This window comes from Huijunlia imazamoxiresistens (assembly GCF_037132455.1).
Lineage (GTDB): Bacteria > Bacteroidota > Bacteroidia > Chitinophagales > Chitinophagaceae > Flavisolibacter > Flavisolibacter imazamoxiresistens.
The window spans coordinates 220,810-451,495 of the sequence record NZ_JBBBEI010000003.1 but is presented as its reverse complement, the minus strand read 5'-3'; the positions used below and the strand labels follow the sequence as shown (position 1 = coordinate 451,495).

Annotated in this window: 188 protein-coding genes, 1 tRNA gene and 1 pseudogene (2 of these 190 running past the window's edge); 122 read left to right on the top strand and 68 right to left on the bottom strand. The window is 56.5% G+C overall.

What is annotated here, in order from left to right; all coding sequences use genetic code 11:
* The 7 genes from V9K67_RS05665 to V9K67_RS05635 all read left to right on the top strand — a co-directional run.
* Positions 1–366 carry the 3' portion of a YkgJ family cysteine cluster protein gene (locus V9K67_RS05665; protein ID WP_336720682.1) on the top strand. 204 nt of this gene lie to the left of the window's left edge, so the window shows 366 of its 570 coding nt (coding positions 205–570); the start codon falls outside the window, past its left edge; the stop codon is at positions 364–366.
* Entirely contained in the window at positions 366–2,159 is a 1,794-nt protein-coding gene (locus V9K67_RS05660) for an ABC transporter ATP-binding protein (protein ID WP_336720681.1), read from the top strand. The genes V9K67_RS05665 and V9K67_RS05660 overlap by 1 nt, the downstream gene beginning before the upstream one ends.
* Positions 2,156–3,340 (top strand): nucleotidyltransferase domain-containing protein, encoded by a 1,185-nt coding sequence (locus tag V9K67_RS05655; RefSeq protein ID WP_336720679.1) that lies wholly within the window; start codon positions 2,156–2,158, stop codon positions 3,338–3,340. The genes V9K67_RS05660 and V9K67_RS05655 overlap by 4 nt, the downstream gene beginning before the upstream one ends.
* Positions 3,341–3,488: 148 nt before the next feature.
* Positions 3,489–4,364 carry a class I SAM-dependent methyltransferase gene (locus V9K67_RS05650; RefSeq protein WP_336720677.1) on the top strand — a complete coding sequence of 292 codons (876 nt, stop codon included), beginning with the start codon at positions 3,489–3,491 and terminating at the stop codon, positions 4,362–4,364.
* A 53-nt stretch (positions 4,365–4,417) separates the two neighbouring features.
* Positions 4,418–5,530 (top strand): GDP-mannose 4,6-dehydratase, encoded by a 1,113-nt coding sequence (gene gmd, locus V9K67_RS05645; RefSeq protein WP_336720676.1) that lies wholly within the window; start codon positions 4,418–4,420, stop codon positions 5,528–5,530.
* Positions 5,523–6,473, top strand: a complete 951-nt coding sequence (gene fcl / locus V9K67_RS05640) for a GDP-L-fucose synthase (RefSeq protein ID WP_414696756.1) — start codon at positions 5,523–5,525, stop codon at positions 6,471–6,473. Before gmd ends, fcl begins: the two co-directional genes overlap by 8 nt.
* 155 nt (positions 6,474–6,628) lie before the next feature.
* Complete coding sequence (locus tag V9K67_RS05635; RefSeq protein WP_336720675.1) at positions 6,629–8,053, top strand: FGGY-family carbohydrate kinase; 1,425 nt, start codon at positions 6,629–6,631, stop codon at positions 8,051–8,053.
* Positions 8,054–8,094: 41 nt separating this feature from the next.
* Here the strand turns inward: V9K67_RS05635 and V9K67_RS05630 are convergent, their stop codons facing one another.
* The 5 genes from V9K67_RS05630 to V9K67_RS05610 all read right to left on the bottom strand — a co-directional run bounded on the left by V9K67_RS05630 (position 8,095) and on the right by V9K67_RS05610 (position 12,098).
* Positions 8,095–8,673, bottom strand: a complete 579-nt coding sequence (locus tag V9K67_RS05630) for a hypothetical protein (protein WP_336720674.1) — start codon at positions 8,671–8,673, stop codon at positions 8,095–8,097.
* Between the two features lie 93 nt (positions 8,674–8,766).
* A complete protein-coding gene (locus V9K67_RS05625) occupies positions 8,767–9,219 on the bottom strand; it encodes a hypothetical protein (protein WP_336720673.1) in 453 nt (150 codons plus the stop codon).
* 63 nt (positions 9,220–9,282) lie between these two features.
* Entirely contained in the window at positions 9,283–10,365 is a 1,083-nt protein-coding gene (locus V9K67_RS05620; protein ID WP_336720671.1) for an MraY family glycosyltransferase, read from the bottom strand.
* A gap of 40 nt (positions 10,366–10,405) precedes the next feature.
* On the bottom strand, positions 10,406–11,200 hold the full coding sequence (locus V9K67_RS05615) for a glycosyltransferase family 2 protein (protein WP_336720670.1): 795 nt from the start codon (positions 11,198–11,200) through the stop codon (positions 10,406–10,408).
* 580 nt (positions 11,201–11,780) lie between these two features.
* Complete coding sequence (locus V9K67_RS05610; protein WP_336720669.1) at positions 11,781–12,098, bottom strand: hypothetical protein; 318 nt, start codon at positions 12,096–12,098, stop codon at positions 11,781–11,783.
* 1,256 nt (positions 12,099–13,354) lie between these two features.
* On the opposite strand from V9K67_RS05610, the gene V9K67_RS05605 reads away from it, so the two are divergent.
* The 25 genes from V9K67_RS05605 (at position 13,355) to V9K67_RS05485 (ending at position 42,434) form a co-directional block, all read left to right on the top strand.
* On the top strand, positions 13,355–14,110 hold the full coding sequence (locus V9K67_RS05605; RefSeq protein WP_336720667.1) for a polysaccharide biosynthesis/export family protein: 756 nt from the start codon (positions 13,355–13,357) through the stop codon (positions 14,108–14,110).
* 9 nt (positions 14,111–14,119) lie between these two features.
* Entirely contained in the window at positions 14,120–16,474 is a 2,355-nt protein-coding gene (locus V9K67_RS05600; RefSeq protein WP_336720666.1) for a GumC family protein, read from the top strand.
* 27 nt (positions 16,475–16,501) lie between these two features.
* Positions 16,502–17,380 carry an ABC transporter permease gene (locus tag V9K67_RS05595; RefSeq protein WP_336720664.1) on the top strand — a complete coding sequence of 293 codons (879 nt, stop codon included), beginning with the start codon at positions 16,502–16,504 and terminating at the stop codon, positions 17,378–17,380.
* Between the two features lie 25 nt (positions 17,381–17,405).
* Positions 17,406–18,629: an ABC transporter ATP-binding protein gene (locus tag V9K67_RS05590; protein ID WP_336720663.1), complete on the top strand. Its 1,224-nt coding sequence runs from the start codon at positions 17,406–17,408 to the stop codon at positions 18,627–18,629.
* A gap of 102 nt (positions 18,630–18,731) precedes the next feature.
* Entirely contained in the window at positions 18,732–19,778 is a 1,047-nt protein-coding gene (locus V9K67_RS05585; RefSeq protein ID WP_336720662.1) for a glycosyltransferase, read from the top strand.
* On the top strand, positions 19,741–20,781 hold the full coding sequence (locus V9K67_RS05580) for a glycosyltransferase family 2 protein (protein ID WP_336720661.1): 1,041 nt from the start codon (positions 19,741–19,743) through the stop codon (positions 20,779–20,781). The genes V9K67_RS05585 and V9K67_RS05580 overlap by 38 nt, the downstream gene beginning before the upstream one ends.
* Positions 20,782–20,787: 6 nt before the next feature.
* Positions 20,788–22,023, top strand: a complete 1,236-nt coding sequence (locus tag V9K67_RS05575; protein ID WP_336720660.1) for a glycosyltransferase family 4 protein — start codon at positions 20,788–20,790, stop codon at positions 22,021–22,023.
* A 64-nt stretch (positions 22,024–22,087) separates the two neighbouring features.
* A complete protein-coding gene (locus V9K67_RS05570; RefSeq protein ID WP_336720658.1) occupies positions 22,088–23,023 on the top strand; it encodes a glycosyltransferase in 936 nt (311 codons plus the stop codon).
* A gap of 43 nt (positions 23,024–23,066) precedes the next feature.
* Positions 23,067–23,996 (top strand): hypothetical protein, encoded by a 930-nt coding sequence (locus tag V9K67_RS05565; protein ID WP_336720657.1) that lies wholly within the window; start codon positions 23,067–23,069, stop codon positions 23,994–23,996.
* Between the two features lie 24 nt (positions 23,997–24,020).
* A complete protein-coding gene (locus V9K67_RS05560; RefSeq protein ID WP_336720655.1) occupies positions 24,021–24,965 on the top strand; it encodes a glycosyltransferase family 2 protein in 945 nt (314 codons plus the stop codon).
* A gap of 61 nt (positions 24,966–25,026) precedes the next feature.
* A complete protein-coding gene (locus V9K67_RS05555; protein WP_336720654.1) occupies positions 25,027–26,154 on the top strand; it encodes a glycosyltransferase in 1,128 nt (375 codons plus the stop codon).
* Positions 26,151–27,470 (top strand): glycosyltransferase, encoded by a 1,320-nt coding sequence (locus V9K67_RS05550; protein WP_336720653.1) that lies wholly within the window; start codon positions 26,151–26,153, stop codon positions 27,468–27,470. Before V9K67_RS05555 ends, V9K67_RS05550 begins: the two co-directional genes overlap by 4 nt.
* 49 nt (positions 27,471–27,519) lie before the next feature.
* Positions 27,520–29,061, top strand: coding sequence for a GMC oxidoreductase (locus tag V9K67_RS05545; protein WP_336720652.1), 1,542 nt, complete (start codon positions 27,520–27,522; stop codon positions 29,059–29,061).
* Positions 29,062–29,225: 164 nt separating this feature from the next.
* The gene (locus V9K67_RS05540; RefSeq protein ID WP_336720651.1) at positions 29,226–30,398 is read left to right on the top strand and encodes a glycosyltransferase family 4 protein; all 1,173 of its coding nucleotides are present in this window, start codon (positions 29,226–29,228) and stop codon (positions 30,396–30,398) included.
* Positions 30,398–31,816, top strand: coding sequence for an exosortase Y-associated Wzy-like protein (locus V9K67_RS05535; protein ID WP_336720650.1), 1,419 nt, complete (start codon positions 30,398–30,400; stop codon positions 31,814–31,816). Before V9K67_RS05540 ends, V9K67_RS05535 begins: the two co-directional genes overlap by 1 nt.
* A 25-nt stretch (positions 31,817–31,841) precedes the next feature.
* Positions 31,842–32,900: a glycosyltransferase family 4 protein gene (locus V9K67_RS05530; RefSeq protein ID WP_336720649.1), complete on the top strand. Its 1,059-nt coding sequence runs from the start codon at positions 31,842–31,844 to the stop codon at positions 32,898–32,900.
* Positions 32,901–32,912: 12 nt separating this feature from the next.
* Positions 32,913–34,064 (top strand): XrtY-associated glycosyltransferase XYAG1, encoded by a 1,152-nt coding sequence (locus V9K67_RS05525; RefSeq protein WP_336720648.1) that lies wholly within the window; start codon positions 32,913–32,915, stop codon positions 34,062–34,064.
* Positions 34,065–34,141: 77 nt separating this feature from the next.
* Positions 34,142–35,014, top strand: a complete 873-nt coding sequence (locus V9K67_RS05520) for a glycosyltransferase family 2 protein (RefSeq protein ID WP_336720647.1) — start codon at positions 34,142–34,144, stop codon at positions 35,012–35,014.
* Between the two features lie 32 nt (positions 35,015–35,046).
* Positions 35,047–35,592, top strand: coding sequence for a WcaF family extracellular polysaccharide biosynthesis acetyltransferase (locus V9K67_RS05515; protein WP_336720646.1), 546 nt, complete (start codon positions 35,047–35,049; stop codon positions 35,590–35,592).
* 60 nt (positions 35,593–35,652) lie between these two features.
* Entirely contained in the window at positions 35,653–36,552 is a 900-nt protein-coding gene (locus V9K67_RS05510; protein WP_336720645.1) for a hypothetical protein, read from the top strand.
* A 45-nt stretch (positions 36,553–36,597) separates the two neighbouring features.
* Positions 36,598–37,527, top strand: coding sequence for an SGNH/GDSL hydrolase family protein (locus tag V9K67_RS05505; RefSeq protein WP_336720644.1), 930 nt, complete (start codon positions 36,598–36,600; stop codon positions 37,525–37,527).
* Positions 37,528–37,810: 283 nt separating this feature from the next.
* Positions 37,811–39,421 (top strand): glycosyltransferase, encoded by a 1,611-nt coding sequence (locus V9K67_RS05500; RefSeq protein WP_336720642.1) that lies wholly within the window; start codon positions 37,811–37,813, stop codon positions 39,419–39,421.
* 10 nt (positions 39,422–39,431) lie between these two features.
* Positions 39,432–40,424 carry a polysaccharide deacetylase family protein gene (locus V9K67_RS05495; RefSeq protein ID WP_336720641.1) on the top strand — a complete coding sequence of 331 codons (993 nt, stop codon included), beginning with the start codon at positions 39,432–39,434 and terminating at the stop codon, positions 40,422–40,424.
* A gap of 41 nt (positions 40,425–40,465) precedes the next feature.
* Positions 40,466–41,374 (top strand): glycosyltransferase family 2 protein, encoded by a 909-nt coding sequence (locus V9K67_RS05490; protein ID WP_336720640.1) that lies wholly within the window; start codon positions 40,466–40,468, stop codon positions 41,372–41,374.
* Positions 41,375–41,423: 49 nt separating this feature from the next.
* On the top strand, positions 41,424–42,434 hold the full coding sequence (locus V9K67_RS05485; protein WP_336720639.1) for a glycosyltransferase family 2 protein: 1,011 nt from the start codon (positions 41,424–41,426) through the stop codon (positions 42,432–42,434).
* Between the two features lie 127 nt (positions 42,435–42,561).
* On the opposite strand, the gene V9K67_RS05480 is transcribed toward V9K67_RS05485, so the two are convergent.
* Positions 42,562–45,129: a glycosyl hydrolase family 28-related protein gene (locus tag V9K67_RS05480; protein ID WP_336720638.1), complete on the bottom strand. Its 2,568-nt coding sequence runs from the start codon at positions 45,127–45,129 to the stop codon at positions 42,562–42,564.
* 668 nt (positions 45,130–45,797) lie between these two features.
* Between V9K67_RS05480 and V9K67_RS05475 the strand changes: the two genes are divergently transcribed.
* Complete coding sequence (locus V9K67_RS05475; RefSeq protein WP_336720637.1) at positions 45,798–47,522, top strand: sulfatase-like hydrolase/transferase; 1,725 nt, start codon at positions 45,798–45,800, stop codon at positions 47,520–47,522.
* 78 nt (positions 47,523–47,600) lie between these two features.
* Positions 47,601–48,980, top strand: a complete 1,380-nt coding sequence (locus V9K67_RS05470; protein ID WP_336720636.1) for a carbohydrate kinase — start codon at positions 47,601–47,603, stop codon at positions 48,978–48,980.
* A 59-nt stretch (positions 48,981–49,039) separates the two neighbouring features.
* On the opposite strand, the gene V9K67_RS05465 is transcribed toward V9K67_RS05470, so the two are convergent.
* From V9K67_RS05465 to queA, 4 genes are all read right to left on the bottom strand, one after another.
* Entirely contained in the window at positions 49,040–50,548 is a 1,509-nt protein-coding gene (locus V9K67_RS05465) for a T9SS type A sorting domain-containing protein (RefSeq protein ID WP_336720635.1), read from the bottom strand.
* Positions 50,549–50,938: 390 nt separating this feature from the next.
* Positions 50,939–53,113: an amylo-alpha-1,6-glucosidase gene (locus V9K67_RS05460; RefSeq protein ID WP_336720634.1), complete on the bottom strand. Its 2,175-nt coding sequence runs from the start codon at positions 53,111–53,113 to the stop codon at positions 50,939–50,941.
* A 22-nt stretch (positions 53,114–53,135) separates the two neighbouring features.
* Positions 53,136–54,182, bottom strand: coding sequence for a glycosyltransferase family 4 protein (locus tag V9K67_RS05455; protein WP_336720633.1), 1,047 nt, complete (start codon positions 54,180–54,182; stop codon positions 53,136–53,138).
* A gap of 110 nt (positions 54,183–54,292) precedes the next feature.
* Positions 54,293–55,342: a tRNA preQ1(34) S-adenosylmethionine ribosyltransferase-isomerase QueA gene (gene queA, locus V9K67_RS05450; protein WP_336720632.1), complete on the bottom strand. Its 1,050-nt coding sequence runs from the start codon at positions 55,340–55,342 to the stop codon at positions 54,293–54,295.
* Positions 55,343–55,666: 324 nt separating this feature from the next.
* Between queA and V9K67_RS05445 the strand changes: the two genes are divergently transcribed.
* Positions 55,667–59,290, top strand: coding sequence for a TraB/GumN family protein (locus V9K67_RS05445; RefSeq protein ID WP_336720630.1), 3,624 nt, complete (start codon positions 55,667–55,669; stop codon positions 59,288–59,290).
* A gap of 119 nt (positions 59,291–59,409) precedes the next feature.
* Here V9K67_RS05445 and V9K67_RS05440 read toward each other — a convergent pair whose 3' ends face one another.
* Entirely contained in the window at positions 59,410–61,266 is a 1,857-nt protein-coding gene (locus tag V9K67_RS05440) for a metallophosphoesterase (protein WP_336720628.1), read from the bottom strand.
* Between the two features lie 573 nt (positions 61,267–61,839).
* On the opposite strand from V9K67_RS05440, the gene V9K67_RS05435 reads away from it, so the two are divergent.
* Positions 61,840–62,340, top strand: coding sequence for a DUF1648 domain-containing protein (locus tag V9K67_RS05435; protein ID WP_336720627.1), 501 nt, complete (start codon positions 61,840–61,842; stop codon positions 62,338–62,340).
* A 73-nt stretch (positions 62,341–62,413) separates the two neighbouring features.
* Here the strand turns inward: V9K67_RS05435 and V9K67_RS05430 are convergent, their stop codons facing one another.
* Genes V9K67_RS05430 through V9K67_RS05420 form a run of 3 tightly spaced genes read right to left on the bottom strand, consistent with a single transcriptional unit; the run spans position 62,414 to position 65,336 of the window.
* Entirely contained in the window at positions 62,414–64,105 is a 1,692-nt protein-coding gene (locus V9K67_RS05430; protein ID WP_336720625.1) for an ABC transporter ATP-binding protein, read from the bottom strand.
* Between the two features lie 54 nt (positions 64,106–64,159).
* On the bottom strand, positions 64,160–64,555 hold the full coding sequence (locus V9K67_RS05425) for a hypothetical protein (protein ID WP_336720624.1): 396 nt from the start codon (positions 64,553–64,555) through the stop codon (positions 64,160–64,162).
* A gap of 10 nt (positions 64,556–64,565) precedes the next feature.
* Positions 64,566–65,336, bottom strand: coding sequence for an AMP nucleosidase (locus tag V9K67_RS05420; protein WP_336720623.1), 771 nt, complete (start codon positions 65,334–65,336; stop codon positions 64,566–64,568).
* A 63-nt stretch (positions 65,337–65,399) separates the two neighbouring features.
* Between V9K67_RS05420 and V9K67_RS05415 the strand changes: the two genes are divergently transcribed.
* From V9K67_RS05415 to V9K67_RS05400, 4 genes are all read left to right on the top strand, one after another.
* Positions 65,400–65,837 carry a type I restriction enzyme HsdR N-terminal domain-containing protein gene (locus V9K67_RS05415; protein ID WP_336720622.1) on the top strand — a complete coding sequence of 146 codons (438 nt, stop codon included), beginning with the start codon at positions 65,400–65,402 and terminating at the stop codon, positions 65,835–65,837.
* A 135-nt stretch (positions 65,838–65,972) separates the two neighbouring features.
* Positions 65,973–67,118 (top strand): molybdopterin-synthase adenylyltransferase MoeB, encoded by a 1,146-nt coding sequence (gene moeB, locus V9K67_RS05410; protein WP_336720621.1) that lies wholly within the window; start codon positions 65,973–65,975, stop codon positions 67,116–67,118.
* 371 nt (positions 67,119–67,489) lie between these two features.
* Positions 67,490–68,770, top strand: coding sequence for a DEAD/DEAH box helicase (locus V9K67_RS05405; RefSeq protein WP_336720620.1), 1,281 nt, complete (start codon positions 67,490–67,492; stop codon positions 68,768–68,770).
* A 165-nt stretch (positions 68,771–68,935) separates the two neighbouring features.
* Complete coding sequence (locus V9K67_RS05400) at positions 68,936–69,190, top strand: hypothetical protein (protein WP_336720619.1); 255 nt, start codon at positions 68,936–68,938, stop codon at positions 69,188–69,190.
* 110 nt (positions 69,191–69,300) lie between these two features.
* Here V9K67_RS05400 and V9K67_RS05395 read toward each other — a convergent pair whose 3' ends face one another.
* Entirely contained in the window at positions 69,301–69,603 is a 303-nt protein-coding gene (locus V9K67_RS05395) for a hypothetical protein (protein ID WP_336720618.1), read from the bottom strand.
* 374 nt (positions 69,604–69,977) lie between these two features.
* Here V9K67_RS05395 and rbp point away from each other — a divergent pair, with 374 nt between their 5' ends.
* The 3 genes from rbp (at position 69,978) to V9K67_RS05380 (ending at position 71,376) form a co-directional block, all read left to right on the top strand.
* Positions 69,978–70,319 (top strand): RNA-binding regulator, encoded by a 342-nt coding sequence (gene rbp, locus V9K67_RS05390; protein WP_336720617.1) that lies wholly within the window; start codon positions 69,978–69,980, stop codon positions 70,317–70,319.
* 159 nt (positions 70,320–70,478) lie between these two features.
* Positions 70,479–71,015 carry a Panacea domain-containing protein gene (locus tag V9K67_RS05385; protein ID WP_336720616.1) on the top strand — a complete coding sequence of 179 codons (537 nt, stop codon included), beginning with the start codon at positions 70,479–70,481 and terminating at the stop codon, positions 71,013–71,015.
* On the top strand, positions 70,945–71,376 hold the full coding sequence (locus tag V9K67_RS05380) for a hypothetical protein (RefSeq protein ID WP_336720615.1): 432 nt from the start codon (positions 70,945–70,947) through the stop codon (positions 71,374–71,376). Before V9K67_RS05385 ends, V9K67_RS05380 begins: the two co-directional genes overlap by 71 nt.
* Before the next feature lie 115 nt (positions 71,377–71,491).
* Here the strand turns inward: V9K67_RS05380 and mqnE are convergent, their stop codons facing one another.
* From mqnE to dnaE, 6 genes are all read right to left on the bottom strand, one after another.
* Complete coding sequence (gene mqnE, locus V9K67_RS05375) at positions 71,492–72,616, bottom strand: aminofutalosine synthase MqnE (RefSeq protein ID WP_336720614.1); 1,125 nt, start codon at positions 72,614–72,616, stop codon at positions 71,492–71,494.
* Positions 72,616–74,790, bottom strand: coding sequence for a M43 family zinc metalloprotease (locus V9K67_RS05370; RefSeq protein WP_336720613.1), 2,175 nt, complete (start codon positions 74,788–74,790; stop codon positions 72,616–72,618). Before V9K67_RS05370 ends, mqnE begins: the two co-directional genes overlap by 1 nt.
* A gap of 125 nt (positions 74,791–74,915) precedes the next feature.
* The gene (locus V9K67_RS05365; RefSeq protein ID WP_336720736.1) at positions 74,916–76,520 is read right to left on the bottom strand and encodes a nucleoside transporter C-terminal domain-containing protein; all 1,605 of its coding nucleotides are present in this window, start codon (positions 76,518–76,520) and stop codon (positions 74,916–74,918) included.
* Between the two features lie 119 nt (positions 76,521–76,639).
* Positions 76,640–78,400 (bottom strand): carboxypeptidase-like regulatory domain-containing protein, encoded by a 1,761-nt coding sequence (locus V9K67_RS05360; protein ID WP_336720611.1) that lies wholly within the window; start codon positions 78,398–78,400, stop codon positions 76,640–76,642.
* A 210-nt stretch (positions 78,401–78,610) separates the two neighbouring features.
* Positions 78,611–78,931, bottom strand: a complete 321-nt coding sequence (gene trxA, locus V9K67_RS05355; protein WP_336720610.1) for a thioredoxin — start codon at positions 78,929–78,931, stop codon at positions 78,611–78,613.
* Between the two features lie 207 nt (positions 78,932–79,138).
* Complete coding sequence (gene dnaE / locus V9K67_RS05350) at positions 79,139–82,774, bottom strand: DNA polymerase III subunit alpha (protein WP_336720609.1); 3,636 nt, start codon at positions 82,772–82,774, stop codon at positions 79,139–79,141.
* 231 nt (positions 82,775–83,005) lie between these two features.
* Here dnaE and V9K67_RS05345 point away from each other — a divergent pair, with 231 nt between their 5' ends.
* Positions 83,006–83,698 carry a C40 family peptidase gene (locus V9K67_RS05345; protein WP_336720607.1) on the top strand — a complete coding sequence of 231 codons (693 nt, stop codon included), beginning with the start codon at positions 83,006–83,008 and terminating at the stop codon, positions 83,696–83,698.
* Positions 83,699–84,031: 333 nt separating this feature from the next.
* Here the strand turns inward: V9K67_RS05345 and V9K67_RS05340 are convergent, their stop codons facing one another.
* Both V9K67_RS05340 and V9K67_RS05335 read right to left on the bottom strand, forming a co-directional pair.
* Positions 84,032–85,558 (bottom strand): polysaccharide biosynthesis C-terminal domain-containing protein, encoded by a 1,527-nt coding sequence (locus V9K67_RS05340; RefSeq protein ID WP_336720606.1) that lies wholly within the window; start codon positions 85,556–85,558, stop codon positions 84,032–84,034.
* A gap of 569 nt (positions 85,559–86,127) precedes the next feature.
* A complete protein-coding gene (locus tag V9K67_RS05335) occupies positions 86,128–87,822 on the bottom strand; it encodes a M1 family metallopeptidase (RefSeq protein WP_336720605.1) in 1,695 nt (564 codons plus the stop codon).
* Positions 87,823–87,881: 59 nt separating this feature from the next.
* Between V9K67_RS05335 and V9K67_RS05330 the strand changes: the two genes are divergently transcribed.
* Positions 87,882–89,504, top strand: a complete 1,623-nt coding sequence (locus V9K67_RS05330; RefSeq protein ID WP_336720604.1) for an ABC transporter substrate-binding protein — start codon at positions 87,882–87,884, stop codon at positions 89,502–89,504.
* A gap of 176 nt (positions 89,505–89,680) precedes the next feature.
* Here the strand turns inward: V9K67_RS05330 and V9K67_RS05325 are convergent, their stop codons facing one another.
* Positions 89,681–89,953, bottom strand: coding sequence for a hypothetical protein (locus tag V9K67_RS05325; protein ID WP_336720602.1), 273 nt, complete (start codon positions 89,951–89,953; stop codon positions 89,681–89,683).
* Positions 89,954–90,437: 484 nt separating this feature from the next.
* Here V9K67_RS05325 and V9K67_RS05320 point away from each other — a divergent pair, with 484 nt between their 5' ends.
* The 3 genes from V9K67_RS05320 to V9K67_RS05310 all read left to right on the top strand — a co-directional run bounded on the left by V9K67_RS05320 (position 90,438) and on the right by V9K67_RS05310 (position 95,942).
* A complete protein-coding gene (locus tag V9K67_RS05320) occupies positions 90,438–92,333 on the top strand; it encodes a DNA topoisomerase IV subunit B (protein WP_336720600.1) in 1,896 nt (631 codons plus the stop codon).
* Between the two features lie 167 nt (positions 92,334–92,500).
* Positions 92,501–93,352 carry a DUF1835 domain-containing protein gene (locus V9K67_RS05315; protein WP_336720599.1) on the top strand — a complete coding sequence of 284 codons (852 nt, stop codon included), beginning with the start codon at positions 92,501–92,503 and terminating at the stop codon, positions 93,350–93,352.
* Positions 93,353–93,413: 61 nt separating this feature from the next.
* Positions 93,414–95,942: a DNA gyrase/topoisomerase IV subunit A gene (locus V9K67_RS05310; protein ID WP_336720597.1), complete on the top strand. Its 2,529-nt coding sequence runs from the start codon at positions 93,414–93,416 to the stop codon at positions 95,940–95,942.
* Between the two features lie 224 nt (positions 95,943–96,166).
* Here V9K67_RS05310 and V9K67_RS05305 read toward each other — a convergent pair whose 3' ends face one another.
* From V9K67_RS05305 to V9K67_RS05290, 4 genes are all read right to left on the bottom strand, one after another.
* Positions 96,167–97,132: a hypothetical protein gene (locus tag V9K67_RS05305; RefSeq protein WP_336720596.1), complete on the bottom strand. Its 966-nt coding sequence runs from the start codon at positions 97,130–97,132 to the stop codon at positions 96,167–96,169.
* A 43-nt stretch (positions 97,133–97,175) separates the two neighbouring features.
* Positions 97,176–97,610: an SsrA-binding protein gene (gene smpB / locus V9K67_RS05300; RefSeq protein ID WP_336720595.1), complete on the bottom strand. Its 435-nt coding sequence runs from the start codon at positions 97,608–97,610 to the stop codon at positions 97,176–97,178.
* A 32-nt stretch (positions 97,611–97,642) separates the two neighbouring features.
* Positions 97,643–98,557 carry an acetyl-CoA carboxylase, carboxyltransferase subunit beta gene (accD, locus tag V9K67_RS05295; protein ID WP_336720594.1) on the bottom strand — a complete coding sequence of 305 codons (915 nt, stop codon included), beginning with the start codon at positions 98,555–98,557 and terminating at the stop codon, positions 97,643–97,645.
* A 146-nt stretch (positions 98,558–98,703) separates the two neighbouring features.
* Positions 98,704–99,726: an isoaspartyl peptidase/L-asparaginase family protein gene (locus V9K67_RS05290; RefSeq protein ID WP_336720593.1), complete on the bottom strand. Its 1,023-nt coding sequence runs from the start codon at positions 99,724–99,726 to the stop codon at positions 98,704–98,706.
* Positions 99,727–99,915: 189 nt separating this feature from the next.
* Between V9K67_RS05290 and V9K67_RS05285 the strand changes: the two genes are divergently transcribed.
* The gene (locus V9K67_RS05285; RefSeq protein WP_336720591.1) at positions 99,916–104,670 is read left to right on the top strand and encodes a translocation/assembly module TamB domain-containing protein; all 4,755 of its coding nucleotides are present in this window, start codon (positions 99,916–99,918) and stop codon (positions 104,668–104,670) included.
* A gap of 221 nt (positions 104,671–104,891) precedes the next feature.
* Here the strand turns inward: V9K67_RS05285 and V9K67_RS05280 are convergent.
* Both V9K67_RS05280 and V9K67_RS05275 read right to left on the bottom strand, forming a co-directional pair.
* A pseudogene (locus V9K67_RS05280) lies at positions 104,892–106,409 on the bottom strand (IS1182 family transposase); the annotation flags it as partial.
* Between the two features lie 162 nt (positions 106,410–106,571).
* Positions 106,572–107,453, bottom strand: a complete 882-nt coding sequence (locus V9K67_RS05275) for a bestrophin family protein (RefSeq protein ID WP_336720590.1) — start codon at positions 107,451–107,453, stop codon at positions 106,572–106,574.
* Between the two features lie 85 nt (positions 107,454–107,538).
* Here V9K67_RS05275 and V9K67_RS05270 point away from each other — a divergent pair, with 85 nt between their 5' ends.
* The 5 genes from V9K67_RS05270 to V9K67_RS05250 all read left to right on the top strand — a co-directional run bounded on the left by V9K67_RS05270 (position 107,539) and on the right by V9K67_RS05250 (position 113,317).
* A complete protein-coding gene (locus V9K67_RS05270) occupies positions 107,539–108,498 on the top strand; it encodes a TIGR03885 family FMN-dependent LLM class oxidoreductase (protein ID WP_336720589.1) in 960 nt (319 codons plus the stop codon).
* Positions 108,499–108,788: 290 nt separating this feature from the next.
* Positions 108,789–111,248 (top strand): PIG-L family deacetylase, encoded by a 2,460-nt coding sequence (locus V9K67_RS05265; RefSeq protein WP_336720587.1) that lies wholly within the window; start codon positions 108,789–108,791, stop codon positions 111,246–111,248.
* Positions 111,248–111,409 carry a hypothetical protein gene (locus tag V9K67_RS05260; RefSeq protein ID WP_336720586.1) on the top strand — a complete coding sequence of 54 codons (162 nt, stop codon included), beginning with the start codon at positions 111,248–111,250 and terminating at the stop codon, positions 111,407–111,409. Before V9K67_RS05265 ends, V9K67_RS05260 begins: the two co-directional genes overlap by 1 nt.
* Positions 111,410–111,467: 58 nt before the next feature.
* Positions 111,468–111,596, top strand: a complete 129-nt coding sequence (locus V9K67_RS05255; RefSeq protein WP_336720585.1) for a hypothetical protein — start codon at positions 111,468–111,470, stop codon at positions 111,594–111,596.
* Positions 111,593–113,317, top strand: coding sequence for a sodium:solute symporter family protein (locus tag V9K67_RS05250; protein WP_336720584.1), 1,725 nt, complete (start codon positions 111,593–111,595; stop codon positions 113,315–113,317). The genes V9K67_RS05255 and V9K67_RS05250 overlap by 4 nt, the downstream gene beginning before the upstream one ends.
* Positions 113,318–113,399: 82 nt before the next feature.
* On the opposite strand, the gene V9K67_RS05245 is transcribed toward V9K67_RS05250, so the two are convergent.
* On the bottom strand, positions 113,400–115,403 hold the full coding sequence (locus V9K67_RS05245) for a carbohydrate-binding domain-containing protein (RefSeq protein WP_336720581.1): 2,004 nt from the start codon (positions 115,401–115,403) through the stop codon (positions 113,400–113,402).
* A 137-nt stretch (positions 115,404–115,540) separates the two neighbouring features.
* On the opposite strand from V9K67_RS05245, the gene V9K67_RS05240 reads away from it, so the two are divergent.
* Positions 115,541–116,296 (top strand): ThuA domain-containing protein, encoded by a 756-nt coding sequence (locus V9K67_RS05240; protein ID WP_336720579.1) that lies wholly within the window; start codon positions 115,541–115,543, stop codon positions 116,294–116,296.
* 117 nt (positions 116,297–116,413) lie between these two features.
* Here V9K67_RS05240 and V9K67_RS05235 read toward each other — a convergent pair whose 3' ends face one another.
* The 5 genes from V9K67_RS05235 to V9K67_RS05215 are packed head-to-tail and all read right to left on the bottom strand — an operon-like array spanning position 116,414 to position 120,252.
* Positions 116,414–117,541 carry a hypothetical protein gene (locus V9K67_RS05235; protein WP_336720577.1) on the bottom strand — a complete coding sequence of 376 codons (1,128 nt, stop codon included), beginning with the start codon at positions 117,539–117,541 and terminating at the stop codon, positions 116,414–116,416.
* The gene (locus V9K67_RS05230; protein WP_336720576.1) at positions 117,534–118,121 is read right to left on the bottom strand and encodes an RNA polymerase sigma factor; all 588 of its coding nucleotides are present in this window, start codon (positions 118,119–118,121) and stop codon (positions 117,534–117,536) included. The genes V9K67_RS05235 and V9K67_RS05230 overlap by 8 nt, the downstream gene beginning before the upstream one ends.
* Positions 118,122–118,146: 25 nt before the next feature.
* Positions 118,147–118,830 (bottom strand): DUF2490 domain-containing protein, encoded by a 684-nt coding sequence (locus tag V9K67_RS05225; protein WP_336720575.1) that lies wholly within the window; start codon positions 118,828–118,830, stop codon positions 118,147–118,149.
* The gene (locus V9K67_RS05220; RefSeq protein ID WP_336720574.1) at positions 118,827–119,459 is read right to left on the bottom strand and encodes a DUF4956 domain-containing protein; all 633 of its coding nucleotides are present in this window, start codon (positions 119,457–119,459) and stop codon (positions 118,827–118,829) included. The genes V9K67_RS05225 and V9K67_RS05220 overlap by 4 nt, the downstream gene beginning before the upstream one ends.
* On the bottom strand, positions 119,437–120,252 hold the full coding sequence (locus V9K67_RS05215; RefSeq protein WP_336720573.1) for a VTC domain-containing protein: 816 nt from the start codon (positions 120,250–120,252) through the stop codon (positions 119,437–119,439). Before V9K67_RS05215 ends, V9K67_RS05220 begins: the two co-directional genes overlap by 23 nt.
* Before the next feature lie 120 nt (positions 120,253–120,372).
* Between V9K67_RS05215 and V9K67_RS05210 the strand changes: the two genes are divergently transcribed.
* The 5 genes from V9K67_RS05210 to V9K67_RS05190 all read left to right on the top strand — a co-directional run bounded on the left by V9K67_RS05210 (position 120,373) and on the right by V9K67_RS05190 (position 124,075).
* On the top strand, positions 120,373–120,948 hold the full coding sequence (locus tag V9K67_RS05210; RefSeq protein WP_336720572.1) for an RNA methyltransferase: 576 nt from the start codon (positions 120,373–120,375) through the stop codon (positions 120,946–120,948).
* 90 nt (positions 120,949–121,038) lie between these two features.
* Positions 121,039–121,986: a UbiA-like polyprenyltransferase gene (locus V9K67_RS05205; protein ID WP_336720571.1), complete on the top strand. Its 948-nt coding sequence runs from the start codon at positions 121,039–121,041 to the stop codon at positions 121,984–121,986.
* Between the two features lie 69 nt (positions 121,987–122,055).
* Positions 122,056–122,466 (top strand): Holliday junction resolvase RuvX, encoded by a 411-nt coding sequence (gene ruvX / locus V9K67_RS05200; RefSeq protein ID WP_336720570.1) that lies wholly within the window; start codon positions 122,056–122,058, stop codon positions 122,464–122,466.
* Between the two features lie 89 nt (positions 122,467–122,555).
* Positions 122,556–123,143, top strand: a complete 588-nt coding sequence (gene def / locus V9K67_RS05195) for a peptide deformylase (RefSeq protein ID WP_336720569.1) — start codon at positions 122,556–122,558, stop codon at positions 123,141–123,143.
* A complete protein-coding gene (locus V9K67_RS05190; RefSeq protein ID WP_336720567.1) occupies positions 123,140–124,075 on the top strand; it encodes a hypothetical protein in 936 nt (311 codons plus the stop codon). The genes def and V9K67_RS05190 overlap by 4 nt, the downstream gene beginning before the upstream one ends.
* Positions 124,076–124,227: 152 nt before the next feature.
* Here the strand turns inward: V9K67_RS05190 and V9K67_RS05185 are convergent, their stop codons facing one another.
* Positions 124,228–125,280 (bottom strand): RluA family pseudouridine synthase, encoded by a 1,053-nt coding sequence (locus tag V9K67_RS05185; protein ID WP_336720564.1) that lies wholly within the window; start codon positions 125,278–125,280, stop codon positions 124,228–124,230.
* 41 nt (positions 125,281–125,321) lie between these two features.
* Between V9K67_RS05185 and lipB the strand changes: the two genes are divergently transcribed.
* On the top strand, positions 125,322–126,044 hold the full coding sequence (lipB, locus tag V9K67_RS05180; protein WP_336720562.1) for a lipoyl(octanoyl) transferase LipB: 723 nt from the start codon (positions 125,322–125,324) through the stop codon (positions 126,042–126,044).
* 91 nt (positions 126,045–126,135) lie between these two features.
* Here lipB and V9K67_RS05175 read toward each other — a convergent pair whose 3' ends face one another.
* Positions 126,136–126,897 (bottom strand): hypothetical protein, encoded by a 762-nt coding sequence (locus V9K67_RS05175; protein ID WP_336720560.1) that lies wholly within the window; start codon positions 126,895–126,897, stop codon positions 126,136–126,138.
* A gap of 54 nt (positions 126,898–126,951) precedes the next feature.
* Entirely contained in the window at positions 126,952–127,851 is a 900-nt protein-coding gene (locus tag V9K67_RS05170; RefSeq protein ID WP_336720558.1) for a 1-aminocyclopropane-1-carboxylate deaminase/D-cysteine desulfhydrase, read from the bottom strand.
* A gap of 55 nt (positions 127,852–127,906) precedes the next feature.
* Between V9K67_RS05170 and V9K67_RS05165 the strand changes: the two genes are divergently transcribed.
* Entirely contained in the window at positions 127,907–128,815 is a 909-nt protein-coding gene (locus V9K67_RS05165; protein ID WP_336720557.1) for a sugar phosphate nucleotidyltransferase, read from the top strand.
* 47 nt (positions 128,816–128,862) lie between these two features.
* On the opposite strand, the gene V9K67_RS05160 is transcribed toward V9K67_RS05165, so the two are convergent.
* A complete protein-coding gene (locus tag V9K67_RS05160; RefSeq protein ID WP_336720556.1) occupies positions 128,863–129,963 on the bottom strand; it encodes a S1C family serine protease in 1,101 nt (366 codons plus the stop codon).
* 15 nt (positions 129,964–129,978) lie between these two features.
* Positions 129,979–130,530 (bottom strand): RNA polymerase sigma factor, encoded by a 552-nt coding sequence (locus V9K67_RS05155; protein ID WP_336720554.1) that lies wholly within the window; start codon positions 130,528–130,530, stop codon positions 129,979–129,981.
* A gap of 219 nt (positions 130,531–130,749) precedes the next feature.
* On the opposite strand from V9K67_RS05155, the gene V9K67_RS05150 reads away from it, so the two are divergent.
* From V9K67_RS05150 to V9K67_RS05090, 13 genes are all read left to right on the top strand, one after another.
* The gene (locus V9K67_RS05150) at positions 130,750–130,959 is read left to right on the top strand and encodes a hypothetical protein (RefSeq protein WP_336720553.1); all 210 of its coding nucleotides are present in this window, start codon (positions 130,750–130,752) and stop codon (positions 130,957–130,959) included.
* 179 nt (positions 130,960–131,138) lie between these two features.
* The gene (locus tag V9K67_RS05145) at positions 131,139–132,812 is read left to right on the top strand and encodes a DEAD/DEAH box helicase (RefSeq protein WP_336720552.1); all 1,674 of its coding nucleotides are present in this window, start codon (positions 131,139–131,141) and stop codon (positions 132,810–132,812) included.
* A 184-nt stretch (positions 132,813–132,996) separates the two neighbouring features.
* A complete protein-coding gene (locus V9K67_RS05140; protein WP_336720551.1) occupies positions 132,997–133,827 on the top strand; it encodes a prephenate dehydratase in 831 nt (276 codons plus the stop codon).
* Between the two features lie 9 nt (positions 133,828–133,836).
* Positions 133,837–135,021, top strand: coding sequence for a pyridoxal phosphate-dependent aminotransferase (locus V9K67_RS05135; protein ID WP_336720550.1), 1,185 nt, complete (start codon positions 133,837–133,839; stop codon positions 135,019–135,021).
* Positions 135,018–135,860, top strand: coding sequence for a prephenate dehydrogenase (locus V9K67_RS05130; protein ID WP_336720548.1), 843 nt, complete (start codon positions 135,018–135,020; stop codon positions 135,858–135,860). Before V9K67_RS05135 ends, V9K67_RS05130 begins: the two co-directional genes overlap by 4 nt.
* 118 nt (positions 135,861–135,978) lie before the next feature.
* The gene (locus V9K67_RS05125; protein WP_336720546.1) at positions 135,979–137,067 is read left to right on the top strand and encodes a chorismate mutase; all 1,089 of its coding nucleotides are present in this window, start codon (positions 135,979–135,981) and stop codon (positions 137,065–137,067) included.
* Position 137,068: 1 nt separating this feature from the next.
* Complete coding sequence (gene aroB / locus V9K67_RS05120; protein ID WP_336720544.1) at positions 137,069–138,079, top strand: 3-dehydroquinate synthase; 1,011 nt, start codon at positions 137,069–137,071, stop codon at positions 138,077–138,079.
* A 96-nt stretch (positions 138,080–138,175) separates the two neighbouring features.
* Positions 138,176–139,456: a 3-phosphoshikimate 1-carboxyvinyltransferase gene (gene aroA / locus V9K67_RS05115; protein ID WP_336720543.1), complete on the top strand. Its 1,281-nt coding sequence runs from the start codon at positions 138,176–138,178 to the stop codon at positions 139,454–139,456.
* Positions 139,457–139,488: 32 nt separating this feature from the next.
* A complete protein-coding gene (locus V9K67_RS05110; protein ID WP_336720542.1) occupies positions 139,489–140,490 on the top strand; it encodes a chorismate synthase in 1,002 nt (333 codons plus the stop codon).
* Positions 140,491–140,587: 97 nt separating this feature from the next.
* Positions 140,588–140,884 carry a thiamine-binding protein gene (locus tag V9K67_RS05105; protein WP_336720541.1) on the top strand — a complete coding sequence of 99 codons (297 nt, stop codon included), beginning with the start codon at positions 140,588–140,590 and terminating at the stop codon, positions 140,882–140,884.
* A gap of 426 nt (positions 140,885–141,310) precedes the next feature.
* A complete protein-coding gene (locus V9K67_RS05100; RefSeq protein WP_336720540.1) occupies positions 141,311–143,017 on the top strand; it encodes a L,D-transpeptidase family protein in 1,707 nt (568 codons plus the stop codon).
* 6 nt (positions 143,018–143,023) lie between these two features.
* Positions 143,024–143,479, top strand: coding sequence for a septal ring lytic transglycosylase RlpA family protein (locus V9K67_RS05095; RefSeq protein WP_336720539.1), 456 nt, complete (start codon positions 143,024–143,026; stop codon positions 143,477–143,479).
* Positions 143,480–143,728: 249 nt separating this feature from the next.
* Positions 143,729–144,253 (top strand): septal ring lytic transglycosylase RlpA family protein, encoded by a 525-nt coding sequence (locus V9K67_RS05090; RefSeq protein ID WP_336720538.1) that lies wholly within the window; start codon positions 143,729–143,731, stop codon positions 144,251–144,253.
* Positions 144,254–144,271: 18 nt separating this feature from the next.
* On the opposite strand, the gene V9K67_RS05085 is transcribed toward V9K67_RS05090, so the two are convergent.
* Both V9K67_RS05085 and folK read right to left on the bottom strand, forming a co-directional pair.
* Complete coding sequence (locus tag V9K67_RS05085) at positions 144,272–144,904, bottom strand: deoxynucleoside kinase (RefSeq protein WP_336720537.1); 633 nt, start codon at positions 144,902–144,904, stop codon at positions 144,272–144,274.
* Positions 144,905–144,923: 19 nt separating this feature from the next.
* The gene (folK, locus tag V9K67_RS05080; RefSeq protein ID WP_336720535.1) at positions 144,924–145,412 is read right to left on the bottom strand and encodes a 2-amino-4-hydroxy-6-hydroxymethyldihydropteridine diphosphokinase; all 489 of its coding nucleotides are present in this window, start codon (positions 145,410–145,412) and stop codon (positions 144,924–144,926) included.
* 60 nt (positions 145,413–145,472) lie between these two features.
* Between folK and sppA the strand changes: the two genes are divergently transcribed.
* The 5 genes from sppA to V9K67_RS05055 all read left to right on the top strand — a co-directional run bounded on the left by sppA (position 145,473) and on the right by V9K67_RS05055 (position 151,061).
* Positions 145,473–147,224, top strand: coding sequence for a signal peptide peptidase SppA (sppA, locus tag V9K67_RS05075; protein ID WP_336720534.1), 1,752 nt, complete (start codon positions 145,473–145,475; stop codon positions 147,222–147,224).
* 165 nt (positions 147,225–147,389) lie between these two features.
* On the top strand, positions 147,390–148,496 hold the full coding sequence (locus V9K67_RS05070; RefSeq protein WP_336720533.1) for an ABC transporter permease: 1,107 nt from the start codon (positions 147,390–147,392) through the stop codon (positions 148,494–148,496).
* A 56-nt stretch (positions 148,497–148,552) separates the two neighbouring features.
* Positions 148,553–149,041: an SRPBCC family protein gene (locus V9K67_RS05065; protein WP_336720531.1), complete on the top strand. Its 489-nt coding sequence runs from the start codon at positions 148,553–148,555 to the stop codon at positions 149,039–149,041.
* A 96-nt stretch (positions 149,042–149,137) separates the two neighbouring features.
* Complete coding sequence (locus V9K67_RS05060; RefSeq protein ID WP_336720529.1) at positions 149,138–149,704, top strand: RNA polymerase sigma factor; 567 nt, start codon at positions 149,138–149,140, stop codon at positions 149,702–149,704.
* Entirely contained in the window at positions 149,685–151,061 is a 1,377-nt protein-coding gene (locus V9K67_RS05055) for an outer membrane beta-barrel protein (RefSeq protein WP_336720528.1), read from the top strand. Before V9K67_RS05060 ends, V9K67_RS05055 begins: the two co-directional genes overlap by 20 nt.
* A gap of 37 nt (positions 151,062–151,098) precedes the next feature.
* Here V9K67_RS05055 and queG read toward each other — a convergent pair whose 3' ends face one another.
* Entirely contained in the window at positions 151,099–152,067 is a 969-nt protein-coding gene (gene queG, locus V9K67_RS05050) for a tRNA epoxyqueuosine(34) reductase QueG (RefSeq protein WP_336720527.1), read from the bottom strand.
* A 126-nt stretch (positions 152,068–152,193) separates the two neighbouring features.
* Between queG and V9K67_RS05045 the strand changes: the two genes are divergently transcribed.
* From V9K67_RS05045 to V9K67_RS04970, 16 genes are all read left to right on the top strand, one after another.
* Positions 152,194–154,212, top strand: coding sequence for a DUF3858 domain-containing protein (locus tag V9K67_RS05045; RefSeq protein ID WP_336720526.1), 2,019 nt, complete (start codon positions 152,194–152,196; stop codon positions 154,210–154,212).
* 30 nt (positions 154,213–154,242) lie between these two features.
* Positions 154,243–156,162 (top strand): DUF3857 domain-containing transglutaminase family protein, encoded by a 1,920-nt coding sequence (locus V9K67_RS05040; RefSeq protein WP_336720525.1) that lies wholly within the window; start codon positions 154,243–154,245, stop codon positions 156,160–156,162.
* A gap of 102 nt (positions 156,163–156,264) precedes the next feature.
* On the top strand, positions 156,265–156,693 hold the full coding sequence (locus V9K67_RS05035; RefSeq protein WP_336720524.1) for a CBS domain-containing protein: 429 nt from the start codon (positions 156,265–156,267) through the stop codon (positions 156,691–156,693).
* Positions 156,694–156,776: 83 nt separating this feature from the next.
* Entirely contained in the window at positions 156,777–157,259 is a 483-nt protein-coding gene (locus V9K67_RS05030; RefSeq protein ID WP_336720523.1) for an NADH-quinone oxidoreductase subunit A, read from the top strand.
* Between the two features lie 111 nt (positions 157,260–157,370).
* Positions 157,371–158,009, top strand: coding sequence for an NADH-quinone oxidoreductase subunit B (locus V9K67_RS05025; protein ID WP_336720521.1), 639 nt, complete (start codon positions 157,371–157,373; stop codon positions 158,007–158,009).
* Positions 158,010–158,061: 52 nt separating this feature from the next.
* On the top strand, positions 158,062–159,807 hold the full coding sequence (nuoC, locus tag V9K67_RS05020; protein WP_336720520.1) for an NADH-quinone oxidoreductase subunit C/D: 1,746 nt from the start codon (positions 158,062–158,064) through the stop codon (positions 159,805–159,807).
* Positions 159,808–159,862: 55 nt separating this feature from the next.
* Positions 159,863–160,327 (top strand): NADH-quinone oxidoreductase subunit NuoE, encoded by a 465-nt coding sequence (gene nuoE, locus V9K67_RS05015; protein WP_336720519.1) that lies wholly within the window; start codon positions 159,863–159,865, stop codon positions 160,325–160,327.
* A gap of 27 nt (positions 160,328–160,354) precedes the next feature.
* On the top strand, positions 160,355–161,644 hold the full coding sequence (gene nuoF / locus V9K67_RS05010; protein WP_336720518.1) for an NADH-quinone oxidoreductase subunit NuoF: 1,290 nt from the start codon (positions 160,355–160,357) through the stop codon (positions 161,642–161,644).
* A gap of 7 nt (positions 161,645–161,651) precedes the next feature.
* A complete protein-coding gene (gene nuoG / locus V9K67_RS05005; protein ID WP_336720517.1) occupies positions 161,652–164,360 on the top strand; it encodes an NADH-quinone oxidoreductase subunit NuoG in 2,709 nt (902 codons plus the stop codon).
* A 68-nt stretch (positions 164,361–164,428) separates the two neighbouring features.
* The gene (gene nuoH / locus V9K67_RS05000; protein WP_336720516.1) at positions 164,429–165,385 is read left to right on the top strand and encodes an NADH-quinone oxidoreductase subunit NuoH; all 957 of its coding nucleotides are present in this window, start codon (positions 164,429–164,431) and stop codon (positions 165,383–165,385) included.
* A gap of 22 nt (positions 165,386–165,407) precedes the next feature.
* Positions 165,408–165,923 carry an NADH-quinone oxidoreductase subunit NuoI gene (nuoI, locus tag V9K67_RS04995; protein WP_336720515.1) on the top strand — a complete coding sequence of 172 codons (516 nt, stop codon included), beginning with the start codon at positions 165,408–165,410 and terminating at the stop codon, positions 165,921–165,923.
* Positions 165,924–165,950: 27 nt separating this feature from the next.
* Positions 165,951–166,589: an NADH-quinone oxidoreductase subunit J gene (gene nuoJ / locus V9K67_RS04990; protein ID WP_336720514.1), complete on the top strand. Its 639-nt coding sequence runs from the start codon at positions 165,951–165,953 to the stop codon at positions 166,587–166,589.
* A 29-nt stretch (positions 166,590–166,618) separates the two neighbouring features.
* On the top strand, positions 166,619–166,954 hold the full coding sequence (nuoK, locus tag V9K67_RS04985) for an NADH-quinone oxidoreductase subunit NuoK (RefSeq protein ID WP_336720513.1): 336 nt from the start codon (positions 166,619–166,621) through the stop codon (positions 166,952–166,954).
* A 68-nt stretch (positions 166,955–167,022) separates the two neighbouring features.
* Complete coding sequence (gene nuoL, locus V9K67_RS04980) at positions 167,023–168,918, top strand: NADH-quinone oxidoreductase subunit L (RefSeq protein WP_336720512.1); 1,896 nt, start codon at positions 167,023–167,025, stop codon at positions 168,916–168,918.
* On the top strand, positions 168,915–170,375 hold the full coding sequence (locus V9K67_RS04975; RefSeq protein WP_336720511.1) for a complex I subunit 4 family protein: 1,461 nt from the start codon (positions 168,915–168,917) through the stop codon (positions 170,373–170,375). The genes nuoL and V9K67_RS04975 overlap by 4 nt, the downstream gene beginning before the upstream one ends.
* Positions 170,376–170,459: 84 nt before the next feature.
* A complete protein-coding gene (locus V9K67_RS04970) occupies positions 170,460–171,899 on the top strand; it encodes an NADH-quinone oxidoreductase subunit N (protein ID WP_336720510.1) in 1,440 nt (479 codons plus the stop codon).
* A 448-nt stretch (positions 171,900–172,347) separates the two neighbouring features.
* On the opposite strand, the gene V9K67_RS04965 is transcribed toward V9K67_RS04970, so the two are convergent.
* Positions 172,348–173,145 (bottom strand): hypothetical protein, encoded by a 798-nt coding sequence (locus V9K67_RS04965; RefSeq protein ID WP_336720508.1) that lies wholly within the window; start codon positions 173,143–173,145, stop codon positions 172,348–172,350.
* Positions 173,146–173,546: 401 nt separating this feature from the next.
* Positions 173,547–174,602: a serine hydrolase domain-containing protein gene (locus V9K67_RS04960; RefSeq protein WP_336720506.1), complete on the bottom strand. Its 1,056-nt coding sequence runs from the start codon at positions 174,600–174,602 to the stop codon at positions 173,547–173,549.
* Between the two features lie 70 nt (positions 174,603–174,672).
* On the opposite strand from V9K67_RS04960, the gene clpB reads away from it, so the two are divergent.
* From clpB to V9K67_RS04940, 4 genes are all read left to right on the top strand, one after another.
* A complete protein-coding gene (gene clpB, locus V9K67_RS04955) occupies positions 174,673–177,294 on the top strand; it encodes an ATP-dependent chaperone ClpB (RefSeq protein ID WP_336720505.1) in 2,622 nt (873 codons plus the stop codon).
* 168 nt (positions 177,295–177,462) lie between these two features.
* Positions 177,463–178,041: an RNA polymerase sigma factor gene (locus tag V9K67_RS04950; protein WP_336720504.1), complete on the top strand. Its 579-nt coding sequence runs from the start codon at positions 177,463–177,465 to the stop codon at positions 178,039–178,041.
* Positions 178,028–178,315 (top strand): hypothetical protein, encoded by a 288-nt coding sequence (locus tag V9K67_RS04945; RefSeq protein WP_336720502.1) that lies wholly within the window; start codon positions 178,028–178,030, stop codon positions 178,313–178,315. Before V9K67_RS04950 ends, V9K67_RS04945 begins: the two co-directional genes overlap by 14 nt.
* A 431-nt stretch (positions 178,316–178,746) precedes the next feature.
* Complete coding sequence (locus V9K67_RS04940; protein ID WP_336720501.1) at positions 178,747–180,555, top strand: T9SS type A sorting domain-containing protein; 1,809 nt, start codon at positions 178,747–178,749, stop codon at positions 180,553–180,555.
* 85 nt (positions 180,556–180,640) lie between these two features.
* Here the strand turns inward: V9K67_RS04940 and V9K67_RS04935 are convergent, their stop codons facing one another.
* The gene (locus V9K67_RS04935; RefSeq protein ID WP_336720500.1) at positions 180,641–181,225 is read right to left on the bottom strand and encodes an NUDIX domain-containing protein; all 585 of its coding nucleotides are present in this window, start codon (positions 181,223–181,225) and stop codon (positions 180,641–180,643) included.
* 185 nt (positions 181,226–181,410) lie between these two features.
* Positions 181,411–181,779 carry a response regulator gene (locus tag V9K67_RS04930; protein ID WP_336720498.1) on the bottom strand — a complete coding sequence of 123 codons (369 nt, stop codon included), beginning with the start codon at positions 181,777–181,779 and terminating at the stop codon, positions 181,411–181,413.
* Between the two features lie 285 nt (positions 181,780–182,064).
* On the opposite strand from V9K67_RS04930, the gene V9K67_RS04925 reads away from it, so the two are divergent.
* Positions 182,065–182,946, top strand: coding sequence for a phosphatase PAP2 family protein (locus tag V9K67_RS04925; protein ID WP_336720497.1), 882 nt, complete (start codon positions 182,065–182,067; stop codon positions 182,944–182,946).
* A gap of 82 nt (positions 182,947–183,028) precedes the next feature.
* Here the strand turns inward: V9K67_RS04925 and V9K67_RS04920 are convergent, their stop codons facing one another.
* The gene (locus V9K67_RS04920) at positions 183,029–183,790 is read right to left on the bottom strand and encodes a YdcF family protein (protein WP_336720496.1); all 762 of its coding nucleotides are present in this window, start codon (positions 183,788–183,790) and stop codon (positions 183,029–183,031) included.
* A 124-nt stretch (positions 183,791–183,914) separates the two neighbouring features.
* Here V9K67_RS04920 and V9K67_RS04915 point away from each other — a divergent pair, with 124 nt between their 5' ends.
* Entirely contained in the window at positions 183,915–184,664 is a 750-nt protein-coding gene (locus V9K67_RS04915) for a hypothetical protein (RefSeq protein WP_336720495.1), read from the top strand.
* A 113-nt stretch (positions 184,665–184,777) separates the two neighbouring features.
* Here V9K67_RS04915 and V9K67_RS04910 read toward each other — a convergent pair whose 3' ends face one another.
* Positions 184,778–185,539, bottom strand: a complete 762-nt coding sequence (locus V9K67_RS04910) for an oxygenase MpaB family protein (protein WP_336720493.1) — start codon at positions 185,537–185,539, stop codon at positions 184,778–184,780.
* Positions 185,540–185,700: 161 nt separating this feature from the next.
* On the opposite strand from V9K67_RS04910, the gene V9K67_RS04905 reads away from it, so the two are divergent.
* Entirely contained in the window at positions 185,701–186,231 is a 531-nt protein-coding gene (locus tag V9K67_RS04905; protein WP_336720491.1) for a ferritin, read from the top strand.
* Positions 186,232–186,372: 141 nt separating this feature from the next.
* Here V9K67_RS04905 and V9K67_RS04900 read toward each other — a convergent pair whose 3' ends face one another.
* Positions 186,373–186,561, bottom strand: coding sequence for a hypothetical protein (locus tag V9K67_RS04900; protein ID WP_336720490.1), 189 nt, complete (start codon positions 186,559–186,561; stop codon positions 186,373–186,375).
* A gap of 122 nt (positions 186,562–186,683) precedes the next feature.
* Between V9K67_RS04900 and V9K67_RS04895 the strand changes: the two genes are divergently transcribed.
* On the top strand, positions 186,684–186,923 hold the full coding sequence (locus V9K67_RS04895) for a hypothetical protein (RefSeq protein WP_336720489.1): 240 nt from the start codon (positions 186,684–186,686) through the stop codon (positions 186,921–186,923).
* A 241-nt stretch (positions 186,924–187,164) separates the two neighbouring features.
* On the top strand, positions 187,165–187,359 hold the full coding sequence (locus tag V9K67_RS04890; protein ID WP_336720488.1) for a hypothetical protein: 195 nt from the start codon (positions 187,165–187,167) through the stop codon (positions 187,357–187,359).
* A gap of 91 nt (positions 187,360–187,450) precedes the next feature.
* Here V9K67_RS04890 and V9K67_RS04885 read toward each other — a convergent pair whose 3' ends face one another.
* Complete coding sequence (locus V9K67_RS04885) at positions 187,451–187,960, bottom strand: DinB family protein (protein WP_414696754.1); 510 nt, start codon at positions 187,958–187,960, stop codon at positions 187,451–187,453.
* 25 nt (positions 187,961–187,985) lie between these two features.
* Complete coding sequence (locus V9K67_RS04880; protein WP_336720486.1) at positions 187,986–188,246, bottom strand: hypothetical protein; 261 nt, start codon at positions 188,244–188,246, stop codon at positions 187,986–187,988.
* A gap of 124 nt (positions 188,247–188,370) precedes the next feature.
* Here V9K67_RS04880 and V9K67_RS04875 point away from each other — a divergent pair, with 124 nt between their 5' ends.
* The 5 genes from V9K67_RS04875 to V9K67_RS04855 all read left to right on the top strand — a co-directional run bounded on the left by V9K67_RS04875 (position 188,371) and on the right by V9K67_RS04855 (position 193,823).
* Complete coding sequence (locus V9K67_RS04875; protein ID WP_336720485.1) at positions 188,371–188,847, top strand: nucleoside deaminase; 477 nt, start codon at positions 188,371–188,373, stop codon at positions 188,845–188,847.
* Between the two features lie 51 nt (positions 188,848–188,898).
* Positions 188,899–191,553, top strand: a complete 2,655-nt coding sequence (locus V9K67_RS04870) for a M1 family aminopeptidase (RefSeq protein ID WP_336720484.1) — start codon at positions 188,899–188,901, stop codon at positions 191,551–191,553.
* A 44-nt stretch (positions 191,554–191,597) separates the two neighbouring features.
* Positions 191,598–192,125, top strand: coding sequence for a YdeI/OmpD-associated family protein (locus tag V9K67_RS04865; RefSeq protein ID WP_336720483.1), 528 nt, complete (start codon positions 191,598–191,600; stop codon positions 192,123–192,125).
* Between the two features lie 48 nt (positions 192,126–192,173).
* The gene (locus tag V9K67_RS04860) at positions 192,174–193,463 is read left to right on the top strand and encodes a TCR/Tet family MFS transporter (protein WP_336720482.1); all 1,290 of its coding nucleotides are present in this window, start codon (positions 192,174–192,176) and stop codon (positions 193,461–193,463) included.
* 90 nt (positions 193,464–193,553) lie between these two features.
* Positions 193,554–193,823, top strand: a complete 270-nt coding sequence (locus tag V9K67_RS04855; protein WP_336720481.1) for an acylphosphatase — start codon at positions 193,554–193,556, stop codon at positions 193,821–193,823.
* Positions 193,824–193,910: 87 nt separating this feature from the next.
* Here the strand turns inward: V9K67_RS04855 and V9K67_RS04850 are convergent, their stop codons facing one another.
* Together V9K67_RS04850 and V9K67_RS04845 are read right to left on the bottom strand one after the other, a co-directional pair.
* The gene (locus V9K67_RS04850) at positions 193,911–194,153 is read right to left on the bottom strand and encodes a hypothetical protein (RefSeq protein WP_336720480.1); all 243 of its coding nucleotides are present in this window, start codon (positions 194,151–194,153) and stop codon (positions 193,911–193,913) included.
* Between the two features lie 35 nt (positions 194,154–194,188).
* A complete protein-coding gene (locus V9K67_RS04845; protein ID WP_336720479.1) occupies positions 194,189–194,449 on the bottom strand; it encodes a hypothetical protein in 261 nt (86 codons plus the stop codon).
* 303 nt (positions 194,450–194,752) lie between these two features.
* Between V9K67_RS04845 and V9K67_RS04840 the strand changes: the two genes are divergently transcribed.
* Positions 194,753–195,868, top strand: coding sequence for a lactonase family protein (locus V9K67_RS04840; protein ID WP_336720478.1), 1,116 nt, complete (start codon positions 194,753–194,755; stop codon positions 195,866–195,868).
* Between the two features lie 86 nt (positions 195,869–195,954).
* Here the strand turns inward: V9K67_RS04840 and V9K67_RS04835 are convergent, their stop codons facing one another.
* Complete coding sequence (locus V9K67_RS04835; RefSeq protein ID WP_336720477.1) at positions 195,955–196,197, bottom strand: hypothetical protein; 243 nt, start codon at positions 196,195–196,197, stop codon at positions 195,955–195,957.
* Positions 196,198–196,318: 121 nt separating this feature from the next.
* Between V9K67_RS04835 and V9K67_RS04830 the strand changes: the two genes are divergently transcribed.
* Positions 196,319–197,347 carry a hypothetical protein gene (locus V9K67_RS04830; protein ID WP_336720475.1) on the top strand — a complete coding sequence of 343 codons (1,029 nt, stop codon included), beginning with the start codon at positions 196,319–196,321 and terminating at the stop codon, positions 197,345–197,347.
* A gap of 100 nt (positions 197,348–197,447) precedes the next feature.
* Here the strand turns inward: V9K67_RS04830 and V9K67_RS04825 are convergent, their stop codons facing one another.
* From V9K67_RS04825 to V9K67_RS04800, 6 genes are all read right to left on the bottom strand, one after another.
* Positions 197,448–197,810, bottom strand: coding sequence for a hypothetical protein (locus tag V9K67_RS04825; protein WP_336720474.1), 363 nt, complete (start codon positions 197,808–197,810; stop codon positions 197,448–197,450).
* A 3-nt stretch (positions 197,811–197,813) separates the two neighbouring features.
* Entirely contained in the window at positions 197,814–198,392 is a 579-nt protein-coding gene (locus V9K67_RS04820) for an RNA polymerase sigma factor (protein WP_336720473.1), read from the bottom strand.
* A 184-nt stretch (positions 198,393–198,576) separates the two neighbouring features.
* Complete coding sequence (locus V9K67_RS04815) at positions 198,577–199,128, bottom strand: inorganic diphosphatase (RefSeq protein ID WP_336720472.1); 552 nt, start codon at positions 199,126–199,128, stop codon at positions 198,577–198,579.
* 144 nt (positions 199,129–199,272) lie between these two features.
* Entirely contained in the window at positions 199,273–199,704 is a 432-nt protein-coding gene (locus V9K67_RS04810; protein WP_336720471.1) for a hypothetical protein, read from the bottom strand.
* A gap of 131 nt (positions 199,705–199,835) precedes the next feature.
* Entirely contained in the window at positions 199,836–200,876 is a 1,041-nt protein-coding gene (locus tag V9K67_RS04805; RefSeq protein WP_336720469.1) for a PhoH family protein, read from the bottom strand.
* 190 nt (positions 200,877–201,066) lie between these two features.
* Complete coding sequence (locus tag V9K67_RS04800) at positions 201,067–201,897, bottom strand: hypothetical protein (protein WP_336720468.1); 831 nt, start codon at positions 201,895–201,897, stop codon at positions 201,067–201,069.
* 184 nt (positions 201,898–202,081) lie between these two features.
* On the opposite strand from V9K67_RS04800, the gene mazG reads away from it, so the two are divergent.
* Together mazG and V9K67_RS04790 are read left to right on the top strand one after the other, a co-directional pair.
* Positions 202,082–202,852, top strand: coding sequence for a nucleoside triphosphate pyrophosphohydrolase (mazG, locus tag V9K67_RS04795; protein WP_336720467.1), 771 nt, complete (start codon positions 202,082–202,084; stop codon positions 202,850–202,852).
* Positions 202,849–206,616, top strand: a complete 3,768-nt coding sequence (locus V9K67_RS04790; RefSeq protein ID WP_336720465.1) for an ATP-binding protein — start codon at positions 202,849–202,851, stop codon at positions 206,614–206,616. The genes mazG and V9K67_RS04790 overlap by 4 nt, the downstream gene beginning before the upstream one ends.
* A gap of 419 nt (positions 206,617–207,035) precedes the next feature.
* Here V9K67_RS04790 and V9K67_RS04785 read toward each other — a convergent pair whose 3' ends face one another.
* The 4 genes from V9K67_RS04785 to rplU form a co-directional block, all read right to left on the bottom strand.
* Positions 207,036–208,685 carry a helix-hairpin-helix domain-containing protein gene (locus V9K67_RS04785; protein WP_336720464.1) on the bottom strand — a complete coding sequence of 550 codons (1,650 nt, stop codon included), beginning with the start codon at positions 208,683–208,685 and terminating at the stop codon, positions 207,036–207,038.
* A 159-nt stretch (positions 208,686–208,844) separates the two neighbouring features.
* The gene (locus tag V9K67_RS27140) at positions 208,845–209,264 is read right to left on the bottom strand and encodes a histone H1-like repetitive region-containing protein (RefSeq protein WP_414696753.1); all 420 of its coding nucleotides are present in this window, start codon (positions 209,262–209,264) and stop codon (positions 208,845–208,847) included.
* Positions 209,265–209,355: 91 nt separating this feature from the next.
* On the bottom strand, positions 209,356–209,622 hold the full coding sequence (rpmA, locus tag V9K67_RS04775; RefSeq protein WP_336720461.1) for a 50S ribosomal protein L27: 267 nt from the start codon (positions 209,620–209,622) through the stop codon (positions 209,356–209,358).
* A gap of 67 nt (positions 209,623–209,689) precedes the next feature.
* Positions 209,690–209,992, bottom strand: coding sequence for a 50S ribosomal protein L21 (gene rplU, locus V9K67_RS04770; protein WP_336720460.1), 303 nt, complete (start codon positions 209,990–209,992; stop codon positions 209,690–209,692).
* Between the two features lie 251 nt (positions 209,993–210,243).
* Between rplU and V9K67_RS04765 the strand changes: the two genes are divergently transcribed.
* The 4 genes from V9K67_RS04765 to V9K67_RS04750 all read left to right on the top strand — a co-directional run bounded on the left by V9K67_RS04765 (position 210,244) and on the right by V9K67_RS04750 (position 215,947).
* Positions 210,244–211,737: a GH3 auxin-responsive promoter family protein gene (locus tag V9K67_RS04765; protein ID WP_336720459.1), complete on the top strand. Its 1,494-nt coding sequence runs from the start codon at positions 210,244–210,246 to the stop codon at positions 211,735–211,737.
* Positions 211,738–211,854: 117 nt separating this feature from the next.
* Positions 211,855–213,018, top strand: a complete 1,164-nt coding sequence (locus V9K67_RS04760; protein WP_336720457.1) for a 1-deoxy-D-xylulose-5-phosphate reductoisomerase — start codon at positions 211,855–211,857, stop codon at positions 213,016–213,018.
* A 210-nt stretch (positions 213,019–213,228) separates the two neighbouring features.
* A complete protein-coding gene (gene rseP / locus V9K67_RS04755) occupies positions 213,229–214,581 on the top strand; it encodes an RIP metalloprotease RseP (RefSeq protein ID WP_336720456.1) in 1,353 nt (450 codons plus the stop codon).
* A 175-nt stretch (positions 214,582–214,756) separates the two neighbouring features.
* Positions 214,757–215,947, top strand: coding sequence for an endo-1,4-beta-xylanase (locus V9K67_RS04750; RefSeq protein WP_336720454.1), 1,191 nt, complete (start codon positions 214,757–214,759; stop codon positions 215,945–215,947).
* A gap of 139 nt (positions 215,948–216,086) precedes the next feature.
* Here V9K67_RS04750 and galB read toward each other — a convergent pair whose 3' ends face one another.
* On the bottom strand, positions 216,087–218,822 hold the full coding sequence (gene galB, locus V9K67_RS04745) for a beta-galactosidase GalB (protein ID WP_336720453.1): 2,736 nt from the start codon (positions 218,820–218,822) through the stop codon (positions 216,087–216,089).
* 258 nt (positions 218,823–219,080) lie between these two features.
* Between galB and V9K67_RS04740 the strand changes: the two genes are divergently transcribed.
* On the top strand, positions 219,081–219,407 hold the full coding sequence (locus V9K67_RS04740) for a hypothetical protein (protein ID WP_336720452.1): 327 nt from the start codon (positions 219,081–219,083) through the stop codon (positions 219,405–219,407).
* A 217-nt stretch (positions 219,408–219,624) separates the two neighbouring features.
* Positions 219,625–226,326, top strand: a complete 6,702-nt coding sequence (locus tag V9K67_RS04735; protein ID WP_336720451.1) for a T9SS type A sorting domain-containing protein — start codon at positions 219,625–219,627, stop codon at positions 226,324–226,326.
* Positions 226,327–226,563: 237 nt separating this feature from the next.
* On the opposite strand, the gene V9K67_RS04730 is transcribed toward V9K67_RS04735, so the two are convergent.
* Complete coding sequence (locus tag V9K67_RS04730) at positions 226,564–227,976, bottom strand: glycoside hydrolase family 88/105 protein (RefSeq protein ID WP_336720449.1); 1,413 nt, start codon at positions 227,974–227,976, stop codon at positions 226,564–226,566.
* Between the two features lie 579 nt (positions 227,977–228,555).
* Here V9K67_RS04730 and V9K67_RS04725 point away from each other — a divergent pair.
* Together V9K67_RS04725 and V9K67_RS04720 are read left to right on the top strand one after the other, a co-directional pair.
* Positions 228,556–228,626, top strand: a tRNA-OTHER gene (locus tag V9K67_RS04725).
* Between the two features lie 114 nt (positions 228,627–228,740).
* Positions 228,741–230,686: the 5' portion of a SusC/RagA family TonB-linked outer membrane protein gene (locus V9K67_RS04720; protein WP_336720448.1), read on the top strand. It continues 1,060 nt past the right edge of the window; only the first 1,946 of its 3,006 coding nucleotides appear in the window; the start codon lies at positions 228,741–228,743; its stop codon lies beyond the right edge, outside the window.

Genomic DNA, 230,686 nt, shown 5'->3' with positions numbered 1-230,686 from the left:
GACCGGCCCTACTCGGTTTGTGCTGCCTTCAAATGTACCCTTCTGCGCTGGGTGGAAAGCGATGCCATATCCTTTGAAGCAGCCCTGGAGATAACAACGGAAACGATCCGGCAAAAAGAGCAGGTGGAAAGTGAGCTCACGCTGCACTTTCCCGATCTTCCAGGAGGTTCTTTTTTTGAAAAGGTATCAGCGTTCAAAGGGCTTCATGAAGATGCTGCCGACCCCGTAGCTTTCCGGCAAAAATACGGACAGCTCCTGTTGAAGGTCATCGCCCTTTCCAAGCGGTTCCAGGACTTTTATTCCGGAAAGCCCAAGAAGCCGGCACATCCCTCCACCTTGGCTCATAAATCGTTATTCGCTACCTGATGTTGTACTATGTTATCCGGCAGAAATCACGGGTGAAAGACTTTTTTACCATTACGGCCCGTGGTTTTGGCCTGATGTGGCATTCTGCCCGAAAGTTGACAGTTATCAACCTGGTGATCAATGCGCTGCAGGCGGTACTACCCCTGCTGTCGCTGCTCATTTTAAAGCATTTTATTGAGGGACTGCTGGCATTCAAAGGGCTTTCCTGGGAGCGGTCCGGCTCCAGCATCCTGCTGTTCTTCGGCGTGCAGGCCGCCTCGCTGCTGGTTACAGAATTATCCTCCTATTTCCTCGACCAGCATCAGCAGGTTATTTCCGACGATATGTCCCGCAAGGTTTTGCACAAGGCCGTTGCCTTGGACCTGGAGTATTTTGAGGATCCGGATTTCTACAACGAATTGTATATGGTGCAGCAGCAGTCGCGGTACCGGCCTGCTGAACTGATCACTTCGTTGCAGGGATTCATTCAAAGTACCATAACGATCATTCTGTTTTCCGGGTTCCTATTTTCGGTTCACTGGTCCATACCGCTGCTGCTGGTGGTACTGAGCATTCCCTTGGCGGTTATCCGGCTAATGCAGGGGTACCAGCAATTCCTGCTGAAAAAGAACTGCGCCTCGCTAGAAAGAAGGGCCTCTGACCTGTTCGACTACCTTACGAGTTACGAATACGCCAAGGAAGTCCGGATATTTCATTACGGCTCCTTTTTCATTCACCGCTTTTCCTCGATCCGAAAGGCCATCTTCCGTAAAGGCAAACGGCTGCAGGGCCGCTTCCTTCGTTTTACGGTCCTCATCCAGTTTTTCGAGATCGGCGTCGTCATGCTCATTTACGGTATCATCCTGAATAAAACTGTGGTGACCGCCGTTTCTATCGGAGGACTGGTGGTGTACCTGACTTCCTTCCAGCGCTTGCAAGGGGCCATTGGAACGTTTTACCAGTCTTGTATTCACCTTTTTCAGCAGCACTTATACCTGCAGCAGGTGCTCGATTACCTGGCCATAAAACCTCGAGTCAAAAGCAGGGACGTGGAGCGCCCCATGCCTTCTTTATCCGGAGGGATACAGGTGACAGACCTTTCGTTTACCTACCCGCAAACCAACCGTCAGGTGCTGAAGGATATCAATATGCATTTTCCTGTCGGCAAAATCGTGGCCATTGTGGGAGAAAACGGTTCGGGTAAATCAACGCTGGTAAAGCTGCTATGCCGCCTGTATGATGTGCCCCAGGACACAGTATTCCTTGGGGATACGGACATTACCTGCATTGCTCAGGATGATATACGACGCAACATAACGGCGCTCTTTCAGGATTTTGGCAAATATTACCTTTCCGTTCGGGAAAACATTGCACTGGGCACTAATAGGTGGGATGAGCTGCGTATGGAAGACGCATCCCAAAAATCAGGCTTCGGCCAATACCTCAATTCTTTTCCTCTAGGCCTTGATACGCAGTTGGGACGAACCTTTAAGAAAGGAGAACAGTTAAGTGGCGGCCAGTGGCAGAAGCTGGCTCTGAGCCGGGCCCTTTATAAAAAGAGTCCCATCCTGATCTTGGATGAGCCAACCAGCGCCCTGGACCCGGTATCCGAATACGAGGTGCTGCACAACCTCAAACAAGAAGGGGCCCCTAACCGCGTGATCATCCTCATCTCGCACCGCTTGTACAACCTGAAAGCAGCCGACTATATTTACGTGCTGGACAATGGAACGATAGCCGAAAGCGGCACTTTTGACGACTTGCTTGCCCGCAAAGGTTTGTTTTTCCATACGTATAAAACCCAGATGATATGATTCCCGTTGAAGACATAAAGAAACGGTTCGGCACGGAGACCGGCCTGGTCATCCTGGTGCTGCGGATCTACTTCCGGAAAGAAACACCCCAGGCTCTGGCAGCTTACCTGCAGGGCGGGACCATAAACTGGGACTTCTTTTGCCAGCTGATTTTCGAATACGAGATCCGGCCCGTCATCTATAAGGTTTTGTCAGCGCACCAGGCAGGGGTGGATCCTGATACCCTGGCCCGGCTTCGGCAGGATTGCTTCCAGCTTGCCGCCGCCAGCCTGGAAAAAGCTAAGGAAATCTTGCGTCTGCAGACGCTGCTCCGCGGTCAGGGCATCACTTCCGTTCCTTATAAAGGCGCTTTTTTAAGCCGGTTCCTGTTTGGCGATTTCATTACCCGGGAAACCCGGGATATTGATTTTTTGATTTATCCTTCCGATACTATAAAGGTTACCCGGCTGTTGCTGGCAGAAGGTTACCGGACGGATTTCTATTATGACGAACAGGACGAAGACTATATCGTAAAGGTCTCCTGTGAGCGGTCGTTTTATAAAACAGACCAACAGGGGAGGCTGACCAGCGTCGAAATTCATTGGCAGTTGCTGCCGCCTTCCTTTGACGTACCGCTCCAAAATGCCGAACTGCTGCAGCACTTGGAGGTCGAGCAGGTGTATGGCAAGGAAGTAAACCTGTTGAATACCTCCTTTAATTTTCTGTCCCTGATTACCCACCATGGTGTCAACGATGTTTGGCGAACCCTGAAGCATGTCGTGGATCTGGGCACCTTCGTGGAACATAAGGCTGATTCCATCGACTGGGAGTGGGTTAGGAAAAAAACGGGGCAGTTGAAAATCAAAAAGGCCCTGGAAACGGGCTTTTACTTGGCCGATGACTTGTTGGGTATAGATCCCCCTCCCGGCTATAAGCTGCATAGGGGTAAAGACGGCGGACGGGTCCTGGAAAATTTGCTGGCATATCCCATGCTGACGAAATTAAAATATTCCTGGAAGCATTTTTCGCAGCATCTGGCGCTGCGTGACAACAGGATGCACCAGCTGAAACTGGTCGTGAATAGCCTGAAATTGCTTTTTATGCCTACAGCCAACGATTTAAAATCGCTACGGCTGCCTTCGGCTCTGTTCTTTTTGTATTACTTCATAAAGCCGTTCCGCCTCTTGCAGGACCGCCTGTGAATGAAACCGTTCCGAAAAGGCAGATAGCGGTATTGCAAGTGACCATGCGATGGAACCTTATTCGTGTTTGTCCCTATTCATCAATACTTGTTAACGAACATGATATAGGTAGGTATATTACCTGCCCTCACCCATAAACAACTGCGATATGCTGAACAAGATCAAAGAGTACTTAGTACCCGGCGCCGCCATTTATGACGTCGGTAATTATTTATTCTGCCCAATCGAAAATGCCAGCGAAGGCCTGGTGGCCAACGCTTATTATTTCAGCCACCCCGCCTGGGCGGAGGAATACCTGACCTATTGCCATAGGAGTGAAGAATTTAAAAGCAGGTGGGAAGCGGCCATTGGCAACTGGGACAATAAAGTGGTGCTGGACATCGGTTGCGGTCCCGGCAACCTGCTGGCTACCCTCGGCGGAAAACCCAAAGTGATTATCGGCGTGGATGTGGCCGAAGGCTCCCTGAAGCTGGCTAAAGAACTCGGCTATGTGCCCCTGCTGGCCGATGCGACCAACCTGCCCTTCGTTTCCGGCTTTGCCGATATCGTTACCCTCAACGCCACCCTGCACCATTGCGACGATATGGAAGCCATCCTCAAAGAAGCGGCCCGCCTCGTAAAACCCAACGGCGGGATCCTGGTCACCGATCACGACCCGCAAAAAAGCGCCTGGAATTTCAAAGGCGTTGGAAAGCTGATGTGGAACGGCCGGTTGATTCTTTACCGGATGATGCAAAAAGGCTTTCACAAAGGAGGCGGCCAGCAGGAGTGGGGCCTTAAATGCGAGATCCACCACCGGGCCGGTGATGGGGTAACCCGGGACCTGTTCCACAATGTGCTGCAAAAGGATACCTTTGATGTCGCTATTTACCCGCACAACCATACCGTCGGAAAAGAGGTGTTGCAGGGCGTGAAAGGAAAGGCGGAATTCAAATACCGCCTGGGCAACCTGCTGTCAGGAAGAAACCCTTCCTCCGACGCCAGCGCTTTATCGCTGATGTGCGTGGCCCGGCGAAAAAACTGATGTAGACACTTTACCTTGCTTTTTTATAAGACTAAACTGAAATTTTACACGTAATGAAAAGAGCTTTAATTACCGGCGTTACCGGCCAGGACGGCGCCTATTTATCCGAACTGCTGTTGGAAAAAGGATACGAGGTGCACGGCATCAAGAGACGCTCGTCCCTGTTCAATACCGACCGCATCGATCACCTCTACCAGGACCCCCACGAAAAGAACGTCCGCTTCAAGCTGCACTACGGCGACCTGACCGATTCCACCAACCTGATCCGGATCATCCAGGAGGTGCAGCCCGATGAGATCTACAACCTCGGCGCCATGTCGCACGTAAAGGTGAGCTTCGATACCCCGGAATATACCGCCAACGTCGACGGCCTGGGCACCCTGCGCATCCTGGAAGCGGTACGCATCCTGGGACTGACCGAAAAAACAAAGATCTACCAGGCCTCCACCTCCGAGCTCTACGGGCTGGTGCAGGAGATCCCCCAGTCGGAAAAAACCCCTTTCTACCCGCGCTCCCCCTATGCCGTGGCCAAAATGTACGGCTACTGGATCACCGTGAACTACCGCGAAGCCTATAATATGTTTGCCTGTAACGGCATCCTGTTCAACCACGAATCGCCCCTGCGCGGCGAAACCTTCGTGACCCGCAAGATCACCCGCGGCGCCGCCCGCATCGCCATGGGCCTGCAGGATATGGTGTACCTGGGCAACCTCGACGCCAAACGCGACTGGGGCCATGCCAAGGACTACGTGGAAGCCATGTGGCTGATCCTCCAACAGGACACCGCCGAGGATTACGTGATCGCCACCGGCATCACCACCACCGTACGCGATTTTGTCCGCATGGCCTTTGAAGAGCTGGGCATCGAGCTTTCCTTCGAAGGCGAAGGCCTGCAGGAAATCGGCCGCGTCGTACGCTGCTCTAACCCTGAATTCCAGCTGGAAACAGGAAAAGTGGCGATCGCCGTGGATCCCAACTACTTCCGTCCCACCGAGGTGGAGCTGCTGATCGGCGACCCCACCAAGGCCATGACGCAGCTGGGATGGCAGCCTAAATTCGACCTGCCGGCCCTGGTGAAGGACATGGTGCGGGCCGACCTGGAGCTGTTCCAGCGGGATGCCTACCTGATGCAAGCCGGCCATAAAGTGCTGAATTACCATGAATAACAAGCACCTTTCCATGAATAAAGACGCGAAAATCTATATTGCCGGCCACCGGGGCATGGTCGGATCGGCTATTGTGCGCCGCCTGCAGGAACAGGGATACGGCAACCTGGTGTGCCGCACCTCCCGGGAGCTGGACCTGCGCGATGCCGCCGCCGTACAGGCCTTCTTTGAGGCGGAACGGCCGGAATACGTATTCCTGGCCGCCGCCAAAGTGGGCGGCATCCTGGCCAACAACACCTACCGGGCCGAATTCCTGTACGACAACCTGATGATCCAGAGCAACGTGATCCACCAGAGCCACCGTTCCGGTGTTCGGAAGCTGCTGTTCCTGGGATCGTCCTGCATCTACCCGAAGCTCGCTCCCCAGCCGCTCCGGGAGGACAGCCTGCTGACCGGCGAGCTGGAACCCACCAACGAACCTTATGCCATCGCCAAGATCGCCGGCATCAAGATGTGCGATGCCTACCGCGACCAGTACGGCTGCAACTTTATTTCCGTGATGCCGACCAACCTGTATGGTCCTAATGACAATTATGACCTGGCGAACTCGCACGTGCTGCCGGCCCTGTTGCGCAAGATGCACGAGGCGAAGGAAGCCAACCAGCCGACGGTAACGGTCTGGGGCACGGGCAAACCGTTGCGCGAATTCCTGCATGCCGATGACCTGGCCGATGCCTGCCTGTTCCTGATGGACCGCTACCATGAAAAAGGCCTGGTGAACATCGGGGTGGGAGCGGATATTTCCATCCGGGACCTGGCATACCTGATCAAAGAGATCGTGGGCTACGGGGGCGAAATTGTTTTCGATTCCTCAAAACCCGACGGTACCCCCCGCAAGCTGATGGACGTTTCCAAAATCAACGCCCTGGGGTGGACCGCTACAATCGACCTGCGGCAGGGCATCGCTTCCATATACGAAGCGCAATTTGCCCCTGTTGGGTAAGGCGACCCATCGCTCCATTTTTTATTAGGATAAAGAGGCTGTCTCCACGTTAGCGTGGGGCAGCCTCTTTTTTTTGCCTGCCCCGGAAAGGTGCTTCCTTCCCCCGAAAAGGAGGAGCGTTATTTGTGATAGCTTCCGCAGCAAATTCCTGTGGTATGGGCACCGACGTAATCGCCATCTTCGATTTGGTGCGGCTGGACAAGCAGTTCCTGCTGTTTGACAAGGAGTACCAGGTGGTGTATTCCCGCTCGTACCCCGGCGCCCGCACCACCGACGAAGACGGCGACGAATGCGAGGACCTGCAGCAGCTGTCCTCCTGGGTCCGCAATACCTTTGACGAGGCCCTCCGGGACCCTTCCTTTTCGATCCAGGCCGTCAATTTCGCGGCTTACGGGGCCAGCTTCGTGCACCTCGACGCCGCCGGCAGCCCGGTCGGTCCCCTCTACTCGTATTTAAAGCCGTATCCCGAAGAGCTGCTGGACCGGTTTTACCAACAAAACGGCGGCCGGGATGCCCTTGCCCTGGAAACGGCCTCGCCCCCGCTGGGCATGCTCAATTCGGGCCTGCAGCTGTACTGGCTGAAATACCGCAGGCCACGGCAGTTTGCTTTCGTAAAACGCTCCCTGCACCTGCCCCAATATATCAGTTACCTCATCACCGGCCGCCGGTTTTCGGAGATCACTTCCATCGGCTGCCATACCGACCTGTGGAATTTTCGCGAGAACGCCTACCACCGTTGGGTAACCGAAGAAGGGCTCGACCGCTTGTTTGCCCCGATCACGCCCAGCAACGCCTACGTCCGCCTGTCCGGGGGCAGCCGCCTGGTGGCCGGCGTCGGCATGCACGACAGCTCCGCCGCCCTGGTGCCCTACCTGCTGAACGAGGAAAAGCCCTTCCTGCTGCTGTCCACCGGCACCTGGAGCATCGCCTTCAATGCCTTCAGCAAAGAACTGCTGACGCTGGAAGACCTCCAAAAGGATTGTTTGTACTACCTCAACTTTTTGGGCAAGCCCGTAAAAGCCTGCCGCCTGTTCCTGGGCAATGAGCTCCACCACCAGGTAAAAAAGATCGCCGCGCACTTTCACAAGGAAGGCGACTACCACCTGCAGGTGCTTTTCGACAAGGAGCTGGTAAAAAAGCTGCTGCGGGAACGGGATCCCCGCAAGCAATTTATCCCCGAAACCATGGACATTTCCGGCCTGCTGCCGCGGCTGCGGAAACGGCCGGTGCAGCTGGAGCTGTTTGCCTCCTTCGAGGAGGCCTACCACCAGCTGCACCTCGACCTGGTGGCCCTGCAGGCGCTGTCGCTGCAGGTCGTGATGGGGAAGACCCCGGTGGAAACCCTCTATATTTCGGGCAGCTTTTGCGACAATCCCCTCTTTGTAAAACTGGTCGCCAGCCGGTTTCCCCGCCTGCGGGTATATACCTCCGTCATCAGCCGGGCCTCCGCCCTGGGCGCCGCCGCGGTGGTACACCTGCACTGGAACGGCGACCAGCCCTTTCCTGGCACGGGCAAAACAAAGCGGCACGAACCGGAAGAAGACCTCGATATGGAAGGATATAGGTTGCAGCAAGCCTGAAACTTTTTAGCGCGCCGGAACCATTTTATGCAGGTGCCCGGCTATGCACAACCGTTATACCGCGAGGAGGATTTCCGGTGGTGCAGCAGGAGCAAAAGGAGGAGGAACACGTACGATACATAGTTGAACAGCTCGTGGTTGTTGGTGTTCAGCTTTGGACCGATGGACCAGTTGTGGGTCAGGGCAATATAAAGGACGGCGATGCGGCAGCAGTTGATCAGCCAGATGGTGCCAATGCCGGCAAGGCTCCAGAAGATCTTATTTTTCAGGGGGTGGGCATGGGCAATGACATACGCCAGCCAGAAGCTTTTATTCATCAGCCCGTAACAGGGCCAGCCCATGCGCACCTGCCGGGAAACCTCTCCGTTGACCAGGGAGTCGGACGTCACGAAACTCTCGATTTCCAGGAACGAAAGGATCTGGTGGCCGCCGTACAGCACACTGGTGCGGATCCATTCCGGGAAATTGAAATAACGGTCGATACAGGGGTAATAAGTTCCGCTGGGGGTGGTGGCCCCGATGATAAAGGTATAAAGGCCGTACAAGCCGAGGAACAGCAGGGCGAAGCGGGTATAAAACCGGAGATCGAAACAGTCAAGGACAGGCCGGAACACGTTCATTCGTTTTAGGGTGGGAAAAGAAGAAGGTAACCAACCCTTTGACCCTTCCGGGTGCAAATGAGTTGGTTATCTTCTCAAGAAAAGGACAGGGAATTACGCGAGGGCTGCCGCCTTGTTTTTCCGGTTGCGGGCCCTTTTCATGGCGGCAACGGCGCCGGCGCCCAGCAGCAGGCTCAGGCCGGCGTCAAAGGGGGTATCATACAGTTCCAGGGCAAAGCCCGGGGTGGAAAATACCTTGGCGTCCGGGCCATAATACGGTTGGCCGGGATAAATGCTGTTTTGAATGATAAACAGCCGGGCCAATTCTTCCAAAAATCCCTCGGAAGTGTTGGAAGCATAGAGGTCTTTGTCTACCGAACCCACAACGGGAGGGTTTCCAATGCCATCCAGGTCCACCACCCGGAAGGTTCTTCCATTGACGGGATTGAAAAAGCCGGAGGCGCCTGTGATGGTTATGACCTCGTGGCGGTAAAATTCTGCTTTGCTCATAAAGGGAATAGCGGTGAAGAGTGCTCCCATAAAGAGTAGGCTTAGTTTTCTTTTCATGGTTACTTTACTGGTTTTGGGTGAATAAGTAGTTTCAGGTCTTTTAACCCTTTAATGCGGTATTTATACGCTTGGATGCGTTAGGATGTTGTTGCTTTTTCGAGTTCTTTTTTCCATCGCCTGCTTGCCCGGTAACAGCTGGAACAATTTGATCAGCAGGAAGTAAAATCCGGCCAGCAGGGCCATCAGCCAGGCCGATCCTAATGCTTCCGCTGCATAGGTAAAAAACACCACCGGTATGTTGACGGATACCAGCAGGGCCGTGATCTGGTTGTGATTCAGCCCTTTGCTTAACAGGATGTGGTGCACATGGTTCTTGTCGGGATAAAAGGGCGAACGTTTGTGCGCCAGGCGCAGGATGAAAACCCTCAGGGTGTCCAGTACCGGAACCAGCAGGATGCTGAAGCCTGCCGCTGCCGATACAGGAGAGGGGAAGGCCTTGCTGCCCGGGGCCGTTTCAATGAATTTTACCACCAGTACGGAGCATACCAGTCCGATCAGCAGCGAACCCGTATCGCCCATGAAAATGCGGGCGGGATGCAGGTTGAAAAACAAAAAACCCAAAATGCTGCCGCTCAATCCAAAGGCCAGGGCGGCATAGGCATAGTGGCCGTTTTTCAGGAAAAAATAACCCAGGATCACCGACGCGCCCAACCCCAGGGAGCCGGCCAGCCCGTCCACCCCGTCAATGAGGTTGAAGGCGTTGATGATAAATACCATGACCAAAACCGTCAGCAGCAGGCCGGCCAGCGGGGGTATCTGGAAAAAGCCCAGGATCCCCTGCAGGTTGGTGAGCTGCAGGTTGCCTTTCCAGGCAACCAGCAGGGCTGCCAGCAGTTGTCCCAGGAACTTTTTGAAAGGAGAAAGGACCAGGATGTCGTCTTTCATTCCCAAAAAAAGGATTACCAGGGCGGCGGCCATGATAAATTGAAGCTCCGGCGCCTTGCTGAAGGGGATATACAGCAAGGCGGTCAGGGCAAAGCCGCCAAAGATGCCGATGCCGCCAAGGGCGGCCACGGGCACGGCGTGCACCTTCCGGAAGTCAGGTACATCCACCAGGTTTTTTTTCTCGGCAATGTGGATAATTACGGGTATGGACAGGTAGGTGGCAATAAAGGAGATGATGAGGATAAGATAGATTCCCATGTGCTTGGTTTTACAGGGGGTTAATGGAGTGGTGTGTGCCCTAATGAGCCGTATGCAGGCCGGGAAGCCGGCGCAGTTGCTCCAGGTTCATGTATTGAAAGATTTTCCGTAATGGCTTCAGGTAGAGCGTAAAGAAGTAGGGGCGGAGCTCATTGAGCTTCCAGGCCAGGCGGTCTTCCTTATTGGCTTTCAGCCTGTTTTTCAAAGAAGCGTTGCTGGCACCGCCCGTCCTCATTTTCACCAGTACCTCGGGCAGGTAGGAGGTGGTGAATCCATATTTGAAAAGGATCCGCAGCATCAGTTCATAATCGGCCGACATCTTAAGGTTGAGGTTAAAGCCGCCTACCTGCTGGTACACCTGCCGCTTCACGAAAAAGGTGGGGTGGGGCGGCATCCAGCCGAATTTGAAAAGGCTCTTTTTAAAGAGGCCGGAGTTCCAGTCGCGCAACACTTTATTGAAGTTTTTGGCATCGGTGTACTGTAGGTTTCCATAGAGCGTATCGGTATGGTTGTGTGCAAAGGCATGCGCCACATTTTTAAGAACGTCCTTATGGGAATACACATCGTCGGAGTTCAGGATTCCGATAATATCGCCTGTGGCCAATCCCAGGCCTTTGTTCATGGCGTCGTAGATGCCGTTGTCTTTTTCCGAGATGATCTTTGCGATATGCGGAAAGGAGCGGGCGATCCGCAGCGTGTCGTCGCTGGAGCCGCCATCGACGATGATGTGTTCGATAGGGCCATACGATTGGGTTCGTACGCTTTCCAGTGTATCCGCGATCGTCGCCGCGCTGTTGTAGGTAACGGTAACGATCGAGATTTTTTCGGAGCGCATTTCTTGCCTGTCGGGGACCTTGTCAGCCCCGGAGATTCTTAGGTATTTTCCAACTCCGGACGCCTCGGGTTTGGGGAAAATAGTGGGGATCAGTCTCATAATCAATGTTTTATTGAGTGAGGAATAAAGGCCGGGTCCCATCCGTTTCTGGAAGGGATGCAGAGGGGGCGGTGGCGTCTTTTACAGGTTTTGACAATAGTAGTTCATGCCCTTCCCGGCAGCGAAAAGCGGGAAAGAGCCCTTTGGGAATGGAAAACCCTTTGCACTCCGGCAACCGGGCAAGCAACAGCCGGTCCGCCGGATAGGGGCAGAAAACCAGGTACCCGTTGCCGGGTGCACAACAATAATGGAAGCGTAAAATTTTCAAAGGGAGGGCAGGGAGTACACGCTGGTACAGCTTCAAAGGGAAGGTGGGGAGGTACGCGGTGGTACGTCTTCAAAGGGAAGGCGGGAAGGTACGCGCTGGTACATCTTCAAAGGGAAGGTGGAGGAGCACACGGTGGTACGTCTTCAAAGGGTGGGAAGGGGTACGCGCTGGTAAACAGCGATGGAGGGCACGGATTAAATTCAGTAAAAGGAATTACAGCGCGCTTTCATTCGAAACCGTCTTCCGATCTTCCAGGTTCAGTTTTTCCGGCACCTCGGAAAAAGAGGAAAACAGGCAGTAACGCGCAAGGATGTTCAGGGTGGTTTTGGACGGATTAAAATAATAGGTCACCAGGCCGAAAAAACGGCGCAGCGTGTTTGAGTTCAGGGTCTCGTCCGTTTTTTGGAAGATATCCTCACTCAGTTCGATGCAATCATTGGCGGTGGAAATTTTGCGGCCGAATTCCTTTTGAATGCAGTGCTTCAAAATCGCGATCCGGTTTTGGTCTTCATTTGATTCTTTAATTCTCATAGCAGTTTCGTTGGTTAGGTGGACTAAAATATTCTTGTCAGGACCTAATGGGAAATAATTGGGCTGTAGTATGCTTTCGTATCCTGTCCTGTCAGGATTATTTTCAAAACTTAAGCAGGTTTTATAACAGGGCTGTCTGCCGGCCTGGTTCGTTACCCTTCCTCTGCTCCTCTTCCAGCCGCGCATTTCCTTCCAGGCACTATAATGCCCGGACCCGGGAAGAAGTCCTCCGGTGTGATATCTCGGTGTGCTATCAGGTTATTATTTTCAGGTGATTTTTCGTCAATACAGGTAAGATGCTGCCGGATGGATTGTTCAGTTGGCTGAATTACTTCGGACATCGGGATTTCATCCAAATAGTTCTCATGGTGGTTGCTGTTGGTTATGGTTTGGTTGCCTTAGGGGTCGTTATCCAATAAGAAAGCGCCGCATCGCTGCACATGCTCCTTTCTTTTTGAATGATCTCACCTTGCTGCATCCACGAAGGAGGGTCTTCATCCTCCATATCCCTTATGCCTTGAAAACAAAACGGGAAAGGAGGCTTTTGTTTAGCGTTTGAAGCAACTGCTTATTTGTGGCTAACTGATAATAAAGAAAAGTATTTTTTTTAGGTCCTCATAGTTCAGCTGTGTTCATTTTTAAGAATTCTTTCAGTAATTGAAAATGGCATTTTTAGATATGATGTTTTTGGGGGATGTTTTATTTTTTTTGTCTTTTCCTTCGTTCTTTTCATTTCTCCGGAAGGTCCGACAATCAAGCTCTTTTTGCCATTCATGTAAATGACAGGTCCCTGCTGGCACAGGTCGGAGCGGTTCGTTGGAAATTGGTTTGCGGCTAAGGGTATTGTTTATACGTAAGCTGGACTGGAATCTTTGCTGGGTAGGGGTTTTCACTGTTTGTTAAACCGGATCATGTCCGATTCGTGGTAGAAATGAATAGGGAATCTTACCCCGGAAGGGGAGGGGATGAAAGAATTTCAAAAGTTGTAATAGGATTTCCTGCACAAATTATTGCTTTTCTCAACAAAGGTGTATATTGTACTTCCACAGTACAAGTCGGTAATTTCTAAATCATTCGTGCCATGGTCACCGTTATAGGTGGCCGAGGGGCGAAGCCGCACAGGGCTTCACTTTTTATGCTGCAGCTCTTCTCCTCAAACGGTACGGACAGGGTTTAAATCAAGCGTTCCGCCTTGTGCTGGTGATCCGAAACACACCCCGCTGAAACGGGTAACTAGCCAAACTAACTGTAATTATATGAGAAAACTATTCGGAGTTTTTTCCCTTGCCGTTGTGGCCCTATTATGCCTGGCCTGCAATCCGTCCAAAAGGCTGAACAAAGAGTTTCTCTACTTCCAGAACGGTCGGGACAGTTTAGGCGCTGTCCAGTTAAACGACCGGGTGATCCAGCCCAATGACCTGCTCAGTATTCTTTTCTTTAGTAAAACGCTCAACCAGGAGCAAGCGGCTGTCTTTAATATTCCGGCGCAGCAGGGCTACCAGGTGGGCAGCGACGGCTACATAGAGATCCCCATTGTCGGGGAAGTAAAAGTGACCGGCTGCACCCGCAATGAGCTGCAGCATCTCCTCTGCGAAAAGTTATCTCCTTATATAAAGAACCCCTCGGCGCTTGTGCGCTTCCGGCAATTTCGCGTCAACGTGCTGGGAGAAGTGCATGGTCCCGGCGTTAAGTCTTTTGAAACCGACCGTGTAACCCTGCTGGATGCCCTTGGTGCCGCCGGCGACCTAACGGAGCAGGGCAGCCGAAAAAATGTGGTGGTGATCCGCGAAGAGGCCGGGGGGCACAGGCATATGTACCAGGTGGACCTGAAATCGGTGGACCTGTTCCAGTCCAGCGCCTACCAGTTACGGGCAAACGATATTGTTTACGTGTGTGCCAACGACCAGAAGCTCAAGGCGTTGAACAACAAAAGGGACCCTTTGAAGGTCATACAGATCGGCGCCAGCCTGCTGTCGGTTTTGAGTACGATTATATTTCTTATAAAAAGTTAAAAAACTACTATGGCTAGCGAATTCCAAAACATGTTGCAGTCTAAGGGAGTGGCCAAGGGTAAATCGATTGGGGAGATCGTATCCCGGTACTGGTCCCATTATCCTTTATTCCTGGCCTTCCTAACGGTCAGTTTTGGCATCGGCTTTTTATATACCCGGTATGCCGTTCCCTTGTACCAGGCCAATACCACCATCAACGTAAAAGGCGAAACCACCGCCTCCAAGCACAGTTCCGCTGCCGCCAATGACCTGATCAATAATGCCATGAACGGCGGACGGGCGGTGATCAACCTCGATAATGAGCTGGCCCGCCTGCGGTCGGCCAAGTTGATGGAGCGGGTGGTCCGCCATTCCGACCAGAACATTTCCTACTTCCGGGAGGGCGACGTGCGGAAAACCGACGTTTACCTCAACGCTCCCTTTCGCCTGCTGCCCCGCGATATCCAGGACAGCAGCCGGTCCATCGGCTTTACCCTGACCCAGCCCACCTCCTGGGGCGTCACCCTTCACTTCGACGACGACCTGGAACCCGGGTCCACCGCCGTAAAGTGGAACACCCCCTTCCGGGTTCATTCCAATACCTATATGCTGGTGCCGCTTTCCCCTTCCTGGAACGATGCGGATCAGTACAGCGTGGAATGGAGTCCTGTTCAGGACGCCGTTTATGCCCTCATGCCCCGGGTGTCCGTCAATGTGCTGGGAAAGACCACCAACATCGGGCTGAGCATTTCCATTGAAAACCCGTTACGGGGCGAGGATATCCTCGATAAAATGGTAACGGAGTTCGTCGGGATGAACCTCGAGGACCAGAACAGGGCGGCGCAGGGCAAGATCTATTTTATCGAGGAGCGGCTGGGAAAGATTGCGTCCGAACTCAAAGGAGTGGAAAAGAACCTGTCCTCCTTCCAGGGAAATAACCTGCTGGTACGAGGCCAGGATGCAGGCGTAGAGGGAGAGCCGATCCCGGCAGCCAGTAAAGCGGTGGCCGATCTCAACGCCCAGATGCGCATATTGGCCCTGCTCCGGCAATTGCTGGCGGATCCGGGCGCGCACAACAAGGTGTTGCCCTCTACGCTTGGCCTGAACGATGCCGAGCTGGCAGGGCTGATTTCCAAGTTCAATAACCTGGTGTTGATCCGCCAGCGCGAAACGCCCCTGCTGGCCCCCAGCAGCCTGGTGCTGAAAGACCTGGACACCCAGATTGCGGCCGTGAAGGATAATATGCTGGTGAACATTAAAAACCTGACCAGTGGCATGCAGATCCAGCTGGCGAACCACCAGAGCCAGGGCAGCCAGTATAAGGCCAGCGTATCGGTTTTGCCGGAAAAGCACCGGGTGCTGGAAGAAATCTCCCGCGAAAAATCGGTGAAGGAAAACCTGTACATGTATTTGCTGCAGAAAAGAGAGGAGGCGGCCCTGTCCCGGAGTTCCACTTCGCCTTACGAACAAATTGACCTGGCCAGTTCCATCGGGCCCGTTTCTCCCAACCCGGTCCGGGTGTATCAACTGGCATTTTTGCTCGGCCTGGTTTTGCCGATAGGCGTCATCTATTTCCGGGAAGTGATCGCGGGAAAAGTTTCCAGCCCGGAGGAGGCGCAACAGATGTCCGGTCTGCCGCTGGCCGGCGAGGTGGGCTATCAGAAAACGCCCGAAAAAATGCTGCTGCCCGGGCTCATGGGAGGCCTGCTGGGCGAACAGTTCCGCAGCATGAGGGCCAATTTCGAGGTGCTGAATAAAGAAAATGGGCCGAGGGTACTGATGATTACTTCATCTATTAGTGGGGAAGGAAAGTCGTTTATCAGCCGGAACCTGGCCGCCCTGTTGGCACGTGCCGGCCGCAAAGTGGCCCTGCTCGAATTTGACCTGCGCGGGCAGGCGCTCCCCGGCTGGGAGGCGAAGCGGGAAAAAGGCCTGAGCGATTTCCTGTTGGGGGAAGCGCCGCTCGGCGAGATTTGTCAATCCGTGCCGGAGGTGAACGGCCTGTATGTTTATCCCTCCGGTAAATGGGTGCCGGATGCGGGCGACCTGCTGGTGCACCCCCGCATGGACTATTTGTTTGAGGAGCTCCGGAAGCATTATGATATTATCCTGGTGGATTCCCCTCCCGCACGCCTGGTCAGCGATGCCCTGGTCCTGGAAAAGTATTGCAATGTGACCGGTTACGTGGTGCGGGAAGGTTATACCCCCCGCAAACACCTGGATTTTCTCCATTCCTTGCTGGAAAGCGGGAAGTTGAAAAACGCCTTCATCATCTGCAACGGCGTTAAAAACAGGGAGCATTACGGGTATTACCCGGGTAAGAACTATTCCTATTTTAACCGCAAAGGCAACAGCCCCGCCACCTTTTCCAATACAGGCAGTTAACTACTTTTCTTTTTGTAAATAATTTATATGAGCAATTTAGAAATTTCCAATACTTCACTGGATCGGCCGGACTGGGACATCGTCATCAGGCCTTCCGATAAATGGATCAACCTTCCCATAAAGGATGTTTGGGAATACCGGGATTTAATGTGGTTGTTTGTGCGCCGCGACTTCGTCGCCCAATACAAGCAGACCGTGTTAGGGCCGGCCTGGCATTTTATCCAGCCCGTTTTAACCACCGCGATGTTCCTGATGGTGTTTAACAAAATTGCCCGGATCCCTACGGATGGCATTGCCCCGGGGGGCTTTTATATGGCAGGCCTTACCATTTGGAGTTATTTTTCCAATGCGCTGACCAGCACCTCCAACACCTTTGTCCATAATGCATCGATTTTTGGAAAAGTATATTTCCCGCGTTTGGTTTTACCTATTTCTGTCGTAATTTCCAGTGTCGTCAAGTTTGGTATCCAGTTTTTATTACTCCTGGTCTTATTAGCCTATTACCATTTTAACGGTTACCCGGTACACCTGGGGCCGCAATTATTGGCCATCCCTTTTTTGTTGGTGCAAATGGCGGCTTTAAGCCTGGGCTTGGGCATTATTATTTCCTCGGCTACCACGAAATACAGGGATTTCAGCGTCCTGCTGGGTTTTGCAGTCCAGCTTTTAATGTATGCCACCCCGGTGGTATATCCCCTTTCTTATGTGCAGGAGAAAAGCTTTAAATGGCTGGTGATGGCCAATCCGCTTACTTCCGTGGTGGAATCGTTCCGCTGGGCCATTTTCGGCATTGGAACCGTAGACCTTCTTTCCATTATGTACAGCATTGGTTTTACAATCATAACACTGGTGGTGGGCGTACTGTTGTTCAACCGGGTGGAAAAGACCTTCATGGATACCGTCTGATTTTATACCTAAAAACATTTTTGATATGACAAAAGTCATTAGGGTGGAAAACTTATCCAAGCAATACAGGCTGGGTCAGATTGGTACCGGGAGCCTGTTGCACGACCTGAACCGGTGGTGGCATGTCGTGCGCGGAAAGGAGAATCCTTATTTGAAAATAGGGGAGATGAATGACCGGACATCGAAGGGCAAGTGCGATTATGTCTGGTCCTTAAAGGATGTGAGCTTTGATATCAACCAGGGTGATTCGGTGGGGATCATCGGAAGGAATGGCGCCGGGAAAAGTACCCTGCTCAAAATACTCAGCAGGGTTACCGCGCCCACCACCGGGGCTTTGGGGCTCAAAGGCCGTATTGCAAGTTTACTGGAGGTGGGCACCGGGTTTCACCCGGACCTGAGCGGCCGGGAGAATATTTACCTGAATGGCGCCATCCTGGGCATGCGCCGGCAGGAAATAAGGAAGAAGTTTGATGAAATCGTGGATTTCGCCGGTGTGGAAAGATATATTGATACCCCGGTGAAACGATATTCCTCGGGCATGTATGTACGCTTGGCTTTTGCAGTGGCCGCCCATTTGGAATCCGAAATTTTAATTGTAGACGAGGTGTTGGCCGTAGGGGATGCCGAGTTTCAAAAGAAGTGCCTGGGTAAAATGGGCCAGGTCAGTAAAGGGGAGGGAAGAACGGTTCTATTTGTCAGCCACCAGATCTCCTCTGTAAAAAGTTTATGTAACAAAGGCATTTTCCTGAGAAACGGCACCCTTCAGCAGGAAGGGCCCATTGACAAGGTGATTGACTGTTATTTGAAAGACGGCGAGAAAAAAAGCAATTTAAAAGTTTACGACGCGTTTTTGAAATATGTGAAAATGGAACAGAAGGGGGCCGTCCTGACGTTAGAGGCTGCATATGATTGTCCCTTCGGCCTGGACATCCCGAACCTGGGGTTTATCGTGTATAATTCCAACCATCAGCCCGTGTTCGGGTCCAATCCAACCCTGGAATTGATCCCGGATGATCAGTACAAAAGGGGTACGAAACGGGGAAGGATTTCAATCGAAATCAAAAGTCCCAAGCTGATTGACGGCCGGTATTATGCCTCCATCTGGTTTGGCGACAGTAAGGAGAACTTTATTGAAGATCATTACTGCCTCACCTTCGAAGTTTCGGACATGACCGGGAAAAAAAGCCATCCCCAGATCATTTCCGGAAATGTGATTCCCGAAACCGAATGGGTCTTCCAGGACCTGTGATCCGGATGTGCGTATCCATCTTCCTCCTCCTTCATAAAAGAATCCCAATAGGATCCTTTATGCGATCAACATTTTTGCTCCTGATAAAATTGGGAATAAACTATGATAAAAGGGGTTTCCATCATTGTTTGTTGTTTTAACAGTTCCGCCCGTCTTCCGGAGACCATAAGGTATTTGGCGCAGCAACAGGTGGCCGATAACTTTTGTTGGGAAGTGATTGTCGTGGACAATGCCTCCCGGGATCATACGGGCGAAATCGCAACCGAAAACTGGGAAGGGTATGGTAGGACCCATGCAGGTTTTAAGGTGGTGTCGGAACCCAATCCCGGGCTTTCCTTCGCCAGGGAGAAAGGCTTGTCCGCGGCTCAATATGAGTATATCGTTTTTTGCGATGATGATAACCTGTTGTTTCCCGACTTTGTTCAGAATGCCTATAGTCTCCTGGAGCGGTATCCCGATTTTGGCGTTATGGGCAGCAATAATCACTATAGGAACAGCTATAGCAATTTCATTACGGATCATTATATAGCGGATTATGCGGTAGGGGAGCAAGCCAACCAGGAGCTGGAGGATGTGACGCCCGGAAGGGGCTTTGTCTGGGGCGCCGGGATGGTTTTACGGAAATCGGTTATGAGGGAATTAAAGGCAAAAAACTTTAGTTCGTTGCTTACCGGAAGAAAAGGCAAAAAGCTGGCTGCCGGGGATGATGCGGAAATTTGCTTTGCCATTCGCCTTTTGGGTTGGAAGATCGGCGCCAGTAACCGGTTGAATTTATATCATAATGTCCCGGAGGAACGTTTTCAGCTGGATTATTTATTAAGGTTGAAACAAGGTTTTGGCAGGGCGGATCCCTACCTGGACCTCTATAACGCCGCCTGGAAAAGAACGTTAGGCGCCCCTGTCCGTTTTAGCTATCGAAAGGAGCTGTTCCGTTATATAAGGATTATTTTCTTCCATAAAAGGGCTTTACTTCTTTTTATCAGGGGAAAGAAAGAAGTAAGAAACGACTTTATCCAGTTGCATTATTACCTGGCGAAAGTGCAAACCTTATTTCGCCTGGGCGCCGGTTTGGATCGTGGCTTTCTTAAACTCGTAAAAGACTACAACAGACATGCTTCCCAAGATATCGATCATTACCCCTTCCTTTAACCAGGGAGACTATATGGAGCAAACCATCCTTTCCGTCCTGAACCAGGGGTATCCCAACCTGGAGTATATCATCGTTGACGGGGGCAGCAAGGATCATACGGTTGCGCTGATAAAGAAGTACGAATCCCGGATAAGTTTTTGGGTCAGCGAGCCGGATAAAGGCCAGACCGACGCCCTGAATAAGGGATTTAAGAAGGCAACAGGCGATATTGTGAACTGGATCAACAGCGATGATTATTATGCCGGTCAATGCTTGTTCCAGGTAGCCGATTCTTTCCGGGACCCTAAGGTACAGGCGGTGACCACAACCGTTCGCAATTTCGAGGAGGGGGGCGCCGAATGGAACGAGTTGACGCCCCGGTGCTCCGGTAATGCAGCTTATATCGCAAGGGCGTTTAACAATCAGCCGGGAACATTTTTCAGAAAAGAAGTCTGGGACCGGTACTTTCCCATGCCGCCACAGCTTCGCTACACCATGGACCAGTACTTATGGTTTTGCTATTGGTTGGAAAACAAGGTGGAGGGCTTCAAAACGGAAACCTATACGACGGTCAATTTCAGGAGGCATGCCCTGTCGAAAACGTCGAATTCCCTGGGCGACCTGGTGTTTAATACCCTGGGGAAAGTGTTTTTTAATGAGCACAACCTGATTTTCTGGAGTTATTTTCATTGGGCAGATCCCTTAAAGGCAGCAGTGGTGGCGGGTTACTTCTGGGATAATTTTGATTACCGAAAGAACGTTATTTCCTTTCCGCCGCACATCAAGTTCGATGCCGTTATGGCCGAAAAAATTTTCCAGCTGTATTTATTTCAATTATTGAAGGAAGATTACCGGCTTGGTTTCTTTGACAGGCTGCGTCAGCATATCGGCTGCCTTAAAGCCGAATATTTTTCACCGGCGGAGAAGGGGCAAATAGAGAAAATGCGTTTCCGGGCCGCCAGGCCCCTGGTGGTCAAAGCTTATAGAAATGTTTTTTGGAAAATCAATAATTTTTTCAAATAGTATTCTATGAGGATTGCTTTTGTAACATATGAGTGCCCGCCCGAAACAGGTGGGGGCGGAATCGGCACCTATGTGCGGCAGGTATCCCGGATGTTGTATCGATCCGGGCATTCGGTTACGGTTTTTGCCGGTTCGGGAAAAAAGGAAGCCTTCTGGGAAGATGAATCCATTTTTCGCATCCCGGCAACGAACTGGACGGAATTCAATAACGTGCTGCCCGGGTACTTTAATAGCCTGCATCGCTCCGAACCGTTTGATGTGGTGGAGTGTATGGATTTTTGCGGATGTGGACTTTCTATAAAAAAGATGCTGCCGACCCTTCCCATTGTCGTTAGGCTGCATACCCCTCTGTATATGGTGGACCGCCTTTTGTTCCAGCCTTTATCATTGCGGGGCAAAGTCCGGTTTATTGCGGGTGCCTTGTTGCGATGGAAATTGCCGTCCCTGCCTTTGTTCCCCCAGCCCCATAATTACCGGGACGAGTTTGCGATCATTGAGCTTGCAGAACGGGTTTGCAGCCCCAGCCGTTCTATTTATAACGAAATGCTTTCCCTGGGGTATCCGCTGCAAGACAAGACCGACTTTATACCCTTGCCGTTTGCGATTCCCGATGCCCTTCGCTCTATTATTCCGCGGAAAGCCATCCGGGAAGATCCGCAAATCATGTTTATCGGCAGGATGGAGAAGCGAAAAGGGGTCATCGATCTGGCGCGTTCCATTCCACTGATCCTCAAACGCTATCCAAAGGCGCATTTTACCTTTGTGGGCAGTCCTTCCCAAAGTCCGGTCCCTGGCGTCCATATGATGGATTTTTTGAAGAAAGAACTTTATCGGTATACAGGATCCGTATCCTTTACCGGCGGCGTACCTCCGGAGCAAGTGCCCGGATATTTATCCCAGGGTGACATTTTTGTTTTTCCCAGTCATTATGAAAGCTTTGGGCTGGTTTGTTGCGAAGCCATGGCAGCTGGAAAGGCTGTGGTGGCCAGCCGGTCGGGCGGCATGTCGGAGATCATCGAGGAAGGGACGTCCGGCCTGTTGGTTCCGCCGCACCAGCCCCAAATGTTGGCAGCGGCCGTTTTGAAATTGATCGGGAATGAACGCCTGCGGTTGGAAATGGGTACCCGGGCCCGGGAACGGATCCATGAGTACCTGGATGGCGACAGGGTGGTGCAGCGGCAGGTAGGCTGTTATCAAAAGGCCATAGAGCTGGCGATAAAGAAAAAGCAACTTACGCTATAAGATTTGTATCGGCCCAAGGGGGATGAATGTTTTGAAACGATTCCAAACGTCTAAACCGCTTTCTGTGGAGATAAGCGTCATCATATGTACCTATAACCCAAAAACCTCCATTTTTCACCGGGTCCTGGAGGCCCTTCGTGTGCAACGGCTTTCCCGGGACTTGTGGGAACTGATCATCATTGATAACAACAGCGCGCTGCCGGTGGCCCCAAGGTTTGACCTGGCCGGACACCCTTCCGCCCGGGTGATCCGGGAAACCAGGCCGGGCCTGTCGCATGCACGCCTGGCGGGGATCCGTGCCGCCCGTGGTTCCCTGGTGGTATTTGTGGATGACGATAATGTGCTGGAGGAAAACTATTTGGCGGTGGCGCTGGACTTTTATAAGGCCCACCCCCGGGTAGGCTGCTTTGGCGGAAAGTCGAAGCCGGTTTTTGAAACCCATCCGCCGGCCTGGTTTTTCCACACGGGCGTGAACCTGGGGTGCCAGGATTACGGGGACGAGTTGCATGTTTCCAACTATACAAGTGCGGGCCGGCCTGTAACCGGGTACCCCGAAAAAGCGCCTATAGGAACCGGGATGGTCATACAGAAGGAGGCCTTCCTGCTGTATTTGAACGAGGTGGCCACGGCTCCTGAACGGCTGGAACTGGGAAGAAAGGGCCAGTCGCTGAGCTCCGGGGAAGACAACGATATAGTGCTTACCGTCGTGAAAAAAGGATACGAGCTCGCCTATGTTCCCCAACTGGTGGTGCATCACCTCATTCCGGCAAAAAGGTACAGCCGCGGGTACCTCGAGAAAATGGCTTTTGAGAGTAATAAAACCTGGATCACCGTGCTGGCACTTCACGGGATCCGACCGTGGAAGAAAATAGGGAAATGGACCTACGGCCTCCGAACGGCAAAAAGCTATTTTGCCCACCGTGCCTGGCAGTCGCCGCTTTCATCCATTAAATGGAAAGCTTCCTGCGGCCTGTTTAAAGGGCTGGCGGAACTGGAATAAAACACTTCTTCTATTAAAGTAATTTTTACTAACTGTATTGCTTATGGTCAGCGCGGGAAAAATTCTTTATAAAGTTTATTATCAGCCTGTCGGGGCGGCAAAGAAGATCCTGAAAACCGGCATCCGGCGGCATTTGGCCACCGAAGCGGGCCGGAAAGAAATGATCCTTGCCGCTGAAAGCTTGCGGGAGTTGTCGTTCCCGGGGGCGGAGGCTTATTCGGTCTATTTCCTTACCGGCAGCAAATACTGGTACCAGACGGCCTTTTGCCTGTATTCGCTGCAACGGCAATCCGGCAGGAACATCCATGCCTGTATCGTGGATGACGGCAGCTTTGACGACGCGTTGGAACACAAGGTGCTAACGGCTTTTCCCTCCAGCGTGGTGGTGCGCAAAGAAGCCCTGGAAAAACTCCTGGAAGAACATTTGCCGGCGCGTTTTTTTCCCGTGCTCCGGCACAGGAGACTGGAATACCCCCATATACGGAAGCTGACGGATATCCATATTTTGCCGGGCAGGGGGCCTAAGCTGGTGATGGACTCCGACATGCTGTTCTTCCATAAGCCCGAGGCGCTCCTGCAATGGCTGCGCCATCCCCGGGGCCTGTTGTTTTTAAAGGATTCGGAACAATCCTACGGCTACACCACCGGCCTGATGCAGCACCTGTGCCAAAGCCCCCACCTGCCTTCGCGCCTGAACGTAGGGATCGCGGGTATTCCTTCGGAAAAAGTGGACTGGAAGGAGCTGGAGCGGTGGACCGCGGAACTGCAACGGCGGGAAGGGACCCATTATTTGCAGGAGCAGGCGCTGACCGCCATGATCGCTGCCCGGGAACCCTACACCTTCCTGTCGGAAAAGGCCTATAAAGTTCAGCCCGTCATCCAGGGCGACCCTATACCCGAAGTGCTGCACCATTATGTTGCGGATTCCAAATACGACTATTTCGTCAAAGGCTGGCGGAAAATAATTTCCTGAATTTCTCATAAACAGTTTACGCCCATGAATGTTCCCCTGGTTTCCTTTTGCATACCCGTTCATAATTCCGGAAAATTCCTGGAACAGACGCTGCAATCGGTTTTGCGGCAGGATTACGGAGCCATTGAGGTGGTGTGCGTCAACGACCACTCCTGCGATGATTCGGCGGCTATCCTGGAAAGGTATGCCGCGAGGGTCAACAGCTTTCATGCCCGGCGCAAAGGGGCTGCCGCCGCCCGTAACCAGGCGTACCAGCACAGCACCGGCGCCTTTATCGTTTTCCTGGATTCGGACGACCTGCTGAATCCGGGTTATGTATCGTCCCAGGTGGCCCGGGCAGTGCAGCAGCCTGCCAGCGTGGTGGTCAGCAAGTGGGGCCGGTTTTACAGGCACCCCCAGGATTTTCGCGAAGACCGTTTTATCGTGAAGTCGGACCTTACCTTCCATGACTGGATCGTTCGGTATTGGACCGCCAACCGCCATATGACCTCGCCCGGCAGGGTGTTGATTCCACGATCGATCGTGGAGAAGGCCGGTCCCTGGAACGAAGCCTTATCCTTGAACGATGACCTGGATTTTTATGTCCGCGTATTCAGCTGTGCCGAAAAGATCCGCTACAATGAGCAGGCCTGCCTGTATTACCGCTCCGGCATTGGCGGCCTGTCCAGCAAAACCAGGGGCTACCCGTACCAGCTTTCCAACTGGACTTCCATTGAAAACGCCACCGCCCTGGCTATGGCACGCTACGGCGATGACCCCAAGGTGAAACGGGCCTGTGCCAATATGTGGCAGCTTTTTATCTATGACAATTACCCCGATAATATGGATTTGGTCCAAAGCGCGAAAGCCAGGATCCGTCAATATGGAGGGGCCGATTATGCTTTTCCCGCCGGTGGCTGGACGAAATTACTGTGCCGGATGGTGGGATGGCGCATGGTAAAGCAGGTGAAGCATCGTATTGGGCGATAATCCCCGGTTGTCCTCAATTATTATACGGAATCAAAATAACCTAAATCCTAATCGTTTACCTATGTCGATAATAAGCAAGCGGCAAAAAGTGTTATTTATAGCGGAGAAGGGTAGCCTGGAGTGCCATATTCCCGGTGGGGTTCAGCTTTGCACCAGGGAGCTGATCCAGTATTTTGAACTGGCCGGCTTTGAGGTGCTGAAATACGGGGTGCAAACCACCCGAAGAATACTTCCCCGTATCATCATAAGAATGGGGATGGATGCCTATAATTTCTTCGATTTCAAAAAAATAGCCCGCGACATTGCGCAAACGATCCGCAAAGAAGAGATAACGGCCGTGGCCTTGAACCAGATCTATTTAAGCCCGTTGATCCCCTACCTGAAAGACCTGGTTTCCCCTAACGTATGCTTTATCGGCTTGTCGCATGGCAATGAAAGCGGTGATTTTTTACACGACATCACGGCTTCTTCGGGAAGGAGTTTGCTGCAGACCTTGAAGCTGGGCCGGCTGATTGCCCTGGAAAGCAAGTTTTACAAGCAATACCTGGACGGGGTGATCGTCATCAGTGAGCATGAGGTGGGCTTGAACCAATGGTTAGGTGCAGACCGCATCCTGGTGTTACCCCGGAAGCTGCAACCGGATTTTTTAACCTGGCGGCCCGATCGTTCCCGGGTGGGTTATGTGGGTACGTTAAACCATTTGCCGAATTACGAGGGCCTGAGCCGGGTGGCGCGGGAACTGGACGCGGAAGGCTTTAGCGGCGTGATCCGGCTGGTAGGGGGACCGGATACCCTGGGCCGGAAATTAGCGGCCGCCTACCGGTGCGTTCAGTATGTAGGAAAGCTGGACGAAAGCGCCCTGCTGCAGGAGGTGCAGTCCTGGTCTGTATTCCTGAACCCGGTGTTCTGGTATTCGAGGGGATCCTCTACCAAGCTGGCCCAGGGCCTGAACTGGGGCATTCCCGTCCTGTCTACCCCCGCCGGGCGCAGGGGCTATGTGCTTTCCGACGAGCAGATCATTACTAAGGATCATCAGCCCCGTACGTTCGCAAGGGATCTTATCAACGCCTGCAGCCAACAGGAGCGGCTGGAGGGGCTGAAGGCATCGGTGGAGAAGAACGTGATGGAGTTTGACAGTCACCATTTCGCCCATCAATTACATTGCTTTTGTAAAAACCTGCAACCTTGAGCCATCCGGATCCCCAACAACTGCTGAAAAGGGTGTTGATCATTTCGCCCTATTTCCCGCCCACGAATGCGGCCGATATGCACCGGGTGCGGATGTCGCTGCCTTATTTTAAGGAATACGGCTGGGAAGCGGAAGTGGTGACCGTCCATCCTTCTTTTTCGGACATGGCGGTGGACCCCCTGCTGGAGCAAAGCCTCCCCGGCGATGTGCCGGTTCATTACGTCAGCGCGTTGTCCAAAAAGTGGACCTCCCGGTTGGGCCTGGGCAGCATCGCCCTGCGTTCGCTTTGGTTTTTCCGAAAAACGGGCAACCGGCTGCTGCGGCAAAAGAAGTTCGACCTGGTCTATTTTTCCACCACCCAGTTCCCGGTTTGCATCCTGGGGGCCTACTGGAAGCGGAAGTTCGGGGTCCCTTATGTCATCGACGTGCAGGACCCCTGGCATTCCGATTATTATAAAGACAAGCCCAGGGCGCAGCGTCCGCCCAAGTACTGGTTTTCCTACCGGTTGAACAAGACGCTGGAACCCCTGGCCATGAACAATGTGGACGGGCTGATTGCCGTGTCCGAAGCCTACCGGACCACCCTGGCAAACCGTTACGCCAACTGCCGCAGGATACCGGGGCAAACCATCCCCTTCGGCGCTTTTGAACCGGACCTGCACCTTGCCCGGCAACACCGGGCCCTCCAACCCTCCTGGCTCCGGGGCAAACCAGGGCAGGTGCAGGTGGTGTATGTGGGCAGGGGCGGCAAGGACATGCGGGATGCGGTTTCCCTGTTGTTCCGGGCGTTCCGGCACTGCCTGGAGCAGGACCGGCAGTTGTTCTCCCGGTTTCATTTTTCGTTTATTGGGACCAGTTATGCCGCCCGGGGGAAGGGGGAGCCGACCATTTTTCCCCTCGCCCGGGAAGCAGGCGTGGCGGACCATGTAACCGAAGTTACCGACCGCATTCCCTTTTACCAGACGCTCAATACCCTGGCGGATGCCACCGCCTTGTTCATTCCCGGTTCCAATGATCCGCAATACACGGCCTCCAAAATATACCCCTATGTACTGGTGCGGAAGCCGTTATTGGCCCTGTTCCATCCAAAGAGCAGTGCGGTTGCTTTTTTGAAGAATTGCAGGGTGGGGGCCGTATGGACCTTTGATCAGCAGGAACAGGACATCGTACACGGGATCAAAGAATTCCTGGTGTCGGTGGCCCTTGGCCGGTCCGTCAATGTAGTTCCTGTGCCGGAGGTGTTGGAGCAGTATTCGGCTAAAGAAATGACCTCCCGGCAATGTGATCTGTTTCGTGCCGTCCTGTTCAACGCCTGATGATCCACCCCGTTTATACTCCCTATTCCTTTCTGTAAATGCTCATCATATGCCGTTCTACAACTTTAATTCAGGTGAGGTGAATATTCCATTCGACGATGTCGACTATTGTATCATAGGAGCGGGCGCTGCCGGGATATTGCTGGCGGTGCGGTTACGTAAGCTGGGGAAGCGGGTGTTGGTGATAGAGTCCGGGCATTTTGTGGAAGATGAAGCCCGGCAGCAGTTAAACGAGGTGGAGCAAACCGGGAAGACGTTGACCAGTTCTTCCTGGGGCAGGAAGCGGGCGATCGGCGGAACCACCATCGCCTGGGGCGGGCAATCCTTGCCTTTCTCTACATTGGATTTTGAAGAGCGTCCCTGGGTTCGGAACAGCGGGTGGCCCATAAGGTATGCCGACCTGAAGGAATTCTACGACCAGGCAAATGCGTTTATGAAGATCGACCAGATGGATTTCTGCGACGACATTTTCAATTTGTTGAAGATGAACCGGCCGGACCTTGACGGCACAAGATTATTGCAGCACTTTTCGAAATGGGCGCCCGAGCCTAATTTCAGAAAGATATGCGAGAAAGAGTTGCGGGAAAACGTCGCGCTTCTGTACAATGCGAACCTGACCCGGATTACCTTTTTGGACGGGGGAGAACAGATCCGGTTAAGGATCCATAATTACGAGGGAAAGAGCCTGGAGCTTACGGTACCTAAATTGATCCTGGCAACGGGGGGTATCGAAACCAACAGGATCTTATTGACCAATAACCACCAATTTAAGGGAGGCATTGGAAACCACTCGGGCTGGTTGGGAAAATGTTTTATGGAACATCCCTGCCTGAATGCGGGAAGCATTAAAAACTATGCTTCCTCCTATGCACTTCAACGGAAGTTCAATACACATGTCCGGGAAAATATCAAGTACTCGGTAAAGCTCAGTTTAAGCAACCACGCCCAGGTGCGGCACCGGTTATTGAACGCATCGGCCAGCTTGCTGTTTCTATTGCCGGAGGAAGGTTTTGACCCCTATAACGAGATCAGATTCTTTTTAAAGACCAGGAACCTGAAGCATTTTTTCAAGGTCGCCAAAAATTCCAAAAACCTGTTTTATACGTTGGGTGCCTATATCAGGCACCGGTTTGTTTATAAGCACAACGCGGTTCCGCACCTGGTCTTTATGCTCGAACAGGAACCGCTGGAAGAGTCCTGTATCCGCTTGAGCAAGGAGGTGGATCGCTTCGGCATACCCAAAGCAAAAGTGAACTGGGCGATCAGCCGGCTTACCTGGGAGTCTGCTTTATCCCTGGCGCATTTTATCCGGGAAGATTTTAGGAGGCTGAACATCGGTGAGTTGGATTTGCCCCCCGGGTTGGGCGCGGATAATCCTGATTGGCAGTCCTGTCTGTCCGATGTGAACCACCATATGGGAGGGGCGCGCATGAGTGCAACTTCGGATACCGGCGTAGTGAATTCGTACGGCCAGGTTTGGGGGTTGGAGAATTTATATGTATGCAGTGCCGCCGTTTTTCCTACCAGTTCGTTTTCCAACCCCACGCTAACTTTATTGGCTTTATGTGAACGGTTGGCGCGTCAATTATGAACGGGCTTTTTTGCTACGGATTTAGCCTTAATTCCGGATTTTATTTTTATAAATAAGGGTTATGTCTTTTGAATCACGCGGATTTATTCTTAGTTTATATTCTGTTCGGCCGACGATCCTAAAACCAAACGATTTCATCCATCACTACTGCAAATGATATGGCAATGAAAAGGCTCGCTATTGTCGTCACCCATCCCATTCAATATTATGCACCCGTGTTCCAGGCTCTGTCGCGGTACCGCGACCTGGCGGTAAAAGTGTTTTATACCTGGGGCGAAGGTTCTTTGCAAAAGTACGATCCCGGCTTCCGGCGGGAGATCCGGTGGGATATTCCGCTGCTGGAAGGGTATGACTACGTGTTTTTGAAAAACACGTCCGCCCGGCCCGGCTCCAGTCATTTTAAAGGGATCGTCAACCCCGATGCCCGGGCGGCGATCAACGAATTCGATCCGCAGGCGGTGCTGGTGTACGGCTGGGCCTACCAGACCCATTTGCAACTGTTGTGGGCTTTTCGCCGGAAAAGGAAGGTCTGGTTCCGCGGCGATTCCACCCTGCTGGACGAGACCGGCGGATGGAAAAAGTTGCTGCGGGCGGCCTTGCTGGGCTGGGTGTACCGGCATATTGACCTGGCGTTTTACGTAGGGACCTCCAACCGGAAGTATTTCCAAAAATTCGGCCTGACCAAGGGGAAGCTGAAGTTTGCCCCCCACGCCATCGACAACGGCCGGTTTGCCGCGCCGCAGCCCCAGGCGGTACGCCAGTTGCGCAGCGACCTGGGGATTCCGCAAAACGGCCGGCTAGTGCTGTTTGCCGGCAAGCTGGAACCGAAAAAAGATCCCCTGGCGCTCCTGGAAGCCTTTTTGACCCTCCGCAACGAACAGGCCTACCTGTTGTTTGCGGGCAACGGGGTGCTGGAAAAGGAATTGAAAGAACGGGCGATGGCTTCTCCGAAAAAAGAGAAGATCCGTTTTTTGGCTTTCCAGAACCAGGGCCAGATGCCCCGGCTGTACCAGTGCTGCCAGTTGTTTTGCCTGCCTTCCCGCGGACCCGGGGAAACCTGGGGCCTGGCGGTAAACGAGGCGATGGCCTCCGGCAGGGCCGTGCTGGTATCCGATAAAGTGGGCTGTGCTACCGACCTGGTCCGGGAAGGAAAGAACGGGCGTGTCTTCCCGGCAGGAAATGTAGCGGCGCTCGGGGCGGCGCTGGAGCAGCTGCTGGCCGATGCCGGCGCGCTGCGGCACATGGGCCGGCAGTCCTCCGAAATCATTCAAAGCTGGTCGTTTGATCACCAGGCGGCTTCCATCAGGGAAGAACTGCTTAAAATTCAGGAAGACTAATGGAACCTGCAACTTATTCCCGGTATTACCTGTTGTACCTGCCCTGGATCGCCTCCCTGCTGTTTGTGGGCGACCCGGTCGTCGCTTACCTCGTTGCCTGGGCCGGCTCCTTTTTTATTTTCTACATTTCCTTTACCAATAAGGTAAAGCCCACCAGCCCCGGGCTGCCGCTGACGGAAAAGATCCTCCGGCCCTTGTTCCTGACCCAGGTCATTTTCTGCGGTTATATGAGCTGTTCCTCCATTTTTTATTTCCTGGACCAGATGGGGTATCAGTACTTTACCCTGGTATCGGACCGCACCCCGGTGCTGGAGGAAATCGCCACGGTGGCGGCTTGCCAGCGGGCTTACCTGTTGGGGCATATCGCCTTTGTGCACGGCATCCTGGTTTTTTACCGTTCGGATATCGAGCCGAAGTACAAGGTGCAGGTAGGCAACTGGCCGGCTTTTTTTCTACTGATGGTCGTCATCTGCAACCCCCTGGGGTCGGTCCTTTCGAGGATCGGCGGCTTGGCGGTGCTGGGCAACAGCGTGGACGGACTGGGGATGGTGGCGGCAACCATTGCGCTGGCATTAGCTATTCCCCTGCGGCAGGGCTCCTTGACCCTGGCGGCGGGCATCCTGTTTGGCATGACCCTGCTGAAGGCCCTTACCTCCGGCTTTAAAGAGCCCGTGATTGTCAGCCTGCTGATGCTGGGCCTGTTCCTCTATCCCTTTTACAAAAGGGTCATCACCCTCACCTTTATTCCCCTCATGCTGTTCCTGTTTACCGTTCTGCCTACCTATGTCAATACGTTCCGCAGTCAAAACTGGAGCGGCGATAAGGATGCGGAAGCGGCAAAGGCCGAGGCGCTCAAAAAGGTGCAGGAAGATATGGCAGGGGAGGGACTGAAAGAAACCAACTGGGCCTTCCTGACCAACCGGATCTCGGAAATAGGAATGTTTGTCCGGTACCGGGAAAGTATGGAATACCGGGGTACAACTTATGGTTTCCAGATCCTGGAGCAAACGGCCATAGCCCTGGTGCCCCGGGTCTTTTGGTCCGATAAGCCCAGTATCGAAAATATGGCGATGCAACGGGTTTGGGATAACGGCATTGTTTCGGAGGAGTCGAGCACTTCGGCCAAGCCCCAGTATATAGTGGATGGATACCTTTCCGGCGGCTTGGCGGGTATCTGGCTGGCTTTGTTTTTCTACGGTGCCATCGCCCAATTGATCTGCAACAAAGCCGAAACATTTTTCGGAGGCTATTTCTTCGGGACCGTTTTCGTTTTTACCGGCATGTTCCGGACCTTATGGCGGGGGAACTGCTTCGAATATATCGGCAACAACATCCTATACGGGATCGTCGGACTGGTATTCCTGTTTTATATATTCCGGGAACTGGGCGTGCTGGTAAAAATTCAGCCCGCAGAATAACACGGGACATTTTCAACATGTTTTCATGAAAGAAAAGGCCACCTCTTCATTGGTTAAAGCGAAGCCTGCCGGCCGGAAGGGCGAGCGAAAGCCCGGCCCGGAAGTCGTGCTGGTTTTTCGCAAACCCTTACCTTCCACGCACAGTATCGAATACTTGTTTCATAACATTTATGAGGTCCTGCGGGAAAGATCGGCCGTCCGTGAATGGGAACTTCCCTGTTTCAGTACCGGTTTGCTGAACCGGGTACGAAACCTTTTCAGCCTGTTTCGGTTTCGCAACAAGATTATTCATATTACCGGCGATTGTTATTATGCCGTCCTGGGCGCCTGGTTTTGCAAGCGCATCCTGACGGTGCACGACCTGAGTTTCCTGGACCGCACCACCGGCTGGCGCAGGGCCGTCCTCCGGCTTTTCTGGGTGCGTTTGCCGGTCCGGTTTGCGCACAAGGTCACCGTGGTATCCCTGGCCACCCAAAACGTCCTGTTGCGGGAAACAAAGGCATTGCCCCGGAAGGTCCGGGTCATTACCAACTTTATCGATCCCGTTTATCAACCGGTAACAAGAACCTTTAATGCCCGGTGCCCGCGCATCCTGCAGGTGGGGACGGCTTTCAATAAGAACATTCCTTTGCTGGCCAAAGCCCTGGAAGGCATGGACTGCACGCTGATGATCATCGGCCGCTTATCGCGGCAGCAGGAGGAAGCCCTGCTCACTTGCGGTATCCGGTACCAAAACCGGTGCTCCCTTCCCTTAAGCGAATTGCACCGGGAATACCTGGCGGCCGACCTGCTGGCTTTTGTTTCTACCGTTGAAGGATTTGGCATGCCCATACTGGAAGCCCAGGCTACGGGGTTGCCGGTGGTGACCAGCAATTGCTCTTCCATGCCCGAGGTGGCCGGCAAGGGCGCGCTGTTCGTCGACCCCTTTGACCCGGCCAGCATCCGCCGGGGCTTTTTGGAAATAATAGCGGACGGGCAAAAGCGCGAACAACTGGTTTGCGAAGGTTTGCTGAATGTACAGCGGTTTTCCAAACAAAAGATTGCGGAGGATTACCGCGCCCTTTACCAAAGTTTCTTCACCTGACACCCTGTATATATGAAGATCCTGTTCGTCACTCCCTCCTATAAGCCGGCCTATATTTATGGCGGGCCCACCATTTCGGTCAGCCAACTGGCGGAAGCCCTGGTCGGCATTGGTTATTCGGTGACCGTTTATACCACCACGGCCAACGGAACAGCGGAGCTGGACGTGCCGGTGGCGGCGCCCACAGGGATCAATGGCGTAGCCGTCCACTACTTTAAACGGGTAACCGGCGATCCTACCCATATTTCCCCGGCTTTATGGCGCCAGCTCTGGAAGACGCACCACCAGTATGATATTATTCATTTGCAGTCCTGGTGGAACTTGTTGATCCTGGGTTCGGCCTTACTCTGTAAGTGGAGCGGCCGCAAGTATATTGTTTCTCCCCGGGGCATGCTCGGGGCTTATTCCTTTCAACATCAGCACGGCTTTCCCAAAAAGGTGCTGCACGCTGTACTGGGGAAAAGGTTGCTGAAGAGCAGTGTGTTGCACGCTACGACCCGCCTGGAGTGGAACGACTGTATGCAGGTATATGACCGGTGGCAGGGCTTTATCGAGCATAACCTGGTTCCTCTTCCCCCGGCGCAGGACGAACCGGTGCCCCCGGGGGAGCCCGCGGAGTTTACCATTGGTTTTTTGTCCCGGGTGGATCCTAAAAAAGGGATGGAGCTGTTGCTCCGGGCGCTGGCAACTGTTTCCTTTCCCTACCGGTTGTGCATTGCGGGTACGGGTACCCCAACGTATATGGATTCCCTGAAAGCCCTGGCCGCCGAACTGGAAATTTCCGACCGGATTGAATGGTGCGGTTGGAAGGCCGGGGCGGAAAAGCTCCGGTTTTTGAAGCGCATCAGTCTTTTTGCCTTGCCCTCCTATAATGAAAACTTTGCCATAGCCGTGACGGAGGCGTTAGCCATGGGTACGCCTGTGCTGGTCAGTGAAAATGTAGGGCTGGCCGATTATGTACTGGAAAAGGGCCTGGGGTGGGTGTGCCGGTCGGACGTAAACTCCATAGCCTGTAAGCTGACGGAAATATTCCACAGCAGGGAGGAGCGGCTCCGTGTGCGACAGATCGCCCCGCGGAGGATCACGGAAGACTTTAACAAGGAACGCCTGGCCGCCCGCTATGCAACGGCCTATCATCACCTGCTGACGGGTCCGCCCGGTTAATCAGTTGCTCCCGGGCCTTTGGAATATCCCTGGCAATGGTTTCGAAACCTTATTCTTCCCTTATAGAATTTTATGCAATGGTTTATCAGCCTTTATCGGTAATCATTCTTACCTGTAATGAAAGTAAGAACATCCGGGACTGCCTGGAAAGCGTAAAGGACCTTACGGACGACATCATCATCGTGGATTCCGGGTCCACGGACGATACGCTGGAAATTGCCGCGCAGTACACCCAAAAGCTTTACCATCATCCTTTTGAAAACTATTCAAGGCAGCGGAACTGGGCTTTTGCCCATGTCGATTGTAAGTACGAGTGGATCTTCAATATGGATGCGGACCACCGCCTGACCGTTGAAATAAAAACAGAGCTGGCCGCGTTATTTCAAAAAGGCGTTCCCGCCGATATCCGGGGATTCATGGCTTCCCGCCGCACCATGTTTATGAACCGGTGGATCCGGCACGGAGGACACTACCCGGTTTACCACGGCGTTATTTTCAAAAAAGGATACGGGGCCTGCGAAGAAAAGGAGTATGACCAGCATTTTCTTATCAAGGGCAAAAGCATGGTGCTGCAGGGAGATGTGGAGGACATCATTACCGACTCGCTGAACACCTTTATCAGCCGGCACAACAAGTGGGCTACGCTGGAGTCGAGGGATATCCTGGACAAGGGAAAGCAGGAGGGTAAGATAAAACCCTGCAAAAACGGCAACCTGATGGAGCAGCGCCGCTACCAGCGGATGCGTTATTACAGTTACCCCAGGTTTTGGCGGGTGTTTCTCTACTTTTTTTACCGGTTCGTTATCAAGGGCGGTTTCCGCGATGGCAAAGAAGGATTGATCTTCCATTTTCTCCAGGGATTCTGGTTCCGCTTCCTGGTGGATGCTAAATTGTATGAACTGGAAACCTCGGCCAAAGCCGCAAAGAAGCAGGTGGGCGTACTTCCGTAAATTTTCCAATTACTTATAACGGTCACTTACATATGAAAACAGATCTTTCCCTTTATAATAATTCCTGGTATAAGCCGGGCTCTTCCCTGAAAATACGGCTGTGGATGGTCGCCAGCTTTTTGTTTTTCAACCACGGCCTGGCGGTGGTCAACCCCCTCAAAATTGCCTTGCTGCGTTTGTTCGGCGCCCGGGTCGGCAGGGGCGTATTGATCAAGCCTTCGGTTTCCATCAAGTACCCCTGGCTGCTGTCCATTGGCGACCATTGCTGGATCGGCGAGCGTGTTTGGATCGACAACCTGGCCGAGGTGCGCATTGGCGACCATGTGTGTATCTCCCAGGGCGCCATGCTGCTGGCCGGGAATCACAATTATTCCCTGAAGACCTTTGACCTGGTGGTACAGCCCATTGTCCTGGAAGACGGCGTATGGATAGGGGCGCGGTCGGTGGTGTGCCCGGGAGTGTACTGCGAGAGTCATTCGGTCCTGGCGGTACAATCCGTAGCGACCAAAAGAATGCGGGCGTTTGCCGTTTACCAGGGCAACCCTGCCTTGCCTGTAAAGGAACGGGTTGTGGGCTAGGCCTGGAAATGAATTCAACCCAACACAAACAGAATTGTTTCACCTGATTAAATCTGCTTTATGAGGACATTCGTTTACATTTCCTTACCGCTGCTGTTTTTGTCGTGCTCGGATTCCGAAAATAAAAGGAACGGCAGCAACTGGATGCTGTCGGAGCAAACCATTTATACCAACACCCTGACAAAGGAAGGATATCTCGATTCTTCTTTTGCCGTAAGGTACCGGTTCAATAAGGGAAATCTGACCGACAGTTCAAAAGGCCTAATTGTCCGGGGCTATGACAAAAACCACAGGCTGGTACGAACGGAGTTTTTCCTGCCCGGCAAAGAGGGGGTACGGCCCCGCAAGGCAAAGGGCAGCTCGGTGTTCACCTATGATGCCGGGGGCCAGCTGATCGCTTCCTCCAGTATGTTTTCAGGCGTTCTGGAAGAAAAAAGTGCTACGCAATATGATCCTTCCGGGCGCCAGGTACAACTGACCAATATTTTCCGGGTATCGGAGGAGGCGCCGGAGTTTCAAAACGCGGTTTTCCGGGAAAGCTCCGGGCGGAAAGCGGCGTATGATTCCGTGCAGGTTACCTTTGAATACGACAAGGAAAACAAAGTCAGCAAGGTCGTCACCACCGATATGAGGGGCAAGCTGCTGCGTACGGATTTCAACCTGTATAGCGGCAGCGAGGCGTTTGCCTCGTACAGCATCACACCTAAAGGCGATACGGTGCAAAAGATCCGCTATCTGAAAGAAGGGGTGGTGGATAAAATGGTCATTACCGCCGGTTCTACCGTGGTCACCCGGTGGACCTCCAACGACTGGTTGTTGGGGATGGTCCAGGAAGATAACCGGACCCATAAAAAAAGGAAATTGGTCAATAAATACGATGAAACCGGGAAGCTGGTGGAGCAAAAGGTCTATTTATGGGAAAGCCCTCTTCCGGGCAATGGCGAAAAGCCCCGTACCTAAAACAGCGCCTGCTTTTCCGAAAAATAAATGAAAATAGTAAACGCGATGAAAAAGCTGGTCATTACAACGGCCCTCCTGGTAGTGTGTATCCTGGGCATTGAGCTGTTTTTGCGGCAATATTATGGCTTTTGCGACGCTGTTCTTTTAAGGGCCGATCCGGACTACGAATATATTTCCCTGCCCCACCAGGCCCGTTTTCGATTGGGGAACCATATATGCTATAACTCCGTATCCATGAGAAGCGCGGAGGTGGATAGCTCGGCCTTCATCATTTTGGGATTTGGCGATTCTGTCATCAATGGCGGTGGCTATACGGACCAGGATTCCCTGGCCACCTCCATTTTAACCTCCCGGTTAACCGAACGCTATCACAAAAAGGTCCAGTTTTTAAATATCTCGGCCGGCAGTTGGGGCCCGGACAATTGTTATGCTTATTTAAAGAAACATGGAGACTTCCACGCCAAATGCATTTTCTTATTTGTGAGTTCGCATGATGCTTACGATAATATGGACTTTGAGAAAATTATTGATGTCCAGGACGGCTTCTCCAGTAAGCAGTATCCATCGGCAATATTTGAGTTGGTGAACCGGTACCTGGTTCCTCATGTAAGGGGACTGATGAAAAAGTCATCGCCCGGTGAGCAACAATTAGGCATCAACAAAAAAAAGGCGAACAGCCTGTTTAATGCGGGGTTCCCGTCTTTTCTCTCTTATACCCGGGAAAAAGGCATTCCGCTGGTGATCTATCTTCATGCGGATGCGGCCGAACGCAAGAAAGGCTTCTATAATGAGCAGGGCCAGGAGATCATCAGCTTTGCCAGGAGGAATAACGTAGAGCTGATCATGGATGTGGACAATGATCTCAAGCCTGCTGACTACCGCGATTATATCCATTTCAATGCAAGCGGCCAGCATAAGATGGCAATGACTGTGTTCGCCTATACAACCGGTCTTTTTGAAAAGTATAAATGGTGAATGCCTGAAAAATGCAATGCCGAAAATTCGTGATTTCAGGACAGGGCGCTTATATTTGTTTTATAGATTTTTTGATACCTGTGGTGTTGTGATTGGTATCCTGTTTTAAGGCCAGTTCAACCTGAAATGCACTTTTTTTACGCCTCAATAGCGGTCTCTCTTTTCAGTTATTCCCGTTCCCCCACCTTTTCCCTGTTTACTTGTTTCAGCCTTATGTCCGGCCCTGTTTCCCGCTTTCCTTGAAAAGGATCGCGCCTACTAAACCTTATAATACCACTTGCTTATGCAGAATCCAAAACCAAATAAGCCGCCCCTTGTATCTGTTATTATCACCTGTTATAATCATGGCCGTTACCTTAGTACGGCCATTGAAAGTGTGCGCTCGCAAACATATACGCACCATGAAATAGTCGTGGTGGACGATGGATCCGGGGACAATACCCGCGAGGTGGCGCAACGTTATAAGGAGGTGGTTTACGTTTACCAGGAAAACAGGGGCCTGTCCGCTGCCCGCAATACCGGAGTGGCCAGCAGTAAAGGAACGTATCTTGTTTTCCTGGATGCGGATGACACCTTGTGTCCCGATAACCTGCAGATCAATGTGGGCGTTCATAGCCGCCATCCCGAAGCGGCCTTCGTATCCGGGGCCTTCCGGAAGGTGGACCCGGAGGGCACCGTCCTGGATGACGGCTTCATGGAAGTACAAAAGGATCATTATGCCACCTTATTGCAGTGTAACTATATTGGTATGCACGCCGCGGTCATGTATCAAAGGTGGGTATTTACCCATTTTCACTACGATGAAACCCTGAAAGCCTGCGAAGATTACGATTTGTACCTGCACGTAGCCAGGAGGTTCCCGGTCATCCATCATACCGAATGTATCGCCAATTACTTGATCCATAACAACAATATGTCGGGAAACATTTCCCTGATGCTTCACTGCGCTTTGCTGGTTTTAAAGCGACAGAAAAAAGCATTAAAGAATGCCCATGAGCGATATTGCCTGGGCAGGGGAGAGCAGCGGGCGCGTACCTATTACGGCAATATTTTGCGGGAAAAGCTCCGGAACAAACCCGTATCCTACCTGGTAGCAAATGCTGCCGAGCTGAGGCTATTGCTTCAGCTGGACCCCAATTTTTGTACCCGGATGATGGCCCGGAAACTCGTACCCCGGGGGTTCAAGAGGATGATCCGGAAGGTTTATCCCGCCAGGCGGAACGTGCCCGGAACCGGAAGGGTAAACCTTGGTGATTTCAACCGTACCACTCCTTTCAGCCAACAATTCGGATATGACCGCGGAGGGCCTTTGGACCGGTATTATATTGAGGACTTCCTGAAAAAGAAGCAATCCTGGATCCGGGGCAGGGTGCTGGAGATCGGTGATAATGCCTATACCCTGCAATTCGGGGGCTCCCGCGTACAGCGAAGTGACATCTTTCATGTAGACGACAATAACAAGCAGGCTACTTTTACGGGTGACCTGAGCAACGCTCCGCATTTGCCGGATAATGCATTTGACTGCATTGTGCTTACCCAAACGCTTCAGATGATTTATGATTATGCAGGCGCTATTCAAACCTGCTACCGCATCCTCAAGCCGGGAGGCGTACTCCTGCTCACCGTGCCGGGAATCAGCCAGGTCGATCAGGACAATTGGGGGGAGTACTGGATGTGGTCCTTTACAACGACCTCCATGAAACGCATTTTGTCCGCATCGTTTTCGCCGGAACTGTCCGAAGTTCGATCCTTTGGAAATGTGCAGGTAGCCTCGGCTTTCCTGTACGGCCTGGGGCAGCCGGAAATTTCCCGGGAAGTTTTGGACGTCAACGATGCCCAGTACCAGGTAATCATTGCCGCTGCTGCTGTAAAACCGGTGCACCATGCCCAATAACTGGACACGTATGCTGAAGAACCTTTTTACCCGGCGCGCCCTGGTGCTGATGTACCACCGCGTTGCCGATTTGCCGGCCGACCCCTGGGAACTGGCCGTGAGCCCGGAAAACTTTGCCCAACAACTGGAGCTGCTGCAGCAAAAATATAACGTGGTGCCGGTGAACCGGCTGGTGGCCCAGCTCCGGAACCAGTCGGTTGCTTCCAAAACAGTTTGCCTCACCTTTGACGACGGCTACAGTGACAATTCCCGCCTGGCCAGGCCCTTGCTGGAAAAATACAACTGCCCCGCCACCTTTTTCATTGCTACGGGTTACGTAGACCGGCAGGCGGAATTCTGGTGGGACGAGCTGGAGGGAGTGATCCTGCACTCCGTGCAGCTGCCCGGTACCCTTCAGCTGCAGATCGGCAACGAGTGGTTTGTCTATAACCTGGACAGCGACTGCCGGTTGACGGAAGAACAACAGCGGCAGCAGCAGCGGTGGCGCGCTTACCTGCCGCCGCCCACCAGGCGTTGCGCCCTGTACCTGGAGCTCTGGAGGCGTTTGCAGCCATTACCCGCCGCGGCCATTGAAGAAGGCCTGCGGCAGCTACAGGCATGGGCCGGAACGCCCGCTCCGCCCCGCAGGGAAAACTTCCCCCTGGCCGGCCACCAACTGGGGGAACTGGCCGGCCATCCCCTGTTCGAGATCGGCCTGCATACCCAAACCCATCCTTCCCTGTCCCGTCATTCCGCGGACATCCAGCAGGGAGAAATTGCCGGCTGCAGCCGGTTTTTGAAGGAACGGTATGGAAAGACCTGCACCACCTTTTCCTATCCCTACGGTAATTTTAACGGCGACACCCTGGCCATCGCCCGGCAGCAAAAGCTGGAAGCCGTCTTTACGACGCACGCGCAAACGGTCACCAACCGGGCCCATCCTTACCGGCTGGGCCGCTTCCAGGTAAAAAACTGGAACGGGGCTGAGTTTGAACGGCAACTGCGCCGTTGGGCACAGGCCTGATCCTTCCCTGACTCATTTCGAAAAACCCACCTCGTCTTCTTATGGAACCGAAGTTCGCACCCCTTGTCTCGGTGATCATTCCTTTCCTGAACGTGGCGCCTTACCTGCAGGAAACGGTGGACAGCGTACTGCAGCAAACCTACCTCCACTGGGAAATCATCCTGGTGGATGACGGGTCCACCGATGGCAGCACCGCTATTGCACAAGCGTATGCCCGGCAGCTACCCGGCAAAATTGTATACGCCGAACACCCCGGACATGTGAACAAGGGAGCGCCCACGAGCCGGAACCTGGGCATTTCCCTTGCCCGGGGCGAGTGGATCGCCCTGCTCGATTCGGACGATGTGTGGTTGCCGGATAAGCTGCTGATGCAGGTAAACCTGTTACAGGCGAATCCCCGGGTGGAAGTGCTCCTCGAGGCCACGCGGTATTGGTTGAGCTGGTGCGATCCCGGGGCGGTGGATTTTGATGCGTTCGTAGGGGTGCCGGCCGAACGCTTTTACCATCCGCCGGAATTGATGCTGCAACTGTACCCCCTGGGGCCCGGATCGGCTCCCTGCATGTGCGGATTCATCATGAAGACCTCCGCGCTGCGTGCTATGGGCGGTTTTGATGAAACCTTTACGGGCAAAAACCAATTGTTCGAAGACCAGGCCTTCATGTATAAGATCTACCTGTCCCGGCAAGTATACGTCTCTTCGCTGTGCAACAATATTTACCGGCAGCGCAGCAATTCCCTCATGCATTCCCTGATCAGCGAAGGCTATTACCTGCAGGGCGAATATTTTTTCCTGAAATGGCTCCCGGGCTACATGCGCCGGATGGGGGTAAGCCACCCCGCTATTGAAAGGCGGGTCCGGGAAAAGATGTTGTTGAACCGCTACCGCTACCTGGTGCGCGGCCTGCGGCGGCGCCTCCGGAAAGTAAAGGAATTGGTGGGGCTGGCATAACCCGGTCCACCCACCTGCAGGCAGAATCTATTCGTTAAAACCATCCCATATGAATACGCCTTGTGTAACGGTGCTGATGCCGGTTTATAATGCCGAAAAATACCTGGCGGAGGCTATCGACAGCATCTTGCAACAAACCTTTACGGATTTCGAATTCCTCATCCTGGACGACGGCTCCACCGACGGCAGCGTCCGTATCATCCGTTCCTACAGCGATTCCCGGATCCGCCTGCTGCAGAATGAAACGAATGCAGGGATCACCGCTACGCTCAACAAAGGGATTGAACGGGCAAAAGCGCCTCTCATCGCCCGCATGGACGCTGATGATATCAGCTATCCCGCCCGGCTGCAGCGGCAGTACGATTTTTTCCGGGCCCATCCCCATTGCGGCCTGCTTTCTGCCGGCGCCCGGACCGTCACCAGCAGCAAGGAAAGCGTAGGCATGGACAGGATAGAGGCGGCAGGCCTTTACTATCACCTGAACTTTCAGTGCCTCATCCACCATCCTACGGTCATGTACCCGCGCCAGGTAGTGCTGGAGGCCGGAGGATATGCCACTCCCTGGGCCGAAGATTACGACCTGTGGTGGCGCATTGCCCGGAAATACCCCATCCATCACCTTCCCGAAGTGCTGCTGGACTACCGGTTAACCGATGAAAGCCTGTGCAAGGTGACCCGGAAGCAGGAATATGAAGCGGCCCATAACGAACAGGTATTGCGGAACATCCGGTACTATACTGGCAAGGATTTTCAGCTGACGCCGAACGAGGTGGCATGCCTCGGTCACCAGTTTGAGTCCCTGCTCGGGGAGAATAAGCTGAATTCACGGATCAGGTGCCTGCGAAAACTGGCATACATCAACCGTTGCATCCTGGAAAAGGAAAATGTCAATGCCGATCCGGCAGCCATAACACAAGCCGCTTCCTTCAAGCTACAGCATATGATCAGCCGCTTGCGCACGGGATTGTCGCCGGTCGCCCTTTCCCTGCTGTATTTGCGTACCGGTTATTGGTGGCAATGGTTGCACCACAAGCTTACGGATCACCGGATGCATGCCTAAGCCTGTAATGGCGTTTATTCCTGCCAAAAACGGCATCCTGTTCGCCGTTTGTCCGGAGCCCCAAAGGGGGGGCGCCACCGCCGGCTTACAGGATGCCGTTCCCCGTAGGATGATGAGGGAGTCGGACTTATTCTTTTGATATCTGGGTTGCCAGGGAATGTTTGCCCCGGACAGACAAAAGCGTATAGCTTCCCTTGGCAAGTCCCTGCACATTCAGTTTTATAAAGTTGCTGCCCGGATTCAGCCGGGTTTCCAGCTTTTTCACCAGGGACCCTTTGCTGTCATACAGCGATAAGTGAAGCGGCTCTTCTTTTTCCGCAGTGATGGTTACGGTCATGATATCCTTTACAGGGTTGGGATAAACGTTTTCAAAGGTAGTGCTGGAGCCCTGGTAGCTTTCCGAAAGGCCGGGGTTACTTGCCTGTGTGATCGCCGGAACTTTTACGCTCACCAATTCCATTCCGGTTGCCGAATTGGTAGACATGACCCGATACACGCGGGCATCCGTCGTCTGTTCCGGTAAGGGGGTGAGCACCTGGGCATGGGTGGAACGTAATAACGCCAGCATGTTCGTGAACCTGGATTCGCTGGGCGGCCTTCGGTCCGGTAACTGGTAGCTGCCCGACCAGGAGATGGTGGTATTGGGGTCGCGGGAGCGGACGTTAAAACTCCGGATATCAGCAGCCGGCGAGGTGAGATCCCTGATAAAATTCGCCCTGTGGGTGAGGTTGCCCACCGACAATACCCTGGAATAGGTGCCATTACCGTTCACTTCAATTTCATTGGTGAACTGGGAGGTTACAAAGACGGCATCGCCATTGAGTTGGGTCACCAGCATCTGGGGCACGGGCATCGTCTTGGGGGTCGCTATGCGGCTTCCTTCCACGGTAAACCTGGCTCTGCCGGCAACACGTACATACTGCCCGCTTTTATTGCTCTCGTACCACACGTCCCTGACCAGGAGGGTGCCGCCGGCTGTTACTTCATGACTCAGGATGTTGTCCGACTCCGCACCGCCGAAAAGGATGGTCTTTCCCGCCCTGTCTTTGCCCTGTGCCGAATAGACGCCTCCGACAACGCCTACGGAGGTTCCCGTACTTTTGGCAAAGCCGCAGTTCTCCGCCAGAACGAGGGCGTCGTCCAGGCCGTTGACCAGTATATTTCTCTGGTTATTGCGCGAATTGAATTGCTGCAGGTAGATCCTTGCCCCGGTCTGGTCCACCTGCGACAGCAGGATATTTACGTTGGTCCGGTTGCCGTAAATGGAAAAGTCGCGCAGGGTGGCTTTCGTGCGGCCGGCCAGCTGGAGCACGGGGCCCGCCGCCGTACCGTTCCATCTCAGCCAGGTAGGCCGGATATCGCCGTAGCCGTCGCCCACCAGTTGCACATCGCTGCCGGCGGGGATGATCAGGGTGGAGGTGATCGAATAAGATCCATGCGGCAAATGCACTACCGGCCTGCTGCCCCTGTAATTGTCCGCATTGTTGATCGCCGTCTGGATGGCTGCGGAGCCGGAATTCCGGGCGACTTCAAAGATCCTGCGGCGCAGGTTCGGAGGGGTACCCGGAAGCCTGGGTTCGGTAAGCCGGGCCAGGCTGTCCCTGGGTACGCTGGGCGGGTCATAAGCAAGCGCGCGTACGTTCGGGACCCGGTAACGGTTGCTGACCGTGAAGGTGTTTCCCATCGCAAACAGGTCGCTGCTGGGGGATATGTTGAAATTGACCACCGGAAGCGCAAATCCCACCCTGGAACGGATCGTGTTGTCGAGCAGGAGCACGGGTCCCTGGTTGCGGATCTCGATCGGGGAAACGGTGCCCACCGGATCGAGAATGGTATTGCCCTGGATGGTGACGCAGGCAGGATTGCCGGTCAGCCCGGTCCGGAAAAAGGCATTGGAATTTATGGACGTATTGTCGCGGAAGGAAAACTCGCCGGTATTGGTGATTTTTATATCGCTGTCTTTTGAATTCCGGAACAGGCTGCGATATACTCTAAAGGCGCCTGCGCCATAAACGTTGGTCACCCCGATGGTACAATCCTGGAAAACGCAGTACCATACCCAGATATCCAGCGCGTTGAAATTTCCCAGGCTGATGCCGGCCACCGTATTGCGGATAAAGCGGCAGCGGAGGATGGCGACTTCCGCGAAGCCGTAACCCTTATGGCCGCCCCGGATGCCCGTGCCCACGTCGGTAAAAAAGTCATCGGCATATTCATTGCCGGTATCGAAATAAGGTTTTAAGTTGTCGTACGACTGGTCTACCGCTACAGCGGCAATCCCGCTGCCATTCCAGGTAATCCGGTTAAAGCGCGAATAGGCCGTGCCGTTTAACTCCAGCATCGTGCCACCCCTTGCCCCCGCCCAAACAATTCGGGTGGTGGCCGGATCCTGGCCGATAACGCTGATGTTTATTTTGTTATTTATGCGTAAGGTGCCCGTGATGCGATAGGTGCCGGCAGGAAGGTACACCACGCTGGAGGTGCTGGTGGAATTCCCAATGGCATTGAACGCTGCCTGGATAGCAGCCGTTTCATCGGCTTTGCCGTCTCCTACCGCTCCATATGCTTTTACGTTTAACCAGCTGGGAAAGGGGCCTATAAACTCATCGTCAAGTGCGGGGTGCGTATAAACCGTCTGGCTGAAGGAAAATAACGCCGATAAGGTGCACCATAAGATAACAACTAAGCTTTTCATCAGTAAGTTTTTAACAGGTTAACAAATAGAACTGATAAAACACTCCGGCAGGTGGCTTAGGTGTTGCTCGGTGAATCAGCAATGGTAATAGGGGCGGGATACGGAGCGGCCCGTACTGTTGATTTCAAAATCCATTGCTGCACTGAGCTTATTTTCGGAGGAAACGAATAACGATCCATTGAATGGTCGGGTATAACGCCCGGGAGGAATACCTCATCCATCAACTTATTGAGCTACAATTTATAAAAATTTTTTTGAATATTCATGATGAAGATGAAAGAAAACAAACCAGGAAGAGCCCGCTAAAGCCCTGGAAAAAATACGTCCGTATCCGGAATTTTTGAAGGGGTACGGGGGCAGCAATCCGGTCGGGTTTCGGTTGGGTATTGACCATGAACGAATAAGGATTTCTTCATCTTTTTTAATGAAAAGCGCAGCAATAAGCAAAATTCTTTTATTATATTCACAATAGAACATTGATGGCAGCGAACTCTTAACGAGTATGAATATGCGCCCTACGGGGCTGCAGGGGATAAGCGCCCTGTTTGTGCACCTGACCGCTTCCACTGCTTTTTAATCCCTGCGGCATCCTTTTGTGCAATCGCTTCTCCCCGGTATTTCAGTTGACGCAAAGGTCAGACTTAACCAAAACCGATAAACTTTTACTTATGCGAACTGCCTTATTTAATTTTTCTGTTCCTCCGGAAAAGACAAACTTAATTGCCAAAACAGTTCTCCTTTGTTTTCTGGTTTACTATCCCGCACTGTTCTCCTTGTTTTATACAGCCATTATCAGCCCTCCTGCAGGCGGGGTCATTTCATGGGTTACTTTTAATGAGCTGGTGACTGTTTTTCTAACCCTTTCCATTCTTTTGTTAATCAGTACACTTTTGCGTATTCACTGGCTGCATCGATTTTACTTAATCGGGATGATGACAGGGGTTTATTTAAAGGCATTGCTGGAAACCTCCTACTTTTATATGTATCACCATACTATATCCTCCTCCACCATCTATATCCTGCTGGAAACCAATTTTTCGGAAGCAAGGGATTATTTTTCCATGTACTTCGATGGTCCCCTCCTGGTTATCTGGCTGGTGCTGCTGATGCCCCTTCTGCTGGCGGTTTTTTTGCTGACCCGGGGTTTCCCCCGAAAGCGATCCCCGTTCAACCTGGCTTCCCTCCTGAAAAATCATAAGGTCCTTCCTTACCTGGTATCGGTTTCCCTGATCGTCCTGTTCAGTGCCATTTGTATCTATACGGAATCCTACCGCAGGGATGTATTGTACGTTGCCTACCAGTCTTTTAAAGCGTACAAAAAGGAAGCTTTATCCTTTCAGTTGCTGGGTAAAGACAAGTTCGGGGGTAAGTTTACCAATGTTTCTTCAGATGATCAGCAGGAGGAACTTTATGTCCTGATCATTGGCGAATCCACTTGCCGGCACCATATGAGCCTCTACAACTATTATAGAAACACCAATCCCCTGCTTCAATCCAGAAGGAATGAACTGACAGTTTATAATGATGTCATTAGTCCGCATGCCCATACCATTCCCTCCTTACAAAAGGTGCTTACGTTGGCCAATTACGAGCACCCCGAAAGGTCGAAGGACGGCTCACTCCTTCAATTGATGAATAAAGCAGGATTTACCACCTACTGGATCTCCAACCAGGCCCCTATTGGAATGTATGAGACGTTGGTTACTACTATAGCAAAGGCGGCCCATACCAGCTATTTTATAAATACCGGGGATTTTAGTTTCAATGCAACGGTTGATGAAAGCTTGCTGGTACCCTATGACGAAAAATTGCTGGTCCCCTTAACGCAGGTATTATCACAAAAGGCAAAGAAAAAGTTCATTGCCCTTCATCTCATGGGCACGCATGGGGTTTATCTTTATCGCTATCCTGCTGCATTTGACCGGTTTCACACCGAGCCAAATACCCCTTTTCAGCATGAAACGGCGTTTAAGGCAATCAACGAATATGATAATGCTGTTCTTTATAATGATTTTGTTGTTAATAAGGTAATCGATCTTATTAAAAAGGAAGATAAGAAGTCCTGGGTTATCTATCTGTCCGATCATGGAGAGGATGCTTATGAAACCTCAAACGCGGCGGATCACGAAGAAGGTAAAGGAACCAAGCCCATGTATGACATTCCGTTCTTCATTTGGTTATCCCCCAAATACCAGCAGGCGGATGCGCATCACCAGTATGACGTAAACCGGAAGTATATGTCCGATGACCTGATCTATACCATAGCGGATCTGAGTAACGTCCGCTTTACGGAGTTTGACGCTGCACGAAGCCTGGTGCATCCTAACTTTGTGGAGCGGAAGCGGCTTATCGGCAAGGGCGAGGAATACGATAAAAAGTTTTCCGGCAACTGATTCCTTATTGCTCACCGGATCAAATGTATTTTTATGGGGAGGGAAGTGATCGCCGTATTCGATTTGGTACGAATTGACATGCAGTTTTTGCTCCTGGACCGGGAATACCAGGTGGTCTATTCCCGGGCCTTCCCGGGGGCGAAAACGGTGGATGACGACGGTGATGCCTGTGACGACCTGCCGGCGCTGACCACCTGGATCCGGAACACCTTTGATGAAGCCGCGCACGATCCTTCCTTTGACATCCGGGCCATCAACTGCACCACCTACGGGGGCAGCCTGGTGCATATCGATGGCTCCGGGGCGCCCGTGCTGCCCCTGTATCACTATTTAAAGCAGTTGCCCCCCGACCTGGTGGAGCGGTTGGCGGTCCCGCTGGGCGGCAGGGATACACTGGCCCGCGAAACGGCTTCGCCGCTCCTGGGCATGCTCAATGCGGGCCTGCAGCTGTACTGGTTAAAGCACTACAAGCCCCGGTCCTTTGAAAAGATCCGGCGCTCCCTGCACTTACCCCAGTATGTCAGCTACCTGTTCACCGGCCGGCGGTTTTCGGATATTACCAGTATCGGCTGCCATACCTACCTGTGGAACTTTAAAGAACACCAATACCACCGCTGGGTGACGCAGGAGGGGATCAATGCCCTGCTGGCGCCCATTGCCCCTACCAATTCCTTTATCCGGCTGACTTCCGGCAACCGCATGGTGGCCGGCGTGGGCATCCACGACAGTTCCGCCGCCCTGGTGCCCTACCTGCTGAACGTGGAAAAGCCCTTTATCCTGCTGTCCACCGGCACCTGGACCGTTGCGTTCAATGCCTTCAGCCGGGAGCTGCTGACCCTGGACGAGCTGCAGCAGGACTGTTTGTATTACCTGAACTTTTTGGGCAAGCCGGTAAAAGCCTGCCGCCTGTTTTTGGGCAATGAGCACGATTACCAGGTGAAAATCCTGGCCACCCATTTTCAAAAGGAAATAACCTGTTGCCGGCAGGTGCAATTCGATAAAGGGATCCTTCAAAAGCTGTTGCAGGAGCGGGATCCCCGCAAACGCTTTGTTCCGGAGACCATGGATATCTCCGGCATCCGGCCCCAGCCCTGGAAGCGGCAGGTGAACCTGCACCTGTTCGAAAGCTTTGAAGAGGCCTACCACCAGCTGACCCTGGACCTGGTGGCGGTGCAGGCCCTTTCCCTGGCCCTCGTGATGGGCAAGACGCCGGTAGAGACCCTCTATGTTTCGGGCAGCTTTTGCGACAACCCCCTGTTTGCCAAATTGATCGCCTGCCGCTATCCCCATTTGAAAGTATACACCTCCGAGATCAGCAGGGCCTCCGCCCTGGGAGCGGCTGCCGTGGTGCACCTGCACTGGAATGGCGACCGGCCGTTCCCCGGCATCGGCAAGGTGAGGCTCCATGAGCCGGAAGCCGGCCTGGATACAAGTGCGTATGAACCGCTGAATGCGTGAGGAAATAAAAAAGGCGGCATCGAATGCCGCCTTTTCCGTTATAGCCGTCGCCGGCTGTTTTATTGCTTTACCATTTTAAAGAGGGCTGTCTGGCTGCCGGCTGTCACCTGTACCACGAACACGCCCGGCTGCCAGCCTGTGGCGGCAAGGGATACCTGGTTGCTGCCTGCGGTTAAGGATACCTGTTGCTGCAGCACCCTTCTTCCCAAAAAGTCGGTAACGGTGATCAGGGCCGTTGCGGCTTTTTCCACCCGGATGCTTAACTGTACGGACTGGCCGAAGGGGTTGGGGTAGGAGGAAGCCAGGATGCCTGTAGCGGCGATGCGGACGCTCCGGACATCGGAGTAGCGGAAGCTGTTGTCCTTGTCCACCATTTTCAGGCGGTAATAGCTGGTGCCGGCAACGGGGTCGTTGTCCACGGCCGCGTAATCGGTTTGAACGGCTCCTTCACCCCGGGCCGCTTGGGAGCTGATGGTGGTGAAGTCGCGCCGGTCGGTGCTGCGCTGCACTTCGAAGCGGTCTACGTTTTCTTCTTCGGCGGTTAGCCAGCTCAGTTGCACCTGGTTGTTGGTGGCGGTGGCGCCAAAGCGCAGCAGGTTCAGCGGTAAGGTGATCAGGCTGGGTTTCGGATTGACCGTCATCTGCACGGCGGCAGTCTCCGAGATGGCGGCGGAGCAGCTGCTGGTCACTGCGCACTCGATCCGGTCGTTGTTGATCAGGGTGTCGGGCGTATAAGCGGCGGTGGTGGCTTCCGTAACCCCGTTTCTTTTCCACAGGTAGGCAGGAGTGGCGCCTAAATTGGCGGTCTGGGCGGTGAAGGTCACCTTCGTGCCCTCGGTTATGGTGGTGCCCGGGTTGGCCGTGATTTTCACGCCGGCGGCGATGCCTGCCTGGGGGTCGAAGATGTATGCCCGGTTATTGCCCGGCCATACCGCGCCGCCGCTGCCCCCGGTGGGGTTGTACAGGACGGAATGATCCAGTGCATTCACGCTGGCAATATCGGTTTTGCCGGCAGTGATGCCGATGCCCGAGTATTTATTGACGTCGTAGTTATTGGCGCCATAAACGAATTCGATCCGGTTGGAGCCTTCAAACAGCCAGGCCTGGAAGGTCAGCGCGTGGGTATTGGCGGCATCTCCGAAATAGCTGACGATGTTCCATTCCACCACCAGCATCTGCTGGTCGTCGGCGCCGGTGAGCACTTTATAGCGGATGCTGCCGTTGCCCGATTTCAGGTCGGCAAAATAAGGGGCCAGCACCGGGTCGGTGAAGGAGCTTAAGGAACCGGTCGTCAGGGAGGGAACCAGGGAGCCCAGGCCGATGACGCCGTTGGGGCTCACGGAAAACTGGTCGTAAACCTTGCCGGCATAGGTGAAGTTGAACGGAAGCGACAGCAGGGGGGAGGTCTCGTCATCCGCCGGACTGGAGAATACCGGGGTGGCGCCGGTGCTCATGTCCACGAGGTTGACGCCGCTGGCGGTAAAATACGAATAACAAGTGGCCTTCTGGGCCCGGGCCAGCAGGAAATTGCTGAAAATGATCAGGACAAAGAGGTAAAATTTTTTCATATATGCTCTGGTTAACTTTTTTAAGTAGGGCAATAGGATTCCCGGTCCTTTTTCCGGCATGTTGTTTCATTCCGGTAAAGGACAAATGCACCAAAAACACCGTGGTTGAGTGAATGTGTATTTCAGGACCTCCACGCCATGGCAAATACGCATAGTTCGGTCCCGCACCATAAATGATGAAAGACCAGGTTCATCCGGCAATAATGGAAAATTTGGATTGGTTTTTTTGCGGATCAGAGGAAACGGAGCAAGGCTCGTGTTTGGAACTTATGGCAGCAATTCGTATTCACTTACTGTAGACGTGAACGGGCGCAAATGTAATGCAAAACGTATAAGTGCCCGTAGGCTTTTTCTTTATTTTTTTCTCCTTTATTACCTAGGTGTTTGGTATTATTTGTAGATCACCACCTTCCAGCAGGGGTCTTCCTTTTCCAGCACGTTGATGCCTACATCGTTTTTATAACGGTTCAATTCAATTTCCACGCGGGTATCGCCGATAGGTAGATTTTTGATGGAGATCGTATCAAGGAAGGGCGGCATGATGGGCTGGCGGAAATAGATCTCTTTTTTGGTGGCGTCGATCTCCAGCTGCAGGCAGGCTTTCAGCAGCAGGTACACCGCCGCCACCGACCAGGCCTGGGGCGAGCAGGCCACCGGGTAGGCGGTAGGGCCTTCGCCGGGGCGTTGCTCAAAGCCGCAGAACAGTTCGGGCAGGCGCTGCAGGTCAAGGAACAGCGAGGCCTGGAACAACCCCTGGACCAGTTGCAGGGCCTCCTGCTGGTAGCCGTATTTGGACAGGCCGTAGGCGATCAGGGCGGTGTCGTGGGGCCAGACCGAGCCGTTGTGGTACGACATGGGATTGTAGCGCACCGAGTTGCGCCCCAGGGTGCGGATGCCCCAGCCGGAAAACAGTTCTTCGTTCAGCAGGGTGCGCGCCAGCCGGCCGGCATACTGCTCGTCCACGATACCGGTAAACAGGCACTGCCCGGCGTTGGAGGAGCTGACCCGGCAGGGCCGTTTGTGGCCGTCCAGCGCCAGCACGAAGGTCTCCAGGTCCTCGTCCCAGAACGCCTGGTTGAAGGCCGTTTTGAGGGCGGCGGCTTCCCGCCTCAGCCGCTGTTCCAGCTCCCCTTCGCCCAGGGCGGCCGCCAGCCGGGCGGCGCTGTTCTTGGCGTCGTACACATAGGCCTGCACCTCGCATAAGGCAATGGGGGGCACCGCCAGGTTGCCGTTGTCGTGCGAAACCGAATCCACCGAGTCCTTCCAGCCCTGGTTGGTCAGGCCGTTGGCGGCTTTGTGGTGGTATTCCACAAAGCCGTCGCCGTCGGCATCGCCATAGGTATCGATCCACTGCAGTGCGGCCAGGATATGGGGCCAGAGCGTCTGTATGGTGTCGCGGTCGGCGGTGCGTTCGTAATAGGCCCAGGCCAGCATCACGAAGAGGGGGGTGGCGTCCACGGTGCCGTAATAAAGCGAAAAAGGAACTTCGCCGGTGCCGGCCATTTCGCCGCGGCGGGTTTCGTGGAGGATTTTTCCGGGCTCGGCGTCGCGGTAGGGCTCTTCCTTCGTGGCCTGGGTGCGGGCCAGGAAGCGCAGCACGTCGCGGGCAAAGACCGGGGCGGCCCAGAGGGTTTCAAAGGCGGTGATGATGCCGTCGCGGCCGAAGGCGGTATTGTACCAGGGCACGCCGGCGTAGAAATAGTTGCCGTGGGGGGTGGCCGCCGTCAGCGATACCAGGTCGGCCCGGGAGCGCTGCAGCCAGCCGTTGAACTGCTCGTTGGAGGTGGTGATGTCGGCGATGCGTTCATTGAGCTGCCGCAATTCGGGCGTGAAGCGGTTGAAGGCCTCGGTGAAGGACAGGGGCAGGCCCACGGGCTTTTCGCGGATAAAGTCAAAGGAAATGTCGATCAGGAACACGTATCCCAGCTTGATGCGGTACACCACCTCGTTGCCGGAATAGGCGGTGGGGTGGGGTGAAAAGCGGATCTCGGTCAGGCGGTCCACCCGGTCGAGGCCCGTGTAGCCCAGGGTCAGGATATGGTCCTGCTCAAACCGGGGTTCGTGCAGCCGGCCGCGTTGCGGGCGGGTCATGCCCCGCACCTCGAAGATGTCCCTAAAATCGTTGTCAAGGGTGAAGGACAGCTCGATGTCGCGCAGTTCGGTGCCGTGGTTCACCACCTTGATCTTTTCGTAGCAGCGGCCCTGCAGCACGAACTTGCTGCGGAAGATATAGATCTCGTCCTTGGGGATGATGATGTCGCCCCCCTCCCGCAGGTCGGGGTTGGTGAGGTCGGCGCTGAGGATCTCGTTTTCTTCCTTGAGGGTAGAGCTGAGGAGCAGCGGCCGCTGGCCGTTGATGCGCAGCTCGTAGGCCGACAGGTAGCGGGTGTCCTCGAAGTACAGGCCCTGCACCTGCAGGCCGATGGGCTGGATGTCGCCCCAGCGGTCGAAGATGCCGAAGGTGTCGGCATGGTTCAGGATGCGGACGCGGTCGTCGGCATAGGACGATTCGGCGGCAATATAGTAGCGGCCTTCGATTTTTACGATGCGTTCCTGCTGTGCCATAGGTTCCTTGCGGATAAAAGGTTTACAATTGGTGCATCACCTGGCGGTACACGGCCAGGTAGTCCTCCGTCATGCGGCGGGCGGTAAAGCGTTTTTCGAACTGCCCGCGGCAGTCCTGGCGGCGGATCCGGTGCAGCCGGCCCACGGCCTGCACCGCTGCAGCCGTGTCGTGGACCACGAAGCCGGAAAGGCCGTCGTCGATCACTTCGGGTACCGATCCCCGTTTGAAGGCGATCACCGGCGTGCCGCAGGCCAGCGACTCGATCATCACCAGCCCGAAGGGTTCGGGCCAGTCGATGGGAAAGAGCACGCAGAGGGCGTTGCCGATAAATTCGTTTTTCTGCTCCTCGCTGATCTCGCCCAAAAAATCGAGCAGGGGGTGGTCGAGCAGGGGGGCGATCTCTTTTTCGAAATAGGACCGTTCCTTTTTGTCGATCTTGGCGTCGAGGTCGATCTTGGCGGCGATCTTCAGGGGCAGGCCGGTTTGCTTGGCGATCTCGATGGCCTTGTCGATGCCCTTGTCTTTGGAGATGCGGCCCAGGAAGGCCAGGTAGTGGCCCTGGCGGGGGTAGTAGGCGTAGAGCTCGGGGGGCAGGCCGTGGTAGATGGTGGCGGCCCAGCGGGCGAAGGGCAGGGGCCGTTTCTGGTCGTCGGAAATGGCCACCACCGGCATGTCGGCATACAGGCGGTAGAGCACCTGCAGCTCGGGCAGGTCGAGCCGGCCGTGCAGGGTGGTGAGCTGGGGATGGCGGTTGATGCGGGAGAGGGGGAAGTGCCCGTAGTCGGTATGGTAGTGGACGATGTCGAACTCGTGCAGCCGGTCCTGCACCATCTGCAGCTGCCCGATGTGGGGGGCCAGCATATCGGTGCAGTAGGTGCATAGCCTGAGCGATTCGGTACAGCCCGGCACCAGGCGGGCAGCGGTCACCGAGTCGCCGGAAGCAAACAGGGTCACCTCGTGGCCCACCCGCACCAGCTCTTCGGTCAGGTAGGAGACGATCCGTTCGGTGCCGCCGTAAAACCGGGGCGGCACCCGTTCGTAGAGGGGGGCAACCTGGGCTATTCTCATGAGCTCCGCTTTTAACAACCGGGCAATAAAAAAAGGCCGTCTCCCCAGAGCCGGCCTTTTCGTATTATCTCCAAAAGTTATTCCTTTCTTCGGTCATTCCCTTGGGCGCCTTAGATGATCAGCATGGCGTCGCCGTAGCTGAAGAAGCGGTATTTTTCCTTGATGGCGCGCTTGTAGGCTTCCATCATCAGGTCGTAGCCGGCGAAGGCGCAGGCCATGATCAGCAGGGAGGTCTTGGGCAGGTGGAAGTTGGTCACCAGCGAATCGGCGATGTTGAAGTCGTAAGGCGGGTGGATAAAGGTGTTGGTCCAGCCTTCGGAGGGCTTCAGCAGCTTTTGGGCGGTGAAGGACGACTCCAGTCCGCGCATGGTGGTGGTGCCGATGGAGCAGATGCGGTGGGAGGTTTCCTTGGCTTTGTTCACCACTTTGCAGGCCTGTTCTTCGATGCGGTAATATTCCGCGTCCATTTTGTGCTTGCTGAGGTCTTCCACCTCGATGGGGCGGAACGTGCCCAGGCCGGTATGCAGGGTCACTTCCGCAAAGCGGATGCCTTTGATCTCGCAGCGCTTGATCAGTTCGCGGCTGAAGTGCAGGCCGGCGGTAGGGGCGGCCACGGCGCCTTCGTGCTTGGCGTACACGGTCTGGTAGCGTTCGCGGTCGTCGTCGTCGGGTTTGCGCTTGATGTATTTGGGCAGGGGGGTCTCGCCGTGCTTTTCCAGCACATGGCGGAATTCCTCGTCGCTGCCTTCAAAGAGGAATTTGATGGTGCGGCCGCGGGAAGTGGTGTTGTCGATTACCTCGGCCACCAGGTCCTCGTCGTCGCCGAAATAGAGTTTGTTGCCCACGCGGATCTTTCGGGCGGGATCCACGATCACGTCCCAGAGGCGGTGTTCCTTGTTCAGCTCGCGCAGCAGGAACACTTCGATCTTGGCACCTGTTTTTTCCTTGCGGCCGTACATGCGGGCGGGGAACACCTTGGTGTTGTTGACCACGAATACGTCCTTGTCGTCGAAGTAATCCAGGATTTCGCGGAAGTGCTTGTTCTCGATTTCTCCCGTTTTGCGGTGGACCACCATCATACGGGCATCTTCACGTTTCTTGGCAGGATGTTGGGCAATCAGGTTGAGGGGAAGATCGAATTTGAATTGTGAAAGCTTCATGTGGGCTGTTTATTGTTTTGAGCTCATGACGCAAACCGGGGGCCAGAAGTGGCAGGAGGGGGGGCGTCCAAAACCGCGGTCTTACGGCACCGGGCCTGGTCATTCAGCTTATAAGGGCTGCGAAATTAGGAAAATAGGGATTAATTCCATATTTTTTTTACATTAGGCCATCTTTTAATGCCCGTTCCTGCTTTTTTTGACTCATATTTACTAGTTTGTTCTTCAATCCAAGGATTTCTTATGAGGCGTTTTTTACTGAGTGCAATCTTTATCCTTTTTCTTTTTTCCCTTCAAGCCCAAAAAAGCCAGCGATACCAAAGCCTGTTGTGGGAAATCAGCGGTCCCGGCCTGAAAAAGCCTTCCTACCTGTTCGGGACCATGCACGTTTCCTCCAAGATGGTGTTCAACCTGTCCGATTCCTTCTACCTGGGCATCCGGCAGGCCGACGTGGTGGCCCTGGAAACGAATCCCGAATCCTGGCAGGAGGACATGTTCAACTTCAATTTTGCCCAGGGACCGGGCATGCCCCCGCTGGGCGGCACCGGCTACCGCAACACCCCCTCGGACTACCTGACCCAGCGCACCCTGAAGGTGCGGCCCTACGAAAAGCTGCTGCAAACGGCCCTGGTGAGCCACCCCTCCACCATCGACAACCTGCTGTACCGCAGCTATTCGGAGGCCGAAAGCGATTTCGAGGAGGATACCTACCTCGACCTCTACATCTACCAGGTGGGCAAGAAGTGGGGAAAAAAGATCATGGGCGTGGAGCGCTACGAGGAAAGCATGAAGCTGATGATGGAAGCCTACCTCGACGCCATGAAGGACAAGAACCGCCGCGACCGCAGCGCCGAGCAGGACGAGGACTTTTCGTACAGCAAGCTCCAGGACGCCTACCGCACCGGCAACCTCGACCTGCTGGACACCATCAACCGCCTCAACAGCTTTTCCGCCGCCTTTGACGAAAAATTCCTCTACCGCCGCAACGAGATCCAGGCGGAATCCATCGACTCCATCATCCGCAGTGGCGCCTCCCTGTTCGTGGGGGTGGGCGCCGCCCACCTGCCCGGCCAGCGCGGCGTCATCGAGCTGCTGCGGCAGAAGGGCTATCGCCTGCGCCCCGTGAAGATGGGCGCCCGCGAAAGCACCCATAAGGAAGCCATTGAAAAAATGCAGGTGCCCATCGTGCTCAGCCGCCAGGTGGCCGAGGACGGCTTTTTCCGGCTGGACGTACCCGGCAAGCTGTACCGCTTTTCCTCGGTCTACAGCGGCTTCGACCAGCAGCAGTATGCCGACATGGCCAACGGCAGCTATTATATGGTCACCCGGGTACAGACCGCCGCGCCCCTGCGGGGCCAGAGCCCCGAAATGGTGCTCAAAAAGGTCGACAGCCTGCTGTACGAGAACATTCCCGGCCGCATCCTGTCGCGGCAGCCCCTGGTGAAAAACGGCTACAAGGGCTACGATATCCTCAACAAAACCCGCCGCGGCGACTACCAGCGCTACCAGATCTTCGTGACGCCCTTCGAGGTGCTCTTCTTTAAGGTCAGCGGCAATGGCGACTATGTGAAGACCAGCAAGGGGGCCGAACGCTTTTTCTCCAGCATCGAGCTGAAGGAATACCTGCCCCGCTGGACGGCCTACACGCCGCCGGCCGGGGGCTTTACCGCCGACCTGCCCCACGAGCCTTACGTGCGGAAGAACGGCACCTGGCAGTTCATGGCGCTGGACCGCCCTACCGCCACCGCCTACGAGGTGGTGCGCACCGACCTGCACAATTACGAGTTCGTGGAGGAGGACACCTTTGACCTCAGCCTGATGGAAGAAAGCTTTACCGCCTCCGACTTTTTCGATAAAACCCTCAGCCGCCGCCAGACCACCCACCAGGGCTACCCCGCCCTGGAAGCGGCCTACCGGCAGAAAGACGGTTCGATCGCCCTGGTGAAATACATTATCCAGGGACCGCACTACTACACCCTCGTGGCCCAGGCCCCGAAGGAACATCCCCGCATGCGGCAGTTCCTGTCGTCCTTCACCCTAAAACCCTTTGTGTACGGGCCCGCCCGGGCGCAGTCCGATACGGCCCTGTCGTATACCGTGACCTCCCCGGTGGACGGGGGGAAGAAGGGCAGCCCGCTGCCGGGCAATTTCGAAGGGTTCTATGCCGGCTTCCAGGAGAGCGACGACGGCCCGCCGGCCGAAAAGACCCTGTACCGCGACGGCGTGGTGGCCAATGATACCACCGGCGAAAAGGTCTATGTGTCGTTCTTCCGCTCGCCCCGCTACCAGCAGGTAGGCGACAGCGCCCATTTTCAAAAGCAGGACCGCTTCCTCTACAAGCGCGAGGCGGACTGGGTGATCCGGTCGCAAACAGCCGCCACCCTGCCCGACGGCATGAAGGTGTGGGAATACACCCTGGGCGAAAAGGGCAGCAGCCGCATGGTATGGACCAAGCTCTTTTACCGCGACGGCATGGGCTATGCCATCCGCAGCCTTACCGACACGCTCACGCCGCCCAGCGATTTCCTGGCGACGTTTTATAAAACCTTCCGGCCCGCCGATTCGCTGAAGGGCGCCGCCCCCGGCGGGAAAAAAACGCAGCTGTTCTTTGCCGACTTTTTCAGCAGCGATACCGTGGCCCACAAGCGGGCGGTGAAAAGCATCGACATGGCCACCTTCGATACGGCGGATTTCGACCAGCTGAAACGGGCCGTGGAATCCCTGTCGTGGAAGGAAAAGAATTACCTGGAAGTGAAAAGCCGCTTCCTGGCGAAGATGGGCGAGCTGTCGTCGCCGAGGGCTACCGATTACCTGCAAAGCCGCTATTACGCCGCCGGCGACACCATCGACCTGCAGTATGCCGCCCTGGAAAACCTCGTGGCCCAGCAGACCGCCTATGCCTTCGGCGCGTTCAAAAATATCCTGATCAACGAGCCGCCCGTGCTGAACATGGGATCTTCGGAGGAAGAGGAAGAATACGGCGGCGCCTTTATCCGCAACCTCTACGACTCGCTGCAGCTGACGGCCACCCTCTTTCCCGACCTGCTGCCGCTGGTGGGCATCGACGACTACAAGTGGCCCATGATGCGGCTGATGGGCACCCTAGTGGACAGCAACCTGCTGCCGGCCAAAAAATACGCTGCCTACCTGCCCACCTTCCAGCTGGAGGCAAAGCAGGCCTGGAAAAAGCAGCTGATCGCCGAACGGAACAAATCCATTGAAAAGGCCCGGAGCCGCGACCGCAACAATTTTAGCGGCGACGACGAGGAGCGGGATTACGGCAACGACGAGTTGAGCCTGTATGCCACCCTGCTGCTGCCTTTTTGGGAAAAGCAGCCCGCCGTGCCCGCCCTGCTCAACGCCCTGCTGGGCAGCACCGACAAGCGCCTCCGCTACAACACGGCCCTGCTGTATGTGCGCCGGCAAAAACCCCTGGCCGATAGTATCCTGGTGTCGCTGGCCGCCGATGACGCCTTCCGCTACGACCTGTACACCGAACTGAACCGCCAGAACAAGGGGGCTTTGTTTCCGAAAGCCTGGAGCAGCTACCTCGACCTGGCCAAAAGCAAGCTGCTGTCCTACGTGGAAGACCGGCCCGACTCGGTGGTGTACCTGGATAAGCTGCCCGTGCAGTGGCAGGGAAAGGACGGCTTCGTGTATTTCTTCAAGTACAAGCGCAAAGCCGAGGACAACAACTGGAAGATCGCCTCTTCGGGCCTGGTGCTGGCCGACGGCAAGCGGTTTGAGCCCGAGGAAGAAAGCGAAAACCGCCTCCTCCGCGACCGCTACGATTTTACCGGCCTGCTCGATAAAAAGCTGAACCCCGAACAACCCGTACGCGACCAGCTTCAAAAAGCCCTGAAGCAGCTGCTCTATTCCAAACGCAACAGTGCCCGGGAGTTTTACCGCGGCGGCGACGAGGAAACGGCCGGCATCCGCTTCGGGCGGTAAAAACCAACAAGTTATTCATTTAAAAAAGGCGCTTTTCCCCTGGCGGGAAAGCGCCTTTTTTGTGCCGGCTGCTGTCCGGGCGGTTGCTCGTCTTTTTCGGTTACCTCCAGTCGTTAGCCTTATTCCATAATCACTAACCTTTGTGCCGGAACCTTGTCCTTTCCTTTGGCCTTCAGGTAATACACGCCGGCCGGCAGGGCCCCGGTTTCCAGGGAAGCGTTGCGGGTAAATTTCAGCGAGAAGACCGTGTGGCCATGGTTGTCCAGTACTTCCATTTGCACCGGTTCCTCCCAGGATACCTGCAGGCTGATGGGCGCTCCGCGGTGCACCAGCGTGGGATAGGCCCTGAGGGCGGGTACAGCCGCCGTCCGTTCCATTTCCGCAGACGGAACTGCGGTGATGGCGGCATTGGTGACCACCACGTTGAAGGCGTCGTGCAGGCAACCCTGGTCGTCCACTACCTTGTAGGTGGCGTTGTCGCCGGGGCGTACCGTAATGCTGCGGGTGGTGGCGCCGGTGGACCATTTGTAATTGCCGATCCAGGAAGCGGTCAGCTGCCGGCTTTGGCCGGACGGAACGCTGATCGAAGAGGTTTTGTTCACATCGTGCAGGAGGGTGAACCGGTCGGCGACCGATCCGTTCTTGCGTAAGAACTGGCCGTCGAGCCGGTTGTCCTCCACTTCCAGGTACAGCATGCCGCCGTCGTTAAAGGCGAAGGGCAGGGCATTGTGCGGCCAGCCGGAGGCCAGGTCGCCGGAGTTGCCGGCGGAGCCCGACACCACGTAGACGGTACCCTTATTGCCCTTGCCCGTAGCGGTTACATAGGGACAGGAATTGCTGCTGCCGTCGTACTTCGCGCTGGAAGTGCTGATGGCATGCGCAGCGGGGCTGAAAGAAGACTCTTTGCCGTAATGGTTGTTCAACAGGTACGAACGTTCATAGTCGTGGCTGTGGCCGGTCAGCACCAGGTCCACGCCGTAGCGTTCCAGGATGCGGATAAATCGGCTGCGGATCGCCACCAGCTCGCCTTCGCCGTCCGAGTCGTGGCTGCCCTTGGTGTAGGGCGGGTGGTGAAAGTAAACGACCACCCATTCCCGCCGGTTGGCGTCCAGGTCTTTTTTCAGCCAGCTGGCCTGGGCGCCGGTGGTGTCGGACATCCGCTTACCGTTTTCCGTGCCGTAGGAATCCAGGCTGATGAAGTGGATGTTACCCCAGTCGAAGGCGTAATACGACTTGGTGCCGGAGGGCACGCCGCCGCATTCGCCGGCAGTGGGCATCGAGAAGTTTTTATAATAGGGTGCGGTACGGGCCGCTTGCGTGGTGGTATGGTAATCGTGGTTGCCGGGTGCGGAGAACAGCACGTGGTTTTTCAGGATATTGGGGCTGTAAACATTAAAGAACTTAGCCTGGTACTGGGCGTCGGTGCCGTCCTGGTAGGCGTTGTCTCCCAGCAGCAGCAGCACCTCGGCGGGGTTGGCCCCTGTGCGTTCCATATAGGAGCTGAGCGAGCCTACCTGGTAACCATTGGCGTTGGTGCCGCAGTCGCCAAAGGCGGCGATGCGGATCCTGCGGGTGGTGTTGGGGGGCGGCGCCGTGTGGAAAAAATTGGCGGGCCCGCTTTGCAGGCTGTGCGTCGAGCTGCCGAAGCGGTAGTAGTATTTGGTGTCGGGCGCCAGGCCGCTGATGCGCACCTCGTGTTCGGTGACTTTGAGGGAGTTGGTGGCCGACAGGGTGTATACGCCGGCCGCAGTGCCCACTTCCATCTTCGAATCGGTGGCCACATCCGTGCGCCAGCGCAGGCTGACGGCGGTCTGGTTGCCCATCTGAAGGTAGGGCCCGCGGGTCAGTTGGGCATTGTCGCTGCCGCCCACCTGGCCGCGGCCGCTGTTCCCAAAAACGTCATTAAAGGTGGTTTGGGCGCTTGCGGTAAGAAGGCAAAGGCTGGACATGCCCAGGAGGGATAAAATCTTTTTCATAGACCGACTGATTTGTGGCCTGTTACCCTTTTAACCCGGAGTCAAGCGAAGGAGAGGACTGCGGGTGCGGGACTACCTGTATTCAAAGGGTACAGGCCTGTTTTACACTGGGTTCTGCGATTGAAAGTGTCTGGAATGAAGGAAAAAGGGTACGGTGCGTTCTTTAACCCTTATGTCCAACTTTCATGCAAGTTCCGGCTGTGTTATGGCGGGCTGGACGGGCAGGGCCCACTGGCAGGAGGGTGGTTTTTTACCGGTTTTACAGGTGGTTCTGCTTTGCGGTATGCGGGAAACTAGGTGTAACCCCCCAATGAAATTGCCGCTTGACCGGCCTGGTTTCCCACAGCTGCCGGAACAGCCGGCTGCAGGAAAGTTGTAGATTTTCCAACTCAGTATATGGATAACCGGAAAAAAAACGGACAATTCAAATTTTCTTCATTATCCTGTTTGCACTTTCGCACCCTGCATTCGGCTTCATTGGATAGATGACCATTTTGCCATATGTACATATCTTATTTGCGGGAAGCGAAGGTTACCTTTGACACCTTCCTGTTCCTCCTGAAATGATACCGCATGACACCAAAGCAACCCGGCATAGCACCGTCCACGAAGTTGGATGCCGTTCTTGGATGGTTTACCTGGATATTGTTGGCAGCGCTGTGGCTGTTTGCCCTGGTCAACTATGCGATCCTGCCGCAAAAAATTCCCGTGCATTTCAATGCCCTGGGCCAGGCTGACGGTTTTGGCAGCAAGAGCAGCATTTTCTCCCTGCCGCTGGTCGCCACCCTGATTGCGCTGGTGCTGGCGGTATTGAAAAATCATTTGCCGCAGGTGTCCGGCAGGTCTTACGGTCCTGCCGGCGGCTACCGGCAGGTTGCGCCCCGGCTCACCCAACGTTTACTGGGCCTGCTGCAATTGGGGGTGGTGCTTCTTTGTTTTTCCCTGGTATTCCTCACCTACCTGACCGCCCACAACAAAGCCGGCGGCCTGGACCTGTTGGTGTTGCCGGTAAGCCTGGGCCTGCTGATTGGGCCCACGCTCTGGTACGTATTCAGGGTTTTCCGGAAAGGTTAGGTTTACGGGTTTACAAGTTTACGAGTTCTGCCCTGCCTGGAAACAACTCGTAAACTTGTAAACCCGTAAACTCCTAAATGCGCCCCGGAATGGCGGCCAGCAATTCTTTGGTGTAAGCGGATTGGGGGTGGCGGTACACTGCTTCCGCCGTTCCGGCTTCCACGATCTTTCCCGCCTTCATGACCAGGATGCGGTCGCTCATGTAGCGGACCACCGACAGGTCGTGCGAAATAAAAAGAAGGGTAAGACCCAGGTCGTTTTTGAGGTCGTTGAGCAGGTTCAGCACTTGTGCCTGCACGCTTACGTCCAGGGCGGAGACCGATTCGTCGCATACCAGGAAGTGGGGATTGAGGGCCAGGGCGCGGGCAATGACGACGCGCTGGCGCTGCCCGCCGGAAGCTTCGTGCGGATAGCGTTTGGCAAAGGCCGCCGGCAGCCCCACCTTGTCCAGCAGTCCCGCCACCTGTTCCCTTCGCTGCCGCCGGCCGCCGTACAGGCCAAAGACGTCCAGCGGTTCCTCCAGGGCATCACCGATGGTGAGCCGCGGGTTGAGGGAAGAAAAAGGGTCCTGGAACACCAGTTGCACCTCGCGGCGGAAGGGGCGGAGGGCCGGGCGGTCCAGGGCAGTAATGTCCTGTTGACGGAACAGGATCCTTCCTTTTGTCGGCTCGGTCAGCCGCAGCAGGGTGCGGCCCAGCGTGGTTTTGCCGCAGCCCGATTCGCCCACCAGTCCCAGGGTTTCCCCGCTGTGGATGTCGAAGCTTACATCGTCTACCGCGGTAAAGAACCGGGTGGGGGTGCCCCAGAAGTTTTTCGTTACCGGGAAGGCTACCGACAGCTGTTGTATGGAAAGGAGCGTGCCGCCGGCCTGTTGGGCAACGGGCGACGGGGCAGCACTAGTTGGGGCCGGCACCGCCGGATTTCCCAGGAAATCGCCGACCACGGGCAGGCGTTGGCCTTTGGGGTGCAGGGCGGGGCGGCAGGCCAGCAGGGCCTTGGTATACGCCTGGACCGGCTGCCGGAAAATGTTTTCCACGGTGTTTTGTTCGATCAGCTCGCCTCTATACATAATGGCTACCCGGTGGGCCAGTTCGGCCACCACGCCCAGGTCGTGGGTGATGAACAGCACGCCCATCTGGTGCTCCTGCTGGAGTTGGCGGATCAGTTCCAAAATGCTTTTCTGCACCGTCACGTCCAGGGCCGTGGTGGGTTCGTCGCAAATGAGCAGGGAGGGCCGGCAGCACATGGCCAGGGCGATCATCACCCGTTGCTTTTGCCCGCCGCTGAGCTGGTGGGGGTACCGCTGGTACAATTCCTCCGGCCGCGGCAGCTGCACTTTTTCCAGCCAGCCAATCGCCTCCTCCTTTGCCTGAAGGGGCGTGAGGTTCTTGTGTTGCAACAGGGCTTCGGTAATTTGCTTGCCGCAGGTGAGCACGGGGTTGAGGGCCGTCATGGGCTCCTGGAAGATCATGGCGATGCCGTTGCCCCGGATGCGTTGCAGCGCTTTCGGCGGCAGGGCCAGCAGGTCCACCGATTGGCCGTTTTCCGTGAACAGGATGCTGCCCTGGACATAGCGGGCCGGGGGCTCGGGCAGTAGCCGCAGCACCGACAGCGAGGTTACCGACTTGCCGGAGCCGGATTCGCCCACCAGTGCCACGATCTCGCCGCGGTTGATGGTCAGCGAAAGATCGTTCACGGCCCTGGTAGATCCCTGTTCGCCGGTAAAGTCTACGGTCAGGTTTTTTATGTGCAGCAGTTCATTCACTTATTCACGAGTTCGGTTAAGCATGGGGGTTTCCAAGTGTGCAAACAACAAACTTTATTTGCAGGGGTCGGGCAAGACTTTGATGGAGAGCTTTTTCGGGGGCGTGGGATAATAAGCCAGGCACACATCGCAGCGGGGGGAGGTGGCGGTGTCGATGGTAAAGTAAAATTCGGCTCCTTCCTGCAGGCTGTCGGGGAAGGTGCAGGGGTTACCCAGCCCGAAAACGTTCCGGAAGGCCTTGCCCGTGTTTTCGTCGGTCCAGCTGGCCATGACCAGGGAAGTATCTATAAGGCCATCAAGCACCCGAAGGGTGTAGTTGGAGCAGATGCCCTTGATTTCGAGCTTGCCCTTGAAGCAATTGCCGGCGGGGGGGGCGGGCTTTCGGCAGCTTTCGGTTTGGTGCAGCACCATCAGGGAGCCTAGGATCAGGGCGAGGAGTGGTTTCAGCATAAAAAACAGGTTAAAAGCGTAAGTGGCGCACGGTGGAGCCGTTGTTGATCAATTGTTTCAGCGAGTCGATGCCGATGCGCAGGTGCCGTTCCACGAACAGTTCGGTGATCTTGCGGTCGCTTTCCGCGGTTTTGACCCCTTCGGGCACCATCGGCTGGTCGCTCACCAGCAGCAGGGCACCCGTGGGAATGCGGTTGGCAAAGCCCACCATGAAGATCGTGGCGGTTTCCATGTCGATGGCATAGGCCCGTACCCGCTGCAGGTAGGCCTTGAATTCCTCGTCGTGCTCCCACACCCGGCGGTTGGTGGTGTAGACCGTGCCGGTCCAGTAGTCCACGCCATAATCGCGGATGGTGGTGGAAATGGCCTTTTGCAGGGCAAAGGCGGGCAGGGCCGGCACCTCGGCGGGGAAGTAGTCGTCCGAGGTACCCTCGCCGCGGATGGCGGCAATGGGCAGGATCAGGTCGCCGAGCTTGTTGCGCCGTTTCAGGCCGCCGCATTTTCCAAGGAACAGCACCGACTTGGGGTTGATGGCCGACAGCAGGTCCATGATGGTGGCCGCCGTGGGGCTGCCCATGCCGAAGTTGATGATGGTGATGCCGTTGCAGGTGGCGCACTGCATGGGTTTGTCGATGCCGACGATGTCCACGTTGTGCCAGTCGGCGAACAGGCGGACGTAATTGCTGAAGTTGGTAAGCAGGATGTATTCACCAAAGCTTTCCAGGCTTTGCCCCGTGTAGCGGGGCAGCCAGTTCCGTACGATTTCTTCTTTTGTCTTCATATCCTTTACGAATTTAAGAAAATAGGCAGCTCAGCTGCGGCATCTTTTTAATACGTTTGGCAAATGATCGCGATAAATTACCCCGAACCGGCCTTCGATATCCGGCGGGAAGGGGAAAAGCCTTATATTTTCGATACCCTGCGCCGCACCTGGCTGCTGCTGACCGAGGAGGAATGGGTGCGGCAGAACTTTATCCGCTACCTGGTGGAAGTGCTCCGCTACCCGGCGGCACTGATCGCCGTAGAGAAAGAGATCGTGCTGAACGGGCTGAAGAAGCGCTTCGATTTGCTCGTGTTCGACCGCAACCACCGGCCCTGGATGCTGGTGGAATGCAAGGCGCCCCATGTTGTACTGAATGAAGCTGTTTTGCAACAGGTGCTGCGCTACCATATTTCGGTGCCCGTGCCTTATCTTGTCATTACGAACGGCAATACCACGTACGGATGGAGGAAAGTGGAAAGCGCTTTGCAGCAATTGCAGGTGTTGCCGGGATGGAGCTGAGAAGTTTACCAGTTAACAAGTTTACGGGTTTACGAGCTTGTTGGGAGGGAAGTTGTTGTTTGTTATTGCAAGGTTGGTGATTATCGGTATTGGTTGTTTGCCTATTGTCCATTGTCTTTTGCCTATTGTCTTTTTATGAATACGATCGATCCTATTGGTTTTTCTTCGGCTGAGCTAGAGCGGTACCACCGCCATGTGATCCTGCCCCGGTTTGGGCTGGAGGGCCAAAAAAAGCTCAAGGCGGCCAAAGTGCTGGTGGTGGGCTCCGGGGGGCTGGGCAGCCCCGTGCTGCTGTACCTGGCGGCGGCAGGGGTGGGCACCATCGGCATTGTGGACTTCGACCGGGTAGACGAAAGCAACCTGCAGCGGCAGGTATTGTTCGGCGTGGGAGCGCTGGGCCGCTCCAAGGCCGAAGCCGCCCGGGAACGCCTGCTCGACCTCAACCCGCATATTGCCATTAACGTGCACAACACCCGGCTGACTGCCGAAAACGCTTTGGAGATTCTTCGAGACTACGACGTGGTGGCCGACGGTACCGACAACTTTCCCACCCGCTACCTTGTCAACGACGCCTGCGTGCTGCTGGGAAAACCCAATGTGTATGCCTCCATTTTCCAGTTCGACGGCCAGGTGTCGGTGTTCAATTACCGCGATCAGAAGGGCGAGCTGGGCCCCAACTACCGCGACCTGTACCCCGTGCCGCCTCCGCCGGGGCTGATGCCCGACTGTGCCGCGGGCGGCGTGCTGGGCGTGTTGCCGGGCATCATCGGCAGCCTGCAGGCCCTGGAGGTGATCAAGGTGGTGACCGGGGTGGGTGAGCCCCTGTCGGGCCGCTTTTTTGTGTTCGACGCCCTGTCCTTCGAGTCCCGCACCTTCCGCATCCAGCGTAACCCCGCCAACCCGCTGACCGGCGATCGGCCCACGCAAACCGGCCTGATCGACTATGAAGCCTTCTGCGGCCTGGGGGCGGCGCCGCGGCCTATCCGGGAAATTACCCCCGCCGAGCTGCGCCAGTGGCAGGAAAGGGGAGAGGTGTTCCAGCTGATCGACGTGCGCGAACCCGCCGAATACGAGGCGCAGAACATCGGCGGCGAGCTGATACCCCTGAAAACGATTTTAGGCCAAGCCAGCCGGATATCCCGCACCGGCAGGGTGGTGGTGCACTGCCGCTCCGGCGAACGCAGCGCCAAAGCCATCCGTGAGCTGGAGGAAAAAGAAGGTTTTCAAAACCTGTACAACCTGAAGGGCGGCCTGCTGGCGTATGAGCGCGGGGGGCAATAGGCAATAGGCAAGAAAAAAAATGAAGGAAAACCCTCAAAATACCCTAGAAAATATTCTATATTTCAGGGAGGAAAAAGAGAAAACTGGATCGTAAAGCGTAGCATTGCAACCGGAAAACGAATTCGTGCACTTGTGAACCCGTGCACTTGGGAACTGGTTGTTCGTTCGCCATTAATTTTTTTTATCAAACTATTAGCAACTTATAACCTACCTTTATCCGATTCTTACCCGCTCACTTAGCAGACTAGATAATCTTCCCCCGCCGCAAGTTCATCCAGTCATAAGGATGAGCGCCATCAAAAACTAACTTTTTCCCGTGTACACCCGGTCACAGAGTTAGCATTAATAGACGTTTTAAATAAGGATTTATTTTGACATTTGAACAATTACCGCTTATCGAGCCCCTGTTAAGGGCCGTTAAGAAAGAAGGCTATACTACGCCTACTCCCATACAAGCACAGGCGATCCCGGTCATCCTCGAGAAGAAAGACCTGCTGGGTTGCGCCCAGACCGGCACCGGTAAAACCGCTGCTTTTGCCATTCCCATCCTCCAGCACCTCTACGGAGACGGCACCCCCTCCAAAGGCTACAAGCATATCCGGACGCTCATTTTAACGCCCACCCGCGAACTGGCAGCCCAGATCAACGACAGCTTTTCGGCCTACGGTCGCTATACCGGCCTGAAACACGACGTGATCTTCGGCGGCGTTTCGCAGCATACCCAAACCCTGGCCCTGCGCAATGGTACCGACGTGCTCATTGCCACCCCCGGCCGCCTGCTTGACCTGATGAACCAGGGCTACGTGTACCTCGACCACCTCGAGATCTTCGTGCTCGACGAGGCCGACCGCATGCTCGACATGGGCTTTATCAACGATATCAAGAAGATCGTGCGCCACCTGCCGCAGGAGCGCCAGACGCTGTTCTTCTCGGCCACCATGCCCCCCGATATCGCCAAACTCGCCAATTCGCTGCTGCACCAGCCCGTGAAGGTGGAAGTAACGCCGGTATCCTCGACCGTGGAAAAGATCGACCAAAGCATCTACATGGTGTCCAAGGCAGACAAGCCTTCGTTGCTGCTGCACCTGCTGAAGGAAAAGGGACTGACCCGCACCCTGGTTTTTACCCGTACCAAGCACGGCGCCGACCGGATCGTGAAAAACCTCAAAAAGCAGAACATTAATGCCGATGCCCTGCACGGCGACAAAACCCAGTCGGCCCGCGAACGGGCGCTGGCCAACTTCAAAAGCGGCCGCCTGCGCGTGCTGGTGGCAACCGATATCGCTGCCCGCGGCATCGATGTGGACAACCTGACGCATGTCATCAATTTCGACCTGCCCAATATGCCCGAAACCTACGTGCACCGCATTGGCCGTACGGGCCGTGCCGGCGCCGATGGTTTTGCCTTCTCATTTTGTGATGCCGAAGAAAGAGCTTATCTTAAGGATATTATCAAGGTAACGGCCCGCACCATCCCGGTGGTGGAAGACCATCCGTACCATATGGTGGTGCGCCAATCGGCCCCCCAGGCTCCCCGGGAACAAAGAGGCGGCGGCGGCGGTGGCCGCAACAACCGCTCCGGCCGCAGCAACCCGCAACGCAATGACCGCAGGAAAGGGGCACCGGCGCGCAAGCCCGAGGCGAACCAATAACTGCCGCAAGCCAGATTTTCCTACCATCCCGCACGGCCCCAGGGGCGGCGGGCTACAGTTTGGCTTGATTTTGATTAGGTAAAAAGTTGAGGTCCAGGGGTGTTTTGACTGCAGCGTCCTGCACGAGACACCCCGCCTTTTACCCCAATAAATCAACGACGAATTATGATGAACGTTATTTTCTCGAAAGTAATTACAGCAGGAGAAAGACAAAGAGAGTTTAATTTCAGGAAGCTGTCACATGCCGAAAACTCCAGTTACCAGGTAGACGTCAACGATGACAAAGGCAACCGGATCGCCTTTTCGATGTACCGGAGCGCCGAAGGAAAATGGAAAACCTCCGCCGCCCGCCTGCCCATCTGGATCCACAATGCCGAAGTGGTGCTGGGCAATGCCATTGAGGAATATGCGAAATCGTGAGTCCTTTGCGGGAGCGCCCTTCCTTGCTTCTCCATCTGACAGGCACCCGCAACCGAAAACCAGTTTTGCCGATCCCCTCGGTCTGCAGGAAACGAATCCCCGGAAGCTTTTTAAATCCAGCCTTGCAGCTTTTCGCGGAAGCTGTTGCGAAACTGCTTGATCACCCGTTCCCGCTGGCTGCTCTTGCGGTATTTCTCCTGGGTCAGCCGGTATTGTTTGTTTTCCATCTGCTTCAGTTCGGCCAGGTAGGGATTTTCATTGGCATCGTTGCCGTAGTTGCGGGTTATGGAAAGCGCTTCGTAAAAAAGGTTCTCTATCTCCCGGAACGTATACTCGCTGCACGACATGATCTTTAACTTCAGGAAGATCTCCCGGAACCGTTCTTTATGCTGCAGGGATATTTGCTGGTTCACAGTGGTTTGTTTTCTTAAAGGTAGGAAATATATCCCCGAATCTTCGCATATCTATCGCCGTGGCATTGTAAACCTTAGGTTACCCGCGCCTGCAGCGAATTGTAGCCCGGCAATAAGAGGTAAACGGCGGGCCTTCCGGCATGATTTTTTCTCCTTACCGGCTGCCTTTCCCGGGTGGCAAACAGTAGCGGAATTTTATACGGGTCAATTAATTTTGATAGGAATTTGAAACAAAAAAAACTTACATTTACTATGTTATTTGAGCCTCGCATTTAGTAAGCGTATAATTAACCTGCTAAGTTTTTCTGCCGATTAGTTAGTCCCTTAACTTTCTTGCCTCGTCTCAGATTATTCAATTTTTATTCAAACCAGATATGAACATTTACGTTTCCAATTTGAGCTTCAACGTTCAGGATGAAGACTTAAGAGAGTTTTTTGCAGAGTATGGCGAAGTAACCTCCGCCAAAGTAATCACCGACAAATTCACCGGCAAATCCCGCGGATTCGGCTTTGTGGAAATGTCCGACAACGAAGCCGCCAAAAAGGCGATCGCCGAGTTGGATAATGCCACGGTTGACGGCCGGAACATGAAAGTGACCGAAGCCCGTCCCAAGGAAGAGAAGCCTGCCCGCAGCGGCGGTGGCGGTGGCTTCCGCGGCGGCAATGGCGGCGGTGGTTACAACAGCGGTGGCGGTTACAACAAAAGCCGCTGGTAATCCCGGCTTTTCGCCCCAAAAAATTCAGCTCTGAGTTTCTCAGGGCTTTTTTTATGCCCTGCCGGCCCCCTTCCGGAACGAATTTTGGATATTTCGGGCGCCGGCCTTCCGGAATACTAATGGTTTTAGTAAATTGCAGTTCCGGATTAAATTGGAGCCATGCCTTATCCTGCCACAATCATCGCGCTGGCCTTTGTAAAGAAGGGTATTGACACGGGCAAGTTCGTGACGCAAATGAAATTGCAGAAGATGGTCTACTTCGCTCATGGATACCACCTGGCCAAATACGGGTCGTCCCTTATTGTTGAAGAGTTCGAGGCCTGGAAGTTCGGGCCGGTAGTGCCCTCCATTTACCAGGCGTATAAATTTTACGGCAGCAAGCCGATCACCAACCTCGAATACGTCGACCTTTCCTCCATCGCCCTGTACACCCTGGACTCCCGGGCCAACGACGCCATCGACTATACCTGGAAGGTAACCGAGAACATCACCGCCGAGGCGCTGTCCAACTGGACCCACCAGCCGCGATCACCCTGGTACCAGGTCTACAACCCCATCGTTCCGACCAACTCCATCAGCAACCTGTCGATCGAAAGTTATTTCCGCGCACTCCTAACCAAAGACGATGCAAGCCGAACAACCGAAGACCCCCTCTCCAGCCCCTCCGCTCCAGGATATACCACTACCCGAAGTTAAAAGCGCGGAAGAGGTACTGCAGCAGCTGGAAGCCTACTTCGAAGCGCCGGTAGACGCCAAGGTCAATTCCACCCAAAGCAATGCAGCCGAAGCCGACTACCTGGATACGGCCTATAAACATGCCCAGGTAGAAAAGATCAAGGACGACAACATCGGCCGGAAACGCTACGCGGAGCTGATCTTCGCCATCACCGTCATCTGGTTGTTCATTATCCTGATGATCGTCATCCAATGCGGCAAGGGCACCCTGCGCCTGTCCGACGCGGTGCTCATCACCCTCATCACCACCACCACCGCCAGCGTATTCGGCTTTTTCCTGCTGGTCGTGAATTATTATTTCAACAAGGATAAATCAACGTAGAAAAAGGTACGAGGTGAGCGGTACAAGGTATGAAGTGAGGATAACACATGCTTTTTCCTTACTTCGTACCTCGTACCGCTAACCTCGTACCTGCTCCTTTCTGCTGCTTAAATCCTTAGAATTCCTGGATCACATTGTACAGCGTATCGCGTTCCACCGGTTTGCGGCCGACCTGCTTGATCAGGGCCACGATTTCTTCCGTGGTCATGGCGGGCCGTTGTTCCTCGGCGCCGGCCATGGAGTAAATCTTGGTGGTGTCGTCGATGGTGCCGTCGATATCGTCTACTCCGAAGGCAATGGAGAGCTGGGCGTTCTTGCGGCCCAGCATCGGCCAGTAGGCTTTCAGGTGCGGGAAGTTATCCAGGTACAGGCGGGCAACGGCATACATCTTCAGGTCTTCGATGACGCTTACTTCCGGCACATGGCTCATGTCGTTGTCGCCGTTGCGGAATTTCAGCGGGATGAAGGTGTTGAAGCCGCCGGTACGGTCCTGCAGCTCGCGCAGGCGGCGCATGTGGTCGATGCGGTGGTGGTACTGCTCGATATGCCCGTACAGCATGGTGGCGTTGCTGTGCATGCCGGCGCGGTGCACGGCCTCGTGAATGGCCAGCCAGCCGTCGGCACCCACCTTGTCGGCGCAGATCTGGCTGCGGACGCTATCGTGGAAAATTTCGGCCCCGCCGCCGGGGATGGAGTTCAGGCCCGCTTCCTTCAGGATCTGCACGCCTTCGTCCACGCTTACCTTGGCCTTGCGGAACATGTAATCCAGCTCCACGGCGGTAAACGCCTTGATGTGGAGGTCGGGACGGTGCTCGCGGATGCGGCGCAGCAGTTCGGCAAAGAACTTCAGGTTCATTTTGGGGTGTACCCCGCCCACAATGTGCACTTCGGTCTCGGGCCGGCCGTCGTATTTTTTCACCAGCTGCAGCATCTGGTCCATATCCAGTTCCCAGCCTTCCTCGCGGTGGGCGTAGAGGCGGGAGTAGGAGCAGAAGTTACAGGTGAACACGCACACGTTGGTGGGCTCGATGTGGAAGTTGCGGTTGAAAAACGTCTGGTCGCCGTGCAGGCGCTCGCGCACGAAGTTGGCCAGGGCGCCCACGAAGGGCAGGCTTCCTTTTTCAAACAAGAGCAGGCCGTCCTCGTCGGAGAGACGGGTATTGTCGATTACTTTCTGGGCGATCCGCTGCAACTCGGGAGTCTGCTGGTCGAAAAGCCGTTCTATTGCTACAGTTTCCATTATTCGGTCTTTATTACTTGCCGGGTGATGGTATGGCGGGAGTCGGTATATCCCAGTTTAACGAAATAAACCCCTGCCGGTTGACGGGGCAAATCTACGCGAATAAACGTTTGGGCATCACCCCTGAATTCCTGCCTCCATACCGCCTGCCCGGCAGCATTGTATACGACGGCATAGGCCAGGTTCGCGGGCGGCTGGTAGTGCCAGATGGCAAAGCCGTCGCGGAAGACGGTGGGCAGCACGAGCACGCCATTTTCCTTGAGCTGCTGCGGCACCGAGCGGGTAACGATCTGCACGTCGTCGAGGAACACGTTGTTGCCGCTGTTGCCGCTTAGCCGGAAATAGAGCTGGAAAAATGCTTCCGAGGAGTCCAGCACCGTTTGCAGTCTTATGGAATCGCGGCGCCACTCGCCGCTCCGGGGGAAATATTCGCGGCCGGCCCCGCCGGCGGTGTCGCGGAGGGTGAGCAGGTCGCGGCCCCACTTCCGGTAAACGGTGGTGAAGCTGTGGCCGCAGTCGCGGGTAACGAGCACGGACAGGGTGTCGGTGGGACCGGGGGAGAGGCCGGAGGCCGCCGCCAGGTAAAAGGACAGGAAGACCGAATCCACGTTGGTATACGAGAAGGAAGGGGTTACCAGGTCGTCGTGGCGGCCGGTAGAAAAGTTGTTCCAGCCGTTGAACCAGGCGCTGCCGGGCCCCAGGTTGCCGATGTCCGTACGGTGCTGCCAGGAAAGGTCGCCATCGGGGTTCAGCACCTGCCAGCGGGCGGGCGGGAACCGGTTTCCCGAAAAACTTTCGTCGAACCGGCCGGTCAGGGGCGTGGTGATGGCTACCTCGAAGGAAAGCACCACGGTATCGTTGGCCCGGTTGGCGTCGGGGTTGCCGTTGGGTGCTTCGGTAAAGATTTTCAAAAAGTTGGCGCCGGGCTGCCCGTTCAACAGGGGCAGCTCCACGCTGGTTTCGGAATACGGCGCCAGGCTGCCGGTCCAGGTAAAGGTTTGGGGGCTGCCGTTATTGAGCAGGCTGGTGATCTTCACGCTGGTCAGCGGCAACGATCCGCTGTTGCGCAGCACCACTTCGGGACGGAAGGCCGGCTGGCAAATCAGGGCCAGGGGCGACAGGATGCGGCGGAGGCGGGCGTCATAGGCGTTGACCGGCGCCGCCTTGTACCGGGTGGAGGCCAGCAGGGGTGAGCGGTCGGGGGCGGAGGTAAGCACGTTCTGGAGCCGTTGCTGCTGGCCTTTGGTAAAGAGCACCATGGCCACATCGTCGGTATAATCCATGAAGTTCTGGTACAGGATGCCGGGGGCGGAGGGCGAGCAGGCATCGGTTTTCAGCTGGCCACGGCCCTGGGGGTCGGGGTTGCCCAGGGTGGCGCCGCCCTGGTTGGGCGTATCGTCGTTGGCGGCATCGTTGGGAAAGTCGGTGCCGAGGCACAGGCCGTCATCGTCGCCCCAGATGTGCTGGAGGTTGAAAAAGTGCGCCAGCTCGTGGGTGGTGGTCCGGCCCTTGTTGTACTGGGAGTAGAGGTAGGGGGCGCCGCGTCCAAACGCCCGGTAGTCGCAGACAAAGCCGTGCAGGGCCAGGGGCAGGGGATCGCCGGGGAAGACCGACTGCCCGAGCACGCCGGTGGTGCCGAAGCTCACCACCCAGATATTGATGTAGCGGGTGGGGTCCCAGGCATCGCTGCCGCCCTGGGCGCTTTGCTTGGCCAGGTCAAAATTGAACTGGTTGTAGGTTTGGGTGGTGGTGATCCTTTCGATGCCGGAAGTGGGTTCGGCCAGGGGGCTGGTACCTGCCAGCTGGAAGACGAGGGCGCTTTTGCCCCGCAGGGGCCTGAAGGCGGCCGGCAGTCGTGTGGTGTCGGCATTGCTGCCGGAATAATCTTCGTTCAGCACATCGATCTGCGACTGGATCATGGCGTCGGTCACCTGCTGCTGGATGCTGGCATTGGCCACCACGTGCACCACCACCGTCAACGTATCGGACAGGGCGGCCAGGCGGGCGGTCCGGAGGCTGCTTTTGCGCAGCTGCTCCTGGTTTTCGCGGAACTTTTTTTCTACGTCCGGCCGGTTGCGGAAGCGGTTTTTATAATAGGCGTCCGTGCCGCAACGCACCTGTGCGGCCGATGCCAGGCTCATCAAAAAGAGTAAGAGGGAAAGTAGGTATTTCAAAAGTGGGTTTACGAGTTTACGGGTTTACAAGTTTACGAGTTCCTGGGAAGTTCCAGAGTTCCAGAGTTCCTGAGTTCAATTTGCCAGTTTACAGTTTGGATTGTCTATTGTCTATTGTCCATTGTCTATTGAAACAATGCACCGGCGATGCAGCCGCACATCAGGCAGGCGATGGTGCCGCCCACCAGGGCGCGTACCCCCAGCTCGGTGAGGCTGCGGCGCTGGTTGGGCGCCAGCTGGCTGATGCCGCCGATCTGGATGCCGATGGAGGCGAAGTTGGCAAAGCCGCAAAGCGCGTAGGTGGCGATGAGCAGCGACTTGGGGTTGGTGATCGCCCCTTCGGCCTTCATCCTTCCCAGGGAGCCGTAGGCCACGAATTCGTTCAAAATGGTTTTCTCGCCCAACAGCTGGCCGATGGGCACCATATCGGCGGGATGCACCCCGATGAGCCAGGCCACCGGGGCAAAGGCATAGCCCAGGATCATCTGTACCGACAGCTCCTGGAACCGTCCGCCGGTGGCGGCTGCGATCTGCGGGTTGATATGGGTAAGGCCCCCGATCCAGCCCATCAGGCCGTTGAGCAGGTACACCACCGCCGTATACACGATCAGCATGGCACCCACGTTCACGGCCAGCTTCAGCCCGTCGGTGGTACCGAGGGAAAGCGCATCCAGGAAGTTGTCGCCCAGCTTTTCACGGGGTACCGCCAGGTCCTTGGAAATGAGCTGTTCGTTGGTTTGCGGAAACAGCAGCTTGGCGCAGACGATGGCGGCCGGCGCGCTCATGATCGACTGGCTGAGCATGTGCAGGGCAAAATAATGCTGCTGCGCCACGTCGGTGCCGCCCAGGAAACCCACGTAGGCCCCGAGTACGCTGCCCGCCGTATTGGCCATGCCGCCCACCATGATGCACAGCACTTCCGAGCGGGTCATGCCTTCGAGGTAGGGCCGGATCATCAGCGGCGCTTCGGTTTGCCCCAAAAATATGTTGGCCGCCGTGGACAGGCTTTCGGCCCCGGAGATCTTGAGCTTGTTGAGCAGGTAGGCAAACACGAACACGATCTTCTGCAACACCCCCAGGTAATACAAGATGGAGGAGATGGCCGCGAAAAAGATGATGTTGGGCAGCACCTGTATGGCAAAGACATAACCCCAGGGCTCTTTAATATGGGAGAGGGGGGCAAAGAGGAAGTCGGTACCGGCATGGCCGATGGTGATGAGGCTGACAAAGGCGCCGGACACTCCCTGCAGCACGAGGCGGAACACGTCGGGCGGGCAGATGCGGGTATAGATGCAAACCGTCAGGATCGCCGCAGACAGCAGCACGTTCCATTTCATCAGCTCGGGGTGGCGGTCGCCCATTTTCAGGGCGATGGCCAGGATGCCGCCCAGCGACACCGTCATCACCAGGCCGCTCCATTGGTGAAACAGGTCCGCGGCCAGCAGCACGCCGCCGGCAAACAGGACCTGCCAGGCTACGGACAGCAGCAGGAAGGGAGGCGTGGACGTGACCGGCTGCACACCGTCGCGGGCTTTTATGAATTTGCGGTAAATGGTAAACAACAGAATGAGGCCGAACAGCATCCAGAAAACCGGTTGTCCGCCGGCGGTAGTGTGCAGCACGCCCATGGCGAACATGATTTGCGCCAGCACCCCGAAAAATACCAGTTTCCAGTTGATCGCCCTGCGGTCGGTACTGAGGGCGAAACAAACGAAGATCAGGAAAAGCATCCCCACCAAACCCCGGCCAAGATTTTCCAATACCATTCTGTTGCGTTTAGTGGGGTCAAATTACCGATTTAATCGTTTGGTAGGCATGCAGGGGCCCAAACGAATCCCCGCCCGCCGGCTTATTGCATCCGCTTCAGGCGGAAGGTCCCGGTGACGGGTACGGGGGTGGCCACCGAATCCATCCGCAGGTTGCCGGAGAAGGAGCCGGCAATGTAACCGCCCGCCGGGCCATATTCGGATATGCTGGCGGCAAGCGAATCACTGCTCTGGTACTGCCGGTCCAGCCGCAGGCTCCAGGAATAAATGGTACGGGTGCCGGTGGCGGCGGGGCCGCCGAACTTAAAGTTTACGCTGCGCAGCGCCGTGGTATTGCTGTTCCGGGTGGAGGCATCGATGTAGGTGATGCCCTGGGCCAGGAAAGCCACCAGGCTGTCGCCCGGCGCGAGGAAATAATACCGGGTGCCGTTGAAGTTGAAGTCCAGGAACTCGTTTACGGTGATGGCGTTGCAGGCTTTCAGTTGCAGGGGTGTGCTGCTGGCGGTATTGAGGGTCAGGGTGTCGCTGTAGGCCCTGCCGTCGATGTCGTAGCCGGCCACCGTGGCCTGGGCCGCGGCCTGGCAGGCCGTGATCGTGGTGGAAAAGTTGCCGTTGGTGACGGCGGCCCGGTAGTTCTGTCCGCCCAGCAGGATGGTGACAAAGCCGCTGGCGACGGGGGCGTTGCTGCAATTGTGAAGGGTGCCCGAGAACCGGTAGGTGTTGCTGGTCGCCGGGTTGTTGACCCTTAGGGTGCCGAGATTTTTTTTCTGGCTGAGCGTGCCGATGTTGTCCTGGTACACTTGGTCGCCGCACTTGTTGTAGACCGACAGGTTCAGGCTGACGTTGGCCGGGATCATGCCCGAGATGCGGCCCGCCGAATCGGTATAGCCCGAGCCGGAAAGCTGGGCTTCGTCGCCGGCCTCGGTGATGGTGACCTTGGTGAAGGGCATGGGACCGTTCTGGTCGGTGATCACGGCTTCGAAGTCCACCACTTTAAAGGGGGCGTCGCAGTTCCAGAACGAAAAGTGCGCTACCGTGCCCACGTAATTGCTGCCCTGTTTGGTGGCAACGCCTTCCTCTTTCCACCGCCCGGCGGCTTCGTCAAAATACCAGAGCGGAATGGTGGCCGGGGCCTTCCCCTGCAGGGTGGCGGGGATGGGGAAGGTGAGGGTGGCTTTTTTGCCGGAGGCCAGCTGCAGCTTTTCGCCGCCGCTGCCGGTCAGTTCCACCGCCATCATGCCGAAGGATTTCAGGGCTACCTGTTCGTTGCCGGTAGTGAGGCCTTCCAGGGATCCGGGCATGATGTTGTTGAAGTTGGCGGCTTCGGGATTCAGGTGAAAGGCCGCCACCTTTACCTCGCCGGAATACACCGTCCTCGAGGAGGCATTAATTACGGACTGGGCCGGGAAGGTTATGCTGCCGCCCGAAGGGACGGTCACCGCACCCCCGCCGGCGGCCCCAAAGGTGCCCGCCTGCGTTTGCGGAATAAGTTCGATGGCGACATAGTTGAGGGAGCCGGCCGTGACCGCGAAGGTGCGGGAGCCGCTGAAATAGCCCGCTTTTTCCACCCGGACGAAGCCGCCCTCCTTGTCGAGCGCTACCCGGTTGAAGCGGAATTCACCGTTGATGTCGGTCAGGGTAGTGCCGGAGCGGGTGATGACCTGCGCCCCGCCTACGGGGACCCCATTTTCATCCAGGACGCGGCCGGTGACGGAGGCGGTGACGGTTTCGGGAACTTCTGTTTGGGGGTCCGTCAGGTCCGGGTTCAGTTCTTTCTGACAGCCGGTATAAAACAGCAGGAGCAGGGCCGCCGCGGCAAGGGGGTAAAAGAGTTTTTTTCTCATAATGAATCCTGGTTAATAGCAGAAATAATCGTGTTGGGGGAAATTTGAGGCTACAAAATAGCACAACAAATCCGCTAAAGGAAGTGTCCGGTTCACATTTACAGGAACGGCAACCGGGCGTTTTCAGCGCGAAAAACTGGCACTGGCCTTTTTCCCAAATAAAAAGCCTGTTCTTGCGAACAGGCCTTTACCAAAATTTTCATCCGGAAATTATGACAGGTGGGCTTCAATCTTTTTTACAAAGTTGGATTTGGGTTGAGCGCCTACCAGTTTGTCCACTACCTGGCCGTTCTTGATGAACAGGATGGCGGGGATGCTGGTAATGCCGTAGCTCATGCTGATCTGCGGGTTCTCGTCCACGTTTACTTTGCCAATATTCACTTTGCCGTCGTACTCTTTGGATAATTCGTCAATAACGGGTCCGATTGCACGGCAAGGTCCACACCATTCCGCCCAAAAGTCCACAACCGTCAATTTATCGGAGCTTAATACATCGTTCTGAAAATTTGCGTCGGTGAATGCTTTAGCCATAATTGTATTTATTTATTAATTCAAACAATTGAGTTGGTTGCACAAATTTAACTCCAATCCAATTATCCTGCTGTGTTGTCAGCGTTAAAGCTGAAATGGCAGCTCTGCGAGCGGGAATTAGTTCATTGGTTAATTGGGCCTTGACAGCAGAAAGGTTCTGCCTAATATCCTAATACCCCAATGAACCAATGAACCAATTCCCCCTTCCTAGGCCGTCGCTACCGACACCTCGATCTCCGGTTGGGTTTGCAGGAAAGAGATCATTTCGTGGTTCATTTCAAAGCCGTTTTCCAGCGACGACAGGCTGATCTTGATTTGTTCCCTCGGGTCCTTGACCACGATCTTCAGGCCGGCCTTGCCGGGGTATTTTTTCATGTTCTCCTCCAGGAAGGACACGATTTCCACCCCTACGCTGCGGATATCCATTTCCAGCACCAGCTGCCGCAGCAGCATGCTCTTGACGTTCTCGGCCAGCGTGATGCCGGTGATGGTGAACTCGATCTCGTCGCGGTAGCGGTGCTTGTTGAAGGAGCCCGAAATAAACAGGGCCTGTCCCGGCTGAAAATAGTTGTTGTACCGGACGTAGTTGTCGCCGAACAGCATCAGCTCCGACTTGGTCGAGAAATCCTCGATGGTGAAGGCGCCGAATTTGTTGCCCTGCTTGGAGATCCGGTGGTTGGCGCCCGATACCAGGCAGAGCAGCTTGACGGCCCGGCCCGCCATATTCAGCGAGTTGGCTTCCTTGATCTCGTTGAATTCGCTCAGGGGCGTAATGGCATAATGCCGGTATTCGAACTTGTAATGGTCCAACGGGTGACCGCTCAGGTAAATGCCGGTCACCTCTTTTTCCTTGTCCAGCTGTTCGATCAGCGGCCAGGGCGCACAGGGCGGGATAAGCGGCGGCTCGATGGGTTCCTGGGTGGACAGGTCGCCGAACAGGGTGACTTTCTTGTTGGCCGATTCGGTCTGCACCATGTTGCCGAACTTGATGATGCGGTCCAGGCCGGTTTCCGGCTTGCCGTCCGCCGCCGTGAAATACTGGGCCCGGTGCAGCTCCTTGAAACAGTCGAAGGTGCCGGCATAGGCCAGGCTTTCCAGCGTCTTCTTGTTGACGGTGCGCTGGTTGATGCGTTTGATGAAATCGTAAATGTCTTTGTAGACGCCGTTTTTCTTCCGCTCCTCGATGATGCTTTCCACGGCCGCCTCACCCACGCCTTTCAGTCCGCCCAGGCCGAAGCGAATCTCGCCGGCGGCGTTCACTGCAAAGCCTTTCAGCGATTCGTTGATGTCCGGTCCCAGCACCTTCAGGCCCATGTTCTGGCATTCTTCCATGAACCAAGTGAGCTTTTCAATGGAGCCGGCGTTGTTCAGTACGGCCGACATGTACTCGGGCGGGTAGTGGGCCTTGAGGTAGGCGGTCTGGTAGGCCACGAAGGCATAGCAGGTGGAGTGCGACTTGTTGAAGGCGTACTGGGCAAAGGCTTCCCAGTCGGTCCATACCTTTTCCAGCACCTTGGCGTCATGGCCCTTGGCCACGGCCCCTTCGATGAACTTGCCCTTCATCTTGTCCAGGGTCTTCCGGTCCTTTTTACCCATCGCCTTCCGCAGCACGTCGGCATCGCCCTTGGAAAAGCCGCCGATCTTCTGGGCCAGCAGCATCACCTGTTCCTGGTACACCGTGATCCCGTAGGTTTCTTTCAGGTATTCCTCCATTTCGGCCAGGTCGTAGGTCACTTCCTCGCGGCCGTGCTTCCGGTCGACGTACTGGGGAATATAGGCCATCGGTCCCGGGCGGTACAGGGCGTTCATGGCAATAAGGTCGGCAAACTGGTCCGGCTTCAATTCTTTCAGGTACTTCTGCATGCCGGGGCTCTCGAACTGGAACGTGCCGATGGTCTCGCCCTTCTGGTACAGCTGGTAGGTCTTTTCGTCCGTCAGCGAGATGTCGTCGATGACAATGGTATGGCCATGGTTCTCCTGGATCATCTCCAGGGCGTTCTTGATGATGGTAAGGGTCTTCAGCCCCAGGAAGTCCATCTTGATGACGCCGGCATCCTCGATGATCTTGCCTTCGAACTGGGTCACCCAGAGGGGGGAGTCCTTGGCGGTGCAGACCGGGATGATGTTGGTAAGGTCTTCGGGGGCGATGATGATGCCGGCGGCGTGGATGCCGGTGTTGCGGACCGAGCCTTCAAGCCGTTCGGCTTCGTGCAGCACCTGGGCGCGGATGTCGTCGCCGTTATAGATTTCGCGGAGGCGCCGGATGTTTTCGAGGTCGTCGGGGCCCAGGCCTTCTTTTTCCTCCAGGGACTTTTCACCGTCCTTGGCGGTCAGGGGCGCCTGCAGCACGCGGCCCAGCTCGATGCCCGGCTTTTCCGGGACCATCTTGGCCAGGATGTTGGCCTCCATCAGCGGCAGGTCGAGCACGCGGGCCACGTCCTTGATACTCATCTTGGCCGCCATGGTACCGTAGGTGACGATCTGGGCCACCTGGTTCTGCCCGTATTTCTGCACCACGTAGTCGATGACCTTCTGGCGGCCTTCGTCGTCGAAGTCCGTATCGATATCCGGCATCGACTTCCGGTCGGGGTTCAGGAAACGTTCGAACAGCAGGTCGTACTTGATGGGGTCGATATTGGTGATGCCGATGCAATACGCCACCGCCGAACCGGCCGCCGATCCGCGGCCCGGCCCGATGAACACGCCGATCTCCCGTCCCTTGGTGATAAAGTCGCTCACGATGAGGAAGTAGCCCGCAAAACCCATGGTCTTGATGGTGAACAGCTCGAAGTCGAGGCGTTCCTGGGTGGAGGGGATGATCTCTCCGTAGCGTTTGCGCGCCCCTTCGTAGGTGAGGTGGCGCAGGTATTCCCACTGGTTCAGGTTGTTGTCGGCATGCACCTGGAACTCTTTGGGAATAGGGAAGTTGGGCAGGAGGATATCTTTTTTGAGGTTCAGCAGCTCCACCCGGTCCACGATCATGTTGGTGTTGTCGATGGCCTCGGGGATGTCGCTGAACAGCTTGGTCATTTCGTCGGTTCCCTTGAAGTAGAACTGGTCGTTGGGGAACTTGAAGCGCCGGTTTTTGAGGTTGGCGTCGTCGTTGACGAAGTCGTCGAAGCCGGGGGTGCTTTGCTTTTCGCCGGTGTTGATGCACAGCAGGATGTCGTGGGCGTTGTAGTCGTCCTGGTCGGTATAGTGGCTGTCGTTGGTGGCGATCACCGGCACGTTGTACTTTTTGGCGAACTTCAGCAGCACCTGGTTGATGGTTTCCTGCTCCTGCATGTTGTGGCGCTGCAGCTCGATGAAGTAGTCCTCGCCGAAGAGGTCGAGCCACCATTTGAATTCCTGCTCGGCCTTTTCCTCGCCGTCGTGCAGGATGGTCTGGGGCACGTAGGCGCCGATGCAGCAGGTGGTGGCGATGAGGCCCTCGTGGTATTTTTCGATCAGTTCTTTGTCGATGCGGGGGTATTTGCTGTACATGCCCTCCACGTAACCCGCGGAGGTGAGCTTCAGCAGGTTGTTGTAGCCGGTGGCGTTCTTGGCCAGCAGCACCTGGTGGAAGCGTTCGTCCCTTTGTTCCTTGGAAAAGCTTTTGCGGGTGCGGTCGGCCACCACGTAGAATTCGCAGCCCACCACCGGCTTCACCTTCAGGCTGCCGTCGTCGTTTTTGTGTTTGTAGGCTTCGGCCACGAACTCGAAGGCGCCGAACATGTTGCCGTGGTCGGTGATGGCCAGGGCGGGCATGTTGTTCTTGATCGCTTTTTTGTAAAGCGAGGGGATAGCGGCCGCCCCGTCGAGCAGCGAATACTGGGTGTGTACGTGCAAATGCGAAAACTTCATCTTCCTGATCTTCTTTTGTCGGTATATGTGATGGAGCTCCGCTGCGGGCAGCGGAACGATTTTTTTGTGTACCGGGTACGGACCCCGTCCGGCCGGCAGCCCTGGAAATGAATGCAATTTACGGCCAAAGCCGCAGCGGGCGGCAGCTTTTGACGGCAATTAATCCACAGCCTGTGAGAAAATAGTTCTATTTTCGCGGCCCTTTTTTTTCGTTAAAAAACTGATAACAAAATGGTCAAAAAACTGGTGGTTTCTTTTGCGCTGGTCCTGGGTTTTGCCGGTTTTCCATCTGCCTGGGCCCAAAAAGGAAAGCAAAAGAAAGAAAGGATAAGTCAAGCTGAGGTTAAATTTCTCGACGATATCACGGTGGACCTGGGCGCCGGCCCGGCCGCTGATAAAAGCGTGGCGGTAGCACCGCCGCCGGCCGCTGTTTTTGCGGCTCCCGTGGCCGCAGCGGGCAATTTCCTGATCGAAAACGCCAGCCACCTCCAATTGAAATACGCCATCCTGCTCAACACCGAAGTGGAGCAGCTGCACAACCTCCGCCTGTTTTCCGCCATCGACGAATGGTACGGCGTCCGCTACCAGTACGGCGGCAGCAGCAAGGACGGCATCGACTGTTCGGCTTTCGTGCAAACGCTTTATTCCGCTTCTTACGGCACCCTGCTGCCCCGCACCGCTTCCGAGCAATACGGCTATACCCAGCGCATCGAACCCACGGAACTGAAGGAAGGCGACCTGGTCTTCTTTAATACCAGCGGCGGCGTGTCGCACGTGGGGCTTTTTCTCACCAACACCAAATTCGTCCATGCCTCCACCACCGGCGGCGTCATGGTCTCCGACCTGAACGAGGCCTACTGGTCCAAGCGCTTCATCGGCTGCGGCCGCGTTGTGCCGGCCGGCGACACGGCGATTGCCCGGTAATCTGTTTTCTCCATTGATAATTGCGCCCCAAGGAAGCCTGAAGGGCTTCACTGTGAATAGCCCCGGGTGAAACCCGGGGAACGGCCGGGATTTGTCACGACAACCCCAACGGGGTTGATTGTGTCCTGTTGAATTAATAAAAGGTTTCCATTCTAACGGATTCTTCGGAATGCCTTTCGAATTCTGGGCTGCCTGTTTACCGTGGGTCCCACAATCAACCCCGCTGGGGTTGTCGTAATGAACTACTGCTGACCCCGGGTTTCACCCGGGGCTATTCACAGTGAAGCCCTTCAGGCTTCCTGCTCCTCCCGGTCAATCAACGTTAAAATGGCATTATTGCTCATTGCCAATTCCTTCCGGAACGGCCTTTCGTATGCCCAGCTTTTTCTTCAGGGTTTCCAGCACCGGCTGCAGGTCGGGGGAGAGGCGGAAGTAGAGGGTGATGCCGATGAACAGCAATACGAAGACGATGCTCCGCAGGAAAATGCCGGTCCAGCCGGTAAAAGATTGAAACAGGTAATATGCTACCAGGTAGCTGCCCAGGGCGTTGAGTAGGATGAAGACGGTCCGGGCCGAAAAGGGCTGGAGGTTGAATTTGAATTTTAGAAACAGCACCCGGATGGTATTGTAGACCAGGTACGAGATCAGTCCCGACCAGGCCGAGCCCATAATGCCGAACCGCCGGACCATAAAGATGTTGAGGGGAATGATGAGCAGCAGCAGGATGATGCCGCTGAAAAAGTCGAACCGCCAGTAGGTGGAGGTGCCGATGATCTGGCCGTTGACCCCGGTGCCCATATCCACGATATTTTTTACCCCCAGCAGGAAGAATACCCATTTCCCTTCTTCATAGATCGGGTTCAGGCCCAGCAGCCGCACACCGCTGTCGTAGTTGAGCCAGATGATGCCGAACAAAAAGGTGGACACCAGCAGCAGGTTGATGCTGGACCGCTTATAAATGCGGTCGATCGTAGCGTAGTCCTTGTCTTTCCAGGCGCGGGCCAGCGGTGAGATGGAGACCGATACGAGGCTGCGCTGCGGCACCTGGATGACATTGGCCACGTAGTTGCTGAAATCGAATACCGCCCCGTATTGCAGGCCTTTAAAAGAGGCGATGGCCAAAAAGTCGACGCTCTGGGCCGCCACGTTCACCAGCGAGCCCCCGTATACGAAGCCGATCAGCGCCAGGATCTTTTTGCGGAACTTGACCGTTACCCGGCTGACCTGGTTCACCAGGTTGAACTCCTTCAGCCGGACCAGGTAGACCACCAGGGCTACGAAGCTGAAGGCATACAGCAGGGAAAACAGCTTGATGAACAGGTCGAAATTCTTTCCCGTAACCAGGAACAGCACGATCAGCAGCGTCGTGGAAATGCGAAAACCCGCTTCCCGCAAAAAATTCGGAACGATGGTCTTGCCCAGGCTCCAGGCATAGGATTCGAGCACCGAAAAGTACAGCAGGAAAAAGGTGAAGGGAAACACCCAGTAGTAATACCGCAGGATCAGCGGCGATTTATCGATGAACTTCCGCACCACGATATTTTCGAACAGCAGTCCGCCCGAGGCGGTCAGGATAAAGCCCACCAGCGAAACCAGCAGGCCTACGGTCAGCAGGTCGTTCTTTTGGGCAGGCAGGTTGTCTTTATAGTAGGGGTAAAACTTATAGATCACCGACGAAATGCCGAACCCGGCAAAGCCGAAAAAGAACTGCCCCATCACGATAAAGGCCCGGGTAAGGCCGTATTGCTCGGGGGTGAAAATGCCGTCGCGGGTAAACAGGTAGGTGTTCAGGGCGCCGAAGGCAAAGCCAATATAAATAAGGAGTGAAGAGATAATGGTCTGCCGGCGGATGGTGCTCATGCGGGCAAAAGTAACGAGTTTGGGAGTTTACGGGTTTACGAGTTTACGGGTTGGGGGCCGTTCCTGAGTTCCTATGTTCCTGAGTTCCTGAGTTAGGAGTCCGTCTGTTAAGGCGTTTGGCAGGTTGGTATTAGGTTATGGGTTTCTGGTTTTGGAGAGGGTGGTTATTCGAGGCAAGAAGTAAAAGGACAGTTGTAAGACTGTCATGCCGAACGCAGTGAGGCATCCCGCCGATACTCGAAAAGTATTTTTCTGCGACAGGAAACCTCTCCTTCGAATAGTAACAGCTTTTCATTCCCGACGGGATGCCTCACTGCGGTCGGCATGACAGCTCTACAGGTTGTCACCAGCTTTATGTTTGTTGCTTCAAAATGAGTCCTCAATCGACAGCCATAAGGCAGGGAATTTTCTATGAGTCAGGGAGGCTATGATTTATTTCCGCTTATTTTTCCAATACACAGTGGCAATCAATAAACCGATTCCAATTCCTGCGAATAATAGAAATAAAGGGTTTATTTGAGGCTCGATTAAGGTCATTCTCTATTAATTTATTTAATAAAGTAAGCCCTTTATCCCTTCTTCACCTTGATATAAAAATTCGGATCAGCGGTTACGGATTTAATACCGGCATTTTTCCATTCCGTTTTTTGCCAGGAGGGGGTGGGCTGCAGCCACTGGCCGTTGGTAAGCTTTACGGGCATGTTGAAGCCGTCGATGCAGTTGGTCCAGCGGAAGTCCAAAAAGCCCTCCGCCGCTTTCAGCTCCAGCACCGGCACCTGGGCCGTCCGCAGGTACTGGTCGAAGACTTTGGAAAAATCCTTGCCGCTTTCCTTCGACAGGTAGGCCTCCACCTGGCCGGTGGTGACGGTCTGGTGGTAAAAAGTTTTATTCAGGCCCCGCAGCAGCTGCCGGAACTTTTCGTCGTCGGCCACGAGCTGGCGCAGGAGGTGCACCAGGTTGGCGCCTTTAAAATACATGTCGGGGCTGCCTTCTTCGTTCACGCCGTAATGCCCGATCACCGGCCGGTCGTTGGCGATCTTGTGGCGCAGGCCCTGGACATAGGCATCGGCGGCCTTTTGTCCGAAGTAGTAGCCGGTGAACAGGGTTTCGGAATAGTCGGTAAATCCCTCGTGCACCCACATGTCGGCAATGTCTTTGGTCGTGATGTTGTTGCCGAACCATTCGTGCCCGCTTTCGTGCACGATAATATAATCCCATTTCAGTCCCCAGCCGGTGCCGGACAGGTCAACGCCCAGGTAACCGTTGCGGTAGCCGTTGCCGTAGGCGATGGCGCTCTGGTGCTCCATCCCCAGGTGGGGCGACTCCACCAGCTTGTAGCCGTCTTCGTAAAAAGGATAAGGGCCGAACCAGTACTCCAGCGCCTTCAGCATCCGCGGCACCTGGGCAAACTGCTCCTTTGCTTTTTCAAGGTTGTAGTCGAGCACCCAGTAGCTGCAGGCCAGGGGGCCTTTTTCGCCGGCATAGGTTTCGGTCCAGTTCACGTATTTGCCGATATAGGGCACGAGGTTGTAGTTGTTGATCGGGCTTTTGACCTGCCAGGCAAAAAGGACCTCGCCCGGCCCCGCCGGCGTTTTGTCCAACAACCGGCCGTTGGCCACCGCCACCAGGGTGTCGGGCACCCGCACGGCCACCAGGGCGCCTTCGTCCGGTTCGTCGGCCTGGTAGTCCTTGCAGGGGTACCATACGCTGGCGCCCAGTCCCTGGCAGGCTACGGTCAGCCAGGGGCGGCCCTTTTTGTCCGTGGCCCACACCCAGCCGCCGTCCCAGGGCGCCTGCACGGCCGCCCGGGGCTTGCCCTTGAAATAAAGGTCTACCGATTGACGGGTTCCCGTGTCGAATTTTTTATTTCCAAAGTCGATGTAGTACACATTACCGTCGCGGCGGAAGGGCAGGGGGCGGCGGTCGTCGGTGCCGTCCTCCACCTTTTCCAGCTCCATGGGCGGCTGCAGGTCGATCTGCATGATTTTGCCTGTCCCCGGCTTCCGGGTAGCGAAGGTTACCTGGTTGTAGCCGCGGACCGAGCGGTCGGTTACGTCCACCCGGATGTTCAGGTTGTACTGCTTCACGTCCCACCAGGCCCGCTCGGGGGTGTTGGTGCCCCGCAGGCTGTCCTGGCGGGTAAAGGTTTTTTGGGGCTGGCCGTAGCAGGAGAGGGCGAGGAGGCTGGGAAGGAAGGTACGCAGTAGGAGGTACGAAGTACGAAGAAAGGAGGGCGCATGCGATGAGGCCATGGGTATTTTCATGGTAGTGAATTAGGGGGACAGGGAATAGTTCGCTAATTTAGACGGCTTCCGAAGATAATATGTTCCGCCGTCATAACTATTTTACCGTCCTTCCCTTTCTTTTTCTCCTGGTTTCCTGCTACAGCAGCCAGCAGGAGGAGGGGCAGTGGCTGCACTACAACGAAAGCTCCGGCCTAGCCTCCCTGGACCCGGCCTTTGCCCGCAACCAGTCGATCATGTGGGCGGTGCACCAGTTGTACAATACGCTGGTGGAGGTGGACAGCAGCCTGCAGGTGGTGCCGTCCCTGGCTGCCCGCTGGGAGGTGTCGCCCGACCGGCGCACCTATACCTTTTACCTGCGGCCCGGCGTGTATTTCCACGACGACCTCTGCTTCCCGGGCGGCAAGGGCCGCCGGCTGGTGGCCGGGGACGTGGCCTACAGCCTCAACCGGCTGATGGACCCCCGCACGGCTTCTCCCGGCTCGTGGATCTTCCGGGGAAAGGTAGATACAGCCGAGAGCTTCCGGGCCCTGAACGACTCGGTTTTCCAGCTGAAGCTGCTGCGGCCCTACCACCCGGTGCTGGGTATTTTGTCCATGCAGTACTGTTCGGTGGTGCCCCGGGAGGCGGTAGACCGCTGGGGCGCCGACTTCCGCCGCCACCCGGTGGGCTCCGGCCCCTTCCGGTTCGTGGCCTGGGAGGAAGGGCAGGCGCTGATTTTGAAAAAGCACCGGGGCTATTTCGAGCGGGATAGGACCGGCGCCCGCCTGCCCTACCTCGACGGCGTCAAGGTGTCCTTTGCCGACAGCAAGGCCACCGAGTTCCTGCTGTTCCGCCAGGGCAAGCTCCACTTCATTTCCGATATCGACGCCTCTTTCAAGGATGAAGTGCTGACCAAGAGGGGTACCCTCCGCCCGGAATGGCAGGATAAAATTCGGCTGCAAACCCATCCTTATTTAAATATTGAGTACTTCGGCCTGCTGGTGGACAGTACCAACCCGCTGGTGCAGGCGGCACCCACCCGCCTCAAAAAGGTGCGGCAGGCCATCAACTACGGCTTCGACCGCCGCAAGATGATCCTGTACCTCCGCAACTCGCTGGGCATCCCGGCCGAGTCGGGCTTTGTGCCCGCCGGGCTGCCGTCTTTTGATTCGGTGGCGGTGAAGGGCTACCATTATGACCCGGTAAAAGCGCGGCAGCTGCTGGCCGAGGCCGGCTTTGGCCCCGGGCATACCCCCGCGGTAAAGCTGCTGAGCATCCCGGTCTATGCCGGCATGGCCGATTACCTGGCGAAGCAACTGGAAGAGATCGGGATAAAGGTAGAGGTGGAAATTATTCAGAAGTCGCTGCTGCTGGAGCTGACGGCAGGTGGGAGGGCCCTATTTTTCCGGGCCAGCTGGATCGCCGACTACCCGGATGCGGAAAACTATTTGTCGGTATTTTATTCCAAAAACCCGGCGCCGCCCAACTATACGCGGTACCGCAACCCGCAGTTCGACGCCCTGTTTGAAAAAGCCCTGGCCGAAACCTCCGATTCGGTCCGCTACCACCTTTACCGGCAGGCCGACCAGCAGGTAATTGCCGATGCGCCCGTAGTGCCGCTCTGGTACGACGTGGTGATCCGGCTGGTGCAGCCGGGAGTGGAGGGCCTGCGGCCCAATGCGCTGAATTTGCTGGAACTCAGGCGGGTACGGCTGAAGTAGTTTCTAAGTTCCTGAGTTTCTGAGTTCCAAAGTTGGCTTCGCCGCTGGGGAGGGGCGGTATCAGGGTAGGAATAAAATGAAGTCACGGGCGAACAAGGTCAATTTTAACATTAACTTGTTCGCCCGTGGACAAAATTCTTTACCCTCCGGAACTTAGAAACTCAGGAACTCAGGAACTATTCTTCCGAGTCTTCCTCGTAATAGGCGTCCTCATTATTATTATTGTAATGCTTTTCCCAGGCCTCCACGGCTTCGTCGCTCAGGCATTCAATAATATCGAAGATCGGGTCAATTTTACGTTTCCAGCCGGTGACCATCTGGTCGTCGTAAGTAAATACATACATACAGTAATCCGACTCCATGGTCACCTTTATCAGTGAAATGGGTGCGTCCGTTTTTTCCTGTACCAGGTAGTAACATCCGGGTTCCAGCAATCCATACGAATACATAACGTCCTCCTTTTGGTGGTTTTTAACAACAGTTACTATGGGTCAGTAAGTAAATGAATAATGGGTAATCGGGCCGATGGAGAGCCGCCATGCTCATCCATAATTCGGTAATCCGCGCCAAAATTAGGGGATTTGCGGCGAAGCCGGGATGAATCCGATGCAGAAAAAGTGCTAAAACTTTATAACGTTGATTATCAGTGTTTTATCCTGTAGGTGAAGCACAGGGTTTGCAGAAATTTAGCTAAAAAAATTAGCAAACGGACCCCTGTTTTTACGTATATTTGCCCGCGGTTCCGGCTCCCCTTCCCCTGACCGGCTGCCCTTGCAAGCGGTCTCATCCGGAGCGGGAAAACCCCTTCCGGTTTGCCCCACGCAGGCCCGGTACGGGCTTTTTATCCACCATAAAGGGCGGAACGGCAAAAAGCTGATAGATTTACACACTTTTTAACCCGTCATTTCCGGGTATCCGGGAAACTGATTTTCTATGGCAGAAGTAAAAAAAGAAACGTACAACTATACCGAAGACAGTATCAAAAGCCTGGACTGGCGCGAGCACATCCGCCTGCGCCCGGGCATGTACATTGGTAAACTGGGCGACGGCAGCAGTCCCGATGATGGTATCTATGTACTGGTGAAGGAGGTGGTCGACAACTGTATCGACGAATACACCATGGGCCATGGCAAGACCGTGGAGATCACCATCGAAAACAAGCAGGTAACCGTTCGCGACTACGGCCGGGGCATCCCCCTGGGCAAGGTGGTGGACGTGGTGAGCAAGATCAATACCGGCGCCAAGTACGACAGCAAGGCCTTTCAGAAAAGCGTGGGCCTGAACGGCGTGGGTACCAAGGCGGTGAACGCCCTCAGCACCTGGTTTAAAGTGGCCTCGGTGCGCGACGGCCGCATGAAAGAAGCCGAATTCGAACGCGGCGTGCTGGTGAAGGAATACCGCGAGTCGGCCACCGACCAGAACAACGGTACCCTGGTGACCTTTATCCCCGACGATTCGGTATTCAAGAACTTCCAGTTCCTGCCGGCTTATTTGGAAAAGCAGATCTGGAACTATTGCTTCCTGAACGCCGGCCTCCGCATTATTTTTAACGGCAAAACCTATATCAGCCGCAACGGCCTGCTGGACCTGCTGGAGCGGGAAACCAATGCCGACGAGCTGCGCTACCCCATCATCCACCTCAAGGGGACCGACATCGAAGTGGCCCTTACCCACAACAGCGACTACGGCGAAGACTACTTCAGCTTCGTCAACGGCCAGCATACCACCCAGGGCGGTACCCACCAGCAGGCGTTCCGCGAAGCCTACGTAAAGGTGATCCGCGATTTCTTTAAAAAAGATTACGACGCCGCCGACATCCGCCAGAGCATCGTGGCGGCCGTATCGGTACGCGTGGTGGAGCCGGTCTTCGAATCGCAGACGAAAACGAAGCTGGGCTCGCTGAACGTGGATGAAGGCGGCCCCAGCATGCGCCAGTTCGTGACCGACTTCCTGTCCCGCGAGCTCGACAACTACCTGCACAAGAATCCCGCTACCGCCGACGCCCTCAAAAAGCGGATCGAGCAGAGCGAGCGCGAACGCAAGGAGCTGGCCGGCATTAAAAAGCTCGCCAACGAACGGGCCAAGAAGGCCAACCTGCACAACCGCAAGCTGCGCGACTGCAAGGTGCACCTCAACGACGAGCCCCCGGTCAAGGGCAAAGAAGCCTTCTTTGCCCTTCAAAAGGAGTCGACCATTTTTATCACCGAGGGCGACTCGGCCTCCGGCTCTATTACCAAGGCCCGCAGCGTAGACACCCAGGCGGTGTTCAGCCTGAGGGGCAAACCCCTCAACTGCTTCGGCATGAGCAAGAAAGTGGTGTACGAGAACGAAGAGCTCAACCTGCTGCAGCACGCCCTCAACATCGAGGACGGCCTGGACGGGCTGCGCTACAACCGCATCGTCATCGCCACCGATGCCGACGTGGACGGCATGCACATCCGCCTGCTGATCATGACCTTCTTTTTGCAGTTCTTCCCCGACCTGGTGAAGAAGGACCATATCTATATCCTGGAAACGCCCCTGTTCCGGGTGCGCAACAAGCAGGAAACCATTTACTGCTACTCGGAAGCCGAAAAGCAGGCCGCCATGAAAAAGCTGGGCGCCAAGCCGGAGATCACCCGCTTCAAGGGCCTCGGCGAGATCAGCCCCGACGAGTTCGCCCGCTTCATCAGCGACGACATGCGCCTGCAGCCGGTGATCCTGGAGCATGGCGACCACATCCAGCACCTGCTGGAATACTATATGGGCAAAAACACCCAGGACCGCCAGGAATTCATCATCAACAACCTTCGGGTGGAACTGGATACCGTGGAAGAAGCGACAGCGTAGATATTAAATGTAAAATGGAGAATGTAAAATATAAAATGTAAAATATGGATGAAGGCATTGGTAACGCGAAGCCGATGAACCTATTACTTACAGGCAAACTTCACTGCCGGGATTCTTCCTTATTTTATATTTTACATTTTACATTCTGTATTTTAAATTTCCCTAAGATGATTCATATTGTTTTTCAGGAAGCGGATATAGCGGTATTGGAAAAGGCAATGGAACTGGACGCGGCCCTGCAGGGAAAGATCCTCCAGATCAAGGACGATTATGCCGTGGGCCCGCTGGACCAGCTGTCGGCCCCCGAAGGCTGGCAGCAACGCAAGGCCTGGTGGCAGGAGCTGCTGCTGGCATCGCCCTATGGCGACACTACCTCCATGGTGGACGACCGCCTGGCGGTGCACCAGCTCAAACGGGAACTGGAAGAAAGCCCCAAAGAGGTGCTGTGGATCTGGATGGGCCAGAACGGCCACGACGTCTGCGGCTACTACTGGCTGATCTCCCAGCTGAAAGAACTCGCCGGCCGGGTGTTCGTGCTGTACATGAACAACCTCCCCTTCCTCAACGAAAAGGGCGGCATCTTTTACCCCACCACCCTCCACGAGATCCCGCCATCGGAATACCGGAAGGCTAAAAAGCTGAACCGGGCGGTGACCGCCTCCGAATTCGAGATCGACCCGGACGAGTGGAACCGCCTGAGCCGCGAGAACGCTTTTGTCCGCATCCTCGAGGGGGGCAAAAAGATCGCCTCCAAAGACGCTTCTTTCTACGATGCCGCTATTTTGCAGGGCCTCTCCGCCGACTGGCAAAAAGGGGGAAGGGCTATGGGGCAGATCCTCTCGAAAATGAAGCTCAAAACGGGCGACGTTTTCCTGCTCTGGCGCCTGAAAGCCCTCCAGTCGGAAGGAAAGGTGGAGCTCAACGGCGACCCCTCCAAAGGCTGGAAGGAGTTCGAGGTGCGGCTGAAGACCGGCCGCAGCGAAGAAGCCCCGGCCCCCGAAGACGCCGCCACCGCCTGAAACGGACTGCTTTGCGACAAGGAGCGAATTAAAAACAGATTATTATAACCCGACATACTCAATGAGCACTACGAAGAATAAGAATTACGAACACGTTCAGACCGACCTGGGGATCAACGGCCAGTACAAGACCTGGTTCCTCGATTATGCTTCCTACGTGATCCTGGAGCGGGCCGTGCCCGCCGTGGAGGACGGCCTGAAGCCCGTGCAGCGCCGCATCCTGCACGCCATGAAGGAAATGGACGACGGCCGCTACAACAAGGTGGCCAACGTCATCGGCCAGACCATGCAGTACCACCCCCACGGCGACGCCTCCATCGGCGATGCCCTGGTGAACATGGGCCAGAAAGACTTGCTGATCGATACCCAGGGCAACTGGGGCGACGTGCGCACCGGCGACGATGCCGCCGCCGCCCGCTACATCGAGGGGCGCCTGAGCAAGTTTGCCCTGGAAGTGCTGTTCAACCCCAAAACCACCCAATGGCAACTGAGCTACGACGGCCGTAAGAACGAACCGGTCACCCTGCCCGTAAAGTTCCCGCTGCTGCTGGCGCAGGGCGCCGAAGGCATTGCCGTGGGCCTGGCGACCAAGATCCTGCCCCACAACTTCGTGGAACTGATACAGGCCTCGATCAAATACCTGAAAGGCAAAGCCTATACGCTCTACCCCGACTTCCTCACCGGCGCCATGATCGACGTCACCGACTACAACGAAGGCAAGAGAGGCGGCAGGGTAAAGGTGCGGGTGCATATCGAGGAAATCGATAAAAAATCCCTCGCCATCCGCAGCGTTCCCTACGGCGTGACCACCACGCAGCTGATCGACTCGATCGTGAAAGCCAACGACCAGGGAAAGATCAAGATCAAAAAGGTAACCGACAACACGGCCGCGGAAGTGGAGATCGTGGTGGACCTGGCGCCGAACATTTCGCCGGACATCACCATCGACGCCCTCTATAAGTTCACCGACTGCGAAATCTCCATCGCTCCCAATACCTGCGTCATCATCGACAACAAGCCGCACTTCGTCAGCGTGAACGAACTGCTGCGTGTGTCGGCCGACAATACCCGCGACCTGCTGCAGAAAGAACTGCAGATCAGGCTGGGCGAGCTGCAGGAGAAATGGCACTATACCTCCCTGGAAAAGATCTTCTTCGAGGAAAAGATCTACAAGGAGCTGGAAAAGAAATACGAAACCTGGGATAAGGTGATCGAAGCCATCGGCAAGGCCTTTGTCCCGTTTACGAAGCAACTACGGCGCGGCGTTACCCGCGAGGATATTCTAAAGCTGACCGAAAAGCCGGTGCGCCGGATCTACCGCCTCGATATCGACGAACTGAACGCCCAGATCCGGGCGCTGGAAGCCGATATCAAACAGGTGCAGTACGACCTGGAGCACCTGACCGAATACGCTATCTCGTACTTCGAAAACCTGCTGAAGAAATACGGCAAGGGCAGGGAACGCAAGACCGAGATCAAGGTATTCGAGGTGATCGAGGCCAAGCACGTAGCCATCGCCAATACCCGCCTGTACATCAACCGGGCGGAAGGCTTTATCGGCACCAGCCTGAAAAAGGACGAATTCCTGGTGGAATGCTCCGACCTCGACGACGTGATCATCTTCACCCGCCGCGGCACCATGAAGGTGCTGAAGGTGCAGGACAAGGCCTTTGTAGGAAAAGATATCGTGCATGCCGCCATCTTCCGCCGCAACGACGAGCGCACCACCTACAACATGATCTACACGGACGGTGAAAGCGGCACCACCTTCGCCAAGCGCTTCAACGTTACCGGCATCACCCGCGACAAGGAATACGACCTGACCAAGGGATCGGACAAAAGCAAGGTGCACTACTTCTCCGTCAATCCCAACGGGGAGGCCGAAGTGGTGCGCGTGGTGCTCAGTCCCAACAGCAGCGCCCGCCAGAAGGAGTTCGAGTTCTACTTCCAGGAGATCGAGATCAAGAGCCGCAACAGCATCGGCAACCAGGTAACGAAATACCCCGTGCGCTCGGTGAAGTTCAAGGAGGCCGGCGTGGCCACCCTGGGCAGTATCCGCGTATGGTTCGACGACAAGTTCGGCCGCCTGAACCACGACGGCAAAGGCTGGGACCTGGGCGACTTCGACGCCGACGACCGCATCCTGGTGGTGTATACCGACGGTTCCTACGAGATTACCGACCAGGAAATGACCCAGAAGTTCGACCCGCAGGCGATCATGACCCTCGAACGATTCGATCCCGAAAAAGTGATCACGGCCGTGTACCTCGATAACGAAAAGCAGCAGTTCAATGTAAAACGCTTCCGGATCGAGACCAGCACGCTGCGCAGCCGCTTTACCTTTATCAAGGAAGGCAAAGGCAATGCGCTGGAGGCGGTGACCACCGACGAGGAGCCGGTACTGATCGTGCAACAGGGCAAGCCCGATAACATCCGCTACCACAACAAGTTCAAGCTGGCCAAGATGGTGGACGTGATGGGCTGGAAAGCCATCGGCGCCAAGCTGCTGGATTTCGGCCGCAACATCACCATGCAGTGGGAAGTGAAGGAAGGCGCCGGCGGCCCCGGCAAGCAGTCGTCGATGTTTTAGCCTCACCCCCGGGCCTCGCCCCCGGCCCCTCTCCACATGGAGAGGAGTGCCCAAACCACAGTCTTATCTCAAAGGGTTGAAGTTGAGACTTTCGTATAAAGAGAAAAGCCTTTTCCGCTTGGAAAAGGCTTTTCTCTTTTAAAGTGTTTTTATTGCTGCAAACCAGTAGGAAAAGTTTCTGATTTGGGCACCCTCTCCATGTGGAGAGGGGCCGGGGGTGAGGCTTACTTCGTAGAAAGCGCCTGCTGGCCGGTTTGGGCGCTGGAGCCCGATTTCTTTCGTTTGATCAGTACCGAAGCGTTCTTTTGCAGGTTACTGGAGAGGCGGATGTCGTAGCGTTTCCTGCCGTCGTACACCAGCATCAGGGCCGTGTTGGGCGGGAGGCGTCCCAGGTTGTCGGCGAACATGGTCAGTTCGTTCACGTCCTTGGAGGGGTCGAGGCCGAAGGAGAAATGAACCGACTTGGTACTGAGGCCGCGGTTAAAGGCGATCAGCTCTTTATTGAAGAAAACGGAAATGGAGTCGCCGTCGATCTCGCCGTTGTCGTAGAAGTCCACGGTGATGGAGTCGGAATCCACTTCGATTTCATCGGCAATGACGGTTTCGCGCTTTTTGAATTCGTCGGTAATGACAAAGTTCACTACGGGGCGCTGGATAACCCTGGTGCCGATGACGGTGTCGATGGGAGAGGGCTTCCATACCTGTTGCGCCTCTTTGACGTGGCGGATCTCGTTCAGCACCGAATCCTGGTCCTGTACTTCCTTATTCAGCTTCAGGTCGAAAATGAGCTCCGGGCAGGTATTCTTGTAGGTTCCTTTACCCACGAACTTTCCGTTCAGGGTGGAGCCGGCTTTGGCGACCATCAGGGTGGCCTGGAAGTCCATCATGCAGTCCACTTCCAGGGAGGCGGAGGAGGCATAATAAGTTACCGGGATGTTGAACAGATTCAGCTGGCGGGTGGCCTGGTTATATTTTCCCGTCAGGTTGAAGCTGCGGAAAGAGTTTTTGAAATAATAATTCAGAACGCCCGACACATTGGATCCGCTTTGTTTCAGCACCAGTTCCACCAGGTAGTTATTTGCCGTCACGTTTTGTACGTTAGCCGAACCATACCAGTATCCGACCACCTTCTGGCTATGGGCAGCAGCGCTCAGTACAATAATGGTCAGGAGTAGGAGAATTTTTCTCATGGAGGGAAAATTTATTGTATAGTGAACGGAAAATGAGGTCAACTTATTTGATATAACGCTTGATTTCTCTTTGGGTATCCCGTTGTTTGATGGTTTCGCGTTTATCGTGCAGCTTTTTACCTTTAGCCAATCCTACTTCCAATTTAGCTAAATTTTTTTCATTAAGGAAAATCCTCAAAGGAATTATTGTATACCCCTTTTCCTTGATGGCGGCCTGCATTTTCTTTAGTTCCCTGCGGTTCAATAACAGTTTCCGTTCGCGTACCGGGTCGTGGTTGTTGACGGTGCCGAAGGTGTATTCGGCTATGTGCAGCGAGCGTATGAACAGTTCATTGCCGTGAAAAATGCAGTAACTGTCGTTGAAGCTCGCTTTGCCGGCCCGCAGCGATTTGATCTCCGTTCCGGTCAGCACGATGCCGGCCACGTACTTGTCCTCAATATAATACTCGAAATAGGCGGAGCGATTTTTAATATCCATGATGAGAGCGCATTGCGGGCACGGGTGAATAATTAATGGGAGAAAAGCGTCAGCAGGTTGGACAGCTTGCTTTTCAGTTCTTTCCGGTCCACGATAAAGTCCAGGAAGCCGTGTTCCAGGATGAATTCGCTGCGTTGGAAGCCGGGGGGCAGGTCCTTTTTAATGGTTTCCTTAATAACCCGGGGGCCGGCGAATCCGATCAGGGCGCCGGGTTCGGCGATATTGAGGTCGCCCAGCATGCCGAAGGAGGCCGAGATGCCGCCAAAGGTGGGGTCGGTCAGCATCGAGATGTAGGGGAGGCCGGCATCGGAGAGCTGGGAGAGCTTGCCGCTGGTCTTGGCCAGCTGCATCAGGGAAAAGGCGCTTTCCATCATGCGGGCGCCGCCGCTTTTGGAAATGACCATGTAGGGCATTTTGTGCTCGATGCAATGGTCCACCGCCCGGCTGAATTTTTCGCCCATGACGCTGCCCAGCGATCCGCCGATAAACTCGAAGTCCATGCAGGCGATGACGATATCCTGGCCGTCGATCTTGCCCACGGCCACCCGCATCGAATCGGTCAGGTCGCTTTTCTTCCAGGTTTCTTCCAGGCGCACCTGGTAGGATTTCAGGTCGGTAAAGCCAAGCAGGTCCTTGGAACGGATATTTTCGAACAGTTCGGTGTATTCTTTATCGTCGAAAACGATGTCGTAGTATTCGCTGCTGCCGATGCGGTGGTGGTAGTTGCACTTGGGGCAAACAAAATGTGCCTCGCGCAGGTCACTTACCGTACAGATGTAATTGCAGTCGGGACATTTGGTCCACAGCCCCTCGGGTGCTTCTTTTTTTTCAGAGGAAGGAGTTAAGATTCCTTTCTTAATGCGTTTGAACCAGCTGGTTTTCGTCTCTTCGGTCTTCCCTTCTTCACCTGCCAGGTTCGCATCGAAATCTTCAAATTGTTGCGCCATAAAGAAAGATTACAGTTCCCGCAAATATAGGAGTTCAATTAAGAATTCAGGAATTAGGTATTGGGAATTAGGAATTAGGCCCCGACAGAGGATCGGTTAAGGTTTCCGAATATCCCAACTAACCAATTAACAAATTAACCAATACCTTATTCCTTATATATTTTCACCACCAGTTCTCCCCGGGGAGTGGTGTAGGCGCGGAACATGCCGGCGGTGTTGAACGGTAGGGCAATGTTGCCGGCCTTATCCACGGCAATAAGGCCGCCGTCGCCGCCCAGCCGGGGCACCTGCTGCAGGATCAGTTCGCTGGCGGCCCGCTGCAGGGGGTACTTTTTGTATTCGACCAGGTCGCTGACGGTTTTGGCCACCACCAGGCGGATAAAGTATTCGCCCCAGCCCGTGCAGCTGACGGCGCAGGTGGCATTGTTGGCATAGGTGCCGGCCCCGATCAGGGGCGAGTCGCCGATGCGGCCGTACTTTTTGTTGCTCATGCCGCCGGTGCTGGTGGCGGCCGCCAGGTTGCCCTGCCGGTCCAGGGCCACGGCGCCTACCGTGCCGAATTTATCCACAGGCGCCGGGAGCACCCGGCTGTGGTCGCGGCTGCTGTCGGGCAGGCGGCGGAGCGAATCCTGCTGCCGGGACTTTTGGTAGCCCTTCCAGCGCTCGTCGGTACGGAAATAGGAGGGGGGCACCGTGTCGAGTCCCTGTTCGGCGGCGAATTGGTCGGCGCCGGGCCCCGCCAGCAGCACGTGGGGGCTTTTTTCCATGACGGCCCGGGCAGCGCTGACGGGGTTTTTGACGGTGGTCACCCCGGCTACCGCTCCCGCCGCCAGGGTGTTGCCGTCCATGATGGAGGCATCCAGCTCGTTGCGGCCGTCCTGGGTAAATACGGCCCCCTTGCCCGCATTGAACAGCGGGTTGTCTTCCAGCAGCCGTACCGCCGTTTCCACGGCATCGAGGGCCGAGCCACCCTTTTGCAACAGGGCATAACCGGCCTGCAGGGCCTGCAACAGGCCTTCGCGGTACGCTTTTTCCCTTTCGGGTCCCAACTGCTGGCGGCTGATGGCGCCCGCCCCGCCGTGGATCACCAGCACCACCGCCGCCGCCTTTGGCGGTTTGTCAGGACTGGCTATAGGCAGCAGCAGCAGGAGGAAGAGGATTGTTTTCATCCCTATAAGGTAAGGAAAGAAGCGCCAACTTTAGTTATCCACCGGGCTGAGCAATTTTGTTAATAGTTTTTCTTTTGCCGGTATCGAATTTGCTTGAAGTGCGCTTATAGCTACTTTTACAATTTAAATCATCATCTTCTGAGGAAAGCAGTAAGGATATTCCTGGGCATACTTCTTTCCCTTCTGCTTGTGCTCCTTTTGGCCATCGGGCTGGTACAAACAGAATGGGGACAAAACTGGCTGGTGCACAGCGTGACAGCCCGGCTGTCCCGCGACCTGCGCAGCCGCATCGAGATCAAGCATGTCAGCATCGGCTTTTTCAACCGCCTGAACCTGGAGGGCGTGCTGCTGGAAGACCAGCGCCGCGATACCCTGCTGTATGCCGGCGCCCTGCGGGTGCGCATCACCGACTGGTTCATTTTAAAAGACAAGGCCGACATTAAATATATAGGACTGGAAAACGCCGTCATCAAGCTGCAACGTGCCGATTCGGTCTGGAACTATCGTTACCTGGAAGATTATTTTGCCTCCGGCCCCTCCACCGGCAAGAAAAAAGAAGCCGGCATCCACTTCAACCTGAAGAAGGTGGAGCTCAAAAACGTCTCCTTCCTGCAAAAGGACGCCTGGGTCGGCGCCGACATGGAGGTGCGGGTGGGCTACCTGGAAATGGACGCCCGCAACATTACCCTTACCGGCAGGGAGGTGGATATCGCCTCCCTTTCGCTGACGCGTCCTTATTTCCGGATGTACGATTATACGGGCAACCGCCCCGATTCGCTGCGAAAGAAGCGCAAGCCCCGGCCGGCACCCCTGCCGGGAGTACTGCAGTGGAACCCGCAGAACTGGAAGGTGGCCGTCGACCGCCTGAAGATCGAGAACGGCACCTTTAAAAACGACATCCAGACGGAGCGCGACCTGTATACCTATTTCGATGACCGCCACCTCGAGTTCGGGGTCATCAACGGCCGCATCACCCACTTCCGCTGGCGGCAGGACACCATCACCGCCCATATCGACCTGGCCACCAAGGAGCGCAGCGGCTTTGCCGTGCAATCGCTCAAAGCCGACTACCGCTTTTTCCCCACCATGATGGAGTTCAGCAAGCTGTACCTCAAAACCAACAACAGCGAGCTGGGCGACTACTACGCCATGAAGTTCGGCCACATCGACAGCATGAAGAACTATCTCCATGCGGTGACCATGGTGGCCAACTTCCGCAACAGCCGCGTCACCTCCGGCGACATCGCCTTCTTCGCCCCCCAGCTGAAAGACTGGAACCGCACCTTTACCCTTAACGGCCGGGCAAAGGGAACGGTGGACGACTTCTCGGCCAGGAACCTGACCGTGCAGGCCGGGCCCAATACCTATATTAATGGCGACCTGGACATGATCGGCCTGCCCGACGTGAATACCACCTACGTCAACCTGAAGGCCAACCAGTTCCGCACCACCTATGCCGATGCCGTCAGCTTCGTGCCCCAGATCCGCAACGTGACCACCCCTGATCTGAAAAGCCTGAAATCCCTCAGCTTTACCGGCACCTTCACCGGCTTTTTCAACGACTTTGTCACCTACGGCCGCGTCCAGAGCGACCTGGGCACGCTGGTGACCGACCTGAACATGAAGTTTCCTTCCGGCGCCCCGCCCCGCTATTCGGGCACGCTGTCCACGTCCGACTTCCAGCTGGGCCGCTTTCTGGGCAATTCCCAACTGGGCCTGCTGGCCTTCGACGGCAAGGTGGCCGGGAAGGGCTTTGACTGGAAAGACCTGGACGTGAACATCGACGGCACCATCCGGAAACTGCACTACGACCGCTACACCTACCAGAATATCAAAGCCAAAGGGCGGCTGAACAATGGGCTGCTGGACGGCGACTTTATCCTGAAGGACCCCAATGCCGACCTGCACCTGGCCGGCCTCATCAACTTCAGGGACAAAATGCCCCGGTTCGATGCCCATGCCGATATCAGCTACCTGAACCTGAAGGCCCTGCAACTGTCCCGGGAAGAGCTGGTGCTGAAGGGAGTCTTCGACCTGAACTTTACGGGCAAGACCCTGAGCGATTTCTCGGGCAGCGCCCGCATCGGCACGGCCACCCTGCTGCAAAACGGCCGGCGGCTGTCCTTCGACTCGCTGAGCATCGCCTCCTATACCCATAATGGCGTGAAGACGCTGCAGGTGTCGTCGAACGAGCTGGACGCCAACCTTACGGGCAATTTCGACCTCCAGGCCCTGCCGGATGCCTTCCAGCTGTTCCTGAACCGCTACTACCCCTCCTATATCAAACCGCCCCGCAAAGCCGTACATCCCCAGTCGTTTACCTTCGACATCAAAACCCGGGAGGTGGAGGATTACGTAAAACTGCTCGACAGCCGGCTGTCCGGCTTCGACTTCAGCCACCTGTCCGGTTCGATCGATATCGCCACCAACTCGCTGAACGTGGTGGCTACCGTGCCCCAGTTCGCCTTTCGCCAGTACCGCTTTTCGGATGTGGACCTGAAGGCCGACGGCAACCTGGACCGCCTGGTGGTTACCGGCCAGGTCAACGACGCGGTGGTGACCGACAGCCTGCGCTTCCCGCAAACCAACCTGCGCCTGCAGGCCCGCAACGATATTTCGGACATTTCCATCACCACCACCGCCAACCAGACCATCAACCAGGCCAACCTCGACGCCCAGGTGCAAACCTTCGCCAACGGGGTGAAGCTGCGGCTCAATCCCTCCTTCTTTGTGCTCAACGGCAAAACCTGGAACATCGAGCAGGGCGGCGAGCTGGACTTCCGCCAGAATACCATGGTGCACGGCCAGGTGGTGCTGCGGGAAACCGACCAGGAGATCCGCCTCAGCACCCAGCCCTCCGGGATCGGCAGCTGGAACGACCTGCTGGTATCGCTGCGCAACATCAACCTCGGCGACCTCATGCCCATCTTCCTGCCGCGGGAACGCATCGAGGGCCTGCTGTCGGGCGACATCCAGGTGGAAGACCCCCAAAACCGGATGAACGTCACCGCCGACCTGCGCACCGAGCAATTGCGCTACGACCAGGACTCCATCGGCCAGGTGCGTGCCGGCCTGTTTTATAACAACCAGACCGGCCTGCTCACCGGCGACGGCCGCAATGCCGATCCCGACCACCAGATCCTGTTCGACCTGGCCCTGGACTTCAAGGACTCGACCAACGCCCACCGCGACCGCATCAGCATCCAGCCGATCAATTACCCGGTAAAGATCCTGGAGCGCTTCATCGGCTTCCTGTTTTCCGACCTCCGGGGCACCGTTACCGGCAAGCTGGATATCCTGGGCGAAGGCGCCAACCGCGATTACGTGGGCCGCGGCCAGCTGAAGAATGCCGGCATGAAGGTGAACTTCACCCAGGTATTTTATACGATCGAGGATACCGAGATCGAGCTGAAGGCCGATGAGATCAACTTCGGAACGATGAAGCTCCATGACCGCCTGGGCAATACCGCCCAGGTGCAGGGCAAGATCAAACACCGCAGCTTCAACCACATGGACTTCGACCTCGTGGCCAAGGTGGTGTCGCGCCAGATGGAGCTGCTCCATACCACCTATAACGACAACCAGGATTTTTACGGCCGCGCCATGGGCACCGGCACCCTGGTACTGGTGGGGCCGCAGGAGGACATGCTGATGAACATCGACGTGTCGGCCTCGGAAACCGACAGCTCCTATATCACGCTGCCGCCTTCGCGTTCGCGGGAAAGCGGCCTGGCCGAATTCATGGTGGAAAAGAAGTACGGGCAGGAGATGACCGGGGAGCGCTACAAGAGCGGTGGTACCAAGATGACCTACATGGTGAGCATGACGGCCAACCCCATGGTCAATATGGAAGTGATCCTGGACGAGCAGACCGCCGACATCATCAAGGGGCGCGGTTCGGGCAACCTGCAGATCACCGCCGGCACCAACGAGCCGCTCCAGCTGCGGGGCCGCTTCGACCTACGGGACGGCAGCTACACCTACAGCTTCCAGTCGTTCATCAAAAAGCCGCTGTACCTGCGCCCCGGCGCCAACAACTATATTGAATGGAAAGGGGATCCTTACGGCGCTACTATGCACGTGGAGGCGGTGTACCGGGCGGATAACGTGTCCTTTGCGCCCCTGGTGTCGGGCCTGGCCCTCGACAAGACCCTGAACACGTACCGGGGCGATGTGAACGTGATCCTGGTGATGACCGACGAGCTGTTCAAACCTACCCTGAACTTCAAGCTGGAGCTGCTCGACAACTCCGTCCTCAACCGGGATCCGACCTTGCCCTATGCCATTCAGCAGATCGAAAAGAACCCCAACGAGCTGAGCAAGCAGGTGTCCGGCCTGATCGTGTTCAACAGTTTTTATCCCTACGAGGCCACCCAGGGCGCCGGCTTCCGGCCCTTCGAGGAATTTGCCTACAGCACCCTGTCGGGCCTGCTGTTCGGCGAGGTGAACAAGCGCCTGAACGAGTTGCTGTCGCGGATTTTAGGCAATACCGACCTTACGGTCAACTTTACCGGCTCGGTCTACAACCGCAACCTGATCGACCAGGGCAGCCGGGGCTTCAACATCAACCAGAGCAACCTGAACCTGACGGTCAGCCAGCCGTTTTTCGACAACCGCTTCAACATCACCTTCGGCAGCACCTTCGACGTGCCGCTGCAGTCGAACATCCAGCAGACCGTCCAGTTCCTGCCCGACGTGACGGCGGAATGGCTGATCAACAAATCCGGCACCATCCGGGCCTCCTTCTTTTACCGCCAGAACCTCGACTTCATCGGGGGCATATCGGCGGGGGCAGGCTTGCGTACCAAGCGTACCGGCGCCAACATCTCCTACCGCCGCGAGTACGACACCATCACCGAATTTTTCTTCGGCCGCCGCCGCAAAAAACAACTCCCCGTGGTGCCGCAGACGGAAAAACCGTTTGAAATGCCCGAGAATAAATGAGTTTACAAGTTTACAAGTTCACGGGTTTACGAGTTGCTGGCGGCCGTCCGGAAGAAGAGGCTGTCTCAAAAGCGATTTTTGAGGCAGCCTCTTTTTCTATTAAGCTGTATAGGGGCTATTGTATTTTGAAGTGGTAACTGATGTTATTAAGCGGCCAGGTGATAGCAATGGCCATTTTCAAGACTTTTCACCCCGGTTTTGCCCGGCTCCGACTCTTTTGCAGCCATTTTCTTCCTTAAGTTGTGCGCCAGCAGCAACAAGCCGGTTTCCACGCCCACCTTTTTGATACCCCTGAGCATAAATCTCCTGAAATGATGGTTTTGCTTAATGTTTCCAAACACCGGTTCCACATCACAGCACCTGCGCTTTCGATGCCAGATCCCTTCCTCGCTTAATAGGCGCTCCTTCGCTTTGCTTTTCAACTCACCCAGGCGATGGTTTACTTCTATGACCCGGTTGCCCTGGCTTTTATGGCATACCCCTCTGAGCGGACAACCCTCGCAGTTCTTAGCCCCGTAACGGCTGACGGTCTGCTTGAAGCCTGTGGTAGTAGTTCTGCTGCCTGTGCCGATGCGATCCATGCGCTGACCCATGGGGCAGACATAGTAGTCCTGCTCCTTATTGTAATAGAGCTTATCAGGGGAAAAAGGAGTTTTACTTTGAATGGTGCTGTTCTGCTGGCGGTCAAAGTTCCCATACTTCACATAGGCCTCTATGCCCTGCTCTTCCAGCCAATGGTAGTTCTCCTCACTGCCATAGCCCGCATCAGCAGTAAGATTTTGGGGCAGTGCGCCATATTGCTCCTTGAGTTGCTCCAGGTGAGGGATCAGCGTATTGGTGTCCGTAGTGTTTTGATGAATGGAATAGCCCGCCACAAACTGCCCGTTGGTAGAGATCTGTACATTATAAGCCGCCTTGAGCTGGCCGTTTTTCATGTGGTCTTCCTTCAGGCGCATAAAGGTGGCATCCTTATCGGTCTTGGAGTAAGAGCTGCGTTTTTCGCCCAGTATCTTTTCCTGCTGCTCATACTTTTTGAGGTTGGCGGGCCAGTGCTTCTTTGCATAGGCCAGCTTTTGCTTTACGCCCTTGCTGACCTCTTTATCCCGGATGGCTTCATTGATCTTTTCAATGGTCTTCTCCACCTTTTCCGCATCGATCCTGTCAAAGGAGGGCGGATCGGGCTCTTCCAGTTCCTGGGCGGCAATGCTTTGGGCATATTGCCACAGCTCGTTCAACTGCTTTTTGATGCGTTCGCGGTTGGTTTCTATGCTTTTGCCCCACACAAAGGTGTAGCGGTTGGCATTGGCCTCCAGCTTGGTACCGTCGGTATAGAGGTCTTTAATGCTGAGCAGGCCTTCTTCGCAAAGCAGCAGCACCACCTGGGTGAAAATAGGCTGAAGGGTTTTCTGCAGTCGTTTACCCCGGAAGCGGTTGATGGTATTGTGGTCGGGCTGGTTCATGGCCGCCAGCCACATAAAGGGAATGTGCTCCTTGATAGCCTGCTCGATTTTACGGCTGCTGTAAATATTATTGATGTAGGCGTAAACCAGCACCTTGAGCAGCATGCGGGGGTGGTAGGAACTGGTGCCGCCGGGTTTATACTGGCTGAGCAGTTCGGTGATGTCAACTTTATCCAGCACGGCATTGACCACGCGTACGGGGTGTTGGGCTGCCAGGAGTTCGTCCAGGGAAGGGGGCAGCAAGGAGAGCTGATGTTGGTGGGTCTGTTTAAAAACCACTTTATGGGATTTACCTCGAGCCATACCTTCAAAATAAAGAAAAACCCAAGCCCCTTCCAATAGCTTAAAATAAAAAAAGAGGCTGCCTACTTTTGAGACAGCCTCTTGTCGTTCAGCCTGGATGTTCCTGCCGGAGTTACGCCAACCCGTAAACCCGTAAACTTAACCCAGAATCTCCCCCACATTCTTCCGAATATTCTCACTAATGCGCTGCATCGGCAGGTCGTTGGCGTCGCGGCCGAAGGGGTCTTCGATTTCTTCGGCGATCAGTTCGAGGCTGCCCAGCACGTAGAGCACGAAGATCACGACAGGGATGATCAGGTAGCCCAGGTTGAACACATAGCCCAGCGGAAGGGTGACCACGTAAAAGAAGATGAACTTTTTGATGAAAGCGCTGTACGAGTAGGGGATGGGGGTGTTCTTGATCCGTTCGCAGGCGCCGCAGATGTCGAGGAAGGAAGAAATCTCGCCATTCAGGAACAGCAACTCTTCGCCGCTGATGCGCTGCTGGCGGTGCAGCAGGTGAAGGCGGCTCATGATCAGGGAAGCCACCTGGTTGGGGATATGCTTGTTGCGGTCGAAGTTGGGAATTTCGGGATGCGGGTGGTCGTCCAGCACGAACCGCGTTTCCTCGTTTTGCAGGTGCCGCATCAGCTCGAAGGCGAAGCGGGGAATGAGCTGTTTGAAAAAGCTGCGGTTCTGGACATCGTCGTGCCCCAGCAGGCTGTTGAGCTTGATGGCCAGGTTGCGGCTGTTGTTGACCAGGGAGCCCCACTGGCGGCGTCCTTCCCACCAGCGGTCGTAGGCCGTGTTGGTCCGGAATACCAGCAGCATGGAAATGGCAAAGCCCAGGAGGGTGTGCAGCAGCGAAATATTTTTTAAGTGGTGGGAGTCGGCCAGCCGGAAATAGTCGGTTTCCAGCCAGGCTACCAGGGCGGCATAACCGCCGATGGCCAGCATCAGGGGCATCAGCTTGCGGAAGGTGTCGTACTTGTGAAAAATAAAAATGAACCGGGCCCAGTCCTTAGGATTATAACTGATCATAAATAACAAATGTGGGGGCAAATGTAGGCGTAGATTTTGTACTGAACGGGTACCGGAACAGCAAAAACAATCGCCGGACTTCTTTATGACAACCATCGCTTACCAGGCATCCCACGAACAGTTCCGCCCCAGCGAGTTGCTGGCCTGGGCCGTAAGGGCCGAAAAGGCCGGCTTCGGGGCCGTTAATTCCTCCGATCATTTTCATCCCTGGAGTGAACGGCAGGGGCAAAGCGGTTATTCCTTCTCGTGGCTGGGCGCCGCCATGCAGGCCACTTCCATCCCCTTTGGGGTGGTGTGCGCTCCCGGGCAGCGGCAGCACCCGGCGATTGTGGCCCAGGCGGCGGCCACGCTTTGCGAGCTGTTCCCGGACCGCTTCTGGATGGCCCTCGGCAGCGGCGAGGCCCTGAACGAAAAGATCACGGGGGAAAAGTGGCCCGAAAAAGGTGAGCGCAATGCCCGCCTGCTGGAATGTACGGAGGTGATGCGGCGGCTGTTCCGGGGCGAAACGGTTACCCATAGCGGTACCATAAAGGTGGAGGGCGCCCGCCTGTACACCCTTCCGGCGAAAGCTCCCCCGCTGATCGGGGCCGCGGTGACCAAAGAAACCGCCGGTTGGCTGGGCGCCTGGGCCGACGGCCTGCTGACGGTGCACCAGCCCCTGGAAGACCTGAAAAAAGTGGTGGACGCGTTCCGAAAGGGCGGGGGCGCGGGCAAACCCCTGTACCTGAAGGTGCAGCTTTCCTATGCCCGTACCGCCGAAGAGGCCCTGCAGGGCGCCCATGACCAGTGGCGGACCAACATTTTCCAGGGCACGGTTCTGGGCGACCTCTGGAAAGTGGCCCACTTCGATACCGCCGCCCAGTTCATCCGGCCGGAGGATATGTTCAAAATGGTGCACATTTCGGCCGATCCCGGGGAACACCTGGGCTGGATCCGGCAATACATCGATATGGGCTTTGAGAAGATCATCCTCCATAACGTGAACCGCAACCAGGAAACTTTTATCGACGATTTTGGTGAAAAAGTGCTGCCCTTTTTGAAATAGGAAGCCGGCCGCACCGGGAATTACTCCCCTGTAAAAAAACGCCCTGATGCGGATGGGCTTTTGTTTGGGGCAAATGCCTATTTTTGAACAGTTGCCTTTTCAGGTTAGCCTAAACCCACCGGCAACGACGGCCCTCCGCCCAAGCGGGGGGCTTTTTGTTAACGACATTGTTAAACTCGTCTTTGGGGACCCTCCGAACCGGGCGGGGGAACACCCTTTCCTTCTTATCTTGCCCCCCGTTAGCAACAACCATTCTCCAACCATTTACCAATCAACCATAGACCTGGTTCATGAAAAGATGTTTCCTTTTTTTCCTGCTCCTGCTGGCCCTTGGGGCAGGGGCGCAGGCGCCGGTACCTTATTCCTCGGCCGATATTTACCATGGCCTGCGGAAGCTGAACGTGCTGGGCAGCGTGCTCTACATTGCCGCTCACCCCGACGATGAAAATACCCGCCTGCTGGCGTACCTGGCTAAGGACCGCCAGTACCGCACCGGCTACCTGTCGCTAACCCGCGGCGACGGCGGGCAAAACCTCATCGGCAACGAGCAGGGCGTGGCGCTGGGCCTCATCCGCACCCAGGAACTGCTGGCCGCCCGCCGCATCGACGGGGCGGAACAGTTCTTTTCCCGCGCCTACGATTTCGGCTTTTCCAAAAACCCCGAAGAAACCTTTGCCCACTGGGACAAGGAAAAGATCCTGTCCGACGTGGTCTGGGTGATTCGCAAGTTCCAGCCCGACGTCATCATTACCCGGTTCCCCACCACGGGCGAAGGCGGCCACGGCCACCATACGGCTTCGGCCCTCCTGGCCAACGAAGCCTTCCGCGCCGCCGCCGACCCCAAACGCTTTCCCGAGCAGCTGGCCTTCGTGCAGCCCTGGCAGGCAAGGCGCATCCTGTGGAACACCTTCAACTTCGGCGGCAACAATACCACCCGTCCCGACCAGTTCCGGGTGGATGTGGGCGGCTTCAACGCCCTGCTGGGAAAAGGATATGGCGAAATTGCCGCCGAAAGCCGCAGCCAGCACAAAAGCCAGGGGTTTGGATCGGCCCGCGGCAGGGGCGAGGCACTGGAATATTTTGCCACCACCGGCGGACCCGCCCCGAAAACCGACCTGCTGGAAGGCATCGACCTGAGCTGGAAGCGGGTGCCGGGCAGCAGCCGGGTTGCCCAGGAAGTGCAGAAAGCACTGGAAACCTTCGATTTCCACCAACCCCAGAAGTCGGTGCCCCGGCTGGCGGCGCTCCATAAAACCCTTAAAGCGCTGCCCGACGGGTACTGGAAACAACAAAAGCTGAAAGAAGTGGAGCAGCTGATCGGCCAGGCCAGCGGCCTGTGGGTGGAAGCCTACACCACCCAGCCCTCCGTGGCCCAGACCGATTCGGTAACCGTGAACTTTATTGCAAACGACCGGCTGGGCAACGGCATCCGCCTGAACCGGATCGAAATGGAAGGGGTCGATACGACCCTCGGCATGACCTTAGAGCCCAACCGCAACCTGTTCCTGCAAAAGACCATATCTGTGCCCGCCACCAAGCCCATTACCCAGCCCTACTGGCTGCAGGAGCGTATGACGGAAGGCGCCTTTACCGTATCCAACCAACAGCTTATCGGCGAGCCGGACATCCAGCCCGCCTATATGGTTCATTTCACCCTGGCCATCGCCGGCGAAGCGTTCCGTTTTTCCCGCCCCCTGCGCTACAAATACACCGACCAGGTAAAAGGCGAGCTGTACCAGCCGTTCGTGGTGCTGCCGCCGGTGACTTTTTCGGAAATGCAGGCCTATTACCTTAAAAACGCCCTGGGCAACACCATGGACGTGGGCCTCACCGCCCGCAAGGACATCGGCGTGCCGGCACCGGTTCCCGCCGTACAGGTAGGCCCGGCCGCCACCGATACGCTGCCCCTGCTGCTGGGTCCCCTGTCGCTCAAAAAAGGGCAGGCCTACCAAACCGCTTTCGCCCCTTCCTCGCTGCAGGAAAAGGCGTACCGCCTGAACATTGCTCCCGATGACGGCCGGCCGGGCTACAGCCTGCTGTCCATCGACTACGACCATATCCCTGCCATCACCTGGTTCAAAAAAGCGGTGACCAAGGTAGAGCTGCTCGACGTGAAGACCGCCGGCAAGCGGATCGGTTATATCGTGGGCGCCGGCGACAAGGTGCCCGAAGCCCTGGAGCAGATGGGGTACGAGGTGGTGCTGCTGACCGCCAAGGAGCTGTCGAAGAATAATTTGAAACAATACGACGCCATCATCGCGGGGGTACGGGCCTATAACGCCCTGCCCTGGCTGAACAGCTTCTACGGACGGCTGATGCAGTATGTAAAGGAAGGCGGCAACTATATCGTCCAGTACAACCAGCTGGGCAACCTGCCGGCCATGGGACCGTACCCGTTCAGCCTGAGCCGTACCCGGGTAACCGACGAGAACGCCCCGGTGCAGGTGCTGAACCCCGGTCATCCCGTATTGAACGTTCCCAATAAGATCGGCCCGGACGATTTCAAAGGCTGGGTGCAGGAGCGGAGCACCTACCATGCCACCGCCCTGGACAAGAATTTTGAAACCGTGCTGTCGCTGAACGACAAGGGCGAGCAGCCCGATGGGGGCAGCCTGGTGGTGGCCCGCTACGGCCAGGGCACCTTTGTGTACACCGGCCTCACCTTCTTCCGGCAGTTGCCCGAAGGGGTGCCGGGGGCTTTCCGCCTCTGGGCCAATATCCTGGCGCTGAACCAGAAAAAGTCGTTTTAATGAGCGGCGGCAAACCGGATGGCAAACGGGGGCGGGTGGCGTTTATTTTCGTTATCCTGCTGGGCTACGTCCTCGGCATCTTTATCAAAAAGGTTCAGCTGGGCCTGGTGCTGGGCCTCGTCATCGGCCTGCTGGCCAGCGGCCTGCTGCGCAGGCGATAATCAGCAATCAGCAATAGGCAAAATGCAATAAGCAAAAGATAGGACCCGAATCAACCACATGGAAAACAACAAGAGCAACGATAAAGTTCCCTTTTTCAGCAGCTGGAAGCACTGGTACCTGCTGGTGATCGCCTTCCTGGCGCTCCAGATTTTCCTGTTTTACCAACTGACCAAATATTTCTCATGACGGGAATCGACTGGCTGGTATTGATTGCAACGCTGCTGGGCATCGTGGTGTACGGCGTCTACAAAAGCCGCTGCACCAAGAACCTGGAGGGCTATTTCCTGTCCAACCGCAGCCTGCCCTGGTACCTGGTGCTCCTGAGCATTATGGGTACGCAGGCCAGCGCCGTTACTTTTCTGTCCGGGCCCGGCCAGGCCTATGCCGACGGCATGCGGTTCGTGCAGTATTATTTTGGCCTGCCGCTGGCGATGGTGGTCATCTGCATCACCTTCGTGCCCCTGTTCAACCGCCTGAAGGTGTATACGGCCTACGAGTTTTTGGAAAAGCGTTTTGACAACAAAACCCGGACGCTTACTTCTTTTCTCTTCCTGCTGCAGCGCGGGCTGTCCACGGGCATTTCCATTTATGCGCCCTCGCTCATTCTTTCGTCGCTCTTTGGCTGGGACATTTATTGGACCAACATCCTCATGGGCGGGCTGCTGATCATTTATACCGTTACCGGCGGCGCCCGGGCGGTGGCCTACACCCAGCAGCTGCAGCTGCTGATCATCTTTGCCGGCCTGTTCTTTACCGGTTATTTCGTAGTAAAGCTGCTGCCGGCGGAGGTGGGCTTCCTCGACGCCCTGCACGTGAGCGGCCGCATGGGCAAGCTCAATGTCATTACTACCGGCCACCAGGAGGGAAGCTTTAACTGGAACGACCGCTACAACATCTGGAGCGGCCTGATCGGCGGCTTTTTCCTGGCGCTTTCGTATTTCGGCACCGACCAGTCGCAGGTAGGCCGCTACCTGACCGCCCAGAACAATACCGAGAGCCGCCTGGGCCTGCTGATGAACGGGCTGGTGAAGGTGCCCATGCAGTTCTTTATCCTGCTGATCGGGGTGCTGGTGTTTGCCTTTTACCAGTTTCATGCCGCCCCCCTTTCATTCAACGACGGACTGGTGGCCGATGCGCAGGCGTCGGCTTACCGCGATTCGGTTAGCGCCCTACAGGCGAAAAGCGACGCCCTCGGCCGGCGGAAGCTGCAGGCCGCCGCCGCCTATACCCACTCCTGGAAAATGGGCGATACCGCTTCGCTCCATACCCTGGGCAAAGAGCTGCAAACCCTCAACGGCGAGGCCGAAGGCATGCGGGCCCAGTTCCGGGCCCTGAGCCTGAAGGTCAGCCACCGCGATACCAACGATACCAACTACATCTTTCTGTCCTTTGTGAAGCAGCACCTGCCCGCGGGGCTCAAGGGGCTGCTGATCGCCATCATTTTCCTGGCCGCCTGGGGCTCTATTGCGGCGGCCCTCAATTCGCTGGCTTCCAGCACCATGGTGGATTTTCACCGGCGCTTTGCCGCCCCTGCCGACGACCTGAGCGACTACCGTATGTCGAAGCTGTACACCCTTGCCTGGGGTGTGTTCTGCATCCTGGTGGCGCAGTTTTCCAGCAGCCTGGGCCAAAGCCTGATCGAGGCGGTGAACGTGCTGGGCTCCCTGTTTTACGGCGTGATCCTCGGCATTTTCCTCATCGCTTTTTACGTCAAAAGGGTGGGAGGCCACGCCACCTTCTGGGCCGCCCTGATCGTGGAGACCTTCGTGGTGATCCTGTTTTTCAACGAGCAGCTGCCGCCTTTCCGCTTCCTCCCCGACATTTCCTTCCTCTGGCTGAACGCCATCGGCGCCGTAGGCATGGTGGTGGTAGGGCTGGGATTGCAGGCCGTGAGTAAAAGGCAGTAAGCAATAAGCAATAAGCTTCGGATAATTAAAAGGCCGTTCACCGGGAAAGGTGAAACGGCCTTAGGTTTTTATAGGGACTCGATTAAAGGTTCACGGTAGTGACTTTGCTGGAAACGGTGGCGCTGCCCCGTTGGGTGCCGCCGGTATAGGTGCCGCCGGAATAATAGCCGTTGGTGGCCGTGGCGCCCGAATAGCTGCCGCCGGTGGAAACCTTGTAGGTGGCCCCGCTTTGCAGCGCCGGGGAAGAAAACACAAAGTAAGTGGCGTTGCGGGCCGGTGCATAGGTGACCAGCGTATTGCCCGAAGCATCCTGGAGGTTGAACAGGGTGCCGGCCGACACGCTGCTGCTTAATTTTACCAGCAGGGTGTATTGGGCCGAGCTGCTGCTGGTGGCCTGGATCATGTTCCCCGAAGGACCCGAAGCGATCAGCTGGCCGCCGGAAATGGCGTAGGTGCCGTTGTAGTCGATGGCCACTTCAGGGGAGGAGGACGGGCCCTGCACCACCACCAGGCCGCCGGTCTGGGCAATGCTGCCGTTGCTGTCCATAGGGTCGCCGCCCGTGGAATTCAGAAAAATAGTGCCCCCGGCAATCGTCAGCAGGCTGCCGTCGTTGGATTCGCCGCCGTTGCCGTTGGTGGTGTTGAAGCTGTCGTCGCTGGACACGATGCTGGCCGTGCCGTTGTTGACGGTGATCTTCGGCGCTTCCACCCCTTCATAAGATTTGGTAACGGCCAGGCTGCCACCGTTAAGGGTAACCGAAGTTTCCGACTTCAGGCCGTCGTCCGCCGACGAAACGGTGACGCTGCCGCCGTTGAGGGTGAGGGCGCCGTCGGCCTTGATGCCCTTGGCCTCGCTGGATGCAGAGCCGTAGGTAAACTTGCTGCCGGTGGTGGTCACGTTGATCGTACCGCCATTGACCGCCAGGGTACCGTCTGCCCAAATACCCCTGCCGCCGGCGCCCGAGCTGGTGATGACCACCGAACCTTCCTGCATCACGAAGGCCCCGTCGCAGTTGATGCCGGCCGGTGCCGCAATATCCTTATCCTCCGTATCGTAAAAGGCGCTGCCGGTGGTGGTGATGCGGATCTTCCCGTTGGCCAGCGTCAGGTTGCCGCCGGTTTTAAACCCCTTGGCGCCTTTGCCCGAAACGCTCAGCACAATGGAGTCGCTGCTGTTGACGGTCGTATAGTTTTCGCTCTTGATGGCATTGCCCTTGTCGCCGGTGGTAGTGATGTGCAGCTGCCCGCCGGTGATGCTGACATAGGGCGTGATGGTGGCATCGGAGCCCTCGTAGGAAGCGACGATGCCGTCGTCCACGCTGTTCACCGTCAGGCCGCCGCCGGCCAGCGATACGTAGCCTTCCTCGCTTTCGATGCCGTCGGAGGAGGAGGTGACGGCCAGCTGGCCGCCGTCCATTTTAAAGTATTTGTTGACGTGGATGCCGTCGGAGGCGGCCCCGGAAACGGTAATGTTTCCTTCCTTCAGGTAAATAGATTCGTCGCTGCAGAGGGCGTGCTTGTTTTTCCCTTTCACCGCCAGGGTGCCGGTGCCGCTGAAGGTCAGCTGTCCCTCGCTGAAGAAGGCCGCTTTCTGGTCTTCGGAGGAGGAGGCGTAGCTGCTGCCGTCGACCAGCCGGTTGTTGGTGCCGCCCAGTACCGTCACCGCCGCATTTTTAGTGGACTGGATATTGAGGGCCGGTCCGTTGGTGTTGATCAGGTCCAGGCCGTTCAGCACCAGGCCGAAGGCGGCATCGCTGTACAGCTTAAAGCTGCCGTTGGCAGCAGTGCCCGACAGTACATAGTTGATCTCCTGGCCGGTGAGGTGGGAGGTCACCACCACGTCGCGGCTGGAAACGGCCACGCTGATGCCTGCATCCTTGAAGGGGTTGGTAACGGCCACGCTGCTGTCGGTGTACCTGATGACGACGGCATTGGTAAAGCTGGTGTCGCGGGAGTTGGTGATAATGCTTTCCTCGGTGGCGACATCCTCGTCGGACAGGCTGTCGGCGTCTTTGCGGCACGACAGGACGGCCGCGGAGGCGAGGGCGGCCAGCAAGAGCGCGGGTAAGGATCTGTGAAAGGGCATAGCTTGTTTCTTTATTGGTGGGCAGTTGTGATGTGCCGGCAGGAGGAATGTTTAACGGCGGAAGGCCGTGTACCGGTAAAGGACCCCTTTGTATCGGTAAATGGGCAAATCAGCCGAAAAGGAATTATCTTCCCGTCATGTCAATCTTAAAGTTAAAAAGCTGGACGGCCGCCGCCTTGTACGGGCTCTTTCTTTTCGGCGCTGTCACTATGGTATCGGCTTATTGCCGCAAAGAGGCCCCACGGAAAAAGGTGCTGGTATTCAGTAAAACGGCGGGCTTTCATCATGCCTCCATCGCCGACGGCAACAGGGCCCTCCTTAAACTGGGAGCGGACAACGGCTTTGGCGTGGATACCACCACCGATGCTGCCTGGTTTACCTCCAAACAGCTGCAGCAGTATACGGCCGTGGTGTTTTTGAATACCACCGGGGATGTATTGAACCCGGAGCAGCAGGCCGCTTTTGAAGCCTACATCCGCGGTGGCGGGGGCTATGCCGGCGTACACGCGGCCTCCGACACGGAATATGACTGGCCCTGGTTCGGCCGGCTGACGGGCGCTTATTTCACCAACCATCCCAAGCCCCAGGAAGCCCTGCTGCACGTGACCGACGGCACCCATCCCTCCACCAGGCACCTGCCCCTGGAATGGAAGCGCTTCGACGAGTGGTACAATTTTAAAAACATCGGCACCGATCTGAAAGTGCTGCTGACCATTGATGAAAAAAGCTACGAAGGCGGGAAGAACGGCGACCCCCATCCCATGGCCTGGTACCATGCCTACGAGGGCGGCCGTGCCTTTTATACCGCCCTGGGCCACACCTCGGAATCTTATTCCGACCCACTCTTCCTGCAGCACCTGCTGGGCGGAATTCAATATGCGATTGGAAAATAGTTAATTGGTTAATTGGTTCATTGGTTAATTGGGAATTTGGAGGGAGCAGTCATTTATTGTATAAGAAAACCGCAACCGCCAAGGCCCAATTAACCAATGAACCAATCAACCAATTCCTCAAAACCTTATCCAGACCTTCCCCTTGTTGCTGCTGTCTTTGGAGATCCATTTCGGGCCTTCCGTGAGCAGGCGGACGGCTTCTGCGTCGCAGGGGGTGCAGAGGGGTTGGGTCACTTTGATGTTGACGGGGCGGCCTTCGGCATCGAGGTCGAAGGAAAGCTGCACTTCTCCCTGGGGGGATTTGGCAGGAACGTTTTGGGGTACCGCCTGGTTCTGGACAATGTATTGATTCAGGGCCGGGTTACCGGTTTCGGGTTCCACATCGGCGTAGCGGATCCGCTGTTCCTGCATGTTGGCCGCTATGGGGGCGGACATAGGGGTGGCGACAGCTTTCCTCTTGGCTGCCATGTCCCTGTTTGGAGGGTAGTTGCGTACTACGGCGGTTTCATTAAGTTGTACCGGCTGGTCTTTGTGCGTACCATAGCCCATCACCAGGGTAGTGGTGTCCTGGGACGGCAGGGTGCGCACGCCTTCGGCTTTCAGGAGCTTGTCCCGGGCGGGTAGCGGGGCGGCTACCCTACTGCGGATCCTGTCGCTGTCGGTTGCGGAAGCTTTTGCTTCAGCGGTTGTTGCGGTCAGGGGCGCTTCCTGCGCCTCGGGGGGCGGCTGCTGGCGGGCGGCCGCTGCTGCTCTCTTTGCTTTTTTCGGGGCAGGGGCAGGCCGGCTTTGGGCTTCCGGGGCCGGCGGCACGCTGGAGACCGTGTCGGCCCTGGCGGCCGGGGCGGTTTCGGAATCGGCGGCCGGGTGCGGTTCCCATTGCTCCTGTTTGGCTACGCTGGAGGAAGTGCCGGTCAGGGCAAACTCGTAAACCATCCAGGCGGTGCCGGCCACCAGCGCTACCAGGGCCGCCACCTTCCACAGGGGCAGGCGGTGCGGCCTTGCAGGGGCGGGCAGGGGCACTACCCTGGAGGAGGAAAGCCTTTCTTCCAGCCCGGTTTTCAGGAAGCCCGCATCCCGGGCGGGAGTAGCCGCCAGGGCATAGCCTTCCAGGGCGTCGGCCAGGAAAGGGTCCTCGAGGGCCGCCTTTTCCAGCCGGTGCCGTTCCGCTGCCGTCATCTCCCCGCGGTAATAGCGTTCGAAGTCGGCGGCGGTGTAGTTGTCGCTATGGTTCCTTTCGTCAGGCATCCCACTCCCGGGTTTTATGTTTTTCCATACAGATCTTCAGGTTCCGGCGGCCGTTTTGGATATAGCTGCGCACCCGGTTCCATTCCAGTCCTGTGAGTTCGGCAATTTCGTTGTAGCACTTTTCCTGCAGGTAGAACAATTCCACCACCTGCCGCTGGTCGGCGGCCAGTTTTCCCAGGCAGTCCTGGAGCTGTTGCAGGTTTTCTTCTTTTTCCAGCACACCGTTCAGATGCACGTCTTCTTCATTTTGCACAAGCGCCACATCCATTTGTACTTTCGAAAACTTTTTGTCGCTGCGCAGCTGCATCAGGCAATGGTTTTTGGCCACCTGGTACAGCCAGCTTTTGAAGTTTTCCACCTCGTGCTTCTGCAGCTTCCCGATCAGCTCCTCGAAAATGGCCAGGGTGCTGTCCTTTGCATTTTCGCTGTTCTTGAGGTATTTCAAACAAACGCCATACACCAGGTCCATGTAGCGGCCGTACAGCTGGCCCAGCACGTTGAGGTCGGCCGACTGCTTGTACAGCCGCACCAGCTCGCTGTCGGCCGGCTCCGGGGAGACTATGGTGGAAAATAGTGCCAAGGGGCTAAAATTAGCGGAAATGGGGCTATTTCTTTTTCGCCTTGAGCGAAAAGTCGAAATTCATCCCCACCACGTGAAAGGTCCAGTTGTAGCTCTTGGCGTAGTCGGGCCGGTAGATGTAATACAGGTCGATCTTTTTGTTTTGGGCATATTCGTATTTCAGCCCCAGGGTATTGCGCCAGTTGTCGATGGGGTAGGCGCCGTCAAAGACGAAGTAAGGTTCCAGGGAGGCGTACAGGTCCAGCTTTTTGAGCAGGGCGTATTTGGCCTGCAGGCGGGTACGCACAAAGAGGTTCGTTTCCCTGCTGGTTTCCTCGTCATCGGCATACCTGGTCAGGTACTGGGCCATGGGCCGGAAGGCGAGGCTCCATTTCCCCCATTTTTCCGACACTTCCAGGCCCAGCCCGTAGCGGTTCGAATGGTCTTTTGTGGTCAGCGCCAGGCGGTAGTTGGCCAGTGCTTTCAGGTGTTTGGAAAAGCTGTAGCCGCCTTCCGCGGAAATATAGCTGCCGCGGTAGACCGAGGCGTTATCCACGAAGCGTGCCTGGTATTCCAGGGAAGCTTCCCAGCGGCGGGGCAGGTTCCATTTGAGGGCGGCGCCCAGGCGGGACTGTACATCCACCGGGTCCGATTTGCTGGTCTGGGCCGTTGCCGCCCCTGCCGTCAGCAATAGGGCGGGGGCCAGGAGGGCCCGGAAAATAATTTTCATGCTTGTTTCTTTTCGTAGTAATAAATGGTGAGGCGGGCGGCGTCTTTGACGAAATCAATTTCCTGGATGTCCACGCGGTGCACGTCCAGGCCGGTACGGGCGGCCAGGTCGGCGATCATTTCGGGGCGGTTGCCGGCCTGCACGAGCAAAATGTTTTCATACAGCACTTGCTGCGACAGCTCGCGGCGGACGATCCAGTTGCTTTCGAGCAACTGGGTAAATACCAGCACGATGCCGCCGATGAGGGCGAGCTCGTCCCAGCCGCCCCGGCTGACGGCCATGATCAGTCCCACGGCGATGGCGATAAAGAGGTAGGTCATGTCCTTGGCGGAAATATTTTCGGTGCGGTAGCGCAGCAGCGAAAAGACCGCGAAGATGCCGAAGGCGGCGCCCATGGTCATCTCGGCTTTGTTGAGCAGGAAGGTGATCAGGAAGATGATCAGGTTGAAGGAGAAAAAGGTCAGGAAGAGGTCGGCCCGGCGGTAGATGCGGTAATAAATAAAGCGGACCAGCAGGATCATGGTGGCCAGGTCGGCGCCCAGGCGGAGGGCGAACTTGGCGTTCAGCTTGTCAAACCATTCGAAGGAGGGAGCCGACAGGTAGTCGTTAATAACCTGAAGTATATACATGGTAACCGGTTTTCTTTTTCAGTTGGGTAATAAGGGATTTGAACTGGTTTTTTTTCACCTCGTCGAAGAGGGTGGCGACGCCCAGGCAATATTTGCTGAGGGAGCCGGGACGCAGGCGTCGCTCTTTCATCAACTGCAGGAATGGGGAGGTCCGGGCCTTGTCCTGCTTTACCTCGGCAATGACCAGGGAGGGCATCGACACGGCCGTGCCTTCCGCGGCGAACAGCGGGTGGAGGTCGAGGGTGATCCGTTCCGCCGCCCCGCTTTTCCGCGCCAGCGTAATGCGGCTGTAGTCGATGCGGACCACCTCCTGCATCCCGGGCCGGAAGAAAGGCCGCACCTCTGAGAAGGCCGGGTGGAGCAGCCCGCCCAGCGGATCGGCTTCGCCGCCCTCCAGCGGAATGCGGGGTTTGTCGGTCCGGCCCTTGTTGGTACGGTGCTTCACTTCCAGAAAATGAAGATCCGACTCCACGTAGCGGCGGCGGCGCACCTTCAGGCGGCAGCCGTGCCCGGCATGGTGGGCATGGTAATAATGCAGGTCAGGGGTGTCGTAGTAGTGGGTCTCGTAGCGGCACAGCCGGTGGTCGCCCACCTGGAGCACCCGGTAGTGGTCCCGGCAGTCGGCCAGCAGTGGGGGCAGGGAGGGCAGCGGCAGCAGGTACTTGGTATCTACCCGGTTGAGCAGGGCGGCCTGCCGGTTGAGGCCCTGCAGGGAGATGTCCTCCAGCTGGAAAAGGGCGGCGGCCAGGTCGTTGGCGGCGGCCGTGGGCCCTAAAATGCGATCAGGGTACATAAATGAATGATAAGTTCATCAGGGACGGCTGATATCCCGGCGGGTTTAGCCTGCCGGGCGCATGTACCGGTAGATAGGCAATATGTATCGGTAAGCCGGAAACTCCATTACTTTTGCGCCATGCGAAAATTGAGCATGGACGAGCTGAACCGCAAGTCCGTAGAAGAATTCAGGGCGTCGGACAAGTTGCCGGTGGTGGCGGTGCTGGAGAATATCCGCAGTGCGTACAATGTGGGCAGCCTCTTCCGGACCGCCGATGCGTTTTTGCTGTCGGGGGTCTACCTCTGCGGCTACACGGCCTTCCCGCCGCACAAGGAAATCAAAAAGACCGCCCTGGGCGCGGAGGATACGGTTCCCTGGAAACATTTTAAACAAATAAGCGAGGCCCTCGATGACCTTCGGGCCGAAGGCTACCGCATCTTTTCGGTGGAGCAGGCGGTGGACAGCATCCCCCTGCACAAGCTCCACGACTGGCTGGAAGGGGAAGCAAAAGGAACCAAAGGGGAAAATGCCTCCCTCCAGAAAATCGCGGTCGTTTTCGGCAACGAGGTGACGGGGGTGGAACAATCCACCATCGCCCACAGCGACGGCTGTATCGAGATCCCGCAGCTGGGCATGAAGCACTCGCTCAACGTGGCCACCGCCGCCGGCGTGGTACTTTGGGAATTAGTAAAAGGCCACCTGGCCGAGATTTAACGGCAGCACAGGAAAAGAAGCGATACTTTTGCAGGCGGAATCGAACCCTGCCCGGGCCACCTTCCACCTTTACGGAAATTGTTACCATCAATGTCTACAGTAAAAAATTACCTTTCCCTCATCAAGTTTTCGCACACCATCTTCGCCATGCCCTTTGCTCTGATCGGTTTCTTCCTGGCTTCCAGCCAGTGGATTAAACTAGGGCTGACAGTGCCTGACCTCCATTTGGCTACTGTTTTTGGAGGCGAGACACCGCAACCCTTAGAGGAGCTAATGCGGTCATTGGGTTGGACGTTTGTGCTGGTGATCCTGTGCATGGTGTTTGCCCGTAGCGCGGCCATGGCCTTCAACCGCTACCTCGACCGCGATATCGACGCCCTCAATCCCCGCACGGCCATCCGTGAAGTGCCCAAGGGCATCATCACCCCCAAAAACGCCCTGCTGTTTACCATCGGCAACTGCCTGTTGTTCATGGTGAGCACCTTTTTCATCAACCGCATCTGCTTTTTCCTGTCGCCGGTAGCCCTGGCCGTAGTGTTGGGCTATAGCTATACCAAACGCTTTACCCCGTTCTGCCACCTGGTGCTGGGGGTAGGGTTGTCGCTGGCGCCCATCGGTGCCTTCCTGGCCGTCACCGGTAAATTTCACCTGATCCCGGTGCTGTTCTCGCTGGCGGTGATCTTTTGGGTCAGCGGCTTCGACATTATTTATTCCCTGCAGGACGAGGAGTTCGACAAATCGCAAAAGCTGTACAGCATGCCTGCCTGGCTGGGCAAGGCCAAGGCCCTGCGGGTATCGGAAGTGCTGCACCTGCTCAGCGCCTGCTGCGTGGTGGCCGCCGGCAAGCTCGGTGGCTTCGGCCCGCTCTACTGGATCGGCGTGCTGGTGTTCGGCGGCATGCTGGTGTACCAGCACTCGCTGGTAAAGCCCAACGACCTGCGCCGCGTGAACATCGCCTTCATGACCGCCAACGGCATCGCCTCCGTGGTGTTTGCGGTTTTCGTGATCGCCGACCTCTTTCTGTCACGCAGTATCTAGGTCAATGGTCAGGGGTGATCCTCCCAATATCCTAATTCCCAATTAACTAATACCTCGTTCCAAAAACTTATGGCCCGGATTCTTTCGATAGATTATGGTGGCAAACGCACGGGACTGGCGGTGACCGACCCGTTCCAAATCATTGCCAGCGGCCTGTGCACCGTGGAAACGCCCAAGCTGATGGCGTTCCTGAAAGACTATTTTGTAAAAGAAAGCGTGGAGAAGGTGATCATCGGCATGCCCACCAACTGGGACGACAGCGACACCCACGCCACCCCGCTGGTGAAAAAGTTTATTGCCGCATTCATAAAGAACTTCCCCGCTATCCCCATTGCCGAGGTGGACGAACGCTATACATCCAAGCTGGCCTCGCAGGCCATGCTCGACATGGGACTCAAAAAAAAGCAGCGCCGCAACAAGGCCCTGGTCGATGAGATCGCCGCCACCATCATGCTGCAGGAGTATTTAGGCAAGCTATAGGGCTCAATTTTTGTACTTTCGTGCCCCGTTTGGCGTCCGGCTGCCCGACGCAGCTTATTTATTATAACCAATCGAATTTTTTCATTGATATGATTTTTCCAATTGTGGCCTACGGGCACCCGGTTTTACGGAAAGTAGCCCGGGACATCGACGAGAGTTATCCCGATCTGAAAAAGCTGATCGAAGACATGTGGGAAACCATGTATGCCTCCAACGGCGTGGGCCTGGCCGCTCCCCAGATCAACAAGGACATCCGCCTGTTCGTGGTGGACAGCGCCCAGATCTTTGCCAACATGGACGAAAAGGACAAGGAAGAAGAATCCTATCCCGACGACCCGGGCATCAAGCAGGTGTTCATCAACGCACAGATCGTGGAAGAACTCGGTGACGACTGGGCCTACAATGAAGGCTGCCTGAGCATTCCCAAGGTCCGCGAAGACGTGTACCGCGCCGAGGAAGTGACCCTCGAATACCAGGACGAAAACTTTGAAAAGCACGTAAAAACCTTCAACGGCATCACCGCCCGCGTGATCCTGCACGAGTACGACCACATCGAAGGCAAGCTCTTTATCGACCATCTCTCCTCGCTGAAGCGCAAGCTGCTGAAAAGAAAGCTGGACGACATCAGCAAGGGTAATGTACGGGTGGATTATAAAATGCTGTTTCCCAAAAAATGAGAAAGGGAGCTTTCTTCCTGCTGGCCGCCCTCTGGGGCGGCCGTGCTTTCTGCCAGGATACTTCCGATGTGGAGGCCGTGCGCCGGATGGTGAACCTGAGCGAAGTGGTGGTGCGTTCCGACCTGAACGTATCGGCCTTCCTGCAGCGCATTAAGAACGACACCACCTTTTACAAAGCCTTCCGCAACCTGCGCATCCTGGGCTTTACCTCGCTGAACGACATCCGCATGCAGGATAAAAAAGGCAAGGTAGCGGCCTGGCTGCAAAGCAAGACCCGGCAGAACCGCAAGGACGGCTGCCGCACCATGGACGTGCTCGAGGAAAAGACCGGCGGCGACATCTACGACCGCAACAAAGAATTCAACTACACCACGGCTGGCCTGTACGCCAGCTTGTTTTTTACCAAGGGAAGGGTGTGCGGCGAAACCAATATCGTCAAAGGCACGCAGCGCAACGTTAAGGGCAAGGGCGGCATTGAAAAGCACAAGGAACAGCTGAAAATGCTGTTCTTCAACCCGGGCAAGAAGATCCCGGGCATCCCCTTCATCGGCGACAAGCTGGATATTTTCGACAAGGACGTAGCCCGCTACTACACCTTCTCCATCGACACGGCCGACTACCGCGGACAGCCCTGCTACCTGTTCCGCATCAACCGCCGTCCCGGCCTGAGCGCCGGCGAAAAAAGCCGGATCGTCTTCGACAACATCAACACCTGGTTCCACAGCCGCACCATGGAGATCGTGGCCCGCAACTACGACCTGAGCTACAATGCGGCCGTCTACGACTTCAACGTGCACATGGAAGTCCAGATGACCCGTTTCCAATCCTACCTCGTTCCCCAGCTGATCCGCTACAACGGCGACTGGGACGTACCCTTTAAGAAGCGTGAAAGAGGAATCTTTACTGCGACATTGTTCGATTTTAAAAACTGATAAGTTTACGAGTTTACGGGTTTACAAGTTTACGAGTTGGCGTAACTCCGGCAGGAACTTTCAGGCATTACGACAAACTACAAAAGTCTTGAAGACTTTTGTAGTTTCTTTCGGACGGGCGCCAGCAACTCGTAAACCCGTAAACCCGTAAACTACACGGTTCCCTTAACGTACCCCCTCCATTTATCAATCACCCGCCGGATATCGTCGGGCAGTTCGGTGTCGAAGTGCATGTGTTTGCCGGTGGCGGGGTGAGTGAAGCCCAGGGTTTTGGCGTGCAGCGCCTGGCGCGGGCAGATGGAAAAGCAGTTGTCGACAAACTGCTTGTATTTGCTGTATACCGTTCCCTTTACAATTTTGTCGCCCCCGTAAAAGTCGTCGTTGAAGAGCGGGTGGCCCAGGTGTTTCATGTGCACCCGGATCTGGTGGGTGCGGCCCGTTTCCAGTACGCACTGGATAAGGGTGACGTAATTCATGCGTTCCAGCACTTTGTAGTGGGTGATGGCTTCCTTGCCGTAGTCGCCTTCGGGATAGGCTTCGAACAGCTTACGGAAGCGCTGGTTGCGGCCCACGTGGGCGATGACGGTGCCTTCGTCCTCTTCCACTTCGCCCCATACCAGGGCCATGTACTGGCGCTGCACGGTATGGTCGAAGAACTGCTTGGCCAGGTGGCTCATGGCCTTGTCGGTTTTTGCCAGCACCAGCAGGCCGCTGGTGTTTTTATCGATGCGGTGCACCAGGCCGAAGCGGGGCAGGTTGTCTTCGGTAAGGGTAGGGTTTTGCTGTTGCAGGTACCAGGCTACGCCGTTGAGCAAGGTGCCCGAATAGTTGCCGCTGCCGGGATGCACCACCATGCCGGCGGGCTTGTTGATGACCAGCACGTCCTGGTCTTCGTATACGATGTTCAGGGGAATTTTCTCGGGGACCACGTCGGTGCTTTCCGGCGACATGTCGGAATATACGATGATCTGGTCCAGGGCTTTCACCTTGTAGTTCTGCTTTACTTCCTTGTTGTTCACCAGCACCATGCCCGTATTGATGGCCCGCTGGAGCTTGTTGCGGGTAGCGCCCTCGATGCGGTTCATCAGGAATTTGTCGATGCGGTAGGGTTCCTGTCCTTTGTCGACGTTGAAGGCGAAGCGCTGGTAGAGCTCGTCGGTGCCTTCGGCCGGTTCGGAAGGGTTCAATTGGTCTTCTGTTGCCATAAGGGACAAAAATAAGACGGCAATCCTATTTTTGCATTCTTATGGAAAAGCAGATTGTTCTATTCGAAGATTTAGGCGTGATGGATTATAAGACCGCCTGGGATTACCAGGAGCGGCTGTTGCAGGAAAACCTGAAAATAAAGGCCGACTTCAACAGCAGGGGTGCTGCGGCAGGCAGGGGCGAGCAGCCGGCCACCGTCAACCGCCTCCTGTTTGTGGAGCATCCGCCGGTGTACACGCTGGGCAAGAGCGGCAAGATCGAGAACGTGCTCATCAACGAGCAGGACCGCGAACAGCGGGGCATCCAGTTTTTCCATACCAACCGCGGCGGCGACATCACCTTCCACGGGCCGCAGCAGATCGTGGGCTATCCCATCTTCGATCTCGAGAAATTTTATACGGACATCGGCCGCTACCTCCGCGAACTGGAGGAGGTCATTATCCTCGTCCTGGCCGAATACGGCATCGTGGCCGGCCGTTCGCCCGGGGAAACAGGCGTATGGATCGACGCCCACCTGAAAGGGCAGGAGCGGAAGATCTGCGCCATGGGCGTGCGTTGCAGCCGCTGGATCACCATGCACGGCTTCGCCCTGAACGTCAATACCGACCTTACCTACTTTAATCATATCGTACCCTGCGGCATCCAGAACAAAAAAGTAACTTCTATAAAAGCCGAACTGGGAAGGGAAGTGGATATGGAAGATGTGAAGAAAAAGCTGCTGAAGGCTTTTGCGCAGGTGTTTGCTATTGAGATAGCCAGGTAGTTTACGAGTTTACGGGTTTACAAGTTTACGAGTTCCCTGCCGGCATAAGCAACTCGTAAACTTGTAAACCCGTAAACTTGTAAACTTTTAATTAGAACGCTTTATTAATAAAAAACTTATTCTTTTCCACCAGCTTGTCATCGACATAGAGTTCAAAGGTGAACCAGCCCGCATGGTAGAAGTTGCCCTTGTCGAGGGTGAGGGGGGAGTTGCGCAGGCTTTTGAGCTCGAATAAGAAGCTGCCGTCGTCCTCGAAGAATTTGATGTGGTAGCGTTTCCGTTCCGCATCGGGCAGTTTGATGGTCACCATTCCTTCGTTGTTTGTATATACATAAACGGAAGGAACGTACTGCGGTTTGGGAGGAGCGACGGGGTCGGGTTTCTTCCCCCCGCTGTCCTTGGGAGGATTTACCAGGCCTTCAAAAGCTTTGGCCGCTGTTTTGTTCGAGGTGTCGCCTAATTGTTTCAGGGGCTGGTCGGCCGCCTGTTGCAGCGTGTCTTTTACCGGCCGCTTGGAAACGGTGAAGATGTACGAGCCGCGGGCCAGCACCACGAACAGGCGGTAAAACATGCGGTCGTTCGGTGCCTTGGTGTAGGCGACGCCGTTCTGCACCGCGTTGGGGTCGGCCACCGTAAGGATGGTCTTGTAAGCGCCCGCGCTGTCGAACGCCTGCTGGATGCTGATCTGGCTGACGTTCTCAAACGGGTTCACCCAACCGATGATGATCCGGTTCTTGCCCACGTTGCGCACGGTAAAATCCGGCAGCGTATCAGTGATCGGTGATTGGGAAAAGGCGGCGCATGAAACCAGCAATGCCACTATAAGCACCGGAAAACTCCTGGAAAATTTCATAAAGAAAGCCTAAAGGTATAAAGGTGAGTGTATATGGATTTGAGTGATAAAAAGCTAAAATAACAATGTTCCTTTATTTAACGAACAATTCCCCTGCAATCCCCCGCTGTGTACCACCAGGACATTGCTGCCGGGTGGAAAGTACGAAAGGGCGCACAGTTGTTGAAACGCATAAAATAACTTTCCAGTATACACGAAATCAGAAGGAATGCCGGTTTGCCGGTACCAGTCGTTCATAAATTCCAGTAGGGCGGGGGTGGATTTGGCATAACCCCCGAAGTGAAAGTCGTGCAACAGGGTAAACCGGTCGCGGCGGTGCGGCGACAGCAGGGCGTTGATGGCGGGCAGCAGGTCGGTATTGTTTTTCAGCACGCTGATGCCGGTGACCTGCTGCTGCGGGCCGGCGGCCTCCACCAGTCCGGCCAGGGTGGTGCCGGTGCCTACCGCCGCCAGGAGATGGCTGTAGGCGGCGCAGCCGGGGCTGTCGAGGATGCTTTCCGCTCCCCGCCGGCCCGGAAGGCCGTAGCCGCCTTCATCGATGATGCAGGCATCGGGGTATTGTTCCAGCAGGGGGGCTGGAATATTTTTCGCCGCATAATCCGCACGGGAAATAAATACCAGGTCCATGCCCTGTTCCTGCGCCCGCTGCAGGGTGGGCGAGAGGCGGGGCGGCCGTTCGCCGCGGATGAGGCCCACGCAGCGGAAGCCGAACTCGCGGCAGGCGGCAGCCGTGGCGGCAATATGGTTGGAGTAGGGGCCGCCGAAGGTGAGGAGGGTGTTCTGTTGCTGCAGGCGCGCTTCAGAGATGTATTCTTTCAGCTTGTACCATTTGTTTCCCGATACTTCCGGGTGGACCGCATCGAGGCGCAACACCCCGGCCCGCAGGGAAGCTCCCTGCAGCACGGCCGGCGGAAGCCGGTCGATCCGGGGGCCTGTTTGCTCTTTTAAACGCATGTCCTAAAGTTAGCGGTGAAATCCTGTATTTTCGCTACCCAAATCAATTAACAGTATGAAGCCTACATTATTGATCATGGCCGCAGGTATGGCATCGCGGTACGGAAGCATGAAGCAGATCCAGCAGTTTGGCCCCGGCGGCGAAACGATCATGGACTATTCCATTTTCGATGCCATCCGGGCAGGTTTTGGAAAAGTGGTTTTTATCATCCGCAAGGATTTCGCCGAGGATTTTAAAAACATTTTTGAGCCGAAGCTGAAAGGAAAAATCGAAACCGAATACGTATACCAGCAACTGGAAGCCCACCTGGACGGCTACCCCGTTCCTGCCGACCGCACCAAGCCCTGGGGCACCTCGCACGCCATCCTGTGCGCCAAGGACACCGTGAAGGAACCTTTTGCAGTGATCAACGCCGATGATTTCTACGGCAGCGACGCCTTTGCCAAAGCCCACGACTTCCTGGTAAGCGAGTGCAACGACAGCACCTACGCCCTGGTAGGCTACGAACTGGGCAACACCCTTTCCACCTACGGCTCGGTAAGCCGCGGCGTGAGCGAAGTGGATGCCGACAACAACCTGGTGGCCATCAACGAACGCATTAAAGTGTATGCCGACAACGGCCAGATCGTTTATGAAGAAGCCGACGGTTCCAAGAACCCCATCGGCGACAGCTCCAAGGCGTCCATGAACTTCTGGTGTTTCTCGCCTTCGCTGTTTTCCTTCCTGGAGCAGGAGTTCAAAAAATTCCTGGCCGAGAACGGTACCAACCCCAAAGCCGAATTCCTGATCCCGCATTCCGTGGACCAGTTCATCAAGCAGGGCAAGGGTGTGGTGAAGGTGATCCCCACCGGTGCCAAGTGGTTTGGCGTTACCTACAAGGAAGATGCGCCCATCGTAAAAGAAAGCCTGAACGGGCTGGTGGAGCAGGGTGCTTATCCCGGCAGCCTCTGGAACAAGCAATAAATAAAAAAGCCCCCGCTGAACGGGGGCTTTTTTATTTATTGCTTGTATTAGTTCACTTTCACCATGTAGACGAAGTCGGCGATCTTCTTCACCTGCTGGGTGCGGTCGAGGCCGCGCAGCGAGGTGCCGTGGCTCACTTTCGGGCTGTGGCGGGACGTATCCCGGGCCAGCTTGCCGAGGGCGTCGTAGATAAAGCGCGACCGGATGGCAAAGACCACGCCATCGGCGCTGGTTTGCTTGCCGCTCAGCACGCCGATCACCTCGCCGTTGCGGTTCAGGATGGGACCGCCGCTGTTGCCGGGGTTGGCGGCAATGGCGATCTGGCAGGTCATGGTATCGCCGTTAAAGCCGGTCCTGGCCGACAGATACCCTTCGCCGTAAACAATGTCGTTGCGGGGGTAGCCCAGTGTAAATACCGGTTCGGCGATCTCCGTGCCGTTGCGGCGGATGCGGTAGGGCAGGGAAGAGGGCGCCTTGAAGGCGGTATCGTCGATTTTCAGGATCGCCAGGTCGCGGGGCACGTCCACCAGCACCACGCTGGCATGCAGGTCCTGCCCGTTGCTGTTCTGCACCACGATGTCGCGGGCATTTTCAATGACATGGGCGTTGGTCACCAGGAAGCCCTTGGTATCCACGATAAAGCCCGTTCCGCCGGTTTTATAAACGGCCGGCGGCACGTTCATCTGGTTTTTTACGTTGCGGATCTCTTTGTCCTGCACCCGGTTGTGGTGCTGGAGGACGTTGATCTGCCGGCTCAGCTCGCGGATCTCGCGGGCCGGTTTGTTGGGAGAGACGGCGGTCACCAGCATGCTGATGGCCATAGCCGTGATACCGGCGATGGAGGCCGCAATGGCCGTGGTGCGTTTATATTTATGGAACAGGAACAGCACCTTGGCCTTACCCCGGGGCTCGGTGGGTTTGAGGACGCCGGTTTCCACCAGGTCCATATGCACGTCATCGAGGGCCGCTTTGAAGTTTTTGGTGCCTTCAAAGCGGGCAAGCTGTTCCAGGAAAAAGCTGTTTTCCACCACAAGCTGGTCTATTTCGGGATTGGCCTGCCGCATCGCTTCGAACTCGGCCCGTTCCTGGGGGCTCAGTTCTCCGCTGAGGTAGCGTTCGACCATCTCCAGCATTTTTTGGTTGTCCATTGTCGTTCGGCGGTTTTATTTCTGGCTAAAAAATAATTTCTTCAAGCGCATCAGGCATTTATACTTCTGCGATTTGGCGTTTTCCGAATTGGTGTATCCAAACAGGGAGGCGATCTCCTGCATGGATTTTTTCTGCAGGTAAAAGGCTTCCAGCAGGCTCTTACAGGGTTCGCCCATGCTGTTCATGGCCTTTTCCATCTGGGTAAATTCGGCATTCTGCCGTTCGTGCTCCTCCATATCCACGCCCGTACTCACCAGTTCCTGCTCTGGGTCGTCGTACACCACGAAGCGTTGCTGGTGCATCAGGCGCTTCAACCAAAGGCGCCGGCAAACAGAATAAAGAAAGGTAGCGATCTGGCAGTTGAGTTCAAAGGATTCGGATCGTGCCTTTTCATATAAAACGATCATGGCTTCCTGGAAAATATCCTTGGCGTCGTCGGCCGTACCGTTGTTTTTGAGGATAAAGGCCTGCACCATCTTGTAGTTTTCTTTATAGATCGTTTCAATAGCCTTTCGGTCGTTCGCGGCCAAACCCCGGAGCAGGATCGCTTCTTTGTCTGCTTTCAATAGTTCCAATGTTTAATACAAAAATTTAAAAATAGTAACCCATCTACCCCCGAAAAAAAAAACTTTTAAAAAAGTGGGTGACCCCGGGTTACCTTTTTTCAATTGCGGCATTAACTCTTAAATCGGGGGTTGTAACGCTGAAAAACAAAAGGCGGGACAGGCACCGGAATAAAAAAGGTTTTTCAACATCGTTTTTAACAATTAATAAATATACAACACATGAAAAAGGTTTTTGCAATTATCGCTATCGCCGGTTCTTTAGTAGCTTGTAACAGCTCTTCTGATTCTGCTGCTACTCCCGACACTACTACTGTTGCTCCGGTTGATACCGCTTCTACTGTAGCTCCTGCTGACACAGCTTCTACTGTAGCTCCTGCTGATACCGCTTCTACTGTAGCTCCTGCTGACTCTGCAGCTGCTGCTCACTAAGCAATACGGCGCAGCTGATCCCGCCCCTTGCCGGCCCGGTCTGCTGTTTATAGGTTAACTTATTAAAAGGCAAGTCCCGCACGGGAACAAATTGGCTCCTTGTTTTCACAAGGAGCCTTTTCTTTAAAAAAATTGATGGTAACGTTTTTGTACAGCGTTACTTTTGTACAAATTTCATTATGAATAAATTCGCAGAGCTAGGTTTGAACGAACAGCTGATCAAAGCTATTGACGAACTCGGATTTACCCAACCTACTGCCATCCAGGAACAAGCCATCCCGGTCCTGCTGGCCGGCACCAAGGACCTGATCGGTCTGGCCCAGACCGGAACCGGAAAAACCGCAGCCTTTGGCTTGCCCCTCCTCCAACTCATCGACGAAAACGAACGATACCCGCAGGCCCTGGTCGTTTGCCCGACCCGGGAACTCTGCCTGCAGATTGTCAACGAGATCACCCTGTTTAAAAAGTTCCAGCCCGCGCTGAACGTGGTGGCCGTCTACGGCGGTGCCGCCATCGTCAACCAGATCCGGGAGATCAAAAGAGGCGTGCAGGTAGTGGTGGCCACCCCCGGCCGCCTGATCGACCTGATCGAGCGCAAGGCGATCAACCTGGAGCAGATCAAATACGTCGTGCTCGACGAGGCCGACGAAATGCTGAACATGGGCTTCAAGGAAGATATTGAGTTTATCCTGCAGAACACGCCCCAGCGCGACAGCACCTGGCTGTTCAGCGCCACCATGCCCCCGGAGATCCGCAGCGTGAGCAAGCGCTACATGCAGCAGCCCAAGGAAATCACCGTCGGCAAGGTCAATACCGGCAACAAGAACATCGACCACCAGTTTTACGTCACCACCGCCCAGCACCGCTACGAGACCCTCAAGCGCCTGATCGACTTCAACCCCGGCATGTACGGCATCATCTTTACCCGTACCAAGATCGACGCCCAGGAGATCGCCGAGCGGCTGACCCGCGAAGGCTACGACATCGAAGCCCTTCACGGCGACCTGACCCAGGCCCAGCGCGACAAGGTGATGAACGCCTTCCGCGACAAGGCACTGCAACTGCTGATCGCTACCGACGTGGCAGCCCGCGGCATCGACGTACAAGGCATCACCCATGTGATCAACTACGAGCTGCCCGACGACGTGGAAGTGTACACGCACCGCAGCGGCCGTACCGGCCGGGCCGGCAAAACCGGTGTCTGCCTGTCCATCGTGCACTCCCGCGAGCTGTTCCGCATCAAGCAGATCGAACGCATCGTGCAGATGCCGTTCCACAAGCTCGAAATCCCCTCGGGCAAGGACGTCTGCCGCAAGCAGTTCTATTATTTTATCGATAAAATGCTCAATGCCGACATCAGCCATGGCGATTACGAAACCTACATGCCTATGCTGCAGGAGAAGTTCGCCGACGTCAGCAAGGAAGAAGTACTGCAGCGCGTGGCGGCCCTCGAGTTCGACCGCTTCCTGAAGTATTACGAAAATTCCGAAGACCTGAACCTGCGCGACCGTGGCCGCGGCGAAGCCCGCGAACCCCGCGGCGTGGCCGGCGCCAAAGGCAAGGACGGCAAGAAGCGCGAATTCGGCGGCGGCGACAACTATACCCGCCTGTTTGTGAACCTGGGTACCAAGGACGGCTTCTACAAGGCTTCCTTCCTCCAGTTCATCCTCGATATGAGCGACCTGCGCAAGGACGTGCTCGGCCGGGTGGATATGAAGGAAATGAACAGCTGGATCGAGATCGAGCCGAACGCGGCCAACCAGATGATCAAGTCCATCGACGGCAAGAACTTCCACGGTCGCAAGATCCGGATGAACCCCGCCGACTCGGTGCAACGGAAAAAAAGTTACTAAGATTTTTTTTTACTGAACGTTTTGGCTACTTTTGCCCCCCCGCATGACAATTAACAAAGCATACTACTACTTTTATTTTTACTTCTTTAGCGAGAAGCCGGGATGCTTTTGTTGAAACGGAAATTAAAAGACGCAGAAACAAAATAGAAATCCCGGCAAAAGCCGGGATTTTGCTTTATATGCTATGGCCAAAAAAGTATCGATACAGGGTTTTGAAGGCAGCTTCCACCAGGTGGCGGCGCAGCAATTCTTCGGGAAAGACGTGGAAGTGATCACCTGCGCCACCTTCCGCGAGGTGGTGAAGATCGCGGCGAACAAAAAGGAAAGCGACGGCGGCGTGATGGCCATCGAGAATTCCATCGCCGGCAGCATTCTGCCCAACTACAACCTGCTGCAGAAGAGCAATCTCAAAATCGTCGGGGAGATCTACCTGCAGATCCGCCAGAACCTGCTGGTGAACCCGGGGGTGAAGCTCGAGGACATCCGCGAGGTGCATTCGCACTACATGGCCCTCCAGCAGTGCCTCGATTTTTTGGACAAGCACCACTGGAAGCTGGTGGAAACCGAGGATACCGCCCTGAGCGCCAAGCACGTACACAAAACCCGCAGCAAGCACATTGCGGCCATCGCCAGCCGGCTGGCGGCGGAGCTGTTCGAGCTCGAGGTCATCGCGCCCAACATCCACACCATGAAGAACAACTATACCCGCTTCCTGGTGGTGCTGCCCGAAGACATGGCCGAAGAGGTGGAGGACGCCAACAAGGCATCGGTGAATTTCCATACCGACCACTCCCGCGGCAGCCTCGCCCGCGTACTGACCGAGATTGCCGAAAGCGGTATCAACCTCAGCAAGCTTCAAAGCTTTCCCATCCCGGGCAGCGACTGGAAATATAATTTCCACGCCGACATGGAATTCGACTCGCTCGAGCAGTTCCAGAAGGCCATTGAAAAAATTAAACCCCTGACCGAAGAGGTGAGGGTGTACGGTGTATACAAAAAAGGTAAAACCATTTAAATCGTTCTGATGGAAGTAAAAGTTGCCCAACGGCTGAATGGAATTGGCGAATACTATTTCTCGCAAAAGCTGAAACAGATTGAGGAGCTCAATAAGGCCGGCGAACCCGTGATCAACCTGGGGATTGGCAGTCCCGACCTGCCGCCCCATCCGGAGGTGATCGGGATCCTGCAGGCCGAAGCCGCACGGCCCAACGTGCACGGCTACCAGGGCTACAAGGGCGTGGAAGCCCTGCGCACCGCCATCGCCTCCTGGTATGCCCGGTGGTACGGCGTCGAACTCAATCCCGGCACCGAGATCCTGCCCCTGATCGGCTCCAAGGAAGGCATCATGCACATCTGCATGACCTACCTCAACGAAGGCGACCAGGCCCTGATTCCCAATCCCGGCTATCCCACTTACCGCAGCGCGGTGCAACTGGCCGGCGGCCAATGCTTTGAATACGAACTGAAGGAAGAAAATAACTGGCTCATTGATTTCGACGCCCTGGAGCAGCAGTCCCTGAGCCGCGTGAAGCTGATGTGGGTGAACTACCCCCAGATGCCTACCGGCCAGCTGCCCACGAAAGAATTTTTCGAAAAGCTGGTCGCTTTTGGCAAAAAGCACAACATCCTCATCTGCCACGACAACCCCTACAGCTTTATCCTGAACGACCACCCCATGAGCCTGCTGTCCGTGGAAGGAGCGAAGGAAGTGGTGCTGGAGCTGAACTCGCTGAGCAAGTCGCAGAACATGGCCGGCTGGCGCGTAGGCTCGCTTTGCGGCGCCAAAGAACGGATCGACGAGGTGCTGCGCTTTAAAAGCAACATGGACAGCGGCATGTTCCTGCCCATGCAGCTGGCGGCAGCCAAGGCGCTGAGCCTCGACCAGGAATGGTACGACGGGGTGAACGCCGTGTATAAAAAAAGAAGGCGGAAGGCCTACGAGCTGCTCGACCTGCTGCAGTGCGCCTATTCCACCGACCAGGCCGGCATGTTCGTCTGGGCCAGGATCCCGGCCAACTACAAGAATGGTTTTGAGCTGAGCGACGAAGTGCTGTTCGGCGCCCGGGTGTTCATCACCCCCGGCGGCATCTTTGGTTCGGCCGGCGACGGCTACATCCGCGTCAGCCTCTGCAGCACCGAGGAACGCTTCGATACCTCCATCCAAAGAATTATCAAGCATCGAGAATTAAAAGGGGAAAAAGTACTATGACAGTCACCACCATTGTAGGCGTAGGCCTCATCGGCGGCTCGCTGGCCCTGGCCCTGAAGGAAAAAGGGCTGGCCCAAAAGGTCATCGGCGTGGAAGCCCATCCCGGCCACCAGCAGAAAGCCCTCGAGCTGGGGCTGGTGGACGAGATCCTCCCCCTGCAGGAAGCTATTGCACAGTCGGACCTGGTGGTGCTGGCCACCCCCGTAAACGCCGTGATGCAGCTGCTGCCCCTGGCGCTCGACTCTATCGGCAATGCCGTTATCATGGACGTGGGCTCTACCAAGGCGGGCATCCTCGACGTGGTCAGGTACCACCCGAACCGCAGCCGGTTCGTAGCCACCCATCCCATGTGGGGGACCGAATACAGTGGTCCCGAGGCCGCCGTGAAGCAGGCCTTTGTGCAGAAAGCCTGCGTCATCTGCAACCGCGAGGAAAGCGATCCCCAGGCCGTAGCCCTGGTAGAAGAGGTGTACCGCCGGCTGGGCATGCACCTGATCTACATGAACGGCGCCGCCCACGACGTGCACGTGGCCTATATCAGCCATATTTCGCACATCACCTCCTTTGCCCTGGCCAACACGGTCCTGGAAAAGGAAAAGGAAGAAGATGCCATCTTCGAGCTGGCGAGCGGCGGTTTTGAAAGCACCGTGCGGCTGGCCAAGAGCAACCCCCTGACCTGGGCGTCCATTTTCATGCAGAACCGCGACAACGTGCTGGACGTGCTCAACGAGCACATCAGCCAGCTGCGCAAGTTCAAGGCCTGCCTGGAAAAAGAGAACTATGCCTACCTGGAGGAGCTGATGGTGAATGCCAATAAAATAAGGAAAATCCTGAAGTGAAAAGCAAGTCGTAATATTGCATCTTTAAAATAGTGAGCGGGGACGGGCGCATGATCCCTACAAGGAGGTAGGGTCAATATAGCCAAGTCCGGTTTCCCTCACCCAAAAACAAACAAACATGTCAACAGAAACAAAGACAGTGGAAAACAAGGTTCAGACCGTTTGGAACAAACGCCCCCTGATCATTTCCGGCCCGTGCAGCGCCGAAACCGAAGAGCAAGTAGTGGAAACCGCCCAGCGCCTGGCCAAAACCGGCAAGGTGGACATGCTGCGTGCCGGCATCTGGAAGCCCCGCACCCGCCCCGGTTCCTTTGAAGGCGTCGGCACCAAGGGCCTGCCCTGGCTGCAACACGCCCGCAAGCTCACCGGCCTGCTGACCGCCGTGGAAGTGGCCACTGCCAAGCAAGTGGAAGACGCCCTGCACTTCGATGTGGACGTCCTGTGGCTCGGCGCCCGCACCACCGTGAACCCCTTCAGCGTACAAGAGATCGCCGATGCCCTGCGTGGCGTGAAGGTGCCCGTGCTGATCAAGAACCCCATCAACCCCGACCTGGAACTGTGGATCGGCGCTGTGGAGCGTGTGGCCAAAGCCGGCATCAACGACATCGGCCTGGTACACCGTGGTTTCTCTTCTTACGGCAATACCGAATACCGCAACGCGCCCATGTGGCACCTGGCCATTGAAATGAAGCGCCGCAACCCCGGCATGCCCATGATCAACGACCCCTCGCACATCTGCGGCCGCCGCGATATCCTGCAGGAAGTGGCCCAGAAAGCCATCGACCTCGACTACGACGGCCTGATCATTGAAAGCCATATCGACCCCGACAACGCCTGGAGCGACGCCAAGCAGCAGATCACTCCCGAGCGCCTGGGCGAAATGCTGGGCAACATCGTCTGGAGAAGAGAAGACGTTTCTTCCGAAGAATACCATGCCGCCCTGGAAAAACTCCGCAACCAGATCAACCACCTCGACGACGAGCTGATGCAGATCCTCGGTCAGCGCATGAAAGTGGCGGAGAAGATCGGCCAATATAAAAAAGACAACAACATTACCATCCTGCAAACCAACCGCTGGAACGAGATCCTGGAGCGTGCCTACGCCAAAGGGGAGAAGCTGGGGTTGAGCAAAGAGTTCATCACAAGGTATTTTGATGCTGTGCACCTGGAGAGCATTAATCATCAAACCAAAGTGCTGAATTCCTAAGATGCAGACCAAAAAATTCAATTTCAGCCGCCAGAGCGTAGACTATCATTTCGATGCTTCCCTGGGCGACCTGAAGGCTATTGCGCCCAAGCAGAAGACCATCGTCATCACCGACGAAAACGTTTTTGCCGCACACCAGAAAAAGCTCAAAGGCTGGCAGACCATCGTGCTGCCGCCCGGCGAGGCCCACAAGACCCAGGCCACCGTCAGCTCGGTCATCGAGCAACTGATCGGCCTGGGCGCCGACCGGCAGACCATGCTGGTCGGCCTGGGCGGCGGGGTGATCACCGACCTTACCGGTTACCTCGCTTCCACCTTTCTGCGCGGCGTGCCCTTTGGCTTCATCCCCTCCAGCCTGCTGGCGATGGTGGATGCTTCCATCGGCGGCAAGAACGGCGTGGACGTGGGTGTGTACAAGAACATGGTGGGCACCATCAACCAGCCCAGCTTTCTCCTGTACGATGTGAGCCTGTTAAAATCCCTGCCCGACGGGGAATGGCGCAATGGCTTTGCCGAGATCATCAAGCATGCCGCCATCAAGGATTCCTCCATGTTCCGCCAGCTGGAAGCGGCTTCGCTGAAGCATTACCAGAAAGGCAAGTCCGCCGTCCAGGACCTGATCAAGCGCAACGTGCTGATCAAAACCAAGGTGGTGCAGGCCGACGAGTTCGAAAAGAACGAGCGGCGCCTGCTGAACTTCGGTCATACCCTGGCGCATGCCATCGAAACGCAGTACAACCTGACGCATGGCGAAGCCGTGTCGATCGGGATGGTATTCGCGGCCGGCCTGTCCGAAGAGCTCCTGGGCTTCCGCCACCACAAGCGGGTGCGGCAGCTGATCGAGCGCTACGGCCTGCCCACCGAGCTGATGTTCGACCGGCAGAAGGTGTACGACGTGCTGCGCAGCGATAAGAAAAAGGAAGCCGACTTCATGAACTTTATCCTGCTGCAAAAGATCGGCAATTCTGTTATTGAAAAAATACCTTTAAAAACGTTGTTCAACTACCTGTAAGCTTTCCGTTCACAGGTTCACTTGTTCACAAGTTAATGGCCCCTGGCAGGAAGGGCTTCCCTTCCCGCCGGGGCCATTCAACATAAACTCATTCACATGAAAGCCATTCTGGTTCCTTCTCAGTTAAAAGGAAGCATTACCGCCCCGGCTTCTAAAAGCGCCATGCAGCGCGCCTGCGCTGCGGCCCTCGTACGCAAGGGCGAGACGGTGCTGCTGAACCCCGGTATCAGCAACGACGACAAGGCGGCCCTGAACATCATCAGCCAGCTGGGTGCCACCTACGAAGTGCAGGACGATAAAGTGATCATCCGTAGCCAGGGCGTTCAGCCCGTGTCGAACGTGATCGACTGCCACGAAAGCGGCCTCTCCATCCGCATGTTTACCTCCGTTGCCGCCCTGAGCAGCGAGACCATTACCGTAAAAGGTTCGGGCTCCCTGTCCAAGCGTCCCATGAACTTTTTTGACGAAGTGCTGCCCCAACTGGGTGTTTCCTGCAAGAGCCGGGGCGGCTACCTGCCGCTGGAGATCAAAGGACCCCTGCAGCCCAAAAACATTACCGTTGACGGTTCCCTTTCTTCCCAGTACCTCACCGGCCTGCTGTTTGCCTATGCCGCCGCCGACGCTTCGGACGTGAGCATCCGGGTAACCAACCTCAACAGCCGTCCCTACGTGGACCTTACCCTCCAGGTATTGAAATCCTTCGGGCTGAAAGTGCCGCAGAACCGCAACTACGAAGAATTTTATTTCGAAGCCGCTCCCGCCCAGGCTCCTCAGGCAGGGCCCCTGACCTACACGGTGGAAGGCGACTGGAGCAATGCCGCTTTCCTGTTGGTAGGCGGCGCCGTGGCCGGCGACCTGCAGCTGAAGGGCATGGACATGAACTCCGTGCAGGGCGACAAAGCCATCGTGGAAGTGTTGCTGAAGGCCAAGGCCGACCTGAAGAACGAAGGCGGCGTGATGACCATCAAACAATCGGACCTGCAGGGTTTTGAGTTTGATGCCACCGACTGCCCCGACCTGTTTCCGCCGCTGGTAGCCCTGGCGTCGCACAGCGCCGGTACTTCGCGCATCAAGGGCGTGCACCGCCTGACCCACAAGGAAAGCAACCGTGCCGCCACGCTGCAGGAGGAATTCGGCAAACTGAAAGTGCCGGTTTCTTTCGAAGACGACGTGATGGTCGTGGAAGGCAAAAAAGGACTGGTAGCCACCGAGGTTTCCTCGCACAACGACCACCGCATTGCCATGGCCACCGCCGTTGCCGGACTGCGTGCCGACAAGGAGCTGGTGATCACCGGCGCCGAAGCGGTGAACAAATCCTACCCGCAGTTCTGGGAAAACCTGAAAGCACTGGGTGCCCAGGTGCGTGTGGAAGGATAGACAACCTTATTGACAGACGTTAAATTAACAGCATGAATTCATTTGGCCGTTTCTTCCGGGTAAGCATCTTTGGCGAATCGCACGGGCCGGCTGTCGGCATCATCATCGACGGCGTTCCTGCAGGCATTGAGCTGACGGAAGAGGACTTCACTACCGATATCGAGCGCCGCAAAGGCGGTACGCAAAAAGGCACGACGCCCCGGCAGGAAGCCGATGCGCCGATTTTCAAAAGCGGCGTTTTTCGCAACAAGACCACCGGTGCCCCGCTGATGATCCTGTTCGAGAACAACAACACCCGCTCCGGCGATTACGAAAAGCAGCGTGCCTTCCCGCGCCCCGGCCATGCCGATTTTGTGGCCAGCAAGAAGTTTGGCGCCAACGAGGATTTCCGCGGTGGCGGTCACTTCAGCGGCCGCCTGACGGTTTGCCTGGTAGGCGCCGGCGTGGTGGCAAAGAAAGTGCTGCAAGGCATCAACGTTACGGCGAAGATCCTGGAAATAGGAGGGGAGACCGACCTGGAGAAAGGATTGCAGCGGGCCATCGATCAGAAAGATTCGGTGGGCGGCATCGTGGAATGTACGGTAACCGGCCTGCCCATTGGCCTGGGCGAACCCTTCTTCGACTCCGTGGAATCGGTGATCAGCCATGCGGCTTTTTCCATTCCGGCCGTAAAAGGCATTGAGTTCGGCAGTGGTTTTGCCGCCGCCAAAATGTTTGGCGTGGACCACAACGACGCCATCGTCGATGCCACGGGTAAAACGGAGACCAACCATGCCGGCGGTGTGGTGGGTGGTATTAGCAATGGCAACGACCTGGTGTTCCGGGTAGCCATCAAGCCCACTTCTTCCACGCCCAAGGAGCAGCAGTCGCTGAACTGGGAAACCGGTGAAGTGGAATCGTTTTCCATCAAGGGCCGCCACGACCTGTGCATCGCCCTGCGGGTGCCCCCGGTGCTGGAAGCCATCACCGCCCTTTCCCTGGCCGACCTGCTGCTGCTGGAGCAGAAGCAGCCGAGGGTGTTCAATGGGCAATAGGCAATTGGCAATAAGCAAAAAATAAATAAAAGTCCGAAACGGTTTTATGCCTTTCGGACTTTTACATTTTAAACGTCTTCATTTTATATTTCTTTTCATGCATTCTTATATCATCAACGCTTCTATTCAAATCGTTCCAATTGTTCAGGACAAGCATCCGTACGAATGGGTGGATGAGGCCATTGCCATTATTCAGCAGTCAGGAGTTCGTCACGAAGTGGGCCCGTTCGCCACGGTGCTCGAAGGCACCTATGCCGATGTGCTAAAAGTGATCGGTGACGTCAACGAATACCTGTATGCAAAAGGCTGCGCCGAATGGATCAGCAATATCCAGATACAGGTCCGCAGCAACGGCGACATCACCGGTGATGAAAAAACGGAAAAGTTCCGGTAAGAAATTACGGTAACGGCCAACTGTTGTAAAGCAACGTACTGCCTTAAGACTGTCATGTCGAACGCAGAGCCTGCCCCGCCTCAGCGGGGGAGACATCCCCTCGGTACCTGAAAAGTCTTTCTCCGGAAAAGGAAACCCCTCCTTCGAATAGAAACAGCTTTTCCATCCCGAGGGGATCCTTCGCTGCGCTCAGGATGACAGCATTAAAGGTTGTCATCCGTCTTATTATTGTTGCTTCAACTTACCTGCATCCGTCCTTTTCTGCACAACATTCCCACACATGCTGCTCTTAACCAGATTTTAATACCCATTTCAGCGAACTCTGGTGTAATCTTTGCAAAGGGTGCGCGACTTTGTGCCGCAAAGGTTACATGAAATTATTTCTGTATCTTTTAAGCATCAATGAAACTTAACCATTCAAACTGCATGAACCGTTCAACTTTACTCGTCCTGCTTTGCTCGATATTTTTTATCGGGGCTGTCATCGGCTCCTGTAAAGGAAAAGCACGCGTGGGTGAAGTGGAAATTGCAGAGGATACTTCGGATATCAACGACCTGGCTACCGGCGTGATCCAGGCTACGCTGGAGGAACTGCAGGCAACAGGAAAAGCGGAAGGCAAACTGCCGGCACTGCGCAGCGTGCCCCTGGTGAAAAAGGTGTACGCCCATTTTTCCTACCGGCCGATCTGGACCAACAACGGCGAGTGGAAACCCATGGCGGATTCGCTGTTGGCCTTTATCGATTCCTCCCGGCAGTACGGTTTGTTTCCCGGGGATTATTACGGGAACAAGCTCGCCGGCCTGCGCCAGCGGCTGGTGGAAGACACCACCGCCGGGGCCGTTACCAAACTGAACGCCTCGCTCTGGGCCGAAGCCGACCTGTGGCTGACTACCGCCTTTGTGCGGCTGACCAAAGACCTGCGGGCGGGGCGCCTGTTCCCCGACAGCATCCTGCTGCAACGGGACAGCGTGCTGCGGGATAATTTTTTCACCGGCCAGGTGACGGCTTTGCAGCAGGGGGCCAGCATGCAACAGGTGGCCGAAAGCAGCGAGCCGGAACATCCCGGCTACCACCAGGTGAAGGCCTACCTGCAGGACTTCCTGCCCGGCGCCAACCTGCGGAAGTACACCTACGTCAACCCGAAGGACAGTGCGCGCCTGCCGGCCCGCCTGCGCAAGCGGCTGGGAGAGGAGGCCTCGGTGGTCCTTCATAAAAAGGGTACCGACTCCCTGGTGCTGGCCGACGCCATCCGCCAGTACCAGAAAAGCAAGGGACTGAAGCCGGATGGAAAGATCAGTGCCGCCCTGGTGACCGAGTTGAACAACAATGACCGCGACCGGTTCATCCGCCTGGCCATTGCCCTGGACCGCTACAAGGGACTGCCCCGGACCATGCCGGACCAATATATCTGGGTGAATATCCCGTCCTACCGCATGCAGGTGCGGGCAGGCGATTCGGTGCTGCTGGAATCGAAGGTGGTGGTGGGTACGCCCAAAACACGCACCCCCGAACTGACCAGCGCGATCTCGGACATGGTCACTTATCCCAAATGGACCATTCCGCCGAGCATCATCAAAAAAGACATTATCCCGGGAATGAAACGGAACCCGGGCTATATCTACCGGAAAGGCTTCAGCCTGGTCGACAATGAGGGCAAGCCGGTAGATCCCTATGGCGTGAACTGGGCCAAGTACCACAACTCCATTCCTTACAAAGTAGTGCAGGGCAGCGGCGACGACAATGCCCTGGGGGTGATGAAGTTCAATTTCAGCAACGACCATTCCGTATACCTGCACGATACCAACCAGCGGTATTTGTTCAGCAAAAAAAGCCGGGCCCTGAGCCATGGCTGCGTGCGGGTAGAACAATGGGATGCGCTGGCTTATTATATATTAAGGCAGGACAGTACCCTGCGCGAAGAAAATGCCATCAGTCCCAAAGCGGTCCCGGCGGATTCGCTGCGGAGCTGGCTGGCCCAGAAAAAAAAGAAGTATATACGGGTGCGGGGCAACATTCCCCTGTTCATCCGCTACTTCACCTGTGACGTGATCAACGGAAAACTTGTTTTCTATGAAGATGTGTATGGAGAGGACCGCAGGCTGCAGGAAAAATATTTTGTTCAGAAAAACTGATGGGACATGCGCCGTTATTTCATTACAGGTTTGCTCTCCTGTTTCCTGCTGCTGTATTCGGCACAGGGGCAGGCAGAAGCCGAAGGCCGGGAGTACCCGAAAACAGGGCCGCCACCCGAAGAGGTTTCAAAAAAGGCGGGGAAGAAGGCAAAGAAGCGGGTTTTTTATGGTACGGCCAGTTATTATTCCCATAAATTCCGGGGCCGCAAAACCGCCAGCGGCGCCACCTACCGGCACCGCCAGTATACCGCGGCCTGTAACCGGGTGCCGCTGGGCACGCTGGTAAGGGTTACCAACCTCAAGAATAAAAAGAGTATCGTCATCCGGGTCAACGACCGGATGAGCCGCCGGAGCCGCCGCGTGGTCGACCTTTCCCGGGCCTGTGCCGTACGGTTGGGCTTTGTAAAACAGGGCGTTACCCGGGTCAGGGTGGAAGTGCTGCGGAAGCCCAGGCAGAAATAGGGGCCGGGTCCGCCATTTCCTGTCTTTTTTTCAGCTGGATTCATTTTCTGGCAGGGAATTTGCTAAGCGGGAGCAGTTTCAGGAACGGATGAGCCAGCTTCAATGGATTCTGTTGACCCCCCCTGAATACCCGTTTCAACCCCAAAAAGGCGGATTTCGTCTATTTCCAGGAGCAGCCAGTGCAATAAAGCCCTATCTTGCAAACCTGCAACGAAGGAAAAAAGTGATTCTTTCTAATTGCGGTCCGGGATGATGACGACGAGAGCGCCCCGGGAAAACACAATTGTTTCATCAAAAAAATATTGTCGAATGCGTCGTTTTTTGATTGCCAACGTGATTACCCTGATGTCCCTGTTTGCCTCTGCACAGACCCAGGCGAAGTCTGGAAAAAGCCAGCAGAAAAAATCCGACTCGGAACAACTGAGTCAGAAAAGCAAGGGCGTTCTTGATTATGGTAAAGATCTTTATACCGGCATCGCCAGTTATTATGCCGATAAGTTCAAAGGCCGTTCCACTGCAAGTGGCTCCTCCTACAGCCATGGCCTGATGACCGCCGCCTGTAACGTATTGCCGCTCGGCATGTGGGTGCGGATCACGAATCCCCAAAGTAATAAAAGTATTATTGTGCAGATCAATGACCGGATGCACAAGGCGAACAAACGGCTGGTGGACCTGCCGCGGGCCTGTGCCGAAAAACTCGGTTACATCACCAAAGGCATCACAAAGGTTATGGTGGAACCCCTGGGCATGAATGCTCCCGCCGGCGCTTTTTAGTAACCCCGGTCCTCCTGCTTAGGGCAGGCTGACAAAGAGCTGATCCGAGGTAAAATCATTTTCCAAAGCATCTGTAATTACTTGCAGGTGCTTTTTATTTTCCAAAAAGTCGGCGTTCGAGGCGTCCACGAACAGGGTTTTCTGCCGGTGCTGCCGCAGGTAATGCGTGTAGGTTTCCTGGATGCTGGCGAGGTATTCGTCCTTGATGCCCTGTTCGTAGGAGCGGTTGCGTTTGCGGATGTTCTCCTGTAGCCGGTGTACCGGCGCATGCAGGAAGATCAATATATCGGGCTGCAGCAGTTGCTGGTGAATGATGTCGAACAGGCGCTGGTACAGCCGGAATTCGTCGGGCGGCAGGTTGATACGGGCAAACAGCAGGCACTTGGTAAAGAGGTAGTCGGAGATGGTCAACTGCTGGAATAGGTCTTTTTGAGCGATCAGCTCCTTGAGCTGCTTGTAGCGTTCGGCCATGAAAAACAGTTCCAGCGGAAAGGCAAACTGGGCCGGGTTTTCATAAAACTTCGGCAGGAAGGGGTTGTCGGCAAATTCCTCCAGCACCAGCCGGGCATTGTAGTATTCGGCCAGCAGTTGGGCCAGCGTGGTCTTTCCCGCACCAATGTTTCCTTCGATGGTGATAAAGTGATGCTTCATGCAGGCAGAATTTTTAAGGTTACCGTTCCTCCAGCCGATTCACTTTCAGCGGATCGGTACATGCTTCCAATAATTGCAAGATAGTTTTTTCGAGTACAGGATGCCGATAGTCCGGTGCCAGGTCGGCCAGGCATTGCAGCACAAACCGGCGGTTGGGCATTTGCGGGTGCGGCACCTGCAGTTCGGGCAGGTCCACCACCTTGTTTTCGTACAGCAGCATATCGATGTCGATGGGGCGGGGACCGTATTTTTCCAGCCGCTGCCGGCCCAGTGTCTTTTCGATCTGCAGGGTGCACTGCAGCAAGGCTACCGGCGACAGGTCGGTGGCGATTTCCAGCGCCTGGTTCAGGAAGGGGGGCTGGTCCTCGAGTCCCCAGGCTTCGGTTTCATACAGGGGCGAGGCGGCGGTCACCCTTCCGCATTGCCGGTGGATGGCCTCTGTAGCCCTGCGTAAATTCTCCCTGCGGTCGCCCATGTTGCCGCCGATCAGCAAATAAACCTTGTTCATAATTGTACTGCCAAAGGCTTCAAATATCTTTTATTTTTGAGCAACTAACTCAATTACCAGATGCGAAGCTTTTTCAAAATATTTTTTGCCTGCCTGCTGGCGTTGGTGGTCTTCCTGTTTATCGGTTTCCTGATGGTGGCCGGCGTGGCCGGTTCGTTTGCCGCCCGGGAAAAGCCCGTTGTATCGGAAAAGTCGGTGCTGCAGCTCAACCTCGGCGACCATTTCCGCGAACAGAAAGAATCCGACCCGCTGCAACAGGTGACCGGCGGGGGCAGTGATGTGCCCGGCCTCTACGATGCCGTCCGGCTTATTCGCCATGCCAAAACCGACGACAACATCTCGGGCATTTACATCCAGGCCGACGGCAATGCCAATGGCCTGGCTTCTTCCCAGGAGCTGCGGCAGGCCCTGCTCGATTTCAAAACCTCGGGCAAGTTCGTGCTGGCCTACGGCGACATGATGCGGCAGGGTGCGTATTTCGTGGCCAGCGCCGCCGACAAGGTGTATATCAACCCGGCAGGCGATATGGACTGGAAAGGCTTCAGCGTGGAGCTGGCCTTTTTCAAAGGCATGCTCGACAAGCTGGAGATCCAGCCCCAGGTGTTTTATGCGGGCAAGTTCAAAAGCGCTACCGAGCCCTTCCGCACCGACAAAATGACCCCGGAGAACAAGCTGCAGACCACCGTCTGGCTGAGCAACCTCTACCAGCACTTCCTGCAACAGACCGCTGCCGTCCGCAAGGTGGATACCGCCACCCTGCGCCAACTGGCCGAGACCGGCGCCGTGCAAACACCCCAGGACGCCCTGCGCTACCGCCTGGTGGACGGTTTGAAATACGACGACGAAGTGAAGGACGAGCTGAAGAAACGGCTGGGCCTGGACAAAAAAGACAAGATCAACCTCCTCTCCATCGGCAAATACGAAGAAGCGGCCGACTATAAAGCCACCGGCAAGGACCGCATTGCCGTCATTTATGCCGAGGGTAATATCGTGGACGGCGAAGGCTCCCAGGACAACATCGGCGGTGACCGCTTCCGCAAGCTGATCCGCAAGGTACGGCTCGACGAGTCGGTAAAAGCCATCGTGCTGCGGGTGAATTCGGGTGGCGGCAGCGCCCTGGCCAGCGAGAACATCTGGCGCGAGCTGGCGCAGGCCAAAAAGGAGAAACCGGTAGTGGTGAGCTTTGGCGATGTGGCGGCTTCGGGCGGCTATTATATTGCCTGCGGCGCCGACAGCATCTTCGCCTCGCCCAACACCATCACGGGCTCCATCGGCGTCTTCAGCCTGATCCCCAACATGGAAGGCTTTTTCCGCAGCAAGGCCGGCGTCACCTTCGACGGGGTAAAGACCGCCCAGTATGCCGATGCCGGTGCCGTGTACCGGCCCTTGTCCGAAGCCGAAAAGTCCTTCATGCAGCAGGGCGTGGATCGCATTTACCTGCAGTTCAAGCAGCGGGTGGCCCAGGGCCGCAAAAAGGACATTGCCTATATCGACAGCATTGCCCAGGGAAGGGTATGGAATGGTACCGACGCCCTGCGCATCGGGCTGGTGGACCGGGTAGGCGGCCTGCAGGAAGCCGTGAACTGTGCGGCCCGCCTGGCCAAGGCGGACAGCTACCGCCTGCGCGAATACCCCGAATCCCCGAATTTCCTGCAGCGCCTCCTCCACAAGGGCGGTTCTTCCGAACCCGAAGCGCAGCTGCGCCAGCAGGTAGGAGAGGAGAACTACAAGGTCTTCCGCGAGCTGGTAAACATCCGCCAGATCTGCGGCTCCGTCCAGGCACGCCTTCCGTTTGAGTATTTCATTAAATAGCCGTAGCCGGATGGAATTGGTTAATTGGTTCATTGGTTAATTGGGCGTTCGTTTGAAACAGTATCCCTGTAGGGAAGCCTGTTCCCTTCCCAATTAACCAATTAACCAATTAACCGCTCCCGCGGCCACCGCCGTTTCCCTACTTTTGCGCCGCAAAGCACACGAATGTCAAAACCGTATAATCAATGGGTGGCCATGCTGGCCATTACTAAAGCCAGCCTGAGGGCTGTGGTCAGAAGTCCGTCCTCCGTTCTTTTCAGCCTGTTTTTTCCGCTGGTGTTTATCCTGGTGTTTGGCTTTATCGGCAACGGCGGCGGTCCTTCGTACCGGCTGGTGCTGGCGCCCGGCAGCGACACGGCCAATGCCGTGATCGATTCGCTCAAAGCGATCCGCAACGTAAAGTTCGTTACCGGCGAGAGCCGCGAGGAGCTGGAGTCCGAACTGCTTAAGGGACAGATCACGGGGGTATTGAGTGTGCAGAAGATGACGCCTGCCCAGGGGGGCTCCGACTACAACATCCGGTTTCAGTCCACCACGGCCAGCGCCGATAAGGTTTCCTCTTTCCTGCCCCTGCTCGAGAACGTTATATCCAAGATCGACAAGCGGCTGTTCGTGGAACGGCAAACCTATGCCCGGGTACAGCAGGAGATCCGGGAGGTGCGGCCCTACCGCGCCATCGACTTTATCCTTCCCGGCCAGCTGGGGTTTTCCCTGTTAAGCGCCAGCGTATTCGGTGTGGCCTTCCTGTTTTTCAACCTGCGGCAGCTGCTGGTATTGAAACGCTTCTATGCCACGCCCATCCGCCGGATCTACATCATCCTGGGCGAGGCCCTGAGCCGGGTGATCTTCCAGATGGTGGCGGCGGTCATCATCATTGCCATCGGTCATTATGCCTTCCAGTTTACGCTGGTCAACGGCTGGGTGACATTTCTGGAGATCATGGTTTTGAGCTTTATCGCCCTGCTGGTATTCATGGCGTTCGGGTTCGTGGTGAGCGGGATCGCAAAAAGCGTCAACACCATTCCGCCGCTGGCCAACGTGGTGGCGCTGCCGCAGTTCCTGCTGGCAGGCACGTTCTTTCCCATCGATGTCTTTCCCGGCTGGCTGCAGCCGATCAGCCAGGCACTGCCGCTGACCTTTTTCAACGACGCCATGCGGCGCATCGCTTTTGAAGGCGCCCACCTTACCGACTGCTGGGGCGACCTCCTGGCCCTGCTGCTGTGGGGCGTAGTGGCCTTTGCCATAGCCGTAAAAGTATTCAAGTGGGAGTAAGGGCGACTCGGAAATCCCCCTGTCAAACAAGAATCAATCAATCCTAAACATTTTTCGTGCGTATCATCAAATTAGCCTTTTTCAGTTTCCTGGTGCTTTTCAGCCTCCTGACCATTTTTTCCCTGTTCATACCTTCCAACATCCACCTGACCAAGGTGATCGCGATCCAGGGGGAGCGGGACAGCATTTTTGCCCTGCTGCAGCAGAAGGAGCAGTGGCCCCGCTGGCATCCCGCCTTTATGCCCGAAAACGACCCGCAGCAGCAGGGACTGCAGCAAACGAGGGTGGTCATTACCGGGCAAACCGACACCACCCTGGCGGTGGAAATGGCTGCTGCCGGCCGCAAGCCGCTGCAAACCGGCTGGGAGCTCCACCGCGCCGACAGCACCGAACCTTATAACGTGGTGTGGTATACCGATTTCCACCTGTCGTGGGCGCCCTGGCAGAAATTCAGCAGCCTGTTTTTCGAGAATACGTATGGCGCCATGATGGAAAAAGGATTGACCAACCTGAAAAAGGAAGTGGAGGGAAGGGAAGGTTTGTAGCCAGCCCGGAACCAACTCTGGAACTTTTCGAGAATAACTGAATTACCTTTGCAACGTTTTTACCATTCACTTTGTCAGTAAACCACCAGGCGCAAAATGGATCATAACCAGCTCATAAAAGATTGTCTGAAAGAACGGCCGGCTGCCCAAAAGCAGTTGTACCACCTTTTTGCCGGTCCCATGCTGGGCATTTGTTACCGTTACACCAAGTCCATGGCCGATGCCGAGGATGTGCTGCAGGAAGGCTTTATCAAAGTATTCCGCAGCCTGCACCAGTACAAGTCCGAGGGCGAGCTGGGCGCCTGGATCAGGCGGATTATGGTGACCACCGCTATTAATTATTTAAAGAAAAATATTCGTTATCAGAGTGAGTTGCTGTTCACGGATGATTATCTGCATGCCGTAGATAACGACAATCCCGCCGTGCAGCTGCAGGCAAAGGAACTGGCCGGGCTCATTCGCCAGTTGCCCACCGGCTACCAGACCATCTTTAACCTGCATGCCGTAGAGGGGTATTCCCATGTGGAGATCGGCGGCCTTTTGGGGATCCATGAAGGAACCTCCCGTTCGCAATACGCAAGAGCCCGGGGGCTACTGATCAGCTGGTTGGAACAATTGAACGGCGATTCGAAAAACCAAAATTATGCAAGAGCAAAGTTTTGAAAAACAGGTCCGGGATCAACTGGAGGAGCTCTCTTTCGTTCCTTCCGGCTCTGTTTGGCAACAAGTGGAAAAAAACATCCACCGAAAAAAAGAGCGGCGCAGGGTCGCCCTCTGGGTCTGCTCCCTGCTCCTCCTGCCCGCCGGGTTTTTTCTCTGGAAGCAAACCTCCCCAAGGTCCGGTGCTGCCACCGAAACCGCAGCGGTAGCTCCCGCGGCACCGCTAACCGCCGGCAGGGGAATAGCCCCGGTACCCGCCTCCGGGCCGGGTACCACCGCGTCGGCCGGTATCACTACGAATGGCCGTGTACCTGCCGGTACTGCCAGCGGCAGCGATGTGCCTGCCGGAACGGTAGCTGCCCACCCGGTTGCCCCAGTTATGGGAAGAGCGTCCTCTTCTGTGACCGGTAGAACCGCGTCAACAAATGATGTCCCTTCCGCCAGGCTGCCCGGTGGCCGCAGGTCTGCTGCCAAGGGTCAGAAGCCGGAGACCATTATTTATGGGGAAAAGGCCAATGCGAACGTTCCCGGCGGATTGGGCCGGGAGGCCGGTGCGCCCCTGCTGGCGGTTCGGACGCTGCCCGAACCGCAAATGAGGGATTCCCTTTCCTTGACGAAACGGATGCGGGCGCTGAAAGTTCCTGCCGTGGAAGCGCCGCCTGTCCAGCCGAAAAAATGGCATTGGGGCGTAGAAGGCTCCGCCGGCCTGTCGGGTATGGCCCTGCTGAAACGTTCCCCCGAACAGGCTCCCGGTCCGGATCCGCTCTTTGCCGCCATGCCCAGCCCGGATTATTCCAGCGCCCCGGGTATGAAGCCGGGGATTACGGTCGCTGCCGGCCTGCGGGTTGCCCGCAGCCTGACGGACCGGTTGTCGCTGACGGCAGGGCTGCGCTACCAGCAATTCCGCACGAAAATGAATATGGACCAGAGCGCTCTTTACAATACCCTGGACGGCAACAGCGGCGGCAGCTCCAGGGTCGGCAGCTTCGGCCCGGGAACGATCCGGGAGGACTATACCAATAAATACCATTTTGTGGAGTTGCCCCTGGGCGTGGAGTACCGCTTGTCGGAGCACCTGCCCCTGACCGGGCATACCGGGCTGAGCGTAGGCCGGTTGATCCGCACCAACGCCCTGAACTACCAGGATGCCACCGGGCTGTATTCCGGCGATCAATCCTTGTTGCGAAAAACCCAGGCCAGCCTGTTTGCCGGCCTGTCGTATCCCGTGGCGCGCCTGGGGAAAGCCACCCTGGTAGCCGGCCCTTCGGCCCAGGTAGGATTGACCAACCTGATCAACGATAAAAGCAGCAAACGCCAGCACCTCTACACCGCCGGCCTCCAGGCACGGGTAGCGTTTTAATTTGATGGGGCCCCGGAATCGCGTTCCGGGGCTTTTTTTATATGTCTTCACCGGCGGGGCCCGTTCTTTCCGGCTCCTCGTTTTTCAGGAAACGGATATTGCGCTGGATGCCTTTCAGCTTGGAGCGGCTCAGGGGGCTGTGCTTAAAAATCTTTTTGAAGGCTTCCTCGCTCAGCGCTTCCCAGTCGCGGGTGGTAAAATTCAGGATCTCGGGCAGGGGCGTAAACCCGGGTTCGTGGTGCGGCTGGCTGAAGCGGTTCCAGGGGCAGACCTCCTGGCACACATCGCAGCCGAACATCCAGTTCTGAAACTGGCCTTTCATTTCCGAAGGGATCACTTCGTCCTTCAGCTCAATGGTAAAATAAGAAATGCACCGGCTGCCGTCGACCACCTTGCCGGGCAAAATGGCCCCGGTAGGGCAGGCGTCGATGCAGCGCCGGCAACTGCCGCAGAAATCTTTGGCAAAAGGATCATCGTATTCCAGCTCCAGGTCGGTGATGAGGGTGGCGATAAAGAAAAACGAGCCGCTGCCCTTGGTAATGAGGTTGCCGTTGCGGCCGATCCAGCCCAGGCCGCTGCGCTGGGCCCAACTGCGCTCCAGCACCGGCGCCGAATCCACGAAACCGCGGCCGTTGATGGGACCGGTCGTTTCTTCGAGTTCGGCCAGCAGTTGTTTTAACTGGGAGCGGATAACGTTGTGGTAATCCTGTCCCCAGGCGTAGCGGGAAATTTTGAAGTCACCTTCCGGGCCGCCTTCGCCGGGATAATAATTTTTCAGCAGCGTGATGACCGAGCGGGCGCCGGGTACCAGCTGCGAAGGGTCGACCCGCAGGTCGAAATGGTTGGCCATGTAGTGCATGTTGCCGTGCCGGCCCTGGTTCAGCCAGGCCTCCAGGCGGCGGGCATCGTCGTCCAGGCGCTGCGCCCGGGCAATGCCGCAATAGTCGAAGCCCAGGCGGCGGCTGAGGTCTTTTACGAGTCGGGTATGTTGGGTCGCTGTGCTCAAAATAAGAGATAAAAAGCCGTAAAGGTCTGAAAATAGGACGGTTAGCGGTGCAAAATAATTATAAAGGTTTGTTTGTAATTTCCTGAAATATTGTTGATCTTGCCCGCCCAACCAAACTAATCCGTTATGAGGAAGATCGCCCTTTCCCTGGCGGCGCTGTTGCTTTTGAGCGCCGTTCATGCCCAGAAAACCCCTCCCGCTAAGTTCGGAAAGATCACTCCCGAAGACCTTCAGAAAACCGTTTATTCCATCGACAGCAACGCCAGCGCCGTGGTCATCGCCGATGTCGGCCGCTCGGTCATAGAAGGCAACACCAAAGGCTGGTTCTCCCTGGAACACACCCATTACAAGCGGGTGCACGTGCTGAAAAAAAGCAGTTACATGAGCCCCGGGAGCTCCGTGGCCGAAGTGGAGATCCAGCTCTACGTCCGGGGAACGGAGGAGGAACGCCTCAATTCCATCAAGGCCGTCACCTATAACCTGGAAAACGGCAAGGTGTTGGAAACGAAGTTGGAAAAATCCGGCATCATCACCGACAAGTACGACCGGAACCATATCGTCAAAAAATTCACCTTTCCCAATGTGAAGGAAGGCTCGGTGATCGAGTTCGAGTACACCGTTACTTCGGACTTCCTGTTCAACCTGCAGCCCTGGAATTTCCAGGGAAATTTTCCCCGCCTGTGGAGCGAATACAATGTAACCATCCCCGGTTTCCTGGACTATATTACCCTGAAGCAGGGCTATTACCCGTTTTTCATCAGTGACCACACCGCCAGCCAGAAGCTGTTCAGCATTACGGAAAGCAACGGCACCCAGGCATCGGAGCATTATTCCTTTACCTCGGGGGTGGGCGTCCATCGCTGGGTGATGAAGGATGTGCCCGAGCTGAAAATGGAAAGCTTTACTTCCACCCTGGCCAACCACCGCTCGCGAATCGAGTTCCAGCTGTCCGAGTTCCGCGAGCCCCTGACGCCCAAGAAGTTTATGGCTACCTGGCCCCAGCTGGCGAAGGACCTGCTGGCCGACGAGGATTTCGGCAAATCGCTCTCCTCGGCCAACAACTGGATGGCCGACGAGGTAAAGGAAGCAACGGCCGGGGCCGTCACCGAAGCCGACAAGGCCCGCCGGATCTTTGCCTGGGTACGGGAAAGCATCAGCTGTACCGACCACAACGCCCGCTACATTACCCAGCCGCTGAAGAACGTGCTCAAAGCCCGCAAGGGCAACGTGGCCGAGGTGAACCTGCTGCTGACCGCCATGCTGCGCGCCGCCCAGGTGCAGGCCGACCCGGTATTGCTCAGCACCCGCGACCACGGCGCCACCTATGCCATGTACCCCATCATCACCCAGTACAATTACGTGGTGTGCCAGGCCCTGGTGGACGGCCGGCTCCACTTCCTCGATGCCAGCACCCCGCGCATGGGCTTTGGCCGCCTGCCGGCCGACTGCTACAACAGCACCGCCCGCCTGATCGCCGAAGTTCCCGTGGCCATTGAGCTGCGGCCCGATTCGGTGATGGAGAAAAAGCTGACCGCGGTGGTGATGATCAACGACGAAAAAGGCAAGTGGGTAGGACACCTCAACCAGACCCTGGGGTATTTCGAATCCGTAAAAGTGCGCGAAAAGATCATGGAGGGCGGCCGCGAGGGCCTCGTCAAAATGATGCAGAAGGTGTACGGCAGCGACCTCACGCTTTCCAACTCCGTGCTCGATTCGGTAAATAAGTACGAAGAGCCCCTGGGCATCCAGTACGACTTTGAAATGAACAATGCCGGCGAGGACATTCTTTATTTCAACCCCATGTTCGCCGAAGGACAGAAGGAAAACCCCTTCAAGTCGGCCGAGCGCCTGTACCCGGTGGAAATGCCCTGTACTACCGACGAAACCTTTGTGCTGACCATGGAAGTGCCCAAAGGCTACGCGGTGGACGAGCTTCCCAAAAATGTAAAGGTTAAGCTCAACGAAAAGGGGGAGGGGATGTTCGAATACCTGGTTTCCCAATCGGGCGAGACCATCTCCATGCGTTCGCGGCTGAAGCTGTCGCGCGCCACCTTCCAGCCCGATGAATACGAGCTGCTGCGCGAGTTCTTTACCCTGGTGGTGAATAAGCACAGCGAACAGATCGTTTTTAAAAAGAAGAAATAACCCACCGCCCTTAACCCAAAAATATTTCGGATGATGCGTTCCCTGTTTTTCCTGTTTGCGGCCCTGTTGCTGGCGACGGCGGGCTATGGCAATGAGATCAATTATGCGGTGCTGGCCATTCCCCGGCCCTTGCTGCAACATGCCAGCGTGGTGATGCGCAACGAGGAGACCCGCTTCGAGATCCTGGGCCCCGGCGAGACGGTGCTGTATAAAAAGTACGCCCTGACCATCCTCAATGAGAACGGTGACGACTACGCCGGTTTTTACGAATGGTACGACCGCTTCGACCAGGTGCGCTCGATCGAAGGCAACCTCTACGATGCCATGGGCCGGCAGCTGAAAAAGGTCAAAGGAAAAGACATCCAGGATGTCAGCGGTTCGGACGGCAGCAGCCTGGCCGACGACTTCCGCATCAAGCTGCACAACTTTTACTGCAAGCAGTATCCCTACACGGTGGAATACGAGGTGGAAATAAAGGCCAGTCATACTTTTTATTTCCCCGACTGGAGGCCCCAGCGCTTCGAGCACATGGCGGTGCAGAAAAGCTCCTATACGCTGGTAGCCCCGGAAGGATACACCGTGCGCTACAAAAGCTTCAATTACAAGGGCGAACCGGTGGTGACCAGGGAGAAGAACCGGAAGATCACCACCTGGCAGGTAGGCGACCTGCCGGCTGTTACCTACCCGTTTGCCGCCCCGTGCCGCAGCGAGCTGACCACCTCGGTTGTGCTGGCGCCCACCGGCTTCGGCATCGGCGACTACAAGGGCAATATGAGCGACTGGAAGGAGTTCGGAAAATTCATCTATGCCCTCAAAAAGGACCGCGACCAGCTGCCGGCCCCTGTGGCCCAACAGGTGCAGCAGCTCACTGCCGGCCTGTCGGACGACCGCGAGAAGGTAAAGGCCCTGTATGCCTTCCTGCAAAAAAATACCCGCTACATCAGCATCCAGCTGGGAATCGGCGGCTGGCAGCCCTTCGATGCCGCCTTCGTGGCGCAGAAAGGCTACGGCGACTGCAAGGCGCTGAGCAATTACATGTTCAGCCTGCTGAAGGCGGCCGGCATCCAATCCTATTACACCCTGGTGAATTCGGGCGGGGATTTCCGCAACCACCAGCTGATGGACGATTTCCCTTCCAACCAGTTCAACCACGTGATTTTATGCGTACCCCTGAAGGCGGACACCATTTGGCTCGAATGCACCAGCCAGACCCTGGCGGCAGGCTATATGGGCACCCATACGGGTAACCGAAAAGCCCTGCTGATTGATGAGCAGGGCGGTACCGTCGTGGCCACCCCCCGCTACGGCCTGCAGGAAAACCGGCAGCTGCGGTCGGTAAAAGGCGTGGTGGACGCCGCCGGCGACCTGAAGGTGATGATCCATACGGTATATTCCGGCATTCAGCAGGAAGAAGTCCACGAAATGCTCGCGCACCTGTCGAAGGAGAAAGTCAAAAAAGTGCTGAACGAAGAACTGAACCTGACCACCTACGATATCAACAATTTCAAATACGCGGAAAAAGCCGACCGCATTCCGGAGGTGATCGAGGACCTGGAGCTCCAGGCCAGCAAGTTCGCCACCGTCAGCGGCAAGCGGCTGTTCCTGGTGCCCAACCTGCTGAACCAGAGCACCACCCGCCTGACCGACAGCTCGGAGCGGAAGCATGATTTCGTCTTCGACCTGGCCTGGCGCGACGTGGATACGGTGGAACTGGAGGTGCCTGCCGGTTACGTGCCCGAGGTGGTGCCGCCGGAAGTAAAGCTGCAGACCCCCTTCGGCGCCTATGCCAGCAGCGTGCGGCTGGTGGACAACCGGCTGTTCCTGCTGCGCACCCGCGAGCAGTATGCCGGCCGCTTCCCCGCCTCGGACAAGGACGCCCTCGCCCGCTATTACGAGGCCATCTACAAGGCCGACCGGGCCCGGGTGGTGCTGGTAAAGAAAGCGGAATAGGCGCGGAAGCGCCAGGGGCAATGGCTGCCCGGGTTTTCTTTTTTTGAATTCGTGAAAAATTAAGTTAACTTGATATGCCATTTACCTCTAAACTTCCTTCTAATGGGTACAGTGAGACACATCCTCGAAAGAAAGGGCGGCACGGTCTACACGGTAAGTCCCGACACCACCGTTTACGATGCACTGGAAACACTGGAAAATAAAAACGTGGGCGCTTTGATCGTAGTGGAGAACGGAACGTTTTTCGGCCTGTTTACCGAGCGCGATTACGCACGCAAAGTGATCCTCAGGGGACGCTCCTCCAAAGAAACACGGGTACGGGATATCATTGCAGAACGCACCCCCTACGTGACCCTGGATACCAGCATCGAACAGTGCATGGAGCTGATGACGGAAAAGTATGTGCGGCACCTGCCGGTACTCAATGAAGGAGGCGTATGCGGGATCATTTCCATCGGCGACGTGGTGAAATACATCATCGATGAAAAGGATTACATCATTGATAACCTGAGAAATTATATCGTCAGCTGATGCTGCCGTCGCACGACCTGAACAGGTAAGCGGCGTCCGGGTGTTTTCAGGTCCCTGAATTTTCAGATCCTAAATCGCTCTTTATGCCGGGAGAAGATGCCTTTATTGCCCGTTTCTGGCCCATGCTGCTGTATGCCGGCCTGGTAGTGGTGCTGCTGGCCGCTATCCTGGGACTTTCCTATATCCTGGGGCAGCGCCATAAGGAGCGCCAGACCGACCTTCCCTACGAGGGAGGCATCGAGCAGACCGGCTCGGCCCGCCTGCGCTTCTCCGTGCAGTTTTACCTTGTGGCCATGCTGTTCGTGATCTTCGACGTGGAGGCCGTTTTCCTGATGCTCTGGGCCGTGGGCCTGTACGAGCTGGGATGGCCCGGCTATATCGGGGCGGCCGTCTTCATCGGGCAGTTGGTGGTGGTGCTGATCTACGAATGGGGCACCGGCGCCCTGGACATCGGCCCGAATGTAAAAGGCATCATGAAGGCGTACAAACGCCTGACGACCCAAAAAGCGGAAGCCCCGGAAGCAACCAACCCGCCGGCTCCTTCCACACCGGTTCATGCCGGCTGATCCTGCCCTGTCACTACACTCCAACCGAAACGCGTCCTCCCCGGGCTGGGGCGGGCGGTACTGTCTTTCCTCCGTATCCCCCAATCAGGAACCTTCAATTTGTTGTTTAATATGAAATGGTGGCTCAGTAAATCGGGCGATGCAACCGGCAACGTGGCCGGTACGGGCAGTATGGAAGAAGCGGTGAGCAAAAGCATTATGCTTACCTCCGTCCAGAGCCTGCTGGCCTGGGGGCGGAAAAACTCCCTCTGGCCGTTTCATTTCGGGCTCAGCTGCTGTTTCGTGGAAATGGCTACCAGCCTTACCAGCAAGTACGACGTGGCCCGTTTCGGGGCCGAAGTGATCCGGGGCACGCCCCGGGAGGCGGACGTGATGGTGATCGCCGGTACCGTCTTCATCAAGATGGTGCCCATCATCAAGCGGCTGCACGAACAAATGATGGAACCGCGCTGGGTGATCTCCATGGGCAGCTGCGCCAACAGCGGCGGCATGTACGACATTTACAGCGTGGTGCAGGGCGTGGATAAATTCCTGCCGGTGGACGTTTACGTGCCCGGCTGCCCGCCGCGGCCCGATGCCTTCATGCAGGGACTGGTGCTGCTGTCGGAAGCCGTGGGTAAAGAAATGCGCCCCCTGAGCTGGGTCATCGGCGAGTCGGGGGTGATCAGGCCCGCCCCGCCCTCCATGAAGGAACGCAAGCGGGAAGAACGGATGGGAATGACCCAGTTCCGCTCGCCCGACGAAGTATAGGCTCTTTTTCCCTCCGTGCCCGGAAAGCTGTTGACACTAAATAGCTTGAATTATGCCGGATGACGAGACCATATTGCCCCTGTTGGAGCAGCGCTTCGGAGCGGAGGTATTCCAGCTTCAAGTCACTGCCGACGGGGTGCTGACCCTCTGGGTGCCCCGCGACCGCCTGCTGCCCGTGGCGCGGTGCCTCAAGACCATCGAACGCCCCTACAACTTCCTCTACGACCTCTGCGGCCTGGACGAACGCGACCGGGCCCACCAAAACGGGCATCCTTCCAAAGACTTCTCGCTGGTCTACCACCTTTTTTCCTTTGACCGCAATGCCTTTATCCGCCTGAAAGTGGCGCTGGGCGGCGAGGCGCCCTCCATGCCCACGCTGACCGGCCTGTTTCGCAATGCCAACTGGTACGAACGCGAAGCCTTCGATATGTTCGGCATCCGCTTTGACGGCCATCCCCACCTGCAACGCATATTAATGCCCCTGAGCTGGAAAGGACATCCCCTGCGCAAGGAGCATCCCGCCCGGGCCACCGAGATCGGCCCGTTCCAGCTCTACGACGAGCTGCAGGACCGCGAGCAGGCCAACCTCCAGTTCCGCCCCGAGGAATGGGGCATGGAGCGCCAGGACGAGGATTCCGATTTCATGTTCCTCAACATCGGGCCCCAGCACCCCGGCACCCATGGCGTGCTGCGGATCGTGCTGCAGCTCGATGGCGAAGACATCGTGGACGCCGTGCCGGAGATCGGCTTCCACCACCGCGGCGCCGAAAAAATGGGCGAGCGCCAGAGCTGGCATACCTATATCCCGTATACCGACCGGGTGGACTACCTGGGAGGCGTCATGAACAACCTGGCCTACCTGCTGGCGGTGGAAAAGCTGGCGGGCATCGAGGTGCCCAACCGGGTCCACGTTATCCGGGTGATGCTGTGCGAGCTGTTCCGCATCTCGAGCCACCTGGTGTGGTTCGGCACCTTCGCCCAGGACGTGGGCCAGCTGTCGCCGGTTTTTTACATGTTTACCGACCGCGAAAAAGTGTTCGACATCATCGAGGCCGTCTGCGGCGGCCGCATGCACCCCAACTGGTTCCGCATCGGCGGCGTGGCCCAGGACCTGCCCCGCGGCTGGGACGGCCTGGTACGCGACTTCGTGGGCTATTTTCCCGCCCGCCTGCGCGAATACACCAACATGGTGCTGCGCAACAGCCTGTTCAAGGCCCGCACCAAGGGCATCGGCGTGTTCACCCGCGAAGAAGCCATCGAATGGGGCGTCACCGGCCCGGGCCTCCGGGCCTGCGGCTTCGACTGGGACTTTCGCAAAAAGCGTCCCTACTCGGGCTACGAGCAGTTCGACTTCGACATCCCCGTGGCCCAGAACGGCGATTGCTACGACCGCGCCCTGGTGCGGGTGGAGGAAATGCGGCAAAGCCTGCGCATCATCGAGCAATGCCTGAACAACATGCCCGAAGGTCCCTACAAGGCCGACCACCCCCTGACGACGCCACCGGTGAAAAAATATACCATGCAGGACATCGAAACGCTGATCACCCACTTCCTCAACGTCAGCTGGGGACCGGTGATCCCTGCCGGCGAGGCCATGAGCTGCATCGAGGCCACCAAGGGGGCCAACAGCTACTACCTCACCAGCGACGGCAATACTTCGCCCTACCGTGTCCGCATCCGCACGCCCTCGTTCCCGCACATGCAGATGCTGCCCTACATCAGCAAGGGCTACACCGTAGCCGACCTGCTGTCGATCCTGGGGGCGATGGACTTTGTGCTGGCGGATATCGACAGGTAAGGGAATTGGTTCATTGGGAATTAGTTAATTGGGCGCAGCCCACATAGTGCAGCTTATGTTATCTGAAAACGAAATAAAAGCAATCGATCATGAAGCGGCACTGGTGCCGCACAGGAAGGCGGCGGTGATCGAGGCCCTCAAAATCGTGCAGAAGGAGCGGGGCTGGATCAGCGACGAGAGCGTGGCGGCCATTGCCGGTTATCTGGAAATGAGCCCGGCGGAAGTGGACAGCGTGGCCACGTTTTACAACCTCATTTTCCGCAGGCCCGTGGGCCGGCACGTGATCCTGCTGTGCGACAGCATCTCGTGCTACGTCATGGGCTACAAGCCCCTGTACGAGGCGCTGCAGCAGCAGCTCTCCATCCGCTTCGGCGAGACCACCGGCGACAACCGCTTTACCCTACTGCCCAATGCCTGCCTGGGGTGCTGCGACCGCGCCCCGGCCCTGATGGTGGACGACGACCTCTACCGCGACCTGACCGTGGAGCAGCTGCCCGCTATTTTGGAAAAATATACCTGATTGTTTACCGACACAAACCCCCAAAAATTGGAACGGCCCTTAACCCAACATATCGACCCCGGACGCCCGCCCTTCGACCTTAAAGCGTACGAAGCGGCAGGCGGCTATGCCGCCCTGCGCAAGGTGCTGCAAGGCAGCACGCCCCAGGAGGTGCAGCAACTGGTGCAGGACAGCGGGCTCAAAGGCAGGGGCGGGGCCGGCTTCAACACCGGCATGAAGTGGAACTTTGTGCCCATGGGCGACGATGCCCGCCGCCCCAAATACCTCATTGCCAATGCCGACGAAATGGAGCCCGGCACCTTCAAGGACCGCCTGCTGCTGGAAGGCAACCCCCACCAGCTGATCGAAGGCATGATCCTTTCCGCCTACGCCATCCAGGCCGACATCTCTTACATCTTCCTGCGCTGGGCCTACAAGGAGGCCGCCGCCCTTTTACGCAAAAGCATAGCCGAAGTTTACGCGGCAGGTTACCTGGGACCCAATATCCTGGGCAGCGGCTGGAGCCTGGAGATGCACCTGCATACCGGCGTGGGCCGCTACATGTGCGGCGAGGAAACGGCGCTGCTCAACGCCCTGGAAGGCAAGCGGGCCACTCCCCGCTCCAAGCCGCCCTTCCCGCAGGTGAGCGGCCTGTTCGGCAAGCCCACCATCGTCAACAACGTGGAAACCTTTTGCTGCATCCCCCACATTGTCAACAACGGGCCCGACTGGTTCAGGGGCCTGAGCCGCAGCGAGGACGGCGGCACCAAGATCTACGGGGTAAGCGGCAAGGTCAAGCGTCCCGGCGCCTGGGAACTGCCCCTGGGCATCAGCATGCGCGAACTGCTGGAAGACTATGCCGGCGGCATGCGCAACGGCTACCAGTTCAAAGGGGTGCTGCCCGGCGGCGCCTCCACCGACTTCCTGACGGCCGAACATATGGATATCGCCCTCGACTACAAGTCGGTAACGGCGGCGGGCAGCCGCCTGGGCACCGGCACCATGATCGTCCTGGACGACGCCACCTGCCCGGTGGGCTTTGTGCACAACCTGCAGCATTTTTTCGCCCAGGAAAGCTGCGGCTGGTGTACGCCCTGCCGCGAGGGCCTGCCCTGGGTGGAAAAGACCCTGCTGAGCCTGGAAAGGGGCGAAGGACGGCCCGAGGACCTGGACCTGCTGGAGCTGCACACCAAGATGCTGGGACCGGGAAACACCTTCTGCGCCCTGGCGCCCGGCGCCATGGAGCCGCTGCAAAGCGCCCTGAAATATTTCAAGGCCGACTTCGAGCGCCACGTTCACGAAAAGAAATGCCCGTATGCATCACCCCTAAACCTTTGATCTTCCCATGCCCTCCATAATCATCGACAACAAGGCGTATGAAGTGAAAGCGGGAAAGAACCTGCTGGAAGCCTGCCTGGCCTCGGGGTTCGACCTGCCCTACTTTTGCTGGCACCCCGCCCTCGGCAGCGTGGGCGCCTGCCGGCAGTGCGCCGTCAAGGTGTTCAAGGACGAAGCCGATACCCGCGGCCGCCTGGTGATGAGCTGCATGGAGGAGGTGAAGGATGGCCTGCGCCTGTCGGTCCATGATCCCTTCGCCCGGCAGTTCCGCGAGCAGGTGATCGAGTGGCTGATGACCAACCACCCCCACGACTGCCCCGTCTGCGATGAAGGTGGCGCCTGCCACCTGCAGGACATGACCGTGATGACCGGGCACGACTACCGCCGCTACCGCTTTACCAAGCGCACGTACCGCAACCAGTATCTCGGCCCCCTCATCCACCACGAAATGAACCGCTGCATCCAGTGCTACCGCTGCGTGCGCTTTTACCACGACTATGCCGGGGGAAAGGACCTCAACGTATTCGCCGCCCACAACCATGTGTACTTCGGAAGGGAGCAGGACGGCGTGCTCGAAAGCCCCTTTAGCGGCAACCTGGCCGAGGTGTGCCCCACCGGCGTGTTTACCGACAAAACCCTCAAGGAACATTTTACCCGCAAGTGGGACCTGACCATGGCCCCTTCGGTCTGCCACCATTGCAGCGTGGGCTGCAACACCATCGCCGGCGAGCGCTACGGACAGCTGCGCTGCGTGGTCAACCGCTTCCACCCCGAGGTGAACGGTTATTTTCTCTGCGACCGCGGCCGCTTTGGCTACGAGTTCGTCAACAGCGAGAACCGCATCACCCGCCCCCTGGTGCGCCAGCAAAGGGGCGAGGCGGTAACCGAGGCCGAGCTGACCGACCAGCTGCAAACGGTGCTGGCGCACAGTCGCCTCATCGGCATCGGCTCGCCCAGGGCTTCGGTAGAAACGAACTTCGCTTTGTGGGAGCTGGCCGGCGCGGGCAATTTTTACGGCGCCGTCAGCAGCCGCGAGGCCGCCCTGACCGGGCTGGTGACGGACATCCTCGAATGGGGCGGGTCGCCGGCGGTTTCGCTGAAAGAGATCGAGGAAGCGGATGCCGTGCTGGTGCTGGGCGAGGACGTGTGGAATACGGCGCCGATGATGGCGCTGGCCATCCGCCGGTCGGTGCAAAAGACCGCTGCCGCCGGGGCGGCCCAGGAGGTGCGCCTGCCCCTATGGTACGATGCGGCGATTAAAGAACTGGTACAGCAAAATAAGGGCTTCCTGGCGCAGCTGACCGTGGCCGCCTCGCCCCTGGACGAGAACGCCACCACCATCGCCCATGCGGCCCCGGACGACCTGGCAAGGCTGGGTTTTGCCATCGCCGCTGCCCTTGACCCTTCGCTGCCGGCAGTGCCGGAAGCCGATGCGGAGCTGGCGGCCACTGCCCAACAGATAGCTGATGCCCTGCGGCAGGCCCAAAAGCCGGTGGTCGTCAGCGGCCTTTCCTGCGGCAGTGAAAACGTTATTCGCGCCGCCGCGGCCGTGGCCGGTGCGCTCCGCAAAGAGGGCAAACAGGCCGGGCTGGCTGTAGCCCTGCCCGAGTGCAACAGCCTGGGGCTGGCCTTGATGAAGGCGCCTTCCTTCGAGGAAGCCCTCCGGCGCCTGGAAGGCGAAAGCGGCTGCACCGTAGTCATTGCCGAGGCCGACCTCTACCGGTCGGTCCCCGCCGCCCTGGCCGATCAATTTTTCCAAAAATGCGGGCAGGTGATCGTGCTCGACAGCCTGCACAGCCCCACCACCGAACAGGCCCGCATCCTGCTGCCGGCAGCCACCTTTGCCGAGGCGGACGGCACGCTGGTCAATTATGAAGGGCGGGCGCAGCGGTTTTACCAGGTGTTCGTGCCGGCCAACCCGCTGATCCGGGAAAGCTGGCGGTGGCTGGCAAAGATGAAGCTGCTCAAAACCCAGACCGCCAACGGCCAGGAGCTGAACCCCGATAAATTGCTTGCCAAGCTGGAAGCGGCCCTCCCGGTGTTTGCAGGCATCAGCCAGGCGGCCCCGCCGCACGACTTTTCGATCCATGGCGAACGCATCCCCCGTGAGCCGCACCGCTACAGCGGCCGCACCGCCATGCTGGCGAATCGAAACGTCAGCGAGCCCAAGCCGTTGCAGGACCACGACTCGCCCCTGACCTTTACCATGGAGGGCTTCCGGGGCATCCCGCCGGTGCCCGAGGTGCCGTTTTTCTGGTCGCCGGGCTGGAACTCCGTGCAGGCGGTGGCCAAATACCAGGAAGACCCGGGCGGCCCGCTCCGTGCCGGCACACCGGGCTTCCGCCTGCTGCACGGGAAGGAAGTGAAGGGCTTTTTCCCGGAGGTGGCGGTACCCAATGCCTTCAAGCCCGAAAAAGATAAATGGCTGGTGCTGCCCCGCCACCACGTGCTGGGCTCGGGGGAACGGAGCAGCTACAGCAAGGCCCTGGCCCAGTTGTCGCCCCCGCCCTTCGCGGCCCTTTCGGCCGCCGATGCCGCCCGACTGGGCGTAAAGGAAGGCGATCACATACGATTACGGGCAGACGGTGAGGAATATGCGCTGCCCCTGCAGGTGGCCGCGGAACTGCCCGACGGGCTGGTGCTGGCCGGGGCGGGCCTGCCCGGCAGCCCGGCATTGCCCTGGGGCGGGTGGGTAACGATTGAAAAGGGTGGGTAGTTTATCGTGGGTGGTTGGTGGTTATGGGAGGGAAGGAGCCCCTATTTGTTCACACAAAAGTTCTTGTCATGACGGTGATGCAACATATATGGATCGTGCTGGGCGTATTGTTTACGCTGCTGAACATTGCCGCCGGGCTGATCTGGGTGGAGCGGCGGCTGCTGGCGCTCTTCCAGGACCGCCTCGGACCCAACCGGGCCGGGCCCTTCGGCATCCTCATCGTGCTGGCCGATACGCTGAAGCTGTTCTTCAAAGAGGATTGGATCCCGCCCTTTGCCGACAAAAAAGTATTTGTGCTGGCGCCGGCCGTGGTGGTAGCCTGTGTGTTGCTGAGCTTTGTAGTGGTGCCCTTCGCCCCGGGTATTATCATAGCCGACCTCAACGTCGGACTGCTGTTCTTCCTGGCCATGTCGTCGCTGGGCGTTTACAGCATCGTGCTGGGCGGCTGGGCCTCCAACAACAAGTATTCGCTGCTGGGCGCCCTGCGTGGGGCTTCGCAGATGATCGCCTACGAAGTGTTCATGGGGTTGAGCCTGATGGGCGTAGTAATGCTGAGCGGCTCGTTCAAGCTGAGCGACATTGTGGCGGCCCAAAGCCATTGGTGGTTCATCGTGACCCAGCCCGTGGGGGCGGTAATCTTCTTTATCGCCGGCATCGCCGAAACCCACCGCCTGCCTTTCGACATCCCCGAAGCGGAAAGCGAGCTGATCGCAGGTTTCCATGCCGAGTATTCGGGGATGAAGTTCGGGATGTTCTTTATCGGCGAATACCTGGGCATCACCCTCATCTCCGCTATGATGACCACCCTGTTCTTCGGCGGCTGGCTGGGGCCCGCCTTCCTGCCGCCCTGGCTGTGGTTCTTTTTAAAAACCGGCGCCTTCATCGCCTTCTTTATCCTGCTGCGGGCCTCTTTGCCGCGCCCCCGCTACGACCAGCTGGTGGAAACCGGCTGGAAAATATTGCTGCCACTGGTGCTGCTGAACCTGCTGGTGACCGGCGCCGTAGCCCTGTGGCTGAAGGGATAGATCAACCTAAAAAATTACGACCATGATCAGTCATTTGCGCACCATCTGGTTAACCTTCCTCCACCTGTTCAAAAAAAAGGTGACCATCGAATACCCCGATGAAAAGGTGAAGCTGTACCCGCGCTGGCGCGGGCGCATCGTGCTCACCAGGGACCCCGACGGGGGCGAACGCTGCGTTGCCTGTTATTTGTGCGCCGCGGCCTGCCCGGTGGATTGCATCGCCCTGCAGGCGACGGAGGACGAAAACGGCCGGCGCTACCCCGATTTTTTCCGCATCAACTTTTCGCGTTGCATCTTCTGCGGCTTTTGCGAGGAAGCCTGCCCCACCTATGCCATCCAGCTGACGCCCGATTTCGAGATGGCCGAGTATAAACGGCAGAACCTGGTGTTTGAAAAGGAAGACCTCCTGATCGACAGCCAGGGCAAATACCCGGGCTACAACTTCTACCGGGTGGCGGGCATGGAGGCCGGGGTCAAAGCCAAAGGGGAGGGCGACCGCGAGGAGCCGCCCGTGGATGTGCACAGCCTGCTGCCCTAAACCTTTTTGTTCATCCAATACAGTGCAATGGCCTTACTCTTTTATTCCGCCGCCGCTATAGCCGTTTTTTCCACGTTGATGGTCATTACCCGCTACCAGCCGATCCACGCCCTGCTGTACCTGGTGGTTTCCTTCCTGGCCCTGTCGGTGGTGTTCCTGTCGTTGGGAGCGCCCTTTGTAGCCGCCCTGGAAGTGATCCTGTACGCCGGAGCTATTATCGTGCTGCTGATCTTCGTGGTGATGATGCTGAACCTGGGGGTGGAAACCGCCCGGCAGGAAAAGCAATGGCTGCAGCCCAAGGTCTGGATCGGCCCATCGGTGCTGGCGGCCGTGCTGCTGGCTGAAATGGTGCACCTGCTGGTAAAAGGCCAGCCGGCCTCCCTGCAGGCCGTGCCCGTACGCCGGGTGTCGCTGTCCCTTTTTCGCGAATACGTGCTGGCGGTGGAACTGGCGGGCTTCCTGCTGATGGCCGGCATTGTCGGCGCTGCCCATATCGGCAAGCACCGGAAAAAGCACCTGCACCGCTTCCTGCAGGAGGAAGCGCCCGGGCCGCAGCCGGAAGGCGACCAGGGCGAACGCCGGGCCGGCGAGCAGTTGCCCCAACCCCCGCCCAAGGCCGAGCCCGAAGTGCCGCAGACCGAGCGGGCCGATGTTGTCCGCAAATAACTCCTGCCATCACCCTTAAACCTGTCGTTATGCCTGTGAACACCAATGCCGTTTTGGTCCTGGCCGCCATCCTGTTCGTACTCGGACTGGTGGGCGTCCTGACCCGCAAGAACATCATCTTCCTCCTCATATCGGTGGAGATCATGCTGAATGCCGCCGGGATCGCCTTTGTGGCCGCCGGCGCCCGCTGGGGCCAGCCCGACGGCCAGATCATGTTCCTGTTCATCCTGGCCATGGCGGCCGCCGAAGTGTCGGTGGGCCTGGCCCTGGTGCTGCAGGCTTTTCACCAATACAAGTCCCTGGACGTGGATAAGCTCCGGGACCTCCGGGACGAGCCGGCCGTTTCCGTAACGCCCCCGGCCTGAAGCCGGGCATGGCTCACTGCTGTCGCCTGGCTGCCCGCCGCTTGCATTCACCCTTCAAATTTTTCCGCATGGTTCCCAACCACCTCCTGGCATTGATCCCGGCACTACCGCTCCTGGGATTTTTACTACTCGCCCTGGCGGGCAAGCGCCTTTCCCGGGGTGCCGTGGCCGGCATCGGAGCCGGCTCGGTCAGCGCGGCCGCCCTGCTGGTCCTGTTCCTGGGGATAAGCTTCCTGCAACAGCCGCCCGCCGGCGGGGCCTATGTCCAGACGCTCTGGCAGTGGATCCAAACGGCCTCCTTTTCCTGTGCCTTCCGGCTACGGGTGGACGCCCTGTCGCTGGTGTTCCTGTTCATCATCACCTTCGTGGGCGCGCTCATCCATATTTATTCCACCGCCTTCATGCGGCACGACCGCGACTATGCCCGCTTTTTCGCCAGCATGAACCTGTTCGTCTGCGCCATGCTGTTGCTGGTGCTGGCCGACAACCTGCTGTTACTATATCTGGGCTGGGAAGGCGTGGGGCTGTGCAGTTACCTGCTCATCGGCTTCTGGTACGAGACGCCGGCCAATACCGCTGCGGCCAACAAGGCTTTTTACATTACCCGCATCGGCGACACGGCCATGGCGGTGGGCCTGTTCCTGCTGTTTAAAGAACTGGGGACCTTGGATATCCCCCGCCTGCTGGAGGCCGCCCCTGGTCATTTTGCCGTCGGCTCCTCCCGCATTACGCTGATTGCCTTGTTGCTGCTGGCAGGGGGCATGGGCAAGTCGGCCCAGCTGCCGCTGCAGACCTGGCTGCCCGACGCCATGGCCGGCCCCTCGCCGGTCAGCGCCCTCATCCATGCCGCGACCATGGTCACCGCCGGGGTATACCTGGTGGCCCGCATGCACGTGCTGTTCCAGCTGTCGCCCGCCGCCATGGACGCCACCGCGGTGGTGGGGGCCGTCACCCTGCTGGTGGCCGGCTGCAGCGCCCTGGTACAGACCGACATCAAACGCATTTTGGCCTATTCCACCATCAGCCAGATCGGCTATATGTTCCTGGCCCTGGGGGTGGGCGCCTGGAGCGCCGCCATCTTCCATTTTTTCACCCATGCCTTTTTCAAGGCCCTCCTGTTCCTGGCGGCCGGGGCGGTAATCGAATCCCTGCACCACGAGCACAATATTTTTCGCATGGGCGGGCTGAAGGAGAAAATGCCCCTGGTGTTCCGGACCTTTTTGGCCGGTGCGGCCGCCCTGGCGGCCCTGCCCCTGGTGACGGCGGGCTTTTTCAGCAAGGACGCCATCCTTTGGTATTCGTGGAGCGCCGTCAATGGCCACCCCGTGCTGTGGGCCACCGCCCTGCTGGGCGCCTTCCTTACCGCCTTTTACACCGCCCGCCTGGTGCTGGTGGTCTTCTGGGGCGAGGAGAAAACGCATGTCGGCGAACGCCCGGCCCGGGCCATGACGGCGCCGCTGGTGGTGCTGGCGGTGTTGAGCGTGGTGGGCGGTTACCTCGAGTGGCCCCACAACCTGCTGCACCTAACGTTGTTTTCGGACCTGGAGCAACAGGTGCTGCCGCCCACGCTGCTGCAGGAAGGACACCCGCAGGAACTCCTGTTCCAGCTTATTGCCGCGGCTGCCACCCTGGGTGGCCTGTACCTGGGCTACCACCTTTATGCACGCAACACCGCCCTGCTCGAACGGTGGCGGCAATCGCCCTCCCTGGAAGGGCTGCGTCGGTTCTTTTACAGCGGCTGGGGGTTTGACCGGCTGTACCATACCGTCTTCGTCCGCCCGTTCTTAGCGCTTACCCGGGCAGGCAAAGGCGACTTCCTGGATCAGATCTATACCGGCCTGGCGGCGGGCAGCCGGCAGGTGAACGGGTGGTTGTCGGGAACGCAGAACGGTTCGCTGCGCTGGTACGTGGCCGGGGTCGTCTTCGGCATCCTGTTCATTTTAACCTTAGAAATCTTCTTATGATACTGGTATACCTCATTGGCCTGCTGCTGGCAGGCGGCCTGTTGTGCTGGATCAACGGCAAAGGGGCCGGGGCGAAGTGGATCGCCCTGCTGTCGGTGGCGGCCTGCCTGGTGCTGATGACCGGCCTGTGGCTCCGCCTGAAGGGCGCCCCGGCCACCTCCCCCTGGCTGGTGGATTACCAGGCGGAATGGATCCCTTCCTTCGGCATCGGCTTCCACCTGGCCCTGGACGGGCTGAGCGCCGTGCTGCTGCTGCTGACCTTTTTCCTGGGGCTGCTGGCGGTGGGCTGCTCGTGGACCGAGATCCGCGAAAGGCGGGGCTTTTATTATGCCAACCTGCTGTGGACGCTGGCGGGCATCACCGGGGTGTTCGTGGCGCTGGACCTCTTCCTGTTCTACTTTTTCTGGGAGGTGATGCTGGTGCCCATGTATTTTCTGATCGCCATCTGGGGCGACAGCAACCGCCGCTATGCCGCCTACAAGTTTTTCATTTTTACCCAGGCCGGCGGGCTGCTGATGCTGCTCTCCATCCTGGCCCTGTACTTTATCCACGGCCGGCAGACCGGCGACTATTCCTACGATTATTTCCACCTGCTGGGCACGCAGCTCGAGCCGTTCACCGCCCGCTGGATCATGGGCGGCTTTCTCGTGGCCTTTGTCATCAAGCTGCCGATGGTGCCCCTGCACAACTGGCTGCCCGACGCCCACAGCGAGGCGCCCACGGCCGGCAGCCTGATCCTGGCGGGCCTGCTGCTGAAGACCGGCGCCTACGGCATCCTGCGGTTTGTGCTGCCCCTGTTTCCCGAAGCGGCGGCCGGCATCGCTTACTGGGCCATGCTGTTCGGCGTCATCGGCATCGTGTACGGCGCCCTCCTGGCCTTTGCCCAGACCGACATCAAGCGGCTGATCGCCTACACCTCGGTCAGCCATATGGGCTTTGTGTTGCTGGGGATCTTTTCGTTCCGCGAAATGGCGCTGCAGGGTGTGGTCATGCAAATGGTCACCCATGGCATCAGCACCGGCGCCCTCTTTATCATGGCAGGTATGCTGAAGGAACGGCTGCATACCCGCGATATCGGGCGTATGGGCGGCCTGTGGACCTCTATGCCCCGCCTGGGCGGGATCGCTCTGCTGTTCAGCATGGCCTCGCTGGGGCTGCCGGCCCTGGGCAACTTCATCGCGGAGATCCTCATCCTGATGGGCAGTTACCCGGTACAGGCGCCCCTGACCATAGTGGCCACCCTCGGCCTGGTCTTTTCCGCCCTGTATTCCCTGCGGCTGGTACAGAAGGTCTTTCTTGGCCCGCCGGCCACGGAAACGGCCGTGCCCGACCTGGGCGCCCGCGAGCTGGTGCTGATGGCGGCCCTGACCGTCACCATCGTGGCGCTGGGACTCTACCCGCAGCCGGTGCTGGAAAAAACGCAGGTGTTGATGTTACAGCTGGGAGGAGGGAAATAGGGGATTGGTTAATTGGTTCATTGGGAATTAGGAATTAGGACGGTGACACGCATCACTCATTACTCATCACTCATACCTTCATTTATGGACCAACAGGAACTTCAGGTAATGCTGCCCTATATGGTGCTGGCGGCGGCTTCGATCGTGGTCATTTTGCTGATCGCTTTTAAGCGGAGCCATACGGTGATCCAGGTCAGCGGGTTCCTGATGCTGTGCGGGGTGATCGCTGCCATGTGGGGCGTGCGGGGGCTGCTGCCGCTGGAGGTGCCGCCGCTGTTCGTGGTAGATGGCTTTGGCGCCCTGTTTACGGGACTGATCATTTTTTCGGTGCTGGTGATCGGCCTGCTGTCGTTTATCTATTTCGAGGAGCGGGAGGAGAACCCCAAGGAATACTATATCCTGCTGTTCCTTAGTACGCTGGGGGCGGCTACGCTCACCATCAGCCGGCATTTTATTTCGTTTTTTATCGGGCTGGAGCTGCTGACCGTCAGCCTGTATGCCCTGATCGCCTACCTGCGCAACCGCAATAATGCCATCGAGGCCGGCATGAAGTACCTGGTGCTGGCGGCCCTGTCGTCGGCCTTCCTGCTGTTCGGCATGGCCCTCATTTACATGGAAACCGGCAGCATGGAGTTTACGGCTATTGCTCTGAAACCCGAGCGGTCGTCGCTGTTGTTCACTACCGGTATCGGGCTGATGGCCGTGGCCATCGGCTTCAAGCTGGCGCTGGTGCCCTTCCATTTATGGGCGGCCGACGTGTACCAGGGGGCGCCTCCGCCGGTGACCGCCCTTATTGCCACCGTTTCCAAGATCGGCGTGTTTTCGGTGCTGCTCCGTTTCGGGCAGGCCATCCCGTTAGACGAGGGTTCTTTGGGCTATACCATCTTTTCGGCCCTGGCCATCCTGTCCATGGTAGCGGGCAATTTCCTGGCGCTGCAGCAGCAGAACCTCAAGCGGCTGCTGGCGTATTCGTCCATCGCTCATTTCGGCTACCTGATGGTGGCCTTCCTGCCCGGTGATAACAGCGGGGTGGAGGCGGCGGTATTTTACCTGATGGCGTATTCGGTAACGGTGCTGGCGGCTTTCGGCATGATCACCGTTATGTCGTCGCGGGAACGGGATGCCGAGCTGCTCGACGCCTACCGGGGCTTGTTCTGGCGGCGGCCGCTGGTGGCTGCCGTGCTTACCGTAGCCATGCTGTCGCTGGCGGGCATTCCGCTGACCGCCGGCTTTATCGGTAAGTTCCTGGTGCTGACCACAGGGGTAAGGGTACAGCAGTGGCTGCCGGTGGTGGCGCTGGTGCTGACCTCCGTTTTGGGCGTTTACTATTATTTGCGGGTGATCAGCGTGCTGTTTGGCGAAGCGCCCGCCGGCCTGGCGGTTTCGAAGGAAAAGGTGCTGCATCCCTTTTTCTATTTTGCCACCTTCGCTTCCCTGCTGGCCCTGACGTTTATGTTGCTGTATATGGGTATATTTCCCGGCTCCGTCATCAACGGCATCCGGCTGTTCCTGCTGTTTGGCTAAGGGGTGAACGTTCTTCCATTGGCAGAAACAACATAAGGTAAGTGCGTTCCCAGAGGGGTCTTTGCACTTACCTTTTCCATTTTTTGAAGCTTATACCAGGTTCACTTAGGCTGACCGTGGAAGGGGAAGCCCGCAGGGCTTCAACAATAGTAGCCCCGGGTGCAACCCGGGGTCAGCAGTAGTACGCCATCCCAACCCCGCAGGGGTTGAATGTGGGACCCACAGTAAACGGGCTGTTCAAGATCAGAAAGGCTTTTCGAAGTATCCTTCGGAACTGAAAACTGTTCTTCATCGACAAGGACACATTCAACCCAATTCACGGTTGAGGGGACGAACTACTGCTGACCCCGGGTTGCACCCGGGGCTACTATTGTTGAAGCCCTTCAGGCTTCTATTTCTCCCTCTTAATCATTCATCAACGTGTGCTGATTCCAGCGGTAGCTCCTTATCACGGATTGCAGGCCGACCACCAGGTCCAGCGGTACCAGTAGCCGTTATTTGGGGAGATGGTGATGAGGGCGCCTACCGCCCGGTTACAATTGTAATAGTATGCCCAACCATTGTAATACAGTGTGTAGCCATAGCCCGAGTAACGGGTAAAGGTGCCTTTCAGGTCGCCGTTGGTGGAGCAGATTTGGCCATCGCAACTGTTGTAGTAAAAGGAAACGAACAGGGGATAGTACGACAGGTTGTTGATCTGGACGCGGTGCCAGTTGGTGCCGCCATGGAAGAATAACCGCGTTCCGTTGGGATACAGGGTTTCTTCTACAGGAATGGGGGCGGCGGGGTTGCGGAGGGCTTTGCTGCGGACCTCCACGGAAAGGGACGGCGTTTGGACGGCCGACTGCAGGTCTACATACACCACGCTGTCGGAGGCTTGCAGTTCGTCCCTGTTGTTCTTTACGGCGTTCACGCCCTTTGCCGAGAGGGCCAGCCCGCCCATGGCCGTGGTTTGTTCATTTACGGGTGCAGGGGCAACCATCGGGGTTGCCCCTTCATTTACCAGCACAAAGTCGAATTTATCCAGGGCCATGCTGGCCAGGAGCTCTTTATTGGCCGACCGGAAACGCAGGGTAGCAGTGGTGCTTTTGCCTGCATCAAAGACCCGGAGGGTCCGGGCAAATAATTCCTGTTGGTCGTTGCCGGCGGGTGAGGAAGGGGAGGTGGCGTCCGGATTTTTTTTACAGGAAACCACCGCCAGGCACAGAAGCAAACAGGCAAGCAGGGAAGTAGGAATAGCTTTCATGGTCATATGGTTGAATGGTTAGGAAAGAAGGGTACGGACGGGCCAACAAGGGGTACGGGCATAAGGAGGTCCGGGGAAGAGGCGGGTCTTCCGGTGGGGCCATCCGGTGATTTTCGGGGAAGGGCAAAACGGGCAGGGGAGGGAGAAGGACGATCCGGTATCCGCTGTTGCAGGCCGAAAGGGCCGGAGCGGTCCGGATGGTTTTCAAGGGCAGGTGGGCCGGTAGTGGGGTGATTCAGGGAATTGGTTTCGGAAACTGTCGTTCCTTCTCGTATACTTATTTTATCGTAAGGGAGCGGGCAAGGGGTAACAGGATAGTGGAATTTTTTTGAGGGCGGGGACGGAAAGTTCCGGGCGCCAAGAGGGCAGGTTGTCCGTCTGCCCTTTTGGTGCCCGGATGCTTAGGGGCAACTGGTATTTTCAAAACGGCTGTCGAGCACTTCCCTGATTTTCCCGGATACCTCGGTTTTGTCTTCCTTCAGGTCTTTTTGCAGGATAATGAAGGCATAGCCCCTGCAGAAATCGATGACCGGAACGGTCCCGCCAAAGGAGGGGGCCAGCAAAACGGAGGCTTCCTTACCTGCCCCTTCGCCGGACGTCCAGGCGCCGAGCGCATAAGCATAGCCGTTTGTGCCTTCGGGCTTGTATTTGATCAGGTCGGGCCGCGTCTGGATCCGCCGTAATTCCAGCACCGCTTCCTCGCTAAGTATGCGTTTGTCTTTGTATTGGCCCTTGTTCAGGAGCAGGGTCAGGAAGCGGGTCATGTCGGCGGCGGTGGAGCGGGCGCCTTCGGCCGGGTCGGGGGCCGATGCATCCATAGTGGCAAAAGTGGTCATCCGCATCCCCAGGGGGCGGAACAGCTTTTGCTGCGCCAGCATCTCGAATTTCTTTTTGTAGACGATCTCCAGCACCCGTGCGGCAATGCCGGGACCCATCTGGTTGTAACGGAAGGCCTCACCCGCATTGTTCTGGATCGGCTTTTTGGCATATCCCAGCACCTCTTCTTCCAGCGAGGCAAACTTCTTTTTCTCAAACACCCTCAGGGCCTTGGGCGCTTCCGACTGGATGCCCGTAAAATGCGACAGGCAGTGCCGCAGCGTGATATAGCTTTTCATGTACGAATCGAAGATCGGGATATACTGGCCGACCTTATCGTCGAGCGACAGCTTGCCTTCGTCCACGGCCAGCAGTACCAGGGCGGCGGTGAGCCATTGGCTGCTGGCGCCGATGGCCGCCTGGCCCCTCAGGGCGGAAAACTGTTTGGAATCTTTCTGGTATACCACGGTATCCTTACTGGCCACTACCAGCACCACGTCGCTTTTGACGGCCTGTTGCCGGGCGGCCACAATTTCATCGAGCGGGGTAAAGCCCTCCTGGGCGCGGGATACCTGAAAAAATAGCAGGAAAAGCAGCAGGAAACTGAAGTTTCGGCAGGCTGGACGGAAATTTCGTGACATAGTATACAGTAATTTTGTGTTGGACTTTATTTTGATGAATTGGTTAACGCAATAAAAAAGATACGCGCATATGAACTTATCCAATTTTACGATAAAGGCTGCCGAAGTGATACAGGGAGCACAACAAATTGCTTTCAATAACGGCAACAGCAATATCGAAACCGAACACCTGTTGAAGGCTTTACTGGAACAGCAGGACTCCCCGGTGGAATACCTGCTGAAAAAGAACGCGGTGAACATTGCCCAGCTGGACAACCAGTTGAACGGCCAGATCAACCGCCTGCCCAAGGTGCAGGGCGGCGAACCGGCGCAAAGCGTCAGCCGCGAAACCAGCAACGTGATCCTGCGGGCAGGCGCGCTGCTGAAGACCTTCGGAGACGAATTTATAACTCCTGAACATATTTTAATCGCCCTGGTGCAGGGCAACGACAGCTCGGCCAAGCTGCTGAAGGATTCCGGCCTGACCGAAAAGGGCCTGGTCATGGCCATCAAGGAATTGCGCAAAGGTTCTACCGTTACCTCGCAAACGCAGGAAACCCAGTTCAATACCCTGAACAAATACGCCAAGAACCTCAACGAGCTGGCCCGCCAGGGGAAGCTCGACCCGGTGATCGGCCGCGACGAAGAGATCCGCAGGACCCTGCACATCCTGTCGCGCCGCTCGAAGAATAACCCCATCCTGGTGGGCGAACCCGGCGTGGGCAAGACGGCCATCGCTGAAGGCCTGGCTCACCGCATCGTCAACGGCGACGTGCCCGAGAACCTGAAGTCGAAGACCATCTACGCCCTCGACATGGGCCAGCTCATCGCCGGCGCCAAGTACAAGGGCGAGTTTGAAGAACGCCTGAAGGGCGTGGTCAAGGAAGTGGCCGCCAGCGATGGCGAGATCATCCTGTTCATCGACGAGATCCATACGCTGGTAGGTGCCGGCGGGGGCGAAGGCGCCATGGATGCCGCCAACATCCTTAAACCCGCCCTGGCCCGCGGCGAGCTGCGTGCCATTGGCGCCACCACCCTCAACGAATACCAGAAATTCTTTGAAAAGGATAAGGCCCTCGAACGCCGCTTCCAGAAAGTGATGGTGGAGGAGCCCGGCACCGAGGACGCCATCTCCATCCTCCGCGGCCTGAAGGACCGCTACGAAACGCACCACCACGTGCGCATCAAGGACGAGGCCATCATCGCCGCCGTGGAGCTGTCGCAGCGCTACATCACCGACCGCTTCCTGCCCGATAAGGCCATTGACCTGATCGACGAAAGCGCCGCCAAGCTGCGCCTCGAAATGAACTCCATGCCCGAAGAGCTGGACGAGCTGGAACGCCGCATCCGCCAGCTGGAGATCGAGCGGGAAGCCATCAAGCGCGAAAACGACGAAGACAAACTCAGAGAACTGAATACCAACCTCGCCAACCTGGCCGTGGAGCGCGATACGCTGAAGGCCAAGTGGCAGGAAGAAAAGGACCTGGTGGAAAAGATCCAGAATGCCAAGGCCGAGATCGAGGAGCTGAAGCAGCAGGCCGAGCAGGCCGAACGCGAGGGCGATTACGGCAAGGTGGCCGAGATCCGCTACGGCAAGATCAAGGAACAGGAGCAGCAGATCAATGACCTGACCACCCAGCTGAACGAACTGAGCCAGAATAGCCGCCGCCTGATGAAGGAGGAAGTGGACGCCGAGGATATTGCTGAGAACGTGGCCAAGGCCACCGGCATCCCGGTAAGCAAGATGATGCAGAGTGAACGCGAAAAGCTGTTGCACCTCGAAGACGAGCTGCACCGCCGTGTGGTGGGCCAGGACGAGGCTATCACCGCCGTGGCCGACGCCATCCGCCGCAGCCGTGCCGGCCTGAGCGATCCCAAGCGCCCCATCGGCTCGTTCATCTTTTTGGGAACCACCGGCGTGGGTAAGACCGAGCTGGCAAAGGCCCTGGCCGAATACCTGTTCGACGACGAAGGCATGATGACCCGTATCGACATGAGCGAATACCAGGAAAAACATACCGTAAGCCGCCTGGTGGGTGCACCTCCCGGCTACGTGGGCTACGAAGAAGGCGGCCAGCTGACCGAGGCCGTGCGCCGCAAACCCTACCAGGTAGTGCTGCTCGACGAGATCGAAAAAGCCCATGCCGACGTCTGGAACATCATGCTGCAGGTGCTCGATGACGGCCGCCTGACCGATAACAAAGGCCGCGTGGTGAATTTCAAGAACACCATCATCATCATGACCTCCAACATGGGCAGCGACATCATCCAGGCCAACTTCGAGGACATTACCGAGCGGAACAAGGTAGAGGTGGTGGAAAAGACCAAGGTGGAAGTAATGGAAACGCTGAAGCAGAACATCCGCCCCGAGTTTCTCAACCGCGTGGACGAGATCATCCTGTTCCAGCCGCTGATGCGCAACGAGGTGCGCAACATCATCCGCATTCAGCTGGACAACCTCAAAAGCCAGGTGGCCAAAAACGGCATCCAGCTGGAGTTTTCCGAATACCTGCTCGACTTCCTGGCGCAAAGCGGTTTCGATCCGCAGTTCGGCGCCCGCCCGCTGAAGCGCTCGATCCAGAAGGAAGTGATCAACGGCCTGAGCAAAAAGATCCTGGCCGGCGAAATCGACAAGAACGCGCCGGTGCTGGTGGACGTATTTGAAAACGTGGTGGTCTTCCGCAACAAAGCGCCCCAGCCGCATACCGTTTAAGCACGCGGAATAGGTTGATTGGGATAGAATATTTGGAGCTTCAGAATAAAGAAAAAGGGCTCTTCCGCCAACAGCGGGAGACCCTTTTTTTATTTAAAGAGCGGTCGGAATAATTTTGCTCGCCTTCGCTTTTATGGGTAAATTAGAGAGATATTCATTCTTTTTTGTATGCAGGACGTGTTGATATTCCAGGGCTTGTTGGGACGGAACCAGGACCGCCGTGCCCGCTTTGAAAAAGAGCTGTACCTGCAGTATCAATATTTTATCGGGGAAGGTTGCCGCAAATACCACCTTTCCTATGACGACTGCTTTGATGCCTACAGCGATACCGTGCTGGCGGCCATTCACAACATCATCGGGGGCCGCTTCGATAACCAGGTTTCCCTCAAAACTTATTTGTTCCAGATCTACCACCACAAATGCGTGGACCTGATCCGCAAGGTATCCAACGACAAGGAAAAGATCCACCGCTCCGCCATCGGCCCCGAACTGCTCCACTGCCTGCCCGATACGGCCAAGGCCGCTATCGAAAGGCTCATCGACGTAGAAATGGTGGCGGAAATGAAAGAGGGGCTGGAGCGGATCGGGGAGAGGTGCCGGGAGATCCTGCTGTTGTACGAGGACGGCTACAGCGATAAGGAGATCGCGGAAATAATGGCCTTCAGCAGTCCCGCGGTTGCCAAGACCACCCGCCTGCGCTGCCGGGAAAAAATAAAAAACTTTATGACCCAAAATGGACAACCCTGATGAATTTTTGGATGCGTATTTCTCCGGCGACCTGAGCGGTGCCGACCGGCAGCGGTTCGCAGCGGCCTGCGGGGGAGCGGATGCATTTATCCGCCAGGTGGCCCGGTACCTGGCGTTCCGCGAAGCGGCGCGGCAGGTATTGCTGGCGTGCAAGCGCCGGGAGTGGCAGGCCGCAGCCCAGGAACGGGGCCTGGACCGGCCGGGTGAGGGTTGTTTTCCTAAGAATATTTCCGGTCATCCTTGTCCCCAATCTCCCCGGAATTCTCCCAGGTAAATCCCCGGAATTTTTTTAGAAAAAATACGAGTTTCCTGTTTCCATTACTTCGCTCCATCCGATAAATAAAGTAGGCAAGTTCTGTTTGCCGATAGCCTCCCTGTCCTTTGTCATCGTTACGTTCCTCCTTACAGGTACTTTGCCGGCAGGGTTCTTAACCGGTCTTTATGAAAAGGCTTCCTGCTACCCTTGATGCTTCCCGCAGGTATGGCTACGGGTTGCCCGTTGTGAACGGTGCGTTCTTCCAATGCATCCTGTACGAACCCGTTGATCCCTGATCCTTTATCCATTCTAATTTTTTCTTCCTGTTTCCCTCCGGCGGAGGGAGGCTCCGGGTGTATGCGTTCCTGCGGCCAGGGCGCCACGGCCGCCAGGGACGATGCTGCACATCGGATAAGGTATTTGCATTTCCTCACCTTAAAACGTGGCGTATGAAAAAAGTAATAACCGTGCTTTTTCTCTCTTTGTTGCTGAACGAAGCCACGGCCCAGAATGTCGTGCGCTTCTTTCAGCATCGCTTCAACCTTAATTATACCTCCCCGCAGTTGCGGGACGAGCAATTCAACAGCGGCATCGTCACCCGCTATAACTACCCGAACGCCAACGACGACCGCTATTTCTACGTGGGTATCGGCACCTCTTACCGCAACCCGCAGGGCGCGGCCGACCGGCTGCGGTTTACCCGCATGAACTTCGCCGCGAGAAACGTGCTGAACAATGTGGGGTATGTGTTCCAGGGAGCGAACAACAAGGCCTTCCTGGCCAGCGGCAACAGCATAGCCGAGGTCGATAACGGCCAGGGCAACGGCGGCTATGTGGCGGTGGGCGCCGTCACCAGCAACAACCAGACGGGTGCGGTGGCGCCCGGCGGCAGCGACGTGCTGTTCGTGCGCCTGAATGCCAATGGGAACGTGGTCCGCGCCCTGCGCATCGACTTTGACGGCGGCCGCGATGCGGCCTGGTGCATCCGCCTGTCCAACCGTTATGTCAACAACCAGCCTACCTGGCTGCTGTGCGGCGCCTCGCGGCGCGGACCCAACAATACGGATGCCCTCGTGGCCCGGGTGAATGGGAACGGCCAGGTCCTGTGGGCCGCCCGGTATAATTTCGCCCGCCAGCAGATCGGCGGCGCGCATTGCATGGCCCGCCAGCTCACCGAGGACAATGCCGGCAACATTTACGTGGTGGGCTCCGTGCAAAATGCGGGGCGCAACAACATCCAGGCCCTGGCCTTCCGCCTGGGACCCGGCGGCGCCCTGCAATGGGCCAACAGCTACAACCAGCCGGCCGACAATGAATTCATGGCCGTGCGCCGCACCCAGGCCAATACCCTGATCGTGGGCGGCTTTACCAACAACGGCGGCTCGTACAACATGCAGGTGGTCAACCTGGGCCTCGGCGCCGGCGCCATTCTGTTCCAGAACGTGCTGCGCGCCGGCAACGGCCAAAGCAAATGCCACGACATCCTGCAGGCGCCCAACGGTACCTTTTACCTGGCCGGACCTTTTTACAACAACCAGGGTACCTTCCAGATGATGTACCACGTGGGTCCCGGCGGTAATGGCCTGGAATGGCTCCACTACAACCGCATGAACACCGATGTGGGCTTCGGCCTGGACCATGCCCGCGGGCTGTCCTGCCGTGGTAAAAATGGGAATGACTGTCCGGGCATCGCCTACTTTTCCTCCATGCGCAATCCCTCCAATGCCGGATTCAGCGACGGCTTTATCATGAAGACCGGACCGCAGATCCGGACCTGCAATTTCACCACCCTGCGAAATCCCGCCAACCAGGCGTCCAACCTCCAACGGGTGGTCCGCCTGGGCGATGTGGTGCGGGGCGCGCAGTCGGTAGTGCTGAACTGGGCTTCGGTAGATTTTGCGGACCGGCAGATTTGCCGGGAACGTTGCTGTGCCAACGAGGAGGAAGACGACCGCAGCGAAATCATCACTTCCATAGAAGGGCCGGACCAGGAACAATTGCTGGTGAAGGGCTCCGTCAGCGTATCGCCCCTTCCTGCCGGCGACCACCTGCGGGTGCAGTTCCGGTCCCTGCCGGCCGGTACCTACCAGCTGCGCCTGCACAATATGGAAGGCAAACTGATGTTGCAACAGAACAACGTGTATAACAACGGATCTTCCCTTACCGAGCTGAATCTATCCTCGGTCCCCTCGGGCTTTTACCTCCTGATCATCACCAAGGGTCCCCTGGTGCTGAAGCAAAAAGTGGTCAGGCAATAACCAAAACTTTCTCAGGTGAAGGTTTCCGCAAAGAAAGGGCCGTCCCGCCAGGGATGGCCCTTTCGCTTTTGAGGATCAACGGAGGTCAGTCTTCCAGCAGGCGGTTTACCTGGGCATACTGCAGCAGCATGATGGTCTTTGCGTCCACGATCTTCCCCTCGCGGAGCAGGGCCAGCGCATCTTTGAACGGCATCTCCAGCACTTCGATCTCTTCGTTCTCTTCCGAAAGGCCGCCGCCTTCGGCCACCTTCATCGAAGCGTGGTATTCGGCGATAAAGAAGTGGATGATCTCGGTCACATAGGCCGGGGACATCAGCGCTTCAAACACCTTTTGTACGGAAGGCACCTGGTAGCCGGTTTCTTCTTCAATTTCCCTTTTGATGCCTTCTTCGGGTTGTTCCTGTCCGATCTTGCCGGCGCAGCATTCGATCAGCATGCCGTCGCTGTAGCCCTGCAGCAGGGCAGGGGTACGGAACTGGCGGGTGAGCAGCACGGTCTTTTGCTCCGGGTTGTACAGCAGCACCACGGCCGCATTGCCCATGGCATACACTTCGTGTACCTGTTCCACCAGTTCGCCCTTTTTGTTGCGGAGGGCGAAGGTGATCTTTTTTAAGGGATAGTGTTCCTTGCACAGGATCTCGGTATTCCTGATGGCGGCTTTTTCCTGCATAGGTTTTTCCTGTAAACTTAATAAGAATAGTTCATGGGTTCGCAAGTTCACGAGTTCATTGTACATTCCGGTTGGTTCGTTTTGGGGTTACCCCTAAAAAAACCGGCCTGCAAGGGCAGGCCGGTAGGACATATTAATACAACGTTGGCTCGGAAGTTTTACCTGTTCCTACCCTGTAACGGCCGTCAGGTCGAGATAGCCAGGTGGGTTTCGATCAGGTGCAGCAGGTTCCGTATTTCTACAGGCTTGGTCACCACTTCGTCCACGGTACATTCATCCGCCTGGTTGCGGGTGGTGGAGTGCTGGTCCAGCATATAGATAACGGGAATATCCAGGGACTTTATCAGGTGCTTGCATACATCGTACGCATGGTAAGCGTTCATGTCCGGGTTTACGATGATCATGCTGGGATGGGAGCGTACCGCCCGGGGAACCAATTCTGCCGCATCATGGAGCACTTCCAGCGATAAGCCTTCATTTTCCAGTCCGGACCGCACCGTCTCCAGGTGGTCGTCGTCCAGATCGCAGATCAGAATAACCCCTTTATTTTCCATAATTGATGATTTAATTTTTCAGCAAACCGGCGTAAGAAAGGATGGTTCCTGCAAGTTAATCGAAGGCTTTTAAAAACGGAATAGATGAGCTAAAACTTCCGTGGATTTCCCGGCGGCGCCCTATTCAAATACCCTTATCCTGCTCCTTGCCCGCTACCCGTTGGCTGTGGCCCCTTTCACCCTGCGGGTGCCCGGCATGAACATTGTAAACCTCCGTAAGGGTTGCTGCGGCTCCCCAACAAAACATCATTTTATCAGCATTCATATATTTTAAACCGGATGATTATGTTCAAGGCAATTTTTACTGGATTGGTCTTTTGTTTATTGGGTTCCTTCAGTTATGGACAGGGTGATACGGCTGCTGCTCCGAAGCAGGAAGGTTTGGCGCTGGTGCCCCCTTTGCCCGCCGGCGCTGACGGACAGATATACCGGCTGAGACCCGGTCGCGATATCCCCCTGACGGCCGCGGCCGCCGCCTGGTCGGGCTATGCCTTCACCCAGATCTACAGCAAGGACGATACACCGGAAGCCACCATCAGGAACCTGAAGAAATCCGATATCAACGGCTTCGACCGCTGGGGTGCCGACGTGTATTCGCGCAGTGCGGATAAGATCAGCGATTATCCCTTTTATATTGCCATGCCGCTTCCCCTGGTACTGTTGGCCGACCATAAGATTCGGCAGGATGGCCTCAAGATCGCTTTCCTGTACCTCGAAGCGATGTCGGTCACGGGTTTGCTGTATACCGGCGCCACGTATACCGTGGACCGCTTCCGTCCCCTGGCCTATAACGACAAGGTGCCGATGGGCGAGCGCCGCGAAGGCGGGGCCAAGAACTCATTTTTTGCGGGCCATGTGGCCCTGGTGGCTACCTCCTCCTTTTTCGTGGCCAAGGTGTATGGCGACTACCACCCCGATTCCAAAATATTGAAGCCGGTGCTGTATGCCACCGCCATTGCCGCCACCGGCGCCACCGCCTACCTGCGGCACATGGGCGGCAAGCACTTTCCTTCCGACATTGTGCTGGGAACCGCCGTGGGCACCCTGTCCGGAATTTTGGTGCCCCACCTGCACAAAAACAAGCTCATTAAAAACCCCAATCTCAGCATCACTCCTTTTTCCACCGGACGGGCGCAGGGGTTGTCTCTAGTTTATAAGATTCGTTAGTTAGGAGTTTACGAGTTTACACGTTTACGGGTTTACGAGTTGCTGGCGCCCGAAGGGAACTCGTAAACTCGTAAACTTGTTTCTACGCGTACCCAACCACTTTATAGACCACATACCCGAGGATCTCGTGGAACAGCTTTTGCCAGTGGGCGAGGCTGGTTTCCTGGGGCAGGAGGTAATAGAGGCTGAAGTCGCGGTCGGCGGAATAAAAGTCGGCGGGATAGACGTCGGCCCGGATGCCCGCTTTTTTAAAGCAGCCTTCTGCCCGGCGCATGTGAAATGCCGACGTCACCAGCAGCAGCTTTTTCAGTTGCGGCTGTTGCTGCAGGAGCTTTCGGGTAAACAGTGCATTTTCATGGGTGTTCCTGCTTTTATCCTCCACCAGGATCGCTTCGGCCGGAACACAGGACTGCAGCAGGATCTTTTTGAATTCCGCCGCCTCGGTGGAATAGGTCTGGCCCAGCGAACCCGAGCCGCCGGTGATGATGAATTTCTTTACCCGTCCTTCCTTGTACAGTTGCAGGGGGTGCAGGAGGCGGTCCGCCCCTTTATGGGTGTAAATGCGGTCGTGCGGGGATTTATTCTGGCTGGTCACCCCGGTCAGGATAATGGCCGCATCGTATTGCGGTACCCGGCTCACCGGGACCGGCGGGTATTCCCACCACAGCCAGGCCTCGTTGGCCAGGAAGGGGTTGGTAAAGAACAGCAGGAGGCCGATGCCCAGGGCCAGGGAGGTTTTCCGGGCCTTTTCTTTTTTGGTAAAAAAAGAAATCAGGAAACAGGCCAGCAGCAGGGTAATGGGCATGACCAGGAAAAACAACAGCTTGGAAAGGACAAAAAACATAGTGCAAAAAAAGAAAAGGCAGGAAGCGGGCCCGGGGCTGCTGCTGCCGGTTGAGTTAATGGGGCAAAATTAGGGTTTCGGAAAAAACAGGGAGTTTGCTAATAATTTTAGCATAACTTGCGGCATGTCCGTTTTTCCCGTGTACCTGGTATGGGATGATATTGATTTTTCCCACGACAGCATTAAAGTGAAGCCGGCACGCATCCGCCGCATCCTGAAGCCGATCCCGTATAAGGGCTCCCTGCCCTGTTTGAATGAGATCAAGGAGGAATATTTTGTGCGGCAGTACAATAAGCCATTCAAGCTGGTTTTTTCGGACTCCGCTTTCAGTCCTGCCGACTCGCCCGCCTGGGAACAGATCAATGGACTGATCGAGCGGGCCATTGAGATCCATCGTTTCCCGGGGCTGCCCAAAATCGTCAAGCCCCGGCCCCGGGCGGCGAAACCGGCGCCCCGGCTGGCGGCGGCTCCGCGGGAAGACAACGGCAAAGCGGACTACCTGAAACTGCTGGCTGCCCGCCAAAGCGAAGCTTACCGGCTGATCACCATCCGGGAAAAATACAGCGGGAAAACGGAAAGCTCGTTCCTGTTCCGCCTCCACACCCTGAGCGGGCGCATCCTGATTGTTTGGGAAAATACCAACCCTGCCCGGGCCACCTACCTGTTTATTGCCGACCAGCAAAACCTGAACGAACGGCTGGTAAAGATCGAGGCCTTTATTCATTCGGAAAACGTGGACTTCAAGCGGTCGCGATTTCAGCAACTGGCAGTAAACAAGCAACTCCGGCGCGAACTGTTTTTCATCGGCAGCTTGCGCCATGAAGGCCTTCGGCAGTTTGAAACCGACCTGCAGACTTTTATTAACCGGTATTAAAAGTTCCTGAGTTCCAGAGTTCCTGAGTTCCCTGGTTGGCGTAACTGCGCAGGGAAAATGCTCGCCAAAAGCAGTAACGAAACGTTCGTAAGCCAACTCAGGAACTCAGGAACTTACTTAGAAACGTCCAACGCTTTTATCTGTTTTTTATACGCCGGGGGGAGGATCAGTTCTTTGAGCAGGCCGTCCAGGTTTACTTTTCTGCCCAGTTTATAGGCCTGCAGCACGGGGGAGAGGAGGGAGGGGCCGCTCATGTCCAGGAGGGTTTTTACTTTTTGGGGTACCACCAGTTTTTGTCCTTCCAGCAGCAGGCGGTAGCGGATGCTGCCCAGGTGCTTTTTGTATTGCCGGAAAAGGTCCTTGGTGTAATGGCTTTTCACCAGGTCCTGCTCCAGGTGGGCGGCCCGCATGGGGAGCCACTCGCTGTAGGTTTGCGGCAGGCCCTGCAGGCCCATGCGGTGACCGACGCGGTAAAATACGTCGAATACCTCTTCTTTTTCTTCCTGTTGCAGGGGGCGTTCCAGCACTTCAAAGGCGCTGATGGAATAATAGATCAGCATAAACAGCACATCGCGGTAGGCCCAGTCGGGGATGGTGCTGCCCCGGGCGGCCTCTACGCCCGAATGGATGTCCCGCATTTTATCAATGGCCCGGTGGGCGCCTTCAGTAGAGGTGAAAATGATCAGCCGGGCGTAGCCTACGGTGGAAAACAGCCGCCCCAGCGGGTCGGCCGGCAGGCGGCCGGTAAAGTACAGCCAGTCCACCGCCCGGTTCAGTGCAAACTCGGCGGCAGCCCCGGCAAAAATGAACAGGATCGTATCACTCTTGCCCCAGATCTGCCGCACGACGGAGGAGTGCTTCACAAAAAAATCCATAGCTTTCAAATTAGGTCAAATTTCTGTTGCAGAAAAGATAAAAGGGAGGGGCACCGGTTGGAGGGCGGCAGGCAGGGACGGAAGGCCGTAAATTTAGATGAGCCGGCGGGGCGGGAAAGAACAATATTTTTTCTATATTGAAACTTATAAACCCATTAACTATGATTTCTTCAAAAATTGACGAGGCTTTGAACCGGCAGATCGACCTCGAGGGCTTTTCTTCCATGTATTACCTGGCGATGGCGTCCTGGTGTGCGGTTCAGGGCTATAATGGCGTGGCGGCTTTCCTGTACCACCATTCCGATGAGGAACGCATGCATATGCTGAAACTGTTCCATTATATCAACGACCGGGGCGGGCATGCCATCGTGCCGGCTTTTGCGGCCCCGCAAAAAGATTTTTCGGGTATCAACGAAGTATTTGAAATTGTGCTTTCCCACGAGATAAAAGTTTCCAACGAGATCAATGCCCTGGTGGAATTGTGTATCCAGGAAAAGGATTATACTACCCATAACTTTTTGCAATGGTACGTGGCCGAGCAGATCGAGGAAGAAACCCTCGCCCGGCAAGTCATTGATAAATTAAAATTAATCGGCGACGACAAAGGGGGCATGTACCTGTTCGACAGGGACCTGGAAACCCTTGCCGGCAGCATCGACGGTAAAGGCAAGAAAAAAGGCCACGGGCACTAACGCTATCCGCTCTGCAGTTACAGGCGGATCAAGACATCCAGGGGCAGCGGACCATTCGGTTGCTGCCCTTTTTTATGGCTGCAGGACCTGTTCGTTTGTGCCTGGAAGTTAGGCCGGGCCTGTATTTTCCTGCCGTATCCCTTAGGGTTGGGCGAAATGAAGGTAGGCGTACAGGGTGAACAGCAGGAACAGCACCAGCAGGGCCCATCCCCCCAGCCCGGCGAACCGCTGGTGGCGCTCGTTGGGCCGCTCAATGGGAACGTCCAGCTTTCGAAAGCCTGAGCCAGCTGTTGGCGCCTGGTCATTTTCTGTTGCATCGATTGGTGGCATCGCAAGTCGTTTGTGGATAAAATGGCGTCCCGGAAGGTACAAACGATTGCGCCAATTTGTATCGTTGGCAAGAAAATTGAAACGGGGTAAAGAAATATTTTAATCATTTAAATGTATTACAGATGGCGACTAATTTCAATCCCGAGCACAAAGAGGGTAAAATAGCACGGACAATTGAAGAGCAGACGGCGAAGTTACCGTCCGATACTTTTTTATGGTTGGCTTTAGGTTCTATGGCCGTTTCGTTGACGCTGCAGGCGTTGGGCCAGAAGCACAAGAGCCTGTTTGTCGGCCAGTGGGCGCCTTCCTTCCTGCTTTTTGGCATTTACAATAAGATCGTGAAGCTGGAAGGGCACGATTAGTATCCGGTTAACGCAAGGGCATAGAAGGCGGTTTTTCCCCTTCTATGCCCTATTTATGCAGCAGGAGCCGGCAGTGCAGGCCGGGCTGGCCAACGAAGCTGTAAAGAAGTGAACCTGAAGAAGTAACGTTACTGCACAGTTGAAATGAAAAAATGATCCGCCAATAAGAAAAAAAATTACATTTGGAAGCAAGGTGCATACGCCGCCGTATGGCCATAAAATCTAAAACCAAAAAAAAATTATGAAAAAGGTATTGACCATTGCCATTGTAGCGCTGACTTTGACCTATTGCAGCACACCGCCCACGACGACCACTACCACACCCGATACAACCTCTACGGAATTGTCCGGTACGGATACCAGCGGTGTTATTGCAGATACCAGCAGCATGGCAACCGACACCAGCGGCATGAATCCCGTGGATACTGCCCGCTAAGCGCATTTTATGCCTTGTGCATCTTAAAGAATGACCTGCCCCCCGGCAGGTTTTTTCATGCCCGTATGTACCTACCGGTAGCCTGTAACCGTCAGGCGGTCTGCACCCGCACCGTTACCAGCAGCTGTCCCAGGTGGCGCATGGTATGTTCGGCCGCATGGGTGTACAGGCCGATGACCGTGGAAGGAAGGCCCGCCCTGCCGACGCCCCGGAAATCGGTGAGGGTGGCTTCGGGGGTAGTGCGCAACTGCTCCAGCGCCGCTTCTACCTGCCCGTGGAAGGCCTGTACCAGGCTCTGTACGCTGGTAAAAGCTCCCGGGCTGCCCTCGGCCCGCAGCCACAACAGCTGGTCCTCGGACAGCGCCTGGCCGCGGGCATAGGTAAACAACCGGTCGAGCACGCCGGTCAGGTGCTGCAGGTGAAAGCCCGCAGACGCTACCCCGGCAGGACGGTCCCACAACAGCCGGTCGGGGAAACCCTCCATGAGTGCGGTCACTTCTTCACGGGCCTGCAACAGGGCATGGGCCACCGGCTGCAGCAGGGCGGGCAGGCCGGGCAGGGGCCCGCGCAGCCAGACTTCGGGTAGTTTTTGTTCGCTCACGGGATCCATTTACGCGGTTACTGCTTTACGCACCTACCTGGGAGCGCAAAAAACCTTCGATGGCGCTGCAGGGAAGCAAAAAGGGTTTGGAGTCGATCTGGATGTTCAGGTCCTGCCCCGACACGGTGTAGGAGCCTTTGATGGCATTGCCGAAAACAGAAACCTGGAAACTGCCCTGGTCGTTATTGCCGTTGAAGGTGCCGCCCTGGCTGTGGACCGCGGCTTTGGCCCGGCCCAAAACCTGGTCGGCGGGGCCGGAAAAAGGAATGGAAAAATTGCACGCCATAATGTTCGTTTAAGGGTGTAAATATAAGCTTGCAAAAATCAAGATTTTCCAACAGAAAAGGTCATGCCACGAACAGGAGGGAAGGGCGGTTCGCACTTACGGACTTTAGGTAGTAAATTGCAGTATGACCGATCAGGAACAGAAATTTTTAGAAAGGGCGATTGAATTATCCCGCCTGGGGATGAACAGCAGGCAGGGCGGACCATTCGGATGCGTGGTGGTAAAAGACGGCGAAATCATAGCGGAAGGCTACAACCGGGTGGCGGCCACCAACGACCCCACCGCCCATGCCGAGGTGGTGGCCATTCGGGCCGCCTGCCAGCAGCTGGGCACCTTTCAGCTCACCGGCTGCGACATCTATACCAGTTGCGAACCCTGCCCCATGTGCCTCGGCGCTATTTACTGGGCCCGCCCTCAACGGGTGATCTATGCCAATACCCGAAAAGATGCGGCCGCCATCGATTTCGACGACCAGTTCATTTACGACGAGATCGGCAAGGACGGCATCGAAAGAAAGATCCTGTTTGTGCATTTTCCGCACCAGGCCGCCCTGCGGATTTTTGAAGAATGGCAGAAAATGGGCGACAAAACTATTTACTAATGCGGGCCCCGGTCCGGGGGGCTCGATGAAATTTCCCGGGAGAACGTACACATGAAGGCCATCCACCTCCTCCAGATCGGTGTCTGCGTATTTTGCGGTGCGCTTGCCTTTTCCTGCAGCCGCCCGGCCTATAAGGCCGCCGCCCAGCCCAGGGAAGGAGTGCCGCAACCCCTGGCCGTCTCCCGCAAAAAACTGCTGAGCGACCTCCGCTACCAGCTGTATTTTAACGTCCCGGAAAAAAGGGAAGATTCCATCGCCGCTTCGGCCACCCTTTATTTCCGGTTGAAAAAGCGCCGTTTTCCCCTGCAACTGGATTTCAAGGAAAAGGGGGATCACCTCCTGGGCTTGCGGGTAAACGAGGTGGAACAGCCCGTGGTACTGGAGCACGAGCACCTGCTGCTGCGCCCAAAATACCTGAAAAAGGGGCTCAACAAAGTGGCCCTCCGCTTCACCGCCGGCGACCTGTCGCTGAACCGAAACGAGGACTACCTGTACACCCTGCTGGTGCCCGACCGGGCCCGCACGGCCTTTCCCTGCTTCGACCAGCCCGACCTGAAAGCCGTGTTCACCCTGTCGCTGACCACACCGGCCCAATGGTCCGCCATCGCCAACGCCCCCCTGGTGGACTCGGTACGGCAGGGAGGCACAATGACCTGGCATTACGCCCCCACCGACACCATTCCCACCTACCTGTTTTCCTTTGCCGCCGGCCGCTTTTCGCAGGAAGCCAAGGAGGCCGGCGGCCGCTCCATGCATTTCTTCCACCGTGAAACCGACAAACTCAAGCTGGCGCAGAGCATGGACACCGTTTTTGCGCTGCATGCAGGGTCCCTGGACTACCTGCAGCAGTATACCGGCATCCCGTACCCGTTCCAAAAGTTCGACTTCGTGGCCATCCCCGACTTCCAGTACGGCGGCATGGAGCATCCCGGCGCCATCCTGTATAAGGCGGCTTCCCTGTTCCTGGACGGCAGCGCCACCCAGGAGCAGAAGATCTCCCGTTCCAGCGTCATTGCCCACGAAACCGCCCATATGTGGTTCGGCAACCTGGTGACGATGCGCTGGTTCGATGACGTGTGGATGAAAGAAGTGTTTGCCAACTTCCTGGCCGACAAGATCACCCAGCGCATGGATACCACCACCGATTTCGACCTGAAATTTTTACTGGACCACCTGCCGGCGGCCTACAGCATCGACCGGACGGCGGGCGCCAACCCGGTGCGCCAGCCCCTGGCCAACCTGCAGGATGCCGGTAGCCTGTACGGCAGCATCATTTACCACAAGGCGCCGGTGATGATGCGGCAGCTGGAGCGACTGATGGGAGAGGAGGCCTTCCGCAAAGGGCTGCAGACCTACCTGAAAACCTACGCCTACGGCAACGCTTCCTGGCCTGACCTGATCACCATACTGGACGCCCTGACGCCGGCCGACCTGCAGGCCTGGAACAAGGTATGGGTGAACATGCCCGGGCGGCCCCTGTTCGATTACGACCTGCAAGCCGAAGGCGGCCGCATCCGCAGCCTGGAGGTCCGCCAGCAGGCGCCGGAAGGCGGCAGCCGCACCTGGCCCCAGTTGTTCGAGCTGGCGCTGGTTTACCCCGACCGGGTGGAACAGCTGACCGTTAACAGTACGGAGCACCGCATGCTGGTAAAAGAGGCGGAAGGAAAGCCGGCTCCCTTGTTCCTGCTGTTCAATGCCACCGGCCAGGGCTATGGCCTGTTCCCGGTGGATGGAGCCATGCGCCTGGATTCGCTGAAAAGTCCCGTCATGCGGGCCTCGGCTTACATTAACCTGTACGAGAATATGCTGGCCGGCAGGCAGGTAAGCCCGCTCCAGTTGCTCGACCTGTACCGGCCCCTGCTTTCCAGCGAATCCGAAGAGCTGAACCTGCGCCTGATGACCGGGCAGATCATGGAGGTTTTCTGGCATTACACCCTGCCGGCCCACCGGGCGGCCCTGGCCGGGTCGCTGGAGGCCGACCTCTGGCAGGCCATGCTGCGCCAACGCGAGCCCAACAAAAAAAAGATCCTGTTCAAAACCTACCAGGGGCTGGCCCTGAGCCGCAAGGCCCTGGACAACCTTTATGAGATCTGGAAACTGCAAAAGCCACCCTCCGGGGTGCGGTTTTCCGAGGACGACTATACCTCCCTGGCCTTTTCATTGGCGGTGCGCGACTACCCAGCCGCCAAGCTGCTGCAGGAGCAACAGGAACGCATCCAGAACCCCGACCGCAAGCGGCGCATGGCTTTCGTGCTGCCGGCCCTGTCGCCCGAGGTGCGTACCCGTGATGCCTTTTTCCGTTCGCTGAAGGAGCCGAAGAACCGTGAAAAGGAATCCTGGGTGCTGCTGGCCCTCGATTACCTGCACCACCCGCTGCGGGCCGCCACCTCGCGTTATTACCTGAAGGAAAGCCTGGAACTGCTGGACGAGCTGCAGCGGACCGGCGATATTTTCTTTCCTCAATCCTGGCTGCAGCGCACCCTCAGCCCGTACCAGACCCCCGGGGATGCGGCAGTGGTGCGGAGCTTTCTGAAGGAGCATCCCGCCTACAACCCGAAGCTGAAGGAAAAGATCCTGCAGGCCGCCGACCCTTTGTTCCGGGCCGAGCGCCTGTTGTACCCCCCGGGCAGGACCCCCGGGGCCTCGGGCAACGCCATCCGGAAGGGGGGCGCGGTCTCGGATGAGGAAGAAGATGGGGAAAATTAAGCCGGCAGCCCCGTATATTGCAGCACTCATTTTATCCCCGATCGATGGACACATCCCTGATTCCGTTTACAGCCCTGGTCAAACAGTTTGACGAGCAGGGCGAAAAAACCGGCTGGACCTATATCGAAATCCCGGCCGGGGTGGCGCAGCGGCTGGCGCCGGGCAACAAAAAGGCGTTTCGGGTCAAAGGCACCCTGGATTCCCATGCCATTGCGGGCATCAGCCTGCTGCCCATGGGCGATGGCAGCTTTATCCTGCCCCTGAATGCCGACCTGCGCCGGGCCCTTCGCAAGCAGAAAGGCGCTTTTTTGGAAGTGCGCCTGCAGGCGGACCGGGCGGAAAAGCAGCTGCCGCCGGATTTGCTGGAATGCCTGGCGGACGAGCCCCAAGGCGCCGCCTTTTTTCGCTCGCTTACCCCTTCCCACCAGCATTATTTCGGCAACTGGATCCAAAGCGCCAAAACCGAGCCCACCCGTACCAAGCGCATCGCCCAGGCCGTTAGCGCCCTTTGCCAGGGCCAGACGTACCCGGAAATGCTCCGCAGCGGGAGAAAAGACAGCCTGGAGTTTTAAGTCAAACTACAAACTAAAACCTACCTTGCGCCCTTAATCTCAACTGCTATGGCATCTTCGCGTAAGGCCGCTATGGGCTTTATTTTTTTGACCCTGCTGATCGATGTGACCGGGCTGGGACTGATCATTCCGGTCTTGCCCCGCCTGATCGAATCCCTGATCGGGGGCGACGTGAGCGATGCCTCGCAATGGGGCGGCTGGCTGACCTTTGCCTTTGCCATCATGCAGTTCCTGTTTGCCCCGGTGATCGGCAACCTCAGCGACCGCTGGGGCCGGCGGCCGGTGTTGCTGTTTTCCCTGCTGGGCTTTGGCATCGACTACCTGTTCCTGTCCTTTGCTCCCACCATCGGCTGGCTGTTCGTGGGGCGGCTGATCGCCGGCGTTACCGGCGCTTCCTTTACCACCGCCACTGCCTACATTGCCGACATCAGCACCCCGCAGAACCGGGCGCAGAACTTCGGCATGGTGGGCGCCGCCTTTGGCCTGGGCTTTATCATCGGCCCGGTGATCGGCGGCCTGCTGGGTTCCTTCGGGCCCCGGGTGCCCTTTTTGGCGGCCGCCGCTTTGAGCCTGCTGAATGCCCTGTATGGTTTTTTCGTGCTGCCCGAATCGTTGCCGAAGGAAAACCGGCGCCCCTTCGAATGGAAGCGGGCCAACCCCGTAGGCTCGCTGATGCGGTTGAAACGGTACCCGGCCATCAGCGGCCTGGTGCTCTCCCTGGTGTTCATCTACATCGCCTCCCATGCCATCAACAGCAACTGGACTTATTTTACCATCAAGCAACTGCACTGGGACACAAAGCTGATCGGTATCTCCCTGGGCGTGATCGGCTTTATGATTGCGCTGGTACAGGGATTGCTGATCCGGAAGGTCAATCCCCTGTTGGGAAACGAGCGGAGCGTGTACCTGGGATTAGGTTTTTATACCCTGGGATTGCTGCTGTTTGCCTTTGCCACCGAAACCTGGATGATGTTTTTGTTTATGGTGCCTTATTGCATGGGCGGGATTGCCGGCCCGGCGCTGCAGGCGATCATTTCGGGGCATGTGCCTTCCAATGAGCAGGGTGAGCTGCAGGGAGCCCTGGCCTCGCTGATGAGTGCTACCTCCATTGTCGGTCCGCCCCTGATGACCAATTTGTTTGCGTATTTTACCCGGCCCGAAGCGCCGGTGCAGTTTGCCGGAGCACCATTTTTGCTGGGAGCATTGCTGATGCTGGCCAGTACGCTGCTGGCATTCAGTGTGCTGAAAAAGGAAAAGGAACAGAATGGAGGGCCAGTGGCCCATTCGGAAGAGGGTGTAGAGAAGGAGACCGTAGGGGATTGGCCCTTAGGCCATTAGCATATCCGGCGATTTCCAAGCAGGGTTTAGTGGGAGAATACTTCCTGCTTATTACTGATTACTGATTACTCATCTCTTAACCAGAACCATATGGCGACACTTCATCTGATCATCAAGGGAAAGGTACAAGGTGTGTTTTACCGGGCCTGGGCAAAGGAGGCTGCGGAACAGCTGGGCTTAACCGGCTGGGTAAAAAATACCGATGAAGGGAACGTGGAAGCCCTGGTCAGCGGCCCGGACGAGAGGGTGCAGCAGTTTACCGATGCCTGCAGGCAGGGTCCGTCCCGCGCCCAGGTAACGGCCATAGAAAGCCAGCCGGTACCGGACCAGGCATTTGCCTGTTTCCAGGTGATCCGTTAATAGACAGGAGGTCCTTCCGGGGCTCCGGGGAGGCGGCAGCATCTCTGCGCCTGATTTTCATTGTGCATCACCGTGAGGAGCGGTTCGTTAACCGTCTTCGCCGTCCGTAATTTCCGAGCCCGGGCCTTCGGAGGCAGCAGCGCCGTCTCCTAATGGATGGTCGCGGATATTTTCGTTGGCCCGTGGGTTGGGATTCTTGGCCAGTTTCTGGATCTGCGGTTCAGGGGGATAGTGGTGGGGTTGTTCGCCGCCTCCGGGTTTTGCAGTTTCGCCCGGCGGGGGATGAGGGGACTTATTTTCCGATTCGTCGTTTTCCCTGATCTGGTTCATATAAGCAAATTATAAGGAGTATAAAGAACTTTCCATTACGGCAGCACTTCCTGCAACAGGCCGGAAACATTGATCTTTTCCAGGTAAGGAGCCAGTTCGTCGATAGTATCAAAACCTTTGAACCATCCGACTTTATTATAACGACTTAAAAAGAATACTTCTACATAGAAACCATCCATTTGATACAGCATCATGCGGAGGGGGGGATCTTTTCGCTCACCTAAATAAACACCTGATCTCAAAAGCGCGTTCTGTTGCTGTTCTAAACTGAGTAAATTAAATTCTTGTAATGTCATATACTCGTCGTTTGTTCATAAACAATAAAGGCAAAATAAGTGCCATTTGAAAAGGCCGGCAAAGAATTGCTCAGCTTGTTTTTCGCACCGACTTTAAAGGTAGGGAAAAATCCGTCCCTCAAATAGATGAGCTAGAAGGCGGCGGGCAAAGGGCCGGCCGTTTGTTGAAAAAAAAGCGCAATGGGACCTGGCCCGGGAATTTTATTGCTCAGCTTGAGGACCGATGGGTGGGGAATAAGAGACTGAACCAGGCGTTTATTGCTTATTTTGTGGGCAGTAAATTTCCTGATCCCAAACTATTTTATGCGGTCTCTTTTCTTTTTCCTTCTTTTTTCCATTTCCCTGGGTGCCGCCGCCCAGAATTTTTACCTTTTTGTAGGCACCTATACGGCTAAGGGCAGCAAGGGCATTTATGTGTACCGCTTCAACGCCGCCACCGGCGAGGCGGAATGGGTAAGCAATACCGACAGCGTTGTGCACCCTTCTTACCTGGCGGTAACGCCCGACGGCAGGCAGGTGTATTCGGTAAATGCCACCAGCAACCCTACCCCCGGTACCCTCAGCGCTTTTTCCTTCGACCCCCAAAGCGGCAAGCTCGCCTATATCAACCGGCAGCCCAGCGGCGGCGACAATCCTTGCTATGTGTCGGTGACCCGGCGCGGCCAATGGGTGGTGGCGGGCAATTATGGCGGCGGAAGCCTGGCAGCCTTTCGGGTAAAAAAAGACGGCTCGCTGCAGGCCCCGGCCCAGGTCATTCAGTTGCAGGGCAGCGGTCCCAGAAAGCAGCAGGAAAAAGCGCATGTCCATGCCGTGGTATTTTCACCCGATGAGCGGTATTTGTTTGTACCCGACCTGGGTACCGACAAGCTGATGGTGTACCGCTTTAAGAAAGGATCCGCCCTGCCGTTGCGTCCGGCCCCTACGCCTTTTGTGGCGGCCAAAGAAGGAGGCAGCGGCCCGCGGCACTTCACCTTTCACCCTTCCGGCAAGTATGCCTACCTGGTAGAGGAGTTGAGCGGAACGGTGGAAGCCTACCGCTACCGCAAGGGAAAGCTGACGTTTCTGCAGCGCCTGTCCACCCATCCCGCCGGCTTCAGCGGGGTCATCAGCAGCGCCGATATCCATACCTCGCCGGACGGAAAATTCCTGTATGCGTCGAACCGGGGAGATGCCAACAGCCTGGCCATTTTCGCCATCGACGGGGACGGAAAGCTGACGTTAAAGGGGCACCAGCCCACCCTGGGCGTGACGCCCCGGAACTTTATGATCGATCCTACCGGCAATTACCTGCTGGTGGCCCACCAGTCCACCGACAACATCGTGATCTTTAAACGCGACCCGGTAACCGGACTGCTGCAGGAAGCGGGCCGGCAACTGAAGGTGTCCAGCCCGGTTTGTCTCAAAATGATTGCGGAATAAGTCCGCAATCAGGGTTTACGAGTTTTCGTGTTTACGAGTTCACGAGTTCGGTGGAAGGTTCTAAACGTTTGCTTGGTATTTCCTGTTTATTCCTGGATATCGTCCTCGTCAATATTCTCGAAATTGCGGTCGGCATATTTGTCCGATTCGCTGGAGGGGTGGTTTTCGGAGGCCGTCCGGGTTACTTTTTCATTGGATTCCCGGTAATCGTTGTCGCTTACGGTAGATACATTGGGACGGGGGGCGGCGTAGTCCCGGACATTGGGATCATTGTGGGAGCCTTTTTCCGAAGGGCGGTTGCGCTGGGGGTCTGTGGATTCTTTTTTCATAAAAAAAATTTGAAGGTGTAGCAAAAATGTTATGCCAAAAAAAACGTTGCCTTCCTTTCCGGTCTTATGGCCCGGTTCTTATTATTAAATACCTTCCGAAATGAAGCACCAAAAGATCAGAATGAAAAGCCGGATATTATTTATGGCCGCCTGCCTACTGATGAGTTGCAAGGGCAATGTGCAAAGCGTAACCGGGGTCGTCAAAGATTCCGTAAAGAAAGACCCGCCGGCCCAGGCCGTCCGGGATTCCCTGCCGCCGGCGCCCACGCTGGATTCGGCCCGGTACGATTCGCTGATGACCATTATGGCCAATGGCGATACCACGGGGCGGTGGCCCGTGAAAGGAATCTACCCGAAATACGGGGCCATATTACCGTTCCACCGGATTGTGGCTTATTATGGCAACCTGTACTCGAAGCAAATGGGCGTATTGGGCGAATATCCCCGCGACAGCATGCTGCGCCGCCTGCAAAAGGAAGTGGCCCGGTGGACGGCGGCCGACAGCCTGATGCCGGCCATCCCCGCCCTGCACTACATTGCCGTAACGGCCCAGGGCAGCCCGGGCGCCGGAGGCAAATACCGTCTGCGTATGCCTTTTGGGCAGATCGATACGGTCATCAGCTGGGCCAGGCGGATCAATGCCCTGGTGTTCCTGGATGTGCAGGTGGGCCACAGCACCCTTCAGCAGGAGGTACCCGAATTTGAAAAATACCTGGCCATGCCGCAGGTGCATTTCGGCATCGACCCCGAGTTTTCGATGAAGGGCGGCCACAAGCCCGGCGCCGCCATCGGCACCTTCGACGCGGCCGATATCAATTATACCATCAACTACCTCGCAGGCATCGTCAAAAAATATAACCTGCCGCCCAAAATACTTGTGATCCACCGCTTTACGCAACGGATGGTGACCAATTACAAAAAAATAAAACCGGTGCCCGAAGTGCAGGTGGTCATGGACATGGACGGCTGGGGTACCCCGCCCCGCAAGGTCAATACCTACAAGTCGTTCGTATACCCCGAGCCCGTACAGTTTACCGGCTTCAAGCTGTTTTATAAGAATGACGTGAAAAGGGTGGGCGAGAAGCAGGTGATGCAGCCCGCGGCGCTGTTGAAGCTGACGCCGCGACCCGTTTATATTCAGTACCAGTAAGAAAAGTTTACGAGTTAACGGGTTTACGGGTTTACGAGTTCCTTACGGGCGCCAGCAACTCGTAAGCTTGTAAACTCGTAAACCCGTTAACTCGTAAACGCTACTGAGCTTCGTGCAGATAGATAATGATAAAGCTGATGATGATGAGCAGGAGCAGGATGAGCACGGTGATCAGCAGCCAGGGGTCGTTTTTCAGGCGGAGCTTTTCGCGAAGCGCCTGTTTTTTGCGGGTTTTCTTTTTCAGGTCGCGGTTCAGCTGGTCCACCACGGATTGTACCTGGTGGGTGCTCTGAAACTGCTGCAGTCCTTCCAGCGCATCGGCGTCGAATTCGTTGTCCTGCAGGTGCATTTCCAGTTCGTGCTGCCGTTCGGGCGCCAGCTTTCCCTGGAGGTACTGCAGTAAGGCTTCCTGGTCGACCTCGGTGGTTAAATGGCTCAATATGTCTTTCAGGTTGTCCTGCATGGCCTAGGAGCTTGCTTTGTTTTTTAATTTTCTTTCCAGCGCCAGCTTCAGGTTCCGTTTGCCGTTTTGGATAGCGCTTTTCACTTTCAGAAGGGAATATCCGGTCTTTTCCGCAATTTGCTGGTAACTGTTTTTTTGCAGGTAGAACAAAGTTACGCATTGTCGCTGCTCTTCGCCCAATTCCTTCAGCGCCTCTTCCAGGAATTCATGGGCCCGCTCGTTCTGCTCTACCTCCAGGGGTTCGGAGTCCGGGCGGGCGGCAGCGGTTTCCTCGGTAAGCTCTTCCATGTATTTTCCCTGGACGTTGCGCAGCTTCATCAGGCAGTGGTTTTTGGCCACCATATACAGCCAGGATTTAAAGTAGTCGATCCGGTATTTGGAAACTTCCGTAAGCACTTTCAAAAAAACCTGCTGGACGCCGTCCTTGGCTTCTTCCTCGTTTTTGAGGTATTTCATGCAAACACCCAGCAGCAGCAGGGTATAACGTTCCAGCAGGATGCCGATCCATTGCCGGTCCTTGTCGGCATAATAGTTTTCCAGCAGCTCGTTGTCGGTAATATGATGATAGCGCCCGGGCTTCACAAAAGGAAAAGGTTGTTTGTACCGGGTGAGATGCAGGAAAAGGGAAATTCCATAAGCCCGGTGCCGGAAAAAGTACCGAAAAAAATATTGCCGGCATCCAGATGATCCCTCCGCGGTGCGGGAGATACCATGGAGCATGCCGGCAAACAGCCCGGTCGGTCCGGGAGGTGAAAAGAACCGTGGGTTATTTATTCCCGTACTTTTCCTGGTAAAGCCCGATGGCATCCTTGATGATGCCGTAGGCTTCCTCTTTATTCTGGAAGTTGTCGATCCGCACTTCCTTGTTCTCCAGCATTTTGTACTGCTCGAAATAGTGCTTCAGTTCGTTGAAGAAGTGCTTGGGCAGTTTTTCGATGTCGGTATAATGGTTAACGGAGGGGTCGTTGGTGGCTACGGCGATGATCTTGTCATCTTCTTCGCCGCTGTCGATCATTTGCATATTGCCGATAACGGTAGCCTCCACCAGGCAAAGCGGGTGGATGCTTTGCGAGCAAAGTACCAGGATGTCCAGGGGGTCGCCGTCGAGGCCGAGGGTTTGGGGGATAAAGCCGTAGTTGGCCGGGTAGTGGAAGGAGGAGTAGATCACACGGTCGAGGATCAGCAGGCCGGTTTTTTTGTCAATTTCGTATTTGGTGCGGGATCCCTGGGGGATTTCAATCAAAGCGGTTACTTTTTCGGGGGCCTTATCTCCGTAATCGGCACCATGCCAGGGGTGTAGAACGTTTGTAACTTTCATGAATAGTGTAATTAGTCTATTGGGGGTGAAAAATAAGCTAATACCCTAACACGGCAAAGAGAAAATCCCCTGAGGGTGTCTTTGCCGGCTTAATCTGCCTGCAGGTTCGGCCTGGCGGGAAAGGGGGCTTAGCGCGGATTCGTCTTATTTTCCGGCGGGCGGGGCGGGGAAAGAGTATTTGAGATCTACCTTCCAGGCGCCGTCCTGGCGGACCACTTTTACCGAATCGGTTCTTTTCTTGAACGAATTGGAGTAGCTGATGACGCTGATGCTGTCGTTCAGTTGGTTGACGGAAAAAATATTGATGGAGGCGTTGCGGTAGCCCCGTTTGGTTTCGGGGTCCATGCGTTCCCGGTAGATGCGTTCCAGGAGGTTGATATATTGGGTGTTGGCCGAATCGCTGATCACCAGGTCGCGGGCCTTGTCATAGCGGCCGTCGAGGGCCAGGCGGATAAAGTTGCGGGCGGCATCCACATCGTTCTCGGAGGTGGCGGTGGTGTTGCTGCGGTCGGGCTCGTTGTTACAGGCGCAAAAAAATTGCAGGAACAAAAAGCTGAGAAAAATTTTGCCTTTCATTCCTGCAAAGTAAAGAAATAGTGACCATTCGGAGGATCAATGGGCAATAGGCAATTAGCAATAGGCAATTGTGACCGGGCATGTATTTTTTGCCCATTGCCTGTTGCTAATTGCCTATTGCCCATTGCTAATTATTTGCTTTCGTCATTACGCTCGCGATCATAGTTGTTGCGAAACGGCCTTCTTTCTTTTTTCTCGGCTTCTTCCAGTTCCTGTTCGCGCTGGTGTTCGCGGTCGTAGGCCTTCAGGATGGCTTTCACCAGGCGGTGGCGTACTACGTCTTCTTCGTCCAGCTCGATATAGCCGATGCCGTCGACGTTGCGCAGGATGCGGCTGGCTTTGGCCAGGCCGCTGCGCTGGTTGCGCGGCAGGTCCACCTGCGTCAGGTCACCGGTGATGATGGCTTTGGCGTTGGCACCGATACGGGTCAGGAACATTTTCAGCTGCAGGTCGGTGGCGTTCTGGGCCTCGTCCAGGATGATGAAGCAGTTGTCCAGCGTACGGCCGCGCATGTAAGCCAGCGGGGCGATCTCGATGGTGCGGGTGCTCATGTAATAACCCAGTTTGTCGGCCGGGATCATGTCATCCAGGGCATCGTAAAGGGGGCGCAGGTAGGGATCGATCTTTTCCTTCAGGTCGCCGGGAAGGAAGCCCAGGCTTTCACCGGCCTCCACCGCGGGGCGGGTCAGGATGATCTTTTTGACTACTTTGTTTTTCAGCGCCCGTACGGCCATGGCCACGGCGGTATAGGTTTTACCGGTACCGGCAGGACCGATGGCAAACACCACGTCGTTCTTTTCCGCTGCCTGCACCAGGCGTTTCTGGTTGGCAGTGCGGGCCCTGACGGTTTTGCCGTTGGGGCCGAAGACCAGGATGTCGTTAGGATTGCGGTCAATAAAATGGTCAACCGTTTCGGCGTCGTCGCCGCCAAGGATCTGTTCAAAGTAATTTTCGCTCATGTGTCCGTTGCGTTCGAGGTATTGAACGATAAGGTCGATTTTTTCTTTGGCACCATCTACTTGTTCGGGAGCACCGCTCAATTTCAATTGCGTTCCTCTGGACAGGATCTTAAGCAGGGGAAACTTCTTTTTGAGGATATCGAGTTTGCCGTTATTAACACCAAAGAACTCGATAGGGTTGACGGTTTCTAGGTTAATGATTGTTTCTCTCAATTCGATTAAGGTTTAGTTATCAAATCCCGGATTAATGCCGGCTTACTGTCATTCCATACGAGCAGCCAATCTTGCTAACAAGTTAGGACATTTTGCCGGGAAAATTGGATTTACTTATACACATACATGTAGTAAAAAGTATGCCGCAAATAAGGGGAAATTGTTAACTAACAAGCCCTTAAGAAGGGCCTTAGGATTCGAACTGGTATTGGTATTCGATCTTGCCGGTCAGCTGTTTTTTCTTGTTGAAGATGGCCTCCTTTATTTTCAGCCCGCGCTGGTCGTACTGGTAGCGCCAGATCAGGTAGTCGGAGCTGTTGGCCGGCACGGTGATCTTCTGGATCACCTGGTTGGAAGGGGAGTACTCGAACATGTATTCCGGCAGCAGGCGCCGGGCCTTGTTGCTATAGCGCACAATGTCGGTCAGGCGGTCTTTGGCGTCGTAATAGTATTGCACCGGGGTGGCCTTTACGCCCCTGCGGGTGCTTTGCTCCTCGATCACGTTGCCGCGTTCGTCCAGCCGGAAATCCACTATGGTGGTGTCTTTCCGGTTGCGGATGCGCAGCATCCGGAGGGGCTTGTCGCCGCTGTACTGCCACTGGCGCTCCTCGGTCTGGGCGAAGGCTTTGGACGTATCGCTGCCGGAGCTGACCAGGCTGGTTAGCCGGCCCGAAGCATCATAGTTGTAGACGGTGGTGGTCGTGGAGGTTTCGCTGCTGTCGACCGTACGCACCACGTTACCGTTGTCGTCCACGGTGGACAGGAGGGTGGAGCCCCCGGTGGCGCCCGAACGGGTAAAGGTGCTCAGGGTGCCCCCCTGGAAAGTTTGTTCCACCAGGAAGTCCTCGCTCCGGGTGTCGTTGGCATCATAGCTCTTGAGGGTCACCTTGCGCACCTTCTGGGCCTTATAGTTTTTCAGGAGGGCGGCGGTTTCGCGGGTGCCGATGATATCGGTATAATAATACTGCCCCTGCGCCCCGAAGGAGGCAGCCAGGAGAAAGGCAAAGAAAATCAGTTTCATTTTTTTGAGTTTGTTGAAGGGCCACGGCCCGTTCCAAAAGTAAATAAACCCCCTTTTGGTGGCGCCGGAAGAAGGCCCCATAGGCGGGGTTGTGGATAATTTTTAGGAAAAATTATAGGGGTTGGACCAGCCTTTGCTAACTTGTCGACCCGATTGCGTGCCGATCGTTGCTAATTTCGAATGTATGAATACTGCGAACAGCGCCTTTGAAAGGCTGGTGGCTATCATGGAAGACCTGCGGGAAAAATGCCCCTGGGACCGCAAACAGACCGTGCACTCCCTGCGGCAGCAGACCCTGGAAGAAACCTACGAGCTGGCGGACGCCATCACCGATACCAACTGGCCCGCCATCAAGGAAGAACTGGGCGACCTGCTCCTGCACATCGTCTTTTACGCCAAGATCGGCACGGAGCAGGCCCAGTTTACCCTGGACGAAATGATCAACGCCGTCTGCGACAAGCTCATCGCCCGCCACCCCCATATTTACGGCGACGTACAGGTTGCCGACGAAGAGGACGTCAAGCGCAATTGGGAAAAGCTGAAGCTTAAGGAGGGGAAGAAGTCGGTGCTGTCCGGCGTGCCCAAAACCCTGCCGGCCCTGGTAAAAGCGATGCGCCTGCAGGAAAAAGCCAAGCAGGTGGGTTTCGAGTGGGACAACCGCGAACAGGTGTGGCAGAAGGTAGAGGAGGAGATCGCCGAGCTGAAGGAGGCCATCGGGGAGGGCGACCAGGGCAAAACCGAGGAGGAGCTGGGCGATGTGCTGTTCTCGCTGGTCAATTACTCGCGGTTCCTGAAGGTGGACGCCGAAAACGCCCTGGAGCTGACCAATAAAAAGTTCATCCACCGCTTTACCCGCATGGAAGAGGCCGCCCTGTCCAAGGGCCGCCCCCTCAGCGAAATGACCCTGGAGGAAATGGACGCTATCTGGAACGATATCAAACAGCAAAGGGGGTGAAACGGTCCTTTTTAAATACCCGTCTTCCCAAGCGGAACCTCGTGGTGGCGGGCGCCGTATTGTTGTTCCTGTCCCTGCTGTCTTCCTATTTTTTCCGCGTGGCGCCCTCCATCGGCATGGAGGTAAAAGCCCTGGAAAGCTATATCCACCGGCAACAGGAAGATTTTGCGGACCTGGTGGCCGACGGCCCGCTGATGCGGCGGCTGGTGCAGGACCGCGAATCCCTGGAGGAATTCCAGGCCATTGCCGGCAAAAAATTCAGCTTCTTCCTGTATGCCGAAACCCTGTCCGACCGGCCCGAGCCCCTGTTCTGGAGCAACCAGAAGGAACTACCCGCCCCCGGGGACCTGGGGTTGCAGCAGGGCACCTATTTCCGGCGGCTGGCCAACGGCTATTACGTGGTGGAGAAGCGCGACCTGCACCTGCCCGGCATGACCAACCGGGTGGTGGCCCTGGCCCTGATTCCGGTCTACTACCAGTTCAGCCTCGAAACCGAATACCTGCAGACCCGCTTCGTTTACGATAAAGACGCGGTGAACAAGATCAGCATCTCCGAGAAGCGGACCCCTTACGTGGTGCGTGCCGCCAATACCCATCCGCTGTTTTACGTGGCCCGCAAGACCCACCAGCTGCCGACGGCCAGCGACCCCATCACCCTGTTGCTGCGCATCTCGGCCATGTTGCTGCTGCTGGCCTACATTTATTTCGTGGCGGAGTCCTTAGTGGCCAAAAAAGGGATTATTCCCGGCGTGCTCTTCCTGGCGGCCGCCCTGTTCGGCATCCGCCTGGTCATCTACCTGTTTCCCGGCCTCTTCTATTTCCGGCAATTCCAGCTGTTCGACCCCTCCATTTACGGTACCAACGCAGTGAACCGCTCCCTGGGCGACCTGCTGATCAATACCATCACCCTCTGCTGGATCGCCGTCTTTGCTTGGTACAACATCGGCCCGGTAAAAAGGCTGCCCTCCTGGCTGCAGGGCAATAAAATTTACGGGGCCGGAGCCGCCGCCCTGGGCGTGTTTATCCTGTCGGGCTTCCAGTGGGCCGATATCGTGCGCAGCCTGGTGGCCGACTCCCATATCTCCTTTAATGTTTCGGACTTTTTCAGCCTGAACATTTACACCTTCGTGGGCTTTATCGTACTGGCCCTGTTGTCGCTGACCTTCTATTACATTACCCGCCTCCTGTTCCAACTGATCTTCCTGGCGTTCCGGGACCGTACCGTGTATATCTATTTCCTGCTGGCCTTCCTGGGGCTGCTGTTCCTGACCTTCCGCTCCGGCCATTCCAGTGTGGCCTTCCATTTGCCGGTGCTGCTGTGGCTGGTTTTGTATACCTGGCTCGTCAGCCAGGAGCAGTTCATCATCAACCACTTCAAGATCAATATGGCCGGGGTGCTGTTCTGGATCTTTATCTTTTCCATTTCCCTGTCGGCGGTCATCCTCCACGAAAACAAGAAAAAGGAATGGATTTACCGCAAGAGCATTGCCGAAAAGCACGACGAGCTGACCGACCCCTCGCAGGAACGGACCCTCAGCATCACCCTGAAATACCTCGACGAGGAATTCCTGCTGCGCAATTTCCCGCGCTTCCTGGACGAGGGGCAGAACCGCAACCTGCGCGACAGCATCCTCAACGTCAACATCCTGGCCTTCCGCAGCGGCTACAACATGCGCCTCTACCTGTTCGACTCGACCAATACAGCCCTGTATAACGATGACCCCCGGTCGTACAACGAGCTGAACAACATCTTTACCGTCCGCAGCAAGCCTACCGGCATTCCCGACCTGTACTACCACGAAACCTCTTATGACAACCTCTCCTATATTACCCGGCGCATGATTGAGGAGGACGGCCATTTTCACGGTACCTGCTTCATCATCGCTACCCCCAAGAAGCACGGGGACGAGGCGTTTTACCCAGAGATCTTCCGGAACATGAAGCAGTTCGACGTGTCGGACCTGCCCACTTATTCCTATGCCATCTATGACAGCATGGTACTGAAGCGGTATTCGGCGCAGTACCCGTTCCGTACGTCCCTGCGGCAGAAAGAGCTGCCGGTCAGCGAGTTCGAGCGGCGGGAAAACGGCGATTTTGACGAACTGTGGTTCCGGGCCAGCAGCAGTAAGGTGGTGGTCGTGGCCCGCAAGCAGGATACCCTCATTGAAAGCATCACCCTGTTTTCCTACCTCTTCTGCGCCTTCCTGTTCATGGTGGCGCTGCTGCAGCTGATAGCCATTGTGCTCAATTCCACCTACGACCTGAAGCTGGTGCACCTGTTCTCGCAGCTCAGCATCCGCTCGCAGGTGCACGGCACCATCATTTTTATCAGCATCCTGTCCTTTCTCATCATCGGGGCCGCCACCATCTCGTTTTTCATCAGCCGCTACAACCGCAACAACGTAGACAAGCTGAACCATACTTCGGGCATCCTGGTGCGGGAAATGGAGCAGCGGCTGGCCGACAGCCTGCTGTTCGACAAGACGGCCCTGCTCTACGATTCGGCCTCGTCCTATAAGCTGCAGCGCCTGATCGACGAACTGGCGGACATCCACAACGTGGACGTCAACCTCTACGACCTCCGGGGCAGCCTGCAGGTGTCCTCCCGGGCCGACGTATACAAGCTGGGCGTACTCAGCACCCGCATCCATCCCCAGGCGTATTACCACCTCAACCGCCGGCGCGAGGTGTTGTGGGTGCAGGAGGAAAAGATCAATACGCTGAAGTACCTGAGCATCTATGCCGCGGTCCGCGACAAAAAGGGAGGGGTGTATGCCTACCTGAACATTCCCTACTTCCTGTCGCAGAACGACCTCAACCAGGAAATTTCCAACTTCCTGGTGACCATCATCAACCTCAACGCCTTCATCTTCCTGATCGCCGGCGTCATCGCCCTGTTCATTACCAACAAGATCACCCGCTCGTTCTCCATCATCGGCCAGAAGATGAAGGAGATCACCCTGGGCAAGACCAACGAAGAGATCGTTTGGGTGCATAAGGACGAGATCGGCGACCTGGTGGAGCAATACAATAAGATGGTGAAAAAGCTGGAGCAGAGCGCCGAGGCGCTGGCGAAAAGCGAAAGGGAAGGGGCCTGGCGGGAAATGGCCCGGCAGGTGGCCCACGAAATCAAGAACCCGCTGACACCCATGAAGCTGAGCATCCAGTACCTGCAAAAAGCCATCCACAACAACCACCCCAACGTTAAAGAGCTGACCTCCAGCGTGGCCAACACCCTGGTAGAGCAAATAGACCACCTGTCGAAGATCGCGGCCGACTTTTCGCGCTTCGCCAACATCGGCAACCGCCACATGGAGCTGTTCGACTTCCACCAGGTGATCGCCTCGCTGGTAGACCTGTACCGGCCCAACCCGCGGATCGAGCTGCACTGGAACCACGTGGACGAAACGATCTGGATGATGGGCGACCGGACGCATATCAACCGCCTGTTCACCAACCTGCTGACCAATGCCGTGGAAGCCTGTCCCAGCCGGGACAAGTGTGTCATCAGCATCGACGAGGAGCTGGAGGGGCAGATGCTGCTGGTGAGCGTAACCGACAATGGCGACGGCATTCCCCCCGATATGCATGCGAAGATCTTCGTGCCCAACTTCACCACCAAAAGCTCCGGCACGGGCCTCGGGCTGGCCATGTGCAAGCGCATCGTGGAGCAGGCAGGCGGCGACATCTGGTTCGAAACCGAGCCGGGCGCAGGCACCACCTTCTTCGTGCGCCTGCCCATTGCCGATGACGCGGAGATATAGGCGGCCTCCCCCCGGCCCCCCTCCATCTGGAGCTACCGTTAGGACACATTTTTTGTTGAGGACGGTAGCAGGAAGCCCGCAGGGCTTCAACAAAAGTAGCCCCGGGTGCAACCCGGGGTCAGCCGTAGTTCGTCCACACAACCCCATCGGGGTTGAATGTGTCCTGGTCGATTTACAACAGTTTCAACCTTGAAGGATACTTCGGAAAGTCTTCCTGATCGGGAATTGCCTCCCTATTGTGGGTCCCACATTCAACCCCTTTCAGGGTTGCTGGAAACGAACTACGGCTGACCCCGGGTTGCACCCGGGGCTACTTTTGTTGAAGCCCTGCGGGCTTCTCTGGCTCTACGCAGACCTTTCCCATCCGCAAAAGATGTGTCCTAACGGTAGCCATCTGGAGAGGGGCCGGGGGTGAGGTGTTACCGTTTCAAAAACGCTTCGAATTCCTTCCGGCTCATGCTGCTGAGATTTTCTTTCTTCGTCAGGCCGCCTTTCTGGGCGACCAGCACCCCGTACTTGATGTTGTGGAATTCTTCCAGCGTATGGGCGTCGGGGTTGATGGAGAGCAGCACGCCTTTTTCCCGGGCGTATTCGATCCAGCGCCAGTCCATGTCGAGGCGGATGGGGTGGGCGTTGATCTCGATCACCACGCCGTGCTCGGCGCAGGCGTCGATCAGGGCCTTGTGGTCGACGGGGTAGCCCTTGCGCTTGAGCAGCAGCCGGCCCGTCATGTGGCCCAGGATGGTGACGTAGGGATTGGCGATGGCGCCCAGGAGGCGCTTCATGGCTTTTTCCTCGTCCATTTGCAGGTTGCTGTGCACCGAGGCGATCACCAGGTCGAAGGTCGACAGCACCTCGTCGGAATAATCCATGGCGCCATCGCTGAGGATGTCGCATTCGATGCTTTTAAAAATTTTGAAGGGTGCCAGCCGGGCGTTCAGCTCGTCGATGTAGCGGTGCTGTTCGCGGATGCGCTGCTCCGACAGGCCGTTGGCATAAAAGGCCGCCTTGGAGTGGTCGGAGATCACGAGGTATTCGAAACCCAGGGCGATCAGTTCGTGCGCCATCTGCTCGATGGTGCTGGCGCCATCGCTCCAGTTGCTGTGGGAGTGGATCAGGCCGCGGACGTCGCCGGGCTGAATAGGGGTACCTAAGGCGCCGTTTTTTGCTTTTTCCAGTATAGCGGGTGTTTCCCGCAGGTACGGGGGGATAAAGGGCAGGCCGGCCTGTTGAAACAGTTCTTCTTCGCCAGAGGCAGGAGCGTTGCCATAGGCCTGTTGCCAGGCGGTCAGGAATTCGGGACTGCAGGAGGTGCCGAACAGGCGCTGGTAAAAAGTGCCCTCGGTTTCGAGGTGGAAGTGCAGCTGGATGATGCCTTCGGAGGATGCCTCGATTTCGTTGCCCGACTGGGTTATTTTTCCGAATTGCTGGTGGGCCAGGAAGGTTTTGAGGTCTTCTGCGGGGATGGTGGTGACGCATTCCAGCCGGTCGATCACTTCCAGCTGGCGGCGGAAGGCGCCGGTCCATTCGGAGGTATGTTGGGGAAAATGCTGTTGCAGGCGGGAGGCGAAGGCAAGGGCAAAGCTTTCCACCTGGGCATACAGGTACAGGCCTTCGTTCTGCTGCTGGTAGTTGATCTCTTCGAGGATCTTTTGTTGGGTTTTGGCGCCAAAACCTTTGATTTCGGACAGCTTGTTGTCCAGGCAAAACTGTTTCAATACCTCCACCGAGTCGATGGCGTGTTCCTTCCAGAGGGTATGGATCTTTTTGGGGCCCAGGCCCTTGATGTTCATGATGTCCAGCACACCGGGAGGCGTTTTGGCCAGGTATTCCTGCAGCAGCGGCAGCTCGCCGGTTTGCAGCAGCTCGGAGATCCGGGCGCCCACGCTTTCGCCGATGCCTTTCACGGAGAACAGCTTGCCGGGAGGGAGGGAGGCTATTTCCTGCGGGAATTGTTCGATGGCAAAGGCCGCGCTGGCGTAGCTTTTGGCCTTGAATGCGTTTTCGCCGTGGATGTCCATAAGCTTGGACAACAGCGACAATTGGTCGGCTATAGCGTAATTATCCATAAACTCTTGATGAAACGGGTTAAAAGAATGCCGGCGGCCGGCAGGGGCCGGAGGCGCAATTTTACCCCATTAATTTCAATCGGCGGGAATTAATTGGAAAGGGGAGGCGAAAAAAAAGTCCCGGGGGCCCGGGACGCTGTATGACAAGTGGTAACCTGATTATTTGGACGAACCTTTGGAGGAACGGCTGGAAGATGTCCGGCTGGCGGAACTTTTCGAACTGCTGCGGGATGCGGTACTCCGGGAGGTGGTGCTTTTGCCTGCGGCCGATTTGCCGGCAGTGCTTCGGGAAGCGGTGGCCGTAGCCGATGCCGCTTTTTTGGGGGCTGCTTTTTTGGGAGCGGCCTTCTTGACCATGGCTTTTTTTACCATTGCCTTTTTGGCAGGAGCTGCTTTTTTGGGGGCGGCTTTTTTGGTGGTCGCCTTTACTGCGGCAGCTTTGCGGGCGGGAGCAGCCTTTTTAGGGGCGGCTTTCTTGACCATGGCTTTTTTCACCATAGCCTTTTTGGCGGGAGCTTTCTTTACTGTAGCCTTTTTTGCAGCGGCCTTTTTGGGCGCCACTTTTCTTGCTGTAGCCATAAACTGGAATTTAATGGTTAGTAAAAAAACTTTGACAGGTAAAATTAGGAAAATTTTACCTGTCAAAGTTTTTCACCACCACTAAGTTCCTTTAGGCAGTAGCTTCGGGAGCGGAAACAGAAACAAACGTACGGTCGTTTCTGCCTTTTCTGAAGGTTACTACACCGTCGGTCAGGGCGAACAGCGTGAAGTCTTTGCCCACGCCTACGTTTTTACCGGGGTGGTATTCCGTACCGCGCTGACGTACCAGGATGTTACCGGCAACGGCGGGCTGACCACCAAATATTTTAATACCAAGGCGCTTGCTTTGTGAGTCGCGGCCGTTCTTTACACTACCTTCACCTTTTTTATGTGCCATAATAAGTAGTTTGAATTGTGTTTTTGGGGATTTGGGAATGCTTTACTGGAAACCGTAATTGCTACGATTAGGCAATATCGCTGATTCTGATTTTGGTGTACTGGGTACGATGACCTTTCTTCTTGCGGAAGCCTTTTCTGCGTTTTTGCTTATACGCAATTACTTTATCGCCTTTCACGTGGTCAACGATCTCGGCCTGTACTTTCACGCTTAATGCGCTACCTACGGACAGATTGCCATTGTCATCTGCCAGAAGCACATCAGAAAATTCGAGCTTGTCACCGGCATTACCACCCACATGAGGAACGTACAAAGTCTGGTCTTTGGTTACTTTGAACTGCTGGCCGGCTATTTTTACTACTGCAAACATAACGGTTTGAAAATTAGGACGGCAAAGGTAGGAGAAAAATGCCAAAAGAGAACATCATTTGAGAAAAAAGTCGAAAAAAAGAAGCGCAGGAAGGGGAAAAGCCGCCGATCACCGGGAGAAGGCGTCCGTTTTCCACTTCTCTCTATAATATGCCCGAACTTTGAAGCAGTATCATTCAATTAATGTAGGTTTGCGCTCTTTCGGTCCGGGAAGCTTTATTCCCTTTAGCGGGCCGGATAATTTCCTTTAAAATGAAATTCAAATCATTTTTAGCAAAGCCGTTCGCCTCGTATATCCACCGTTCCATCCAAAAGGGCATGACCACGGCCCTGGAGGACCAGGACCGTATCCTGAAGCAATTGCTGTCGGTGGGAAAGACCACCGAATTCGGCCGGGAACACCGCTTCGAACAGGTGGGTGACCATGCGTCCTTTCGCCAGGCCGTTCCCGTACGCGACTACGAGCAGTTCAAGGGATACATCAACAAGGTGAAGGAAGGCAAGCACAATATTTTATGGCGGGGCCTTCCGCTCTACTTTGCCAAAACCTCGGGTACTACCAGCGGGGTGAAGTACATTCCCATATCGAAGGATTCCATTTCCAACCACATCAACTCGGCCCGCAATGCCCTGTTGTGTTATATGGCGGAGACCGGCAACGCTTCCTTTGCCAACGGCAAGATGATCTTTTTGTCCGGCTCGCCCGAACTTTCCCGTATTTCCAATATACCCACCGGCCGCCTCAGCGGCATCGTCAACCACCACGTGCCCCAATACCTGCGGTCGAACCAGCTGCCCAGCTACGAAACCAACTGTATCGAGGACTGGGAAACGAAGCTGGACCAGATCGTCCGCGAAACCATCCACCAGGACATGACCCTCATCAGCGGCATTCCGCCCTGGATGCAGATGTATTTCGACCGCCTGGTGCAGCAGTCGGGCAAAAAGGTGGGCGCCCTGTTCCCGAACCTCCAGGTGCTGGTGCATGGCGGCGTGAACTTCCAGCCCTACAAGTCCAAGCTGTTCGACAGCGTGGGCCGCACCATCGACACCATCGAGACCTTCCCGGCTTCGGAAGGGTTTTTCGCCTTCCAGGATTCTCAAAAAGCCGAAGGCCTGCTGCTCAATACCAATAGTGGCATTTTTTTTGAGTTTGTGCCGGCCGCCGAGATCTTCAGCGCCAACCCCACCCGCCTGTCGCTGCGCGACGTGAAGGTGGGCGAGAATTACGCCCTTATCATCAACAACAATGCGGGCCTCTGGGGCTACAGCATCGGCGATACCGTAAAGTTCGTCTCCACCAATCCTTACCGGATCGTGGTTTCGGGCCGCATCAAGCACTTCATCTCCGCCTTTGGCGAACACGTGATCGGCGAAGAGGTGGAATACAGCCTGCTGAAAGCCGCGCAGGAAGAAAACGTCCACATCACGGAGTTTACGGTGGCCCCCCTGATCGAGCAGGGCGCCGGCAAAAGCTACCACGAGTGGTTCATCGAATTCGAGAACGAACCCGCCAACCTTGCCGCCTTTGCCGAAAAGGTGGACGACAACCTGCGGAAGAAAAATATTTATTACGACGACCTGATCCGGGGGAATATCCTGCAGCGGTTGAAAATTTCGGTGATCCGCAAAAACGGCTTTATCGATTACATGAAATCCGTTGGAAAGCTGGGCGGGCAAAACAAAGTGCCCCGCCTGAGCAACGACCGGAAGCTGGCCAGCGAGCTGGCGCCGTTTTTAAAATAGTTTACAAGTTTACGAGTTTACGAGTTGATGGTTTTGGAGCTCGCGGAGTTTAAGAAGCCGGAGGTTTAGAAAAAGCCACCCTACACCATTGACGATTCACGTTTCACGATTCACGATATGAATTCTCATAAAAAAAGAATTGCGATTTTTGGTTCCACCGGGTCCATCGGCCAGCAGGCGCTGGAGGTGATCGCCGCCCATCCCGATAAGTTTTCGGTGGAGATTCTGACGGCCAACAACAATGCCGACCTGCTGATCCAGCAGGCCATGCACTTCAAACCCAACATGGTGGTCATCGCCGAGGAAGACCGCTATGCCAAGGTAAAAGCGGCCCTGGCCTCCACGGACGTTAAAGTATTTGCCGGCGAAAAAGCCCTGGAAGAGGTGGCGGCCCTGGACGTGTACGACCTGATGCTGGCCGCCATCGTCGGCTATGCCGGCCTGAAGCCCACCCTCAACGCCATCAATGCCGGCAAGGCCATCGCCCTGGCCAACAAGGAAACCCTGGTGGTGGCCGGCGACATCGTCATGAAAAGGGCCGTGGAAAAGCGGGTGCCCGTGATCCCGGTGGATTCGGAGCATTCGGCCATCTTCCAGTGCCTGATCGGCGAGATGCGCAACCCCATAGAAAAGGTGATCCTGACGGCTTCCGGCGGGCCCTTCCTGGGCCGCAAGGCCAACTACCTGGCCAACGTGCGCCGCGAGCACGCCCTGCAGCACCCCAACTGGAGCATGGGCGCCAAGATCACCGTGGACTCGGCCACCCTCATGAACAAAGGCCTGGAGATGATCGAGGCCAAGTGGCTGTTCAACCTCCATCCCGACCAGATCCAGATCGTCATCCACCCCCAGAGCATCATCCACTCGATGGTGCAGTTCACCGACGGCAGCATCAAAGCCCAGATGGGCCTGCCCGACATGAAGCTGCCCATCCAGTACGCCCTGGGCTTTCCCAAGCGCCTGAAAAGCGACTTCCCCCGCTTCGACTTCAAAAAATTCAGCACGCTGACCTTCGACGAGCCGGACTACCGCACCTTCCGCAACCTGACGCTGGCCATCGAAGCCCTCAAAAAGGGCGGCAACCTGCCCTGTATCCTCAACGCCGCCAACGAGATCGCCGTCTGGGCCTTCCTGCGCAACCGCTGCGGCTTCCTCGACATGACCGACATCGTAGAGAAAACCATGGAGCAGGTGCCCTTCATCCAGCACCCCACCCTGGACGACTACTACGAAAGCGACGGCGAAGCGCGGAACTTTGCGGCGGACTTGATCAAACTCTAAAAGTTTCTGGGTTTCTGAGTTCCTGAGTTAGTTTCCTGAGTTAATACCTGACTTTATCGTAGGACACATAACTCAGGAACTTAGAAACTCAGAAACTCCCTCCTTGTAAAATGTTGCAAAATTTACAAACCCCCGGGGGGTTACGTTGGGATTAACTGATATTTGTCACCTTTAAACCATTAAACAGCCGCCGGCTGGCGGATCCGTAGCATGATTCATTTACTCGCGATAAACTGGTCAGCCTTCTTTGCCAATACGGGACAATTTATTCTGGCGTTTTCCATCCTGGTGATCCTTCACGAACTCGGGCACTTTTTGCCGGCCAAGTGGTTTGGCTGCCGGGTGGACAAGTTTTACCTGTTTTTCGATCCCTGGTTCTCCCTCTGGAAAAAGAAGGTGGGGGAGACCGAGTACGGTCTGGGCTGGCTGCCCCTGGGCGGCTATGTGAAGATCGCCGGCATGATCGACGAAAGCATGGACAAGGAAGCCATGAAGCAGCCTGCCCAGCCCTGGGAGTTCCGCAGCAAGCCGGCCTGGCAGCGCCTGATCATCATGGTCGGCGGGGTGGTGGTCAACTTCCTGCTGGCGCTGGTATTGTTCGCGCTGATTTTGTTTGTATGGGGCGAAGAGCGCCTGCCGGTGAAAAACCTCAAATACGGCCTGGCCGCCGACTCGCTGGCCACCTCCATCGGCCTGAAGGACGGTGACCTGATCACGGCGGTGAACAATAAGCAGCTGGTGTACATGAACGAACTGCCCAAGGAGCTGTCGCTGAACGTGCGGCCCTCCCTGACGGTAAACCGGGAGGGGAAGGATACGCTCATTAATGTTCCGTCCGGCTTCCTCAGCAAACTGAATAAAAACCAGTTGAAAGGCTTTGTGGCCCCCCGCTGGCCGGCGGTGGTGGACAGCGTGACCTCCAAAGTACAATACACTTCCGGTGCCTTGCAGAAAGGCGACCAGATCGTGGCCGTAAACGGCCGGCCGGTGCAGTATTACAATGAATTCGACCGGGCCAAAAAGCAGTTTAAGAACAGCGCCATTACCCTTTCCGTGCTGCGGGGCAGCGACACCGCCAATGTGGGCGTGAAGGTGCAGTCCGACGGCAACATTGGCTTTTTCCCCCAGATGTTCGATAAGTTCCTGCAGACCGAAAAGGTGGAATATTCCTTTTTCGAAGCCATTCCTGCCGGCGCTACCTACGGCGTGGACCTGCTGGGAAATTACATCACCAACCTGCGGCTGCTCTTTACCTCCAAGGAGCATAAGGTGTCGGAAAACCTGGGGGGCATCATCAGCATCGGCAAGGCCTTCGGCGGCAGCTGGGACTGGCACCACTTCTGGACCATGACGGCGGTGTTTTCGATCATCCTGGCCTTCATGAACATCCTGCCCATCCCGGCCCTGGACGGCGGCCACGCCCTGTTCACGCTGTATGAAATGATCAGCGGCCGCAAACCGGGCGACAAGTTTATCGAGTACGCCCAGATGGCGGGTATGATCCTGCTCCTCGGCCTGATGCTCTACGCCCTCGGCCTGGACATCTGGCGCGTTTTCCGGTAATACCTGGGAACCGTTTTTATTCAATAGTCTTACATACTAAAAGCACGCAGCAATTTGCTGCGTGCTTTTTTTTCTGCAAACAATCATTCCATAGGTTTCAACAATTGACGCCTGCCGGCCGGGTACCGCCTTTTAGCTTTGTGGGAATCTGTCACAAAAAGTAAAAAAGCGCTTCATGCTCCAACGATCTACCTTCGCCCTTGCCCTGGCCGGCCTGCTGCTGGCGGGCTGCTCCGCCGGTAAAAAAGCCGTCGGGAAAACAGGCCTTCCTTCCCTGCGGGAAACCTTTCGCCAGGACTTTGTCATCGGTACCGCCCTCAATGCGCCCCAGGCGGAAGAAAAGGACGCCGCTGCCGCCGCCCTGGTGCCGCGGCAGTTCGGCGCCCTTACCCCGGAAAACGTCATGAAGGCGGCCCTGCTCCACCCGCAATGGGACCGCTACAACTTTGAGCAGGCCGATAAGCTGGTGGCCTACGCCCAAAAGCACGGCCTGCAGGTGAACGGCCATACCCTTATCTGGCACAGCCAGCTGCCTTTCTTCATGCGCCGGATGCAGAGCGCGGATTCCGTCCGCCGGTATTTTGCCGACCATATCACCACCGTAGCCAACCGCTACGCGGGCAAGGTATATTCCTGGGACGTGGTCAATGAAGCCCTCAACGAGGATGGCAGCCTGCGGAAATCCATCTTCCTGGAAAAGCTGGGCCCCGATTATATCGTGGAAGCCTTCCGCCTGGCACAAAAAGCGGCGCCCCAGGCCAAATTATACTACAACGACTATAATATCGAGCAGCCGGCAAAAAGAGCCGGCGCCATTGCCCTGGTCAAAAAGCTGCAGGCGGCCGGCGTACGCATCGACGGGGTGGGTATCCAGGGCCATTGGGCGGCCGGCCGCGTTCCGCTGGACCAGATCGAAGCCAGCATCCGCGAATTCGCTGCCCTGGGGGTGGAGGTGCTCTTCACCGAGCTGGACCTGACCGTGCTGCCCAATCCCTGGGACGGCACCACCGCCGACATAGGCCAGACGGCCGCCTACAACGCAAAAATGAATCCTTATGCCGCGGGCCTGCCCGACTCGGTGCAGGCAAGTTTAACCAGGGGTTACGAGGACCTGTTCCGGCTGTTTCTGAAGCACAGCGACAAGATCAGCCGCGTGACCCTCTGGGGCGTGCACGACGGGCAGTCCTGGCTGAACGACTGGCCCATCCGGGGACGTACCAACTACCCCCTGCTGTTCGACCGGAAGGGGGCGCCCAAACCTGCTTTTTTCAACGTGGTCGCCGTCAAGACACCTCACCCCCGGCCCCTCTCCATCTGGAGAGGGGTGCCCAAACCAGTAAGTGATCTTACTGGTGGGAATAAATAGATTCTCTTTCAAACAGGAAAGCCTTTTCCAATGTGGAAAAGGCTTTCCTATTTTATAGTTCTCTTACTTCTCATGACCAGTAGGATAAGCTACTGATTGGGGCACCCCTCTCCAGATGGAGAGGGGCCGGGGGTGAGGTTTATTTTCTATGAATAATAAGGGTGGCCGGTGCCAGGCCCTCCGAGGCCGCTTTCAGCCGGATGGTTCCGGGCGGACCGGGCTTTGCCCGGACGATCACCAGGCAGAGGCCGTTGAAGGCTTTGCGTTCGGGGGCGGCAAAGGACACCAGGCTGGCCGCATCGCCGTTGTCCGTGGCCACGATCTCGCCCGGGCCCTCCAGGGAAAACCGCAGCAGGTTTTTGGCATTCGGCACCGTGAACCCATTTTTATCGGTGACCCGTACCGTTACAAACGACAGGTCGCGGCCGTCCGCCGCAATATCGGGCCGGTCGGCTGCCAGCGCCAGGCCGGCGGCTTCGCCCGTAGTTTTTACGGCGTCTTCCGCCCACTTTTTCCCGTTTTTGTAGGCAATGGCTTTCAGCGCGCCCGGCTCGTAGCGCACTTCGTCCCAGCGCAGGCGGTATTCCCCCGGGCCTTTTTTCTTCCGGCCCAGCGACTTCCCGTTGAGGAACAGCTCCGCCTCGTCGCCGGAAGTGAACAGGTGCACCGGCGTTACCTGGCCCTGTCGGTTCGGCCAGTTCCAGTGCGGCAGGAGGTGGGCCATCGGCAGGTCGGGGCGCCAGTGCGACTGGTACAGCCAGAAGCGGTCTTTTTTGAACCCGGCCAGGTCGATGATGCCGGAATAAGAGCTGCGCGACAGGTAGTAGGGGGTGGGCTCGCCCAGGTAATCCCAGCCCGTCCATACAAAGCCGCCGGCCACGTAGGGATGCTGGTCCATGGTAGCGAACACCTTGTCGGCCGAGGCCCCGAAATCCACCGAATAGAGCTCGTAGGCGCTCACCTGCTGGCTTTTGGAGTCGCCGCCCATGGTATCCCGGACTGGGGCGCTGTTGCCGGGGTAAACGGGGAAAAAGTATTCGCCGCGGCTGCTCAGGGCCGAGGCGTTTTCACTGCTCAGGATCAGCTTTTGGGGAAACTGCTGGTGGAAGGCCGGGAAGAGGGGCGGCGTGGTGATCCCTTTCAGGCCGGCATAGGCGCCGCCGTTGCGGATGCCTTCGCCCTGGTAATTCAGGCTGATCACGTCCACCACCGCCGGCAGCGGCATGTGGGGCTTTGCATAGTTCATCGATACGGTGGTGGGACGGGTGGTGTCCTCCTCCTTAATAATGGTATGCAGGCGCCGGGCCAGGGCGGCTCCCTTTTCATCGGTGTATTGTTCGCCCACCTCGTTGCCGAAGCTCCACAGGATCACGGAGGGATGGTTGCGGTCGCGGCGCACCAGGGCCCGCAGGTCCTGCTCGTGCCAGTCGGGGAAGACGAGGTGGAAGTCGAGGGGCGTTTTTTTCAGCTCCCAGTTGTCAAAGATCTCGTCGATGACCAAAAAACCCATGCGGTCGGTCAGCTCCAGCAGCTGGGGGTCGGGCGGGTTGTGCGCCATGCGGATGGCGTTGCAGCCCATTTCCCGGAGCAGCTCCAGCTGGCGTTCGGCGGCCCGCACATTAAAGGCCGCGCCCAGGGCACCCAGGTCGTGGTGCTGGTTCACGCCTTTGAGCTCCACCCTTTCGCCGTTCACCAGCACGCCTTTCTCGGGATCGAAGCGCAGGTCGCGGAGGCCGAAGACGGTTTCATAGGTATCGACAGGCCTGCCCCCCACCGACACGGTAGTGGCGGCCAGGTACAAGGGGTGGGTGGCGGCGGGCAGGGGCTGCCACAGTTGGGGATTTTTCAGGGTAACGGAGGCGGAAACCGTGTCGCGGCCACCGGCTCCGATCCGCAGTGGCTGTTGCGGCAGGCGGGCCACCGGCGCACCGGTTTTCCGGCCCCGGGCATCCAGTAAATAGATGTCGGTGGAAACGGCGGCGTTCGTGGCGGCAGCAGTGGTGTTGGCGACAACAACCTTCAGGTCGACGGTGGCCGCGGAACGGGATACGTGGCGGGAGCTGATGATGGTACCCCACTGCCCCACGTGCACGGGGGCGGTTTTGGTGAGCCAGACGTTGCGGTAAATGCCGCCGCCGGGGTACCAGCGCGAGGAGGCCGGCGGGTTGTCCAGGCGGATGGCCAGCTGGTTGGTGCCGCCGGGAATGACATAAGGGGTCAGGTCCACCCGCCAGGAGGTGTAGCCATAGGGCCAGCCGCCGGCCAGGTGGCCGTTGATCCATACCAGGGCGTACGACATGGCGCCGTCGACCTCCAAAAAAATGGATTTGCCTTTATCCGAAGCGGGGATGTGGAGGGGACGGCGGTACCAGGCCACGCCCTGGACGGGCAGGCGGCCCATGCCGCCGCCGATCTCGGTGTTCCAGCCTTTATAGAAGGGCCCCTGGATGGCCCAGTCGTGGGGCAGGTCCACGCTTTGCCAGGAACGGTCGTTGAACGTTGCCTGCACGAAGGGAAAGTTTTTACCGGGGTTGCCTGCCGGCCGGGTGTGGCGCCGGGCGGGGTCGTTGAGGAAGTCATTGCCGGTGGGCAGGATCCAGGGTTTCAGCAAGGTACGGGTGGCGGCCAGCTGCACGGCCTCGGTGGGGCGGGCGTCGGCCGGTTTGTCGTCCTTTTCGTCTTTCACCTCGGGGCGCAGGTCGTAGGCCAGGCTGTCGGCGGCGGCCGCAGTAGGGTAGCGGTAAAATTTCCAGCCGGCATTCAGCGGCAGGCGCTGCCTTGTTTGCGCCACCGCACCGGTGGCGGCCAGCAGGGTCAGCCATAGAAGGAGGGTGGTCCTCCGGGAGCGTGAAAGGATACAAGCAGAATACTTCATAATGGGGGCAATTATAGTTGGATGGGGCAAATCTAAAGCGTGGCGGGGATGGGGAAAGGATTCATTTGTGGAAACGACAGGAAGAAATGTCTGACCGGGCGCCCCAGGAAAAAAACGCCCGTACCTGTTTCCGTTTATTTTCCCCAGGACGATTATAATTGTATAGAGAATAGAAAGGAATAAATTGATTGATCGTCAGTTGTTTGTGTGAGATGGGGCCTGGATTTCTTTCCGTAAATAACCTAAAAATCAAGGATCATGAAAACAGAGAATACGCAACTGGAAATACTTTTTCGGACCGCTACCACCCTGAGCCAGCGGGAATGGTGTGAAAAGGACGGCAAGGACCAAAGGGGTTATTATTCGGAAGAAGACCGGCTGGAGGACGCCTGCTGGAATGGTTTTCTCGATGAGCTGATCCCGGAGGTTCTGCAGCGGTCCGGCTGGGGCCGCAAGCTGGTGCTGTGGACCATCAACCGGGGGCCCTCCCTGTTGCACCTGCACCTGGGTGAATCGGTAGAAACGCTGGATAACCGGTCTTCCCTGGACCCCCATCGTTTCCTCCCGTTTACCTGCCGCAATTAAGGGATGCCCGGTAAGCGGGCAGGGCCGTTTTTTGTGAAAAACTGAAAGAAATTCCCTAATGCCGGCTAAGTATTTTATTTAGATGCTTTAGGTTGTTTTTCAAAAATTTATAAATAAAAAATTTTTCACCTATAAAAAAGGGGGCTTGAACGAATAAAAGGAGGTAGGGCTGGTGCAAGAGGGGAGATTTGCGTCGGAACAAACACCGGAAAGTCACATGAGAAAACCCCTGTTGTTAGTTGTTTTTGCCATTCTGATCTTTTCCTTTTCCGCATTGGCCCAGACCAGCTGGAAGGGTACCTACAGTTCTGCCTGGTCTAAGGCCGGCAACTGGACTGCAGGGGTGCCGACTTCCTTGGTTGACGTCATCATTGGCGATGCTGCCTTTACCGGGCCTTATTCCCCCACGGTCAGCTCGTCCGCAACCTGTAAATCCCTGACGATCGGCGGCAGCAAAGCCGCTACCCTTACCGTCAACCGGGCCCTGGCGGTGACCGGCGACCTCACCCTCAATGCCAACGGCACCCTGAAGCACGGCAAAGCCAGTCTTACCCTGAAGGGCAACTGGAGCAACGCCGGCACGTATACCGTCAACAGCAACAATGCCCGGGTCATTTTTGCCGGGACGGCCCAGACCCTGGGCGGCAGCGTGCAGACCAGCTTCCGCAAGCTCACCATCAATGCCGGGGCTACCGTTACCCTGACCAACTCCACGATCGTCACCGGCAGCCAGAACCAACTAGTGATCAACGGCACCCTGAACCCCAATGAAAGCCCCGCCACCTACACGCTGACGGGCAACCCGGCCGTAACCGTAAGCGCCACCGGCACGCTGAAAGTGAATGCCGCCACCTTTAACGGCAACTATACCTTCGGATCTTTTACGCTGGCAGCCGGCAGCACCGTCGATTACAGCGCTACGGCGGTGGACCAAACGATCAGCAACTATACCTACTCCACCCTCAAGATCAGCGGCGCAAAAGTAAAATCCCTGGCCGGCAGCCTGAATAACCTGAACTCCTCCTCGGCCACTGCCGGCAACCTGCTGGTCGCCTCCGGCACCCTCAACCTGGGCAGCAACGGGGCCAACCGGGGCGGCACGGTCGAGGGCGGCACCCTGGCCGTAGAGAACGGCGCCACCCTGAAGATCGGTGGCAATAATAGCCTTCCCGCCAACTACAAAACAATTTCCCTGGGCGCCGCCAGCACCGTGGAATACAACGGCGGCACCCAAACGGTAAGTGCGCAAACTTACGGTCACCTGACCTTGTCGGCCGCTTCTGGCACACCCACCAAGACCCTGCCGGCTACCGCCTTTTCGGTGATCGGCACCCTGGGTGCCACCAATGTGACCTTTACCGCCGCTTCCAATATCACCATCGGCAGCCTGAACCTGGGCGTCGGCGCCACCTTCAACGGCGGCAGCTTTTCCCATTCCATGCAGGGCAACTGGGTCAACAACGGCACCTTTACCGGCCAGGCCAGCACCATCGTTTTCGGGGCCGCCGGAAGCAGCCTGAGCGGTACCGGCGCCAACAACTTCCACAACCTGCAGATCAGCGCTGCGGGCACCACGGCCTCGGCCACCACGCCCCTGTCTGTCAGCAACAGCTTAACCTCCACCGGCGGCGGCTCCTTTACCCATGCCAGCGGCGGCACCTTTACCCTGAGCGGGACTTCCAAAACCCTTACCGGTACCGGCTTTAGCTTTCACAACCTTACCGTCAGCGGTACGTGGAGCACTGCCCACTCTTTTGCCGTCACCGGCAACCTGGCCGTCAGCACCGGCGCCAGCCTTACCTGCTCGGCCGGCGAACTGATCCTGTCCGGTACGGCCAAAACCATCACGGGTCCCGGCACGATGGCGTTTGCCACCCTGTCGGTCCCGGGCAGCATCACCACCGCCGCGAACTTTTCGACCGTTTCCCTTTCCGTTCCCGGCAGCCTGACCGCCACGGCCGGCACGGCCACCTTTACCGGCAGCGGCGTTTTGGCCGGCACGGCCAACCTGAACCACGTGACGCTCAACGGCACCAGCCTGCAGCTGGCGGCCGAATCGGTGCTGGGCATTGCGGGCACGTTTACCAAAACCGCCGGCAGCCTGAACGTTACCTCCACCGTGCCCAATACGGTGCAGTACAACGGCACCACCGCCCAGAGCGTACTGGGGGGCACCTACCACCACCTGTCCTTGTCGAACGCCTCGGTCAAAACCCCCGCCGGCGCCCTGACGCTGAACGGCAACCTGGCCATCAACACTTCCGCCACCTTTAATGCTTCCTCCTACACCCACGTGCTGTTCGGCAACTGGACCAACAACGGCACCTTTACCGCCGGCACCGGCACCATCGAGTTCCAGGGCCACCAGGACAACCACATCTCAGGCACCAACACCTTCAACAACCTGACGGTAAACATATCCTCGGGCAGCCACCATGTAGAGCTGTTAAATGATGCAACGGCCGCTACCGTGAACATGCTCAACGGTTACCTGAACACCGGCAGCCGTACCCTCACCCTCACCAACACCCGCACCGGCAACGGCAGCATCCTGGGCACCATCAAACGCAGCCATACTTTTGCCCCGAATACCTCCTACGCTTTTGAAAGCCCTGCGAATACCATTACCTTCTCCGCCGCCAATGCGGTCAGCGCCATTACGGTAACCTCCAGCCCGGCACCGGTGGGCGATTTTCCCTACGGCGCCTCCCTCAACCGCGCTTATACCGTGAGCGTGGCCGGCACCTTCCCGGCGGCTTCCGCCACCCTGCGCCTGCATTACGAGGACGAGGAGCTGAACGGCAATACCGAAACCGGCCTGCAGCTCTGGAAAAATACCGGCTCCGGCTGGGCCGCTTCCGGCAAATCGGGCAACAGCACTGCTACTAATTACGTGGAGCAATCCGGGCTCAGCGACCTTTCCAGCCGCTGGTCCCTTTCGGGCGACCTCAGCGTAGTGCAATGGAACGGCTCTGCCAGCAGCAACTGGTTCGATGCCGCCAACTGGACCGTACCGCAAGGCGCTTTACCCCGGGTCCCCGGCGCCACCGATATCGCGAGCCTGGGCGAGATCACCTTTACCAGCCAGCCCGCGATCAATGGCAGCGCCAGCGTCAAGAACATCTATTTCGGCAGTGCCCGGGCGGTTACCCTCAGCCTGGCTTCGGGCGGCTCCCTGGCCACCCAGGGCAATATTTCCGGCGCCTGGTCGGCCAATACGAGGCACAGCCTGCAGGTGGGCAACCAGTCGCTGACCGTCGGCGGCAATCTGGTGCTGAGCGACGGCACCACCGGCCGCGCCATCGACCTGGACCTGGGCGCCGGCTCCATCCACCTGTCCGGCTCCCTGGTGCAATCCGGCGGCGCCAACATTACCATAACCGGGGGCGGCCAGCTGAACATCGGCGGTGACTTTACTTCCTCCGGCGGCACCTTTACCGCCGGCACCGGCACCGTCACTTACAACGGCACCGGCCTGCAGGCCGTAGCCGGGCTGACCTACAACCACCTGACCATCAACAAGTCCGGCGGTGTGGCGGTAATGGATCACGTGACCAACGTATCGGGCAACCTGCTGGTAGCCGCCGGAATGCTGGACCAGAACAAGGGCATCCATGTCACCGGCAACCTGACCATTGCTGCAGGCGCTACCCTGGACGCCCAGGCCGCGGATGAATCGACCATCCGGGGCAACTGGTACAACAACGGTACTTTTGCCGCATACGAAACAACTTTCCGCTTTACCGGCACCGCCAACCAGACCGTTTCGGCCTCGACCTTCCACCACCTGGTGGTGGACAAGGCTTCGGGCACGCTGACCCTGGGGGGCAACGTGCTGGTCCAGGGGAGCCTTTCCCTGAAAGGGGGAACTGTGGACCTGGCTTCTTATACCCTCAACCGCAACGCCACCGGCGGCACCTTCACCATGGCCGACGGCACCAGCCTGCTGGTGAGCGGTTCCAATAACTTTCCCCAGAACTTCCTGGCCTATGCCCTGGCGGCAAACAGCTCGGTTACTTATAACGGCAGCGGGGCGCAAACCGTAGCGGGCGTAGCTTATGGCCACCTGACGCTGACGGGCGGCGGCACCAATGCCAAGTCCCTGTCGGGCCAGCTGACCGTCAACGGCAACCTGACCCTGAACAGCGGCGCCACCTTCAGCCCCGGCACCTATTCGATTTACCTGTATGGCAACTGGGAAGACAAGGGCACCTATGTACCCGGTACTTCCGTAGTGCTGGTATACGGCACCGGCAAGACCATCACCGGCAACACCACCTTCTACCGCCTGATCATCAACGGCAGCTATACCGTGGTCAACAGCGAGATTACCCTGAACAACATGTGCCGGGTAGCTCCCGGCGGCACCTTCAACCTGGGCAACAGCAACGCCATCTTCAAGGGCGATTTTACCAACAGCGGCACGCTGCTCAGCAATGGAACGGCCACCTTTACCGGCCACATCACGCAAACGATCCAGCTGCTGAATTCGCAGGTGTCCACCTCCACCGGCGTCGTGACTTTTAACGGCACCGTTCCGCCGGTGCTGATCTCCAACAGCACGCCCACCTTCGCTACCATCAACTTCAACAATACCGGGGGCGTAACCGCCAGCGTGGGCTGGAACATCATGGTCGCTATGAACGTGGCTTCGGGCTCGGCCTTCCACGGCGGTCCCTTTACCCACAACTTTTACGGCAGCCTGACCAATAACGGTACGGTCACCAGCAGCGGCAACCTGAACTTCATTCCCTCCACGGCCCAGACGCTGGCCCTGGGATCGAACTTCAACAGCACCGGCATCCTTACCCTGGGCGGCACCGGCGCCCTGACCGTTACCGGCACGCCCACGTTGAATGACGTTATGGTGGCCAATGCAGGTGGCGTCACGACCGCTTCGGGCTGGACCGTCGGCAACGATCTTTCCATCAGCCATGGCGGCATCTTCCATGCCGGCAGTTATACCCATACGGTGGGCGGCGACCTGGAAAGCGACGGCACCCTGAACGGGGGCACCTCCACCTTCAGGCTGACAGCGCCCGACGGCCTGCTCTCCGGCAGCCCGGGCACCACCTTCTACCACCTGGAGATCCTCGGCACCACTATCACCGCCAATAACGACTTCAACGTTTCGGGCAATTTAAAGACCGACGGCACCCTGGACCTGAGCACCGGCATTGTCGCCTTTACCGGCAGCGGTCCCTCCGTCATCAGCGGCACCACCAGCCCGCTGGCCCAGCTGGCCGTGGAAAAGACCGGCAGCGGCACCACCACGCTGGCCCGCAACCTGACGGTGGTTTCAATGATCGAAGTGGCCAGCGGCACTTTGGACGCCGGCGCCTACACCATCACCCAGGATGCCTCGGCCGAAGCCGAAAACCAACTGGCGATCGGCAAGGACGGCACCCTGCGCCTGGGCGGCAGCAATTCGCTGCCCCCCTTTACCGCCTATGACTTCGACAGCCTGAGCACGGTGGAATATGCCGGAGCCAACCAAACCATTCCTTCGTCCGCCGCTATTGGCCCCTACGGCAACCTGACCCTTTCCACGGCAGGTACCAAAACCGCCGCCGGCCCCCTGAACATCCGACACAACTTCACCCTCAGCGCCGGCACCTTTGTGGCGGGCAGCTACATCGATACCGTCGGCGGCAACTGGAAAATGACCGGCGGCACGTTTACCAACACTGGTAATACGGTGGTCTTTAACGGCGAGGGGGGGCAGGACATTTCTTCTACCGGGGCCTTCAATAACGTGGTCCTCAATAAAGTCACCGCTGCCCTGGCCACCCTTTCGGGGAACGTCACCATCCAGGGCGCGTTGACGCTGACCGCCGGCCGGATCGATATCGGCGCCCATGACCTGACCCTCAGCCCGTCGGGCGCCATAACCGGCGCTGCCGCCGACCGTTATGTGATCGCCACCGGCGCCGGTTCCCTGGTGCAGCAGGTAACCAATGGCGGCTCGCGGGTCTTCCCGGTGGGTACTGCTTCGGATTACCTGCCGGCTACGATCGCCTTTAACGGCAGTTCGGTTACCGACAACATGAAGGTGAGGGTGGTCAATGCCGTTTACAAAGAGGGGGAGAGCGGTACTGCCGTCGGCAGTGCGGCGGTAAACAACACCTGGTTTATTTCCGAAGGTGTGGTGGGCGGCTCCAATGCCACCATTACGCTGCAGTGGCCGGCTTCCCTGGAACTGCCCGGATTCAGCCACCTGTCGCCCCACCTGGCGCATTATACCAATGGTGCCTGGGACCTGGGTACCACTACGCTGATGCCTTCGGGTTCGGGACCTTTCACCCTGACGCGGGCGGGCTTTACCAACTTTTCTCCCTTTGCCGTCATGGTCCAGGGTTCGCTGTTGCCAGTTAAGCTGACCAGCTTCACGGCCACCTACAGCAATGGCGCCGCACGCCTGCAGTGGCAAACGGCTACGGAAGAAAACAGTTCGCATTTCAGCGTGGAGCGCAGCACCGATGGGGTTCATTTCGTGGAAGTGGGCAGGGTAGGGGCCCAGGGGAACAGCGCCGTTACCCATTCGTATGCCTTTACCGATGCCGGTGCTGCCGCAGCAGGCAGCAACCGGCTCTACTACCGGCTCAATGAAGTGGACGTAGACGGTGCGCAGCAATACAGCAAGGTGATCAGCCTGAACCTTTACCAGGCGGAAGCCGGCCTGGAGGTACGTCCTAACCCTGTATCCGACATGTTGCAGGTGTACCTGGGCAGCGTTCGGTTGTCGGCCCCGGCGGTACTGACCGTCACCGACCTGTCGGGCCAGGTCCTTATGCGCCAGACCATTGCTTCGGCTACGCAGCCGGTGAAGCTGAATGTGTCCGGCCTGTCCAAAGGCATGTACTGGGTAACATTACAATCCGGGGGCACGCGGCTGACGCAGAAGATCATCAAGCAATAATCAATCATTAAAATTGTAAAAGAATTTATAGCTGTAAAAGGCCTGGGTATGCCCCGGGCCTTTTGCTATTTGGAAGCAAATGTTTTTCCTCGATTGCTGAATGTCCTTCGGTACCTGAAGGACATTATCTGAAATGAACCTATTCTTCCTTCTATAAGGCACTTAATTTAACCGCACCTCTACATTAAAAAAGCCACTCCCTGTGGAATGGCTTTTTTAATGTAGAGGTGCTTTTATTTAGCGCGCCTGTTTGTATTGTTCATACTCAACAGAGGCCATGATAAAGGTGCCGATCGCTTTTCCTTCGTTCTGTACCACGGTGACATCCGGTCCGCACAAATAGTAGTTGATGGTGCCGGAACGTGCCGGGTTGGAGGCGGGCCCCAGGCCGGCGGAGGCGCAGGTCTGGATAATGTCCACCCCAGCCGGCTGTTGGCGGATAAAGGTTTTCAGCAGCCCCTGGTAGGCTTTTTCCGCCGTGGCGCCGTAAGTGCCCTTGTCCAGCAATCCCAGCCGGATGCCCTTGAAGTAGGCATAGGTAAAGATGGAGGAGCAGGAAGCCTCGAGGTAGTTCGCAGCGGTGCCCACGTTATAGGTTTTGCCGTTGATCAGGTCGCCCTTGCCGTCGCCTTTGGTAGAGGCATCAAATTCCAGCAGCTGGTACCACACGCCCGACTCTTTATCCTGCCACCGCTTCAGGCCGGCGGCCACCTGCTGGTAGATGCCGAGCAGGGCGGCAAAGTCGGGATGGTCTTTGGGCATCACTTCCAGCACATCTGCCAGGGCGGCAAAATACCAGCCCATGCCGCGGCCCCAGAAGTTCTTGCTGCAACCCAGGAACGGCTCGCTTTTATTGGCCCAGAAAGAGTTCGGGTCGTTGGGCGTGGCCGACCAGGCATGGTAGTTCAATTGCTTGGCGGCATCGTAGGTATGCTCGTGCAGGATCTTGAACTGGTGGGCGATATCCGTCCAGCTGTCGCGGTTGTCGGCGGCATTGGCCCCCCCGAAGGCCGATTGCCAGAGGGCATAAACGGGAGCGCCCATGTACAGGCCGTCGAGCCACATCTGCGCGGGGTAGGAGGCTTTGTGGTAAAAGCCGCCGGCACCCGGCAGCCCTTCCCTGATGCGGGAGTGATCGAACTTCAATTTGTTACGGATAAGGGTAGCCGCAGTTTTATATTTTTCGGCATCCTTGCTGTTGCCTTTGCGGGTTTCTTCGTTGTACAGGGTGAAGAAGATCCTGCCGGCGGCGAGGTCGTCGATGTTGCTGGGACCCAGGGCCGATTCACCTTTGGAGTCGATGATCCTGGAGCCGTCGGCAGTGATGTTGCGGTCGGCAAAGGCTTTTACCGCGGCATAGTATTCGGTTTTCGACGGGTACTGCTCCCATGCCTTCAGCACGGACAGGGCCACCAGCCCGGAAACATAATCCCAGCCGGTGGCGGCCAGTTGCGCATGGAGTACCCGGTTGGTATAAAAGTCTTTCAGGCCGTGGGATTCCACCATCTGTTGCGACCATTGGGTGCCGGGGGCAGCGGCGGCCTTGTTCTTTGCGGTAAAGCAGCCGGTGGCCGCCAGGACGGTTGCCGCTACCAGGCCGGCGCCGGCAAGGCGTTTGACCAGTTTTCGTGTTCCTGCATTTTTATTCATGTGTATCAAGCTTGTTTTCTTTGTTTTTCCGGAAGGAGCAGGCGTGCTGTTTTCCTGCGCCTGCAAAAGTAGGGATGTCTGTCCATCCGCACGGATAAGGGCTTTGAAGAAAGCGTTGCGCTCCTGTTTTTTTGGCCGGCCCTGGAAAAGATGGGGTTAAAACTTGTTTATTTGACAGGAATGCTGTTAACTTTGTCTACCAATTAGGTAGACTTATGGCTGCCGATGATTTTGAAGGGTACTGTTAACCGCCAGCACTACTCAAAACGATAACCTTTAAAGCGTACAGCAATGTATCTCAGTGAACCCTGTTACCTGTCTTCCGTGGCGGTGGACTTCTCATTCCGTACTTCCGGCAATTACTACTGTCCCCGATTTTAAGCGTATACTATTTCCCGGGCAACGTGGGGAGAGAGCTTGGCTGCTCATCCTCCCGCGTATCCATCCCTTATTGTTTCTTCTGAAGCATGGCCGGCCTGCATAGGGTCGGCGGTTGATCCTCATGCCTGTTGCCGGCCATGATTCGGAGGAAATCGTATGAAGGTCGATCTAACGTCAAGGCATAGGTGCTAATATTTAAGCCACGTGGCTGAGCGGGAAAGCAGGGATCTGTGACTCCTGTTACGAAGGTTCGAATCCTTCCGTGGCGTCGATTTGGCAAGATATAGTTTAATAGGCCTCCTGTTTCCACAGGGGGCTTTTTCCAAGGCACTACCCGGGTGGCGCTGATCCTTCAATTATTTTACAAACAACCAATTTATAGTATGAAACGATCTTTACTCATCTGGGTATGGATAGCCTTGTTTTTACCTTTGCTGGCCGGCGCCCAAGCGCAGGATCCGCCGATCATTAATTCCTACCTGAATGGTACCATAACCGATGCAAAAACCAAGGAGGCGCTGGCGGGTGTTTCGGTGCAGATAAAAGGCACCACCCATGGCGCGGTTACCGACGGGCAGGGCAGGTTTAAGTTCGTTACGGGACAAAAGTTCCCGTACACGCTTTTCATTACCTCCCAGGGATTTGAAAGTATAGAGGTGGTAGCCAACGGCAGCCCCCTGGAAATTACCTTACAACAAAGTACCAAAGAGCTGGGAGAAGTGGTGGTCACCGGCTATGGCACCCAGCGGAAAAGCGACCTTACCGGCTCGGTTGCCACCATTCCGGCAGCAGCCAAAAACCTGCCGGTATCTTCGGTGGACCGGCTGATCCAGGGGGCCATCCCCGGGGCGCAGGTAACCCAGTCGAGCGGGCAGCCCGGCGGGGGCGTTTCCATCCGTGTACGCGGCGGCACCTCCATCAATGCGGGGAACGAACCCCTTTATGTGATTGATGGTTTCCCTATTTATAACGGCGATGGTTCCGTGGATGCCGGTGTTACCAACGGCCCGGGCATCAACCCGCTTTCGGGCCTGAACCCTTCGGATATCGAGTCCATCGACGTGTTGAAAGATGCCTCCGCCACGGCCATTTATGGCTCGAGGGGCGCCAACGGGGTAGTGATCATCACCACCAAACGCGGGGGCAAGAACCGCTTTTCCATCGATTATAACGGCTATTACGGCACGCAAAGCGCTGTCAAAAAGATCGACCTGCTGAATGCCAGGCAATGGGGCGAATTGAAAAATGACGCCCTGAACGATGCGGGCAAACCCGCCTTTTATACCCAGGCCGAGCTCGACCAGCTGGGCGAAGGAACGGACTGGCAGGATGCGGCCTTCCGCAAGGCTTCCCTTCAAAGTCATGGCCTTTCCATCGCCTCCGGCAATGAAAAAACCAGGCTCCTGTTTTCCGGCAATTACTTTAAACAGGACGGGATCATTATCAATACCGGCTTTAAGCGGTACGCGGGAAAGTTGAACCTGGAGAACGAGGTGACTTCCAAATTTAAGATCGGGGCCTATTTAAATGGAAGCCTGACCCAGGCGGATGTGGCCCCCAGCGGCATCGTGCCCAACATCCTCGGCATGGTTCCCGTGGTGCCGGTACGGGATGCAACGGGTAAGTTTACCGCCAATAGCAGTTTCGGCTCCACCGTGGCCAACCCCATCGCCACGCTGGCCCTGCAGACGAATGCCACCAACACGACGAGGTTTTTATTGAACAGCTTTGGTGAGTATAAGATCACAAACGGCTTAACGGCCAAGGTGTCGTTGGGAACGGATATTATCAACAACAAGCAAAACAGGTATTTGCCGTCCACGCTTTACGAGAGCCTGCCCGGCGGGAATGCCGCCATTGGTTCGATCGCTTCGCTGAACTGGCTGAATGAAAATACCTTAAACTACAAAAAGACGATTGGCACCAAACATAACCTCGACATCCTGGCCGGCAATACGCAGCAAAAGTCCCGCAAGGAAGTGTATATCGCCAGTGCCTCCAATTTTGTCAGCGATGGGTTTGCGTACAACAACCTGGGTTCGGGCACCGCACTCATAGCACCTTCCTCGTCCAGTACCGACTGGGCGCTGCAGTCCTTCCTGGCCCGCGTAAATTATGGCTACGATAACCGCTACCTCCTGACCTTTACCGTCCGGGCCGATGGCTCCTCCCGATTTGGTGAAAACAATAAATGGGGCACCTTCCCTTCGGCCGCTTTCTCCTGGAAAGCTTCGAATGAGCCTTTTTTGCAAAACATCCGGCAGATCAGCTCCCTGAAGCTGCGGGCCAGCGCCGGGGTGACCGGCAACCAGGAGATCGATCCCTACCG

What these genes read in the sequence shown, in the direction of transcription:
- aroA (WP_336720543.1), top strand. Translation starts at nt 138,176, where the DNA reads ATGAAAGCCATTCTGGTTCCTTCTCAGTTAAAAGGAAGCATTACCGCC.
- V9K67_RS05605 (WP_336720667.1), top strand. Translation starts at nt 13,355, where the DNA reads ATGAGAAAACTATTCGGAGTTTTTTCCCTTGCCGTTGTGGCCCTATTA.
- nuoJ (WP_336720514.1), top strand. Translation starts at nt 165,951, where the DNA reads ATGGCCTTACTCTTTTATTCCGCCGCCGCTATAGCCGTTTTTTCCACG.
- V9K67_RS05470 (WP_336720636.1), top strand. Translation starts at nt 47,601, where the DNA reads ATGCAGTTTTTGCTCCTGGACCGGGAATACCAGGTGGTCTATTCCCGG.
- V9K67_RS04825 (WP_336720474.1), bottom strand. Translation starts at nt 197,810, where the DNA reads ATGCAGGACAACCTGAAAGACATATTGAGCCATTTAACCACCGAGGTC.
- V9K67_RS04875 (WP_336720485.1), top strand. Translation starts at nt 188,371, where the DNA reads ATGACCGATCAGGAACAGAAATTTTTAGAAAGGGCGATTGAATTATCC.
- V9K67_RS05360 (WP_336720611.1), bottom strand. Translation starts at nt 78,400, where the DNA reads ATGAGAAAAAAACTCTTTTACCCCCTTGCCGCGGCGGCCCTGCTCCTG.
- V9K67_RS05240 (WP_336720579.1), top strand. Translation starts at nt 115,541, where the DNA reads ATGTCAATCTTAAAGTTAAAAAGCTGGACGGCCGCCGCCTTGTACGGG.
- V9K67_RS04905 (WP_336720491.1), top strand. Translation starts at nt 185,701, where the DNA reads ATGATTTCTTCAAAAATTGACGAGGCTTTGAACCGGCAGATCGACCTC.
- V9K67_RS05615 (WP_336720670.1), bottom strand. Translation starts at nt 11,200, where the DNA reads ATGCGCTCCGAAAAAATCTCGATCGTTACCGTTACCTACAACAGCGCG.
- V9K67_RS05530 (WP_336720649.1), top strand. Translation starts at nt 31,842, where the DNA reads ATGAAAGAAAAGGCCACCTCTTCATTGGTTAAAGCGAAGCCTGCCGGC.
- V9K67_RS05600 (WP_336720666.1), top strand. Translation starts at nt 14,120, where the DNA reads ATGGCTAGCGAATTCCAAAACATGTTGCAGTCTAAGGGAGTGGCCAAG.
- V9K67_RS05045 (WP_336720526.1), top strand. Translation starts at nt 152,194, where the DNA reads ATGAGGAAGATCGCCCTTTCCCTGGCGGCGCTGTTGCTTTTGAGCGCC.
- V9K67_RS05380 (WP_336720615.1), top strand. Translation starts at nt 70,945, where the DNA reads ATGCAAGCCGAACAACCGAAGACCCCCTCTCCAGCCCCTCCGCTCCAG.
- V9K67_RS05460 (WP_336720634.1), bottom strand. Translation starts at nt 53,113, where the DNA reads ATGGCACAGCAGGAACGCATCGTAAAAATCGAAGGCCGCTACTATATT.
- V9K67_RS05595 (WP_336720664.1), top strand. Translation starts at nt 16,502, where the DNA reads ATGAGCAATTTAGAAATTTCCAATACTTCACTGGATCGGCCGGACTGG.
- V9K67_RS05315 (WP_336720599.1), top strand. Translation starts at nt 92,501, where the DNA reads ATGATTCATATTGTTTTTCAGGAAGCGGATATAGCGGTATTGGAAAAG.
- V9K67_RS05340 (WP_336720606.1), bottom strand. Translation starts at nt 85,558, where the DNA reads ATGAGCACCATCCGCCGGCAGACCATTATCTCTTCACTCCTTATTTAT.
- V9K67_RS04890 (WP_336720488.1), top strand. Translation starts at nt 187,165, where the DNA reads ATGAAAAAGGTATTGACCATTGCCATTGTAGCGCTGACTTTGACCTAT.
- V9K67_RS05625 (WP_336720673.1), bottom strand. Translation starts at nt 9,219, where the DNA reads ATGAAAAGAAAACTAAGCCTACTCTTTATGGGAGCACTCTTCACCGCT.
- V9K67_RS05105 (WP_336720541.1), top strand. Translation starts at nt 140,588, where the DNA reads ATGCATTCTTATATCATCAACGCTTCTATTCAAATCGTTCCAATTGTT.
- V9K67_RS04730 (WP_336720449.1), bottom strand. Translation starts at nt 227,976, where the DNA reads ATGAATAAAAATGCAGGAACACGAAAACTGGTCAAACGCCTTGCCGGC.
- V9K67_RS05415 (WP_336720622.1), top strand. Translation starts at nt 65,400, where the DNA reads ATGATCGCGATAAATTACCCCGAACCGGCCTTCGATATCCGGCGGGAA.
- V9K67_RS04860 (WP_336720482.1), top strand. Translation starts at nt 192,174, where the DNA reads ATGGCATCTTCGCGTAAGGCCGCTATGGGCTTTATTTTTTTGACCCTG.
- V9K67_RS05265 (WP_336720587.1), top strand. Translation starts at nt 108,789, where the DNA reads ATGAAAAGATGTTTCCTTTTTTTCCTGCTCCTGCTGGCCCTTGGGGCA.
- V9K67_RS05205 (WP_336720571.1), top strand. Translation starts at nt 121,039, where the DNA reads ATGTCTACAGTAAAAAATTACCTTTCCCTCATCAAGTTTTCGCACACC.
- V9K67_RS05290 (WP_336720593.1), bottom strand. Translation starts at nt 99,726, where the DNA reads ATGAAAACAATCCTCTTCCTCCTGCTGCTGCTGCCTATAGCCAGTCCT.
- V9K67_RS05510 (WP_336720645.1), top strand. Translation starts at nt 35,653, where the DNA reads ATGAGGACATTCGTTTACATTTCCTTACCGCTGCTGTTTTTGTCGTGC.
- V9K67_RS05170 (WP_336720558.1), bottom strand. Translation starts at nt 127,851, where the DNA reads ATGCGTTTAAAAGAGCAAACAGGCCCCCGGATCGACCGGCTTCCGCCG.
- V9K67_RS05175 (WP_336720560.1), bottom strand. Translation starts at nt 126,897, where the DNA reads ATGAAATTTTCCAGGAGTTTTCCGGTGCTTATAGTGGCATTGCTGGTT.
- V9K67_RS05310 (WP_336720597.1), top strand. Translation starts at nt 93,414, where the DNA reads ATGAGCACTACGAAGAATAAGAATTACGAACACGTTCAGACCGACCTG.
- V9K67_RS04950 (WP_336720504.1), top strand. Translation starts at nt 177,463, where the DNA reads ATGCAGGACGTGTTGATATTCCAGGGCTTGTTGGGACGGAACCAGGAC.
- V9K67_RS05245 (WP_336720581.1), bottom strand. Translation starts at nt 115,403, where the DNA reads ATGCCCTTTCACAGATCCTTACCCGCGCTCTTGCTGGCCGCCCTCGCC.
- V9K67_RS04925 (WP_336720497.1), top strand. Translation starts at nt 182,065, where the DNA reads ATGTTCAAGGCAATTTTTACTGGATTGGTCTTTTGTTTATTGGGTTCC.
- nuoE (WP_336720519.1), top strand. Translation starts at nt 159,863, where the DNA reads ATGTTATCTGAAAACGAAATAAAAGCAATCGATCATGAAGCGGCACTG.
- V9K67_RS05515 (WP_336720646.1), top strand. Translation starts at nt 35,047, where the DNA reads ATGAAAACAGATCTTTCCCTTTATAATAATTCCTGGTATAAGCCGGGC.
- V9K67_RS04760 (WP_336720457.1), top strand. Translation starts at nt 211,855, where the DNA reads ATGAATTCTCATAAAAAAAGAATTGCGATTTTTGGTTCCACCGGGTCC.
- V9K67_RS05455 (WP_336720633.1), bottom strand. Translation starts at nt 54,182, where the DNA reads ATGAGAATAGCCCAGGTTGCCCCCCTCTACGAACGGGTGCCGCCCCGG.
- V9K67_RS05275 (WP_336720590.1), bottom strand. Translation starts at nt 107,453, where the DNA reads ATGATCAGTTATAATCCTAAGGACTGGGCCCGGTTCATTTTTATTTTT.
- V9K67_RS05070 (WP_336720533.1), top strand. Translation starts at nt 147,390, where the DNA reads ATGTCAAAACCGTATAATCAATGGGTGGCCATGCTGGCCATTACTAAA.
- V9K67_RS05620 (WP_336720671.1), bottom strand. Translation starts at nt 10,365, where the DNA reads ATGGGAATCTATCTTATCCTCATCATCTCCTTTATTGCCACCTACCTG.
- galB (WP_336720453.1), bottom strand. Translation starts at nt 218,822, where the DNA reads ATGAAGTATTCTGCTTGTATCCTTTCACGCTCCCGGAGGACCACCCTC.
- V9K67_RS05425 (WP_336720624.1), bottom strand. Translation starts at nt 64,555, where the DNA reads ATGCTGAAACCACTCCTCGCCCTGATCCTAGGCTCCCTGATGGTGCTG.
- nuoC (WP_336720520.1), top strand. Translation starts at nt 158,062, where the DNA reads ATGCCGGATGACGAGACCATATTGCCCCTGTTGGAGCAGCGCTTCGGA.
- V9K67_RS05150 (WP_336720553.1), top strand. Translation starts at nt 130,750, where the DNA reads ATGAAAAAGGTTTTTGCAATTATCGCTATCGCCGGTTCTTTAGTAGCT.
- V9K67_RS05520 (WP_336720647.1), top strand. Translation starts at nt 34,142, where the DNA reads ATGGTTTATCAGCCTTTATCGGTAATCATTCTTACCTGTAATGAAAGT.
- V9K67_RS05330 (WP_336720604.1), top strand. Translation starts at nt 87,882, where the DNA reads ATGTTCCGCCGTCATAACTATTTTACCGTCCTTCCCTTTCTTTTTCTC.
- def (WP_336720569.1), top strand. Translation starts at nt 122,556, where the DNA reads ATGATTTTTCCAATTGTGGCCTACGGGCACCCGGTTTTACGGAAAGTA.
- V9K67_RS05660 (WP_336720681.1), top strand. Translation starts at nt 366, where the DNA reads ATGTTGTACTATGTTATCCGGCAGAAATCACGGGTGAAAGACTTTTTT.
- V9K67_RS05440 (WP_336720628.1), bottom strand. Translation starts at nt 61,266, where the DNA reads ATGAAAAAGATTTTATCCCTCCTGGGCATGTCCAGCCTTTGCCTTCTT.
- folK (WP_336720535.1), bottom strand. Translation starts at nt 145,412, where the DNA reads ATGAACAAGGTTTATTTGCTGATCGGCGGCAACATGGGCGACCGCAGG.
- V9K67_RS04800 (WP_336720468.1), bottom strand. Translation starts at nt 201,897, where the DNA reads ATGAAACTGATTTTCTTTGCCTTTCTCCTGGCTGCCTCCTTCGGGGCG.
- V9K67_RS04740 (WP_336720452.1), top strand. Translation starts at nt 219,081, where the DNA reads ATGAAAACAGAGAATACGCAACTGGAAATACTTTTTCGGACCGCTACC.
- V9K67_RS05255 (WP_336720585.1), top strand. Translation starts at nt 111,468, where the DNA reads ATGGAAAACAACAAGAGCAACGATAAAGTTCCCTTTTTCAGCAGCTGG.
- V9K67_RS27140 (WP_414696753.1), bottom strand. Translation starts at nt 209,264, where the DNA reads ATGGCTACAGCAAGAAAAGTGGCGCCCAAAAAGGCCGCTGCAAAAAAG.
- V9K67_RS04870 (WP_336720484.1), top strand. Translation starts at nt 188,899, where the DNA reads ATGAAGGCCATCCACCTCCTCCAGATCGGTGTCTGCGTATTTTGCGGT.
- rplU (WP_336720460.1), bottom strand. Translation starts at nt 209,992, where the DNA reads ATGTTTGCAGTAGTAAAAATAGCCGGCCAGCAGTTCAAAGTAACCAAA.
- V9K67_RS05465 (WP_336720635.1), bottom strand. Translation starts at nt 50,548, where the DNA reads ATGAAAAAATTTTACCTCTTTGTCCTGATCATTTTCAGCAATTTCCTG.
- V9K67_RS04810 (WP_336720471.1), bottom strand. Translation starts at nt 199,704, where the DNA reads ATGAAAGGCAAAATTTTTCTCAGCTTTTTGTTCCTGCAATTTTTTTGC.
- V9K67_RS05635 (WP_336720675.1), top strand. Translation starts at nt 6,629, where the DNA reads ATGGGCACCGACGTAATCGCCATCTTCGATTTGGTGCGGCTGGACAAG.
- V9K67_RS04840 (WP_336720478.1), top strand. Translation starts at nt 194,753, where the DNA reads ATGCGGTCTCTTTTCTTTTTCCTTCTTTTTTCCATTTCCCTGGGTGCC.
- aroB (WP_336720544.1), top strand. Translation starts at nt 137,069, where the DNA reads ATGCAGACCAAAAAATTCAATTTCAGCCGCCAGAGCGTAGACTATCAT.
- V9K67_RS05505 (WP_336720644.1), top strand. Translation starts at nt 36,598, where the DNA reads ATGAAAAAGCTGGTCATTACAACGGCCCTCCTGGTAGTGTGTATCCTG.
- V9K67_RS05560 (WP_336720655.1), top strand. Translation starts at nt 24,021, where the DNA reads ATGAATGTTCCCCTGGTTTCCTTTTGCATACCCGTTCATAATTCCGGA.
- V9K67_RS04970 (WP_336720510.1), top strand. Translation starts at nt 170,460, where the DNA reads ATGGACCAACAGGAACTTCAGGTAATGCTGCCCTATATGGTGCTGGCG.
- lipB (WP_336720562.1), top strand. Translation starts at nt 125,322, where the DNA reads ATGGAAAAGCAGATTGTTCTATTCGAAGATTTAGGCGTGATGGATTAT.
- rseP (WP_336720456.1), top strand. Translation starts at nt 213,229, where the DNA reads ATGATTCATTTACTCGCGATAAACTGGTCAGCCTTCTTTGCCAATACG.
- V9K67_RS05140 (WP_336720551.1), top strand. Translation starts at nt 132,997, where the DNA reads ATGGCCAAAAAAGTATCGATACAGGGTTTTGAAGGCAGCTTCCACCAG.
- V9K67_RS05100 (WP_336720540.1), top strand. Translation starts at nt 141,311, where the DNA reads ATGAACCGTTCAACTTTACTCGTCCTGCTTTGCTCGATATTTTTTATC.
- V9K67_RS05540 (WP_336720651.1), top strand. Translation starts at nt 29,226, where the DNA reads ATGAAAAGGCTCGCTATTGTCGTCACCCATCCCATTCAATATTATGCA.
- V9K67_RS05610 (WP_336720669.1), bottom strand. Translation starts at nt 12,098, where the DNA reads ATGAGAATTAAAGAATCAAATGAAGACCAAAACCGGATCGCGATTTTG.
- rpmA (WP_336720461.1), bottom strand. Translation starts at nt 209,622, where the DNA reads ATGGCACATAAAAAAGGTGAAGGTAGTGTAAAGAACGGCCGCGACTCA.
- V9K67_RS05055 (WP_336720528.1), top strand. Translation starts at nt 149,685, where the DNA reads ATGCAAGAGCAAAGTTTTGAAAAACAGGTCCGGGATCAACTGGAGGAG.
- V9K67_RS05575 (WP_336720660.1), top strand. Translation starts at nt 20,788, where the DNA reads ATGAGGATTGCTTTTGTAACATATGAGTGCCCGCCCGAAACAGGTGGG.
- V9K67_RS05160 (WP_336720556.1), bottom strand. Translation starts at nt 129,963, where the DNA reads ATGGACAACCAAAAAATGCTGGAGATGGTCGAACGCTACCTCAGCGGA.
- mazG (WP_336720467.1), top strand. Translation starts at nt 202,082, where the DNA reads ATGAATACTGCGAACAGCGCCTTTGAAAGGCTGGTGGCTATCATGGAA.
- V9K67_RS04945 (WP_336720502.1), top strand. Translation starts at nt 178,028, where the DNA reads ATGGACAACCCTGATGAATTTTTGGATGCGTATTTCTCCGGCGACCTG.
- V9K67_RS05590 (WP_336720663.1), top strand. Translation starts at nt 17,406, where the DNA reads ATGACAAAAGTCATTAGGGTGGAAAACTTATCCAAGCAATACAGGCTG.
- V9K67_RS05145 (WP_336720552.1), top strand. Translation starts at nt 131,139, where the DNA reads ATGAATAAATTCGCAGAGCTAGGTTTGAACGAACAGCTGATCAAAGCT.
- moeB (WP_336720621.1), top strand. Translation starts at nt 65,973, where the DNA reads ATGAATACGATCGATCCTATTGGTTTTTCTTCGGCTGAGCTAGAGCGG.
- V9K67_RS04850 (WP_336720480.1), bottom strand. Translation starts at nt 194,153, where the DNA reads ATGAACCAGATCAGGGAAAACGACGAATCGGAAAATAAGTCCCCTCAT.
- nuoL (WP_336720512.1), top strand. Translation starts at nt 167,023, where the DNA reads ATGGTTCCCAACCACCTCCTGGCATTGATCCCGGCACTACCGCTCCTG.
- V9K67_RS05335 (WP_336720605.1), bottom strand. Translation starts at nt 87,822, where the DNA reads ATGAAAATACCCATGGCCTCATCGCATGCGCCCTCCTTTCTTCGTACT.
- V9K67_RS05320 (WP_336720600.1), top strand. Translation starts at nt 90,438, where the DNA reads ATGGCAGAAGTAAAAAAAGAAACGTACAACTATACCGAAGACAGTATC.
- V9K67_RS05580 (WP_336720661.1), top strand. Translation starts at nt 19,741, where the DNA reads ATGCTTCCCAAGATATCGATCATTACCCCTTCCTTTAACCAGGGAGAC.
- V9K67_RS05525 (WP_336720648.1), top strand. Translation starts at nt 32,913, where the DNA reads ATGAAGATCCTGTTCGTCACTCCCTCCTATAAGCCGGCCTATATTTAT.
- V9K67_RS05630 (WP_336720674.1), bottom strand. Translation starts at nt 8,673, where the DNA reads ATGAACGTGTTCCGGCCTGTCCTTGACTGTTTCGATCTCCGGTTTTAT.
- V9K67_RS04845 (WP_336720479.1), bottom strand. Translation starts at nt 194,449, where the DNA reads ATGACATTACAAGAATTTAATTTACTCAGTTTAGAACAGCAACAGAAC.
- V9K67_RS05420 (WP_336720623.1), bottom strand. Translation starts at nt 65,336, where the DNA reads ATGAAGACAAAAGAAGAAATCGTACGGAACTGGCTGCCCCGCTACACG.
- V9K67_RS05650 (WP_336720677.1), top strand. Translation starts at nt 3,489, where the DNA reads ATGCTGAACAAGATCAAAGAGTACTTAGTACCCGGCGCCGCCATTTAT.
- V9K67_RS05585 (WP_336720662.1), top strand. Translation starts at nt 18,732, where the DNA reads ATGATAAAAGGGGTTTCCATCATTGTTTGTTGTTTTAACAGTTCCGCC.
- nuoG (WP_336720517.1), top strand. Translation starts at nt 161,652, where the DNA reads ATGCCCTCCATAATCATCGACAACAAGGCGTATGAAGTGAAAGCGGGA.
- V9K67_RS04930 (WP_336720498.1), bottom strand. Translation starts at nt 181,779, where the DNA reads ATGGAAAATAAAGGGGTTATTCTGATCTGCGATCTGGACGACGACCAC.
- V9K67_RS05030 (WP_336720523.1), top strand. Translation starts at nt 156,777, where the DNA reads ATGCCGGGAGAAGATGCCTTTATTGCCCGTTTCTGGCCCATGCTGCTG.
- V9K67_RS05400 (WP_336720619.1), top strand. Translation starts at nt 68,936, where the DNA reads ATGATGAACGTTATTTTCTCGAAAGTAATTACAGCAGGAGAAAGACAA.
- V9K67_RS04785 (WP_336720464.1), bottom strand. Translation starts at nt 208,685, where the DNA reads ATGGATAATTACGCTATAGCCGACCAATTGTCGCTGTTGTCCAAGCTT.
- clpB (WP_336720505.1), top strand. Translation starts at nt 174,673, where the DNA reads ATGAACTTATCCAATTTTACGATAAAGGCTGCCGAAGTGATACAGGGA.
- V9K67_RS05485 (WP_336720639.1), top strand. Translation starts at nt 41,424, where the DNA reads ATGAATACGCCTTGTGTAACGGTGCTGATGCCGGTTTATAATGCCGAA.
- V9K67_RS05365 (WP_336720736.1), bottom strand. Translation starts at nt 76,520, where the DNA reads ATGCTTTTCCTGATCTTCGTTTGTTTCGCCCTCAGTACCGACCGCAGG.
- nuoH (WP_336720516.1), top strand. Translation starts at nt 164,429, where the DNA reads ATGACGGTGATGCAACATATATGGATCGTGCTGGGCGTATTGTTTACG.
- mqnE (WP_336720614.1), bottom strand. Translation starts at nt 72,616, where the DNA reads ATGGAAACTGTAGCAATAGAACGGCTTTTCGACCAGCAGACTCCCGAG.
- V9K67_RS04830 (WP_336720475.1), top strand. Translation starts at nt 196,319, where the DNA reads ATGAAAAGCCGGATATTATTTATGGCCGCCTGCCTACTGATGAGTTGC.
- V9K67_RS04750 (WP_336720454.1), top strand. Translation starts at nt 214,757, where the DNA reads ATGCTCCAACGATCTACCTTCGCCCTTGCCCTGGCCGGCCTGCTGCTG.
- V9K67_RS05250 (WP_336720584.1), top strand. Translation starts at nt 111,593, where the DNA reads ATGACGGGAATCGACTGGCTGGTATTGATTGCAACGCTGCTGGGCATC.
- sppA (WP_336720534.1), top strand. Translation starts at nt 145,473, where the DNA reads ATGCGAAGCTTTTTCAAAATATTTTTTGCCTGCCTGCTGGCGTTGGTG.
- V9K67_RS04865 (WP_336720483.1), top strand. Translation starts at nt 191,598, where the DNA reads ATGGACACATCCCTGATTCCGTTTACAGCCCTGGTCAAACAGTTTGAC.
- V9K67_RS04915 (WP_336720495.1), top strand. Translation starts at nt 183,915, where the DNA reads ATGTCCGTTTTTCCCGTGTACCTGGTATGGGATGATATTGATTTTTCC.
- V9K67_RS04895 (WP_336720489.1), top strand. Translation starts at nt 186,684, where the DNA reads ATGGCGACTAATTTCAATCCCGAGCACAAAGAGGGTAAAATAGCACGG.
- V9K67_RS05305 (WP_336720596.1), bottom strand. Translation starts at nt 97,132, where the DNA reads ATGAGAAAAATTCTCCTACTCCTGACCATTATTGTACTGAGCGCTGCT.
- V9K67_RS04900 (WP_336720490.1), bottom strand. Translation starts at nt 186,561, where the DNA reads ATGCCACCAATCGATGCAACAGAAAATGACCAGGCGCCAACAGCTGGC.
- V9K67_RS05490 (WP_336720640.1), top strand. Translation starts at nt 40,466, where the DNA reads ATGGAACCGAAGTTCGCACCCCTTGTCTCGGTGATCATTCCTTTCCTG.
- V9K67_RS05040 (WP_336720525.1), top strand. Translation starts at nt 154,243, where the DNA reads ATGATGCGTTCCCTGTTTTTCCTGTTTGCGGCCCTGTTGCTGGCGACG.
- V9K67_RS05500 (WP_336720642.1), top strand. Translation starts at nt 37,811, where the DNA reads ATGCAGAATCCAAAACCAAATAAGCCGCCCCTTGTATCTGTTATTATC.
- V9K67_RS04855 (WP_336720481.1), top strand. Translation starts at nt 193,554, where the DNA reads ATGGCGACACTTCATCTGATCATCAAGGGAAAGGTACAAGGTGTGTTT.
- V9K67_RS05545 (WP_336720652.1), top strand. Translation starts at nt 27,520, where the DNA reads ATGCCGTTCTACAACTTTAATTCAGGTGAGGTGAATATTCCATTCGAC.
- V9K67_RS04835 (WP_336720477.1), bottom strand. Translation starts at nt 196,197, where the DNA reads ATGAAAAAAGAATCCACAGACCCCCAGCGCAACCGCCCTTCGGAAAAA.
- V9K67_RS04965 (WP_336720508.1), bottom strand. Translation starts at nt 173,145, where the DNA reads ATGAAAGCTATTCCTACTTCCCTGCTTGCCTGTTTGCTTCTGTGCCTG.
- V9K67_RS05215 (WP_336720573.1), bottom strand. Translation starts at nt 120,252, where the DNA reads ATGTACCCTGATCGCATTTTAGGGCCCACGGCCGCCGCCAACGACCTG.
- V9K67_RS04920 (WP_336720496.1), bottom strand. Translation starts at nt 183,790, where the DNA reads ATGTTTTTTGTCCTTTCCAAGCTGTTGTTTTTCCTGGTCATGCCCATT.
- ruvX (WP_336720570.1), top strand. Translation starts at nt 122,056, where the DNA reads ATGGCCCGGATTCTTTCGATAGATTATGGTGGCAAACGCACGGGACTG.
- V9K67_RS05535 (WP_336720650.1), top strand. Translation starts at nt 30,398, where the DNA reads ATGGAACCTGCAACTTATTCCCGGTATTACCTGTTGTACCTGCCCTGG.
- V9K67_RS05135 (WP_336720550.1), top strand. Translation starts at nt 133,837, where the DNA reads ATGGAAGTAAAAGTTGCCCAACGGCTGAATGGAATTGGCGAATACTAT.
- V9K67_RS05475 (WP_336720637.1), top strand. Translation starts at nt 45,798, where the DNA reads ATGCGAACTGCCTTATTTAATTTTTCTGTTCCTCCGGAAAAGACAAAC.
- V9K67_RS05565 (WP_336720657.1), top strand. Translation starts at nt 23,067, where the DNA reads ATGGTCAGCGCGGGAAAAATTCTTTATAAAGTTTATTATCAGCCTGTC.
- V9K67_RS04910 (WP_336720493.1), bottom strand. Translation starts at nt 185,539, where the DNA reads ATGGATTTTTTTGTGAAGCACTCCTCCGTCGTGCGGCAGATCTGGGGC.
- V9K67_RS05095 (WP_336720539.1), top strand. Translation starts at nt 143,024, where the DNA reads ATGCGCCGTTATTTCATTACAGGTTTGCTCTCCTGTTTCCTGCTGCTG.
- V9K67_RS05345 (WP_336720607.1), top strand. Translation starts at nt 83,006, where the DNA reads ATGGTCAAAAAACTGGTGGTTTCTTTTGCGCTGGTCCTGGGTTTTGCC.
- nuoK (WP_336720513.1), top strand. Translation starts at nt 166,619, where the DNA reads ATGCCTGTGAACACCAATGCCGTTTTGGTCCTGGCCGCCATCCTGTTC.
- V9K67_RS05165 (WP_336720557.1), top strand. Translation starts at nt 127,907, where the DNA reads ATGAAGCCTACATTATTGATCATGGCCGCAGGTATGGCATCGCGGTAC.
- V9K67_RS05090 (WP_336720538.1), top strand. Translation starts at nt 143,729, where the DNA reads ATGATGACGACGAGAGCGCCCCGGGAAAACACAATTGTTTCATCAAAA.
- V9K67_RS05435 (WP_336720627.1), top strand. Translation starts at nt 61,840, where the DNA reads ATGACACCAAAGCAACCCGGCATAGCACCGTCCACGAAGTTGGATGCC.
- fcl (WP_414696756.1), top strand. Translation starts at nt 5,523, where the DNA reads ATGAATAACAAGCACCTTTCCATGAATAAAGACGCGAAAATCTATATT.
- V9K67_RS04960 (WP_336720506.1), bottom strand. Translation starts at nt 174,602, where the DNA reads ATGTCACGAAATTTCCGTCCAGCCTGCCGAAACTTCAGTTTCCTGCTG.
- V9K67_RS04735 (WP_336720451.1), top strand. Translation starts at nt 219,625, where the DNA reads ATGAGAAAACCCCTGTTGTTAGTTGTTTTTGCCATTCTGATCTTTTCC.
- queA (WP_336720632.1), bottom strand. Translation starts at nt 55,342, where the DNA reads ATGAAGCTTTCACAATTCAAATTCGATCTTCCCCTCAACCTGATTGCC.
- V9K67_RS05655 (WP_336720679.1), top strand. Translation starts at nt 2,156, where the DNA reads ATGATTCCCGTTGAAGACATAAAGAAACGGTTCGGCACGGAGACCGGC.
- trxA (WP_336720610.1), bottom strand. Translation starts at nt 78,931, where the DNA reads ATGGCTAAAGCATTCACCGACGCAAATTTTCAGAACGATGTATTAAGC.
- V9K67_RS05385 (WP_336720616.1), top strand. Translation starts at nt 70,479, where the DNA reads ATGCCTTATCCTGCCACAATCATCGCGCTGGCCTTTGTAAAGAAGGGT.
- rbp (WP_336720617.1), top strand. Translation starts at nt 69,978, where the DNA reads ATGAACATTTACGTTTCCAATTTGAGCTTCAACGTTCAGGATGAAGAC.
- V9K67_RS05190 (WP_336720567.1), top strand. Translation starts at nt 123,140, where the DNA reads ATGAGAAAGGGAGCTTTCTTCCTGCTGGCCGCCCTCTGGGGCGGCCGT.
- gmd (WP_336720676.1), top strand. Translation starts at nt 4,418, where the DNA reads ATGAAAAGAGCTTTAATTACCGGCGTTACCGGCCAGGACGGCGCCTAT.
- V9K67_RS05125 (WP_336720546.1), top strand. Translation starts at nt 135,979, where the DNA reads ATGTCAACAGAAACAAAGACAGTGGAAAACAAGGTTCAGACCGTTTGG.
- nuoI (WP_336720515.1), top strand. Translation starts at nt 165,408, where the DNA reads ATGATCAGTCATTTGCGCACCATCTGGTTAACCTTCCTCCACCTGTTC.
- V9K67_RS05260 (WP_336720586.1), top strand. Translation starts at nt 111,248, where the DNA reads ATGAGCGGCGGCAAACCGGATGGCAAACGGGGGCGGGTGGCGTTTATT.
- V9K67_RS04880 (WP_336720486.1), bottom strand. Translation starts at nt 188,246, where the DNA reads ATGGCGTGCAATTTTTCCATTCCTTTTTCCGGCCCCGCCGACCAGGTT.
- V9K67_RS05325 (WP_336720602.1), bottom strand. Translation starts at nt 89,953, where the DNA reads ATGTATTCGTATGGATTGCTGGAACCCGGATGTTACTACCTGGTACAG.
- V9K67_RS05235 (WP_336720577.1), bottom strand. Translation starts at nt 117,541, where the DNA reads ATGCCTGACGAAAGGAACCATAGCGACAACTACACCGCCGCCGACTTC.
- V9K67_RS05130 (WP_336720548.1), top strand. Translation starts at nt 135,018, where the DNA reads ATGACAGTCACCACCATTGTAGGCGTAGGCCTCATCGGCGGCTCGCTG.
- V9K67_RS05220 (WP_336720574.1), bottom strand. Translation starts at nt 119,459, where the DNA reads ATGTATATACTTCAGGTTATTAACGACTACCTGTCGGCTCCCTCCTTC.
- V9K67_RS04940 (WP_336720501.1), top strand. Translation starts at nt 178,747, where the DNA reads ATGAAAAAAGTAATAACCGTGCTTTTTCTCTCTTTGTTGCTGAACGAA.
- dnaE (WP_336720609.1), bottom strand. Translation starts at nt 82,774, where the DNA reads ATGAAGTTTTCGCATTTGCACGTACACACCCAGTATTCGCTGCTCGAC.
- V9K67_RS04935 (WP_336720500.1), bottom strand. Translation starts at nt 181,225, where the DNA reads ATGCAGGAAAAAGCCGCCATCAGGAATACCGAGATCCTGTGCAAGGAA.
- V9K67_RS05210 (WP_336720572.1), top strand. Translation starts at nt 120,373, where the DNA reads ATGCGAAAATTGAGCATGGACGAGCTGAACCGCAAGTCCGTAGAAGAA.
- V9K67_RS04975 (WP_336720511.1), top strand. Translation starts at nt 168,915, where the DNA reads ATGATACTGGTATACCTCATTGGCCTGCTGCTGGCAGGCGGCCTGTTG.
- V9K67_RS04815 (WP_336720472.1), bottom strand. Translation starts at nt 199,128, where the DNA reads ATGAAAGTTACAAACGTTCTACACCCCTGGCATGGTGCCGATTACGGA.
- accD (WP_336720594.1), bottom strand. Translation starts at nt 98,557, where the DNA reads ATGGCGCAACAATTTGAAGATTTCGATGCGAACCTGGCAGGTGAAGAA.
- V9K67_RS05555 (WP_336720654.1), top strand. Translation starts at nt 25,027, where the DNA reads ATGTCGATAATAAGCAAGCGGCAAAAAGTGTTATTTATAGCGGAGAAG.
- smpB (WP_336720595.1), bottom strand. Translation starts at nt 97,610, where the DNA reads ATGGATATTAAAAATCGCTCCGCCTATTTCGAGTATTATATTGAGGAC.
- V9K67_RS05110 (WP_336720542.1), top strand. Translation starts at nt 139,489, where the DNA reads ATGAATTCATTTGGCCGTTTCTTCCGGGTAAGCATCTTTGGCGAATCG.
- V9K67_RS05480 (WP_336720638.1), bottom strand. Translation starts at nt 45,129, where the DNA reads ATGAAAAGCTTAGTTGTTATCTTATGGTGCACCTTATCGGCGTTATTT.
- V9K67_RS05025 (WP_336720521.1), top strand. Translation starts at nt 157,371, where the DNA reads ATGAAATGGTGGCTCAGTAAATCGGGCGATGCAACCGGCAACGTGGCC.
- V9K67_RS05225 (WP_336720575.1), bottom strand. Translation starts at nt 118,830, where the DNA reads ATGAAAATTATTTTCCGGGCCCTCCTGGCCCCCGCCCTATTGCTGACG.
- V9K67_RS05060 (WP_336720529.1), top strand. Translation starts at nt 149,138, where the DNA reads ATGGATCATAACCAGCTCATAAAAGATTGTCTGAAAGAACGGCCGGCT.
- V9K67_RS05495 (WP_336720641.1), top strand. Translation starts at nt 39,432, where the DNA reads ATGCTGAAGAACCTTTTTACCCGGCGCGCCCTGGTGCTGATGTACCAC.
- V9K67_RS05035 (WP_336720524.1), top strand. Translation starts at nt 156,265, where the DNA reads ATGGGTACAGTGAGACACATCCTCGAAAGAAAGGGCGGCACGGTCTAC.
- V9K67_RS05270 (WP_336720589.1), top strand. Translation starts at nt 107,539, where the DNA reads ATGACAACCATCGCTTACCAGGCATCCCACGAACAGTTCCGCCCCAGC.
- V9K67_RS05085 (WP_336720537.1), bottom strand. Translation starts at nt 144,904, where the DNA reads ATGAAGCATCACTTTATCACCATCGAAGGAAACATTGGTGCGGGAAAG.
- V9K67_RS04765 (WP_336720459.1), top strand. Translation starts at nt 210,244, where the DNA reads ATGAAATTCAAATCATTTTTAGCAAAGCCGTTCGCCTCGTATATCCAC.
- V9K67_RS05185 (WP_336720564.1), bottom strand. Translation starts at nt 125,280, where the DNA reads ATGGCAACAGAAGACCAATTGAACCCTTCCGAACCGGCCGAAGGCACC.